Here is a 230,686-nt window from a genome sequence, read left to right as displayed (position 1 = left end):
ACACCCGAGTTTTTTAAAATATCTGAATACACGTCTTGTGGGAATTTTTCTGAGCCTTTAAACATCATGTGCTCAAAAAAGTGAGCAAAGCCCGTTTTGCCTTCTTCTACTTCGTTACGAGAACCTACCGACACGGGAATTTGTAATGAAACAACATCGGGGTAATCCGTTTTTACCACCATGACACGAAGACCATTTTCTAGTTCTTCTAAAACGTAATCTTGGCTAAATACACGGTTATCTTCTTGGCTGACAACCTGTTCTATTTCGACTTCTTTAACCATATTTGATTGTGAATTCGTCGCACACCCGCTAAGAGCAAGCGTTACAGCAACACTGGTCGCTAATAATCTAAATGTCATAATGATCCTTTAATTTTACTTGTTAGTTATTTTTCTCATAATCAGTTGTGTTTGATTATGCATGAAAGTACTGGAAAATATGAGGGTCAAGGGCACAATTAATGTAAACAGGTGTGTCAATTTAAGATAACACCTCACCACCAACTTGAATTAAATTCATGCTCATTGAAAAACTTTCAACAGAAAAATCTATCTAGACGTCTAAATGGCTGCTATATTATTTCCCATAGACGCAGGCACGAGCTGGAATGAGGATTATGGCTTTATCACTACAAGAGAAAATTGAAGACACCAATCAGGGTGTATACCTGATTGGTACCACACCGCCTAAATCAGGCACTGATAAAGCCATGCTTGAAACCATTGCACAAAAATTATTGGGTCGCCTTCATGAAATTGAATACGATGGTGTCATTATCTACGACATTCAAGATGAGAGCAGCCGTACAGAAAAGCCGCGTCCGTTTCCATTTAAAGAAACCGTAGACCCACGTGAGTACAGCCATTTGTTGCGTAGCCTGTCTCATTTAGATGTTATTACTTACAAAAGTGTTGCTCAGCGCGGTGAAGCTGAATTTACCGATTGGCTACACGAAACACGTAATGAGTTTGATTTAAAAAATCTAGTCTTGGTAGGCAGCCCATCTTCGCATGGTGATATCAAACTAAGTTTACCGGATGCTTACAACACCCTTGCTAAGCAAGACAATGATGTGTTTCTTGGCGGTGTGACTATTGCTGAACGCCATGCAAGCAAACGTAACGAGCATGACCGTCTATTAGAAAAAACAGAGCAAGGTTGTAAGTTTTTTATTTCACAAGCCGTCTACAACGCACAAGCAACCATTGATTTAATCACTAGCTATGCACGTAGCTGCAAAGCGTTAGGCATCGCACCTAAGCGTATAATTTTAACGTTTACACCCTGTGGTGGTGAGAAAACGTTAGATTTTATGGAGTGGCTGGGTATCTCTGTACCGGAGGCAACAAAATGGCGCATGCTTGATTCTGCAAATCCATTGAGTGAGTCAGTACGCATTTGCCGTGAAAATCTTGACCTCATATTACAAAGCTGCGCACATTTAGCGGTGCCACTTGGTTTAAATATTGAGAGCTTAACAAACCGTAAAGAAGAAATTGATGCGTCAATTAATCTTTACCGCTTACTTAAAGCAACCATGGAATTAAACCTAGCCGAAAAACAAATCGCTTAAATAATGTGCGTGTTTATACCAATACGTTTAATTAACAGCGATTTTAAAACAAGAAAACGTGGTCGCTAGCAAAGAAAATGCGGGTAAGCATAACAGTTCATTAAACGCTTTTGTTCACCAAGCTAATGTACATACGACTTTATGCTATTAGCGTGTTGATTAGTGCTAATTTAGGCTCCCTTAAATTAGCACTGATACAGCTTAATCTATCGGCGCCTAGGATTTTTTTGCCCTAATATACGTTTTTTGTCACGAGAGCGTCGTGCCTTATTCGTGTTTTTTCGGACTTGTTTTGGCTCTTTTGTTAAATCAGGCTCGTACCCTGGCAGCCATTGTGGTGTTAAGCGTGTATCTAATAAAACATCAATTTCATCCAGTAACCATTGCTCATCAATACTCACCAATGACATGGCCAACCCAGTTTCACCCGCTCGTCCTGTCCGCCCTATACGGTGAACATAGTCCTCTGCAACATAGGGTAGTTCGTAGTTAATTACATACTTTAATGAGGCGATATCAAGGCCACGCGCCGCAACATCTGTAGCGACAAGTACTCGAGTGACACCCGTCTTAAAATTTTGCAGCGCTTTGTCTCGCGCCCCTTGGCTTTTATCGCCGTGAATAGACTCCGTTTTTAAGCCGTCCTTACACATTTCTTTTGCCAGACTATCGGCCGTTTGTTTAGTGCGGGTGAATATAAGTACTTGTTGCCAATTTTTCATGCCGATCATATGTGAAACGAGTTCGCGTTTACGATCCTCATCAACCGCATACACAATCTGTTCAACTTCAACAGCAGCCGAATTGCGTTTATCAACCTCAACTAACTTAGGATCATTCAACAACTGTTTACTTAGCTCAAAAATGCTGTCATCAAATGTGGCTGAAAAGAGTAAGGTTTGGCGCTGTTTTGGAACATGACGAAGAATACGCTTTATTTCATCAATGAACCCCATATCAAGCATGCGATCTGCTTCATCAAAAACAAGGGCACTAATGGCAGATAATTTAATGCTCCCTTTAATCACATGATCAAGTAATCGTCCCGGTGTAGCCACCACAACTTGCGCACCTTTAATGGCTTTAATTTGTGGGCCAATACTGGCGCCGCCATAAGCAAGCGCGGCTTTAATAGGTGTATTAGCTGCATAACGCTCAACACTGGCAAATACTTGCTGTGCAAGCTCTCGCGTTGGTGTCAGGATTAAAACTTTTACAGCCTCGGGCAGCGGCTCTTCACGCAATAAGTTATCAAGCAGTGGTAATACAAAGGCAGCTGTTTTACCCGTGCCTGTTTGTGCACTTCCCATAACATCAACCCCGGCTAAAATAAGCGGGATAGTTTGGCTTTGAATAGCCGTTGGGGTGTGATAATTCTCTGCTTGCAATGCTGAAAGGAGTTCAGGCGCAAGGTTTAACTCTGAAAAGCTGGTTACTGACATGATAGGGTGCACAATTACTGTAAAACGTCTATTGTACGCGCAACACTAAAAACAAAAAAGGCGCTAAAGCGCCTTTTCTTACAAGCGTTGCCGTTATGCAGGTTTAAGTGTTTCTTTGCGTTGATTATAAAACGCAATCAAATCATCCACGGTTGCTTGGCAGTATTCACGAATACCTGACACCACCATGTGCTTTTCGCCTGACCCGACTTTTTCACCCTTTTCTAATAAATCGAAACGTAAGGTGATTTTTCCTCGCTTACCTGTATAAGTGAAATCAGGCTCCGCGAATTGCAGCGCTGGTGACGTAATATCAAGTCGGTCTAAATTAATGAGCATTGACTCATAGATAACCATAGGTCGTGCTGGATTGATCATTACATCTTGCTTACCCATTAATGGAATGATCACATGCGGGAAAGTGGTACCAGAAAACTCAACGTAGTTTTTAATTAAGCTATTGATCAAATCTGGACATTGACTGACCGCCCCCTCACGTTTCACTTTAAGCATTACTTTATCGCCATCAGTGATATCAAATTCATCGGCGCCTTCTGGAAAAGAGAGCTTTGATGTCTCATCAACCATACCAGCAAAAGTGAATTCCATCTTTTCGCTGATCCCGTAACGGCTGAGTACAAGCGAAAAAAGTAAATCGCCAGGTACACAAAACTTTTTGGTATCTTTGTCGTGTAACGGATTAAAGTCATCTGCCACGGACTTAGCAAAACGACAACCTTGCTCACGAGTAATAGAGACGTAATCAGCATGTTGCTGATAAAATGGACTTAACATAATTGTTCACTGCTTAAACTGCTTATAACCTGCCTATACTACCAGAAAAATTTATAGGAGAGGTCGAATCTGTTAAATATAAGTCACACGCTCAGCGAGAGTTTAGCTACAATTACTAAAATGTTGGTTTTTATATCTAAAATGAACTTTGTATCAATTTGTACGCAACAGTTAACAAATGAACAACAATAGTGAACACTAAAGCAGCGCCAGAGCGTAATGAAAAGTTATTAATTTTAACTAAATATAAATTCAGATTCTATTTTAAAACAAGGCGCTAACTTAGAAGTCGCGACAAAAACACAAATAGGTCTGAAAGCGCTGGCAGTTCTTAGTGCTATTTGTGGCGGGAACGGTAAATAAGGTATGATGAACACGTTTTTTATCGTGTAATTGCCACTCATAGGCTGCATAATCATAATTATAATAAGCGGCATAAAAATGAGCTCTCATATTGAGATAGGTACGTTACACCAACGTTCAATGGTTAATATTACTTTGAAAAAAAGACTTTTAGAAAACAGGGGCTTGGTTAAATGATAAACCGATTAAGCTGGTCATTACTGTTTTTATGTTTGTGCTTTTCAGCAAATTTGCTGGCCGATGAAAGTACAGACCAGCCTTTTTTTAAAGTATCACCCATTGTGTGTGTAACAGATACAAAACAAAAAGTATGTGAATTTAATATTCAAGTTCACTTTAGGTTAGCCCCATTTAAAGAACTTTGCTTAGAGGTAACACAACGCCCACAGTACACACAGTGCTATACACAAAACGGCTTAATTATTGAAAAATTTATAATAAAAACCGAGCACCCGCTGACTGTTAAACTAATAAATCCGATAAACAATGAAGTTGTTCAACAACAATTACTTTCAATAGCAAACTATGAAGCTAAAGATTATCGTATTAAACGGCGTTTTGGCTGGAGTTTATAATGCACCATATTTTTTTGATTGAAGATGATGTAAAGCTAGCTAGCTTAATTCAAACGTATTTATTGAAGCATGGCTACACAATTGATGTTTTTAATACTGCAAAGGCATATCGCCAAAGCGAAATTACCTTTATTCCATCACTTATTATCTGCGACATAATGCTCCCAGATGGTAATGGTTTTGAACTAATTTCGCAGCTGAAAGAAAAGTTCAGCTGTCCGGTGATCTTTTTAACCGCCTTAGATTCAGTGCAATCACAAATTAAAGGGTTAGATTTGGGCGCCTATGACTATCTTTTAAAACCAATCAAGCCTGAATTACTACTGGCCAAAATTAAAACCATAATTACCCACTCAGTTGGCCAAGATAACTTTTCTAAACAAAACGATATTTTGCGCATCGATAATAAAAAAAGAGATATCTTTTTCCATAACACAGCGCTTAACCTGAACGACAGTGAATTTGAAATTATTGCCTACCTTGCCAAAAACTCACCACAACCCGTTTCACGTGAAGTCTTGTTCAAACATATTATCGGTCGTGAGTACGACGGACTTGACCGTGCTATCGATTTAAAAATCAGTCGACTCAGGAAAAAACTAAAAGAAACCATTAAAGATCATAAAGAATCTTTAGATATCAAGTCTGTGCGAGGTAAAGGATACAGCTTGGATATTTCAGAAATATGAAGCAGCAGTTTTTTAAACTTTATTTAATCATCACCGTAAGTTTAATTGCCTTAGTGCTTGCATTTGGCCAACTCTATAATCAGTTTTTCTTAGAGCAAACCCCTAGTATTCAACTCAGTGTGGATGAATTAGCACTCATCGCTCAACATAAAGACACGCGTATTAACGCATTTAATCAAAATGAGTTAATTTTACCTGACTCTTTACAGGCATCATTCGACAGAGATGGCATTATCAGTGTCAATGAAAACGGCCAACAATTTGTTTATTTGAAGAGCGATAATGGTGCAATACAAAGAGTCGGCCCTATTACGCTTATTTCACAAAGTAAAAATGACTGGCTCGCTTTTTTTGCATTTTACATTTTGCTTGCAGCCATGATCTTAGCCTTTATTCGCCCTGTATTTCGTGATTTAGGGTTATTGCAACGTGCCGCATACCGTTTCAGTAAAAAGCCGCAACGCATAGAGCTGGATATCAAACCAAACTCCTCCATTGCGCCTTTAGCAAATACCTTTACTCATATGTCTGATCGCATCACACAGTTTGTACAACTTCATAATGATTTATCACGCATTATTTCCCATGAGATTCGTACCCCACTCTCGCGAATGCGCTTTGCACTGTCGATTTCTGAATGTGAAACAGAAGAAAGTATTCAAATAGAACGCGATATCGATGAAATTGAATTACGCCTTGAACAATATTTGTCATTTGCACGATTAGAGCATCAACAAAGTGTCTTTAATCAAGAGAAAACCAACCTGACAAGGTTGATTGAGACTGAGATCCACAAATTTGAACTCTACAAAGAGCTTAAGTTTAGCGTTAAATTAGACGTAATAAATGCCTATTGCGAAGCAAGCTTTATGGCCATTGCCGTTCAAAACTTGCTGATTAATGCCACTAAGTACGCAAAACACACCATTTTAATACACAGCGCGGAAGAAAGTGATTTTTATACCATTAGTGTGACTGATGACGGGCCCGGACTGCCTATAAATGCTGACGCACTCATAGAGCCTTTTAAACAAGGTGAAGGGGATAAACTCGCAAGCGGCTATGGGTTAGGGCTCTACATTGTGCATCGCATTGCCAGCTGGCATGGTGGGGTCATAACACTTGCAAACAACACAGACACCGGTGGGGCTGAAATTGCAATACGCTGGCCTAAAAGTGGTAAGTAATTCCAGCAAAACCCGAAAAGTAACCATTTTTTTCGATCATGTGTGAACGTGCCAAATGGCTATCAAGCCACGTGTGTTTGAGCTTAAAGTCGATACTAAAACTGTCACTCAGTGGGTATACGTAACTCACTTTTAAGTGATAATTAACCGCACTCTCTAAATCATATTTAGGTAAGCGAACCACACTTTCTGATGGTAAAACGGTATAGTAATAATCGATTAATTCTTCATTCTTATAGGTCGCGCCGGCCTCTATACCCGCGATACCCGAAAACAATTTAAATTCACGAGAGCCAGTCAAAAGTAATTCATAACCGTCATGTACATGCGTTACATCGTGAAAATATGCAGCACTTAACCACACAGAGTCGTACACGTTTACCGCTGAGGCTACCCCTGCCATATACGATAAATCGCGTTCAATGGGGGTCAGGTTTATTGGTGAAGCTGAGGGTCTTGTTGGTCTATCAGTGCCTGTTCTAATGACACCCGTGGCATACAGTTTATCGATACCATCCAACTCAAAAAAGAAACCATCATCGTTAAAGCGGCCGAGTAAATCGACATAGTAATCTGGGGTTTCGATTAAGCTGTAACCAAGCGAAAAGTCGTCGAAGTACCAATCATCACCATAATAAGCCACGCTTGGTAAAACAGGAGACGTGACGTTATCCGCACCAAGAACAGGGTTCTCTATACCACCGTATCCTAGTGTAATACTGGCATGAATTGTCGACTTTTTTATCAACTGTGGTTGTTTTACATCTCCCTGCGCATAAGCGATAGACGTCGTTAAACAACACAGTAAGCCAAGCAATTTTTTCATCAACTTAATTCACCTTAATAGCATTATTAATGATTATAATGATGCCTAAACACGATTAATAACCCACAGGTTTCCACCCTTCTGGGTGCGATCATAGCGTTTGCACACATTTTTGTATAATTTTTTCACTCAACAAGTATGTTAATGCGGGGCTAATCCCTCACTTACTTCAAACTAACACACTGAAAAAAATATGAAATACTCTGTACATTTTGCTACAGAGGATTTTCAATCGCTTTATTACTTTTAGCTATAAGGTAAAAACCCATCTTTCTAAGATGACTTATTTTCCCTTATAAAAGAGTAACATAAACACTCACCTTCCCTATCCCCCCTTTTTGCAATCTGGCTTTTGCCCCCATTTTTAATTAACTGCAAACGTTAATAAAACAGCCTGACTAAAAAGCGAAGTAAACACGACATGTAGGCCACATCCTTTTAAGTCGAGCAGAGTACACAAACGAAAAAAGGGCCCGAAGGCCCTTTGTCACATAACACACTTAGGGAGTGATTAGCTGCGCTTTGCTTTACGGCGTCTTAAGCCTGCAAAACCTGCCATTAGAAGTGTTAGCCACGCAAGTGAGCCGCTTGAATCCTCATCGTCATCTGAGTCATCAACCTCGGGAGCTTCTGTTACTGATAACTGTAAGCTTTGTTCAACCGTTGTTGTACCATCACTTACTGTCACAGTATAAACATAGTCACCCGCAACGAGACCTGACACTTTCGTGCTCGCACTGTTTGCTGACTCTATCGTACCTGGACCCGTCCACTCATACGTTAACTCATCACCATCAAGGTCTGATGCCGTTGCGCTAAGTGTCGGTACTTGACCTTCACGTACATATAAATGAGTCTCTGCAAGCTCTACAACAGGCGCATCATTCACTGCGTTTACTGTCAGTGTAAAGGTTGTTTGTGCTACCGCCGAAGGCTCGTCTGTATAAGCAACCATTACTGTTACTTCAATTTCACCATTGAAGTTTGCTGCCGGTGTCAGTTTTAGCATTGAACCCGTTTCATGACCCATTACCTCAACTTCAGCATTGTCAGCCATTGCTGTAATAACGGTTTCTTTACCTAACTGGTTGTCAAAGTTAACCGCAATCTCTGTGCTGTTATCTTCATCAACTGATTGGTTAGAAATAGCATCAATTGCTAAGCGCTCTGCAACAGTAACTACTTTCACATTCATAGTTGCTGATGTTTCAAGTTCACCATCTGATACTGTCACTGTAAATACATGGTCACCCGCAGTTAAGCCTGACACGGTTGTTAACGCTGCGCTTGCATCTGCAATAACACCGTTACCTTGCCAGCTATAACTCAGCTCATCACCATCTGGGTCCATTGACGCTGATGCATCTAGTGTGACCGTATCGCCTTCTGTGATAACCATCTCTGTATTCGCTACATTTGCAACAGGTGCATCGCTCACTCCAGTTACTGTCAACATAAACGTCGTGCTTGCAGCATCTGATGGGTTCTCAATGTCAGAAACAACCACCGTCACTTCTGTTTCACCGTAGAAATTCTCATTGGGTGTTACGGTGACTGTATCGCCATCAACTTCAAAACTTACATTGTCTGAAATAACTGAAATTTCATTTTTCGAGTTTGTTTCATCAATATAGTGAACATCAAAGCTAATTGCTGTTTCTTCTGTGGTTACCATATCGTCAAGCGCTACAACTGTGATGTTGCTTGGTACTGTAATTTCATTAAGCTTAGTGATTGCTTCGATGCCATCAACATTTGCAATCGTGTTCAGTGCCAATGTTTGACCTGCAGCAGAAGGGAGTACTTCAGCCCATGCCGTTACTTCGAACTGAGACATTTCAGGGCCAACGTAATCCATACACACGATGTAGTCATCTTTTACTACTTCGTCGATGTTATCGTACGCAATATCAACCCCTAAATAATCACCTAATGGACCAAATGTTGATACTTGGCCTTTAAAGCCTTGCACACCGATACTACCGTGAGTACCTGTACTGCCAAAGTCGATGTTATCGTACGCATAGTAGATTTCATGCTCATTCTTACCAAAACGTGTTTCAGCATTGAAAATTAATTGGAAATCGAATGAGTTATCACGACGGTCATAAGAGTACTGACCTCTAAAGCCAAACTCGTTACCGTAGTCAGATGCATTATCCCACTCAATAATAGCCCAACCATTTGCTGTTGAAGCCAGTGAGATACCTTCAGATGCAGATAGACCTACAGAGAGAACATCTTTGGTGATAGATGATTCAGTGATAGACCAACCACGCCAAAGTGGTGCCATATTTTCGTATGGAACATTGTTGTAAGGGAAGCGTAAATGCGCAGGAACAAGGTAACGCGCACCTAGCGTATCAACCGTACCAATCCCTTTAACTTGGATGAAGTTATTCCACATATTTACTTCATCACCATTATTAAACAGGCTTACTTTATCGTATGCACCATTGAATAAAGTGTTAACTGGAATTATCCAACCACGGCCATAGTTAGCTTGACCATTTTCTTGGAAACCCGACAACATTGGGAAAATACCAAAATCAGATAAGTTAACATAACCACCTGGGTTTGAATTACCAAAACTTGGAAGGCGACACATTTCATCGGTTACATTGTTAGTAACAAGGTAATCAGGTTGAACATCTCGTGTATCTGGTTGTACACCCGAGATAACAAGTTTACCGTCAACAACTTCAGCATCCACATCTGATGTGCTTGAGATTTCAATACGGTCAGAGTGGAAATTTAATCCTGCAGGCGCATCAATATCAAATGAGAACTCACGGTCGGCACCCGAGTTATTCGCAAGTACATTAAAGCTAACAGGAATTAAGTCACCGACTTTAGCTGCTTCAGTGCCTACGGCTACGTCAACAACATCAACACCACGTTCAATGCGAAGTGGAATAGTCCCTAGATTATCTGGATTTACGGTTGATGTGCCAGCGTCGATTGCACTGTAGTAAATACCGCCCGCATTCATGTTCATATCCCAATTGATTGTCATATCAACTGGGTTTACGCCATCACTTGCAGGAAGTGTAACGTCAAGCGTATCCGCTACATCATTACTAACAACGGCTGTTGCAATTTGAATTTTTTCGATAAAGTCAGGGTTACGTTGTTTCGCTGGGTTATAAATAACGGCCCAATATTCACCTTCTTCTGGGTTATTGATATTACAGAAGTTGTTATAAACAACGTGACCAGAGACACACAAGATTTCATCTTCAATCTGAATTTCGCCATCACCATTGTAGTCTTTACCAATGTAGACAAGCGGGTTAGCACGGTCAGAGTTTCCTTCAAGTTCAGACTCTACGCCCACAACTTCAACGACTAAGCGTTTAGAATCAGCTGGCACAGTGATGAACTTAGAATAGGTAGCCTCATCAAGTATATCAGCGGGGTCTACTTCAACCGTACGATTAGAAGCCCACGGGAAGAAATTGTCTTTATCTTTTGGTAATTCAAACGTATCTATGGTTGCTTCAACTGGCATATATGCTTGTGCAACAGGTGATGAAACAACTGGTAACTCAACGCCTTGTACAACGTAGCTGCCTTTATCAGAGTGTGCAACGGTTGTAAGGTTAGCAGGTAAATCGCCACGATCATATTTGAATACAACAGGCCAACGCGCATCAGGAATGTTCTCTTCTTCTGCTTTAAACAGTAGGTTGCTGTGCAGCTCTACTTCTGAGTTACTTGACCAATCTTGCGTTTCCATGATTGATGCTTTAACAATAATGGTTTGTGTTTCACCCGCTTTTAGAGAGAACTTATTAGGGGTAATTTCAAAGTTGATACCATTTTGTGGAATTTGCTTATTCATGTCGAAATTCCAGTTCACAACTTCTTCGTTGCTTACTGTCCATGTACCATCTTCGGTGGCAGTAATGGTACGCACCCACTGACACTCCGGCTTACATGAGAAATTAACAAGATTTGGCATGTTCAACTTATGTGGTGTACCGCCACTGTCAGGGTTTGCTGCAATAAAGTTTTCCGCAGACTCATCCATGACAAAACCGGCTTTAGCTGCATTAGCAACATTAATACGACCCGCACCAGCACGGTAAACTGACGCTTCACCGATGGTATCTTTTTCATTGTTCAAGCGATGATATTTCACCACGTTATCAGCAGTCATTGATAATGCTGATTGAATTTCAGTTGCTGACCAATCTGGGTGTACCTGGCGTAGCAATGTCATTGCACCTGCAACGTGCGGTGATGCCATTGATGTACCACTAGAACTTGAGTAATCAGTGCCGTATGGTGTGGCAACAAATGGATGTTCATCAGCGTAAGCCGCATAAATGTCAACACCTGGCGCTGCAAGGGCTGGAGCCAATACTTCACGGTTTGGATACGACGGACCACGAGAAGAGAATGGCGCTAACCAATCAGCATCTTCAGCATTAACTATACGCTCAACATTGGTTGCTTTAATGGTGATCATGTGGCCTTTTTCAGAGAAGCTATCAACCCAATCCTCTAAACCATCATTTGGGTATACACCATTCCACTGATCATAAGTAAAGTGAACACTTGGAAGTGAGTAGCCTTCAGCAACTGTCCCTTGGTCTCTATTACGGTTAAACATAATGAAACCATCTGCTCCGCCTGCTTTGATATGATCAGACTTTGCACCACGTGCATTAGCATTAGGGTCTTGAGGGTCATGGCGTTGACAAATAACGATTACGTTAGTTTCACCCTCTGCAGCACCCACAATTGGCGAGCCATCTTTGTAAAAGTCAAATGTGCCAGCTGGGTAGTCAGCAGTACAATACCCATTCGCATCTTTAACACCATTCACATCAGCATAGTCTTTAGCCCACACAACGACACCCGTGATGTCTGTTTGGTTAAGTGAGCCACCTGTTAGACCCATTTCTGACCAGCTTGGCACTTCAGAGCCCATTGATGCGTCAGCAAAGCCTGCATATTCAACCGGCGTTTCAATCACAACACTTCGACCATGCGTCGTTGCTGCAACTTGCGCAAGCCAAGGTGATGAGTTATCCAAATAGCCGAAACACTCTGCGCTGCCACACCCTTGTCCGCTGTTACCAGCCGCAGCCGCAACGTTAATACCCGCTTCACGTGCTGCTAAAAATGCAAGTTGTACTGGGTCTGTCCAGCTGTTTGAATCTGAACCACCAATTGAGAAGTTAATAACATCAACACCATCAGAAATCGCATCTTCGATACCTGCTAGTAATATTTCGCCCGGACAGCCATTCGCACCGATATCATTTGATGGGTAACACACTTGGTAAGAAATAATATTTGCATGCGGTGCCACACCCGAAATTTCTGGGAAGAGATCTTCTTTAATCACCATGCCATCTGATTTGTCACCAGCACCAACAGTGACTAATGGTACGTTTTTAACTACGTTACCCGCTGCTGTTGACGCAACGTGCGAGCCATGCCCTTGGTAATCTTCACCAATTGCAGGCCAGCCTGGGATAATTTCAGAGAACACATCGGTGATCATGTCATAAGAACGTACACCGATTAATTTATTATTACATTGGATGAACTCTGCATCGTCAACACAGTCACCTAAGAAGTTACCATCGCCGAGCGGGTTAGTGTGAACATAACCGTCGCCGCCAACTTCTGCAAAAGACGGGTGATCTGAATTAATACCGGTATCGATAATACCAACGATTTGCCCTTCACCTTTGCCTTTGATACCGCTTGGTACACTCGTACCATTCCACACTTGGTCTGCACCAATATGACGAGGGCCTTCATCAGATAAAAGGTCATAATTCTTTGAACGCATAACAGATGAAACAGAGCCTAGCTCTGACACTCTACGCGCTTCGGCTTCTGTCATTTTTACTGAGAAACCATTGATTGCTTTAGTAAACTGGCGGCGCATTTCTGTACGGCCTGTTACTGAAGCCACGCTCTGCATTACCGATTGCTGCTTAGTTAATAACTTATTTTGATAGTCGATTACAGCAGGAGAAGACGGCTTACCGTGTTCAAAAATCTTGCTTACACCTTGTTGTTGCAAGCTACGAGCAAGTGGAGATTGAATATCTCTTGCTTCTAATGCAACGGCATTGTCACGAAGTTTTACAATATAAATACTTTCGCCTGTGATGCCTTCTTCAACGAACTTTCTTGTTTGTGCATTTATTTTTACGTTCAAGCCATTGTTTTGCAACATTTTTTCTGAACTAGCGTCATGAACTTTATTTGAAAGTGCTTTTACTTCATCGAATGTAATATTAGGTGCTTGTAATTTATTTGCGTTGTTATTAGCTTCAATACCAGTCGCATAGGCTGCGCTGGCACTGTAAAGAGCCGCAGCAACAGCAATTGAGAGTGTTTTTACTTGCATAAGTAATTCCTGGATAGTTATTTGAATAATTATTTAAGTTTTATGAATATCCATTTCAAAACTTAACCGTTATTCAATCACACCCATGAAACAAATTAATCAACTTAGTTGTAGCGTTTTGTACTTAACCTTAACAAATAAATTACCAAAATAACGACAAAATCAAATTTAAGCTTATAAAACAAGCCATAACGCTAATCGAAATTTAATGAACACTCTCTAAATGTGAAAATTTCTACTTTTATTTAAGACGCAAAAAATCGACACTGTTAACAAAGATTCAAGCTTAGTTACATTTTCAACCCCATTTAAGACTAACCAAAGTGCATAAATGGATGTATTGATTCAATATTAGCCTCAATTTTTAACAACAAAGTCATGCTTTTAGCGATAGAACAATAGAACTTAGTTAAAGTGAAAAAGACATCACTCGACTGCTCGTTTTACTCACCACTTTTTCAACTTTATCTGCCTGCGGCAACATAGGTTTAAGACTAACAGTCCCCTAATTTGTTTACTTATGAATTCGAAAAGTAGCGAATACAGGAATTTATAAGTGAAGAACAAGCTATTCAAAGTGATGCATATTATTTTGGCGATGTTGAAGAACTTAGCTGCCTAGGGCAACGTTCAGTGCAATCTAGCGGTTACAATCCAACAGCGATAAATAGAGTATTGCTATTGAGCAGTTAAAACGTGAGGGGGTAAATAGAGGCGGCAATGGCTACGGGGTTGAAAGCTGTAAAAGCTTTACCAGTGACGAACAAAACTGCGATGTCGCAACGTCGTGCCCTGGTAAAGCCTATATTGTTAGCGGTTTAGCGCTTGCTTTGAAATCATTTCAGCGACACTATCCACTTGTACTGACATGCTCTCTTGGCTAGGCGGGAAAGCCTTAAAGGTTTTTACAAACTCTGAAATTTGATTACCTGCAGGGCCTAAAATCCAGCTACGGTTTTCTGCCCACTCATCGTAACCCCTTGCATCAATGAAGCGCTCAAATGGGTCCATTTTTAGGTTAATGATATAAGGTGTAGTAAGGGCTTGTTGCGAAGATCTGAACCAATGCTCTTGCTCTGTGAAAATTAACTTCCAATCACCGTAACGCATACCGTGGAAAGTCGTTTCGGTAAAATAATAAAACTCTTTACGGTTTGTTTTACCATTATTCAACAAGATATCACTTTGATCGAAGCCATCTAAATGAACTTTATACTTTTGGCCATTAATTTTTGTACCTTTAAGCAAATTAGCTTTTAGGTCTTTATCACCGAGCCATGACATAATCGTTGGTATCCAATCTTCCATGGTCATAAACTCACCCGTGCTTACACCACTTGGAATATGGCCTGGCCATTTAACAAGCATAGGAACTCTGAAACCACCTTCCCAGCCACCAACACCTTTTTCACCATGAAACGGCTGGTTGCCACCATCAGGCCATGAGTTTGATGCAGCTCCATTGTCGGTAGAAAACATCACTATTGTATTATCAGATACTTTAAGCTCATCAAGTAAGTTAAGCAGCTCTCCTACATCATCATCCAGTTCAGCCATACCATCAGCATATAAACCAAACCCTGTTTTACCGTCATACGCTTTATTAAGGTTAGTTTGATAATGCATCCGTGTGGTGTTATGCCAAACGAAGAAAGGCTTATTTTGTTTTACTGCATCACGAATAAAACGTTTTGATTCAACAAGCACTTCTTGGTCTAAATTACGCTGACGTTCTTTACCAAATGGGCCAAGATCTTTAACCTCTTGTTTACCATTAGCAAGCGCTTTTGAATGAATGACTCCACGCATTTTTAGACCAAACTTTTCTTGTGTTTTGGCGTCTTGTGGATAATCTTGCTGTTCTGGGTATTCACCCGCATTGAGGTGGTACAAAATACCAAAAATTCATCAAAACCATGATTTGTTGGTAAGTGTTCATCAAGGTCACCTAAATGGTTTTTACCAAACTGCCCTGTTACATACCCCTTAGATTTAAGCATCGTTGCTAACGTTGGATCTTTCTTTTGCAAACCTTGTGGTGCTCCAGGTAGACCTACCGTACTAAGACCGGTACGCATTGGGTACTGACCAGTAATAAATGCAGCACGACCAGCCGTACACGAGGCCTGTGCGTAATGATCCATAAATATCATGCCATCATTGGCAATGCTATCTATGTTAGGTGTGCTACCTCCCATCATGCCACGATGGTAAGCGCTAATATTCCACATACCAACATCATCACCCCAAATAATAAGCACATTGGGTTTATCAGCAGCGAAACTCGACATACTAATGCCAAAAAAGGTCAAACAGACCAATAAGTATTTGAACATCACTTTCTCCTTGAAAATTAACCGAAGCATTCACTTCAGCTTAAAAAATCCCTCGCTTGCAGCCACCTTATACTGCTTAATTAAGATATTCCTACAAGTGATAAGTTGTACATGTTTAATACTATTAGAGTAGTACCTATTTACAAGTTAAATCTGCGTTAACTTTGATTTAAATATAAAAAAACCCCCAGTAATTGGAATGTCCAACTATTGGGGGTCACTTGACATATAGCTCGGTTTTTAAAGCGTAATAATTTTTAAGCTTGCGGGTAATCGCGGTAAGCGCGCTCAATATTTTTCGCTTGCTTTTTTGACACGCCAATGTGCGAAAGTGCAACACGTAATCGCGCACGCGACAGGTCTGAGCCTAATATTTCCATTGCATCAAGTACCGATGTTGATGATGTTTTGCCCGTAATAGCGACAAAAATCGGCTCAAGAAAATCTTTAATCTTCAGCTCATGGAACGTTGCAACTTCTTTCGCAATGGCAAAAATCGCTGATTTTTCCCATGTACGTAAGCCTTCTAATTGCCAGATGAAGAATTGCAGTGCTTGACGTGTTGCATCTTCACCCGCTTTACCAGCCGTTAACAACGCAGGATCATAGCTTGGAATACCGCCCACGAAATGACCGGCAAGATCAACCATGTCTGATAACGTATTAATACGTGTTTTTGCTTCTGGTAATACTTTAGCGAATAACTCAGTATTAAATTTCCAATCAACAAAACGTTGCATTAATTCAGCATCTGACAAGTTTTCACGGATCCACATACCGTTTAACCAGCTAAGCTTATCCACGTCGAAAATAGGCCCACCCAGAGAAACACGTTTCATATCAAAGTGTTCAATCATCTCATCTAGCGTGAACTTTTCACGTTCATCAGGCATTGACCAACCCATGCGGCCTAAATAGTTCAATAGTGCCTCTGGCAGGTAACCCATTTCTTTGTAGTAATTGATTGAAGTTGGATTTTTACGCTTTGATAACTTTGATTTATCTGGGTTACGAAGTAACGGCAAGTGACCAAGTACAGGCGCTTCCCAACCGAAGTCTTCGTATAATTTTAATAGCTTAGGCGCTGAGTTGATCCACTCTTCACCACGGAAAATATGGCTAATTTGCATGTGGTGATCATCAACAACGTTAGCAAGGAAATACGTTGGGAAGCCATCGGCTTTCAGCAACACTTGCATGTCTACGTTTTCCCACGGGATCTCAATTTCGCCACGAAGATAGTCGTTAAACTTAAACGTGCCGTCGCTTGGGATCTTCATACGAATAACGTACGGCTTACCCGCGTCAAGATTCGCTTTGATTTCATCGTCTGATAGATTTAAACCACGACCATCATATTTAGGACGCAAACCCTCAGCCATTTGTTCTTCACGCATTTGATCTAGCTCTTCGCTAGTTGCAAAACAATAAAATGCTTTGCCTTGCTCAACTAACTGATGCGCAAACTTTTTGTATAAATCACTTCGCTCAGATTGACGGTATGGACCAAACTCACCGCCCACATCAGGACCATGATCCCAGTTTAAGCCTAACCAACGTAAGCTATCCATGATAGCTTGCTCTGATTCAGCTGTACTGCGCACTTGGTCAGTGTCTTCTATACGTAAAACAAACTCCCCACCTTGCTGTTTTGCAAAGCAGTAGTTAAATAAAGCGATGTAAGCAGTACCTAGATGCGGATCACCTGTTGGTGAAGGAGCAACACGGGTGCGAATTGTCATGGTTATATCTCTCAAAAGACAATTAAAAATTTGCCCAAATGCTAGCACAGCATGAGCTATTATCGAAGTGAAAAGCCGCTTTATGCAGCGACTTTATCTAAATAAGCAATGATATCGTTTGATTCATACAACCACGTTACTTGGCCGTTTTCTTCAATACGTAAACACGGTACTTTAATTTTTCCGCCCTGCTCTAATAGCTCTTGGCGAAAGAGTTCATTACCTTTGGCGTCACGAGTTTCCACAGATAAGCCCTGGCGTTTAATCGCACGGCGTACTTTTACGCAAAATGGGCACGCTTTGAATTGATATAGCTTAAATTGTGATGTTACTAAATCAAGCTGTGCTTGCTCTGCAGCAGGACGTTTTTTACTGCGCGGCGTAAAAATAAAATCAAAAAGTAAAATAAGGCGGCCTAACAACCAGCGGACAAACTTCATCTCACATTCTCATACTGAATAAAATAAGGTGGGCAATTTTAACACAGCACTACACGCTGCAACAGGCTCAAAATAACTCTATCGAGTCATCATTGTGTTTATTATCTTGAATATCCAATTCGCAATACGCCGTTATGCGATTACGCCCCATGTTCTTTGAATGATACAAGGCGTTATCTGCTTTTTGAACTAAGCTTGCAACCATTTCAAACTCACAAATAGGCAAAAAACCACAACTTACAGTGAGGCTACCTACTTGCGGAAATGGATACTCAGCGACACACGCACGAAATCGATTTAACACGTTGCGCGCATCACATTCGTCGGTTGCTTGAAATAAAATGGCAAACTCTTCTCCCCCATAACGAAATACATAATCTTCGAATCGGAAGTTATTTTTGAGTAATTGTGCGACCAGCAAAATGACTTCATCACCAATAACATGGCCGTAGTTATCATTCACACGTTTAAAATGATCAATGTCGATCATTGCCAAATACCAGTGGCGGTGATTTACATCTGAGTGAGTAACTCCATGCGCGGCTTGCGCCGCAATATCAATCACTTTTTTATCAAACGTTTGACGATTAAGTAATTCTGTCAATGGGTCAAGGCAGGACTTATACAACAATGAAAGTTGGTTAGCGTAAATATTTAGCATGTAAATTGCTAACATACTACAGCGTTCGGTGAGCTCTTGATTCGACTCAATCACTAAAACCCCTACTACATTTCCCGTATGATAAACAGGCACATAGGTATAAATGCAGCCATAATTAAGGCTAATGCGGATTTTATTGCGACTGACTTTTTCTATTAATTCATTGACCTCGTGTTCAGAGAGCTTCTCTATCACGGTGTCTTTATTAATTAATTGTGCAGGTAGCCCAGGTTTAAAAAATTTATTGACGTAAACAGCAAACCGCGAAAACTCACCTAACCCTGCCACCGCATCGATAAGGGCCTGATCAAGCTCTGGCTCTTCTTCTTGCTGTGTTATCGTCACAACCCATTCATGTCCGCAAGGGTTTGCCTGCATTGAAAAGTCCCCAGAACTATAAGTAACTTTAGTGTAGTTAAATTTATAAAAATTACTAAAAAACTATAATAAAATCATATCATCTCTGTGTATTACTTCACTGCTTGGTGCAAACACAAGTAACTGCGCAATTTGTGATGAGTGGCAGCCTTTTATTGTATCGATTTCTTGATGGTTAAAGTTAACGAGCCCCTTTGCAATACATTGACCTTCACTCGATATCACTTCAATTACATCACCTCGTTCAAATTGGCCTCTAACAGCTCTGACCCCTTTTGCTAAAAGACTGGCTCCGCGCTCTTGAAGTGCCAAACTGGCACCATCATCGATCACCAGTTGCCCAGAACTTTTAGGGCCCGCTAATAGCCATTTTTTTCGACCATCTTTGGGGGCGGTTAATTTTAAAAACCGAGTACCTGGCAGTTTGTCAGCCATGCAATTTAAAATCACATTTTTGCCCGCACCTTTGGCAATAATCACTTCAACGCCTGCACGACGAGCAATATCAGCAGCTTGAAGTTTAGTTGCCATTCCGCCAGTTCCTAAACTTGTACCACTTCCACCAGCAAGCTCTCTGAGCTCATCGTTAATGTGTGATACTTCGTTTATGAGAGTTGCATTAACATCAGAGCGCGGGTCACCAGTAAACAACCCCTCTTGGTCGGTAAGCAGCAAAAGTTTTTCTGCATTTGCTAAAATAGCCACCAACGCAGACAAGTTATCATTATCGCCGACTTTTATTTCAGTCGTGGCTACGGCATCATTTTCGTTAATGATTGGAACCACATTATGCGCAAGCAATGCATTGAGTGTGTCGCGGGCATTTAAATAACGTTCGCGGTCTTCAACATCTGCTCGGGTAAGCAGCATCTGCCCAACATTAATACCATAGAGTGCAAATAAACTCTGCCAAGTATGAATAAGATGACCTTGGCCAATTGCTGCCAGCATTTGTTTTTCGATCAAAGAACGGCCACAGGGGGTTATTAATTGCTCACGACCCGCAGCGACTGCGCCACTGGATACTAAAACAACCTGATAACCTTGTTTTTTTAACTCACAACACTGGCGAACAAGCTCCACCATATGTGCTTTATCTAATTTGTCTGTACCGCCTGTCAGCACACTTGTGCCTAGCTTTACAACAACGACGTGTGGCCTTTGCATCTGCGTTATTAATTCTGTAAATAAAATAGAGAATTTATATATACCAGCAAACAGTTTTTGAACAAGTTAAAAAAATTCATGCTAGGATCGTTTTTTCATTTTTAACACACGAAGCGACACCTATGCCTGCCAGTTTATGCTTAATAATTGCCACTTTTTTATGGGGAAGTTCCTATATTGCGTTAAAGCATGCAATCACAATTTATGACCCCGTGTTGGTAATTTTTTTAAGGATGTTAACCACCCTTTTAATTTGTTTATGCTTGTGGCGATTTGTGATCCGCTTTGAATTTAAAAAAGGCGACTGGAAATACTTGATAGGCATGTCGCTGGCAGAGCCTTGCTTATATTACTTATTTGAAGGTCATGCGCTTGAATACACATCAGCATCGCAAGCGGGTGTTATTGTGTCTTGCTTACCGATTATTGTCGCTATTTTAGCTTTCTTAATGTTAAAAGAGTACATCAGTAAAGCCATTGTGGTTGGCTTTACACTCTGTATTGGTGGCAGTATTTTGTTAACCTTGCTTTCGCCAAGTAGCGAGCAAGCGCCAAACCCTTTACTGGGTAACTTTTTAGAGCTCATGGCCATGGTCTGCGCGGCCTTTTATACTGTCAGTGTTAAACACTTAGTAACACGTTACTCCCCGCTTACACTGATAGCCATACAAGGCTTTAGTGGCAGCCTATTCTTTGCACCCTTTTTATTCTTTATTGAACTGCCGAGCGAGAATCAACATGATTTGAGTGCCCTATTGAGTATTTTATATTTAGGCTCGTGCGTGACCTTAGGCGGCTATGGTATGTATAACTATGCCATCAGTAAAGTATCGGTTCTAACTGCCGCGGCTTACTCTAATTTGATTCCTATTTTTGCGTTAATTTTATCCGCTATCTTACTGGGGGAAGTGCTAACAACTTGGCAGTGGTTAAGTATCGGTGTGGTATTTGCGGGCGTGATTGTCAGTCAACGCCATCAAGAACTTAAAATTGACGTAGATGATGAGAGCTTGTCTGCCGACACTAATAATCTCAACTCGGTACCCGATGCCAAAGAATCAAAAGGGTAACAGGTTAATAAATACAAACCGGGTTGCATTAAAAAGGCCTGCTCGTGTTGATGAATGACACGAACACTGCGTACTTGGTAGTGCACGACTTGGCCGTTTTGTAACTGCATAGAAAACGACTCGCCCACTTTCACATTTTTTAAAAATGCAAAGTGGGTATCGTTGTGGCCTGCAATTAACACCCCATTGTCACTCGAAAGTTCACCACTGGGTAAGAAATGCCCGGGAGCAAAGGCTAAGTTACGCCCCGACGCCCCCGCTAAAATAGTTAAACGTTGCTGCTGAGTAGGCCAATTTAGTTGTGCTGTGACATAACCGTCAGCGTAAAACCACGGCCTGACTTTTTCATTTGGCGTCAGCAAAGCATGTTGCCAAGCTGATTCAATCAGATGCTGGGCAAGCCACGCCTTGGCTTGCATATAACTGCCATTGAGTAGCAGTGAAATGCCAAGCAACCCCACACACAGTGGTAAGGCCTTTTTTAACGTCGCCATTGCCATAACCATGCTAACGATACCAATAACAAGCCAAACACTATAAATACACGACTTTGCCCATCTGTTTGTGGCAATGTCATTCCACTCGGCAGCCTATTTCTTAGTTGCACTGAGCGCTCAGCAATTTCGTTCCCAGCGACGTTATCAACAGCAATAAAAGCAGTAAATGGACTGAGTAAATGATGCTGAAGTGCCAATGTTTCGACTTCTGACTTTACGCTGTCTTTATCATTATAAAGCAGGAGTGACTTAATTTTCTGCCTTGCCCATAGTCTTGCTATGCCCTCACCTTGCGCCGCGTGATTCGCTGATAAGTTAATATTAAGGGGTCCTGATAGAGTCTGCCCGGTCAGGGTTACATGTTGATTTCCAGCTAACTTCACCGCAACTAACACGGGCTCAGAAAAATAAAGATCGGGTAAAGGCGATGGCCAGTACTCAAGCTCTTGGTTATCTGCATGTAAGACAAGCTCGGTTACAACTGGGTGAGCGAGTTTATCGAATAATAGCTGCATTTTAGGCTGTACTTGGCTGGCGCTACTAATAAAGGTAAACGTACCACGACCAATATCAGCAGCGCGTGTCATAAAGAAACTATTTGGTGCACTGCCAATACCAACGGTAAATAAGCGGCTATCACCTAAGTCAGCTTGAATTTGCGAAAACAACTGTGTTTCATTGCCCACACTGCCATCGGTTAAAAATACAATTTGACGCACAAAACCATCATGTTGTTTGCCATCTAATACCCTCGATAGTGCATTACTTATCTCTGTGCCACCATCGGCTTGCAAGCCATATATAAAACGCTCTGCACGGCGAATATTAAAGTCATTGGCAATCATTGCAGACTCACTGAGAGCCGTAACGTCATTATCAAAACCAATAATATTAAAGCTATCGTTTTCATCGAGTAACGATAAAGCATAAAACAAGGCGTGCTTTGCCTGCTCCATGGACTGACCATGCATAGAACCCGACGTGTCGACTACAAAGACCATTTCACGCGGGAGGCGTGCCTGTGCGGTAAAATGATCCGCTGGCGGCACGAGCATCAATAGTCCATATTCTTCGCCATTGACGACTTCTTTAAAAAACGCAGCCTGTGAACTCTCTTTGTCGAGCGGCTTAAATGTCAGCTCAAAATCACGTGTCATCGGTACATCGCGATTAAGGGCAAGTATATAGCGCCCAAAATGTGGGTTATCAATTTGCATACCGCTCAGGTTTGCATTTATATCACTAAGCTCTAAACCAATATCCATGTTAATAGCCAAGTTTAAATGTGCATCAACCTGCTGACTATTTGTGCGTTGGTACACCGGTTTTAACCACGCAGAAGCCAGAGCGCTCTGATTCAACATTGACGATGAATTAGGTTCTGGGTTTTCGCTTGTATGAGGCTTAAGCTGAGCTGTTTTTGGTTCATAGCGGGGTGTAATCGTGGTTGGGAAACGCAGTGAAAATACCCCATCACGAAAACCAATTATCTCTTGATACTGTAAGGTGATTTCAATTTCATCGCCCGCCCCGATATTTGCAACATCGGTTGCGAAAATATTCGCCCGTTGCTGACGTACTAGGGCTGCTCGCTTGCCTTGCTGCTGCGCCTCTTTAAACTGCTGCTCAGCTTGCTGTTTGAGTGCAATATTGCCCGTAATCACACGCTCACCAATTTGCATTTGTAATGCATGTACTGCGCTTTCATCGGGCAAAGGAAATACATAACGCGCATTAACTGCAAACGGGTGTGGGTTTTGATAACGCTGCTTAACAACCACATGATTGATTAAACCTGTGAGCGTCATCGTCACATCGTTTTTGACTAAAACGCCTGATGACACTTCGCTGTGCAAGTTATCATAAAACCGTAATTGTGCACTGACATTAGCGGCTAATGCAGGATTTATAGCATATCCTAAAAGTAGGATAAAAAGGCTCACGGACAAGAGCCTTTTGGTTCGGTTACTCAACATAACATGTCACTCCATCGACAGATGAATTAGCGATTGCTTTTTGCAGTCTGTAATTGCGTGTTTTGAACAGGTCGTGTGGTTAGTGTGACTCTGCGATCAAACACGTTATCTTCATAATCATTTGAACTTGCAACACTTTGTTTCTCGCCAAATGCTGTAGCAGACAGTCGCGTGTGCGGCACACCTTGTTTAATTAAATAACTTTGCACGGCATTCACTCGTTTCTTAGATAGCATTAAATTAGCGAGTTCATCACCCCGTTGGTCGGCAAAGCCGTTTAAGTCGATAGCCAAGTGCGGTTGTTCAATCAGTAACCGTGCGACTTTATCGAGCTGACTGGCAAAATGCGGGGCTATCTCACTTGACCCTGTTTTAAATTGAACGGTCATGGCCAGCAAAGTATTTAGTTGGGCTTGAAGCAATTGCTCTTTCTCATCATTCAAGCTCTCAAGTTGCTCAGTCAAAACCGCATTATTAGCAATAACCTGCTGATAATCTGCGGTGTGCTGCTGCATAACAACAAGTGCCTGGTTTTGCGCTTCGATAACACGCTCACCGGCTTCTTTTTCACCGATTAATCCTCCGGCAAATGCGCCAACAAATGCACCCACAGGGCCCCCAATCAAACCGCCAACAACAGCGCCTGCACTAAGGCCAATAGCTGTTTCTTTTGGTGTTTCTTGTTTTGCTTGAGGCACAGCCTCAACAAATTGGCTTGTTGATAGGGCCGACGTTATAAGTGCAGCAATGATGATCTTTTTCATAATTTAATCCTTTCTTTTACATTAATTGTTTGGCAACTATTGGTTGGCGTTGCAAACGTGGTATAGCGCTATTAAAACAAGCCGAAATGGCAATAAAGGGGATCAAAAAAGGCAAACTGCTGAGCAATTGTGGCAGAAAAATGGCAATCGCATTTTTGCCAGTACGCACAGTAAAATTTTCGGTATAGTGTATTCATAGTGCTGACTATGAAGCTAAATAAGTAGGAAGAATGAAGAAAATAGCCATTGTCGAAGATGAAACAGCCATCCGCGAAAACTACACTGAAATGTTGAGCGCACAAGGCTATCAAGTCATTGGGTTTGCTGACCGAGCAAGCGCAGAGCTGTCGTTTAGCCAGTCATTGCCAGATTTGGCCATCGTGGACATTGGCTTAGCGCATGAAATTGATGGAGGGTTTTTATTATGTCAAACATTACGGTCGCTCTCGAAAACCTTGCCTATTATCTTTTTAACCGCGCGTGATAGTGAAATTGATACGGTCTGTGGCCTGCGCATGGGCGCTGATGACTACTTAACAAAAGATATCAGTATGGCGCACCTTGCCGCACGAATTGGGGCTTTATTCAGACGCTTAGATGCACTTGAACAACCGGCTAATCAAGATGCGCTACTGCATCGTGGTCTATTAAAATTAGATAGCCAGCGTATGCAAGTGTTTTGGCACGATCAGCTTGTTGACTTGACGGTGACTGAGTTTTGGATGGTGCATTCACTTGCGCAGCGTCCAGGGCATGTAAAAAGTCGCAATGAATTAATGAGCGATGCAAAAATTTATGTCGATGACAGTACGATTACTTCCCATGTTAAGCGCATCCGAAAAAAGTTTATCGCCTTAGATAATAGCTTCGATTGTATCGACACAGTGTACGGTATGGGTTATCGCTGGGAGCAAGCTTAATGCTCAGATTTGGTTTGCGCAGTAAGTTTATTTTACTGTCTTGCTTTTTGTTTTTACTGCCTTGGCTTGGCTATGAATATGTCTGGGAAATGGAAAAGTTTTTAAGGCAAGGCCAAGAAAAAACACTCGTAGGCACCACACGAGCCCTGGCAACAGCGCTACATGAACGGCCAGCCTTATTCGACTCGCAAACCAATTTTTTAGATCAGGTCGTTAAAGGCCGTGATTTATATGCCTATAACCTCAGTAACCCGATTCAACTTGATGGCAAACTTGCTGACTGGCAACCCTATAGGGCACTTTTTTGGCATTACGATAAACGCTACTTACAACGTGTAAACCCCGCGCACGAAGACGCTGATTTAGCATTTAGTCATATGGTTGGTAAGTACGAAAACTATTTGTATGCAGTCTTTGAGGTGCGTGATAGCTCGTTGGTGTATCGCGCTAAAAATACGCTCAGTATTACGCGCAATGATCACTTACAAATCATGTTAAAGACCCCCGAAGGTGAATTTAAGCATTACGTGATTGCTGCTCGCCAAGATGGCTGGGTTAATGCCTTTGACGCTATCAGCCGCGAGCCTGTTACAAAGATTCAAGGCTATTTTCAAAGCACAGAAACGGGCTATAACATTGAACTGCGCTTTCCATTAAGCATGCTTGGCAACAAGCTGGGATTTGCAATTGAAGATTGGGATGATGACAAAGTTGAGCCTCAACTTATGTCAACGTCTAACCTACTCAATCCCAACGACATTGGCTCGGTGCTTGTGCCTTCACCAGAGATAAACCGTATTTTAAAAGGGATGGGCCATAGCGGCAGTCGAATTTGGGTAGTCGATAGCCACCATCGCGTACTCGCACAAGCGGGGTCTATACATCACGCTGATGGTGTCTGGGCAGATGGACTCACAGATAAACCGGCAACAACATGGTGGCAACAATTTGAGCGTGATTACTTGCATCCGCTTTATTACCAAATACTAACTCGCCCTGAAAATGAGTTTATTGATACTTTGCATGATGTGGCCGCTATGCAAGGCACGCATATCGCCAGTGCATTAAACGGGAAACCCGCTTCATCGTGGCGCTTAACTCCCGATAGCAAGGCGGTGATCTTATCAGCAGCCTACCCGATTTGGATTCAAGATAAGGTCATTGGTGCTGTTATCGCAGAAGAAACCACCAATGGTGTGCGTACTCTTCGTAATAAATCGCTCGAGAAACTATTTAACGTTATTTTAGCTGTCATGCTAGTCGGTACTGTCACCTTATTCTTTTTTGCATCACGGATCTCAAGCCGTATTCGTCGTTTACGTGATAACGCTGAGCAAGCTATTGATGCACAAGGCCGAATTACAGGCAAAATAACGTATACCGATTCAAATGATGAAATTGGTGATCTCTCACGTAGTTTTGCCAATATTGTCAGCCGCTTAAGTGGTTATACCGATTACCTTGAGAATATGTCATCACGCCTTTCTCATGAATTACGTACCCCTGTTGCGGTGGTGCGCTCATCGCTTGAAAACTTACAAATGCAGCCGCAATCTGAGTTTAGTCAAAAATACCTCGCGCGCGCCAGTGAAGGCGTTGAGCGACTAGGTAAAATAATAACCACAATGAGTGAAGCAACACGCCTAGAACAAAGCATTCAAAATGTGGAAGCTGAGACGTTTGATCTCACTCAAGTGATCACTGGCTGCATGCAAGGTTACCAAATTACTTATGGCGAGAAATTATTTAATTTATCACTTTATGAATCACCACTGCCCCTGCGAGGGGCCCCGGAGTTTATTGCCCAACTTCTTGATAAACTGATTAATAATGCGCTCGAGTTTAAATCTCCTGACAGCCAAGTAACGGTGAGTTTAGCTAAAAACGAACAGCACGCTATTCTAAAAATTGTGAACCAAGGCCCTTTGTTACCAGAGGGCTTAGTAGATCATATATTTGATTCGATGGTATCAGTGAGAACTCAAGAGCATCAGCAACAACCCCATTTGGGATTAGGCTTGTATATTGTTCGTTTAATTTGTGATTACCATGAGGGACAGGTCAAGGCTGAAAATCTCGCAGATGATAGCGGCGTGGTGTTCACTGTAAGTTTGCCTATAAAACAACGATGACAGCGTTACACTTGATAACAATTTAATGCTTAGTTATTCACCAATAATTCAGATTGGCGGGCTTAGTATATTGTACTATAAAAGGCAAATTTGACTCGAGGGGGCATCATGCAATCAAGGCTACAACGTGAAGAAATCGAATTCATAATGGCACTTTATAATTGTAATGATGTAACAGATAAACCCGCAGAGCCTAAAAAGCAATCAAAGAAAATACCGACTAAAAAAGTTGATACAGCGCAATATAAGTCACCAAGTTATTTGACCTAGCTTAACTTAGCTCATTACAATGCCCCACCATTGAAATTTGACCTTATGTAATGAAAAATCACTCGCCAAAAAAAGAGTTAATCTTATTGCCTGTTTTGTTTGTGGCAATCTTGTTATGTGTTGCTGGGCACTTTTTACTTCAGCCTAACTACCAAGATAGCCATACTGTAGAATATTTACTTGCTGCACTCCCTTTTGCACTGTTTGCTTTAGTCATCATTGCTTTTAAGGTTGCCAGTAAAAGCGAGAATGATGACTAATTAATTCACTATAAAACGTGATAGCCAAACCAATCGGGTTTCATCGCTTGAGAGTGCCCACTTGGTGTTAGCTTAAGGGTCAAGTTGCTATCGAGTAAATCAATAGCAAAACAATCATCTACGTCATGTAAATCATCTTTGTGCAAATGTGTCAGCCCTGCAAGCAAAGAGTCTTTAGCACGTTGCTTTGCTTCCTCACTGCTGCGCGCAACATACAATGCAAAGTCATGTTGTTCGGCAAGACTGTCTGCTCGATACGCGCCTAAATTAACAAAATAAAGCTTTTCAGGTTGCTCGTGAGCCCCTTCTATCACCTCTACTTTGTAACCATCAATGTGCTGAATATGCATGAAGCTATCCATGTGCACACTGCCTTTGTCACCCACCCACTGCGCTTTTAGCTTTGAGTAGGTGTCTTCAATTTTATCACCAACAACAAATCGAACATCGTGCATTTCGATATGACAGCCTTGTATACGACCACCAAGGTAAACTAAATAAAGCCCCATGCGCTTTCCTTTTTTTGCATCTAGGTTTTGTTGTATCTAGATTAAATTTTCTACATTAATGTTGTGTTTTTTAATTAGTTTATAAAAATCTGAGCGATTTCGTTTTGCAAGCTTTGCAGCCTCTGCGACATTGCCAGCTGCCATTTTTAGCGTATTTATTAAATAGTCACGCTCAAACTCTTTTTTAGCATCGTTTAATGATAATGGCTCTGCATTACTTACATTGCTATTGAGCGCGCTTTCAACTAGCTGTACCGCAATTACATTACCTGGGGTCAGCGCGACAACTTGTTCAATCACGTTTTGTAACTGACGAATATTACCAGGCCAGTCATAACGCACCAATGCATGCATTGCGTCATTAGCAAAACGCTTTTCATCTTGATTCATACGTTTTGCTATTACGCTTGCAAAGTGCTGTGCCAGCAAGCTTATGTCTTCCCGTCTTTCACACAAAGGAGGAAGCTTTAAGTTCACCACATTGAGTCGGTAATACAAATCTTCACGAAACAATTGGTTATTAATCGCTTCAGGTAAGTTTTTATGCGTTGCCGATACTATCCGTACATCAATAGGAATTTCTTCTTGAAATCCCACGGGACGAATTGTTTTTTCTTGCAATACACGTAATAGCTTTACTTGTAAATTCAGAGGCATATCACCTATTTCGTCAAGAAAAAGGGTACCACCTTGAGCCTGTTGAAACAAACCCTGGTGATCTTTTACCGCCCCAGTAAACGCACCTTTTTTATGACCAAATAATTCTGATTCTAATAACTCACCTGGTACAGCCCCACAGTTAATTGCAACAAAAGGCCCATCACTAACGTGACTATGCTGATGAATCGCCTGTGCTAATAACTCCTTACCTGTGCCACTCGCCCCTGAAATTAATACATTAACATGCGTTGGCCCAAGTAACTTTACTTGCTCAAGGAGGTGTAACATGGCACCGCTGCGCGTAACTATGTTTGTTTGCGTTGGAGTTTCATCACCATGCACACCATGGATCTCGATTGCTTTGGCGAGGCTATCAAATAACTCATCTTTATCAACTGGCTTGGTAATAAACGCAAAGATCCCCTGCTTAGTTGCTTCAACTGCATCGGGGATAGAGCCATGCGCTGTCATCATAATGACTGGCATAGACGGATAGCGACTTTGCAACTGGCGGTGCAGCGCCATACCGTCCATTTCATCCATACGTAAGTCGGTAATCACAGCATCAAAGGTTTGCATTTTTAATTGCTGCAGCGCAGCCAGACCACTCTCAACCGTGCTAACTTGATACCCTTTTGATTCGATTCTAATTGCAAGTAATTTCAGTAAACTTGCATCGTCATCAACCAACAATATGCGTGGTTTTGTTATCTCAGCCATGGTTACTGCTCCTTAGTTTCTTCGCGTAACAGCAATTGTTGTTCAATTGCCGCCAGTGACGACAACGTTTTTTCCATTTTTTCTGTTAAGGCCTGCTTGGCTTGCTTGGCCTTTAGACTATGTTGAACACTTTGTTTTTGTAGCCATAAATACTGTTTTATATCATCAGGCCAATAATAAGCTTGATCACTGCTTTCGAGTAATGCTAATGCTTGTTTAGGTTCTGAGGCACTGTGTATACATAAATATTTAAATAAACTGATCAACTCTTTTTGCCCTACATACGCCTGCTTCTGCGGCGTACTTTTAAAGCCACCGCATTGCTCTGCATGCCATGCAATAACCAAACGTGCAGGCGGATACACAGGCTCGCTTTTAGGCCTTGGCTTAGGATTAGGTTGCTCCTTTGGTGTTAGCTGTGTTTTATGCTCTTTTTGTGCTGTCGATGATGTTGGCTGTGTTAAGGCACACCCGGTCAAAAATACAACGAGTACAGCGGGTATAAAACTGGCTTTATTTACGAAGCCCATATCAGTTAACTCCTTGGGTTACTTGAATTGGTAATGTCACTGTAAATCGACAGCCTTGCGGTTCATTATCAGCAATATTAAGTGTGCCTCTCAGTTGCTCAACCGTTTCTTTCACTATTGTGAGGCCAAGACCACTGCCCATTTCAGTTTGCTCTTTGGCATTTTTCCCCTGATAAAAGGCACCAAAAACAGCGGTCTTTTCAGAATCAGCAATGCCTTTACCGACATCACTGACCGTCACTTGAAGCTGAGTGTGTTTATAACGAGCTTCGACCGTGACAACGCCTTGTTCAGGTGAAAATTTCAAGGCATTGGAAATGAGTTGCACAAGCATCATTTCTAACAACTCGGAAGAAATATACATCGCTTTTGAGGGAAGTTCATTTACCCATATTAACGACTGATTTCGCGCAATTAAACGATGTTCAAAGTGACACTCAATATTCGATTTCATACTATTGAAGTTAAGCTCTGTGACACTCTCTTTACTGGTACGAATCGCGTTATAATTTAATAAGCTTTCAATCATCACTCGTAAACGCGCCATACTCTGTGTAATTAGCTCAAGGACAGCTTGCTGCTCGCTATTAATTGGGCCAACAATTTCATCAGCGAGTAAATCAGTGCCTTCAACCATGGAGGCAAGCGGTGTTTTTAATTCGTGAGTAACATGACGTAAAAAGGTGTCTTTTTGTTGCTCAAGCATATGCAGCTGCGCTTGCACCCATTCTAATTTATTACCTAACTCAACGAGCTCCGATGAACCTCGTACAGAAATTTTCTGCTGCCAATGACCTTGACCTAGTTTATCTATTACACTTGTTAGTTCACCTAAACGGCCACTGATCCGCCATAAAAACCCACCACTTACTAATAATGTGATTGGAATTAATGCAATCAACCAGTTTATAAACGACGCTTGAAGCGCCTTTAATTGCTGTTGATTCTTGGTGATCCGTAATTCATTTTGATCACGTAGCCACACAGTTTGCTCTGCAATAAGTTTGCTTGCTGGGGCAAATAATTCACCATCTTGTTTTTGCTCTGCAACTAAGTGTTGCTGGGCAAAGTTGAGTACTTCTGCCAATTGCTGCCACTGCGCCACATACTCTGTCGATGGACTAAGAAAAATAAGCTCATCAATACTTTGCAGCGATGACTGCCACTTATTTTCAATTAAGGTATCGAGTGATTCACTTTTTAAAACCCAATTTTGTCTTGTTGCTCTTTCTAGGCTATTTAAATCTTGTTTTAAACTATTAAACGCCTTTGTAACTAAATAATTATCGCTGACAATTTTTTGTGTCACAGCCAATTGTTTATTCAGTGCGTTTAAAAACACGATCACAACCAACGATAAAGGCAGCAAAGACAACAAAGTGCTAAAGACAAACTGGCCAATTAAACTGGGCCGCCAATCGAGCGCATGTTTAAATTTATTCGCAACGAGACCTTGCATACTGATCCTTTTCAACGTGACAGAAGATGATTATTAGATAAATAACTTAGACACTCGCTGAATCCAGCCTATATAACAGCACTTTTTAACCAATAAATGCTTTTTTGTTGCTAATCAGCAACAATATAACTCTCTGTTTTAAAATGAATAATCCTTTAGAACCCAAAAAACGTTGCAAAAAAGACACAACTCTTTGTAAGTATTGCTGAGCAAATCACTCGGGGAACACATAAACCATTGATATTAAATGAATTTTAAAGTTGGCATTGTTTTTGTTTATACCGTAATAAGTTATAGATTTTAGGAAACAAAATGAAAACGATGGCCTGTATTTCAATCATGCTTGCCAGCTTAGTATCAATAAGCTCATACGCGCTTGATCTCAACGAGACGTTTAATGAACTTGATAAAGACAGTAATGGCGCGCTAAGTGAGTCTGAAGCATCTGAGGACGCACTGTTACATGGCAATTTTTCTCAAATTGATAGTAATGAGGATGGCCAAATTTCATTTCCAGAGTTTCAGTCGTTTATTCAATAGGAGATTGTTATGAAACAACTTATCGCTGCCTTTTCGCTGATATTTTTGGCTATCAGTGCGACCGTTTTGGCATCTCAAATGGATGTTCGTTTTACTAAGTTTGATAGCAATGCAGACAATGCAATTTCACTTTCTGAAGCCAATGAACACCCTGAGCTAATTAAGCAATTTACTGATCTTGATACAAATAATGATCAGCGATTATCTGAACAAGAGTTTGAAAAATTCAAACCTTAACCTCTTAAAGTGCTTGCCATAATCCCAGAGGGAGCGTGTAAACGGATTTAAATTTTGGGATTTAAATTATGGCAAGCACTTTTCCCAAAAAGGATTTTACTTTCTGAGGAGTTTTATTATGAAAATTGCGACACTTGCTTCATTCACTTTAATTACTATAAGCTTCAATACCTTAGCATTAGATGTTAAGCAGCGATTTGATCATTTAGACAAAGATAAAAATGGTTATTTAAGTGTTGAAGAGCTTGCATCTCAGCCACACTTGCAAAAGCACATGGCTAAATGGGATACAGACAACGATCAGCAAATATCACTCCTTGAATTTAAGCACTACTTAACAAACAAGAGTTAAAGCAATGTCAAAATACACTTTCGCCAGTCTTATAATCTGTGGTTTATATAGCAGTATGGTTTTTGCAACAGAAAGTATTGGAGAAAAATTTAAACAACTCGATCGTAATGAAGATGGCTTCTTAAGCCGTTCTGAATCTGCACGAGACCCCGCTCTGTGGTCTCGTTTTAAAAGTTACGACAGCGATAAAGACAATAAGTTATCGTTTGCTGAATTTAATGAATATGCTAGCAAATAATGCTGAGGGTGCGAGTCACCCTTTTGCACGTTTTAATTACCTAATTATTTGCAGTTTACAGCAACTCTGATACTGTTTTTATAAATCAATAAAAATAAGAATAGTATGAAACTCATTATCAGCTTACTCGCAACTGCATCGATATCTTGCTTCGCTAACACCACCGTTATTTATAACGTAAATGGTTACACACCAACCTATCAAGGTCAGACACAGCAATTTTCAACCTTAGTCTTTAAAGATGGAAAAGTTGTCAAAACAGGCGATGATTCCCTTAAGGCTAGTTTTCCTGATGCGACAACGATCGATGGTAAAAAGGCAACACTGCTGCCCGGGCTTATTGATGCACATGGTCATATAATTGGGCTTGGCCATAACTTGTCACAACTGGATGTTAGAAATACCCAATCTGTCGATATGGTCGGTAAAATGTTGGCCGAATTCGCTAAAGATAAACAAGGTTGGATAATTGGCCGAGGCTGGAACCAAGAACATTGGCCTGGCGGTCAATTTCCTACGGCAGCAGATTTAGACAAATACGTAAAAGACAAACCTGTTGTGCTGTCTCGCGTTGATGGTCATGCCGTGTGGGTCAATTCAAAAGCAATGGCGTTGGCTGGCATAACGGCGCAAACAGATACGCCCTCTGGAGGCGAAATAATTAAACTTCCTTCGGGTCAGCCATCAGGGGTGTTTATTGATAAAGCAGAAACATTAGTAACGCAACACATCCCCAAGACAGATCACGCGAGTATCAATCGCGCACTTGATAACGCCGGTAATCACCTACTCAGTTTAGGCATTACATCAGCACACGATGCAGGTATAGACTACGATACGTGGCAAGTGTATAAACAGCGTGCAGAACACAATAATCTGCCTGTTAGAATTGTTGCTATGCTCAGTGCTGGCGATCCAAAGCTCGAAACCATGCTTAAAGCTGGTCGCTATAAAGATATGAACGACATGCTCTCCATTGGCAGTGTAAAAGTCTATGCAGATGGTGCATTAGGCAGTCGAGGCGCTGCATTAATTAATGAGTACGCTGATCGCAAAAACCATCATGGCTTAATGCTCGAAACGCAAGAAAAGCTAGAACAACTTTTTACCTTAAGTTTTTCACACGGCTTTAGTGCGAATACCCATGCGATTGGCGACCAAGCTAATAAAACCGTTTTAGATGCTTATGAGAATGTCTTCAAGAAATCGGGAGGCATTTTATTACGGAACCGCATTGAACACGCGCAAATTGTGTCGCCAAACGATATTCCTCGCTTTAAAGCGTTAAAAATTATTCCTTCCATGCAGCCTGTTCATGCGACTTCTGATATGCACATGGCTGAGCAACGTCTGAGCGAAACACAGTTGACAGGTGCCTATGCATGGAAAACATTTTTATCACAAGGCTCCATTATTGCGGCAGGCTCTGATTTCCCCGTTGAACTTGCTGACCCATTCGATGGCTTATACTCAGCAATTACACGCATGGACCATAACCAACTTCCTGAAGGAGGTTGGCGTCCTGAAGAGTTACTGTCACGTGATGAAGCACTAAGAGCGTTTACATTGGGAGGCGCTTACGCTGCCCATCAAGAATTTAAAGTAGGAAGTTTAGAACAAGGAAAATGGGCTGACTTTATCTTAATCAATAAAGATTATTACACGGTGCCGCTCACTGACGTTCACGCTATAAAAGTACAGCAAACCTGGCTGGCAGGTGAGCTTAAATATACACTTGAAAACGAAAATTAAATTACTTTTTAGCGTCAACTGTCGGTTGACGCTTTAATTTTATAATATGGTAGATATTTACGAAGGTAAGCAAGCCATTGGTAAATGCCACAGGCACGGCATCAATTGCTACACCATAAAGAGTAAATGCGATACAGCCTGCTAAGTTAAGCCAACGAAGCTTCATAACATCGCTCATTGTTAAAGAAGCGACCAATAATGCAGATGCTAAATAGCCTAAATATTCCCAACTCAATTGTTCTCTCCTAGGCTTTAGGTTAGCATTAGAGTTTGTCATTTTTAGACTCACTCATTGCTCACTTTGACAATGAAAATAAAAAAGCTAACTTACTAAAAACCTTGTAAAGCCTGAGAATTAACCCGACTTTAAAATCATTACACGGGAAATGAAGGTATGAGTAATGTGAACACCTTACTAGTAAGTTAGCATAAATTCTTAGAATCTTAATGCTAGCGTCATTAAGATGTAATAAATAGGACAATTGTCCGAAGAGCGGCGTTAATGTTTCAATATCATTTTTCAAGCTACCTTGTTGATCAATTACTCACTTTTGCAGGGAGTCGTTTTCAACAAGCCAAAAAAGAAGTGCTGATCCATCAAGATCAACCACTTTCCAAACTCGTATTAGTGAGAAGTGGTACCGTTTCGTTTAGTTACGATGTCGGTAATGGTCGCCGCCTTTTGCTCGGTCAACTAGACTGTAATAATACATTAATTGGTGAGATTGAAGCTCTTAACAACCTCCCTTGTATCTACACAGTTACGTGTTTCAGTGATGTTAGTTACAATCTCATTGAGCTTAAACATTGGCGCGCACTACTTTTAGAAAAACCAGAACTGAGTTTATACACAGCACAAACAATAGCCGCTAAGTTTCAAGAGAACCAAAAAATCAACCTAGACAAATTGCTATTACCCTTGAGCTATAATATTGCTAAAGATTGTTTATTAAGAGCTGAAAATAATAATCCGACACTGCTTAGAGCCTACCCAACAGTAAATGCTGAAGCTGAACGTTTTGCCACCACCGAACGTGCCTATCGACGTGTTGTGACTGAGCTTGTAGAAAAGGGCTTAGTAAAACGCAGCAATCAAGGTTTACAAGTGGTCGACATAGACAAACTGAGTGATTACGTGGACAGTTTTTCGCAGTTATAAACTTGTTACATAATCTGTTATTATGCTTTACAATTACGCAGGCAAACTGAAATTAATAGTCAGCATGAGTTCAGTTGCATAAACTATAAATATTCATAGAGTTGAGCTTTTTAATAGCTGGGCTCTGTATTATAATTCGGCAAAGCGAAATGTGCCGCCCACAATGTTTGAAGGACGAGACAAAACTTTCTTATTCTATTAATGAAAGTATATATAATGTTCACTTGACGTATATATAATGTACGCTTATCCTTCAATAACAGATAACCATGTGTGGCGTATTTCGGTGCACAAACCGGTACTATTTGCTCTAATAAAAGTCTGATTACTTTACGATAAAGGAAAGAAAGGTAACGATTATGGGAAACAATGAATTTAAACTAACAAAGCTAGCGCTAGCGTTAGGTGTCACTCTAAGCTTAAGCGGTTGTTTTAGTGATAACGACGACAACACAACTGTACCAAAGCCTCCAGTACCAACGCAAGATGTAGCTGTTCCACCGACTGCAGTTGAGACGCAAGCTGGTGCTATCTCAGTTAGCTTACTGGATGCGACAGGTCAACCTTTAGCAGACACTGTTACAGCTACTATAACTTTTACATCACCTGAAGATGGACTTTTAAATGTAGCTGGTGAAGCGCTTGCAGATGCAGATAAATCAACAACAGCAGGAACATTCTCTTTCACCGTTGGTTCTATTCCTGCAAATGGTATTACGTATGACTATGTTGTTTCTGCAGATGGTTACTTAAACAACTCAGGTTCTTTAACTGTTACAACGGCAGAAAATGTATCGGCAGAAGAAATTCGTTTAACTCCACGAACTCTTGCTAACTCTGATATTGCAATTGTTGCTGAAACAAAGACTCTTGAATCACTTGTGCCTGCAGGTGAAAACACAACTGTTTCTTACGATCCAACTACTGGTCTAAGCATTTCGGGTGATAAAACTGAAATTGAACTACCGCAGTCAATCAATAAAGCTGGTGTTGCTGTTGGTGGTACAACAGTAAAAATTAAGAATGGCACTCAATTCTTAACTAAAGACGGTACAGCTCTAACATCAGCTCCACAAATGACCGTAGCTTATTTCGCGAATGAAGCAACTCGAAATGACACTGAAACTGAAGCTGACGCTACAGAAAACTCTTCGCTTGACGCTTTCCCTGGTGGTTTAGCTCTTTCAGTTGCAAATCCTGATGGCACTGATTCAACTGTGGATGGTTCATTTACCTCAGGTGGCTTTGTTGCAATCGAGTTAGTAGATGACGAAGGCAATAAAGTTAGTACTTTTGGTCCTGGAAATTCTATCACTGTAGCAATGCAGGTTGATAAAAACACTTCTAACCCATGTCCTGTCTCTTTACCAGCAGGCACAACTGATGTTGCAACTTACGCTGAAGCAAATGGTTACAGTAAAGGCACTTGTACTTTAACTACCCCAACCGCTAGAAAATTAGCTGTTGGTGATATCTTCCCAGTGTGGAGCTATGACGAAGATGCAGGTAAATGGTCATTTGAAAGCTACGGTGAAGTTAAAGATAATGGAAGCGCAGACACATTTGACGTAACTGTTGATGTTAACCACTTATCTTACTGGAACTTAGACTACTTCAACAACAATCTATGTTCTAGCCTTCAGTTTGACATTGTCGATAGTAATGACCAGCCTAATGCAGGCCGCTATACCCTTCTTCTTGAGACGAACGGTTATCGCCGCAATGTAGGCCAATTAAAAGCCAATACAGGTGATTATTCACAAGCTAATATCGCTAACCCTCCTGCGTTCCCTGTGAATATCAAGATCCGTCAGAATGGTAAAAACGTGTTAGATGGTTTAGCCAGTAATTCAGATGGCACAGCCTCTAAATTAAGTGTAAATAACTTATGTGACTTGAACGGCGAAACGTTAAAGCTTACATCTACATCACCTAATAAAGTTTCTAAATCTGTCACTACACAACTAGTATGTAGTAATACAGAAGACTTTGATGTAAACACTGCTCCAGTGCCTACACCAACAACATCATTGTTGTATTCTGGCAATAGAGTTGTAAATGCATACTACGGAGAGGGTGCAACTTTCAACGTTTCACTTGAAGAAGGTGCTAGCTACACCATTCGTTACTATGATTATGTTAATAACGCGTGGCTATCTCAAGCTCTTGCAGTTAACACTACAGCCGTTGCGCTTAATATCCCAACAGTATGTGAAGTTGTAGAACAACCAATTACTGGTGGTTCAGGTGGTTCAGGTGGTTCAGGCGGTAACTAATCCACGAGTTTAATCCAATTAGACTAAATAAAACCGCGCATTGTGCGCGGTTTTTTATTACATCAATATCACCTGCCGAAAAGAAGCTTTTGACACTAAGGCTCTACTTTATAAAACCCCATAAAAATTATCATGTTGAACAACAGTACCATGAGTTTTATTCTCTTGAACATGTGAGTATGCTAAATGTGCTTGCTGATCTTTAACATTCTAATAGTTCCCTAAAATAATTCGGTAAGATTGAGGTTTCAGAGCGGTGCTGTATACACCCTAAAAAGACAAGAGATATATTATACCAATCCGCAAAAATACTTAATCATTTTGAGTGATCAAACCAGTCCTACCTGCGTTAAAAATTTCTGATTTAGAACAACTAAATAACTAAATTTTTGCCTTGTTATCAACGCGGTTTTATTGCCTCAAAATAGAGCACTTAATTAAGCGGAATGGTATTAAATACACTCCCGGAGCACTAACTTTTTTTTCTCATCAACAACAACGAATAGCAACTGGGACTAGTAGCAAACAAGGCTAAATAACAAAAAGCGATCTTCAACAAGCACTATCAAATGATACCAATTCGCTTAATTAAGTAAGAAATTTTGAGGCGATAAAACTTCGTTGATAATAAAGCAAAATTTCGGTATTTAGTTGTTCTCAGCAATTGCTCCTGCATTGTTCTACCTCCTGCTTCGATGCAGCCGTAAATAAGAAATTTTTAGCCCGGTAGTGATCTGTTTAATCTCTCAAAATGATTAAGTATTATTGCGAATTGGTGTGAGAACTGAATACAAAAAAGACCCTAAACAGGGCCTTTTCATGCATTTTTTAAAAACTTACTTTTTGAGCAGTAAATCGTGGATATTGGCTAAATCCGATTTACCTTCAATAATTTCATCAGGTGTTAAGCCTGAAAGCTCGTGAGGGAACACCAGCCACTCGTCAGACTCATGAATATAATAATCTGGCACCATGTCTACCTTTGAGTTTTTAGGCTTGTAGTAGGGGCAAGCAACGCGAATATCGCGTGGTAAGTTTAAGCGCATTAATTCAGATAACTTTTCTTTTAATGCAAAAATACTGCGGCCAGAATCAAAAACATCATCCACAATAAGCAAAGAGTCACCCGCATTTGCATTTTCAATAATATAATGCAGGCCGTGTACTTTAATTTCTTTCGATTGCTGATTGATACCGTAATACGATGATGTACGAACAGCAATGTGGTCTGTCTCTATGCCTTTGTAATCGTAGTATTCTTGTACTGCAATACCAATTGGAGCGCCACCACGCCAAATACCAATGATGAAATCAGGACGAAAACCATCGTCATAAACTTGTGCCGCAACACGAAATGAATCTTCGAGAAGCTGCTGCGCAGTGATATAGCACTTATCTGACATAAATAGAAACCCCAGTGTGAATTGATCATCCAAGTGTAGTTAATGAAATATAAACTAACCACTTGATGAGAAAATGTGGGGCGAGATTTTATACTATATTGTGCGAAAAATCTTGTATCCGTTTGTAAAATTACCAAAAACGAAAAAACGCCCATCATCGGGCGTTTTTACTTATTTAGTTAGCAAACTGGTTATTACGCTTTCTCTAATAACGTTCTTGCTACTGTGCGCATCCCTTGGGTTGTTGCACCTGCAGCCCACTCGCTTGTGCTACCCATATTAAATGCTGCTGCAAGGTCAATATGAACCCATCCCTTGCCATCATTTGGCACAAAGCGAGATAAGAAACCAGCCGCATTCGATGCACCACCATAGCCACCGCCTTTTTGTGGGCGGCTGTTTGCTGTATCAGCATATGGTGAAGGGCAATTTTGTTGATGCCACTTCTCAAGCGGTAATGGCCAAGCGCCTTCCATTTCTTGCTCTGCAAAGTCTTGCACTTCACGGACAAACTCTTTATCAAGGCCAAATAGTGCGTTGTACTCTTGACCAACAGCCACCAGTGCAGCACCGGTTAGCGTTGCCGCATCAATAATTAATGGCGCACCGGTTTCACCCGCAGCCATTAAGCCATCAGCAAGCACTAGACGGCCTTCGGCATCGGTATTAACAATTTCAACTGTGGTGCCATTTTTATAGGTAAGAATATCACCTAGTTTATATGCATGGCCTGAAATTAAGTTTTCAGCACAACATAGGAATAATTTAATGCGCTTATTAACGCCACGGTTAATCGCAAGTGCTAAACCAGCCGTTACGGTTGCTGCACCGCCCATGTCACACTTCATGCCTAGCATGCCTTCACTTGGCTTAATAGAGTAACCGCCAGAATCAAATGTAATGCCTTTACCAACAAGCGCAGCGGCCACTGGCGCCGTTTCGTCACCCGTAGGGTTATAGTCTAGCTCAAGTAGTACAGGTGGGCGCTCACTACCACGACCAACCGCATGAATACCAATCCATTGCTGCTCAAGTAATGCATCCCCTTTAATAATTTGATAGCTAACATGCTCAGGCGCTAATGACTGAATAAACTCAGCCGCTTTACCAGCAAGGCTTTCAGGGAAAATATCATCAGCGGTCCCATTGATCATTTGACGAGCCCAAGTCGCTGCTTGCGTTAAAGAAGCCAGCTCTTTGCTGTCTGTTTTTGCATTCTCGGCAAATTCAACTGCGTCTAAATTCTTTGGTGAAACAAAGCCTTGGTAAAAAGCCCACTGTGTTTCTGTGCACCAAACATCACCCGTTAGCGCAATATTTTTTAAACCTTGATTCGCTAACGTACGCGCTGCTTTCTGAACGTTTTTAAGTGTATCTTGTTCAGTTAAATGAATAGTTGCGCCTTGTTCAGTAAAAGAAAGAGAGGCTTTATCACCCCAATGTGCGGCAGCAGCCTGCTCGCTTAGTTGAACTAAAAATTTTTCCGACATGTTAGAATACTCTTTTTGCGCTAAAAATTGTTCACTGAGTTTACTACAGGCTACGTCAGTTCCCAACCGCTTGCGATAAATAACGCCTTAAATGACAACGAAGGTGCACTCTGCTTGGTTATTCACTTACAATATAGAAAAGCTCAAATAAAAACAAAATAATGAAATTTAATCCTCCATTACAATCAGCCACTTTATTAAAGCGCTATAAGCGATTTTTAGCTGATTTAGTCACGCAAGATAATCAACAATTTACAGCACACTGCGCCAATACAGGCAAAATGACAGGCTGTGCCGAGCCAGGTTTTAACGCGTTTTACTCAACCAGTGATAACCCAAAACGTAAATACCCGCAATCGTTACAACTCACCCAAAATCAACATGGGCATTTAATTTGTGTTAATACTGCAGTTGCTAATCAAGTCGTTCAAGAAGCTCTCGAAAATCATCTTATCAAGCAGCTTGATGGCTACGATACACTGCAAGCTGAAGTGAAATACGGTCAAGAGAATAGCCGCATCGATTTTTTATTAACGGCTGAAAACGCCGCTCATTGCTATGTTGAGGTTAAGTCAGTGACCTTGCTATCAGAAGAAAAGCCAGAAACTGGCCAAGGTTACTTTCCCGATGCTAAAACAGTGCGAGGACAAAAACACCTGCGCGAGTTAATAGAAATGGTGCAACAGGGGCACCGAGCTGTTTTGCTTTTTGCTGTATTACATCAAGGAATTAATACAGTCAGTGGCGCATCACATATAGATGCTAAATACAGCGAACTATTAGTACACGCCGTTGACTGTGGTGTAGAAGTATATGCTTATAAAGCAGAGATTTCAGCCAGTCACATTGTACTGGCTGAAGAAGTGCCGTTTATTGCTTAGTCATTGAGATATCAATTTCATCGATCAGATTTTGTTCTATATCTGCTTCTTTGTAGTATAACGGTCTGAGTTTTGCTGTTTGAGAATAATAACGGCTTTGATCATCAAAGTGCTCTGAACGTGAATCAGAGCTCTGTGACATGGTTAATAATCCTTTAGCAACCGGTCCATCCTCAGTAAAATTCATCACAAACATCCAGCTTGAACCATAGTTCACAGGGTAGCCTTGCGCTGATAAATTTGACGCTAAAGGTTGGCCTGTAACTGCATCCGGTAATGTTTGATAATCAGCATAAGGTATCAGAGTAGAGCGTGTTAAATTACTTCTATCGTATCTGAAAACATTAAAGCCTCCCTCAACATGCATCGGCCCAGCCCATGGAAGCTGCTCACCTGAAGCATGCCCTCCGGCCAGTGATTTTTCTACGAACTGAAGCTCAGCTAAAGTACTTGTTAATGGCACCCCATTCGCCTGCACATTTAACATAGCGTGCGCCAGCGCTTTTAATGCAATTTTATCTTGGCGTAGAGTATGAGGCGTATTAGCCGGGTCTGTAACATCAAAGTTGTTATATAAGTGTGCTGAAGGATTAAATAGATGCGCAAACTCACGGATCAATGCAGCACCTTCTGTATCTAAGTTCATAGCACCATTCCAGTTAGCAACGATATCGCAGGCAGGACTGATATCCACGTCAATACCCGCTGAAACTTGCACCGGTGTATTTCCTTGGGCAATACATTGTGAGGCTAAATCGGTAAATACCAGTTCACCTAAGTAGATGCGATTGCCAATTAATGCCTGTTCTAATTCATCAAGTGTAAATTTACCGTCTTCTCCCCCGCCTTCTTGCAATAACTTCAGACCCATTCTTGTTCTTAGTGATAAAGGCTTATGTACATCACCATACTGAGCAGCAAAACCAAGTAAAGGCTGTTTTAAGTTTGTCACCCAATAACTATCATTCGAGTTTTGTACATAGTCTGTCCGCGTAAGCTGGGGTGCTTCAGAAAAAGGCACTTTACCTTGGCTTTCAAAAAGCTTCATGTTGCCAGGCACCAAATCAAAGCCCGTTGATTCCCTCAAAGCAACGAGCTCAGGCTGCAAACGAATTGCTAGGTTAGCAGTGTCATCTAATTTAAGCACTGTGCTGTCATCAACGTAAAAAACAGTGCCCGTTTTATCTGTTGCCATCGTATTGTTGAACGACACCCCATCAAACTGAGCGAATGACGCTTTCATATCATCAAGACTCACGGCTTGGTTGAGTGCTGACCACTGCGCTACAACATCCATATTAAATTCATTGGCATCTTTTATGGTAAATGCTTGAGTGTCATTCCAGCCTAACCCTCTTTCAGCAGGCGTTTCTAGCATCAAACCATGGTGGCTGTAATAAAATGGTTTTGTAAGCTCAATCGTTGTGTTTGGCCCCACAGCAACCTCCACCGTTACCATTTTACTGGTAATAGTGTGTTGCTCACCCTCAACACCATAACTCATGCGATCATTTTCATTTAATGCGAGCTGATAAATTAAAAAGTGACGTGCCGTCGAGAAGGTGTGCGTCCAGGCCACATGTTCATTAAAACCTATATTAATAACACCAGGCATGCCTTGCAGGCTCCCACCCATCACATTCATGGCACCAGGGACTGTTAAGTGTGACTGCCAAAAACGCAAATTTCCTTCATGAGGAAAATGTGGATTTGCTAATAATCCGCCCTGACCGTTGGCCATCATGTCTTTACCCAGCCCCCAGCCATTTGAGCCTAAGTGCTCAAACTTCTTCTCTAACTTAAATTGCTTTGCTTGCTGATTTATATTTTTAACAAGGCTCGAAACGGCACTCGGTTCACTACCACTTGGCACAGGCAAATACTCATCACCATCACCTGGGTTTGCAAAAAATGCTAATTCTAAAAAGTTAGCTGAGCTTGCAAGTTGCACTGTCGCCATTGAATAAGCCAGCATATCTTGAGCCGTTAAGCTAATCACCCAAGGCTGAGATGCACATTCAGGCGCTAAATTTTCAGCCCCCGTATCAGTCACATATTTATTGAAGCCCTGCACAAACCCTTCAAAATGAGCACGACTTGTTTCATCTAATTCAGCATAATGTTCCGCCGCATACTCATTTACACCTAGTGCTTTATAACCAAAATCAGAGATTAAGTGTTTTGAATCGCCACTCCCCGCAACTTGATCAGGGCCATAGTATTTAGCACGCTCGCCGCGGGTTTTAATTATTTGATCCATTAATAAACACGCATGATCTTTTGCATAAGCATAGCCACTGCCAAATGCCAAGCTTTCAAGGTTTGATGCTGTAATATGTGGGACGCCATAACTTGTCCAACGAATATTGGCATCAAGCGTCTTGTTATCTGCAAAAGTAGGTATTGCGACCTTTACAACATCTTCAGGTTCGGGTGTTGTCGTAACGGGGGGCTCAACGGTTTTATTATCGTTATCTGAGTTACAACCTACAGCAAGAAATGCGGCTGCAATGCTGAACATTATTGGATGAAGTTTCATTGTGCTTCCTTTATTATGAGTATTATATCCATCAACCAGCTTGCCTTAATTAAAAGACTAAATCTTGACCCTCCACGCAAAATATTGACTTTGCGCGCCTAGTCATGCAGCTTAACTGTTGCTAATAATAATAAAAAATGAACGACTATGTTTTATGTCAATAGCCAAATCATTCGCTCCTTGGTCTATTTCTTACAAAAACAAGGGCTTGAAAAAGAACAGCTGCATGCATTACTTGCTGAGCGCCGCTGTTATCTCAATGAAACTAGCTACCGATTTCCTGTATCAGATTACGAATCGTTAATGCATTATGCTGACACCCAGCTTAAGCAAGAGCATATAGGCCTTTTGTTTGGTCAATCACTCAAAGCACAAAACTGGGGGGCTATTGGGGCATGTCGCCTTGGTGAGCCAAAATCTTGAGAAAGCGCTGCAGCATGCGCAAAGATTAAATTCACTGGTAAGAAACATTGGTCGAATAGAGCTGAGAAAAGTGCAGCAGCAATGCCAACTGAGCTGGCATGCACGAAGCCCAATACGACATTACATGGTAGATGAACTGTTTAGTAGTTGGTTATCGTTTGCAAACCACTGCTGCCAGCAGAACGCTGAACTTGCGCTTGAAAAAGTAACCCTTACCAGACCCATTCCGAGCACTGCGAGTGTGCACATTTATCAGCATACTTTTAACTGCCCTATCGAATTTGGTGCCAAATCCAACAGCCTTATTTTTAATGAAAAACTACTTAATAGCCGTTTACACTCGCCAAACCCAGAGCTTGAACAACTCTTGTTATCGCAAGCGGGAGATTTAACGCCGTATGCAGATCATATAAATGAATTAAATGCCTTTATTGCCTGCCAATTCCCTGTTATTCCAAGTGTTGAGCAAGCCGCATTACAATTAGGCTTAAAGAAACGCAGTTTGCAGCGCTACCTCACTGGGCAGCAACTAAGCTTCACAAAGTTAATTGATCAGCAAAGAAAACAACACGCAAAACGCATGTTACTGCAAGGCTATTCAGTGCTTGAGATCAGCAATAAACTGGGGTTTTCAGAGCAGAGTGCTTTACAACGCGCATTTAAACGCTGGTACGACACAACCCCCAAAAAGTTTCTCAATGAACACATGTTTTAAGTTGTAATATGATTTTTTGCCCATATAACTTAGCAAATTAAAAATTGCACGGGCCGTGTAAACGAATAAAACCGCCCATTCTTATTTTTAAAGTCGATAAGTTGGGGCATACAGGATTAATTAAAAAATAAATTTGCCTCAAACAGAAGATTCTGCTATTTATAGCCGCCGGCTAATGCTGGGCAAAATATTAAGGATTTAGGAGAAAGTTATGCCAGACCAGAAAAGACTAGGGTTATTGGCTCAGGCCGGGTTAGAGCCGTATCAGGAACAGCCGGGTGAAGAGTATATGAATGATGCACAACGTGCTCATTTTAAAACAATTTTAGAAGCTTGGCGTAACGATTTACGTAACGAAGTAGACCGTACTAAATCGCACATGCAAGATGAAGCAGCTAACTTTCCAGATCCAGTAGACCGTGCAGCACAAGAAGAAGAGTTCTCTTTAGAGCTTCGCACTCGTGACCGCGAACGTAAACTGATCAAGAAAATTGAAAAAACAATTCAATTAATCAAAGATGATGACTTTGGTTATTGTGAATCATGTGGTATCGAAATTGGTATCCGCCGCTTAGAAGCGCGTCCAACAGCTGATTTATGTGTTGACTGTAAAACGCTTGCGGAAATTAAAGAAAAACAATCAGGACGCGGTTAATTACATACATTAATTAACCTATGTCTACCACAGCCGTTAATGCGCCTATGCGCACATACAGGGGCCGTTTTGCGCCATCACCTTCTGGGCCATTGCACTTTGGCTCATTAATAGCGGCTGTGGGCAGCTTCCTTGATGCAAAATCAAATCAAGGTAAGTGGCTAGTCCGAATAGAAGACATTGACACAACCCGTGTTGTACCCGGCGCAAGCGATGACATATTACGCACTCTAGAAGCGTATGGTCTGCACTGGGACGAAGGCGTTATCTACCAAACTAAACGCCATACTGAATACCAAGCCGTTGTTGACGCACTCATTGCAAAGAACCTTGTCTACGCCTGTCATTGCACACGAAAAGAAATCAAAGCAATGGGCGGAATATACCAAGGGTATTGCAAATCAAAACATCACCCATTAAACGATTCTGCACTGCGCTTAACTCAGCAATTTGCGACGAGTGAATATCACGACCTTATTCAAGGTCAGGTGAATATTGACAGCCGCCTTGCTAAAGAAGACTACCTTATAAAACGAAGTGATGGCTTATTTGCTTATCAGCTGGTTGTCGTCGTCGATGATATTGCACAAGGAATAAGCCACGTGGTGCGTGGAGCCGATTTACTCGAGCCAACAGCAAGACAACTCAGCTTATTTAAGCAACTAGGGCAACCAGCACCTAACTACGCGCATCTACCATTGGCTGTTGCAAAGCCCGGTTTTAAATTATCAAAACAAAACTACGCACCGGCCATATCAAAACGTGCGCCAAAACCAGCATTATTTGATGCGTTTCGTTTTTTAGGTTTAAACCCAGAGCCTGCTCTATTGTCTTCAACAGTCGAAGAAATGCTTAATTGGGCAATCTCAGCCTACCGTATTGAAAACATCCCAACAGCACTCGAAATACAAGTTAGTGAGAATCCACACGCCACTTTTTGTGATTTTCAAGTCATTACAAAATAAATTGCCAATTTTAAAGGCAGAGTAACTTAATTTTTGAGCCACGCTGGTATATGATAGCGACCCAAAGTGTGCGAATCATTAACACCATACTGTAGCGTCATATAAAACACACATTTACTGACTCAATCTCATATCGACGAAGTGAAAAAACACACGCTATACTTGATGAGTCGCAAAGTCCGCGTCGTAGGAGACAGATTATTATTTCCAAGCTTTTTCAATTTTGTCGGCAAATTATCGGCCCAAATGCCTCGACTTCAACAAATGCCGCACAAACGAGCGAGTTACCTTTGGTGATCGAGCGCAGTGAACATGGTATTTCACGCAAACAATTTAGCCCAAATGCAATCAAAGTATTATACCGCCTCAAAGAAGGTGGCTACGATGCTTACTTAGTCGGTGGTTGTATTCGAGATATATTGTTAGGCCAACAACCTAAAGACTTTGACGTAGTTACAAATGCGACGCCAGAACAAATCAAAAAACTATTTCGTAACTGTCGCCTAATTGGTCGTCGCTTTCGTTTAGCGCACATTGTGTTTGGCCGTGAAATAATTGAAGTTGCTACGATGCGCGGCCATCATGAAGCCGACGAAGAAAAAAACCACGTTAGCCAATCAAGCGAACATGGGCAACTGCTGCGTGATAATGTGTACGGTAGTATTGAAGAAGACGCCGAGCGTCGAGATTTCTCAATTAATGCGCTGTATTATTCAATTAATGATTTTTGCATCTATGACTACGCCAACGGTATTAGTGCAATAAAAGCCAAACAGGTTGAATTAATTGGCGATCCAGAAACCCGCTACCGTGAAGACCCTGTACGTATGCTGCGTGCAGTCCGTTTTGCAACAAAGTTAGGCATGACCATTGCGCCTTCGACAGAAAAGCCAATGAAAGAGCTTGCAAGCTTATTAGACCACATTCCTCCTGCACGTCTATTTGAAGAGTCACTTAAGCTGTTTTTAAATGGTAAAGCAGAAGAAAACTATATCATGTTGCGTCAGTATGGCCTTTTCAAAGCCCTATTCCCTGCCCTTGATAAAATTTTGAATGCTAACCCAGATGGACTCGAGCACGCATTTATTCTGCAAATGTTTAAAAACACAGATAAACGTATCAATGCAGAGAAAAAAGTAACCCCTGCGTTTATATTCGCTGCACTATTGTGGTTCCCGTTATTAGACATCGCTAAAAAATTACAGCAACGTGACCAACTTTCTGAGTTTGATGCATTTGCACAAGCGATGAATAAGGTACTCAGTGAAAGCGCACAACATGTTGCCGTACCTAAACGGTTTACGTTAGGCGCTAGAGATATCTGGCATATTCAACAACGCCTTGATAAACGCGGTGGTCAACGCGCATACCGGTTAACGCAACAGCCTCGTTTTAAAGCTGCCTACGACTTTTTACTATTACGTGTTCAAGCTGGTGAGCAGCAACATCAGGAACTTGCTACGTGGTGGACGGCGTATTTAAGCCAAGATATAAATGGCCAAAAAGAGATGGTTAAAGCACTTGGCCATCAAGGTGGCCCTAAACGCCGCCGTCGACCTCGTAAGAAAAGAGCAGAATAAACATGAACATAGTGTATTTAGGGTTAGGCGCAAATTTAAATGCGCCACGTACACAAATTCGTAATGCTATTGCAGCATTACAAGGGCTACCAGAAATTGAGCTGGTTTGCGTATCGCATGATTACGCAAGTAAGCCAATGGGGCCACAAGATCAACCCGACTATGTCAATGCGGTTGCGTGTATTAAAACGGCTCTGCAACCAGAGCAACTACTCGATTTAACCCAAGCAGTAGAACGTGATCATGGCCGTGTACGTAAAGAAGAACGTTGGGGACCTCGCACCCTTGATATTGATATTCTATTATTTGGTGACCAAGTGATCGACACGCCTCGCCTTACCGTGCCTCATTATGGCCTCGTTGAGAGAGAGTTTGTTGTTTATCCTTTATTAGAGATAGCCCCTTCTCTTGTTTTACCGAATAACCAATCACTTGCTGATATAACAAAAACGTTGCCTTTAAACGATTTACAAAAACTCCCTCAGCAGTAATCAACCTAGGCGAAGCCTTAGAGGAAATTATGTCTAAAATCACCGTTTCAACTCTTAATAAAATGAAACACGAAAAACAAAAAATTACCGCGCTTACAGCTTACGATGCCAGCTTTGCAAAATTGTTTCATGATAATGGCGTCGAAGTGATTTTAGTCGGTGACTCACTGGGCATGGTTTTACAAGGTGGTGATGACACATTAGCAGTAACGAACAGCGAGATTGCTTACCATACACGGTGTGTCCGCGCCGGTAGCCGCGAGCTATTCATCATCGCTGACTTACCTTTTATGACCTACTCAAACCCTGCCGATGCGTGTAAAAATGCAGCCGAGTTAATGCGTGCTGGCGCCAACATGATCAAACTTGAAGGTGGCGAGTGGTTACACGACAGCATCCGCGCAATGACGCAACAAGGCATACCTGTGTGTGGTCATTTAGGTTTAACACCTCAGTCTGTGCACGTATTTGGCGGCTTTAAAATTCAAGGCCGCGAACAATCACAAGCTGATAAAATGCTTAGCGATGCTAAAGCGCTTGAAGCTGCAGGTGCACAATTATTGGTATTAGAGTGTATTCCTAGTGAATTGGCTAAGCGTATTACCGATGAATTAACTATCCCGACAATCGGAATTGGTGCTGGCAATCAAACCGACGGACAAATTTTAGTTATGCACGACCTCGTCGGCATTTCAGCTGGTTATATCCCTAAGTTTTCAAAAAACTTTTTACTTGAAACAGGGAATATGCCAGCAGCCGTGCAAAAGTATTGTGAAGATGTAAAAAGTGGTGCTTTCCCAAGTACCGAACATGAGTTTAAATAATGCAATCAATCACTGAAATAAAATCGTTACGTAGTCAAATCAAAGCTTGGCGTCAAGCTGGACTTAGCATTGCACTCGTCCCAACCATGGGCAACTTGCACCAAGGGCATTTTTCATTAGTTGAAAAAGCAAAAACGTTAGCCGATAAAGTCGTCGTCAGTATTTTTGTTAATCCAATGCAATTTGGCGCCAATGAGGATCTCGACAACTACCCGCGCACGCTCAACGAAGATAAACAAGGCCTAGCAGAACTTGAAACTGACATCGTGTTTACACCGTCAGTTGAAACCATCTATCCAAATGGCCTTGGTGAACAAAGCTTTGTTGATGTACCTGGCGTGTCGATGGGTTATTGCGGTGGTTCACGTCCCGGCCATTTTAAAGGTGTCGCTACCGTTGTGACTAAGTTATTCAATCTTGTGCAACCTGACTTTGCCTGTTTTGGTGAAAAAGATTTTCAGCAACTGCAAGTGATTAAAACCATGACACGCGATCTCTCTATCCCTGTCGAGATTGTCGGTGTACCTACGTGCCGTGAAATATCAGGCCTTGCTATGAGCTCACGTAATGGCTATTTGTCTGATGAGCAAAAAGACACCGCAAAAGCATTATTTGCAACCCTTAACGAGACGGCTGAGCAGCTAAAACAAGGCCAAACGGATTTCGCTGAATTAGAAGCTAAAGCCAAAGCCACGCTTGAAGCCGCAGGCCTAAAACCTGATTATTACTCGATTGCCGAACGATCAACGCTAAAAGCTGCATCAGCAGCGGATAAACAACTGGTTATTTTAGCCGCAGCCTTCTTAGGATCGGTTCGTTTAATTGATAATTTGCAAGTTACGCTGGATTAAGTTTCAACAATCTGGGTAAGATGGATTTAAAAGAATAGCCATAAACTAGGGATAAGCATGAAAAAATTACCAGCTATTGCAGTATCATTGTTTGCATTCACCTTGTTAGCAGCTTGCTCAAGCAAGATTGATAACCCAGAAATGCAACAATGTGCCCAACAAAACTATCAATGCGAAGCCAGCTGCGAACAGCAAAGCACCGCAGATGGCTTAGTTCATAAAGTCTGTAGTAACAAGTGCATCGAAGCTTACAATCAATGTAAAGCGAATGCAGAAAAGTTAGGCGAAGTTAAATAAATTTGCCTTTCTGAGGCACTGAATTATATCAATTTACTTAATTAAACATTCTATTTTGAGTGTTATTGCGAATTGGTATGTGTCAGTTCAGTGCCTGCACCTTCCTTCTCGATTACAATTTCACTTTTTCAATTAAGCGTCTGCTAATTTTGTTCATATTTTTGTTCATCCTTTAAGCTATTCATATTAGGGCAAGCTTTCGTTCATTAAACTTCTCCATATTGGTGACGAATTAACAACTGCTACCGTGTAATTGTTTCTCACTAATTTCAAAATTTACTCTTCGCATTTAGCTGTACCAACTCAACGTCATTGAGATTATTAGTGTTTTTTTAGGTTCACTTTTTGCTGAGAGGTATGAATGAATAAACGTGATTTACGGCTAAAGGAAAAATTAATGAAACCAGAAACCCGAACTAAGCTCTTCAGCGCTGTTAAAAAGAAGACCTTCTTGGGCGTATTATTAGCCATGAGTGCAGGCCATACTTACGCAACTGAAAACCAAACTCAGCCACAAAAAACTGAAACACAGCACACCGTTGTTGAGCAAAAGCCTGCGATGATCACAATTCCACAAGAGAAACTATTTGATGTAATCACTGCTCGCGCTAAAAAGTTAGCCTCTGAGCCGTATGTCGCACTAAAAGATTTAGAACTTGAAGCATTAACCAGCATTAGTTATCAAGATTACCGTGCTATTCGCTTTCGCCCAGATCAAGCAATCTGGAAAGATCAAAGCTTATATGAAGTGCAATTATTTCATCCTGGCTTTTTATATAAATCACCGGTGGCAATTAATACCCTAGAGCAAAATGCCGAAGTTAAAAGCCTGCCTTTTAAAACTGATTATTATCGTTACGATGCAACCGCGGCTCCGTTGGAAGCAGAAATAAGCACTGCAATTAAGAATACTCAGTTGGGTCATGCCGGTTTTCGTCTGCATTTTCCGCTCAATAATAGCGAATACAAAGATGAAGTTGCGGTATTCCAAGGTGCCTCTTATTTTCGTTTAGTGGGCCCACACCAAGTCTATGGCCTTTCAGCCCGCGGACTTGCGGTTGATACTGCTCTTAGCTCGGGCGAAGAATTTCCCGTGTTTAAAGAATTTTGGTTAGTAAAACCAGCGCCTGAAGACACCACTATCGTGCTTTATGCACTGCTTGATAGCCCATCTGTTGCTGGAGCATATCGTTTTGAGTTAACACCTTCGACAAACACTGAAGTAAAAACTCAGATGCAAATTTTTGCCCGCAAAGATATTAAAAAACTGGGTATAGCACCACTAACAAGTATGTTTTATCACGGTGAAAACAGCACCAAGTTTTTTGATGACTACCGTCCAGAAGTACATGACTCAGACGGCCTATTAATGCAATCAGCAGAGGGTCAATGGGTATGGCGAGCACTTAACAACCCTAAAAAATTAAGTGTTACATCATTTAGTTATGATAATCCGAAGGGATTTGGCCTCGCACAACGTGACCGTGATTTTAACAATTACTTAGACACAGAGGCACATTACCATAACCGCCCGAGTATGTGGATTGAGCCAATGGGTTCGTGGGGGAAAGGCCGCGTTGAGCTGGTAGAGATTCCCACAGACACAGAAACTAACGACAACATTGTTAGCTACTGGGTGCCTGAGCAAGCGATGAAAGCAGGCGATAGCTTAAGTTTCAGCTATAAGCTATCAACTTTTAATGCAACCCTTGCATCTCAGGATAAAGCGAGTGTTTTAAGAACACGCATAGGCAGTGCAGCCCTGCCTGGCGAAAAGAATCCACCACCAAAAAGTCACCGTCAATTTACTGTTGACTTCAGTGGTGAAAACATCAATCAACTGTCTGCAAATTTTGCTATGAAGGCCGATTTAGCACTGTCATCAGGTGAGATTAGCGATAAAACAGTTCAGCAGTTACCGAATAATCAAGGATGGCGCGTCGCGTTTAAAGTGGCGCCAGAGGGAGATAAGCCTGTCGATATGCGCTTATCGTTAAAACTACGTGACAAAGAAATCAGCGAGGTATGGAGCTATGTCTGGTATCCAAATGACGTCCAATAGCAAAACATTAACACCAACCGCAATGCCATTTAAGAAAACTCGCGTTTGGCTATTTTCATGCCTTGCGCTAGCGATTACTGCATATGGTGTGTGGATCATGTTCGATATTTTAAATTCTAACGGCATGACACCGCTTGAGTACGCATTGCTGTTTTTATTTTCAGTGACCTTCGCGTGGATCGTAACAGCCTTTTGTAGTGGCTGTATGGGCTTTATTTTACAACTGCTGCGTATTGACCCACTGACGCTTAAACGTCAAAAGCCCATTGAAATTAACGAACATGCACTAAGCCAGACTAAAACAGCTGTCGTGATGCCAATTTATAACGAAGATACCGAGCGTGTGATCGCTGGTTTTGAAGTGAGTCTTCGATCGCTCGCTAAAACGGGCCAAATGCCGAACTTCGATTTCTATTTACTTAGTGATACACAAGATCCAGAGATTGCGCGCAATGAACTAAAAGCATGGAATGCATTAACGGCACGTTTAGGTGACTTAGCTCAGCATACTTTTTATCGTCGTCGTGAAGATAATAAACACCGTAAAGTGGGTAACCTCACTGATTTTTGTGAACGCTGGGGAAGTCAATACGAGCACATGATTGTACTTGATGCTGACAGCATCATGACAGGAAAATGTATGCTTGAGTTAACCACAAGCATGATCAGTAATCCAAAATCAGGCCTTATTCAAACGATTCCGATTCCGGTTCGCCAAGATACTTTTTTTGGTCGATTTTTACAATTCGCCTCAATCTTATACAGCCCTATGCTGGCGACAGGTTCTGCATTTTGGCAAACCAATCAAGCAAATTACTGGGGACACAACGCAATTATTCGTGTTGAAGCCTTCACGCAATGTTGCGGTCTTCCTGTATTAAAAGGCAATGCCCCTTTTGGTGGAGAGATTTTAAGTCACGATTTTGTTGAAGCATCACTGCTACACCGTTCTGGTTGGGATGTATTATTACTCAGCGATATTGAAGGCAGCTATGAAGAAGTACCGAGCAACATTCTAGACTACGCAATTCGCGACAGACGATGGGTGCAAGGTAATATTCAGCATCTCGGTTTATTGCCAAAATCAGGTTTGAAACTGATGAGTAAAATGCACTTTTTATTTGGTGCCACAGCGTATATCTCATCACTTATTTGGTTATCTATGCTGGCATTAAGTACCTTGGATGCAGTTACGCGTGCACTGAATAGTGATGTGTATTTTAACCATGCGTACCAGCTATTTCCTACTTGGCAAATTGCTAAAACTGATTTAATTGATTCACTGCTATTTATCACTGCGGTATTACTACTTTTACCAAAACTTATGGGATTGATAGTGACTTTAGTGCATCGCAATAAAGCCTTTGGTGGCAGTGTAAAATTGATCGCAGGCTCACTCATTGAGAGCGTATTTGCTATTGTAATCGCGCCACTCATGATGGTGTTTCATAGCTACTTTGTAGTGTGTGTATTTCTTGGTAAGAAAGTTAGCTGGGATGCGCAGCCTCGTGAAGGACGCATGGTGCCGTGGCAAGAAGCAATTGGGTATACTCTATTTTCAACCATCACCGCTATTATTTGGGGTGGTGTAGCTTATTACTATACCCCGACTTTCTTTTGGTGGTTATCACCTATTTTAGTTGGACTGATTTTAGCAGCCCCGATTGTACGTTACTCAAGTAGTATAGGATTAGGCATAAAAATGCGTAAATTGGGCTTATTCTTATGCCCAAGCGAAGTGCAAAACGATGACACTCTGGCAGCACTTCGTGTGCATCAGCAAGAGATTGGTCTTCCTAAAGACGAGCACGCTAATTTTAACATTCCCGCATTACCAACCGAGACCCCAACGGTGATGCCAATCCAAAGCTTTAAAGCTAAGCCTGGCAAAAAGCGCAAACAAGTTCGCCTTGCTCAGCAACGCATAAAAGCAAAACTCTTTGCTAAAAGCTAAAACGAAAAGAACCGCTCATTGAGCGGTTCTTTTATCACTGTCTGTATTGATTGTTACAGAAGATCTAGCTTTTTAAGTTCAGCCATTGCCATCTTGCCTGAAAGCGGCACATAACCATCTTTCTCAACAATTTTTTGACCATCTACTGATAACACCATTTTTAAGAACTCTGCATCAATAGGTGCAAGTGGCTTATTAGGGTGTTTGTTAACGTATACGTATAAGAAACGAGAAAGTGGGTATTTGCCCGTTGCAACGTTTTCTAATGTCGCATCAACAAAGTTATCACCTTTCTTAGCAAGTGGCACAGTACGTACACCCGATGTCTTATAACCGATACCTGAGTAACCAATCGCATTCACTGACGAAGAGATTGACTGAACAACCGATGCAGAACCTGGTTGCTCATTTACATTGTTACGGAAGTCACCTTTACACAATGCTTTTTTCTTGAAGTAACCGTAGGTCCCTGATACTGAGTTACGACCATAAAGTTGGATATCTTTTGCAGCCCAATCACCTGTTAAACCTACATCACTCCAACGATTTACTTGAGCATCAGCACCACACTTGCGAGTTGAAGAGAAAATAGCATCCACTTGGTCAATACGTAAACCTTCGATTGGGTTATCTTTATGTACAAAAACCGCTAGCGCATCAATTGCAACGCGAACTTCTGTAGGCTTGTAACCATAACGTTTCTCGAAAGCTTCAATTTCTTTAGACTTCATACGTCGGCTCATAGGGCCGAAGTTTGCAGTCCCCTCTGTCAGTGCTGGAGGCGCAGTTGAAGAACCCGCTGCTTGGATTTGGATGTTTACATTTGGGTAAAAGCGTTTATATTCTTCCGCCCAAAAGGTCATCATATTGGCAAGTGTGTCAGAGCCCACAGATGAAAAGTTACCAGAAATACCACTTGTTTTTTGGTACTCAGGCATATCTTTATCAACTGCAGCTGCTTGAGCTGATACAAATGTTGTTACAGCCACACCCATTGCGGCAACGAGATTTTTAAATTTCATAGGGGTTACTCCGATTTGTTCGTCCCATTTCCTAACTGCAGTCTACTCTAAAGACACTAGATGACAGTTAGATTACCCTAAAATGACAGTTTTATGACTTTGCATTAATTTCTAAAGAGTCTGGTAAGCGAACGACTTTATCGCTGCTAAAGGCAAACGAAAATGTCGATCCTTCACCAACTTTACTCTTAATATTCAAATGACTATCGTGACGTGTAAGTACATGTTTTGTTATCGCTAAACCTAAGCCAGAGCCACCCGTTGTGCGACTACGTGCTTTATCTACTCGATAAAAACGCTCTGTTAGGCGATTAATATGTTCGCTGGCAATACCATCACCGTTATCAGTGACACTAAACGCAGCCTGATTATTTTTAAGCTGCCAATCGACCACAATTTTACCGCCAGGCTTAGTGTAATGAATGGCGTTAAATACCAAATTAGAAAATGCACTGCGTAACTCATCCTCAGCACCTTTAATATCTAAATGGCTATCGACATTAAAAATAAGCTCATGGCCTTTATCTTGATTCAGCGATTGTGCTTCTGTGTGAATATAGGTGAGTAACTTTGGCACATTCACAGGCTTGTCGTTGTCTTGACGGCGAGCGCCTTCAATGCGAGACAATGACAAGAGTTGGTTTACTAGACTGTCCATGCGTTTGCATTGTTCGAGCATCGTTGTTTGCGCTTTATTCCACATACTTGGCGGTGGCATGTTATCGCCATCAAGCATTTCTAAATAACCAGTCACGACCGTAAGTGGTGTTCTCAATTCGTGTGATACATTGGCCACAAAGTCTTTACGCATTTGCTCTAATTGCTTTAGTCGCGTGACATCACGAACAACCATCATTAACTGCGAGCTTGCATAGGGCATGACCCTAAATTCGAGTATTTGTTCATAACTGTGACCACCATCCAGCTCCAGTGGCTCATCAAAACTGGCTTGGTGCATATATTTAGCAAATTTAGGATCACGAATAAGGTTATCGAGTCGCTGTCCATGATCCGTTGGCCATTGTAAGCCCAATACTTTAAGCGCGAGTTGATTACACCAAATAATACTCAGATCTTTTTGCAACACCACAACCGCATCAGGTACCGCCTCTGCACCATCACGAAAACGGCGAATTAAATCAGCCAGTTCATTACGCTTTTTACGATTACGATGCTGTAAATGGTAGATCCCTTCAAAAACTTGCTCCCAAGCTCCCTCACCTTCAGGTGGGTTGAAGCTACGCTGATTAAGGAGCCAATCACTAAGGCGATAGAGTTGATGATAATGCCAAATCAGTAGTGCAAAGGAGCCTAAAAATAAAAGCAAAAATGGCGCACCTACAAGCACGCCAACTAATAACAAAGGTAAGAAATACATAAACAGGCGTTTTGCTAACGCCTGTTTATTGACTACTCGATACATACACTCACTTTACCTTAAGAATGTAAATTAGCTGAATATAGTCAGCCAACGCACTTATAATTTACTTGAAAAACGATAACCTGCACCACGCACAGTTTGTACGAGCCTGTCATGTCCAAGGGGTGCTATCGCTTTACGTAAACGACGAATATGTACATCAACAGTACGGTCTTCAACGTAAACGTTTGTTCCCCATACATGATCAAGTAATTGTTCACGGCTGTAAACACGTTCAGGGTGAGTCATGAAAAAATGCAGTAGTCTAAATTCAGTAGGTCCCATATCTAATTCGCTTCCCTCAGAGGTGACACGATGTGAAATAGGGTCAAGGCGCAAACCATGTACTTCAATAGCCTCTTCGAGTGAAGTCGGCGATACACGGCGGATAACCGCTTTAATACGGGCCATTAATTCTTTTGGCGAAAATGGTTTAGTAACATAATCATCAGCACCCACTTCAAGACCGCGTACTTTATCTTCTTCTTCACCGCGGGCTGTTAGCATAATAATAGGGATTTGACGTGTATATTCGCTTTGCTTAAATTTCTTCGCAATCTGAATTCCGCTTCCACCGGGTAGCATCCAGTCTAATAAAACCATATCGGGGTATGGCTCAACCATTGCCTCAATTGCAGAATCATAATCTTCGGCTTCAATTGCTTGAAAACCATTTTGCTCTAAAACAAAAACCAGCATCTCTCTGATAGGCGCTTCGTCATCGACGACTAGTACTTTACGTGACATTCCAATTTATCTCTTTCGTTAGCGAACTGGTTTCATTATTATGACTAAGTATGACATTTTTATGAAAGTCTAACGAGTAATTCAAAAAGCACCAAAAAAACTCAGTAAAAATGAATGGTTTTCCGCTTAAATATGCTTTTTTACACCTTAAAAGTCATACCTTAATGTTACAGCAAGGTGATCTTCATCAGCTTTATTATCGAGTGAAAACTGCGTATACCACATATACATACGTGCTTGTTTCGAAAGGCTTCTCTCAACGCCGACCGATGTTCCGGTGCCAGAGTCTTTTAATTTACCAAAGTCTCCTTCTGAGTCTTGATATTGAGCAAGTAACTTATACTTATCAATTTTATAAGAGGCACTAAGCAAAAAACCATCTTCAGTATCTGAGCCTGATACTTTTTCACTTTGTTGATACATGCCCCCAATCACAAGATCACCTATTTTGCTTTGTGCAGTAAACCGCGTGATGTCGTAACCCGCAACCTGACTGTCATGTGCAACACTTACAAAATAAGGTGTGTTTTTAAGTTTGCTATCACCGTATATAAAGGCAGCAGAGATGCCTGTTTCATCATCTTGCTTTGAATTGTCTTCAGCAATATACGTCACAACAAATTGTAAGTTTCCGACAATTGGTGAGCTGTAATGTACGACATCACCTAAACGATTTTCACCATTAAACAATGCTTTAACGTCCCCATTAAAGTCATTCATTTGGTCAATCTTGCCTTGTGATATTTTAAGGGCAGTATCATGACGGCCTAAAACAATTTGACCATAACTGCCTTGTAAACCGACATACTGATTACGCGCAGAGATATTTTCTTCGGTTTTACCATCGCTATCTTGATCTGCTGCATTTACAGCAAACTCAAACTTATAAACCGCTTTCAGACCCTCATTTATTTCACCGCTGCCTTTAATTCCAATCCGCGAGCTGTAGCTTTCAACTGATGTTTTACTTCCTTCATTGGTGTCACTATTGGCAACCCCTAAATGCGCCCGACCATATATATCAACGGCTTCAGCAACACTATTAAAAGAAAGTAGGCACATTGCAAAGCTCGAGAACATAATGGCGGTTTTTTTCATGGTAGCGATCCTTAATGTAAGCAATAACTTAAAAATCGAACATAAAGCCATATTGGTCAAGTTCTAAACAGTATATTTAAGATAAACATTTCAGATCACTGATCTACTAACTTCGGCGAGTCAGGATCAGATTTTTACCAAGCCGATCTATTTCGGATCATGATCTTACTAAGTTAGTCTACTAACTCTTTGATTTAATGCTCAACACGTTACCCGCTTGTTTAAAAGTTAAACAAAAATAGGCAATGATCATCCTAAAACTAGTAAAATAATGATCCGGGCTATTTATGGTTAGTAAAACAATGATCTTAAAATAAACAGTAAGTAAAACACTGATCCGTTAAGATCGAGGCAATAAAAAACCGGCAATTAAAGCCGGTTTTTTATATTAGTATCAATTACTTGATTTTAGGATCAAGTTCACCTGATAAGTATTTCAGGTGCATATCATCTAATGAGATAGGTTTGATCTTACCTGCTTGACCTGCTGTGCCAAATGCTTCATAGCGAGCAACACAAATTTCTGTCATCGCTTTCGTTGCTTCAGCTAAATATTTACGCGGATCGAAATTCGCAGGGTTTAGTGCAAGGTGACGACGAATGGCACCTGTTGATGCTAAACGTAAATCGGTATCGATATTCACTTTACGCACGCCATACTTGATACCTTCGATGATCTGCTCAACTGGCACACCATAAGTTTCAGGGATCTCACCACCGTATTGGTTAATTACTTCTAACCATTCTTGCGGCACTGAAGACGAACCATGCATAACTAAGTGTGTGTTAGGAATACGCGCGTGAATTTCTTTGATGCGATCAATCGCTAAAATATCGTCTGTTGGTGGACGCGTGAACTTGTATGCACCATGTGATGTACCACACGCAATTGCCAGTGCATCAACGTGAGTTTTACGAACGAAGTCAGCCGCTTCTTCAGGATCTGTTAGCATTTGATCTGTTGTAAGCTTGCCTTCTGCGCCTACGCCATCTTCTTCACCCGCTTCACCAGTTTCAAGAGAACCGAGTACACCTAGCTCGCCTTCAACTGATACGCCACACGCGTGCGCCATTTCAACTGTTTGACGAGTAACTTCTACGTTGTACTCATAGCTTGAAGGTGTTTTACCATCAGACATCAATGAACCATCCATCATGACTGATGAAAAGCCTAATTGAATAGAACGTTGACACACACCAGGTGACGTACCGTGGTCTTGGTGCATAACGACAGGGATATGTGGCCATTCTTCAACAGCTGCTAAAATCATATGACGAATAAAAGGGGCGCCAGCATATGCACGTGCGCCAGCTGAGCCTTGTACGATTACTGGGCTGTTAGTTTTGTCAGCTGCTTCCATAATTGCACGCATTTGCTCTTGGTTATTAACGTTAAACGCTGGTACGCCATAACCATGTTCAGCTGCATGATCAAGAAGTTGTCGCATACTGATTAAAGCCATTTGGTATTCTCCAAATTGTATCGACAGTAGTTTCCTACCATCTAGTTTGAACGGATAAATTATTTTTTGATGCATCACTGCATCACGAGAAGCCATCGCTTACCGCAAAAACTGTCTATAAAATAAGGGTGAGAGGTATTTTATAAACAGCCAAACCAGCGTAATTAAATAACCACGCTGGTGTTCGTACTAATTACTTAGCACGCTCTTCTAGCATAGCAACTGCTGGTAATTTTTTCCCTTCTAAAAATTCAAGGAAAGCACCACCACCTGTTGAAATGTAAGACACTTTATCGGCAATGCCGTATTTATCAATCGCAGCAAGCGTATCACCGCCGCCCGCAATTGAGAATGCGCTTGAATTTGCGATAGCTTCAGCAATCGCACGCGTGCCATTACCAAATTGGTCAAATTCAAATACGCCAACTGGACCATTCCACACAACCGTGCCTGCTTTTGCAATAATATCTGCAAGCTGTTTCGCTGTATCTGGGCCAATATCGAAAATCATATCTTCATCGGTTACTTCATTCACATCTTTCAATGTCGCAACAGCCGATTCTGAGAACTCATTACCAACAACAACATCAGTTGGCACTGGAATTTCACCATTATTTGCTTTTGCAGCGGCACTTAATTTATTTGCTTCGTCAATTAAGTCAGCTTCAAATAAAGACTTGCCTACAGGGTGACCAGCTGCTGCGATGAAAGTATTTGCAATACCTCCACCCGTAACAAGTTGATCAACCACTGTTGATAGTGAATCAAGTACGGTTAACTTAGTCGACACTTTAGAGCCACCAACGATAGCCACTAAAGGACGCGCAGGGTTATCAAGCGCTTTACCCAAAGCGTCTAGCTCTGCGGCTAAAAGTGGGCCTGCACACGCTACATCGGCAAATAAACCAACACCGTGCGTTGATGCTTGTGCACGGTGAGCCGTACCAAATGCATCCATCACGTAAACATCACATAATGCAGCTAGCTTTTTAGATAATGCTTCATCATTTTTCTTTTCACCTACGTTAAAACGTACGTTTTCAAAAACAACCACTTCATTATCTGCCACGTCAACGCCATCAAGGTAATCTTTTTCAAGACGAACCGTTTGCTCAAGCGCATCATTTAAATAATTAACGACAGGGGCGAGTGAAAACGCTTCATCATATTCCCCTTCCGTAGGGCGGCCAAGGTGTGACATCACCATTACTTTTGCGCCTTTTTCTAACGCTAATTTAATAGTAGGTAATGCTGCACGAATACGTGCATCAGAGGTCACTTTACCTTCTTTTACAGGCACATTTAAATCTTCACGAATTAACACGCGTTTGCCGTTTAAATCTAAATCTGCCATTTTAATGACCGACATGGACTTCTCCTTTGTTAACGATACTAAATTATAGTTATAAGTTATTGGCTTACAGCCATCATCGCACGCGCTGTATCGAGCATACGATTCGCAAATCCCCACTCATTATCGCACCACACTAACAACTTTATCAGTCGTTTATGACTAACACGTGTCTGAGTGCCATCTATGATACAAGAATGTGAGTCATGATTAAAATCTACCGACACCAGCGGCTCTTCAGTGTAACTTAAAATCCCTTCAAGGCGATCTTTTGCTGCTAACTTAAGTGCTTGATTAACGTCGCCTAAATCAACATCAGTGTTTACCGTGACGCTTAAGTCCATCGCGGTGACGTTAATCGTCGGTACACGCACGGCAATGGCTTCAAAGCGGCCATGAAACTTAGGTAAAATACGTTCGATACCACGGGCAAGTTTTGTATCTACAGGAATAATAGACTGGCTTGCCGCACGGGTACGACGTAAATCATGATGATAAGCGTCGATCACTTGTTGATCATGCATCGAGGCATGAATTGTCGTGATTGCCCCAGATTCAATAGAAAATGCATCATCTAATACTTTAATCACAGGCACAATACAGTTAGTTGTACATGAGCCATTAGAAACAATTGTATGCGCTGCTTTTAATTCATCGTCGTTGATACCATACACAATGGTTGCATCAACGTCGGCATCTGCAGGTTGCGAAAAAAGTACTTTTTTAGCCCCTGCATTTAAATGTAACTTAGCATGTTCACGCGAGTGATAAACACCCGTGCATTCAAGTACAACATCGACATCAAGGGTTTGCCAGGGCAATTCTGCCGGATTCTCTTCGGCAAATAGCGCAATAGAGTCACCTGCGACTGTTAGCGTATCTTCACCTAAATTAACAGGAAACGAAAAACGACCGTGGGATGTATCGTACTTAAGGAGATGGGCAATGCCCTTAGGGTCAGCTAATTCGTTAATAGCGACAATTTTGATTTGATCTTCAAGCCCTGATTCATAAAGGGCTCGGACAATATTACGCCCAATACGACCAAAACCATTGATTGCAAGTTTGATTGCCATGAAGAAGAAAATCCACTCTATTTGCTTGCAGATAAAGACAGCTGCCTTTTAGATGACGGTATTGTAATCGACCTTACACTTTTTTATAAGAGGGCAAGCTAAAATAAAGTGGTTTTAGGTGTTTTAGATGACGCTGGTTTTGGTAATCGACCTTACACTTTTTTATAAGAGGGTGTGCTTAAATAAAGTGGTTTTAGGTGTTTTAGATGACCCTGGTTTTAGTAATCGACCTTACACTTTTTTATAAGAGGGTGCGCTTAAATAAAGTGGTTTTAGGTGTTTTAGATGACGCTGGTTTTGGTAATCGACCTTACACTTTTTTATAAAAGGGCAAGATAAAATAAAGTGGTTTTAGGTGTTTTAGATGACCCTGGTTTTGGTAATCGACCTTACTCTTTTTTATAAGAGGGAGCACTTAAATAAAGTGGTGTAAAGTCGTGGTGGCGATAATTGAAAAATACAGTCTTCAGCAGTCCCTAGTCTTATTCAGCTTTGATTGTTATATCCATCGACGAACTGCTTTTTTATATTCACTATATTCATGCCCAAACTTTTGCTGCATGTACCTCTCTTCAGGCACTATTTGAAATCGATTCATGTAAAGGACAAACACCACAGGCAGCATAATATTTACGATATTCCCCAAATAAATACCCCACCCAATTAAAATAAGTAAGAAACCGACATACATCGGGTTTCGACTAACTTTATAGGCTCCATGAGTGACAAGGCTTGCCGACTCCTCAGGCAATCTCGGATCGACCGTCGTGCCAGCAGAGTGAAACTCATAAACACCCCATAAAGAGAAAGCGACCCCAATTAACGCGGTGATCACTGCCACAGGTAACAAAACGGCAAGCGTCATACTAAAAGGTGCCAACACATCAGCTAACATCCACATTATGGCAGCGAATATCACGACTTGAATAATTGGCGGCACTGTTAATTCTAATTTATCCATACCAATTCCGTTTGTTGTCTAACTTAGCGATGAGCATAACACATTACAGCAACTCCCCCACTTTTAAGGCTTTACCCCGACTGATTTGATGGCACTGCGCTAAAAAAAGCTCGGCGGTGGCCATGGCATCGGTTAAAGCATGGTGAGAGCTGTAATGAGGTAAGCCATAGCGTTTACGGCACTCGCTTAATGTTAGGTCATCGTGGCCTATTTCATGGCCTTGCTGATGGAGACGCTTTTTTTCAATAACGAACGTATCAAGAATTAACCGCGCTTTAGCTTCTAAGCCTAGTTTACGGCACGCTTGTTTTAAAAACCCCCAATCAAGCGTCGCGTTATGAAAAACTAAAATACAGTCATCAACGTGTTGGTGAAGCTTAGCAAGAATTGCTTCAAGGCTTTCACCGCTATCGATATCTTGCTTGGCAATGCCGTGATAAATAGGGCTTTGCTCTAGGCTCTGTACGTCTTTATTAATTATGTGCTGTGCCCCACTCATTTTAATGCACTGGTCTTCTATCATCACCCATGCCACCGAGACAATTTCATGTTGGCGGGGATCAAGCCCCGTTAGTTCCATATCTATCACAACGTAACGTTCTTTATAGGCATCAGCTGCCAATAATTGTTTGCGAGCCATATAACGACTGAGCCAACGTTTAACCATCAGTTATCCTCATAAGCTGCCACGCGCAAACTTAAAAGCGGCGGCTTGCTGAGCTTGTTTAACTAAATAAAAGGCTTCTTTTAATTGATGGCGTTCTAAAGAATTCAAGGTATTGGGGTTAATACAATTGCTCGGTAAGCCTTCTTCATTTATTTGTGTGCGTAAGCGCAGCTGCGTTAAGAAACGCCAACAATCTTTTAAGTTATAAACATCGTCTTTATTAAGTAAAGAATACTTCAGCAGTGCATCCAAACGCTCTTGGGTATTCGCCCGCTGAATACCCGCTTTGAGTGAATACAAACGCACTATATCGTTAATAATCACCACGCCGCGTTTTTTTAAATCAAGGTACTTGTGCTGTTTCGCATCTTTTTCTAATTTAAATTGGTTAAATAACCCAATGGGCACATGAGTATTTTTAATATCACTCGCCATAGCAGCATAAAATAAATCATTTTTAGAGATACGTTTTAATTGCTCATAAAAACGCGTGTACAGCGACATTGAGCCCTCAATAAAGCGTAAATCAAAGTAGATTTTACAATTTAACATGGCTTCTGGAGTCGGCGATGTGATCCATTTATAAAAGCGTTCACACCACTCACTGATGCCCATTCGACACTGTGCATTACTGGCCATAATGTTACCTGGACAACGTTTAATACCGCATTCAACCAACTGCTCACACACAAACTCCCCCATGCGTTTAAAGTAGTCTTGCTGCTCTGTTGTTAAATCATCAGGTAAAAGTAAACCATTATCTTGGTCAGAATGCAGGGTTTGCTCTTCACGGGCTTGTGAGCCAAAACAAATAAAACTAAAGTGACTGGGGGCAGCGCCGTTATCTTCTTGAAATAAATGAATTAAGCGCGAAGTTAACGCATCGGTTAAACCACTTAATAACTTACCGATAAGCGATATATCATCAATATTATTCGAAAAGCCTTTTAATAAGCTGGGGATCTCTTGCGAATAGCGCTTTAAATCAACCACAGAGTGGGCTTTATATATGCGTCCAATTAATTGCACTGGGTCGCTTTTTTGCTGACGCAGTAAATCAGTACTGGTCAACATGCCTAAGGGCTTATGATATTCATCGAGCACAGGTAAATGATGAATATTGTGTTTGAGCATTAAGTGCAGCGCTGAGAACACCCGATTATTCTCAAAAATAAACTTTGGCTTACAAGTCATAATCGTGCTCACAGACTCGTGTGGGTCAACCTCATCAGCAAGCACGCGATTACGAAGATCTCGGTCTGTTACCACCCCTACTAAGCGCTCGTTCTCAGTCAACATTATTGATGAAACACCCTGCTGCTTCATTTTTTTGGCTGTTTGGCGAATACTCGCATCAGGCGAAAGAGTTACCGCTTTGCGGTTCATTAACTCTGCTATTTTCTTCTCAGACCAACTGTCGTTTTGACTCTTATAATGCGATGACAACAAACGATTCTTATGAGCACGGACAAAGTATTGCTCAAACACTTTGTACTCGCGGCGTAAATAATCAAAAGACGCTTGGTCCAGCATATAAACAATGCCTTCTTTTTGCACCGAGAGACTATTTTGAATAGCCTCCCCCGTTAGCAAAGAGGGAAAGCCAAAATAATCCCCTGCAGAGAGCTTCGTGATCACATCCCCTTTTGCATCGACTAGGTCATAATCTCCTGAGCGAATTAGAAATAATCTCGGATTGTCAGAGCATAACCATTTATTTTGGTTTTCTCGTGTGAGGTAAATAATATCGAGGTGATTAACAAAATACTCGCTTGCCGCCGAATCGAGCTGATTAAACGGGGTTTGATTAATTACAAATTGGGCGACTTCCTGTTGCTCTGCATTCATAGCTATTCTCGAAATTAAGTGAGGCTAATAACTACACTACCCCTGTTTTAAAAAAATAAAAAGCCCGACTTAAGTCGGGCTTTGGGTTTATCAAAAGTGTGTTCTTTTAGTACCACTTTGTTAGTGTGCGTGCGCTGCACTTGACCCTTTAGGGTTACGAATGCCTTCCACCATTTCTTGAATTTCAACAGGTGTTTCAGCTGTTAGTTTAAGTACGATACCTGCTACTGCAAAGTTAATAATCATACCCACTAAACCAATCCCCTCAGGTGAAATACCAAATAACCAGTTAGCTGGGCCATTTAATTCAGGGCTAACAAACTTGAAGTAAATAATGTACGCCGCGGTGAATGTAATACCTGTAACCATACCTGCGATCGCACCTTCTTTGTTCATCTTCTTAGAGAAGATACCCATGATAATCGCCGGGAAGAAACTTGCAGCCGCTAAACCGAATGCAAATGCCACCACCGACGCCACAAATCCAGGCGGGTTAATACCAAAGTACGCTGAGATAACAATGGCGACCATCGCAGCAAGTCGCGCTGCAAGTAGTTCTTGCTTATCACTAATATCTGGTTTCAAGGTACGTTTTAACAAGTCATGCGATACCGAGGTCGAAATAACCAATAACAAACCCGCAGTGGTTGACAGTGCTGCCGCAATACCACCTGCTGCAACAAGGGCTACTACCCATGCTGGTAAGTCGGCAATCTCTGGGTTAGCAAGTACCATGATGTCGCGGTCAACATTCACTTCGTTGGCGCTATTTGGATCATCAATCTTGCCAGCTGAGTAGAACATTTTGCCATCACCGTTTTTATCGTTAAAAGTGATTAGGCCTGTTCTTTCCCAATTTTTAACCCATGCAGGTGCTTCAGCATACTCTGTACCGTTACCATCTTTACCGTTAATAGTATCAATCATGTTTACACGTGCAAACGACGCAACAGCAGGTGCAGTTGTATAAACGATAGCAATAAATACTAATGTCCATGCCGCAGAGATACGCGTGTCTTTAACACGTGGAACCGTGAAGAAACGTACGATAACATGAGGTAGACCCGCAGTACCCACCATAAGCGCACCCGTGATTGCGAATACATCGATCATACTCTTAGAGCCTTCGGTGTACTGCGCAAAACCGAGTTCGGTACTCAGTCCATCTAATTTATCAAGCACGTATTGACCAGAACCATCTGCAAGCGTGGCACCAAAACCAGTTTGTGGGAAAAAGTGACCTGTCATCATCATTGAAATGAAGATTGCTGGAACAAGGTAAGCAAATACCAGTACGCAGTATTGCGCAACTTGCGTGTAAGTAATGCCCTTCATGCCGCCAAGAACAGCATAGAAGAATACAATCACCATACCAATGTAAACACCGGTCTCAATATCCACTTCTAAGAAGCGAGAGAATACAACACCAACACCCCGCATTTGACCCGCGATGTACGTGAAACAGATAAAGATTGCACATAAAATTGCAACCACACGTGCTGTTTGTGAGTAATAACGGTCACCAATGAAATCAGGGACAGTGAACTTACCAAACTTACGTAAGTAAGGTGCTAAACACAGCGCCAGTAATACGTAACCACCCGTCCAGCCCATGAGGTAAACACCCCCATCGTAACCCGCAAACGAGATAATACCCGCCATTGAGATAAACGATGCTGCACTCATCCAGTCAGCTGCTGTTGCCATACCATTTGCAAGAGGAGGAACGCCACCACCTGCAACATAGAATTCATTAGTAGACCCTGCACGAGCCCAAATTGCGATGCCGATATAAAGCGCGAAGCTTAAACCGACGATAATAAACGTGAGTGTTTGAACATCCATTGCTTAGCTCCTATTCGTCTACGCCATATTTTTTATCTAACGTATTCATTTTGAAAACGTACACAAAAATCAAAGCTACAAAGGTGTAAATTGCGCCTTGCTGGGAGAACCAGAAGCCGAGTTTAAACCCAAAAAAACGTACTTCATTCAGTACATCTACCAATAAAATGCCAAAACCAAATGAAACGATAAACCACACTGCTAACAGTTTAAATAGCAGCGAAATGTTTTCCGCCCAGTAAGCTTTTGCTTGTTCTTCATCTTTAAAAGCCATTTTTATCCCCTTATGCATCACTTAAAAGTAATGAGTGGTATTAGTTGTCATTAACTAAGTTAGCAACGGTTCGGCATTATGGAATTGAGACCATAGTCGTAACAGCCAGTTTACGTTTACGTAAACTGCAAAGCACCTTTTGTTAATCAATAGTAAAAAACTATATTTAACAATAAGTTAACCTACAAATATAAATGAGAGAAATAACCAAAATAGTAAAAACGAATGATCTGCGACATTAGTCTAATAAAAAGGCCAAAATAAAATTAAGCATTAAATATCATAAACTTGTAAAAATTGATTTTTAACAAATCAAAATCAACACATCGAAATCAGCTTTAATTCTGGTAAGGTAGTGGTATTACAATAATGACTGAATTTGAACATGACTGCTGCGCTTATTTTTGTTGCTCTTGCCTACATTGGTGTATTGTTTTGGTTAGCAAACTGGGGGGATAAAACCACGCCTCTGGCTAAACGCATTAGCCATCACCCTTTTGTTTATTCGTTTTCATTAGGGATTTACTGTACATCGTGGACTTACTATGGCTCAGTCGGTACTGCCGCCACCAGCAGTTGGAATTACCTTCCTATTTTAATTGGTCCTGCGCTGTTATTTTTCTTTGGCCAAGGCTTTTTACGAAAACTGGTACTTGTTAGTAAAAAACAAAATATTACGACCATTGCCGATTTTATTTCTGCTCGGTATGGAAAAAGACAAACAACAGCAATCATGGTCACAGTTATTGCACTGTTGGCGACCATTCCTTATATCGCGCTGCAATTAAAAGCCCTTAGTAGTAGCTTTTTATTATTACAAAACGACAACCGTATCTCAGGGTCAATGTTAGCGCTGTCAGCAACACTAATTATGGCCATGTTTGCAATATTTTTTGGGACCCGTAAGGTCGATGTTACTGAATATCGCTCTGGGTTAATGCTGGCTGTTGCGTTCGAATCGATGGTGAAACTATTAGCTTTAGCTGCAGTGGCTGGGCTTGCCTTATACACGTTATTTAACTTAAACACCGTACAAAGCGAGCAGTTAACTGGGTCATTGTGGCAGCACTGGCATAATTTTGACTTTTTTAGCTTTAATTTTATCGGTCAATCGTTAATGGCCGCGGCGGCAATAATCTGTTTACCAAGACAATTCCATGTAACCGTTGTTGATAACCAAGATAAACGCCATCTTTATACCGCCCGCTGGGCTTTTCCGCTTTATTTATTGCTTACCGCTGCAATGATTTTCCCTATTGCCACAGCAGCAATCCATCCTGGTATCGGCAGTGGTTTTTCACCCGACAGCTTTGTATTAGCCCTGCCTTTAATGCACGAAAATGCGTTTTTAACCACCTTTGTATTTATCGGTGGATTATCGGCAGCCACCGCGATGATTGTCGTCGCGACACTCACACTCAGTACTATGATCTCAAATGATGTGGTGTTGCCATTAATGTTGCGTCGCAAATTTAAACGTAACCTCATCACCAGTAGCTACAAATCACAAATATTACTGGTGAGACGTTTTACTATTGCCGGTATTCTGATCCTGTCTTATTTTTATCAACAGTGGTTTGGCCATGGCAAAGCCCTCGCCAGTATGGGCTTAGTTGCATTTTCGCTTGTATCTCAACTACTCCCTGCCATTGTCGGTGGCTTATATTGGCGTAAAGGTCATGCTTACGGGGTATATGCAGGGTTACTTGCAGGCTTTATATGTTGGGTGTTATTCCTCATGTTACCGATTTTAGATGCCGGTAATAGCCTAAATGCAGAACTACAACAAACCCTTATTACGCGCGGAACACTCATTGCGTTGTTTGCCAATATTGGTTGCTATATAAGTTTCTCGTTAGGGGCTGATGAGCGTTTAATTGATAAAATTCAAGCGGCTGCATTTGTTAACCCAAAAGAACAAGCGGTGTTTGCACGGCGTTTAAATAAAAATGTAAAGGCCACTGTGTACGACTTTAAAGTACTGCTACAGACCTTTTTAGGTATTCAACGCAGTCAGCAAGTACTGGCGCATTTCGCTTTAACGCACAAGCTAGATGATAATAATGCCCACCCTGCCCCTGAATTTATCGCCTATTGCGAACGCGCTTTAACGGGTGTATTGGGCGCGTCATCGGCGCAAGCGCTTATTCATACTGTCGCTTCTGGTAAACGAATGGCCTTTGAAGAAGTGGTAAACTTCTTTGACGAAACAACACAAGCTCTGCAATTTAATCAAAACTTATTATTCACATCACTTGAAAACCTCAGCCATGGTATTTCGGTTGTCGACAAAGAACTCAATTTAGTCGCGTGGAACAAGCGTTATGCCGAAATGTTTAACTACCCCGAAGGGTTCTTAGAGGTGGGTCAAGCCATTGAAGAAGTGATTCGCTACAACGCCGAACGCGGTGAATGCGGCCCCGGTGAAATAGAGCGACACGTAGAAAAACGTGTACAACACCTTAAAAATGGCAGTCCACATCACTTTATTCGTCATCGCCGAAATGGCCAAGTATTTGAAATGATAGGTAACCCATTACCTGATGGCGGCTTTGTGACCAGCTTCTCTGATATTACAGCGCATATCGAAACACAAAATGCCCTTGAAGAAGTGAATATGGATCTTGAAAATCGGATTGAAGCACGCACGCAAGAAATCCGAACAATCAATAGAGATCTACAAGCACAAATAGACAGCCGAGTACAAACTGAGCAAGCACTTACTTTAGCTAAAAAAGAGGCCGAGCAAGCTAACGACAGTAAAACCCGATTTTTAGCACTCGCAAGTCACGACATACTTCAACCGCTAAATGCTGCCCGCCTGTACTTGGCGGCAATTGATGATAAGACGCTTTCAAGTAACAATTTAAATAACTTTGAAAAACTGGGGGCAAGCCTCGATTCAACTGTCCACTTAATGTCGGCACTGCTTGAAATAGCCAAGTTAGAACAAGGCGCAATGACCCCAACGCCTCGCCACTTTAGCATTGATGACATTTTAGCCCCGTTGAAAAATGAATACGCCATCATGTCGAGCGAAAAAGGTCTTAAGCTTAAAGTGCGATCAACCGGTGTTATTGTACATAGCGACATCACTTACTTACGTCGTATTGTTCAAAATCTTGTTTCAAATGCTGTTAAATACACTAATAGCGGCCAAGTTTTGATTGCGTGTCGCAAACGAAAACATCATTTAAGAATCGAGGTATGGGATACCGGCCCTGGCATTTCAGAGCTAGAACAAGCGAAAATCTTTAATGACTTTTACCGCATTGAAGCGGGCGATAATAAAGGTGTTGGCCTAGGTCTTGGGGTCGTAAAAAGAATGGTCGACCTTTTGTCTTTGCGTCTCGATGTAAGCTCAACACCCGGCAAAGGAAGTCGCTTTAGTATTGAAGTACCCTACGGAGACAGTCAATTTATACAACAAAAAGAGACACCGAAAAAAGGCGTTGAGAATCGTACAGCCATGAATATTGTGGCTGTTGATGATGACCCCGAAAACCTGCATGCAATGGCAAGTTTATTACAAAAATGGCAAGCAAATTATAAGCTATTTGAAAATGTCGACACCGTACTTGCGTATGCCAAAGAACATCGCGCACCCGACGTGATTCTAATGGATTATCAGCTTGGCCATGATTGCGACGGCATTACCTTAATAAAAACACTTCGAGAGATTTGGCAAAGTCCTGTTCCTGCCATTTTAATTACCGCAGTGCGTGACGAAGCCCTAAAACAGCAAACCAAAGCCGATAATATTCACTACTTGAGCAAACCAGTGAAACCGGCAAAATTAAAAGCGCTGCTTAATCACAGCACTTAAATGACCCCATTATTAAGGCAAAGCAACGGGCTTTGCCTTAAACTTTTGAAATAACCAGCTCAGTGCCACTAAAGATAATCCCAGCCCTATAAACGAGACGGCTCTTAACAGCCCTGTTAAATTTGCCATATCAATCAAAAATACCTTTAATACCACCAGCGCTAATAAACCAAGCCCTAGCTTTTGCACCGTAGCCAATGACTTTAAATGACCCATCACTACCACTAAAGCACCTATGATCAACCACACTAATGAATAGCTATAAAGCTCAGCATCTGAGGTAGGCTGCGCTAAGTTAATAAACTCACCTTGCCAGTTATGGCGTATTTCTGCATTAATATACAGTGCGGTGAAAGCACCCGCTAAAATATAAAATGGCTTCAGTAAACGGGAATTAATAGACCTAGTTAATTGACCTGCCCATACACATATTAATGCAGGCACTAACCACACAAGCAGTAACCAGTTAAAAACAGGCATTTGACCAATGCGTATCTGTGCAAAGAAAGGATTTAACTCCATGAATAAAGTAGCAGCGAGTAACCCTGCAAGTGTCAGTAATCCTAACCCCGCTAGTTGGTAAAGTTTTACCATTTGCTGCGTATACCGAGCACGCAGTAAATATACACACCCTAATACCCCCCAATTACACGTAAGCAAGATGTGCTCGTACACTGACAGGTTATTAAAATCAGGATAATGCCCAACCAATTGATAACTGGTCTCTGTGGTAACAAATAAAGCAATACAGTGTAAGCCTGCGCCTTCTAACCAAACCCTCAATGGCTGCTGTTGCCAAAACCTTGCAGCCCAATAAAATAACCCAGCACACAAAGGATAGACAACAATACTCCAATGAACGCCAAGCAATACTGCATCACTGTAACTTGGTGTCCAAGGTGCTAAGCTTAAGCGTACCAACAAACACGCTATTAACGCTTTTAATGGCCACATTGGTAAACGCAGTGCATGCTTATTAATATAAAAGCTAATTAATACAACCTGCATAGCTAATGCAAGCGTCAAACTACTTCCTTCAAGCAACATTGTGAGCGCTAAGCTGATGTTGCCATTGCCACCTAACCAAAAACAAAAAACCTGTAAGGGCTGCTTGCTACGCACCGCTAATTTAAATAACAGTGCACTGACCCCCAATAACACCGTATACCAGAGCGGATAAGCATCTGTAAGCGCATTATTTGGCGTAATAGCATACAAGCAACCAATAATCACAAAGCTCGACAGCGAAGCTATCAGCGAGAATCCTAACCGCTGTGGATATTTGCGTGCGAACAGCAAACCATAACTAATAAACAGCGCGATAAAAAACAGCCCGACTCCGTAGTTTTGCCTAAACACAAAAAGCTGCTCGGTAAAATCAACGCTATTACGCTGGCTAATTAATAACAGCACAACACAGCCGACTGCAATCGCTAACCAACTATCCCACGCGCTGTTTTTAAGCACTAAAAACAACAGCACACTGACCATTAACAGACTACTAAGTTGCCAAGTGAGTAACGCATTATTGCTAAACATCAAAAAACCAAGCGGCGCTAAAATCGCTATAAGCAATGGATTATCGGGTAGTTGCTTAAGCTGCTTTATGAAACGCTGAGGGCGGTGTTCTATTTGAATAAACTTAAGACCCAAACGCACAATCGCAATCAGTAGAAAGATACTGAACACAGCGTATACGTTAATAAACCACAGAATATTATGTGAAGCGCTTACTGCCACTAACCAATACCAACCAAGGTGTCCAGTCCAGAGCAAATACCAAAGCCACTGACGTTTCACATAATGAGCCACCAAAGAGGCCGAAACACTCACAAAGCCAACATAGGTCAACAAACCAACAAAGTCGTTACTCCCTGTATTCACCCAGACCGGCACACTGTAAGCACCAATAATACCAATAGCCGCAAGCAGAGGACCAAAGCGCAATGCCATCCAACTGGCAGCCAACGACACCAATGTCAAAATAGCGAAGGCAGGCAAAGGCGCTAATAATGCATAGTGGGTATAAGCAAGTAATGTTAAAGCAAAACAACTGATAAAGCCGCCACTGGCAAGCGCTGCCGGTATATAGTTATTAAAGCCTTCAAACACTATTCCTTTACGGTGCAAGTACTCTGCTGCCACAATTAAACTTACCCCAAAAACAGCGCCTAAAGTTAATCGCATCGTTTCTGACAAGAGCCCTGCTTCTAGCGAATAACGGGCTAAAAAGATTCCGCCAAAAGCAAGTGCAATAGCCCCAACCCAGGTCAGCCAATTAGTTTTAAACACTGAAATAAGAGAAGTGATAAACTCAAACGGAGCGGCTTTCTCTTGGGTAAGTATTGGCTCATGAGACGCCCCCTGAGGCTGCCGTGCTGCAGAGAGCATTGGCTCAACGTGCAACGAATCAATCGTTGCTGTTATTGTTGAATGCGAAGCTGTGTTTGTTGATTGTGATGAGGTTCTTGGTACATGCTGTTGAAATTCAGTATCCGTTTGCGGCTTATCGGGCCTTGGTTCAGCAAGCTTCTCTCTTAATAACGCGACTTCTTTTTTTAAAACAGATAGCTGAAATAAAGCAATTATTCCTGCAACAGAACCGCCGAATACCACTAAAACAAGCAATATTAATAACGCAATACCTTCATCCATACCCAATCCTTGTCTCTGCTTTAACAACATAAAAGCGTTCATTGTTTATACAATAAACACTTAGTAAGAGTAAAGCGATGGTCGTTTCGCGTATTTTTCTATTAGCGAGGGTCAGCTCCCATTCGCTCAAACATCATTTTATAGTTTAAGTTATACCATCATGCTCTATCCTCGCTATTTTCGCCCTTACCGAGTTACGTTGCTTAAAAACGACGCTCTGTCGGCTGTGTTCACGTATCACATAAGATGCGTGCACTTCATTCACAACAACGTGTTGTTGGCTCATCGGGTTAAACCTCAACACTATTGCATGTAATATCAATAGTTTCAGCGCTTTGACTGTTATAAAGCCAGACTAGTCTGTTTAAAATTAATTATTAGATAGTCGAAATTGCGCTATGCAGCGCTAAAAAATTAGCAAATAATAACGTTCACACAAATGGGATTAGAATGAGGACTATGAACACGATTTTAACAACACAATGCGATGATGATGTGGGTCTAATTGCCAAGATCACCGGTCTTTGTCATCAACATAATTTGAATATTACCCGTAATAACGAATTTGTAGACAAAGATGCCCAACGCTTTTTCATGCGCACCGAATTAAGCGGGGTTATTTCAGATGACTTTTTACCAAGTCTTGCTGAGCTACTTCCTGATGGCGCAGAGCTTGCCTTACACAGCAGCGAAAAAACCAAAGTCGTCTTATTGGCCACAAAAGAAGCGCATTGTTTAGGGGGAGTATTACTTAAACAATTTGAAAAAGCGTTGAATATAGAGGTATTAGCTGTAATTGCTAACTATGCAGACTTAGCGCCATTGGCAGCAGGTTTTGGCGTGCCGTTTCATGTAGTTTCACACGAAGGCTTAAGCCGTGCTGAGCATGACCAAAAAGTGGGTGATTTAATTGCCAGCTACCAGCCTGATATTATCGGCCTTGCCAAATACATGCGTATTTTAAGCCCTGAGTTTGTGGCACGCTTTGAAGGTAAAATTATTAATATTCACCATTCATTTTTACCTGCCTTTATTGGTGCAAAACCCTACCACCAAGCCTTTGAACGTGGGGTAAAAATCATTGGTGCAACCGCTCATTTTGTTAATAACGAACTCGATGAAGGGCCAATTATTTTGCAAGATGTGACGCATGTTAGTCATGCGGATACCGCAGAGATGATGGCAAAAATGGGTAAAGATGTTGAAAAAACAGTATTTTGCAAAGCCTTACAGTTGGCCTCTGAACATAAACTGTTTATAAACGGTAATCGAACCGTGGTGTTTGCTTAAGTAATGAATGAAGAGGCTGCTCGCCTCTTTATTATTTTTATTATCTAATGACTAGTTCGATTCAATAGGATCAAGTTGAAGTTTTGAGGCAATAAGCACGGCTTGAGTACGGTTGTATACGCCAAGTTTTCTGAAAATGGCCGTAATATGTGCTTTTACTGTCGCTTCAGAGATATGTAACTCATAAGCGATTTGCTTATTTAACAAACCTTCATGCAGGTACTGCAGCACTTTGTATTGTTGTGGGGTTAGTGATGCCACCTGAGCTGCAATTTCTTTGTCTTCGCCATCAACGGCTGCTACTTTATCTTTAAGCTCTGCTGGTAACCACACATCGCCTTCTAGAATATGATTAATCGCCATTGCGATATCATCCGATGATGATGATTTAGGAATAAATCCCATCGCACCGTATCCCATTACTTTCGACACAATATTTATGTCTTCACTCCCCGACACAACTGCAATCGGTAAGCTTGGGTAATCTTCGCGAATACGAATAAGGCCGTATAAATCGCCATTTCCTGGCATGTGAAGGTCTAGTAGTAAGATATCAAGATCTTCTTGTTCGCTTAGCACTTGCAATGTGGTATCGAAGTTTTCCGATTCAAATACTTCCAAATCCGTAAACTTAGTACTCAATGCCCCTTTCAGCGCTTCACGAAATAACGGATGATCATCCGCTATTAAAAACTGACTCATGGTTCACTCCTAATAAATTCGGCTGACACCTATTTCTAAGTGACAGCCGATATACTACGTTTAGAATCAACTTCTAATCAAGTTTTTAACGCGTTTTTAACGATTTAATCTATTCTCGATTAGCTCATCAACCACACTCGGATCGGCCAGTGTTGAAGTATCACCCAACTGTTGGTGCTCATTAGCGGCAATTTTACGTAAAATTCGACGCATAATCTTACCTGAACGTGTTTTTGGTAAACCTGGCGACCATTGAATCATATCTGGTGATGCAATAGGACTTAGCTCTTTACGAACCCAGTTACGCACTTCTGCGGTTAATTCATCGCTCACTGTGACGCCTTCATTTGGCGTGATATACACGTAAATACCTTGGCCTTTGATGTCGTGCGGGTAACCCACCACGGCAGCCTCAGCAACGGCTTCATGAGCAACTAAGGCACTTTCAATCTCAGCCGTACCTAAGCGGTGGCCCGATACATTCAGTACGTCATCAACACGCCCAGTGATCCAATAATAACCATCTTCATCACGGCGACAACCATCCCCCGTGAAATAAACACCAGGGTAAGCAGAGAAGTAAGTTTGTTCAAAACGCTCATGGTCACCATACACTGTACGAGCTTGTGAAGGCCAGCTATCTAAAATAACCAAGTTACCGTCAACCGCACCTTCAAGTGTATTGCCTTCTGCATCATAAAGCGCAGGTGCAATACCAAAGAATGGACGAGTTGCAGAACCAGGCTTCATGTCTGTTGCACCCGGCAATGGTGTGATCATGATGCCACCCGTTTCTGTTTGCCACCAAGTATCAACAATTGGGCAATTCTCATTACCGATATGCTCGTAGTACCATGCCCATGCTTCAGGGTTAATAGGTTCACCCACAGAGCCCATAATACGCAGACTTGTGCGTTTTGATGTCGCTGTTGGCTCATCACCTTTTGCCATCAACGCGCGAATAGCGGTTGGTGCAGTGTAAAGAATAGTGACATTGTGTTTGTCGATTACTTCACCCATACGACCTGCAGTTGGGTAAGTGGGTACACCTTCAAATACCACTTGTGTACAGCCGTTAACTAATGGGCCATACGCAATATAACTGTGACCCGTGATCCAACCAACATCAGCACTGCACCAGAAAATATCGTCTTCTTTTAAATCAAATACATATTCATGGGTCATTGATGCGTAAACAAGGTAGCCACCCGTAGTGTGAACAACACCCTTAGGCTGACCAGTAGAGCCCGATGTATAAAGAATGAAAAGTGGATCTTCAGCATTCATTGGCTCTGGTTCACAATCTGCCGGTAAATCTGCCACTAAATCATGCCACCATACGTCGTGACTGTTCCACTCTACTTCACCGCCAGTTAACTGGTGAACAATCACATGCTCAACTGTGGTTACTGAATCTTGTGATACCGCTTCATCAACATTTGCTTTTAATGGCACGCAGTTACCAGCGCGACGACCTTCATCAGATGTGATCACGACTTTTGCACCTGAGTCATTAATACGGTCAGCGATTGCTGATGGAGAAAAACCACCAAACACAACAGAGTGAATCGCGCCAATACGAGCACACGCTTGCATGGCATATACAGCCTGCGGAGTCATTGGCATATAAATCGCTACGCGGTCACCTTTTGCAACACCCAGCTTTTTAAGACCATTTGCTAATTTTGCAACTTCATCGTGCAATTGTTGGTAGGTAATATTTTCGCTTTGCTCTGGGTTGTCTCCTTCCCAGATAAGGGCTGTTTTGTTTGCTTTAGCAGCGAGATGACGGTCGATACAGTTATATGAGGCATTAAGTTGGCCATCTTCAAACCAACGAATATTGATATGGCCTTTGTCAAATGATGTGTTTTTAACTTTAGTATAAGGAGTTGACCAATCAAGACGCTTACCATGCTCTCGCCAAAATCCTTCAGGGTCATCGATAGATTGCTTGTACAGTGTATTATATTTATCGTTATCAACTAATGCGGCATTCTTGATATGCGCGGGAACTGGATAGATACTTTGTGACATTGTTGTCGTCTCCATTTTAATTACTTGCCTTCGGCCTGCTTCAAGGATCACTCAGCAACGCCCCTTAAAGTATTAGACCTTAGTTGTATATCTCGCCAAATAGCTAAAAACTTCGTAATAGCCACCTATAATCTACTCCAATATATTGATGTAAGCGATTTATCGCTATGTAACACCTTAGTCTAATAGACCAATAGATAATTGAGAGAAGTCATTTCTTAAACAACAGTGATACAACAACACACAAATAGCTTCAACAGGAATAGACATTATGACAACAACAAAAATAACCGCTTTAAAGACCCTCACGGCATCGGCCGTGTTATGCGCACTAACAGGCACTGCAAGTGCTGCCACTTTAGGTAATACCGATATCACTTATGGCGGTTATGTAAAGCTAGATGCGATGTGGAGTGACTATTCATCAGGTGTTCCAGATGGTACCAGCATTGGTCGTGATTTTTATGTACCGAGTACAACTCCCGTGGGACCTGACGTTGACAGCGATGCAGTCTTTGATATGCATGCCCGCCAATCGCGTTTTAATTTTGGCACTGCAACAAAGTTAGACAATGGTAAAACTGTTAACACTAAAATCGAAATTGACTTTTTAGCCTCCGCACCGGGTGGTAATGAACGTGTTACCAACTCCTATGCTCCGCGTATTCGCCAAGCTTTTATCACGTATGATGGCTGGTTATTTGGTCAAGCGTGGTCAAACTTTCAAAACGTAGGCGCACTGCCAGAAACGCTAGACTTCGTAGGCCCTGCAGAAGGGACCGTTTTTGCCCGCCAATCACAAATTCGTTACTCAACGGGCAACTGGTCGTTCTCTGTTGAAAACCCAGAAAGTACAATTACGACCCAAGGTGGCGCACGCGTTGCAACGGATGATGCATCTTTACCTGATTTTACCGCGCGTTATGCTCATAAAGCAGACTGGGGTGAATTAGTTTTTACAGGTTTAGCGCGTCAACTAACCTATAAAAAGAATGGCGTCGATGCAGACGAAACATCCTTTGGTATTAGTGCATCGGGTAAAGTTAATTTTGGTCAAAACAACCTCAAATTCATGCTGACACAAGGTTCAGGCTTAGGTCGATATGTTGGTTTAAACGTAGCGCACGGTGCAGTACTTAATGGTGATGAACTAGATGCCATCGACTCAACTTCAGGCTTCATTGGTTATCAACAACACTGGAATAGTCAGTGGCGTTCAACTTTCCTTTATTCATTTTTCTCAGCTGATAACAACACAGATCTGTTAGCTATTTCGGGTGATCCGACTAAAACAAGTCAAAGCTACAGCGCGAATATTTTATACTCGCCAGTAAAGAAACTCACATTTGGTGTTGAACTGAAACATGCTGAACGAGAATTAGAAAGTGGCGCTGATGGTGATATGGACCGCCTTCAATTTTCTGCAAAATACGTTTTTTAAGTATAAAAATAGTTTTACTTCCTGAGCGGCTCCGGCCGCTTTTTTTATTAAAGCCCAAAAAAGCAAATTGCAAATCATTTTCATTTAGATTAAATTACGCATTAATTTAAATCATCATTGAACTATTTGGAAATTTGCATGTCATCAACTAAATTTTTGCGCTTGTCACAATTAAGCATAGTGACTTCAGCTCTTCTTAGTGGCTACGCTTTAGCAGAACAACCAAAAGAAGAACCTGCGATCGAAAAAATTGCTGTCTACGGTCAACATCACAAAAACTATATTACCGAACAAGCTCAATCAGCGACCAAATTGGGCTTAACCATAAAAGAAACACCTCAGTCTATCTCTGTTGTTTCTCGTGCGTTGATGGATGACTTCTCACTTGATGATTTAAACTCAGTACTTGAAAGCACCCCGGGTGTGACTGTTGAGCAAATTGAAACCGATCGCACCTACTTTAAAGCTCGCGGCTTTGAAATTACCAACTTTCAAGTTAATGGCATGGGTTTACCCCAAGATAATGGCTCTATTCAAGGCACACTTGATACCTCTATATACGATAGTGTCGAAATTGTTCGTGGTGCTAATGGCTTAATGACTGGTGCTGGTAATCCATCGGCAACGGTCAACATGGTATTAAAACGCCCAACATATCAAACACAGGTCAATGCATCAGTGTCATATGGCTCATGGGATAATAAACGTCTTGAACTTGACGCATCAACGGCTATCAACGATAACCACGCAGTGCGTGCCGTATTTACAAAGCATAAAACAGACTCTTATCTTGATCGCTACGAGCAAGATAAAACAATTTATTACTTAGCATATGAAGGCCAACTGACTAACAGCACAGTCGTAACAGCTAACTATGTTAAACAAAATAAAGACGCAGACAGCCCTCTTTGGGGGGCGTTACCACTTTATTATAGCGATGGTACTGCGACTAACTTCGATGTATCAACTAGCACTGCATCCGATTGGTCATACTGGAACAACACCACCGAGCAGTTATTTTTATCCATTGAGCAAGCAATCACTAATACTTGGTTTTTAAAAGCCAGCTATGCACACTTAGAAAATGAGCAAGACTCTGAGCTTTTCTATGTTTATGGCACGCCTGATAGAGAAACAGGTTTAGGCTTAACAGGTTACGCAAGTGAATACGATCATAAAGATAAGCACGACATTTTAGATATCTATGCAACGGGTAAATTTAATTTATTTGGTATGGAGCATGACCTATCGTTTGGTGTTAACCAAGCAGACATGGATTATAATGATAAATCTCTTTATGACCGCACCACAGGCAATGGTTTCCCTAAAATGCCTGAACTGGGTGGTTGGGACGGAGTTGCACCAATTCCAACACTCACTGATGGTTTAACAGGAGCAGATCTGACTAGCCGTCAACGTTCAGCTTATATTTCAACACGCATTAGAGCCACCGATTCACTTAGCTTCTTAGCAGGTGTCAGCCAAGTAAATTGGGAAACTGAAGGTGAGTCATACGGGAAAGCGAAAGATAAAGACAGCGATCAAACCGTGCCCTACTACGGTGTTGTTTATGATATCAACGAGCGCTTTTCAACTTATGCAAGCTACACAGAAACATTTGTGCCGCAAACTGAGCGTGACATAAATGGTGACTATCTCAACCCTATTACTGGTAAAAGTAGTGAAGTGGGTTTAAAAGCACAATTACTTGATGACAACCTGTTTGTCACTGTTGCCTACTTTGATGCAGAGCAAGTGGGTCTTGCTGTAGCAGTACCAGGATCCTTACCGGATGATACACGCTACTATGGCGCAGACGGCATTAATAGCGATGGTTTTGAACTAGAACTTAGCGGTCAAATCAATGAAACATTGAGTGCAAGTTTTAGCTATAGCAACTTAAACATCGATGGTGATGAGCTGGTAAAAGACTACACGCCAGAAAATCAATTTAAACTTGCGCTAACTCACAAAGTGCCTGAAGTTGATGGCTTAACCTTTGGCCTAAATTACCAATGGCAAGACGATACGCAGCGCGTACAGGTTCGCGATGCTGATACTAATGCACCGCAAATAACTACTCAGCAAGATGCCTATGGTTTATTAAGCTTAATGGCCACTTACGATATTAACGACAATGTTAGTGTTAACTTAAATATTAATAACGTCACCAACGAAAAGTACCTTCATAGCCTATTCTGGGCACAAGGTTACTATGGTGCGCCACGTAGCTATGCTGTTTCATTCAACTGGCAGCTTTAATGAGTGCCAAGTTTGAAACGATAAGCTCTAAACTTTAAGAATTTAAAAGCCGCACACTGTGCGGCTTTTATGTATCGACTCGTTGCAGCTGGTTTATCCCGCGTTTACAGATTGAATCCCTTTTATCCCCTTACCTTAATCCCTTAAATTGTTCACTTATAGCATTACGCTTAATTAAGTGGTCTATTTTGAGGCAATAAAACCGCGTTGATAACAAGGCAAAAATTTAGTTATTTAGTTATTTAGTTATTTAGTTATTTAGTTATTTAGTTATTTAGTTATTTAGTTATTCTAAATCAGAAATTTTTAACGTAGGTAGCGACTGGTTTAATCACTCAAAAGGATTAAGTATTTTTGCAAAATGGTATTAATTAAGTGAACTGGTATAGGCCCGCCCCTGTAAAATCGCCGCAACACCCAGCGCAACTTTTCACCTATAAAAACGGCTCAGTGCGACTATTATTCACCCATAAAAAAACCGCTAACTAAGTAGCGGTCTTTTTGTGTTAAGGGCGGGTCAAATCACGCTTAACAATACACTGTAAAGGTGTTTTATAGCTCGTCTTCAGCTATCAGGCCAACATCTACACCGTCTTCAGGCTTAATAGTTGCTTGAAGTAATAGCATTTCACGTAACTTACCTTCAATCTCATCTGCGATCTCTGGGTTGTCTTTTAAGAACTTAATTGAATTTGCTTTACCTTGGCCTACTTTATTACCGTTGTAGCTATACCAAGCACCTGACTTTTCAACAATCTTATGTTTAACACCTAAGTCAATTAATTCACCGTGTTTAGAGATACCTTCACCATACATAATGATGAACTCAGCTTGTTTAAACGGGGGTGCAACTTTGTTTTTAACAATTTTAACGCGGGTTTCGTTACCCACAACTTCATCACCCTCTTTCACCGAACCAATACGACGAATATCAATACGTACCGATGCGTAGAATTTAAGTGCGTTACCACCCGTTGTTGTTTCTGGGTTACCAAACATGACACCTATTTTCATACGGATTTGGTTGATGAAAATACACAAGGTGTTCGAGCGCTTAATATTACCCGTTAATTTACGAAGGGCTTGCGACATTAAACGAGCTTGAAGACCCATGTGTGAGTCACCCATGTCGCCTTCAATTTCAGCCTTTGGTGTTAATGCAGCAACCGAGTCAACAATAACCACGTCAACCGCACTTGAACGAACAAGCATGTCACAGATTTCTAATGCTTGCTCACCAGTATCAGGCTGAGAAACAAGTAACTCATCAATGTTTACACCTAGCTTTTGTGCGTATACAGGATCGAGAGCATGCTCAGCATCAACGAATGCACACGTTTTGCCTTGCTTCTGAGCTTCAGCGATAACTTGTAGCGTTAGCGTTGTTTTACCTGATGATTCAGGGCCGTATACTTCAACGATACGTCCTGCTGGTAAACCACCTATACCTAATGCGATATCAATCCCCAGTGAACCTGTTGAGATAGCTTCAATATCAAGGGCTTTGTTGTCGCCCAATTTCATAATTGAACCTTTACCAAATTGACGTTCAATTTGTGATAAAGCAGCGTCCAACGCTTTTTGTTTGTTATCGTTCATTCTGTTCTCCAAATCCGGCTAATGCAGACAGTATACTGTATGAAATCACAGTATCAAGCTAATTTTCTGATTTTATTATCTCGATAACTTTTTCTATTGAATAAACAATAGCTTGAGCTCTAACACTGGCTCTATCACCGGTAAAAACATGTTTGCTTGGGTAATTTTTTCCTGCAAAATGCACGCAAAACCACACCAAACCAACCGGTTTATCCCGGGTTGCCCCACCGGGGCCCGCAATACCCGAAATAGCAATCGCAATATCAGCCTTTGCAGCCTTCGCAACACCTGACGCCATTTCTAAAACAGTTTGCTCACTGACAGCGCCAAAGTTCTGTAAAGTCTCGTTACTCACACCAATTAATTCATGCTTTGCTTGGTTGCTGTATGTAACAAAAGCACGGTCAATATAATGAGAACTTCCTGGTGTATCTGTTAGCGCATAACTCACGCCCCCACCCGTGCACGATTCAGCGGTAGTGATCCATAAGCGTTTATCCGTTAAAATAGCTCCTAATTTCGCAGCAAGTGTTTTAATCTCTTGATGTAATTCCATATTCAGCCTTTGGGTAAATACATGTCGTTTGATCTTTATGCTCCACACACTATAAAACAACAAACACCGATGATGCAGCAGTATCTAAAAATAAAAGCCGAGCATCGCGATATTTTATTGTTTTATCGTATGGGTGATTTTTACGAACTCTTTTTTGATGATGCTAAACGTGCAGCTCAACTTCTTGATATTTCTCAAACTCATCGCGGTAAAGCCGGTGGCGATCCTATTCCAATGGCCGGCGTACCTTATCACGCAGTAGAAAATTACCTAGCACGCCTTGTACAAATGGGTGAATCGGTTGCTATTTGCGAACAAATAGGCGACCCAGCAACCAGCAAAGGTCCGGTAGAGCGAAAAGTCGTGCGCATTGTAACACCCGGTACTATTTCCGATGAAGCCTTACTGCAAGAGCGCCAAGATAACTTACTCACAAGTGTGTGGCAAAATAAACACGGTGTTTACGGCATTGCCTACCTCGATATTAACTCAGGCCGTTTTAATGTACTTGAAGTGAATACTGACGAAGCATTTAGCTCAACACTGCAACGCCTTGCGCCAGCAGAACTGCTTTACAGTGAAACGTTTGCCAATATTCACTTAATCGAACATATTAAAGGGGCTCGCCGTCGCCCAGAATGGGAGTTCGATTTAGACACCGCACAACACCTCTTATGCGATCAATTTGGCACCAAAGATCTAGTTGGCTTTGGGGTTGATAAAGCCCATTGCGCTCTGATTGCCGCGGGCTGTTTAATGCAATATGTAAAAGACACTCAACGCATTGCTCTGCCACATATTCGCGCCATTACCCTTGAGCAAAACGAACACGCAGTGATCTTAGATGCTGCAACCCGTAAAAACTTAGAGCTCACGGTTAACCTCTCTGGAGGCTATGAAAACACCTTGGCACAGGTGCTTGATAAAACCGCTACAGCAATGGGGTCTCGTTTATTAAAACGCCGAATTCATACCCCTGTGCGCAGTAAAGATGAGCTTAACTCACGCCTAAATGCGATTAGTGCGATCATCGATGCTCAACTGTGCGGCGAACTGCACGAATCATTAAAACAAATTGGTGATATTGAGCGAGTTATCGCGCGCCTTGCATTGTGCACAGCCAGACCTCGTGACTTAACGCGTTTACGTAGTGCATTACAAGCGCTGGCACCACTGCATGAGCTACTTAATGATGCCAGCGATCCACGCATTAACCAGATCATCGCACAGTCACAAGAATTACCAGCGCTGCAAGATCTCCTAGAACGCGCAGTCATTGAAACACCACCGGTACTTATTCGTGATGGGGGAGTTATTGCCCCAGGCTATAATAGTGAGTTAGATGAATGGCGTGCGCTTAGCCAAGGCGCAACCGATATCCTTGAAAAACTGGAAGAGCGCGAGCGTGAACGCACAGGCATCAGCACCTTAAAAATTGGCTACAATAAGGTGCATGGCTTCTTCATTGAAGTTAGCCGTGCTAATTCACACTTAGTTCCTGCTGATTATATTCGTCGTCAAACATTAAAAAATAACGAACGCTATATCATTCCTGAGCTAAAAGAGCATGAAGACAAAGTACTCGGTAGCCAATCAAAGGCGTTGGCTCTCGAAAAACAACTTTATGAACAACTATTTGAATTTATAGCACCGCATATTGAGCAGCTACAAACGATGGCTGCAGTACTGGCTGATTTAGACGTTCTTAATAATTTAGCTGAACGTGCGCAAGCGCTCAACTACGCCAAACCAACACTGTGTGATAACGACAATATAAGCATAAAGCAAGGGCGTCATCCCGTTGTTGAGCAAGTAATGAAAGACCCCTTTATTGCCAACCCTGTCGAGTTAAGCAACGACCGTAAGATGTTGATCATCACAGGGCCAAACATGGGGGGTAAATCAACCTATATGCGTCAAACTGCGTTAATTGTACTCATGGCACATATTGGGTCTTATGTCCCTGCTGACAGCGCAGAAATTGGCAATATTGACCGCATTTTTACGCGTATTGGCGCAAGTGATGATTTAGCATCAGGGCGTTCAACCTTTATGGTTGAAATGACAGAGACAGCGACCATTTTAAACAATGCCACGGCGCAATCTTTGGTCTTGATGGATGAAATAGGACGCGGTACTTCGACCTATGATGGCCTGTCTCTCGCCTATGCTACGGCCGATTATTTAGCCTCAAAAATTGCCGCAAAAACCTTATTCGCCACCCATTATTTTGAGCTAACTGAACTGGCCGAGCAGCAGCAAGGATTGGTTAATGTTCACCTAGATGCGATTGAGCATAACGACACTATTGCCTTTATGCATACCGTGCTTGAAGGTGCAGCAAGTAAAAGCTTTGGTTTACAAGTTGCCGCGCTTGCCGGTGTACCAAAAGCCGTTATTCAGCAAGCAAAGCAAAAACTAAAAATGCTTGAAAATCATCAGCCTGTTACAGCCCCTGTGCAACAACAGCAAGCACTGGCGTTTGACAATGAACCCTCTGAACTTGAGCTAACTTTACAGCAGCTCGACCCAGACAGTTTAACACCAAGACAAGCACACCAGCTGTTATACCAATTAAAAGATTTACTTTAATTGCGTGCATAAAAAAAGCTGACAGTATGTCAGCTTTTTTGTGTGTTCTAGAGACCCGAAGGCCTCATACCTGAGTCAGGTATATTGTTGTCAACTCAAGTAAATTGGTCAAACAGGCTATCTGTACTTAAGCCTTCGTGTTGCAAAATATCTTTTAAACGACGTAATGCTTCCACTTGAATTTGTCTTACACGTTCACGCGTTAAGCCAATTTCACGACCGACATCTTCAAGCGTTGAAGGCTCGTAGCCAAGTAAACCGAAACGACGTGCTAGTACTTCGCGTTGTTTTGGGTTTAATTCACCAAGCCAATCAACAATGTGTTTGTTGATGTCATTATTTTGTACTTCGCCCTCAGGACCAGAGCCTTTTTCGTCAGCAATGATATCGAGTAAGGCTTTGTCGTTTTCGCCTCCAATTGGCGTATCAACCGACGTGATTTTTTCGTTTAAACGTAGCATTTTAGTCACGTCTTCAACGGGTTTGTCCAGACACTCTGCAATTTCTTCTGCGGTTGGTTCGTGGTCAAGTTTTTGTGTTAGTTCGCGAGCTGTTCTTAGATAAACATTCAGTTCTTTTACAACATGAATAGGTAAACGAATTGTTCGTGTTTGATTCATTATGGCACGTTCAATCGTTTGACGGATCCACCAGGTTGCATAAGTTGAAAAACGAAAACCACGTTCTGGGTCAAATTTTTCAACAGCGCGAATCAGGCCAAGGTTACCTTCTTCGATAAGATCTAGCAGCGCAAGACCTCGGTTGTTATAGCGGCGAGCAATTTTCACCACTAAACGTAAATTACTTTCTATCATTCGTTTGCGAGAGGCTTCACAGCCTTTCAATGCTTTACGCGCAAAAAATACTTCTTCTTCTGCACTTAAAAGAGGAGAAAAACCAATTTCACCCAGGTATAACTGTGTCGCGTCTAGGTTTTTGACGACTTCGTCTTTTGTAAAAATTTCATCATCGTTGTCGACTTCTTCGAGTAACTCAGATGAATCATCTTCAACCATCGTGTCATCAAATTTATCATCAACTGTTTCAGTTGTTTTCTCAAGTTTTGCTGTGTGACCCATAAGCGTCCTCCCGAGCAAATATGTGATTGAGCTAAATCACTTTATCAATACCTTTGGCTAAGGTAGATACTTAGCAGGATTGACTGCTTGACCTCGGTAACGAATTTCAAATCTTAAAGCCGTAACCGACGAATCTGAACTGCCAATTTCTGCTATTTTCTGCCCCGCCTTTACTTCCTGTTTTTCCTTTACAAGCAACTTTGAGTTGTGTGCATAAGCACTTAGGTAATCATCATTATGTTTCAGTATGATTAAATTACCGTAGCCCCTCAATGCGTTACCCGCGTATACCACAGTTCCTTGTGCAGCAGCTAAAACAGATGCCCCCTGTTTATTAGCGATTTGTAACCCTTTATAGCCATTTTCTTTTGTAGAGAAACGGCGCGTGACCTTACCCTTAGCGGGCCAGCTCCATATGACTTTTGTATTAGGATTACTATTTTTTGCACTAACTTTCTTGTTGGCTTGTTTTTGAACATACTCTCGTTGTTTTGGCTGATCAAGCTCTTTTTTTAATTTTTTGTTATTTTTTTGTATCAAAACAGTAGACTTTTTACTCGAATTCGTATATTTTTTCGTCTTTTTTTGTTTTTGTGCCGATTTTGTGAGCAAAATGCGTTGCCCAGGATAAATCGTATAAGGTGCTGGAATATCGTTTAATTTTGCTAAAGTACGAAAGTCTTTTTGAGCACTAAACGCGATTGAGTATAAAGTATCGCCTTTGTTAACCTTGTAACTTGAGCCAGAAATATTAACTTTGCGGGTAATTTGTTTTGTATGATTATCTAAACTACTAACAGGAGCGGGAGCATTACGGGAGGAGCAACCAAAGAGCAAAATACTAATAAACAAAGTAACATACACTGCTAACTGTCTGTTCATCGTAAAATGCTCCTTATAATACTAACTGTGAGTTTTAGGGGTTATCGTAGTAAAAAGTACGCAACAACAACTAAAATAACTAATCCCCAGCCAAGCGCTTCAACATATTGACGTAATTTTTGCTCCATTTTCACGCCCCCCCACTTCATTAAAGCCGACACTAAAAAGAACCGAGCCCCACGTCCAATTGCAGACGCAATTAAGAAAGGTAAAAATGCCATCTGCATTAAGCCTGCCCCAATAGTAAAAACTTTATAAGGGATAGGCGAAAACCCAGCAAGAAATACAACCCACACGCCGTATGTTTCAAACCAGCCTAGCGCAGTATCAAACTTTGCTTGCCAGCCCATTTGAGCAATTAGCGGCTCAACGACGGGCTCAAATAGCCAAAAGCCAAGCAAGTAACCTAAAATACCACCAATAACAGACGCAATAGTAGTAAAGCTGGCAAATCGCCATGCTTTATCTGGCTGAGCGAGTGACATAGGAGCTAACATCACATCTGGCGGAACAGGGAAAAAAACAGATTCAGCAAAGCTCATCCCTGCTAAATAACGCTCTGCGTGACGATGCTTAGCCCACACAAGCGCCATATCATATAACTTAGTAAACAACTTCAAAGTGTAACGTCCTATTCAATATCACCAGGTACTAAAGGTACAAATCGTACTGGTGCAACTTTATGTTCTGTGAATGTGTCGCCATTTCTGACAACCATCATTAATTGCTGATCTTGCTCGCCCACGGGGGCTATCATCACACCGCCATCAGCAAGTTGTGCTAGTAACCCTTGCGGCATCGTTGCTGCCGCAGCAGTCACGATAATCCCTTCAAATGGTGCTTGCGATTGCCACCCTTGCCATCCATCACCATGTTTCATCGTTACATTGTATAAATCAAGCTTATGTAAACGGCGCTTTGCTTGCCACTGCAACGCTTTAATGCGTTCAACTGAACACACTTTAGTGAACGTTTTTGCAAGAATCGCGGTTTGATACCCTGATCCCGTGCCAATTTCAAGTACCTTATCGCGTACTCCTGCAAGTCGCAGTAACTCTGTCATTCGCGCAACGATATAAGGCTGCGAAATTGTTTGCCCTTGACCAATAGGTAAAGCGGTATTCTGATACGCTTTATGCTGTAAAACATCATCAACAAACACATGCCGCGGGGTCGTCGCAATCGCCTCAAGTACAGCGGCATCTTCTACGCCATCCCGCTTTAATAATTCAGCCAATGCCAACGCACTGCGATTATAATTAGTCAGCACTATTAATCTCCATCTTCGCTAACCAGCTATCGACGGCTTGAAGACTCTCCTTCGCTGTCATATCAACACTTAACGGTGTTACTGAGGCATACCCATTATTAATGGCGTAAAAGTCAGTCCCTTCTCCTGCGTCACTTTCAGCGCCGAGCGTGCCATACCAAAAAATATCACGCCCCCACGGGTCTTGTTGTTTGGTCATGGTTTCAGCTTTATGACGTGCGCCAAGGCGTGTTACTTTTACTCCTTTGAGTTCTGAAAGAGGAATATCTGGCACATTTAAGTTAATGATCTGATCTTTCGGTAGAGGGTGTGATGCAAGCTCTTTAATGATACCGACAGCCACTGCTGCTGCCGTTTCAAAATGATTCCCTTCTTTAGAACAGAGTGAGACAGCGATCGCTGGCAGCCCTAAGTGGCGGCCTTCGGTTGCGGCTGCAACCGTACCAGAATAGAGCGTGTCATCACCTAAGTTAGCCCCATGATTAATACCAGCCACAACTAAGTCAGGCTGCTCATCGGTTAGCTCATTCACGCCAAGGTGAACACAATCCGTGGGGGTGCCATTAATAGAAATAAAGCCATTATCTAACATGGTCGCACGTAACGGGTTCATTAAGGTTAATGAATTGCTGGCGCCACTGCAGTTACGGTCAGGGGCAACCAGCGTCACATCGGCAATTTGCGTTAACGCATGATATAAAACGGCAATCCCTTTTGCATGCACTCCATCATCATTGCTTAATAAGATTTTCATTTACGCATCCTTTTGTTTTTGTTCTCTTGGGCTGGCGTCTTTATAGTCCACCAGCTCTCGCAAAAGCGCGGTTGCAAAGCAGCCTTTTGGTAAACCAAAACTCAGTTTTACCGTTGTCTCATCAAGTGTTTCAACAGTTAAAGACTCGGGAATTAAGCGCAGCATTCTGCGCTCATTCTTAAGCCCAAGCTCAGCTAATCCCTCTATCCAAGACTGATAAGGGAGCAACCATTGCTTTTCGGTTTCGGTTAAGCCTTTTTCGCCTTTGCCCACCATTGGTGCCGACATAACAATATCGCCAGAGGCTAAACGTGCAATATTGTCATCGCTTATATTGTCTTCAAAAAAGGCATTACTGCCGCTAAGCATAAACACTTCGCGGTGCATGGTTTTCGCAAGACCATGCTCAGCTACACGCATACTTACTATTTCATTGAACACATAAGAACGGGCCGCTGAAATCACTAAACCACGCAGCTTTTTATCGCGAATACGCTCTCCTGCAAACATCCGTTTAGCCATTTCAAGGTTATGCCCTCCATGACCAAATCGCTGTTCGCCAAAGTAATTTGGCACCCCAGCACGCATTGCATTAATACGACACAAAATATCTAAAGGCTCGGTCACATTACGCAGGGTAATCGTAAATCGATTGCCCTTGTGGCAGCCTGTTCTTAATTTACGGTTGTGGCGCTGCTGCGCGATAATAAAGAATTGCTCGTTATTCAGTTCACTAAATTCAATGTGCTTTTTAATCGGCACAGGCACACTAAACCATTGTGTACAAACACCGTGGCGATCTTTTAAACCCGCATAGCTTACATCACGCGGTGATACGCCCGCTTTTTCGGCAATTCGCTTGGCTATAAACTGGGTGTTTTCACCTTTTTTGACGACCTGCAAGCACACATGCTCGCCGCTGCCAGTGAATTCAATACCGAGGTCTTCGTCAACCATAAAGTCTTCAGCAAACGTTTTAAAGTCGGCTTTTGATAGTGGTTTTCCGTATAAATAATTCAATTCACTCATGAATTTTGTTTACTCATAATAACCACTGCGTGGCTTGAAATGCCCTCTTTACGACCTTCAAAGCCCAGCTTTTCGGTGGTAGTGGCTTTCACATTCACTTGCGAAATATCGGCTTCTAAATCAGCAGCTAAATTTTTACGCATGGCTTGAATATGAGGCAGCATTTTTGGTGCTTGAGCTACAATGGTTACATCTGCATTGCCAAGTTCATAGCCTTGCTCTTTTGCAAGCTTAACCACATGACGCAATAATATACGGCTGTCGATGTTTTCGTATTCACTCGCAGTATCTGGGAAGTGCTTACCAATGTCGCCCATTGCCAGTGATCCTAATATAGCATCACATAATGCATGAATAGCCACATCGCCATCTGAATGCGCTAAAAAACCTTGTGGGTAATCAATTTTTTCACCACAAATAACCAACGGGCCTTCGCCGCCAAATTTGTGAACATCAAAGCCATGGCCAATTCGAATCATGGGGTTCTCTCGTTTTGTTGTTTTTGCAGTAGAAACGCTGCTAAATCTAAATCTTCTGGGGTGGTTATTTTAATGTTGTCACTGCGCCCAGCGACTAATTTTACTGGCTGCTTTGCCCACTCAATCGCCGAAGCTTCATCGGTGATAGTCACGCCGTTCTCTAGGGCATTTGAAAGTGCATCTACAAGCGCCTGATAAGGGAAAAATTGAGGGGTAAGCGCCTGCCATAAATCATCACGTGGCACAGTTTGCTCACTATGAGTATGGCCGCGTTTAATAGTATCTTTGACTTTAGAGGCTAAAATACCGCCCTCGTTAGCTGCTAGGCACTCATCGACCAAACGAGTTATATCGCTTAAACACACTAACGGTCTTGCTGCATCATGCACCAGTACCCAGTCTGGCGGGTTATCAGCAAGTGACAGCAAAGCATTAAGGACTGAGTCGGCACGCTCTGTGCCGCCCGACACTCGTTCTATGCGGCTATCGATTTGAGGTATCACGTCAAAGTAACCATCGTCGTCACTTATTGCTACTTTTATCGTGTGAATAAAATCTAATTCAGCAAGCTTGCTAAGGGTATGCTCTAAAATGGTTTTACCCGCCAGTTCGATATACTGTTTTGGCGCAGAATGTTGCATTCGGCTGCCAACACCGGCTGCGGGAACTATTGCAGTGATTTTCTGTTTAGTTTTCATTTTGTTGTTGGCCTGGCAATACACGAATAAACGTTTCACCAGGTTTAATCATTCCTAATTCATTACGCGCACGTTCTTCTATGCCTTCTTGGCCGAGTTTTAAATCTTTAATATCGGCTTTGAGCACTTTGTTACGTTTTAATAATTTAGCATTTGTATCTTGATGAGAGGCGACCGCTTGTTTTAGACGAGTGTAATCCTGCACACCATTATGGCCAAACCATAAACGATACTGGATAAATAAAGCCAAACATAACAAGGCGAATTGAAACACCCGCATTGAACACTCCTTCGCGGTTAAATTAAGTCAAAGGGCGTTTTAAATTACGCCAATTTATATTGCTTGCTAGTAGCATTTCTCTTAATGACAAACGCTTAGGTGTAATCCGTTTATTAAGTTGCCATTGATGGCCACAACAGGCTGCTGCCATCACTGCTTTTGACGGTTTTAATAACTGCGCTGGCGCGTGTTCTAATGACTCACCGGATAACGTAAACCAACCAAGCTCATTACAATGTACCTTATTGTCGCTTACTTGATCTAAGCTGTCTATGCGCACGGTGGTACATTGCCCGTCATTAATTAGCACGGGGACAATTAACCCACGCTTAGCATATTGACTATAAAAGTCTTCTGATGCACTTTTGCTATATACAGGCGGCGTAGTTTTTTGTTTTTCGAGCCAGCTGCCATTTTGTGAATCAAGCTGTAAAGGCGCATCACCACTGACTATCCGTATTGCTAGTCGCTCTATGTAATAAGGCAAACTTGCCAATAAGCGTCTAAGCCTTGCCGCATCAGGTTCATCGACCAAACGCGGGATTTCTCGAGCATAAAACGCATTACATAACTGTGCATACAAAGCCCGTTCGGCATCAGTTTGCCAAATTTCGGCTTGTGGCGACGGTTCGCTCTGTGGATTAGAAATAGACAATGCCCGCTCTTATAAAACAATTGCTTGACTGTTTTATAGCATAGAGCGTTAATTGAGCGCTACTTTACTGCGCCTTTTTTACCCAGTTTAGCATTACCCGTTTCTAAAAACTGCACAACTGCATCGCGTTTTTTGCCCATTAACAAACTGCCATCGGCTAAAAACATAAAGTTTTGCCAGCAACGTTTAAACACTGCAAAGCTAGTTTCAATAATATTGTCGCGCGCCATACAAAAATACACGGTGGTGTTGGCTTCCCAATCAAGGTGCGCCAAGATTGCCTCGGGGAGTTGTTCTTCACCAGCTTCCCACGCATTTTCCCAATTAATGGTTTCGGTAAAGCTGTCTTCTTTGCCACACCAATCTGTTTTATCGAAAAAATCTGGGTGATCATGCTCGCGGCTCACCATGGTAGACCAAAGTACAGCGGCACGTTCACTGGTCATTGGTTTGATTTGCTGCGCATCTGCTGCGTTAATTGGCATGTCTTTATGGCGAAAAACCCATGCTTTTTTGTATTCATCTAACGAAATATAATTCATAGTGTTGACAGTTTATTTAGCATTAAAAAGTGCAAAACGTAATTATACAAGAGATCAAAACATGACTACAGCAATAAAACCTCATCCTCTAAAATCAGGCATATACCAGCATTACAAAGGCCCAAAATACAAAGTAGAGTATGTCGCCACTCACAGTGAAACCGAAGAGCCACTCGTTATTTACCAAGCACTGTATGGTGAGTTTGGTATGTGGGCACGCCCACTCAGCATGTTTTTAGAAACCGTTGAGGTAAACGGCAAAACAGTCCCACGCTTTGCATACCTTTCAGACGCAGAATAACTATGGCATCATAGCATTATTAATCACTGCTCAGACCAGATAAGGTGACATCGTGCTTTTTAATTCAACCGACAACTACATTGCCAGTAACTCATTAAAACAAGCGGTTAACGCAGCCATCTTGCTCGAAAAACCTCTGCTTATAAAAGGGGAGCCCGGCACAGGTAAAACCATGTTAGCCGAGGAGCTTGCAAAAAGCTTAGACACCACGCTTATTCAATGGCATATCAAATCGACCACCAAAGCACAGCAAGGCCTATACGAATATGATGCAGTGTCACGGTTGCGCGACAGCCAGTTAGGTGATGAGCGCGTTCACGACATTAGTAACTACATTGTAAAAGGTAAATTATGGCAAGCCTTCACCTATGGAGAGCAACATAATAAACGCCCCGTATTGCTGATTGACGAAATCGACAAAGCCGATATCGAGTTTCCAAACGACTTATTGTTAGAACTCGATAAAATGGAGTTTCATTAAAGAATAAAACCTAATTTCATAATATTTATGATGGGTGAGTGAGTGAACTCTTTTAATTTCAATGGAGTGAGGTTACAAAAGAAATATTACACTATAACAATTAATATACTATTTGAGTTTTTTCTCCCTAATACTAGAAAGTTTTATTATACATTGACGGAATACTCCCTCGGCTAATTCGAGCTATGACTCAGCTTATAGCTGAACGTCAGGTTAGGCGTTACAGTACCCAATTAGCGAATGCCGTCTTCATTAGATTTACCAAGTCCTTTCATTAATACATCAAACATCAATCCAGCAAAGCTTTTTGCCAATGTTCCAAGCACAGACTCAGGATCTTGCTCAAAAATGGCTATGAATGTGTTTGAGCGTACATAACGCTTATTTTCATGCATAAGCATAGCGTTATCAGGTGCTATTTTTTTGTAAAGCGCGAGATCACAAGTGCAAGAAGCTAGGCCAGTGCCAAACTGCTGGATCAAGTCAGCACTTACTATTTGACCAAAAAATTCAAGGCTAAAGTCAATAAAAGCGAGGCGTTAACGTTGTGCATGGTTTAGATTTTCAAGCTGCATACTTTAATAAAACCAATTTTAAATCAAAGTACAGTAGCTTAAACTGTGAAAAGGAGCAATCAAAGTGATGTAATCATTTTGATTATTTTATGGTTGATGGTGTAGGCTTAAGTGACTGTTGACTAGAAAAAGGCATACCCGTTATGGTTGAAGCTGTCATAAGGTTTGAAATTAATAATGACTCTCTAACGTTAGATGATATTGACAACTGTCTCTTCGAGGCGGGGTTTGATGATGCAATTGTAAGCCACTCAGGAGGTGGGACAATTGCAATCGAATTAAGTAGAGATATGACTAGCTACGATAAGTTGGTCGAATCAGTCGTTGCCACGGTCATGAGCGTTATCCCTAGTGCAAAAGTAATCCAGGCTTCGAGTAGCAGTTGGCAGACAAGTCAAGGGCGATATTCAAACCCGTTTAAACTATGTAATCTTGGTAACCCTGGTGTAAGTGTGACGACTTCCAGAAGTCGCAGCCAAAAAAAACTTGAATACATTGCTGAAATTGACGACAGTGATATTGTCGATATTCCTGACGACAAAGAGATGCTTCACCCAGCAAGATACTTCGAGAATTTATTTTTCCACAAGCTGAAAGCTCAGGGGCTTAATAATAAAAACCTCAACAAGATGCTAGACCTATCGATGGAACAATTCGACGACTTTGTTAAGGAGAACATAAGCGTAACAGTTACTTTGGCTAAACGACTTGAGGCGTTAACCGGAATGCCTTGCGACTTTTGGTTGCGCGCACAAAATAAATTTGATAATTCGCGTAAATAAGATTGCTTGTGATCAGAATGAAGGCTTCATTTCAATATTGAGATCAAAATGAAGCCTTATTTTAAATATTCGAGTTTATCATCAAGGCTTCATTTTAGTATTGAGATCAGAATGAAGGCTTATTTCAATATTCGAGTTTATCATCAAGGCTTCATTTTAGTATTGAGATCAAAATGAATGCTTATTTCAATATTCGAGTTTATCATCTAGGCTATATTTAAGTATTGAGATCAGAATGAAGCCTTTTTCTAATATCCTTAAACAGAGTCAAGACTATTTAAATACCATACGCAGGTTGATATATGATTGTGACAGTAGGTAAAAATGGGGCTATTCCACTTCCTGACAATAAGGAATGTAATTTAAATATCGGTGATATTCTATTATGTAAGCTTACTGAAGATAAACGCTCAATTGAACTTGAAAAATTTTCAGATCAATCTTTAAATGATGAACAAATAAAAGCAAACGGCTATTTAGCTCGCGTGGAGCCACTAAATCCTGATGACTACAAGTAAGCTATTTGACTGAAATGATTTCTTCGTTAACTTACTCTATGATTGCTGAAAGCAAGTCTTCTTGTATCATAAAGAAGGCTTAATTCTAATATCGGCGATCAGAATGAAGGCTTAATTCTAATATCGGCGATCAGAATGAAGCCTTGATGCTAGTAAAATTTAGATGTAGTAATTTAGATGCAGTAACTAATACTCAATCTTGCATATTCACTGGTTAGTCAAGATTAAATCGTCCAGTCGGACTTCTGGTATCGTAACTCACAATTGGACAGAAATGAGTTAGAGCCGACCAGTGGCTCTGTGCCAAAAGCGGACTTGGTACAAAAACAAAGGCACCTCATGTATCAAAAGGTGCCTTCTTATTTTGTTAAAAGTTGTTTTTATTTTTAACCGCTATAACTTGACCATTTTTTGCAATTTGGAAGTAAAGCTTATCTTCGTTGCTAGCATTAGATGCACTAACTACGTAGAAATTGTCTTCAACGCTAGCAATCGAAAGTTGCGACTTATCAATATTTTTCCATGACTCATCTAACTTACCAACTTCAAAACCAGCGTCTTTAAATGTCATCTTTTGAATATGTGTTGCAGCGATGCTAACAGCTTTCTGACCGCTGATGACACCATGATCTCCATGTGCCTGTACATTACTAGTTAGCAAGGCACCACAAAGCGCAACGATTGATATTAGTTTGTTCATTTTAGTCTCCATTTTGTATGAAATTCGTAAAGTTAAATTCGTTATTGTTTAAGGCCAATAACTTCGTATTGCCCTTTGACCATTAGCTGTATTGAAACTGGCTTGTCTGATTTGTTTTTCCAGTACCAGCCATGAGAGCCTTCAAATGGCGTGGTATAACTACCTTTCATTTCATTAGTAGTAGCAATAACATAGCTTTCAAAATATCCCGTTGTGTCACCTTCTGGCTCACCATGTAAATCGAAGTACAATGGAACACCATCGGTTAACCATTCATAAGTCATTTTTTCATGCTGCTTCATATAAAATTTATATTCGATGCCGCGTCCCGCAGGGACTGTCACTTCTATTGTTTGAAACTCATCCGTGCCTTTAGTTGTCTCTAATGACGTTGTTTCCACTTCAGCCGCTTGTGCAAGTGCTGTTAAACCTAACTTGTTTCCAATACCTGTCGGATCGATGTTGTACTCTGCTGGTAAGATAAAGGTAACCAGTGCAATAGCCGCGACAACGACTGCTGAAATACTCGCTTTAACGAGTGTTTTGGTACTAACTGTATGTTGCATAAAATTCTCTTTTATTTCTGTATTTCTATAAGTTAAAAATCGATTAAATGGTAAAGTAACCAGCAAGTTGTAAGCCCATCAACATCACACCAGCACTCATTAGTGCGGTATTTGTGACTGTCGAAAAGCGTTGAAATGAAGGCAGTTTTCGCCATGCATTTATCATGATCAAAATAAGTGCGAGCGCAGCAAATTGACCAAGTTCAACACCTAAGTTAAAGGCAATCAGGTTGGTAATAAGACCTTCATCAGCTAGGCTAAACTCTTGTAATTTGGTAGCTAAACCAAAGCCATGAAACAGACCGAAAATCAGCACCGCCCATTGGGTATTAGGCTGCCAATTAAAGCAAAGCTTAAAGCCACCTAGATTATCGAAGCCCTTATAAATTACGGAAAAACCGATAATGGCATCAATTAAATAAGCATTGACCTGTATGTCACTTAACACACCAAATAACAGGGTTGTACTATGCCCAATAGTAAACATGGTGACGTACAACAGTACGTCACGGCTACGATATAAAAAGAAGATAACACCGACTAAAAACAGCAAGTGGTCATAGCCCGTTATCATATGCTTAGCGCCTATATATAAAAACGGGATAAACTGTACTCCATTATTTTGCTCTAAAAATGCTCTGGTTTTATCATCGACTCCGTGAGCAAAAGCTTCGATACTGACAAGCGCTAACAGCGCAATCGTCAGATAAGTCAGTACTTTAATCATGTTACTTGGCATCTTGAGACTCCAATACTTCAACATCAGTCAAAATAGACTCCTTTTCTTTATGTAAAATTCTGTATAAGGCAGGGATGACAAACAGAGTCAAAATCGTTGACGAAATAATGCCACCAATGACTACTGTTGCCAGAGGCCGCTGAACCTCCGAGCCTATGCCTGTATTTAACGCCATAGGAATAAAACCTAATGAAGCAACGAGTGCGGTTGTTAACACAGGTCGAAGACGCGTCAGCGCACCATCAAAGATTGCTTTATCAAGTGCCAAACCATCTTTGCGCAGTTCTCTGATAAACGACACCATAACCAGTCCATTTAGGATGGCGATGCCCGATAAGGCGATAAAGCCAACCGCTGCCGAAATTGAGAACGGAATATCACGTAGTAACAGCGCAGCAATACCACCAGTTAATGCAAGCGGAACCCCCGTAAAGATGATCATGGCATCTTTAAACGAGTTAAGGGCGAGGATTAATAAACCAACAATCATGATTAAAGTGACAGGTACAACAATACTCAGGCGCTCTGAAGCGGATTGCAGTTTTTGGTAAGTGCCGCCATATTCCACCCAATAACCAGCAGGTACTTCAACGTTTTCATTAATGGCTGCTTGTATGTCTGCAACAAAACTACCTAAGTCCCTACCACGAACATTGGCAGTTACTACCAATCTACGTTTACCATTTTCACGATTTATTTGGTTAGCACCCGATATCAGCTCAATATCAACCAATTCTTTAAGTGGTACTGTATGTCCATCAGCCAACGTTATCGGTAAATAAGGTATTGAATCGATATCATTACGTTTGGATTCTGTGAGCCTTACTACAATATCTGAGCGCACATCGCCTTGATAAAACTTACCTGCAACTGTACCGCCCATAGCCATTGCCACTTGAGACTGTACTTGGCTAATACTAATACCAAACTGCATCAGTTTTTCACGATTTGGCACAAGATTAAGCATGGGTAAACCAGTGGTTTGCTCAACTTGTATATCTACGGCACCTTCAACCTGAGAGATTGCACCCTCTATCTCACTGCCTAACGTAGTCAACGTATCAAAGTCATCACCAAACACTTTTATCGCAAGTTCAGCTCTCACCCCAGCTAACAATTCGTTAAAACGCATTTGTATTGGCTGTAAAAACTCATATCGGTTCCCCGGAATTGGCTCTACTAGCGCGGCTAACTCTTCTACAACTTGAGTTTTTGTCTTATCTGGATCAGGCCACAACTCGCGAGGTTTCAGGATAATGAAGTTATCTGCGACACTTGGCGGAACGGCATCAGTTGCAACGTCGGCAGTGCCTATTTTGGCAAAGACGCGTTCAACTTCTGGCATTTGTTTAATTTTATCTTCTAAAGATTCCTGAAGCGCGATTGCTTGAGACAATGACGTACCCGGAATTCGCAGCGCGTGCATGGCAATATCACCTTCATCCAAATTAGGCGCAAATTCACTACCTAACTTAGTTGCCTGATAACCTGAGAAACCCACTAATACTGTTGCGGCTATAACAACGAACCAACGGGCTTTTAAAACCCAGTTTAAAGCAGGCTTGTAAAGAACAGTAGCACCACGAATTATTGGGCTATGTTTTTCTTTCACAGGCTTTTTAAATAACAAGGCAACCATAGCGGGTACAAAGGTAACCGATAACACCATAGCGCTAAGTAACGCGATAACCACGGTGATCGCCATCGGGTGGAACATTTTGCCTTCAACACCCTCAAGAGCAAAAATTGGTAAGTAAACAGCGGTGATAATAAACACGCCAAATAGCGCTGGACGTATGACTTCCTTTGTGGCTTCGAACACGAGTTCCATGCGTTCTTTTAGCGGCAGAGGTTTGTTTCCTGCTTGACTTAGCCTGCGAAGACAATTTTCCACGATAATAATGGCACCATCGACTAACAAACCAAAATCTAACGCGCCTAAACTCATCAGGTTAGCACTCACGCGAGTTTGTACCATACCTGTTACTGTCATCAACATGGCAAATGGGATCACTAAGGCTGTTAAAAATGCAGCCCTGAAATTACCCAGTAGCACAAAGAGTACAACGATAACCAATATCGCCCCTTCGATCAGGTTAAGCTGAACCGTTTGTAGCGTTTTATCTACTAATTTAGTGCGATCATAAACAGCAGTTGCGACTATACCTTCTGGTAAAGTGGCGTTAATTTCCTTGAGCTTTTCTCCCACGGCATGAGCTACTGTGCGGCTATTTTCGCCAATAAGCATAAATACCGTACTCATCACCACTTCACGACCATTTTGTGTAGCAGCGCCAGTTCTAAGCCCTTTGCCGTTTTCAATATCGGCTACGTCTTTTATATAAATTGATGAACCATCAAGCGACTTAAGCGGAATATTACCAATGGCAGTCATATCAGTAACCTGACCGGGCAGCCTTAACAACCACTGTGCATTTTGCTCAATAAAGCCTGCACCTTGGTTTTGGTTGTTTTGCGAAATTGCATCAACCACATCGGCTTGTGACAGCCCAAAAGCAAGTAACTTTTCAGGTTTGAAAGCGACTAATATTTCACGCTCAAATCCGCCTATCGGGTTCACTTCTACTACAACCCGGCACCCGCATTAACTGTGGTCTTATTGTCCAGTCATGTACGGTTCGTAAATCCGTTGGTGTAATAGGCGTGCCATCAGCATGTGTAGCATCAGGCTCAGCATCAACAGTGAACATGAATATTTCACCAAGACCTGTCGCAATTGGCCCAAGTTGAGGCTCTAAGCCCAGCGGTAACTCAGCGCGTGCCGCTGATAAACGCTCATTAACAAGCTGACGGGCAAAATAGACATCAGTATCATCACTGAATATTGCAACCACTTGAGATAGGCCATAACGAGAAACTGAGCGGGTATAGGTTAACCCCGGTAAACCCGACAATGCGGTCTCTAACGGAAAAGTTACCCTTTGCTCAACTTCTAATGGCGTAAACCCAGCCGCTTCGGTATTGATCATTACCTGCACATTGGTGATATCAGGCACTGCATCAATCGGTAGTTTGGTAAAATTCCATATACCCAAACCTGACACAGCTAACACCATCACCATGACAAGGAATTTGCGCTTTATTGAAAAGCGTAAAATTGACTCCAACATTTATACACTCCTAGTGATCGTGTGATGCGCCAGACTTTTCAATGTCGGCTTTTAAGATGTAGCTATTGTTGGTCACGTATTCGGTTCCCGCTTTTAGGCCACCTAATACTTCAATCCATTCGCCTCCAGTGCGGCCCAACTCAAGCATACGAACTTCATACTGCTCACCCACTTTGGCGTAAACAACAGTAAAGTCTCTAAAACCTTGTAAGCCAACACGCTTTACAGCCAGTGGCACATCAATGGTTGCAACTTCAATGTCAGCTTTTACGAAGCCGCCTTCGGCAAGGTTACGACCTTCTAATTCGACCCAAACTATTCTTGCCTGATCATCTCTCACGCTAGGTTCAATAAATGACACCTCACCTACAAGGGGGTCCTCATGACCTTCAATGTTTAACGTAACTGGCGTTTCCAGTTTAACCTTGGAATAATCCGAAGGATAAACCGCTAATTTGGCAATATGGCGATTAAGATTGGTAATGGTGAGTAAGGTTTTACCATTAGTTTGCTCACCCGCGTTTGCGAATAACTGGGTAATAACACCGTTAATGGGCGCTTTAATAACGTAGGGCTTAAGACTTTCATTACTTTCTACTGTGAATAGCGTTTGCCCTTTTTTAACAATTTCACCGTAATTGACGTGTAATTTGGTGATTTCACCATCGAAACGCGCAGCAATGTTTCGCTTAGCGTCCACAGGTAAACTTAATTTTCCATAAGCGGGTATGGTTTGATGAATTGTCGCAGGGCCTGCGATTTCAGTGTTGATTTCCATTGCATCGGCAACTGCCTGTTCAATTGTGGTGCGACCCTCGAAGTTGTCATATCGCCAATTGTACTTTTTACCCTGATAAGTTGCTTCAATGGCAACAACAAAAGAGTGAGGCTCATAAATCACCATATCACCGCGAAGAAAGTCACCTTGAGCATTGAAGTTAATATCATCAGTGCCATCGCCTAGGCGAATTAATTTTACGTTTAAATCGACATTCTTTGGGTCTATAGGTTGTCCATCATTTGTCGCCCAAACACGAAACTCTGGTGGCACACCAGTTTCAAAAATAGAGAGTTCAATGGCAAAATCACCATCTCGTAACATGCGCCCACGGTGTGGACCTTTCTCTGGTTCAGCTTGCTCTGCCGCAGGTGTTGATGCTGCAATAGCATTAGGTGCGACGACACCTGTGAATGAGATAATAATCGCCAAGCTCAATGACGACAGAATATTTTTATTTTTCATAAATTTACTCATGGTTTTACTCGCTATCACTAACGGGCACGCCAGTTAGGCGTTGAATTTCAATATGTTGTAAATGCAAAGATTGATAAGCATCAAGTAACTGATTTTGGGCGCTGAGCAGCTCTCTACGTATATCACTCCACTGGTTGTAGCTAAGCTTACCGATATCAAATGCCTGACTTGCTTCAGTCAATGCGGTTTCTAGTACGGGAATAATTTCAGCTTGAATCGTTTCAATGACATGGTGGGAATGCGCCATTTCTTGTAATAGCACATATAGCTGTGCATCCAGTTTCTGCATTAAGGCTTGTTGCTGAGTTGCCAGTACATCTTGTTTTGCGCGTAAGGCCGCTATTGTTCCTGCATTGCTATTGTCATTCCCCCAAGGAATAGATATACCCGCTACTAAACCAAAGTCATTTGTCGCTTCATATCGTCTCAATCCCGCAGTGAGTTGCCACTGAGGTTTTGCTTCAATGCGTGCAAGCTCCATTTGAGACTGAGCGATACGTTGTTCATTAACAAACTGCTGTATTTGTGGGACTTGCTTAAGCTTGATTAGCTGGCTTTCTACCGAGGGAATTTCCGGCTTAAGCATTAAATTCCCAGTTAATTTAAGCTCAGCCTGAGGCTTGCCCCATAAGGATGACAGTTGATAATGACTAGCTTTTAATTCGTGCTCTAAATCTTCTACAGCGAGATTTCTTCGAACCAGCTCGGCTTGAGCCAAGCGCATTTCAACATTGGAACTTTTACCCGCTTTTACTCTTTTGGCAATAGCGTCAACCACTTCCTGTGCCTGAGACACCGCTAATTGATTGAGTTTCAAGCGCTCTTGCTTTATCAAGATTTCAACAAACTGTTTAGCAACAATCGCAGATAAATCGAGGGCTTTTATTTTTTGCTCTACTATTACTGCATTTGCTTGGCTTTTTGCCGCATTAACTCTGCCATCAATTTGATCTTGTTGAAGCAACCAAGAGTATGTGAGCGTTGATTGCATACTTTGTAATGCGCTATGCTCACCTGTCCCTAACGCATCTTCAATCATTAAACCTATTTGAGGACGCTCTCCAATGCCAGCTTGCTCGATATTACCTTGCCACACAGCTTCTTGAGCTATCAAGGCTTTTAGCTCAGGATGACTTTGTAGAGTCATGGTCACAGCCTTGCTTAAATTTATAACCTGATGTGATGACTGTAATTGCTGTTGGGACTGCGCATTAGCCAAAAAGGGAGTTGATGTTACTAAACCAGCCCCCGTTGTTAAAACTAGACCAACAGCCAAAAACCGATTGCCGATCGGTTTTTTTCCGTTGCTTTTATAAAAATTAAATCTCATTCCATATCCTTAATTAATGGATGAAAAAAGTTTCGATAAAGTGATGAAAACTATCGACAGTGGATGCCGCTAGTACTGGCATAGTTGCCAATAATGCTAGAGTAATGATGATAGTAGTAAGTGACGGTTTATTAATTGGATTTAATAAACCCTCAACACGAAGACTCGTGTAATCATGTCCGAAGTAGCTAACAGACGCCTGATCGCAGTCCGTAGGAAGTGCTTTTTGAAGTCTAGCGACATCAATTAATGTCTGTGCGATATCAAGGTGGTCGTATTCTTTTGTGACCTCATTGTCGGCCATCTTTTCCGTCATTAAGACATATTGCTCGATTAGGGTTTGTTTTATACGTGACGGATAGAAGCTGGCAAGTGCCGTGAAAAGCACTTTAAATAACGGGTCTCTTGCCGTTACATGGGCCAGTTCATGATTAACGATGATATTAAGTTGTTCATCGCTAACTTGGGTTTGTAGTCCGGTTGATACATATATCTTGGGAGATATAAAACCTGTAGTAAAGGCAACAGGCACTTTAACAGGCATCAATAAATATTGATTGCCATTAGTCGTCCTAGCACCTTGTGCATCAGTAAAGCTTAGTAAACTCGATAATGCGATGGACTGTTTGGTTCTAACAAAGGTAGTCTTAGTTACGCGCCAAGCTAAATAGATTAGTGCTAAAAGTAAGGTTAACGCGTGCCAACTTGAAAAGCTAAAAATATCGATATGGTGCCAATGGGCAAAATCTTCGAACCAGCTTATGTTAAAAACTTTATCAAACCCTAACGAGTAAGGCATAAAGTAACCAATACAAGAAAAGGCTATCCACCAAGGTGCACTCACTAGTGACCACAATATAAACTTTTGACTATTAAAACTGACTTGTTTGAGTCTGAACAACACAAAACGAGATACGACAGCAACAGTTGCAATACCGATCACAAATGCAAGCACTGAAACACTGAGCAAATTTAGAACGATTGCCATATCTCCAACTAACATAATTAAGCCCGTTCCTTTCTTAGCTGGCGTTGTTTCTCGATCATTTTTTCTAATGTATCGAGTTGTTCGTCATTAAGCTGTGCCGAAGCAGAACTGAACGCTGCAATTAAGCTATTTTCACCATCATCAACAAAGTCACTGGTTACATTTGAAATAAGTTGAGCAATTAAGCCTTCACGATCTACTCTGGCTGAATAACAATACGCATGGCCTTGTTTAGTGCGTTTAAGTAATTCTTTTTTAAATAACCTATCAAGCGTACTTTGGATAGTATTTAACGAATTACCACGAGCTAACCCCAGTACTTTATGTACTTGCTTTGCATCCGCCTCTTTGACATTCCAGAAATGTTGAAGCACTAATTTTTCTAGTTCACCTAATTGCATAACACTTTACTCTATTTAATTCGCTGGCTATATTGCCACAACAAAAACCGATAGGCAATCGGTTTTTAGATTTAAGGGTATTATATGGGTTGGCTAATAACTAAGTATTTGATCACCGCTACGGTCATTGTCGCGGCATCGGAGCTAGCAAAACGAAATGATAAACTAGGCGCACTCATAGTGGCCTTACCGACAGTCACAATTTTAGCCATGATTTGGTTATATGTTGAAAAGCAGCCGTCAGAGAAAATAGCCAATCATGCTTGGTACACTTTTTGGTATGTACTTCTCACATTGCCCATGTTTTTACTTTTCCCCATGCTGATGCAGCGCTACAGTTTTTGGCTATCGTTACTCATCAGCTCATTAATAACTGTAATTTGCTTTTGGCTGTTTTCTTTATTGCTGAAGCTGTTTGGAATAGATTTGCTTCCTTGAGGTTAACAGCAAGGTCCTTTGTTCACCCCACAGCTGCCATTAGAGTATTTACGTTAACGCGTAATGGGGCGTGCGACGTGAAGTCGTATGAAGCGCTGTTCACCGCTTAATGAGTGAACCATCTGTATCACCAGATGATCCTAGGAGCCTGAATAAAGTAGCGGCTCTGACAATGTAACGAAGGTTGGTATGCGCCAATCGGGATCTTAATCGTGAGAGGACGATCCTCCTGATAACCACAAATCGGGTGAGTGCTAGGCAGTCAGTATGATGAACATAAGTGAATCCGCGTAAGGTGCGTTATACGATGAAACAGCGGAAGTGGTTAATACGCTGTAGCCAAAAGGCGCGAGAGTCGGAAAGAGATTGCCCCATGCTCTTTCGTGATCACTGAACTCTCCGCACTATAGCGGGCATCTAACCTGACATTGCGCAACATACGGAACACGGTAAGCCTGTATCACTCCCTTTGGGAAAGCTTATATAGCCGATAGTGATGCAGGTAGAGGATGTTGGAGAAAGCAAAGGCTGGATTGTAATGATGCAGATACAGACGTCTGTCTGGCACGAAAGTGAGCTGACTTCCGACTGGTCTTCCTTTGCAAGAGAATTTGAAGAACTTTATTCAAGGAGAAACGCAAATGATGATTTCAAAAGAGATTAGTGCCTCTCCTGACAGTGCTCAATGGCAATCCATAAATTGGAAAACTGTTGAGTCACACGTTTTAAAGCTTCAGATGCGTATTGCAAAAGCAACAAGAGAAAGTAAACACGGCAAAGCGAAAGCATTGCAGTGGATACTGACTCACTCGCATTCGGCAAAACTTCTTGCTGTTAAGCGAGTATCACAAAACAAAGGCAGTAAAACGCCCGGAATAGACGGCGTCATCTGGAATACGGATACGCGCCGCATGAAAGCAGTCAATCAATTGAGCAGAAAAGCTTATCAAGCCAAACCGCTCAAGCGTATCTACATCCCTAAGAAAAACGGCAAGCTCAGACCTTTGGGTATCCCGTGTATGGTCGATAGAGCGCTGCAAGCGCTTCATCTTCTCGCACTAGAGCCTGTGTCAGAAACACTTGCTGACCCAAATAGTTACGGCTTTCGGCGCAACAGAAGTACTGCTGATGCTATTGCTCAGTGTTTTCTCTGTTTGAGTAAAAAGCAATCCGCTCAATGGGTTCTTGAGGGAGATATTAAAGCCTGTTTCGACAAAATTGGGCATCAATGGCTTATGAATAATATAGCTGTAGATAAACGAATGTTGGAACAATGGTTAAAGTCTGGTTTTATGGACAAAGGGCTGTTCTATCGCACTGACGAGGGAACACCACAAGGCGGGATCATATCTCCAACCTTGATGCTGATGACTCTTGCAGGTCTTGAGCAACGCATAAAGTCCACCGCACTTAAAAATGGGGCGAGAGCCAACTTTATAGGATACGCTGATGATTTCGTCGTCACTTGCACTTCAAAGGACGTGCTGGAGAACGATATCAAACCGTTGATTGCTGACTTCTTAGCACACAGAGGCTTAACGCTCTCCGAAGAGAAAACGCAATTACTCACATTAGCCGTGGTTTTGACTTCCTAGGCTTTAACCATAGGAAGTACAAAGGAAAGCTGCTCATTAAACCGAGTAAATCTAACACGTTAATATTTCTGAGTAACTTGCGCGAACTCACTAAAAAGCACGCAACCACCCCCGTTAACGATCTAATCAAGTTGATAAATCCGAAACTCAGGGGTTGGTCGAATTACTATCGCCATTGCGTTGCCAAACAAGTATTCGGATATGTGAGCCACAAACTATTTCTAGCGTTATGGCATTGGGCTAAAAGGCGTCATCCAACAAAATCCAAAACTTGGATCGCCATGAAGTACTTTATCAACCGTCGAGGCCAATGGCAATTTCACGGTTGGCAGAAGAGCATGAATATGGATTGTCAGTTTAATCTATTTCAAATAGCTAAGGTGCCAATAGAGAGACATGTGAAAATCAGGAGTGAAGCTACGCCTTTTGATCCTTTATACCAAGAATACTTGGCAAAGAGAAAAGCAAAGAGGCAATGCCGCAACTCTTGGAATGAGCCTAATCTCGCTGCTTTATAAGTTGCTGGGTACCAATTAGGTGCCTTCGTGAAGGCTTGAGCCGTATGCAGTGAAAGTTGCACGTACGGTTCTTAGGAGGGCGACACTTGGTAACAGGTGTCGTCTATCCGACAGAACCAATTTAGAGCAGACTGTCAGATATAGTCACATCAAGAAAACGAAACTGACAGATTATATTCAGACTAATCCAATTTTTAGATCCAATTTAGATGCTCTATTTCTTATATCCGCAACATTTCATAAAGGTAGCTATTTCTATTGTTTGAGTTACTAGGTAATTGGATGATTGATTTAAAATCTTCAGATGAACCGACAATGTGTATTTCATTTTCAGCCCGAGTGATAGCTGTATAAAGCCATGCCCTGTCAACAATTCGACCTTTTTGAAGCGCTATGATTACTCTAGGAAACTGAGAACCCTGGGCTTTGTGTAACGTTATCGCATACCCTAATTCCATTCCATCAAGCACTTGCTGAGTGATTTCAACTTTATCACCAACATCTAGTGTCACTTCACCAAATGCGCCTTCGGTAGAAATAACCGAAGTGAGTTCCCCAAGCGAGCCGTTATTAATTCCTTTATCGTATAAGTTCTGAGTGAACAGTATTTGATCATTAATTCTAAGATTTACATGAAACTCATCGCCATGGAGATTGAACTTTAATTGCTCCCCATGCTCATTAACAGCATCCTGAATTTGATTATTAATGTCTTGAACCAGTTTTTTAGTCGGTGCCATAACACGGCTATTGTATGGTGACTCTTCATATAACTCGCAACATACATCTGCAATAAGGTGCTTAGGAGTTTCGTGAAAGTATACTGCGGCAGAACTTAAATTTTCAGGGATTTGGCCTTGGTTAATTTGCTTTGAATATTCAGGTATACCGGTTGAGCCTTCCTGGCGTTTTACGGTATCCAGCACAGTGTTTGCAATAGTATTCGATAGAACTATGTCTGCAAGAACCTTACCGCAACCTATTGGTGGTAGTTGGTCAGGGTCTCCTGTGAATATAATGCGTACCTCTGGATGATGATGGTTTACCAAGCGATACATTGTGGGCAAATCGATCATACTGGCTTCATCAATAACCAATAGGTGCTTTGGTTGTTCATTACTTGGTTCAATTGGTGCATCACGAAGTAATTTGGCGATGGTTGAAGTAACAAAACCTATTGATTCATGTAACCTCATTGCCGCTCTGCCACTTAGTGCAACTGCGTGAATTTCATATCCTAGATGATGATATGCTCTTAGTGCCGTTCTGAGAACAGTTGTCTTTCCCGTTCCAGCCCCACCGGTTATACAGCTTACTCTATTATCTAAACATGTTATTACTGCTTCAGTTTGTTTTTGGGTAAGCTCGTAAGGCAATTGTTCAACAGCAAAGCAATATGCAGAATTTGCATTTTCGTCATATAAATTATTTTGCCTAGCAAGCTTATTCAGTCGTTTTGCAACGACATTCTCCATCAGTAATTGTGCTGTTGGATGATATGTACCTAATTGATGATTAAGAACGTATTGAGCCTTATGATGTCCAGCTTTAAACGCCTTGGCACATAACTCTTTGTCTTTTAATAAAGCAGCTAACTTTGGCTTAAGCTCATTTTGTGTTGTATAAGTGTGACCCAATTCTATTTGTTTGCGAATTGCAATTTCTAACGCTGCGCTTAGGCGTTTGGGTTCATCCTCGTCACGGTCGAATATGGTAATAGCGAGTTTATCTGCATCCTCAAATGACATACCAAAACCGATCAATAGATACGGATTTTCCTTAATGGCGGTGACGGACTTTTCGTTATGATGCTTAAGCAAACGCTGTTGAATAGAAGAAGGTATATGGTGATTTGACATCCAGTTACACGCGCTTAAATTAGCATACTTGGCATAGCCTTTATAAAGTGCATTGATGGACTCTTCGCTTAGAAGGCTGCTAAGTCGACTTCTCGACTCTGTTGTGTCTTTCTTAGCAAGATGATGAAAGTCACTCCCCAAGGCATTCCACAACCGCCTGGCTTTACTTTCACCGATACCTATAAAGTCTTTTTCGTTGGATATAAACTTTATGAGTTGTTCACCAATTTCAGGAAGAGAGCATTTTGCTTCAATTGGTGAGTCAAAAACATGCTGTGTCATGACATAGCCATTGTTCACATACTCACTGAGGGTTTTTACACCTTTAACTTCCCAGTGTTGACCAATGGCCGGACTCACAGGGAGGCTATCAGGGCATGCTTTAACTGAAACAGTGTACTTTCCGCTGTGCATTTTATAGCTATTTTTTTTGAGCGGGATGCCCATGAAAATCACATGTTTATTGCTATGAAACCTTATGCTAGTTACACGAAAATACTCTGTATTCATCGAGGCATAAACCCCATTTCATAAAGGGTGTCCGATAACTCACCAAAGCGCTCAAGCTTAGATTCTAATTCTTTGATTTTAGCTTTCAGTTCAATATTCTCGGCTTCAATAGCCGATAGCCTTTTCGACTCAAGGTGTCTTTTATGAGTAGTGTTGTCGTATTGCTTGGGTTTATCTGATTCTTCTTTTGCCTTTACTGTTAAGGGAGGTAACACACCTTCCTTGCGAAGCCTATCTTCCAAGTTGCCAAGAGCTGTTTTAAGCGCTGGGTTCTGATTAAGAGCCGATTTACCACAACCGATGGCTTTGGCTATCTCACCGCGATTGAGTTTCTCCCCGTAGATTAACTGAGTGAAATCATCATTGGTTTGAGTCGAAACCCACAGCTCAAAAGCTTTGAGAGTTTGTTGAGCTTTTTGTTGGCCGTTAGCCATCATTTTTTCCTATTAGTGACTGCTCAGACACAACGTTAAGTTTCTCAATCGCATCGACAAACCCACGCTTAGTTAATGCCTTTCCCGATTCATCAATAATCTGACCATCATTTGAGACTGACCAATTTCGACTATTTATGTTATCTTGACTAATAAAGTGTGAAAGTGCTTTCAATTCAATAAGATTTAGATCGATACCTATTGCGGAATGACTAATAGGATTCCCCTGTAAATCACTCCAATCTGGAGCATTCAGCGCCATTTGCTGTTGTTTAATTTGGTTTTCAAGTTTTTTATTCTTAGCTAAAAGATCCAGCATTCGAATTCTAATTTTATGGTCTTCTACACCCGCTAACACATCTTCATAGCTTTCAAGAATTCCTACCCTTTCTTCTTTCTTAGGTTGATACGTTGTAGCGTATGCTTTAATTAGGCTTCGATACACCTTGCCAGAATTTGTTTTATTCCTTATTGCTTGCTCCTTGGGGCCTCCCATCGACTCCGATAGTCGACCAATACTCGCAATAGTAAAATTAAGCCGCCCTTTTTCGAGCTCATTCTCACAAGCTTTTCTAATTATACCTAAACTTTTAATAACACGATGAGAGCTTTCTGATACTAATGAGTCAAAAACACTATCAACCACACTTTGTTTTACTTTATTACTCATGACGACTTGCTACCTTATTAACATTAGAATTTGATGTGAGAGCAGTGTTTATTTGTCCTGACATCAAGAACTCTAACTCTTTCATTGTTGTGCTTTGCTTTTCAATTCCAAGATCTTTCAACGTTATATCAGAATCTTTATCCATCAATTCTGAGACTTTTTCATAGCTTCCAAGTCGCGCAAATAATAGGTTTGTAATCTGATTCCCAACTTCTATTTGTTGCTTTTGTGAAAGTCTAAACATACTAGGAGCAAACCCATTCTTTGAAGCAAAAAGGTCAATGAATTGAGAGCGATTTAAAGAAGCATTTTCGGGGCGAGAGGATTGATAATATGCAGCACTTTGGCAAACCATATCTAGCTGCGTAAATGAGCTTTCTTCAGTTAATTGAACTGATATATCCTCCTTACTTTGTAATGTAATTAAGCTTGTGCTTTGGCCATTTTCACTTTGTGAATCCAATAAGTCTACCGAGTTCATTGAATATCTAATTACAGTGATCATATCTCGTGCCAGACCATCAAAACGTGTTACTTCAGCTTGGTAGTGTGATTCTGATTGCTGAAGAATAAGGTTTTTCGAGAATACTCGACCTTCTTTCATTGCTTCGTACTGCTGATGTTCAAGAACATCTATTTCGCATTGCAGTTCATCTATCCTTATAGCAGCAGTCTTACACTCTAGGCCTAGTTCGTTAGCAAGCATTTGGAGTCCGCCTAAAAAGGCGGGGCCAGTCATGAAAAAACGGCATTGCAAACAATTTTCAACTCCTAAATACCCAGGTTCCACGGAGCCGTAAATATTGCCTGCACGATGAACGATTTCTCCTCCTTTAGAGCACATTGTTCTTCCATTTGGGCAAATCCCATAATCCATAATAGAGTTAAGCGCAGCATGAACATTTAACGCTGATTTTTTTATTTTCCCTTGACTATCAATCAACTCACTTGTCAAAGCATCCATCTTGCGCTGACGAATCATTTGCTCAATTCTTTGTGCTTGATTTTTGATGATCTTCGATTCTGCCGTTTTTAACTCATCGCGAATCGTTTCCGCTTCAACTTTAGTGTAGTAAATGGTCATAACTAATGAAGAGTGTCCCACCAACTTTTGAACTATTTCAGGCGCAATTTTGGCATCTCTAATATATGCAGTAATTAATGAGACTCGCATACTATGCAATGTGAAAAAAGACTTGATGCCTGATAAGCTTGATGACCTAAAACGTGCTCCCTGCATTTTCCTAGCTGCATTTTCTAAAACCGCTGTCAATGGAAGTTCATCATCTTCTATTAGATGAAGTATCCCTGCAAGAGTAGACGAGAGTTGAGCTTGAGTTATTGGACTTTTTCTATCGCCATAACAAGGGTTTCTAAACAGAAAGCAACTTTTTCCCTGATAGCCGTACTTTGATAATTCACCTTGATTAGACTCTTTGTCTATTTTGGCGTTTGCCCAGGCAACAGGAGCATCAATTGGGTTATATTTTTCTTGCCAATTCCTAAGCTGAATGATGAAAGGTAAAACTCGTTCATCAATATATGGTATGTCATATCCAGAGTAACTATTTCTTGCTGTTTTATTCGTATTCACATGTATCTGAATAGAAGAGTTTAAATCAGCAAAATTTGTAGGTTTTAAAAAACCTTGAAATTGTTTTACTGGGATTCGATGGTTATGCATCTGCTTATTTTCTTCCCAATGATAGCTTGCGCCGTTTGATACAAGCTTATATTGATCACATTCACCACTATCAGCCCAAACAACTTGGCAGCCTCTCAAGGGAACATATAATTGTAATAATGTTGCAATCGTCTTCACGGGAGACCAAACCTGGTATTTTTCACCATTAATTCGCCAAACACAATTTGGATCATTTTTATCTATTAGACTTGGTTTTACATCAAACCAATCATTATAGTTGTCGAAGTAATCAGCCTTTTCAGAAACGCGTTTGTATATATCGCCTATGGTTCGAGTTGTTTCAGTAGCTATGAAATCCCTCGCTTTCTGAATATACTTGAAGGGCAGTGCTTTCTTGTTTGATTCATTTAATTTGAGACTTACAAACTCAATTGGAAGAGAGTCAAATCGAATTGGAATTCTGTACCCCTCTAAATAAACAACTTCCCCATCTTCGCTTACATGTGCGCATTTTTTATCCAGCACAAAATCAAAAAATGCCTTAATTTTATTTAATGTTGACTGATTTCTATTGGACTCTGCGAGACTATTAAACCAATCAGTTGGATCAATTAATTCACGATGAACAGAACATTGTGTTTCAACCTCTGGAGCCAAGATATTTTTGTGAAAAGCAAAAAAGTTTCTGATTGTATCTCTTCTTTTCCCTGCGCTTTTCCCTTTAGAGCAAAATAACTCAGCTAAATTTATCCAATCTTTATAATTATCGTCCCCAAATACATCAAATGGTGATGGTTTATAGTTGATTTGACTTAGCCGTGAAACTCCCTTTATCATTTTTATGCTTAGAGGTAGCTTCGGAGTTACCCTAGCAAACTGTTTATATTCCTCAGCGCTTATAATCTTGTTTTTATTGCAAAATAATTGCGCATCTTTTCTAGAGAATAATTGCGATTTATCGAAAGTCAGAAACTGCTCAAATGTTTTAAAACCGTAGCTCTTAAGGGGATCTAATGGGAGTGATCCATATAATTCCCGCAATCCGGCATATTCGTCATAGCTTTGCAGGTTTGGTCGTACATTTTTAATTAATTTCAATGCGTCAAGTGGGCACTCATATTCTATACCGACAAGGCTAACAAAATCATAATATCCATTTAGTTTGTTAAATTTAATAGGGATACGAGGATCACCTGCACCAGCGACTACAAGTTCATGATTTCGTCTTGGCTTTGGACTAAGTGTATCAATCCAAGCTCTCATTTCTGGATAAGTAAATTCTGTGACTCTGAGAAAGTCTCTAATCCCTATGCCTTCTTGTTTGTAATAAGCAATTGGATTTACAGGCAAACGTGGATCTTGCTTATAAAACTTGTAGTATTCTCTTTGTGTCCTTGGAACTGGGTTAAGTTTTTGCGCTGCGCTTTGTGCTTCTTCGAAGGTTTCATAGTAACCTAAAGGTGAACTTGTCCCAAGAAAAGCTGGCCAATTTATCCAACCTTTATCTTTATAAATTCTATCCGGTGTAGCTACTAGACGTGAGTCTTGGGAATATACATTCTGATATTCACTATATGTGTAAGGAACAGGGCTAAGCCTCAGCAGGGCAGATTGTGCCTCATCGTAAGTTTCATAATAACCTAAAGGTGATCCTGTTTTTAAAAATGCAGGCCAAGATATCCACCCCTTATTTTTGTAAATTCTATTGGGTGCTGATGGCAATCTAGGATCTTGTCTATAAACTTCAGAATATTGCTTATTCGTCACTGGAATCGGCTTCAAGTTATTTAACGCAGAAGCCGCATCACCGTAATCTTGGTAAAATTCGCAAGGTATATCTTTACCCAAGAAATCATACCAAGTTGTCCATCCTTTTTTTTGATACATTACTTCAGGCGTCGAAGGTAACTTAGGATCCTGTATTCGAAGCTTTTGATACTGTATCTGACTATTTGGTACTGGTTTTAAACTTTGTACGGATGCTTTTGCCTCTTTGTAAGTAATATAACAACTTGCAGGCTCTTCTTTTTCCAAAAAGTCATACCATGATTTCCAACCGTGTTTTCTGTATATTTGATCAGGTGCTGCTGGAAGCCGAGGGTCCTGAAGATAGCTATTTTGATATTCGTTAATGCTCGTAGGCAGAGGCACTAAGGCTTGGACAGCCACTTTCGCTTCGTCTAAGGTTTTATATTTTGCACTCATTACAGCTTCCTTAATATCCCTAAAAGTTAGCGAGAGAGTTAATAGAATTCAATGATTCAAATTTTTGTTCTTGATGCTCTAAACGCTCAATCCCCTTTTTTAGAGCTTCCGTAGTCTCACGAATTTGCGGTTGAGTGTAGGCTTGTTGGGCTTCTAATGATGCGTGATGTAAACATCTTTTAATCAATATTGGGTCAATGTTAGCGTTTGCAAGCCTTTTACCATAAGCATGACGATGACAGTGTGGTGTACCTGAATAATCAAGTTTAGGGGTCATTCCAATTCGTTTTACTGCTCTGGAATGAGCCCTTATATAAGCCACCATACTTAAAGGATCCCCATTATTATCTGTAAAAAGAAACGGATGTTCTCTACCTTTTAGGGGCTCTTGCCTAATCTCGATGTACAATCTGAATAACTCAAAAAAGAGTTTCTGTAGTTCTTGAAAACCAAACAAAAACACATGGAAAAATTTCCCCGTTTCATTAACAACTGAATTTTTCCAGCCAGCATGCAACCGACCTTTCATATGAAGTCTATCTTGCATATGAAATGCCTTAGCTAGATATTGTTTCCTACTCATATGTCCATGTTTATACTTTCGCCGAGCATGCTCTGGAGCCAACCCTTCGCAGGGGTGATAAACTCGAATTTGCTGGCCTTCTTCATTGGGAATAATGTCATCTACGTAAATATGAAAAACTTCACTTAAACGTAATCCTCCCAAGTGTTGTAAAATGGTGATGAGAATGTAATCAATGCGGTACTTTATATGGATAGGGTCAGTTAGCTTTGATTTTTTTTTCTTAAATCCATCGAAAAGTAGATCGATAAAACGCTCATCAGGAAAAGCTTTTTTAGGCTCGAAGTCTACTGTTGGAAAGCTTTCAATCTTAGTGTTTCTCACATTGCTGAGCTTTTCTTCTTTTTTACTTGATGAGAAGGTATGTTTTAAAAATGCATTGTTGTGTCTATGGTTATAAGCGGCAGTGTTTAAAACTTTCTCTGCTAGAGTAGCTTCTCTCAAAGGGTTCAACAGTTCACTTTTACCTCCTGATTCATCATACAACCAGTCACTAAAGCCTGTAATTTTCTTTAAAATCCTTTTAGATGAATTTGATGACTTAGGATCCCACCTCAGTCCACTATGATCATTTCCATTCTCATCAACTGTTCCAGTTTGCAAACGATATGCAAAACTTTCAAACATATCTTTTGCATTTTCGAAATATCCATTGTTTGCGATGGAGTAATCCAACAATAAACGCATGGCCTGAATAAACTGCCTTTCCCATGACTCAGATACTCCTTTATTCTTTTTCATTAAGACGAGATACTTCAAGCCAGAGAACAATACACTTCCATCGCAATAGATTGCTGTCGCTCGGACTGGTTGGCTTTTATCTATGCTAACCCGGTGTGGGCGTGTTGCACTATGAATGTAGTATCCATCGTTCATTTAACATCCAAATGTTATGTTATTATACAAAAGAGTTTGATACCGATAAATTTAGCCCAAAAAAAGCAACTAGTCCAGCTATTCTGAGGTTAAATATTATATTAAAATAGGGTTCTATACATGTTTATGAAACCGGTGAGCGCGTTATTGCCAAGCACCGCCCTATTGTTATTATTACCTCAAACAACGAAAAAGGCGTGCCTGATGCCTTTTTACGTCGTTGTTTTTTCCACTACATCGACTTTCCATCGAGCGACGAAATGGCGCAAATTATCGATGTACATCACCCGCATGTTAAGCAAGACTTGGTACGCGAAGCACTTGAAGTATTCTTTAACCTGCGCGATGTAAATGGCATAAAGAAAAAGCCCTCAACCAGCGAGTTACTCGATTGGTTAAAATTATTGATGGCTGAAGATATCGATGCCAAAACACTGCATGATAAAAGCCAAAAAGGCGGCCTAATGCCAATGTTTGGTGCGCTATTAAAGAACGAGCAAGACATTAGCCTCATCGAAAAACTTGCTTTTATGAGTCGTCGTTAAGATGTTAATTGCGTTTTTCTTTAAGTTACGTGAATACCGCTTACCCGTGAGTCTGCGTGAGTTACTTGATTTGATCAACGCGCTCAAGCAAGGGGTCATTTTTGCCGACGTAGACGCGTTTTATTACTTAGCGCGTACCATCATGGTCAAAGACGAAACTCACTTTGACCGGTTTGATAAAGCCTTTGCCGATTACTTTAGCGGGGTTGCTGACCTTGATTTACTCGAAAGCTTAAAACAACAGCATAACCTGCCTAACGACTGGTTGCGCAAAGAGTTTGAAAAACACTTAACAGACGAAGAAAAAGCACAGTTAAAAGCGATGGGTGGCCTCGATAAACTTATGGAAGTCCTGAAACAGCGCCTTGAAGAACAGCAAAAACGCCATGCTGGCGGCAACAAATGGGTTGGCACTGGCGGCACCTCGCCGTTTGGCGCGTATGGCTTTAACCCAGAAGGCGTGCGTATTGGTCAAGACGGTAATCGTAACCGCCGTGCTGTAAAAGTATGGGATAAACGGACATACCGCAACCTCGACAGTGACCGCGAAATTGGCTCTCGCACCATTAAGCTCGCGCTTAAAAAACTGCGTAAATTTGCCCGCACCGGGGCTAGCGACACTCTCGATTTAACCGAAACCATTCGTGCTACTGCAAAGCAAGGTGGCATGCTCGATGTAAAAATGGCACCCGAGCGCCACAATGCTGTAAAAGTGCTGATGTTGTTTGATATTGGCGGCTCAATGGATGATTACATTCATACCTGTGAGGAGTTATTTAGTGCTGCACACAGCGAATTTAAGCACCTCGAGTTTTACTATTTTCATAATTGTTTATACGAGCGTGTTTGGCAAGACAACGAGCGCCGCCACTCAAATGTGATTGATACCATGACCTTGATTAACAAGTTCACCAGTGACTACAAGGTCATTTTTGTTGGCGATGCCACCATGGGTCCTTACGAAATCGCCTACCCTGGTGGCAGTATAGAACATTGGAATGAGGAACCCGGCAGCGCCTGGCTAAACCGCATAACAAATCACTTTGATAAAGTCGCTTGGCTCAACCCACAACCGGTTGAGCACTGGCGTTACTATCAATCGATTGATTTTATAAAACAGTTAATGAACAACCGCATGTATCCACTCACCTTAGATGGCATAAGTAATGCGATTAGGGAATTGAGTTAGCCTAGATTGTAGGCGCGATTTTATATCGCGCAATACTAAAAATTGACTTGGGATAAACCCACTGCTGACACACAATGATGCTGGATTTCACTTCGCTCAGGCAAATTAGGTAAACTTCCAAACCAAAAACACCAGCGCAAAACCCACTAAATAAACCAAACCCAGCCAGCTTAGAGTGCGAATTAAGGGGGAATGCACAATACTTGGCTCTGAGCGCACTAAACTAAAGTTAAGCCATGCAAATACTGGGGTGGTAACAAAGGCGAGAGTCATGGCAAACGTAAGCATGGGGCCAAGTGCCGATTTAAAGAATAAAATGATTGCCATGCCAGAAAATGCTTGCAGTAAAAGCCACATATTTAAACTGTGTTTGGACTGTTTTACAGGCAATAATTTGTGCGATTCATTTAAGGTTCTGGCGTAGCCGTCAAGCACGGTAAGCGTGGTGCCAAACATACATAAAAATGCGATACCCGACACCAATGGCCTTGCCCACTCCCCCATTGTAAGGGCGTACATATCAATAAGCTGTTTAGCAAACGCCACCCCGCCTAATTGCACGGCTTGTACGTGTCCGTATTGCACTAATACACCTAGCGAAAAAAACACCAAAGCTAGGGCTGCGGTAAGCCAGTAGCCTAAATTAAAATCAAATAAACCTTGCTGCTTAGTAATAACTTGTTGCTGCTGCTTTTCTTTAAGCCAAAGTGAACTAATCGCTGAGATTTCAATAGGAGCTGGCATCCAGCCCATTAGCGCCACCATAAACCCTAGCATTGCAAGCTCATACGGCGACGGGCCCACGTAGTCAACTGGAGCCATAAGACCATTATTAATTGCCACCACCAAAGCAGCCACAGTTGTAACAGTAAGCAGCACCATAATGATTTTAGACACGTTATCGAGCGCCTTAAAATGCCCCAACAACAAAATAAGTAAACAGACAGCCAAAATAATCCAACACAACAAGGTCACCGAAATGGTGACCGGCAGTGCGTAATGTAATAGGCTGGCTGTTAAAAGTAGTACCCCTGCGGTATTCACTATTGCTGCCACAATATTTAACGCAATAAAACTGTAAAAGTAACCCGGCCCTTTTTGCTTGTAGCCCTCAACTAAACTTTGTTTAGTTGCAAGGGTGTATTCCATACCAAATCGAAAGAATGGGTACTTAAGTACATTCACAACAATGATTAGCCAAAATAGTTGCCAGCCAAATAACGAGCCAGCCTGCGTCGACGCCACCAAATGTGAGCCACCAATCGCCGCTGTGGCCATTAATATGCCAGGGCCAAGTGCATTAAGTTTAGATTGCCAATGTGATACTGCTGATTGCATATGCTTTATGTGTTTTATTCTTAGTTACAAGCAACTTACAGCGTTTTAGATGAGATTGGAAGACACTCCTCGCTTCTGAGTTCTAAGATTAAGTTGTCAGTTTATAAAACCAAAAAAGCCAAACATATTTATGTTTGGCTTTCTCTTGTTCGAGGTTTTGCGCTAAATTTTTGTGGCTAACACTTAGCGTCTAATTTATTAGCTTAAATTCATTTCTTGAATAATCTCATGGGCGATTTCCGGCGTTGTGCTCACCGGTTTTTCATGTAGTTTAGCTTTCATTTGCCCTTTACGATGTTTTAGCGATGCATCGAGTTTTTTAGCTGCATTTGCAAGTGCTGGGTACATCACTTCATCTTCTCCTTTAACTGATAAACGTGCACCTTCATAAATAGTGCTGATCTCAGCTTGATACTTGTGATGTTCTTTTGAAAGAATAATATCGAGAGATATTAACGATGGAAAATGGCTAGCAATTTTTGAGAATTTCTCGTTGATATGAGCTCTAACAGCCTCAGTAACGTCAACATGATGACCAGAAATATTAATCTTCATAGGGTATCCTTTTTTCTTGTTACCTCATAGTTAGTATTGGGGGCGATTTGAATTAACACAAGCGAAAATCAAAGATAATTAGTAATTGATTGTAACCACACATGATTTAGATCATGCTCTGCGGATAAAATATGCAAAAGCCCGTATTACACGGGCTTTATAGAAAGGTTATCAACTGCTCATTAAGTGTACGAGCAACAATAATCAGCAAAGTCAGTTACCTTTACGCGAAAGGTAACATTGGCGTCTACATTAAACGAATCTCCAGCCTTCATGGCTTGCCACTCAGTTTCGCCTGGCAGTAACACTTGCCACTCTCCCGCAAGTAACTCCATGTGCTCTTTTTGATTTGTGCCAAACTCAAATTCTCCTGGTTGCATAAAACCTAATGTTTTAGTACTGCCATCGGCAAAAAGTACAACACGGCTCGAAACTTTACCATCAAAATAGACATTCGCTTTTTTTACAACACTTACACTGTCAAACTGAGTCATACTCACTCCTGTTATGTTTTATAATCTTCTTTATTTCAGCCTGCCCGAATTTTAAGTAAGCAGCAACTGAAGATTATTCAATTAACCTCTATATGTGAGCTGATTTTTTATTATCTTTTATACACTGAGCAATTAAAAAAACAAAGAGAGTGCCTATGTGTTCACCAAAACACTAATAACGCCCCCTACGGTATTAAGTACCCAAGTAGCAGTGATAATTATTGCTGATCTGTCGGGTATGTATCGAATCTTTTGACTGGCAGCAAAAATCCATAAAAAAGCCCGCGCAGTGCTAAGACCGCGCGGGCTTTTAAATTTTAGCGACTAAAGCTTAGAACAAAGCGTTTGCTTTGTTTACGATGTTTTCAACCGTAAAACCAAAGTGCTTGAATAACTCACCAGCAGGTGCTGACTCACCAAATGTCGTCATACCTACTACTGCGCCATTTAGGCCTACGTATTTGTACCAGTAGTCTGCAATGCCCGCTTCGATAGCTACGCGGCGTGTTACGCTTGCTGGTAATACGCTTTCTTTGTAGGCTGCGTCTTGCTCATCAAACAAGTCAGTTGAAGGCATAGAAACCACACGTACTTTTTTGCCTTGTGAACGAAGCTCTGCAGCGGCGTCTTGTGCAAGCTGCACTTCTGAGCCCGTTGCAATAAGGATAAGCTCAGGCTCACCATCGCAACTCAGTACGTAACCACCTTTTTTCACATCGCTTAACTGTTGTGCAGTACGCGTTTGTTGCTCAAGACCTTGACGTGTGAAGATCAATGACGTTGGGCCATCTTTACGCTCAATCGCTTGTTGCCATGCAATTGCAGACTCAACTTGGTCACACGGACGCCAGTTAACAAGATTAGGCGTTAAGCGCATGCTTGCAATTTGCTCTACTGGTTGGTGCGTAGGGCCATCTTCACCCAGACCAATTGAATCGTGCGTGTATACAAAAATGCTTGGTTGCTTCATTAATGCAGCCATGCGTACCGCATTACGCGCGTATTCCATAAACATTAAGAATGTTGCGCCGTAAGGAATAAAGCCTTTGTGCAGTGCAATACCATTCATAATTGCCGACATACCAAACTCACGGACACCGTAGTAGATGTAGTTACCGCTTGCGTCGTCTGCTGTTACGCCTTTTGAACCATCCCAAATTGTTAAATTTGAACCAGCAAGGTCAGCTGAGCCGCCCATAAACTCTGGTAATAATGGACCAAATGCATTCAGTGCATTTTGTGAAGCTTTACGTGTTGCAGGGTTTGCAGGGTTTGCTTGCAGCTCTTCGATGTACGCTTGTGACTTTTCAGCCCAATCTGCTGGCAATTCGCCATTTGTACGACGCTTAAATTCTGCTGCTAGCTCTGGGTGTGCATTTGCGTATGCCGCAAACTTTTCGTCCCAGTTTGATTCTAGCTGTTGGCCCTTTTCTTTTGCGTCCCATTCGCTGTAGATATCAGCGGGGATTTCAAATGCTTCGCCTGTCCAGCCTAAGAATTCACGTGCCGCTTTGATCTCATCATGACCAAGTGGAGCACCATGACAGTCATGACTACCCGACTTATTAGGTGAACCGTAACCAATCACTGTTTTACAACAAATTAATGATGGCTTGTCGGTAATACTACGTGCTTCTTCTATTGCTGCGCGGATGGCCTCTGGGTTATGGCCATCAACATCACTCACCACGTGCCAGCCATATGCTTTAAAACGTGCAGGTGTGTCGTCGCTGAACCAACCTTCTACTTCACCGTCGATAGAGATGCCATTGTCATCCCAAAACGCAACAAGTTTACCCAGGCCTAATGTGCCCGCTAATGAACAGGCTTCGTGAGAGATACCTTCCATTAAACAGCCATCACCCATAAACGCGTAGGTAAAGTGATCAACGATGTCGTGGCCTTCACGGTTAAATTGAGCAGCAAGCGCTTTTTCAGCAATTGCCATACCTACCGCATTTGTGATCCCTTGGCCTAATGGGCCCGTAGTGGTCTCAATACCTGGTGCATAGCCATACTCTGGATGCCCTGGTGTTTTTGAATGCATTTGACGGAAGTTTTTAATTTCTTCAAGTGGTAAGTCGTAACCACTTAAATGTAGTAGAGAATAAATCAGCATCGAACCGTGGCCATTTGAAAGAATAAAGCGATCACGGTCTGCCCACTCTGGGTTCGTCGGGTTGTGCTTTAGATAATCGCGCCATAGTACTTCTGCGATATCTGCCATGCCCATAGGGGCTCCAGGGTGGCCAGAGTTGGCCTGTTGTACTGCGTCCATTGATAAGACGCGAATAGCATTTGCAAGTTCTTTGCGAGATGGCATGAATTCTCCTACCTTTAATGTATTTGCGCTGGTTGTTTGTTAAGCCCCATTCTTACTTATTGTATGGGTGCAGTGCAATTAAAAATCCGTATTAAATGGGTCTATTACCACTGTTTATTAAGAACGAAATGTTATTAGTAATTTAAAATAGACGTCTAGGCGTAAAATAACTATGCAAACATAATTGTTTTAGATAAAATACGCCCCTTAATTTTTTAGCGCTATTACCGACGTTAGTGAAGCGCAATATTTGTGAGCAGAAATACAATGGCAAAACATTTATTTACTTCTGAATCTGTATCTGAAGGTCATCCGGATAAAATCGCGGACCAAATCTCTGACGCGGTTCTAGATGCTATCTTAGAGCAAGATTCTCATGCCCGTGTTGCATGTGAGACTTACGTTAAAACTGGTATGGTTATGGTGGGTGGTGAAATCACTACTAGCGCGTGGGTTGATATCGAAGAAATTACACGTAAAACTGTACGTGAAATCGGTTACACGCATTCAGACATGGGTTTTGATGCTGACTCGTGCGCAATCCTAAACACTATCGGTAAACAATCTCCAGACATCAACCAAGGTGTTGACCGTGCACGTCCAGAAGACCAAGGCGCGGGTGACCAAGGTTTAATGTTTGGTTATGCATGTAACGAAACTGACGTTTTAATGCCTGCACCAATCACGTATTCACACCGTTTAGTTCAGCGTCAAGCGCAAGTTCGTAAAAGCGGTGAGCTTAACTGGTTACGCCCAGATGCAAAATCACAAGTAACATTTGCATATGAAAATGGTAAGCCGGTAGGTATTGATGCTGTTGTTCTTTCAACGCAACACTGTGATTCAATCTCACAAAACGACCTAGTAGAAGCGGTAATGGAAACCATCATTAAGCCGGTTCTTCCAGCAGAGCTTATCTCTAGCGCAACGAAATTCTTCATCAACCCAACTGGCCGTTTCGTTATCGGTGGCCCAATGGGTGACTGTGGTCTGACTGGTCGTAAAATCATCGTTGATACATACGGTGGTATGGCGCGTCACGGTGGTGGTGCTTTCTCAGGTAAAGATCCATCAAAAGTTGACCGTAGCGCTGCATACGCGGCACGTTACGTTGCTAAAAACATGGTTGCTGCGGGTCTTGCTGACAAGTGTGAACTTCAAGTTTCTTACGCTATCGGTGTTGCAGAGCCAACATCTATCAGCATCGAGACATTTGGTACAGGTAAATTAGAAGAAGCACGTCTAATCGAATTAGTGCGTGAGCACTTCGACCTACGCCCTTACGGCTTAATCCAAATGCTTGATCTTGAGCGTCCTATCTATCAACCGACTGCCGCTTATGGTCACTTCGGTCGTGAAGAGTTCCCTTGGGAGCGTACAGACAAAGCAGACGCACTTCGCGCAGCTGCTGGCCTGTAATAGGGTATACAGACTGAAAAAGCGCCATTTTGGCGCTTTTTTTGTGTTTAATTTTTTACTCTAAATTTTTATACCATTGCGCTTAATTAAGGGATCTACTTTAAGGCAATAAAACCGCGTTGATAACAAGGCAAAAATTTAGTTATTTAGTTGTTCTCTGCAATTGCTCCTGCATTGCTCTACCTCCTGCATCCATGCAGTCGTAAATCAGATATTATTAACGCAGATAGCGACTGGTTTCATCACTCAAAATGATTAAGTATTATTGCGATTGGTATTAATTACAGTAACGTCATTATCTTTTCATACATCGCCACCAGCCAAACCAGCGCTAAAATAACCAATGACAAGGTCACCGCTGCCGAGGCCATATCCTTTGCGCGCCCAGACAGTACATGATATTCAATCCCCACTCTGTCAGTCAGCGCTTCGATGGCCGAATTGAGTAGTTCAACAATCAACAGTAATAAATACGGAATAAACAACACGAGCCAATGAGTCAGTGACTGCGCCAGAAAAACCGATAACGGTAATAAACACACCCCTAAATAAATTTCTGAGCGAAAAGCTGACTCTTCTTTAAATGCGGCCTTAAAACCTTTAATTGAGCACCTTGTGGCTTTTAAAATACGTCCAATACCAATGCCGTTGGGTTTATTGACCAAGGGGATTTTGGGTTCTTTCATGCTGTTCCTAGTACGAATAAACTTCGCAGATAATATTCATAAATACCTAAAATGTCATCTTCGCTTTACTAAGATAAGCACTTTCCTGGCACACTTGGGGGATTTGTCCGTGAAAACGCATTCTTTTTTAGCTGTTCACGCAATGCTTGTAATGACTTAAACACACTTTTTAAAGATACTTTATTACTTAACCAATGCGGAATAGCACCGCTTGGGTCTGCATACGCTTGGTGAGTAATCAATAAGTTATTTTGCTGTTGCTCTAAGCGCCAATAAGCGGCGAGCTCTTTAATACGCACCACCCCTTTTACCAAAGGTTTAACGTAGGGCTGGCTGGTAATTTTAAGCTCGGTTTTATTATCGCTTAAGGTGTGATAGCAAGAGTAGCTCACTAAATCACGATCAGAAACCGGCCAAGGCGAGTTAAAGCGCGTATAAACGAGCGTCTCTGCGGGGCTAAGCCGCTCTATTAAGGTTACACTTTGAACATTTTCGAGCCAATTTGGCGCGTTGTCGGTATCGCTAAGTAAGGCCATAAAGTCATCTGCCTTGGTATCTTCAACAACCACAGATGCATTAATTTCGATAATGCCACTGTCATGTTTTTGATACGTGACCTTTATACCTTCTTGCTGCTTGTAAGTATGCCATTCTATTGGGGTCGCGACAGTTGAACAACTAAACCACGCTAACCCAATGAATAGCCAACGATTCACAAATTTATAACCAGTAGGGATCAGTATTGAATGAGGCATGACGACTTTGTTCCATGGCGCTCACTAAAAATTCTGACTTTTGCTCAAGCCACGTTTGAATCTTTGCTAATTCCTGATCGTCTTGTCCTGCACACAACTGCTTTAAATACTCAAGAGTACTGAGCTCGTAAATACCATGCGAAATATCTAACCAAGGAATACGAAACTCGCTTCTGTCGTCTTTATTGAATAATGCCCCCAAACAGTTACCACTTAACAGAGAGTTTTCTAGACGAGTACGCAACGATAAATAGTCTTTATCACTCAGTGCTTGTTGTTCAGGAATAAGCTCATGCATATCGTGCCAATCTTTTGCAAATAAACGCTTGGCTATATCTGCTACTGGTTTTTCTGCAGCTTGGAACTCTGCCTGCCCCCACGACTTACGCCATTGCTTTTCAATCAACCAGGTGGTCAATTGCAACAGCAAACGGTTGTAACGGGTGCTGTGAAATAACGCTTTTACATCGTCAATACTCGGCTGAAGCTCTTTTAGGTCGTTAATCACTTGAGTTAGCTCTGGTGCGCTATTAATTTTTTTATAATAGGCGTGACGTTTTGAGGTATAGGTTTTTAACTGAATGGCGTTTTCAACCCACGCCAACTCACTCAGCAACCACTTTAACTCAGTACGTAATGACTCTGTATCATCCTTACTAACAATATCATCGAACAGCCAAAAGGTGTGGCGAATTAATCGAATGCCATCTGTGACTCGTTTTAAGGTTTTTAAGCTCGGCTTGATGAAGTAACAGGCTTCATGCTTTTGTACAAAGCGAATCGCGTAATTTATCCCTGCGACCAAAGCTTGTTCTTGTGTGGCCTCTTTTTTAAGAGGCACAAACCCAATCGATTTACTTGCTTTTAGTGGGGTGTTATCAGCTAAGCCATAACCTCGTGCAGCTTTCGAATATAGCCCAAGACGCACATTACATTCGCTAACCAGTTTATCTGCAAGGGCAAATAACTCGTGGCGACTGCCTTCAATTAATTCCACTTCAAGCTCAGAGATCAGCTCAACTTTACCTGACGCTGCAATTTCACCTTTATCAAGTACAACCTCAATTTTAGCTCCACTGTTGGTTTCGATTAACCACGTGCGACGAATAAAGTTAGTACTAAAAATAGGATACAGGTTGTCAGCAATCGCATTAACTTGCATGCCATGCGGCCAAATTGTGGCATCAAAAGCCATTAAATCTGGGCGACCACCCTCTAAAGGTAAGTTATATTCTGGGCGTTGATGTAATCCACCTACAACTTCGCCAGCGAGTTTAATCGTTTGCTCGCACTGGTTATCACAGCAGCGGGTACGCAAACCAATATCCAGTGCGCGTAACTCACGACTTGGCGTATCATAGTAAGCATTTTGTAAGCTGCGTGACGGTTTATTTGTAACGGTTTTTGCAAATTGAGTAATTAATGCGGGGATCAGTGGAACAACGGCATCTGACACCAAAAACTTCAGTTCTATCTCAGTATCCATTCGTTTTGCGGAGTACATTTAAAATAAATAAGTGCTCAAAATAAACAAAGCAGCTACTTAATGCAAACTTTTTCCTGATTTTTACCCTCAAACCCTGTCTTGGATTACAATATCAGCCTTGCTATTAATAGTTGAAATCCCTACTATCTCTATACATTACGTATTTAAAAATTTGACCATTTTTGGGCAAGGTTACATTAACAAGGTAGATTGATGTTAAAACAGTGTATTTTTGGGCTGCTCTTATCAGCCGCCACTTTCATTAGCTATGCAGAAGAAGCGCCTACAAGCGACAACGGAAACACCGCATACATAGTCGACAACCTCTATACCTTTATGCATTCAGGCCCGAGTAAAAACTACCGTATTTTGGGGTCAGTTGATGCAGGTACTCAAATTACCTTGTTATCAGAAGAAGATAATGGTTATTTTAAAATTCGCGACGACAAAGACCGCGAAGGCTGGGTAGAAACGAAGTTTATCAGCGAAAACGCCGGTATCCATCAGCAATTTCAAGCTCTGAATAACGACATGACCTTGATGCAAGAGCAATTACGCCAAGCAGAAATTGAACTACCGCAATTACAAGAACAAAACAGAACCCTCACTGAGCAAAACCAAGCGCTAAGCGAACAAATTGAAAAACTAAAAAGTACCATAGAATCTGAGCGCAACGTGAAACAATTAGCCAGTGCCAAAGAAAAACGCCAACTATTAACATACGGCGGTGCTATTGCATTTATTGGTTTATTACTTGGTATTATTTTAACGATTATGCTTTCACGCCGTAAACGTTATGATGGTTGGGCGTAATAATAGCAACCCGCAATAATAGTTAATCATTTTTAGGGATTAATTAAGCGAGTGGGTATAACCCAGCAAAAAATCTTCATAAAAAAAGCACCGTTTGGTGCTTTTTTTGTTTAGATATCGAATCTTAAACCGCTATCTTGTTTTATCTTTTCGATCACCATATAGGTGTGGTGCGTACCAACACCGGGAATATCAACCAAATCACCCAAAACTTGGCGATATTCGTCCATATCAGAGACTCGCACTTTTAATAGGTAATCGTATCCGCCTGCCACCATGTCGCACTCGACCACTTGTGGAATATTTAAAATATATTCTCTGAACACTTTAAACACTGAGGTATTTGAGGTCACTAACGACACTTGCACATGAGCCAACAAACTTTGATTAAGCTTGGCTTCGCTTAACTTTGCATAATACCCCTCAATGTAGCCCTCTTGCTCTAAGCGCTTAACACGGTCAAGGCATGGACTCGGACTCAAATTCACCTGTTTTGCCAGGTTTACGTTCGATATTCTGCCATTTTTTTGCAGAGCGTCTAAAATTGCTAAATCGATACGATCTAACATGCGTAATCTATTCGGGTTAGTCATAACAGAATTTTATGCGGCTAAGTTAACGGTATGCCCTGTAAATTATCGTAAATCGAAAAATATAACCAGCATATTCTGCTGGATTTTAATTAGAATGCACGGATTATATCAATGGTAAGAAATACTTTTAGTTTATTTCTAGACTCCACATACCAGAGGGTTACATATGCTATTTAATGGCGATTTGACAACTGAATGTCCAATTAGACAAAAGATCCGCGACTTTTACCGTATAGATGAAAATGCGGTTATCGATCACATTTTGCCTTTGGCTGAAGTAGGCGTTAAAGCCCGTAGCCGAGCGTGGGAACGTGCTCGTCAAATGGTTTTAAATATCCGTCGCGACCAAGATGGTCAAAGCGGTGTCGATGCTCTGTTAAACGAATTCTCACTATCGAGTGAAGAAGGCGTTGTTTTAATGTGTTTAGCAGAAGCATTACTACGTGTTCCAGATAAGGCAACGCAAGACTCGCTTATCCGTGACAAGCTTGCCAAGGGTGATTGGAGTTCGCATTTAGGTAGCAGTGACTCTTTATTCGTAAACGCCTCATCTTGGGGTCTGTTAGTAACGGGTAAAATGGTTAACTACAGCGACAAATCTAAAGAGCAACAATTTGGTGTGCTTAAGAAAACCATTGGTCGTTTAGGTGAACCGGTTATTCGTAAATCTGTGAACTTCGCGATGAAGATCATGGGTAAGCAGTTCGTAATGGGTCGTACCATTGACGAAGCAATTGAACGTGCTGCTGATAAAGAACAAAAAGGCTACGTATACTCATACGATATGCTAGGTGAAGGCGCGCGCACCATGAAAGATGCTGAGCGTTATTTCCAAAGCTACATGACAGCCATTCACGCAATTGGTAAAGCTGCAAATGGTCGTGGCCCAATAAAGAGCCCGGGTATTTCAGTGAAAATTTCTGCGATTCATCCACGTTACGAGTTCACGCATCGTGAACGTGTTATGGCTGAAATCGTACCAAAACTAAAAGAACTCGCACTTGCAGCTAAAAGCTACGATATCGGCTTTACGGTTGATGCTGAAGAAGCTGACCGTTTAGATATTTCTTTAGATATTATCGAAGCGGTATTCAGTGATGAAGAACTGGGTAACTGGCAAGGTTTCGGTTTAGCAGTTCAAGCCTACCAAAAACGCGCTATTTTCGTTGTTGAGTGGGTTGCAGACCTTGCACGCCGTGTTGGCCGCAAATTAATGGTTCGTCTTGTAAAAGGCGCATACTGGGATACCGAAATCAAAACCACACAACAAGATGGTTTAGATCACTACCCTGTATTTACCCGTAAAGCAACTACCGACGTATCATACAAAGCCTGTGCGATTAAACTGCTTGAAGCACGCGATGTTCTGTATCCGCAATTTGCAACACACAATGCTTATACAGCAGCGACGATTTTAGAAGTTGCAAAAGGCGATCACGAAGGCTTCGAATTCCAACGTTTACACGGTATGGGTGAATCACTGTTCGACCAAATCGTTGAACAAGAAAAAATTCAGTGTCGTGTATACGCACCCGTAGGTCAGCATGAAGACTTACTTGCATACTTAGTACGTCGTTTATTAGAAAACGGCGCTAACTCATCGTTTGTTAACGCGATTGTTGATACCACTCAACCAGTTGAAGCACTGTTACCTGACCCAGTTGAAACACTGCAAGGGCTGCGTAATAAGTACAACACGCAAATCAAGATGCCTATCGATTTATACGGTGACGAGCGAGCGAACTCAAAAGGCATGGATTTAACTGACATCAATGCCATTACACCATTTAAAGAAAACCTAGACACCTGGTTTGCAGAAAATCGCATTGATTTAAATGATGTACCAGAAGGTTCAATTGCAGTTAAAAACCCTGCGAACCACAAAGAAATCATTGGTCATGTGAAACTACAATCATCTGATGAGATGACTGCGCTTCTTGAAAATGCTGAAAAAGCGTTTGAATCATGGTCACAAACACCGGTTAAAGAACGCGCTAACTTACTTCGCCGCATCGCTGATATTTTAGAGCGTCACCACGATGAACTCGTCGCTCTTTGTATTAAAGAAGCGGGTAAAGTGGCGCAAGATGGCATTGATGAAGTGCGTGAAGCCGTTGATTTCTGCCGTTATTACGCTGCTCGTGCTGAAGAGTTATCTGAGGATGAGCGTTTTGAAGCGCGTGGCGTGATCTTATGTATCAGCCCATGGAACTTCCCGCTTGCTATCTTCTTAGGCCAAGTTGCTGCTGCTATCGTAACGGGTAACACGGTGATTGCAAAACCAGCTGAGCAAACAAGTTTAATTGCGCTTCGTACAATTGACCTTATGTTATCTGTTGGCTTACCTGAGCATGTTGTACAACCTGTTATTGCACGTGGTAGCGAAGTAGGTAAGACAATTGTACCTGATGAGCGTATTCAAGCTGTGATGTTCACAGGTTCAACTGAAACAGGCACAATCATCTCGCAAACACTAGCTGCACGTAACGACATTCAAGTGCCGTTAATTGCAGAAACAGGTGGTCAAAACTGTATGATCGTTGACTCAACAGCGCTTCCTGAGCAAGTTGTTGATGATGTGATCAGCTCTGGCTTCCAAAGTGCGGGTCAACGTTGTTCTGCATTACGTGTTTTATTCTTACAAGAAGATATTGCTGATGGCATCATTGAGATGATCAAAGGCGCATTAAAAGAGCTTCATGTTGGCGACCCTTCATTACTTTCGACTGACATTGGTCCTGTTATTGACGAAAAAGCACTGAAAAACTTAAACGAACACGTTGAATACTTAAAAGGTAATGCAACACTTCATTACGAGTGTGCAATTCCTGATAACAACGAAAATGGCGCTTATTTCTTCGCACCGCGTTTATATGAAATTAAAGACCTTTCTGTACTTAAACGCGAAGTATTTGGTCCATGTGTGCACATTATTCGTTTCAAAGGCTCAGAGCTTGATAATGTGATTGATCAAATCAATGGCACAGGCTTCGGTCTAACAATGGGTATTCACTCACGTATTGAAGAGCGTTGTGAATACTTAGCAAAAATGTCTCGTGCAGGTAATGTGTACGTAAACCGTAACATGATTGGTGCAATTGTTGGTGTGCAACCATTTGGTGGTCGTGGCCTTTCAGGTACTGGCCCTAAAGCAGGTGGTCCTAACTACTTACAACGTCTTGTGAAAGAAAAAGCGTCACCTGATAACGTACAAATGACGAACCTATCACCTGATGAGCTAGACACTCACCATTATTCAGGTGCGGCTGAGCAAGTTGCTAAGCTAATGGAAAACTCATTACGCGATGAAAAAATCTGGCGTGCAACACCGTTAAACGACCGCGTTTCTGCGGTACGTCAGTTGTTAGCAAAAGTCGCTACTGTCGAAATTATCGACGAGCTTGCTGATGACTTAGCATTAACATTAGCCGATGCACGTGCGCAGCTTAACCGCCTTGAAAAGCACATGCGTAAACACACGGTATTACCTGGACCAACAGGTGAATCTAATACGCTTCACCTTGAGCCTCGTGGTTGTGTTGTGTGTTATGCCGATAAGAGTACTTCATTTAACTTCTGGGCGATTTCAATTATCACAGCACTTGCTGCGGGTAATACAGTCATCACCGTTGCATCTGAACTATTCTACGAAGAAGCGGTTGCTTTCAAAGACAAGTTTATTTCAACAGGTATCGCCGAAGGTGTATTCCAAGTTGCTAAGCCTAACCAGTTACAAGCTATCTTGGCACACCCTCACCTTGCCGGTGCGGTTGTAGCAGCTCGCTCATCACGTTTAGGCTATTTCAGCCAACAGTTAGCACAACGTAAAGGGGCGATTCTGCCAGTGATTAGCTCTGAGTACTACGATACGTTAATCAAGCGCTTACTGACTGAAAAAACAATCAGTATCGATACAACAGCGTCAGGTGGTAATACATCACTGATGACGCTTGTTGAAGACGATGAGTAAACAGCGCATAAAAGTTAACTAACTTTGCTGTTATAAAATCTAAAAGCCCCTGTACCTAACAGGGGCTTTTTTATACCCAGATAAAATAGCCTAACATTAAGAAAAACAACCACTTTATAGACGAAAAGCTGCTCCAATTACAAAATTATCACCTTTATTATTATTTACTAGAAGACAAAATATCTGCTAGGTTAAAGGTAATGTATTTAACTTGAAGTAAAGGCCTTGAAAACTCTCCCTATTGATCAACTTAAGCCCGGTATGTTTGTACAAAGCGTTACAAAGCAGACAGGCAAAATCCGCATTAAAAACCAAGGATGGGTGAAGACTCAGGGAGGTATCGATAAACTAGCTAAAGCGGGTATCTTAGAAGTCGTTATCGACCCCGATAAAACGCTCACAATGAGCAGTGACAATAAAGTAGAAGAGCAGCAAAATACTTCGCCGCCAGAGCCGCAAACCGTCGCCCATAACCCCTGGCATACATCGCATAGCGTGTCTGCAGAAATGGCCAAAGCGAATAGTTTATACAACGAAGCAAAATCACTCCAAAGCAAAGCATTTAATGATATTCGTACTGGTAATAAAATTGATATTGCGCCATTTCAAGAATTGGCCAGTGGCTTTATGGACTCCGTTTTCCGTAATCAAGATGCCCTTGCCTGCATTACCAGAATGCGCGAAAAAGACGCCTATTTACTCGAACACTCAATTAACGTTTCAATTCTTATTAGCATTTTTGCCAAACACTTAGGCATCGATAAAAGCATCATTCAAGAAATAGCGACAGGTGCCCTACTGCATGATATTGGCAAAATAAAAATACCTGATGAAATACTCAATAAGCCAGGTAAGTTAACAGACGAAGAATATCAAATCATTCAAGACCATGCCCGTTTCAGCAAAGAAATATTAGAACAATCAGGCCTCAGTGGCATCGCAGTTGAAATTGCGGGTTTCCATCATGAGCGATTAGATGGCAGCGGCTACCCATTCGGTAAGCATGGTGATGAATTAAGCCTGTACGTTCGTATGGCGTCGATTGTTGATGTATATGACGCACTCACCGCAGAGCGAGTCTATAAAGCCGGTATGGAGCCAATTAAAGCATTTAAAATTCTAAAAGATGGCTGCCCAGATAGTTTTGATGGCGACCTTGTGACGAAATTTATTCAATGTATCGGTATTCACCCTGTCGGCACCTTGGTGAAACTTGAAAGCCAAAAGCTTGCCGTGGTTACACGAAGTAACCCAAGCAGCCCATTAAAACCCGTGGTAAAAGTGTTTTATAACGCCAAACATGCACACTATACCGAAGTGCAAGATATTGATTTAGCAAATAACCGTTGTCACGATAGCTTAGAAGCAGCAGTCAGACCCAATGACTTTAATGTCGATCTGATCCGCTTCTTTAAAAACTCAATTTTGCCATAGCCACTATTTTTAAATATAAGACTGGCTACTCTGGCCAGTCTTGCAGTGCTTTTAACGTAAACTCGTAACCGTCGTAACTAAATAAACTTTGCTCAGGTGTGATTTCTATCACATTGAGTACGCCAATATTATCGCCTTCATACAATTCACGACCATTTATCTTTATCCAACGTTTAGAGGCTTCAGAGGCATAAATGTGCGCCTGATACTTAATTGTTGGGATCAAGCTTTGCAGCGAGTCAGGCAGCAGTTCGACAGGCTCTGCGTATGATGAGTTTTTAGTACTGCGCGTTATATCAGCCACATGCTTATTATCGACATCTTGCACTGCTCTCTCGAAGGCACTTTTTAAGTTATTAGGCACGTCGTTAAATTCGTCATCAACCACGGTTTGGTTGACTTGCGATGGGCTTTGATCATTTAGCGGCTTACCCAGCACCTTGTATTTGCTCATGTCAATGTCTCGACTGCTCATTTGCTGCGGTGTCATTTGTTGCATTTGCATTGGCTGCGAAAATTGTGGTTGCTGAGGCTGATAAATTGGCTGATTTTGATACACAGGCTGTTGATAAACAGGTTGCCCTTGATAACCTTGATTAGCATAAACAGGCACAGTATTAACGGGTACTTGCACCCATTGATATTGCTGCCCTTGCACAGGAACTTGCTGCATCATTTGCTGCTGAGGTGCGACTGTAACAGGCACTTGGCCCATATTATTCGCAGTATTGTTAACAGGCGGATTGGCCTGTGTATTGGCAGCTTGCGGAACGGCTTTTGCGGGTGCCTCCTCTGTTACAGGTACATTATTTGTATCTGTTGTCGCTAAAGTCTCTGTCGCTTGTGAAGAATTTTGTGTCTCTTCAGCACTGTTACTAGTAACTTGCTTTTGCGCAAAAGGTTCATTTTTTTGCAGCCATTTACCAATAGAGAAGCCTGCCATCAGCGTTAAAATAACCGCTAGTAATAACCCAAACGAAAAGGCAAGACGGCGATAACGGGTTAATTCTTGTTGTTGTTTAAGCTGCAGAGCAGCGTGGTCATGATCAATCGCTGTTTGCTCGTGTTGACCAGATTGTTTAATTGCATCTAAAAGTAATGACATAAATGATCACTCGTTATATTAGGTAAGATAAACCAATACCCATACCCAATACGGCTAAAAATGAAACAGGATAAAGCCAAACATAACTTGGCTCTTTGTTCGCAGTTGACGAAATAGGCGCACTGCTTGGCGGTAAAGCTTCAACTGCTGAGCGCATGACAAGCTCACTATCAATGCTCAGCTTTTGCTGTGAAAAAGCTCCGACTAAGCAGCGCTCACACAATAAATTAATAAGCCTTGGCACCCCTTCTGTTACTTGGTAAATCGCTTTTAAGGCATCAGCAGAAAAGAGAGCTTGTTCAGTACCTGCTTTGAGTAAACGGTGTTTAACATAAGCAAATACTTGGCCTTCGCTAAGCGGTAATAAGTGGTAACGCGCCGTAATACGTTGAGCAAGTTGTCTAAGTTCGGTGCGTTTTAATAGCTCTTGTAGCTCAGGCTGCCCAACTAACACTATTTGTAGTAACTTTTTATGATCTGTTTCTATATTCGTCAATAAGCGTAATTGCTCAAGCACATCGGGAGCCAGCAATTGTGCTTCATCGATAATTAAGATGGTATGACCGCCTGCTAAATTATTCGCCTCAAGATGCTTTTTAATCACATCTGTTAAGGTTTTTAATGTTGCATTTTCGCTGTCATAGTCAATCTTAAGTTCGTCGCAAATACTGGCTAGCAATTCAAGTTGAGACAATGCCGGGTTGTGAATTTGTGCGACTTGCGTGTTTTCAGGTAACTGCTCTTGCAGACTTCTGGTTAATGTTGTTTTACCTGTTCCCACTTCGCCGGTTAAAAGTACAAAACCGCCGGCTTCACCTAGTCCATAAGTAAGGTGCGCTAAGGCCTCTTTATGACGCTCACTAAGAAATAAATATTCAGGATTAGGGGCAATCGAAAAAGGTTTTTCTGACAAGCCAAAATAGCTTAAATACACCGTGATGTTCCTTGCGTTTAAAATCACGGCCTATAATGGCAAAAAACTACGCGACTTAAAACCTTGTTCGTACGTTATACTAAAATTACTTTAAGATAAAAAACACGGCCCCGAATAAAGCGCCTGTTTTTTGGAGTTTGGGTATCGCTGGCAAATAACGTAAAATACCGAAAAGGTAAAAATAATAGGTGTACTATGCAGGTTTATTTGGTCGGTGGCGCTGTAAGAGACGCACTGTTAGGTCGTGAAGTAAAAGAACGCGACTACGTTGTCGTAGGTGCAACTCCCGAGCAACTAATTAAACAAGGCTACCAACAAGTCGGCAAAGACTTTCCTGTTTTTTTGCACCCAAAAACAAAAGAAGAATATGCACTTGCCCGAACTGAGCGGAAACAAGGCCAAGGTTATACGGGATTTATCTGCGATTTCACGCCCGATGTCACTTTAGAACAAGACTTAATCCGCCGAGACCTAACTGTTAATGCGATAGCGCAAGCCGAAGATGGCACATTAGTTGACCCTTTTGGTGGGCAAAGCGATATCGAGAACCGTTTATTACGCCATGTTTCAGATGCGTTTTCTGAAGATCCGTTACGTATTTTACGAGTCGCCCGATTTGCTGCTCGTTATCATTACTTAGGCTTTTCTATTGCGCCAGAAACAGAACGTTTGCTTATTGCGATGGTAAAAGCAGGCGAGCTTGAAACACTCACAGCGGAACGAGTTTGGTTAGAATGCGAAAAATCTCTTAGTGATGGCGCATTTGCAGAGTTTTTAAATACTCTCTTTAAAATTGGAGGCTTACATGTGATCAGCCCCACGTTAGAATCACAGTGGAGTGATGCATTGTATCAAACGATGCAAGCGCGCTTTGATTATGCCAACAAGCACTCTATTACAGACACAGCATTACTTTTTAGCCAAGTGACACTCTCGCTAACAGAATCTGATATTCACACAATCGCACAGCAGATCCGTCTACCAAATGAAGTGCGTGATGTTGCTCTTAACACTGTTGCTCATCGTTCAATATTGACTGACAAGCAGCCGGATTGTGACGCACTGCTAGGCTGTTTTAACCGACTTGATTTATGGCGTCGTCCTGAGCGTTTAAACGCCGTACTCAAGGCGTTAGAAATAAGTGAACAAAAGCCAGTGGCATGTATAACACAACTACACCAAGTGACTGAACAGGCAAGCGCTGTCGATCCACAGCAATTTATCGCCCAAGGAATTAAAGGGGCCGACATAAAAACCGCGCTTGAAAACGCGCGGCTATCTATCATTAAAAATTATTTTTCATAACGTACGAGTCGCAGAAATACATCGGATTCTTTAGCGTGAAGACTGTTTATGCCTTTATCAAACTGATAAACCCAAGCAAGGTCTGTTCGCTCTTTTCCTGATGTGCTGCTCCAGTAATTTTGCAGCTTAGTAGCAAGAAAGACACTTTCGTTAATACTCGGCTGCACGCATCGATGCTCTAAAATGCTGGCTAACTCTTTTACATTAGGCACATGCCAATCAGAAAAACCGGCAAGACGCGTATTCTTTGCACCGCGTAATGCTTCACCCCAGGTTAGCTGCTGGCTGGTGCCTTCACATGTTGCCGTTGCACTATTGTAAGTTTGTCCAAAGCTACAACGTTGCCACATTAAGCCTGTTTCTACATCACTTACCGTGCCATTTTCGTTAATGACAAAGCGGCTGTCTGGGGTCGTTTGCGTTACCGCATCGTAGCAAACCTGCGCCATAGCAAATGTAGGCTGTGTTGCCAGTAAGGCAACCGATGCATAGAAAGATAGTTTACGCATATTATTCTCCCGGTGTTCTTACTAAGCGGACAAAGGCGGTTTTCCCTTTCGGGTAGGCCAAGTCGTTTGCGCTACTCATATCAATGATATATGCCTGCGACAAACTGGTACCATCCACAGCGGTTTGTGATGTCCAATACGGCATAAACGGGTTGCCATCATCGCTTAGCTGAATATTGCTTGGCTGATTTGGAAAAAACTCACTGTTGAGTAAGCTTGCTTCACCTTGTTTAGCGTAATCCAGTATTCCAAGAAGTTCGGTATAGGTGGGAACACGCCAATTAGTGCCGCCGCAAAAATCAATCGCATTCACTTCATTCACATACGTTTGTAAACCACACGCAGTGTTACTTGGGCACGTTGAGTTTGCTGCACCTTGAACACTGCCCGTTTGTACCCCGTTATTACTATTTAAATACCACGTGTAATGATTTGTTGCTGCACGGTTAGTGGTTGCCGGTGGCAGTGTGGCACTTGCCGCTTTTACTTCCCAAATTAAGCCTGTCACGTTATCGCGTACACAACTAAAGTTTACTGCGTCGTCTGGCAGCTCATCCGCAAATTCATTTAATTTTGTAAAATCAAATGCCAAGTCACCTTGGCCTACTTTATCAAGTTGATTAGCAACACTGTCACGCCCTAAATCTGCATCTTGAGCTGGGAAGTTGTCACTTTTGCAGTTAATTTTTTGCGTGTTGTTATAGCAATCGCTCATGCCCGTATCATTTATAAGGCCGAGGGGTTTAGGGCTGATACCAATCACTACCGTATCTGTATCACTGCGCGATTTACTGTCGGTTACGGTAACCTCAAAACTAAGTTCTGTGTCGGTATCAACATCAGGGGCAATGAATGTGGTGATACATTGATTTTGATTTGCAAGGGTGACTATTTCACCCGTTAGTTGTTCCCAATAGCACTGCTTGGTTGCAGTCACAATTTCACTGTTACTTGCATCAAGCGTAACGGTATCAAACTCTATAACTTGCTGATCTTCCCCAGCGTTAGCAATGATTACTTCAAGGGTTTTATTAAGCGTAAATGACTGTTCAGAGCTTGCAGAGCCCCCTTCATCATCGGTCACTGTTAGTCGCCATGTCATTGGCGTGTTTGATTCTAGCAGCGGGTGAGTAAAGCTAATCGTTTGATTATTAAAGCTATCAACGGTTAAATCTGGGCCCGAAAGCTGAGTCCATAAGTAACTGTCTATCGAACCATTTTCATCAATATCGACAGACTCTTCACCACTGAGCACAATAGTATCATTGTATTTTGAGGGCAGTTCTTGCGGTGCAGTTTGCGTGATCACGGCAACAGGCAGCTGGTTATTAGAGGTAATGAATATGCTTACTTCATCACTGACTAACTGACCATCACCCGTTTGATAATTAACTTTAAGTACGAGCTCTGAGTCTCGCTTAATATCAGGGGCAGTGAGAGTTTGCTCAGCACCTTCTGCTGGGAACCCCTCTACAACAGGGCCACTTACTCGTTGCCACGTAAATGTTCCATCAGCAGGCGAGCCCTTAGCCAATAATGTAAACTCGCTTTTTTCAATAATTTGCTGATCAGCTCCAGCATTAACTGTCGCAGCGATTGGTGTTGTGTCACTCGACCCACCGCCCCCACAGGCTGTGAGTGTCGTTAATGCAACAACTACAAGAGGCACTAATCTCATGTTTACCACCTTAAAATGCAACGTTGGCTTTATAACCAACGGCCAAATAAGAAGATAACTAGCAAGTAAAGTGCCAAGAACACCCTAAATTATAAGTAACTTTCTTGATGAATACGCACAAACAATTTAGTGCCAATTTTACTGTAATCTATCTTATATTCTCGGCCATCAAGGGCTTGAATGAACAATAGACGTTTTTCTTCTGCAAAAACATCAGGGCTGGTGATGTAAACCATTTCGAGGTAACGCTCTTTTGCTTCACGACGGTTTTTTGGCAGATCTTCTTTAAACGGTTCAAGACCATTTTGTGTCACTTTTATACGTGGGTGGGTTTCGCCATTCACAATTACTAAGTCGAGTTTTTTATCTTTATGAATAATTGTGTTTCGACCACTTTTAATAAAAGAACGTTCTTGACTCATAGCCTTTTCCTACTTACTGCCACCTAATTACTTACATCTTTCTGTAAACGAGTATTGATAAATTCACTAGGGTTTAATTTCCAACGATTCAAATCTGCACTGAATTGCCAAATATCAGTATCAAGTGCATTGGCAGGCAACAATAAATCGTACCCTGTCAATTGCCTCAAATGCTGCGTACGATTAGCAAACATGGCAATCAATCCTTTGTAAAGCTGACCACTAGGGGCAGTGTAGTCCGTCTCTTCAACTAACCATTCTGATGGGCAATTGCCATTTTTGCAATGTTTTTGAACAACTTGCATAAATATATGACGTTGTTCTATTAATAATCGCCCTGCAATTCGGGGGTGAATCTGAGTTAAAAATTCATCTATGTTATTGAGTTTAATACCAACTGCGTTTAACTCAAGGTATTCTAAGCCTTGTTCCACTTTTGGGACGCCACTGTGGTGAAAGTTTTCTCGTTTTAATTGCCAATGCCCAACTTTATGATGATATATAAGCAACTGATTAGTATAGGTAAAGCTATAATAAGGCTCTTGTGTTTTTAAAAAGCCGACAAATATAGCAGCAAGGCAGCTACTGACTAAAAAAATTTCCACTATACTAATCTCACCGGGCCGTAGCAGGTTAAACAGCATAATGAATACAAGCCCAATGCCTCCGACCAATAAAAACTCAATACCATGTCGCGAAGCCTGTGCCCGTACCTTTAAAATCGCGTTTTTGTTATCCATACACTGAAAAGTAAAAAATAAACATTACAATTGTGACCAAAACAATCTTTCTAAGCGTTAAACAATACGGACACTTGGTTTGTTTACTCATACTTACACCTCTCTTCTCATAACAATTAAGGAACAAATACGCTGAACTTTTAACTTTTACGCCAAATGCACAAATATATGAGATACCTGACATACGGGGCACGTACTAATTTTGTACACTACACTCAACTAATTTTCTGGTAACACGATGATGTATTCGACACAATCTGGTAAAGCGCTTTTTCCTTTTATTATTACCCTTTTGCTAGGGTTATGTATTTATTTATATTTACCTTCAAGCCAAGGCGAGCAAAGCAACTTTGGAGACCGTTCAACCCAGGTTGTCGCACATACCGTCACGGCTGAAGAAAATGCCGTTTTAATCGAAGCGATAGGCAGCGCGCGCGCGAATCAAGCGATCTTCATTCGCAGTGCACAAAACGACTATGTGACTGATATATTTTTCAATGATGGCGATTTAGTAAGTAAAGGTCAAAAACTAGTTCAGTTACAAGCACAACAAGAAGAATTAGCAGTAAAAGAATTGAGTATCAATTTACGTGAAGAAAAACGCCAACTAGACCGCTTAACCGAACTATCACGTTCGCAAGCAACCGCTAAATCGTTACTTGAAGAGCAATTGTCTCGTGTAGATGCCACCGAAGCTCAGCTTGAAAGCGCCAAAACTAAACTGGCAGAAATGACCATTAAAGCGCCTTTTTCAGGCTTATTAGGTAAGCGTGAAATCTCGATAGGTACTTATGTTAATAGCACCACCAATATTACCACTCTCGATGATATCAGTATTATAAAAGTGGACTTTAAAGTTCCTGAAAAATACCTTGCGCAACTGCAGCTAGGCATGAAAGTCATGACTCAAAATGATGCTTACCCAGGAAAAACCTTTAACGGCAAAGTCACGCACATCAGCTCACGCATTGACTCGGTTACTCGCAGTGTTGAAGTGACGGCCAGTTTTACCAATTCAAGCGGTTTATTACGCCCTGGCATGCTGTTAAACACTGCATTACAACTGAGTTCAAACCAAGCACTCATGGTGCCTGAAAAAGCAGTAATCCCTCAGCAAGATAAACACTATGTATTCAAAATTGAAGACGGGGTTGCCAATAAAGTTGAAGTACATGTAGCGGGACGTCATAACGGGTGGGTTGCCATCGATAAGGGTCTAACAGATGGTCAACAAGTCGTGACTGAAGGCATTATCAAAATTCGCACTGGCAGCAAAGTTAGTATCAAGGGCTAAACCATGAAAATTACAGATACTAGCGTTAAACGTCCGGTCTTTGCGATCGTAATAAACTTACTGTTACTTACCTTTGGTCTCGTCGCTTTTTCGATGCTACCACTGCGTGAATACCCTGATATTGAAACCCCGATTGTGAGTGTAAGCACATCGTATACTGGGGCCAGTGCAGAAATTATTGAAACCAAAATAACCCAAGTGCTCGAAAATCGTATTTCGGGTATTGAAGGGATTAAAAGCATTAATTCGTCAAGCCGTAATGGCCGCTCAAACATCACTATTGAGTTTAATATCAGTCGCGATATCGATGCCGCATCAAACGATGTGCGTGAGCGTGTAGCACGTGCGCTTGATAGCCTACCAGAACAAGTACGCCCACCTGAGGTGTCAAAATCGAACAGCGATGAAAGTCCAATCGCTTGGTTTGTCCTTAATAGTTCGACAATGGATTCGTTGCAACTTTCTGACTACGCACAGCGTTTTATTGTCGACCGTTTAGCCGTAGTTGATGGTGTGTCGAATGTACGTGTCGGTGGTGAGCGTAAGTACGCCATGAAAATTTGGCTAAACCGCAAGGCCATGGCGGCGCGCGGGATTACCAGCAGCGATATCGAGAATACCTTACGCACAGAAAACGTTGAACTGCCCGCTGGTGAGATTGAATCGATTGACCGTGATTTTACTGTGCGTACAGCACGCAGCTATAAGGATCAACGCGACTTTAGAAACCTGGTTATTAAACGGGGCGACGACGGCTACTTAGTGCGCCTAGGTGAAGTGGCCGATGTGCATTTAGAAGCCGCTGACGACGAAAGTTTATTCCGTGGTAATGGCCGTAACATGATTGGTTTAGGCATTGTAAAACAAGCAAAAGCGAATACCCTTACGGTGGTAGACAATGCCCGCGCCGAACTTGAGAAAATAAAACGTAACCTACCTGAAGGTACCACGATTCAAGACAGCTACGACTCGTCAGTGTTCATCAAAGAATCGATTAACGAAGTGTACCGCACACTCGCTATTTCAATGGCCTTGGTTGTCTTAGTTATCTACTTATTCTTGGGGAGTATTCGCGCGACTTTAGTGCCCGCAGTTACTGTCCCTGTGGCACTCGTTGGTAGCTTTATGTTCTTGCTTGCCATGGGATACTCAATCAACTTGCTTACCCTACTCGCTTTAGTGTTAGCCATTGGTTTAGTGGTCGACGATGCCATTGTAATGCTTGAAAACATTCACCGCCGTATAGAGCTTGGTGAGCCACCTTTACTTGCTGCCTTTCGTGGGGCACGTGAAGTAGGCTTTGCCATTATTGCCACCACGCTGGTGCTTATTTCAGTGTTTGTGCCACTGGTCTTTATGGATGGCCGTATTGGCGCATTGTTCACAGAATTTGCCATGGCAGTGAGTGCGGCTGTGTTTTTCTCAAGTATTACAGCGCTAACCTTGTCACCAGCGCTGTGCTCAAAGGTACTTAAAGCCTCTGAAAAAGAAAGTAAATTTAGCCAATGGATGGATAAAACATTTGCCAAAATTGAACATGCGTATCGTAATTCACTAGCATCAAACATGAGTCGAAAATGGAGCTTGTTGCTCACCATGATCATGACAGGCGTTGCCAGCTTCATGCTATTTCAGCAAATTCCTTCGGAACTGACGCCAAAAGAAGACCGCGGTACTTTCTTTATCATGATGAGCGGCCCTGAAGGGGCAAGTTACGAAAATAACGCCGCTAATATGGCTAAAATCGAAGAGCGTTTAATGCCATATTCAGAGTCTGGTGAGTTGAGCCGTGTGCTCATTCGTGTACCTGGCTGGGGCGGCCAAGGGGGTGTTGCAATCGTTGGTATGGCCGATTGGGATAAACGAAAACGCTCAACATGGGAAGTGATCGATGAAATTAGTGGAAAAATGCAAGAAGTGACCGACATTCGAGCCTTTGCTATTATGCGCAGTGGTATTGGTGGCGGTGGCTCATCACGTCCAATTGAGTTCGTATTACAAGGTAACGATTACGACCAATTAGCCGATTGGCGTGACCGCATTATTAAACGTGCTGAGAAAAACCCAGGCCTTGTGCGCATTGACCACGACTATAAAGAGACATTCCCACAGTTTTTAATCAATATCGATAAAAACAAAGCCGCTGATTTAGGCGTGTCTGTATCCGATGTAGGCCGCACTCTTGAAACCATGCTAGGTCAACGTCGAGTGACAACCTTTATCGACCGTGGTGAAGAGTACGATGTGATCCTAAAAGGGACCAAAGAAGACTTTGCTAACCCGACGGATATCTCAAATATCTACTTAAAATCACGTAGTGGTGAACTCGTGCCGCTAGATAGCCTCATTACGCTAAAAGAAGAAGCGACTGCATCACGTTTAAATCGCTACAACCGTATGCGTGCGATTACTCTTAGCGCCAACTTAGCTGATGGCTACACCTTAGAAGAAGCACTGAACTTTTTAAATCAGGTTGCCGCTGAAGAGAACGACATTGATGGCGCCATTGATTACAAAGGTGAGTCTCAGCTGTTTTACGAAGGTGCATCAGCGATGACCTATGTGTTCATCCTTGCACTGACAGTGACGTTCTTAGTGCTTGCAGCCCAGTTTGAAAGTTTTATTCACCCACTGGTGATCATGCTAACCGTGCCACTCGGTTTAGTTGGGGCCTTATTTGGTTTATGGTACACAGACTTAACGCTAAATATTTACAGCCAGATTGGTATTGTGATGCTAATAGGTTTAAGTGCTAAAAATGGTATCTTGATTGTTGAATTTGCAAACCAGCTACGAGATAAAGGCGTTGAGTTTAACGAAGCCATTACACAAGCTGCTACGCAGCGTTTACGTCCCATTATTATGACCTCATTAACAACCGTAATGAGCTCTGTACCGCTAGTACTCGCAAGTGGTCCGGGTGCAGAAAGCCGTATGGTAATTGGTGTTGTGGTATTCACTGGGGTAATTGTGGCAACCTTACTCACCTTGTTTGTTGTGCCCGCTGCGTATACTGCCTTTGCGCGTAATACACAGTCACCAGAGTACTTACAAAGTAAACTGGAACAGCAAGCGAAAGACAAACCGTTAGAAGAAATTTAGACGCTCTGTAGCTTTCAATAAAACGCCGTCTTTACGGCGTTTTGTTTTTTCAGCTATAGTCAGCAAAACAGTGAGGGAGTAAAACATGAATAACAACATACAAATAGCCACATTGGGTGGTGGCTGCTTTTGGTGTATTGATGCCGCATTCAGACGCGTCAAAGGCGTATTAAATGTAAGCTCTGGTTATGCTGGCGGCGAGATTGAAAACCCCAGTTATCAGCAGATTTGTACGGGGTTAACCGGACACGCCGAGGTCGTACAACTGGACTTTGATAGCAGCATTATTAGCTACAATACCTTACTTGAAATGTTTTTTACGCTGCACGATGCGACACAATTAAACTGCCAAGGTAATGATGTTGGCACACAATACCGCAGTGTCATTTATTATCATGATGAACAGCAAAAAGATGAAGCAGAGGCGATGATAGCAGCCTTACAAAAACAAATTCGTGAGCCGATTGTCACCGAGCTGAGCCCGCTTACAAACTTTTACCCAGCAGAGCAATACCATCAAGATTACTATAACGAAAACCCGAACCAAGGTTATTGCAGTATTCTTATTGCCCCTAAACTTGAAAAGTTCGCTCGTTATTACGCCGATAAATTAAAATGAAAAAAGCCCGCTAAGTAGGTAGCGAGCTTTTAGACGCAGAACTAATAATTTCCTTTATTATTAGAACTGATAACGGGCACCTACAAATAAGCGACGCTCTGGCGTATTGTAGTAATAAAATTCGTCGTTGATGAAATCACCATCGAGATCTTTCCCATACGCATCAACGGCGTTATATTCTCTATCGAATAGATTTTCTACGCGAAGTGACACGGTCAGGTTATCGGTTGCTTGGTAATGGCCCACAAGGTTCCATAACGTGTATGAAGGTAAGTGTGTCAGTTTGCCATCTCGATCACCGCGATATTGCATATCAATACCAGCATCAAAGTCGCCCCATGCTTTATGTAATGACCAATTCACGCTGTGTTTAGATACATAGGTCAATGCATTACCTGTTTCAGTATCCTCTGCTGATAGGTAGGTAAAATTGAAGCTGTGATCAAAACCTAGCACTTGGTTTTTAAAGCTAAATTCAACCCCTTCGTGGCGAGCTTGATTGATATTCGTTGGTTGCCAAGCGCCGGATGCATTTGGTGCCCAGGCAATTTTGTTATCTATTTCACTGCGGAAAATAGCGATATCTAGGCTGATATCATTCACATTAAGTGATAAACCTAACTCTTGGTTATCTGATGTTTCAGGATTGAGTTCTGGGTTACCAGAGCCGGGATAATACAGATCATTAAAGGTTGGTGACTTAAAGCCGGTGCTTTGGCTTAAGCGGAATGTCGCGATATCATTTAGATGATAACCGACCGCTGCCGTATAGGTTGTTTCGTCACCAAATTGTTGGTCATCATCTTGTCGTACCGTTAGATTTGCCAGCACGTGCTCATCATCGTAGTAAGCCCCAACAAACGCAGCGAATACCTCACGACTGTCTTTTAGATAAGTGCCAGAATTAGTATTTACTTCATCTTTATACCAGTTTAAACCACCGCTAATTGTTAAACTTTGATTTAAAAAATATTGGCCGTTGTAATCGATTTGCTCACGTTCTGTCTCAAACTTATCAACCACCGTTGCACCAGTGTAGTCGATACGCGAGTCATCTGAACTGTCGCTAGAGATTGCAATATCAATCGCATGGGCGTGTTTTTCGAATGCTTTTTTCCAACCTAATGAAGCTTGGTAGTTTTCGAACTCACCTTTTTCTACTGTACTATCAGCAGGACTAAAAGAGCTATCGTATTGCGCTTCACCTTCTGAGTACTGACCCTGTAATAAAAGCTCCCCTAGTCGCTCATTTTGATAGCCTAGGTTAAAACCAAGGTTTTTATTTTCATAGCCATCTTCATCAGGTGCTACACCTTGCAATACATCAAAGCCGTCTGTTTTTTCGTAACCTGCATTAACAGAAATATCGACGTCTGCAATCTGACCACCAGTAGCCACTTGGTACTCTTGGTAAGAATCTGAACCAAAGGTGACATCCAAAGTGGTATTTTGTGCTTTACGAGTAATAATATTGATCACACCCGCTAACGCATCTGAGCCATACACAGCAGCACGAGAACCCTTAATGACCTCAACGCGTTCAATACTGTTTAACGGAATATTGCTAATACTTTTATAGCCCAGCGTTGCCGAACCTGTGCGTACACCATCAATTAAAATAAGCGTATGACGTGAGCTGGCACCCCGAAGTGAAACACCTGAACTTTGCCCAAAACCACCATTAGCATTAATTTGGAAACCGGCTTGTGTTGCCAGTAAACTAGGTAAGTCGCGAACATAGCTTGCATCGATATCAGCACGGTCAATGACTGTAACGCTCGCTAAGACTTCATTAATAGATTGTTCGAATTTATTGGCAGTCACTGTGATGTGCTCGATTGATTGCTCATCCGCAGACACAGAAAAAGACAACGCAGCAGCAACCGCTACGCCTAACGTAGATTTATTTAGCATGATATCCCCTAGCCTGTGCCCACCGCACACGCAAATAGTAAGTTAATTCAAGGCCGGTCTCCGGACTCTGCATATACTGAGCATACGCATTACCGTTGCGGGGGCAGTGTTGGCATTGTTTTCTCCTTGAAAACGCACCAGCTTCCCGATTATCTTGCTGTTATTTCAGCCTTTGAAATAGCATGTATCTAAGCAGATACAGCAAGCACCTTGAAAATAGGCTGCTATTGTGATGATTTTAGGAATAAATGTCAATGGACGTCTAAACTTCTAAATAAAGCTAGATAGAAAGTAAAATAAAAAAGCCAAACACGTTTATGTTTGGCTTTAGATTAGTCACAACTTCACCGTTCTTCTAGTAGAGCTGTGCGTTCGTAGTCAGACAGTGCTTTCGCAATAAAATTAATTAATCGCGGAAGTTTTTGAATTGGAATGGTTGACCTAAATCAGCAGTACGAACAACTTGCATTGCTTCTTGTAAATCATCACGCTTTTTACCCGTTACACGTAACTCTTCACCTTGAATAGCGGCTTGTACTTTAATTTTTGAGTCTTTAATCAACTTGACGATTTTCTTTGCAACGTCTTTTTCGATACCTTGCTTAAGTGCCACATCACGCATGACGAATTTACCGCTGCGCGACTCATCTCTAAGCTCTAAACTAGATACGTCTAAACCGCGCTTTGAAATTTTCGCAGCAAGAATATCGAATAATTGCATAACTTGCTGTGGTGCTTCAGCTTTTAGCTTAATGACTTTGTCGTTTAATTCGATTGATGCATCAACACCACGAAAGTCAAAACGTGTTTCTAATTCACGCTTAGCATTATCCACTGCATTCTGCGCTTCGTTCATTTCTACTTCAGAAACAATATCAAATGAAGGCATGGGGTTCTCCTAACAAGATTTTTAAAATAAATATGCCTAGGATTATAACGTCAATTTTATAAATCTTTACATTTTTCTGCACACCGTTCAGGTGCGATACGAAAATTGTTTGATATACTGCCCATTCATTTTTTAGGCAGTTTAAAGGTTTATTGTGACTAGGCGCATATACCAAATTATATTTTTAGTCAGCATTATTGGCTTCACTATTCTTTTCGCCAAAGAAATTAAAGGCGTAAGTAACCTATTCCCACATGTTGATAAAGTCGCGCATTTTGGCATTTTCTTCGTACTGGCTATGGTGATGGATAAAGCGTTTAAATTACCCCTTATAGTGCAAATATTATTGCTTGCAGGGTACGGTGCTGCCATTGAGTTTATGCAAGATATGCTGCCTTATCGTCAAGCTTCAGTTGCCGATTTTGTTGCCGATTTTATAGGTGCTTCGAGCTACTTTATTATTAAACTTGGTTTTCATTTAGGTAATAAACAGCGCAATGGCTAATATTTTAATTGTAGGTGATGGTGCTATTGGCTTGTTATTCAGTCATTTTTTATCAGCTCAACATACTGTTACCTTATTAACGCGCAAGCCCACTTTGACCACTCGTTTTTATCAACCTTCAAATGGTAAATCACAACCTATTAACGCACGCCTAATTAATCATAAAGAACTTAACCAGTTTGCCCCATTCGAGTGGGTGTTATTTACGGTGAAAGCCTTTCAGGTTGAAGCTGCATTTAAGCAACTTCAACCTTATCTAGCTGAGCACTGCCAAGTTATCTTGTCTCATAATGGCATGGGCAATGTGGATGAACTTAACGCCGCGCTTTCGGCCCATCAAGGTCTATCATTTTTAACCACTCAGCAGGCGGGGTTCAAAGCAACTCAATACAGCGTGAATCATACTGGTGACGGTGCCAGTCTTTTAGGTACGTGTAATGATGCGGCGCGCAAAGTGCTAAAGCAGATCGAGCAGCACTTTAGCAGCTTACCTAATTTTAGTGTTACCGATGATATTCATACCCTTCGTTGGCAAAAACTGTTGGTGAATATCGCAATTAATCCGCTGAGCGCTATTCATAATGTAAAAAACGGTCAACTTCGTACGCCGCACTTTAGCTCACGAATTATTAATTTACTCAGTGAGGCGTGCTTAGTTGCTAACAAACAAGGTATTTCACTCTCATTAAGTGACGCGCTAAACAATGCCTACAGTGTAATGAGTGCAACCGCCGCAAACTTTTCGTCGATGCAACAAGATATTAGCCATAATAGAGCGTCTGAGATTGACGCTATTTGTGGGTATGTATGTGAGCAAGGCGCTAAGCTTGGAGTGAAAACCCCCTACAATCAAGCCATGCTTAGTATGATAAAAGCCAAATCTGCAGGGCTTTAACAACACCCCTCTTCTATTATGGCGGCTGGAAGGTGTGCCAATTAACAGCAAATTGAAAAGTCAGCGTCTTTCGTTAGGCATTAAAAAAGCGCGAAATTCGCGCTTTTCTATACCCGTTTACTTATGGGCGATACACTTTTACGTTGCTAAAGCCTTCTTCGTGTAAAATAAGCGCTTGTAGCTGGCTCATTACCCCTTTAGCACAATATAAGTAGTATTCTTTATCTTTTGGTAAATCACCAAACTTAGTCGCTAAGCGGAAAAATGGTAAATGAATTACTTCGATACCTTCAAGCTCTAGCGGGTTAGCGTCTTCTTCTTCTGGTGAACGAATATCAACAACCACAGCGTCTTTTGGAAGATCAGAGACTGACTCTGCTTCTTTCACTTCTTGTTTTGCTTCGGTATCAATGTCGCGGACATCCATAACACGTGCATTTTCAACCACCGTATTAAGTACATCAAAATCAAATTTAGCTTCTTCAGCTAAGATGGTTTTAATTTTTGCTTTAACTGTTGGTTTTTTAGATATTACACCACAGTATTCAGGCATACTCTCTGCCATTTCTGCTGTGCCAATTTTACGTGCAATATTAATAATATCTTGCTTGTCGTGTTGAATAAGTGGGCGAATGATCAGCGTTTCGGTGACACGGTCAATCACACTTAAATTTGCCAGCGTCTGACTCGAAACTTGGCCAATACTCTCACCGGTAACAAGTGCTTGTACACCTAGTTTTTCAGCCACTTGGCTACCAGCACGCATCATCATACGTTTAAGGACAACGCCCATTTGGCTGTTTTCAATGTTTTCGAGTATTTCCGCTACGACGGGTTCAAAATCAACAGTGACAAATTTCACTTTATGGGTTGAGCTAAACTGTTTCCAAATGTAGTAACTTGCTTGCTTCACGCCAATTTCATGCGCTGCGCCGCCTAAGTTAAAGAACAAAAAGTGAGTACGAGCCCCTTTTCTGATCATTTGATAACTAGCAACACCTGAGTCAAAACCACCTGACATCAGTGATAGCACATCTTCTTGCGTTGGTAATGGGAAACCAGCCATACCAAAATGAGTCTCTGTAACAATGTAGGCTTTTTCGTCACGCACTTCTAAACGTACTGTTACCTCTGGGTGAGATAACTTAACGCGCGCGCCCTCTACATGTTGATTTAACCCACCCCCTACATAGCGTTCAACATCACTTGATGTAAAGTCGTGCTTACCAGAGCGCTTACAACGAACACAAAATGTTTTGCCTTCAATGGTGTGGCCGATTAATTCTTTGGCTTTTTGGTAAATGTCATCAAGCGATTCGAAATCAGTCTCGGTTACTTCTATAAACTGTACGATCCCAGGTATACGCTTTAAGCCATCGATGATATCAAGACGGACTTGTTCTGACTCCAAGAGACTTACAACTGAAATATTATCCCAGTTGTTTCTTACTTGCACTTTTTCGTCAACACGACGTAAAACGATCTTAATGTTATTTTCTAATAACTTGGTAAAACGCTTACGTACAGATTTACTCTTGATAGCGATTTCTGGGTGTAATTTGACGATAAATTTAAGCATAGTTCACTCTTAGACTGTGGAATTCACACGCCTTGAGACATACCAACCTCAAGGGCGCGCGATTATAACAAAAATTATAGCGTCTAGGAAATAAACTGCTTTAGACGGATTATTGTGCCGTTGGTTCAGCGTTAGCTAAAGCTAAGTACTTCGCGCGTAATTGGTTAACTTGCGCTAGGCTATGCTCAGTACAGTGGGCTTTTAATAGTAATAACACCTTTAAAATACCGTGGTAAATATCTTGCCTTGCCAATTCACCACTTAAGCGACGCGCTTTGATATAAGGTGTCCAGAAACTCACTGTCATTTTTAACATATGAGCAAGCTCTGTTACATCAGCATCTTCAATGGTGATAATATCACCCGCTCTCAACGCTAATAAAACCTCTTTGACTTGTTCAAGTAATGCCGCCTGAAATTCGATGTAATCTTTTTTAAGGGCTTCGTCTCGCGACAAAATGTCACCCAAGTTGTCATAAAAAAACTGGTATCGCCACATCAATTCAAACAAAGAGTCTAAATACCCTGCTAAGTTTTCGAGTGCATCATCATCCGGGGTTAACGGCTTGAAGTGAGTGTGCAAGTGCTCACTATATAAAGCAAATATATGACGGATGATATCTTCTTTATTTTTAAAGTGATAATACAAATTACCCGGACTAATACCCATATGTGCAGCTATATGATTGGTTGTTATGGCACGCTCACCATGGAGGTTAAATAACTCAATGCTGGTGTGTATAATTTTATCCTTAGTGCTCATATGCTGATTACTCTGTTTTTTATGATTATTAAGTACTGAAAGCCAAGCAGTATAAACAAATGCGCGGCAATAAAATACTACCTTGAAAAAATCTAACCTCAATCGGTTTACCGTTCCTTTTTAGGGACAAAAACTAGTAAGATACGCGTATTTTCTAAGCTGCATACAGACTCAAACACTGTTAATATAACAAGCAAATTTATAGATAGCTGATAGTTATGAACGTTACTGCAATATATCCGGGCACATTCGACCCGCTAACAAATGGCCACACAGACCTAATTCATCGCGCTGCAAAAATGTTCGATCACGTTATTGTTGCAATTGCGCACAACCCAAGTAAGCAACCTTGCTTTACACTTGATGAGCGTGTTGAACTGGCTAATAAAATATTAGCGCACCTTGATAATGTCAGTGTTATCGGGTTTTCTGGTTTACTGGCTGATTTAGCGCGCGAGCATAAAGCAGAAGTACTTATTCGCGGTATTCGTGCAGTGTCAGACTTTGACTATGAATTTCAATTAGCAAACATGAACCGCCGCCTAAACCCTGATTTAGAGAGCGTGTTTTTAACGCCTGCCGAAAAAAATTCTTTTATCTCTTCAACCCTAGTGAAAGAAGTAGCACGTCATCATGGCGATGTAAGTGAATTTGTTGACCCAATAGTTGGCAAAGCATTACAGGAAAAAATACACGGATGAAATTAAAGAAGCTCATTAGCTTAAGTGCATTACTAATGATCTCTGCGCCAAGTATTGCTGGGCCATGGATAGAAAGCGATGACCCACTGCTACGCGCATCAATCGAAATGCTATTTAATCAAGGCGTTATTAAGCAACCGATTAATAGCTACCCGCTTATGTGGCAAGGAATTGCACGAGACTTAGCGTCTGTAAATACCAGCCAACTTAACGCGCAAAGCTTGTTTGCTTATCAGCATGTAAAACATGCGTTAGATAATGCGAAGCAAAAAACCAGCTCGAGTGTGCGCTTAAATTACAATAGCGAGCCTGAAACACACCAAAGCTTTGGTAAACGCCACCAGCAAAAAAGCGGTATAAATAGTTACGGCTCAATCACAGGTCAGCGTGTCAGTGCAAAAGTCAGTGTTAATTACGCCGATGAGGCACTCGATACACAGCATGTTAATTACCAAGACAGCTATTTAGCTGTGCTTGTCGGTAACTGGTCTATTAGTGCTGAACAAGTCAGTCACTGGTGGGGGCCTAGTAACGAAAATGCGCTGTTACTCTCTAATAATGCCGCGCCCATGAAAGGACTGCGTTTTAGTCGAGCTAATAGCCAGTATGTTGGCCCACATTGGTTATCGTTTGTGGGGAATTGGCAGTTAACGGGGATATATGCCAAGCAAAAACCGTATCTAAACAGCAGTGAAAAAGGTGATTATTGGGCCCTCAGATTTGCCAGTACACCACTTATGGGACTAGAAGTTGCCTTTAATACTGCCGGTTCTGACTATTTAACATCAACCGAGCGTGATGTCATTGCATTAGAAAATAACAAATCGACTCACCGTTTAACAAGTTTTGATATTAAGTACTCAACAAGTGCGTTATCGCACCCTGTGGCATTCTACGCAGAGGTAATGGGTCAAAACAAAAGTGGTTTAGCACCCAGCGATCCGTTCTACACGTTAGGCGTTGAAAGTTATTTTGGTACATCGGATAGTTTACTAAAAACGTATTTAGAGTACTCAAACACAGAACAAACATGTGAACTACATAGCGAGTGTGTGTACGGCTCAGGAAGCTATACTCAACGCCAGCGACTTGTAGGAAGCTCAATACCACAACAAAGTAAATCGGCTATCCTTGGAGCCTATTACCATACTTTAGATGGCTATGGTGGACATGCAAAGCTACGATGGATTGATAGTGAACGCCTTGATAACGAAACCATTACCAGCGTAAGCCAATTGCAACTTGAACTTGGCTACCAACAAGCACTCTTCAATGGTCTTTGGAAAGTAACAGGGCTGGTCTCAAAAGATGAGATGGGCGACGACTCAAACACGAATACAGCACTTAGAACAAGCTGGGAATACCGTTTCTAGAGCGGGTGAGGTCAGGCTAATTTGGTTTGACCTCGCATGCTTCTATAAAGCTTTACTAACCCTAAAAAATCCTTATTACAAAACAGCGCTATAAGCATCATCATGTCCATGAGATTCACTGTAATAGTGTAAAAATCCCAAAACCACCACTCACCCGTATAAGTGTAGTTAATATCATAGTACATCCCTAAAAACAGCGATGTATTTACTAAAAGCCCCGTGTAAATATACAGCTTTGCAGGCACTTCAAGAAAGGTTTTTTGGTGGGCGACTAACCAGATAACGGCCAACATCAATAAATCAGAGCCAGCCCAAATGACGTATGCAAAACTCGAATCTAACATATTGTAGCCAAACGCTATATTAAGTAATGGGTCACTAGCCATGTAAGAGATAAACATAGCCAGCGCCATCCACATCACTGTTTTATCACCATTTGGCGATGAAGACTTCTTCACCATGTTATATAAAAAGGCCATTAAAAATCCCCACATGATGAAAGTAGCGAGATAAAGGCCAAAGTTTTCTTGCAAGAGTTTAAGCACTGGGCAGTTTTCTAGTCGCTTTAGGACTAAAACGTTTCGCTACTGCTGCAAACTTAAAAAAATCCTTGTTAGTAAGTAATGCGGCTATCATCATAAGATCAATAATATTTACGCCGAACGAATAGATACTCCAAAGGATCCAAGGAGTACGATTTTCAACAAGTACGATATCTACAAAAATAGAAAGCATCAAAAGAGAGTTTAAAAACAAGCCTACAACGATATAATAAATGGCACAGAAAGAGTCGGCTCGCCCACAGTAAATCCAAATAAATATGGCCGCGATGGTTATAACATCAAAGTAAAACCAGTTCAGATAGATATTGCTTGATAAATTTAATACTCCACTCAAGAAGTATGAAAGCATCATTATCAAGGACAAAACGACAAGACGTTTATCTGGTTTGTTAATGTGGGTTACTAAATTGAAAAGGAATGCCATTAAAAACCCCCATTCAATGAAGGCTCCTATCAGGCTTCCTACTACATCACTGATATACATAGCTTAACTTTTTTAAGCTAACTTATGAGTTTTGAGAGAATTATGTATAAATGTTTTAAACTTATTCAATCCAAGAAAGTCACGATCAACAATCAAAGCAACAATCATACAAAAGTCTACAATATTTACTCCTAAAGAGTAGATATCCCATAAAATCCAATGAGTTGTATTTTTATATACCTGCACATCTAAATACACTGCAAGAAATAAAATTGTGTTAATTAAAAGGCCTGTGATGAGGTAAGCAAAGGAAGGAGTTGTACGTTTTATAATAAAAAATGAAACAACTAAAAACGTAAGAGTTGCAATGTCATATAATGCCCATTCAAGAAAAGTAGCAGCTGTATAAGAAATCCAACTAAAGAAGTAATCTCCCGCCATGTAAGAGATCATCATAATAGTAGAGCTTACGAGCAACGTGGTCTTACGCTTATTTTCGTCGATAAAATAAACAAAAATATTAAAGAAAAACGCCATTAAAAATCCCCATGCACTCATCGCAGATAGGGAAAAAAAACCAAGTTGCTCAGTAAAAAACATTCAGTACCTATTGCTCTTTCTTACTTGGTGGGAACATCGCACCACCACCACGTTGAATCTCAGCACCACTTGATAAAGAAAGCGCTTCACTTGATATACTCACTGTATCAGATTGCAGGGTTTTATTACTAGTAGTTTGTTCCAAAGCGGGCTTTGTTTGTTGCATTTGGCTGTAAGCTTGCATTTGAAGTTGGCTATTGTTCGTAACTTGCATGAGTTAAATCCTTTAAAGTTATTAGTTGTTTACAATAAGCTTACAACAGGTTGTAAGCTGAGTTAAGCGTTCTCATTCTTTTGACGCTTTTTGCAGTAAAATAACTGCTGTCTCTAACTTTGCAATTAGTGATCCAACTTTTTAGAAACAACGATCATTTTGATCAATTTCGGCTGATCTTTGTAAATTTTAGGCATAAAAAAACGCACAGGGGTAACCGTGCGTTTTTCCTATCCAGGGAGTTAAGCCTCGTTTTTACACGGGATCACCGCATTATCACAAGACTTCAAAATGAATTTCGTTCTTTTAACGTGAGCGACACACATTATTTTCATCGTGTATAAGACAAACAGCCTCATCACACTTTTTGCATAACGAGTAATACATTATGGCGTTGAGTTAATAGACATCGTGCCAAATTTTTGGCTATTGTTTATAAACTATCAGCACCACACAATAAAATGTCTGTGCACGCTGTCACGTTGGTGCGGCAAGAATTCAGCCATCCATAGCTTTAAGCCGAAATAACAGAACCGTTAATTCGGCATCAGCTTAATGTGCATTACACATCTTTATTAGCAGACTTCTTGGCATTGTCGATGGCGCTCGTTACTTGTTCTAACGAGGTCCCCCCTAAAGCCTGTCGCGCTTTAATACATGCATCTATTTCTAATACAGGATATACATCTGATTCGAAAATGCTATGCACAGATTTGAATTGCTCTAAACTTAAATCTTCTAAGTTATTCCCTTCGGTAATAGCCATTTGCACTAAGGTGCCTACGATGTGGTGACCTTCTCTAAAAGGGATGCCTTTAGCCACTAAATAGTCAGCTAATTCGGTGGCGTTAGAGTGCCCCCCTTTTGCTGCGGCTAGGGTCTTTTCAGCATTAACTTTAATCCCTTTAATGCATGCTTGTGCCATATGAATACACGCAAGCCACGTTGGCATCGCATCAAACAAGCCTTCTTTGTCTTCTTGCATATCTTTATTATATGCAAGTGGTAAGGCCTTTAAGGTCATCATCATGGCACTAAAAGCACCAAAAACTCGCCCTGTCTTACCCCGAATTAGCTCAAGTGCATCTGGGTTTTTCTTTTGTGGCATCAATGATGAACCCGACGTCACACCATCCGACAATTCAACAAACCCTGCTTCACCAGAATTATAGAAAATAAGATCTTCAGCCATACGAGATAAATGAATCATTGAGATAGAGGCACAGCTTAATAGCTCCACCACAAAGTCGCGATCAGACACTGCATCAAGACTGTTGCGCGTTGCAGCGGTAAAACCTAGCCCCTCGGCAAGCGTTTGCCTATCAATTGGGTACGCCGTACCTGCCAGTGCACCACTGCCTAATGGACAAAAGTTCATACGCTTTTTCGCATCTGTTAAACGACTTTCATCACGCTCAAGCATTTCCACATACGCCATACACCAATGGCTAAAGAGCACGGGCTGCGCGCGTTGCAAATGTGTATAACCCGGTAAAATAGTACCCAGCTCACGTTCTGCTAAAGCAATAAATTCGGCCTTTAAATCAGCAATAGCGTCAAGAATATGATCCGCTGTATCGCGACACCATAAACGGAAATCTGTAGCAACTTGGTCGTTGCGGCTACGACCTGTGTGAAGTTTTTTTGCTAAGTCGCCAACTTTGTCAATTAATGCCGACTCAACATAAGAATGAATATCTTCATGCCCTGCCACAGCGACAGCCTGTGGATTAGCTTTAACCTCATCCAACAGAGTATTAAGTGCTGCGACAAGATCGTCGTATTCTTGTTGATTTAATACATCAACCTGTTTAAGCGCACCGGCCCACGCAACTGAGCCAATAATATCTTGCTCTGCAAGCTGATAATCAAAGGGAAGTGAATCGTTAAATTGCTTAAATGCTTCATCTGGACCCGTAGAAAAACGTCCGCCCCATAATGCCATTGAATTCTCTCCAAACGCTGATATTGCCCCGCTGAACGGGGCAAAATAAAATTATTTTTTCGTTAATGCAGAGATTCTGCTCGAAAGTGAGAATAAACGAATAAACCCTTCAGCATGTGATTGGTCGTATACATCATCTTCACCAAAGGTTGCAAAGTCTTCACTGTATAAGCTGTTAGGTGACTTCTTCTGTACAGCAGTTACTTGACCTTTATACAGTTTAAGAACAATTTCACCTGTTGCCAGCTTTGAGAGTGATTCAGCAGCTGCAAGAATTGAATCTTTAAGCGGCGTAAACCAACGGCCGTCATACACTAAGTGTGAAAACTCACCACCCAGCACTTCTTTCCACTTGCGGCTTGATTTATCTAACACTAGCTCATCAACAGCTTGCAGTGCAGCCATGATTACTGTGCCCCCTGGTGTTTCATAACAACCACGCGATTTCATACCAACTAAACGGTTTTCAACAATATCTACACGGCCTACACCATGTGGCGCTGCGATATCATTTAGCTTAACTAAACAATCGTATGGTTTTAATGTCTCACCATTAACCGCAACCACTTCACCTTCTACTACGTTTAATGTCACATATTCAGGCTCGTTTGGTGCTTGCTCTGGAGAGTTAGTCCAGGTCCACACTTGATCGCTCGGTTGGCACCATGGATCTTCAAGCTCGCCACCTTCGTGCGAAATGTGCCATGCGTTTGCATCACGGCTGTAAATTTTTGTAGCAGATGCTGAACAAGGGATATTGCGCTCTGCCAAGTAATCTAGTAATGATTCACGGCTTGATAAATCCCATTCACGCCATGGCGCAATCACTTTAAGATCAGGCGCTAATGCTGCGAAACATGATTCAAAACGCACTTGGTCGTTACCTTTACCTGTGCAGCCATGCGACAGTGCATCAGCCCCCACTTTACGCGCAATCTCTACTTGTGCTTTTGCAATAATAGGGCGCGCCATCGACGTACCCAGTAAATAGGTACCTTCGTAGATAGAGCCTGTTTTTAATGTCGGATAAATATAATCACTGACCATTTCGTCTTTTAGGTCAACCACATAACACTCAGATGCACCTGAAGCGATTGCTTTGGCCTCAACGCCTTCAAGCTCTTCAGCACCTTGGCCTACATCAGCAACGAATGCGATAACTTCACAGCCGTAGTTCTCTTTTAACCACGGCACGATTGCCGATGTATCTAGACCACCAGAATAGGCTAATACGACTTTTTTGATTGAACTCATTGGTGTTCCTTAAACAAAATTTGGATTTAATAATGTGACAAGCAGTGCGTTTTGCGCATGCATACGATTTTCTGCTTGTTGAATAATTTTTGATGCAGGGCCATCCATTACCTCAGAGGTAATTTCAAATTCGCGATGAGCTGGCTGGCAATGCAACACTGTTTGCGCGCCCGTTTGATCAAGCAACGCTTGATTTAACTGGTACGGCATATATTTAGCCTTAACTTGCTCAAGTGGGGTTTTATCTCCCATAGATACCCACGTATCAGCATAGACTGCATTTGCGCCGACTGCCGCTTCAATTCTGTCACTGACCATCACAGATGCACCATTCATGGCTGCAATTTGCTCTGCTTGTTTGAGAATCTGTGAATCTGGAGAACTCCCCTTAGGGCAAACCGCCACAAAATCAGTCCCTAACGTTGCAGCAAGTAACATAAGTGAATGCGTCACGTTATTGCCTTCACCTAAATAAGCAAGCTTCAGTTTACTGACATCGCCGTGTACTTCTTGCAGCGTTAAGAAATCCGCTAATGCTTGGCATGGGTGGTATAAATCACACAGACTATTCACCACAGGCACTGACGAAAATTCAGCAAGCGTAGTTAATGTTTTATGTGCAAATACACGAGCCACAATACCGTCGGCCCAAGTAGAAATATTTAAAGCAAAATCTTTCACCGATTCACGTGCACCCATAGCCCCAATTTGTGAGTCTAAATACACAGCATGGCCACCTAATTTATTAATGCCTATATCGAATGATAAACGCGTGCGTAAGCTTGGTTTTTCGAATAATGTCACCACTGATTTGCCCGCTAACGCTTGGCTAAAATCAACAGGGTTTGCTTTAATTTTTTGCGCTAAGTCTAATAATTTAAGCGCGCCTTTTTGGTCTAATTCAAGACCCGATAAAAAGTGAGTTAACATGTAATACCTATGGTGTAATCTTTGTTCCAACGTGCTCGCCTTGCAATAAAGCGACTAAATTTTCTGGCTTTAACCAGCTTGAGATATACACACCACGTCGTAAATGTTGGGCAGCAAGAAGACTGGTCTTAACTTTGACCTCCATCCCGCCCTGAATAACTCCTTGAAGAATTAATGCATCTATTTGCTGCGTATTAAGTTGATGTAATGGTTGCTTATTTGCATCAAGTACCGCTTCTACATCAGTCATAAAAATAAGTTCTGCATCAAGCTCTTTCGCAATCGCTGCGGCCGCTTCATCTGCATTTACGTTGTACCAAAGTCCCTCTTCATCAAAACCAATAGAGCTGACTAATGGTAGACGGCCTTGTTCAATTAAGCTGGGTAAAATACTGTCGATACTGTCACAGCATTGCCCAACTTGCCCCAACGCTTTTAATTTTTGCTTAACCACAACACCGGCTTCATAAAGGCTCATACCCACAGGTTTATGACCCGAGGCAATGGCTTGACTCATTAGTTGTTTATTAGCACAGCCAGCTAACGCCCCAACGATGTATGGCATTTGTTCTTTTGGACTGATACGTAAACCTTGGTGCTTAGCACTGGCGAATCCCGCATCCATAAGCCATGCATCAACTAATGCACCCCCACCATGAACAATCACAAAGTTAGCTTGCTGTTGTGAGATTAAAACATCAAATAGGGCTTTTGCAGCATCGGCAGTATTTAATACCGCACCGCCAATTTTAATGACCCATGTTTTCATCATAACGCTCCTACTAATCCGGTATGATGAGGTATACCCATCGCTAAATTAATACATTGCAATGCTTGCCCAGCCGCCCCTTTTAACAGGTTATCAATGGCCGACATAACAATGAGCTGTTCGCCTTTTTGTTGCCACGCAATATCAACATACGGCTGTTTAGCAACGCCTTTAATACTGGGTATTTTGCTTCCAAGTAAACGAATCAACGGTTCATCGGCTAACACCTGATACGCTTCTGTTACTTGCTCTGGTGTTACACCGGGTTTTAATTGCACATAAATAGTTTCTAAAATTCCCCGCGGAAAATTCCCCAAATGCGGGGTAAATAACACAGGATGGCCTAAATGTTGTTCAATTTCAGGTGTGTGCCTGTGGTTAAATAACCCATAAGGCGCAAGTGATACTTCGCAAAAATGCGTATTAACACTCGCTTTTCTACCCGCCCCCGTGACGCCTGACACGGCATTAATAATAATTGTTTGCTCTGCTAATAAGCCGGCTTCTTTCAATGGTTTTAATGAGTTAAGTGCGGCTGTAGGATAACAGCCTGCAACCGCAACCAAATTTGCCTGACTGATTGCATCCGCATTCCACTCTGCTAGTCCATAGGCTGCTTGTGTTAAAAGCGTTGGATGCTGATGCGCAAAGCCATAGTAAGTGAGGTAATCCTCATTCCCAGCTAAACGAAAGCCGCCTGATAAATCGAATACTTTTTTACCCATTGCTAAAAATCGAGGAGCAAGGTCAACACTCACTTCATGATCTGTACATAAACACACGTAATCAGCATGCTGTTCGATGTCGGTATAAGCGGCTGCTGTTAATGGCTGTAATGGATGGTCTAAAAGCCCTAAATGCTCAGGATATAAGTCACTTAAACACTTATTTTTATCTAAGCTGCCCTCAGAGACATAACATGCCTTTAAAGTTAGTTGTGGGTGCTTGGCGACTAAACTCGCAAGCTCTGCGCCGCTATATCCACTTGCGCCAATAATCACTACATTCATTGCTTGGTTTTACCTATTTAACTTATCTATTTACACATTTAAAACTACTCGCTGTTTAGCGAATAAAAACACTATCTAAAGTAATGAAATAAGGTTATCGTCGTTTTGTGTTCATACGCTACTTTAAAGTATATTTATGCTCAAAAAGTGAATTGATATTCATAATAAATACTTTTATATTGTTATGCAATTAGATTGAATAATTATTTTTGGATTTTTTTATGTCGCTTCCCTCTTTTTTATCGATGTATCAACAATTGATTGCTGCGCCTTCAATTAGTGCAATTGAAGACTCTTTATGCATGAGCAATAAAGAGGTCATTACCTTACTTGCCAATTGGTGCGAAACCTTAGGCTTTAGCTGCGAAATTACAGAGCTTGAGCATGGCAAAGGTCGCTTTAATTTATTAGCGAGACGGGGTGAAGGTGAAGGGGGACTGATGTTAGCGGGCCACACCGATACCGTGCCATTTGATGACAGCCGCTGGAATTATGATCCGTTTAAATTAAGCGAGCATGACAACAAGTTATTCGGTTTAGGCAGCATTGATATGAAAGGTTTTTTTGCTTTTGTACTGCAGGCCATTAGTGAGCTTGATGCAAGCCAGCAAACAGAGCCTTTATTAATTTTAGCCACAGCCGATGAAGAAACGACAATGGCGGGTGCTCAGCAAATATGTCGCCACCCTAATTTAAAGCCCGCGCGCTGTATTATTGGCGAGCCAACAGACATGACACCGGTGTTTACTCATAAAGGCCACATGAGTTCAGCGATTCGCGTTGTGGGTCGTTCGGGTCACAGCTCAGACCCTGAGCGAGGCTTAAATGCCATCGAAGTCATGCATAAAATGATTACAAAACTGTTAATCATTAAAGACGAATTAAAGAATAAATATTCAGTTGAGCACTTTGTAATACCGTACCCAACATTAAACCTAGGTCATATTCATGGCGGCGATAACGCAAACCGTATTTGTGGCTGCTGTGAAATGCACATTGATATGCGCCCACTACCCGGTTTAAGCGTACAAGAGCTGCAAGCCATTTTGATTAATGCAGCCAATGAAATAAATACTGAGTATCCAAACGCTGTCAGCGTTATTGACTTACACGACCCAATACCTGCATTCAGCGGCAGCACAGATAGCGCTTTAGTAAAACTGGCAGAAAAGGTGTCAGGCCAACCTGCGGTTGCAGTTAACTACTGCACCGAAGCGCCGTTTATTCAACAATTAGGCTGTGAAACGATTGTTATGGGGCCAGGGTCAATCAACCAAGCACATCAGCCTGATGAGTTTTTAGCCATGGAAAAAATCAAACCATCGCAACAGATCATCAGTGAAATGATTAAGGCTAGCTGTTTTCAAAAGGCATAATACCATTTTGCAATAATTTTTAATCATTTTGAGGGATTAAACCAGTCGCTAACTGCGTTAAAAATTGCTGATTTACGACTGCATAGATGCAGAAGGTAGAGCAATGCAGGAGCAATGCAGGAGCAATTGCCGAGAATACCTAAATAACGAAATTTTTGCTTTGTTATCAACGAGCTTTTATTGCCTCAACCTTGCTCATTGAAATACGCAAATTGGTATAAAAAAAGGAGCTTTCAAGCTCCTTTTTACTTATTTATATCACCTAATCCATGTACTTACTTAAATACTTTTTAAATACAGGATCTGTTTTAGACAGTTCTTTTTGCTCTGCAAGAATATCTTTTAATATAGCCTTTGACGTAAGCGGATTCGCTAACACAACTCTAAACACCACGGTAGGCTGGTAATCGTATTGCGCAGGGGTTAAACGTGTACGCGATACAAAAGAACGCCCAGCTTCACGCTGACGTTTTTGCATACTGGCCGTAAAACGGTTCAGTGAAGCATAAATATCGAGTTTAGTTTCTTCGTCAGCATTTTTAAGTTTTTCTTGAATCTGTTTAGGGACATATCGATAGGTTAATAAACACAATTCAGGTTCTGAAATCAGCTCAAAGTCTTCGTCTTGCCTAATTAATTCAGCAAAGGTACGTGCTTTAACGATACTGCGATCAATCAGCATCTCGTAACCTTTACGACCAATGACACGTAAGCATGCATGCACCAACATTGCCATGCCTGGGCGACTACCTTCAAGCGTATGACTCCCCAAATCTTTTGAGCCTTTACGTAAAATATACTCTGCATGATGCTCAATCGCATCGGTTGCTGCTGGGTCTTTAAATAACACTAAACCAGCGCCCATTGGCACATACATCTGTTTGTGGGCATCGATTGTAATTGAATCGGCTCGCTCAACACCACTCAATAAATGGCGATAGTTTTGCGATAATAAGGTTGCTCCTCCCCATGCTGCATCAACATGGAAATGACAGCCCAATTCTTCACTTAAATCAGCCATATCATTAAGGGGGTCAATACTGCCTGTTTCCGTAGTACCCGCAACACCTACCAGCGCCATTACCTTAATGCCTGCCGCTTCCAGTTCTTGCGCTTTTTCACGCATGGCTTGAATGTCTACTTTATTGTTCTTATCGGTTTTTATTGCAATGATATTGTCGCGACCAATTCCCAATAAATCGACTGTTTTACCAAGAGAGTAATGACCTCGTTCAGAAACCAGTACAGCAAGCCCTTTATAGCCATAATGCAACATACCCGCAATTAAGCCTTGAGCTGCAATTCCTTTGTAATCGCCATCCGCTCTTAATAAACGGTTTCGTGCAATCCACAGTGCGGTAATGTTGGCAACTGTCCCCCCTGAGCAAAATGCACCGAGTGACGTTTTTGCACTATGCATCCACTTACTGTAAAACGCATCATCTTGTCCATATACAAGGTGATGCATCATACCAAGCACTTGTCGTTCAAGTGGGGTGAACGCTTTTGAGGTTTCAATTTTTACTAAGTTTTGATTCAGACCTACCATCAACTTTGATAACGGCAGTACAAAGTGCGGTAAAGCAGAAGTCATGTGGCCAATAAAGCTAGGCGCGGCTGTATGAACTGAATGCGCAACAAGTTGCTCCATAATATCTTGAGCATAGTCAGATACAAATGTGGGCTCTTCTGGAATCATTGCCGATTGAAAGTCTTTCTCTATCTCATGAAGAGGCTTCTCAATCGCAGCAATATTCTCGTTTAAGAATCCTGCAAGGTTGCTTGAAATCTCTGATTCAATTTTACTCAGTGTCGAGTCTGGTGCTTCTGGCACCGTAAAAATACGAATCAAACTTTCTTTAGAGGCGACGGCACAACGCTTTTGATCCATCCTAATACCCATTATAAGCAGCTTAAAAATGAACCCAATGCAGGAACATTGAGGTTTACATTTTGCGGCACTGTTTCTATGAAATTGGCTAACTTTACTGGAATATCATGAAAATGTCTCGCTTAAAGCCAAAAAGCCATGCTTTCGGTGACAAAAAAATGATCGATGGGTGAATTTTGTCGTAATTTTCTGCTATCAGCTGCGTATTTTTTAAGTATAATCAAGTCATAACTGCAAAGGGAACACCTATGCCGAATGGAATGCAAAGAACACGCTGGCTTATTTATGGTTTTGCCGCATTTTTTATTAGCTTATTTGGCTATATTTATTACACCTATGAATCAACACGTAGTGAGATAATGGCGAATGTTGATGCCAAATTACTCAATGCGGCAATCAGTGTTAAGCATATTTTAGGGGATGATTATCATACCCGTGTGAATGCAGGCCAAACTATTTCACCTGAGCTGTATAAAGATAAGAGCAGGGCTTTATCTGACTACGCTAAGCAAATGCAGGTAGCGTATGTATATGCGATGGTGCTGCGCGATGATACGGTATTCTTTAGTGCCTCTAGCTATACTCAAAAAGATCACAACAGTGGACGCGTGACACACTTTTTAGATGCGTACCCTGAAGCCACCGACATCAATAAAGAAGCTTTTTTTTCGACAGAACCCGTTTTTGAAATATCACAAGATCACTGGGGCAACTTTAAAAGTATCTTTGTGACCTTTGTTGACAAAAACGGCCACACTTATATTACAGGTGCAGACATTGCTATTGATGATCTCAATGAGCAACTGCAACACAGCATAACAAAAGCAACCATTACAAGCGGCTTCTTTTTCTTTATTGTTGCTTTAATCGCGTGGCTTTATTTTTTACAGCTTAAACGCTCACTCCTGACTGATGCTCGCACCGGCTTTGCCAATCATATTGCGCTCGAGAATTACATAGAAAGAACAACCAGACACCGCATGGAACTTGCTGTTATCAGTATCAATGAGCTTGAGGATATTAGTAGTTTTTATGGCACCGATGTCAGCGATAGAGTGATGGCTAATCTACTCACATATTTTCAATCCCGCATACCAAGCGAGAGCGCAATCTTTCGTTTAGCGACGAATAAAATCGCATTATTGAATATTCGCAACGCTGAGCAACGTATTGACGATATTATCAATACCTTTAATCACGCAATTCCTGTGCTAAGCGAGCCATTTATTTATATTACTTTGCATGCTGGAATCGCCTCGTGTAACAAACTCATGCTCATAGAAAATGCACATATAGCCTTGCAACAAGCCAAGTTAAATAATCAACGTATTGTTCGCTATGAGAATGTATTTAAACAAGTTGAAGAGCAATTTAGACACAACGTCACTCTCGCTAAAGAAGTTAGAGAAGCGTTCGATAACAATCGAATCGTGCCCTACTTTCAGCCAATTTATAACACGGAACTTAAGCAAATAAGTCACTATGAAAGCTTAGCCAGAATGGCAACTGCACAAGGTCGGATTCATTGCCCTGATTACTTTATGGCTGTATTAAAACGCTCACGCATGGACGGGTTGTTAACACGCACCATGTTTTCACGATGTATTGAACAATTCAGAAAGACAAATGTGCGCTGGAGTATCAATATCACCGCGCAAGATATTCTCGATCCAAGTTTAAGTGAATTTCTAGAGCAGCAATTAAGGCGTTACCCAAAACCACACAATATTATTTTTGAGTTTCATGAAACTGAAGCCATTGCATACTTTAGCCAAGTGAAAGCCTTTATTAGTTTATTAAAGAATAAAGGGGCGCAAGTGATGATCAATGAATTTGGTGCGGGGTACTCAAACTTGTCTCACATTTTAAAGCTTGAAGTGGATGGCTTAAAGCTCGACAAAGACCTAGTAAGCCAAATACACAATAATGCCGATAGTTTTATGTTTATAGAGCATTTAGTGAAGTATGCTCAGCAATTAAACTTAGCGGTTATTGCTGAGCAAGTAGAAAGTGAGCAAATTGCCGATGCACTTTCACGTGCGGGTATCACACTCATGCAAGGTAATTATTTTGCTCCACCCACTCCCTACATTAACACGCAAATTTAAAGGTTTATGACCAAGCGGTGGCTCTGCTGTCCACTGGCCCAATACTTTCGCTCGAACGGCGTAATAGGCACATCGTGTTCATAGCGTTCAACTTGGCATGGATGTCCAGCCAACTCAAGGGCGCGAGCGAACTCTTTAACGTAGATATCCCAGTTACTTCTGAGCTCTAATTGGCCGCCAAGTTTAACAATAAATGGAAAAATTGCGGCCCCATGCCAGCGCCTTTGTAAGTGCTTAGCTTTTGGCCAAGGGTTTGGATAAAGCAGATAATGGTGAGTTGGCTGCCAATTTGCTGCAACCGCTAAACGCCAAAAATCATTTAAATCAGCTTGTACCAAAATATACTGGCCAGTGTCTGTTTGTTTATATTCAATATCGTGCTTATCTAAACGATGTGACGACTTGTCAATTCCAATAACAAGTGCCTCTGGGTGGCGCTTAGCAAGATTAGCGGTACTCTCTCCCACCCCACAGCATGAATCAAGAATAATTGGTCCATTGAATGCGTGAACTTTTTCATTCACTTGGTCAAATGCAGCTTGCGTGTGCGCTGCAATTGGTTTTTTAAACTCTGCACTTAAGTGCTTTAAAACAATCTCGTCTAGCTTGTCATGCAAGCCGGGTTGATTCGATACAATACTTCTCGAATTTGCATCTGTCATTAGTGTCTAAGCCCCACACCGCGTTTAATTAGCGTTAAAGCTAACGTAAATAACCCCACAATAAATAATCCTAGTACACCAAACGCGACCGATAAGTCGACATCCGACACACCTAAGAAGCCATACCTAAATGCATTAACCATATATATAATTGGGTTTACTTGCGATACCCCCTGCCAAAACTCAGGTAACAGGGTAATCGAGTAAAACACCCCACCTAAGTAGGTTAATGGCGTTAAAATGAACGTAGGTATAATGCTGATGTCATCAAAGCTATTTGCGTAAATTGCATTTATTAAGCCCCCCAGAGCAAATACGGCTGAGGTTAAAATCACAGTCGCCATAATCACGAAAATATTGTGAATTTGAATATCAACAAATAGCAAAGACACGCACGTAACAATTAAGCCAACCAACATGCCTCGTGTCATACCTCCACCCATGTAGCCTAGTACAATGATGTAATTAGGCACCGGTGCCACAAGTAGCTCTTCGATACTTTTTTGGAATTTAGTGGAATAAAAGCTCGACGCCACATTAGAGTATGAGTTAGTAATCACCGACATCATGATGAGGCCAGGTACTATAAATTCCATGTAGGAAAAACCACCCATATCACCAATGCGTGAGCCAATTAGGTTACCAAAAATAACAAAATAAAGGCTCATCGTAATTGCTGGCGGTACCAGCGTTTGCACCCAAATACGTAAAAAACGAATACACTCTTTAATCCAAATACTCTTTAGCGCTACACCATATTTAAACATTATTCGCCTCGCCCTTGTTCTAATAAACCCACAAACAACTCTTCTAATCGATTGGCCTTATTACGCATACTGAGCACTGTATTGCCTTGCTCGGTTAACGCCGTAAACACCTGATTTAGCCCCTGCGATTTAGCCACCTCAACTTCTAAGGTATGATCATCGGTTAAAGTAAACTGATAACCATCAAGGCTGATAGGGTTAACTGGCTGTTTTAAGTCAAGCACGAAGGTTTCTTTATCAAGCTTGGCAAGTAACGCTTTAATTGTGGTGTTTTCGACAATCACACCACTATCAATAATAGCGATGTTCTTACACAACAATTCCGCTTCTTCTAAATAGTGCGTGGTAAGAATAATGGTAACGCCTTGTTTATTGATTTCACGCAAGAAATCCCACATAGAGCGACGCAGTTCAATATCAACCCCCGCCGTAGGCTCATCAAGAATAAGTAACTTTGGTTCGTGCATAAGCGCACGGGCAATCATTAAACGGCGCTTCATTCCCCCCGATAACGTGCGAGCTTGTTTATCTTTTTTCTCAAATAAACCAAGTTGTTTTAGGTATTTTTCAGCACGTTCATGAGCAAGCTTTCTTGGTACGCCATAGTAGCCAGCTTGATTAACTAATATTTGGTTAAGCGTTTCAAACTGGCTAAAGTTAAACTCTTGCGGTACTAAGCCGAGCTCTGATTTTGCAGCTTCGAGATCTGTATCGATATTATGACCAAAGACTTCAACACGGCCTGCGCTTTTATTCACAAGTGATGAAATCACGCCAATTGTGGTTGATTTACCCGCCCCATTGGGACCTAACAAAGCAAAAAAGTCGCCTTGTTTTACCTGTAAATCAATCCCTTTTACGGCTTCAACGCCATTTTTATAAACCTTTTTAAGGCCTTCAATATTTAATGCGATTGTCTGTTCGCTCACTGTTTGCCCTCTCCATAACCCCAACGTTTCGTTAGAGTATGTTCAATATGTAAATGATCTAAAATACGTGCCACCATAAAATCGACCAAGTCAGAAATGTGCTCAGGTTTATGATAAAACCCGGGTGCTGCAGGCATAATGGTGACACCCAATTTTGCTAACTTGAGCATGTTTTCTAGGTGTATTTCACTAAAAGGTGTTTCGCGTGGCACCAAAATAAGCTGACCACGTTCTTTAATAACCACATCAGCAGCACGTTCCAATAAGTTATCAGATGCGCCAACGGCAATGGCCGAGACTGAGCCTGCACTGCAAGGACACACCACCATTTTTTTAGGGGCTGCCGAGCCCGATGCTACGGGGCTAAACCAATTATCTTTACCAAATACTTTTAGCTGCTCTGGGGCTGCATTGAACAGCTTACTAAGCTGCTCTGTCGCTTTGTCTTCATTACCTGAAAGCTTAATATTTGATTCGGTATCAAGTACCACACGCGCAGCGCTTGAGATCAACACGTACACTTGAAACTGTTGTTCTAATAATACTTCTAACAACCTTAAACCGTAAGGCGCGCCCGACGCGCCACTAAACGCTAGGGTTATTTTATCTTTAAATTGCATACAGTTAACTCCGTATACTGGTTAGTTTTGTTCTAATACCGTGATCAAGCGCTGATGAATACCTTCAAAACCACCATTACTCATAATCAAAATATGGTGATGGGCAGCCGCACTGTTTGCAACCAACGTAATGATTTCCTCAGTACTCGTGCTGCAGTGCATACCCGCTTTGTCAGCATAGTCTTTTAATGACCAACTCAAATTTTCTGGCTCAAACAAATACACCTCATCGGCTGCACTAAGCGAGTCAATAAGCGTTTGCTGATGCACGCCCATTTTCATGGTGTTCGAACGGGGCTCTAGTATCGCAATAATTTTCTCATTGCCGACTTTAGCGCGCAGGCCTGCTAAAGTCGTTTTTATCGCGGTTGGGTGATGGGCAAAATCGTCATACACTTTAATGCCCTTTATATCAGCTTTGAGTTCCATGCGACGCTTAGGTGAAATAAACTCAGCTAAACCTGCAATGCTCACGGGCACAGCGATACCGACATGACGCGCAGCTGCAATCGCCATAATCGCATTTTTGACATTATGTTCGCCCATAGCTTGCCACGACACAACGCCCTGTACTTCTCCCGCTAACAACACTTCAAACTCGCTGCCATCCGCTTTAAGTAAGCGATAATCCCAATCACCTGACAGCGTTTCGCTATCACTCCAAAGGCCGCGCTCAATCACATCCTGCAGTGCTTCATCTTGGCTTGGCCAGATAACTTTGCCACTACAGGGTAATGTACGCATCAAGTGATGAAATTGTTTTTTAATCGCATTTAAATCTTCAAAAATATCAGCATGATCAAATTCAAGATTATTGAGGATTAAGGTCCGTGGTAAGTAATGCACAAACTTACTGCGTTTATCAAAAAAGGCGGTGTCATATTCATCGGCTTCAATGACAAAAAAAGGCGTCTCACCAACTCGTGCTGATACCCCAAAGTTTTGCACAATGCCACCAATCAAAAAGCCCGGTTTCATACCTGCATATTCTAGCAGCCATGCCAACATACTCGCGGTTGTCGTTTTACCATGCGTGCCTGCGACAGCAAGCACCCATGAGTTTTGCAATAAATTATGCTTAAGCCATTCTGGGCCTGAGGTGTAAGGTAAGCCTTTATCGAGCACATATTCCACACAGGGGTTACCACGGCTCATCGCATTGCCAATGACCACCATATCGGGCGCGGGGTCTAATTGTGTAATGTCATAACCTTGAGTTAGCGTAATGCCAAGCTCTTCCAGCTGCGTACTCATTGGGGGGTAAACATTTTGATCAGAGCCTGTCACTGTGTGACCCAACGATTTAGCGATTGCGGCAATCCCGCCCATAAAGGTGCCACAAATTCCAAGAATATGAATATGCATCTACTGTCCTGAACAAAATGAATTACGAAAAAATAAAGCGTTATAATGCCAAATATAACCTTTACTTACCATGATTAGACGGCAATAGACTTTTGCCGAATAGCAAACATAAAAAAACACCTCAAGACCGAGGTGTTTTTTAAAGTGAGTAAAACGGTTTTTTACAGCATTAAAAATGCAAATAAACCGACACCAAGTAACAAGCGATAGATAACAAATGGCATCATGCCCATGCGCTCAATTACTTTTAAGAAAAAGAAAATACAGGCATAAGCCGAAACAAACGATAGACCTGCACCGAGTAAAATAGCTTGCCAATCAATCGCTTCACCTGCAGTTGCAAGTTGATATATATAATATGAACCTGCCGCAGCAATGACCGGAATCGACATTAAAAACGAAAAACGTGCTGCGCTTTGCTTATTTAAACCCAGCAATAAACCCACGGTTATCGTTATGCCAGAGCGCGACGTGCCAGGAAAGACCATTGCCAGCACTTGCGAAAAACCCAACAGTAACGCACTAAAAAAATTTACTTGGTAGATATTTTTTACTTGTTTTGCTTTTACATCGGCATACCAAAGTAACAAGCCGAAAACGATAGTTGAAGTGGCAATCACCCACGCATTGCGTGAATAGCTCTCTACAAAGTCTTTAAATAAGTACCCAATTAATAACGCAGGAATCGTGGCAACAATGATCCACCAGCCCAAACGGCTGTCATCGGTTGCGCCTTGTGAGCCAAACGACTTAAACCAAGCCCCCAAAATATCAACCACTTCTTTACGGAAATACAGTACCACCGCACCAAGCGTACCTACGTGTACTGCAACATCAAATGCTAAACCTTGATCATGCCAGCCTAAAACTTGCGAAGGTAAAATTAAATGCGCTGAGCTCGAAATAGGTAAAAACTCAGTCAATCCTTGAATTAAGGCTAAAACAATTATCTCAATAATACTCATGGGTTAGTAAACTCCACCTTCCATAGTTTTTGTTGTGGGTTGTTATAATTTTCCCATAGCTCAGCCAGTGTTTGCTTAGCTACAGGGTGAAAAAAATCAGGGGCAATTTCTGCTAGCGGTTTTAAAACAAACGCATTTTTTGTTATTTCATCACGCGGTAATTGCGCTGGCGAATCGCAAATAATGTCATCATAAAACAATAAATCAAGGTCTAATGTTCTAGGACTAAACTTTTTATCTTCACGAGTACGACCGTTATCTAACTCTATTTGCTTCAGTAATTTACACAGCTCAGGCAGTGGCATGTCAGTATTCGCACCGAGCACTGAGTTATAAAAATTATTACCCGCAAATCCCACCGCTTCACTTTCATATACCGATGAATGAACACTATCAGGGAAATACGGCTTTAACGTCTTTAATGCTTGGCGAATATAATGCTCTTTATTTACATTCGAGCCTAAGCTGATAAAAATCTGTGCCATATTAACTTGCCTTGTGACGGGTGATTTCGACTCCCACCGTTTTAGCTTGAGGAACCGCAGCTGGTTTGCTGACACGAATTGTGACTTGGCTGGTTGTAAATTCGGTTAAAATAATCGCGGCGAGTTGTTCAACTAAGGTTTCAAGAAGTTCGACGGGTTTTGCCGTCGTGTGCGCTATAACGCGTTCACTGACTTTAGCGTAATCAAGCGCTAAGTTTATATCATCGGTTGCCGCTGCGGCTGAAATATCACACACCATTTCAATATCAAAATACAGGCTTTGTTTCGTTTCTTTTTCAAAATCATACACGCCTATAATGGTGTCTACGTGCAGTTGTGATATGTATACCTTGTCCATTGATACTCCAAGCGACATAAATATTAAAACCAATACCTATCGTATACGCGTATTAATTTCAATAATGCGCACAGAGCTGTCATAAAGTTTTAATATATAAAAATTCCCTCTACAATAACGGGTAGATGCACTGCAAAATGTAGCGTACTATCTACTCAAAAGTAGCGGCAGATGGTTTTGCCGCCAATGATAGCCCAAAAGTGCAGATTAAAAAATAAGGAAGCGCGTGTTAGAAGTTTTAATGTTAGTTTTAGCCTATTTACTGGGGTCGGTTTCCTCCGCTATCCTCGTGTCTAGGTTATTTAAACTACCAGACCCACGCAGTCACGGATCGAATAACCCCGGTGCCACCAATGTGTACCGACTTGGTGGAAAAGTCCCGGCTGTATTAGTGCTGGTGTTTGATATTTTAAAAGGCACCATCCCTGTGTGGGGCGCTTATTTCTTAAAAATCGAACCGCTGATGTTAGGTTTAATTGGCGTCGCAGCGTGTTTAGGGCATATGTACCCTGTATTTTTCAGCTTTAAAGGGGGTAAAGCCGTTGCGACGGCCTTTGGTACTTTACTACCTATTGGATTATCTTTAGGTGGATTATTAATCGCGACTTGGCTATTAATAATCGCAATAACGCGCTATTCGTCACTTGCAGCACTTATTACAGTGTCGCTTGCCCCACTTTATACATGGTGGATAAAACCACTTTATACGTTGCCAGTCACGTTTTTAACACTGTTGATTATTTTCCGTCACAGAGCAAACATAACCCGTTTATTAAGTGGTGAAGAGCCAAAAGTAGGGACTAAGAAAAAAGCCCCTGACAATAACAACGACTAAGTTACAGCGCTTCTAATGAGTCGATTGGCCAGCGCGGCTTAGTTTTCATATCAAGGCTTGCAAACTGCCCCGCTTTAAGGCGTTGCATGCCCGCGTAGGCGATCATAGCGCCGTTATCTGTACAAAATTCAGTGCGAGGATAATACACTCGACCTTTCATGCCTTGCATTACACGCTCTAATTGCGCACGTAATTGAACGTTAGCACTCACTCCACCGGCAATCACTAAGCGTTTAATACCTGTTTGTTTAAGGGCACGCTTACACTTAATAATCAACGTATCAATTACTGCAGTTTGAAATGCGTGGGCTATGTCAGCTTTAGTCTGCTCATCATCAGCACTGTCACGAATAGCAAGCGATGCAGCCGTTTTTAAACCACTGAAGCTGAAATCGAGCCCAGGTTTATCTGTCATCGGACGTGGAAACACAAACCGTTCAGGCGTGCCTTGCTCAGCTAGTTTTGCTAAACGAGGGCCTCCTGGGTAATCAAGCCCTAATAACTTCGCTGTTTTATCAAATGCTTCACCTGCCGCATCATCGACAGATTCACCCAGTACTTCGTACTCACCAATCCCTGACACTTTCACCATCATTGTATGCCCCCCCGACACAAGTAGCGCAATAAACGGGAATTCAGGCTTATCTTCTTCGAGCATTGGCGCCAGTAAATGCCCTTCCATGTGGTGCACAGCGACAGCAGGAATATTCCAGCCATAAGCAAGAGAGCGACCGATAGAGGTGCCCACTAACAAAGCCCCCACTAAACCTGGCCCTGCGGTGTAAGCAATGCCGTCAATATCGTCAGGACCACAACCGGCTTGCGCAAAAGCTGCGTCGATTAATGGCAAAGTTTTACGTACATGGTCGCGTGATGCAAGCTCAGGTACCACACCACCGTAGTCTGCGTGCACTTTAACTTGGCTGTATAGTTGATGTGCTAATAAGCCTTGTTCATCATCGTAAATGGCAATACCTGTTTCATCACATGATGATTCAATACCTAAAATTCGCATCAATTACTCCGCCAAGAAAAATAAGCGCGTATTTTACAGCTAAAATACGCATTACTGAACACTAAATTGCAATACCAATGTTGGTTTGACCGTCTGAAATAGCAAGCTGCTTGAGCTCTTTTACGTTTTCTGAGGTAATTCGGCCCATTTGCTCAACAAAATCAATTAGCTCTGCAAGCACATCCATCTCGTACTGCATTAGCGGGTGTTCGCGGACTGATTTGTTATCAGCCACTTCACCTTCAACCGTTAATTGGTATTCAATAAAGCGTGCAACAGAGGCTTGTGAAATTTTGCTAATGTTTAAAAACTCTTGGTCATCTTTAGCCATCAGACCATGCAACATTCCCAATAATGCGGTTGCAGTGTCAATAGCGGGGTAAGTGCCAAACATATCAAAGTCACTGAGCTCTGGTACATTAGGCTCAATTTTTTCAATTTGCTTTTCAAGGCTTATCTTACTTTTTGGCAGTAATATTTTTTCCCAGCATACATTCAGTGCGCTGCGAAATACCGCTGCGTCACCAAAGCCAGTTGCTTCACTAAATAAGCTGTAATTAGGCAACATACGCTCAAGAAGCGCGCCGCCTAATACCGCTTTTTGCAAATAGTTTAATTCTCTAATGCGTTGAAAATTATTCGCTTTCGTCATTCTTAACAGTCCTACAAGACCAACATATTTCAAATGTTGGGCCATTCAGTTCGCTGCATGATGGGCAAACCCAGTCTGGAGCCGATTGTTTTACTTGCCGGTAGTTTACCAATATTTCTTGTGCATGGCGCTCTTTTAATGCGTAAACAAGAATATCAACCCCCGTTTGTTCAAAGGGAATCTCTCCCAATGCACCTTGCAGAAGCTCACCTTGCAGTTGGCATTGTATTCCTGCGGTATGTAAAAGCCCTTTTATAATATTAGCTTCAAGCCCATTAGCGGCTTGGTAGATACGTACCCATGAAAAAGGTTCTGACGTAGTTGGTTGATTTAAATTATTTTTATGCAAATTTACTCTCTTTTACTTTGCAGCTTTAGCAACCTAAGCTACCCTAGCAATTGACCCTGCTACAACCTATATTGAAGGTAGCCTTATGACATTAACAACGCCTGGGCTGTTATTCCCGGCCATTTCTTTACTATTACTTGCATACACCAATCGCTTTTTGGTACTTGCCCAACTCATTCGAGAACTGAATGCGCGAGAAGGAGAAAGTATTCGTCCTTTGGTTGTTGCACAAATCGCCAACCTCAGAAAGCGTATTAAACTGATTCGTATAATGCAAGTTTACGGCGTGGCATCATTTCTCATGTGTACCTTGTCAATGTTCGCTTTGTTTATTGAGTTTAATACAACAGGCATCATATTATTTGGACTCAGTCTTGCTTGCTTAACTTTATCGCTTCTTACCTCTTTATATGAGATTCATATTTCATGTGATGCAATAGAAATTGAATTAAGAAATATAGAAAAAAAACCCTTAGTGGATAAGGCAGAGTAAATTTCTGCCTCTATACTTATTGTTACCTGATACGACAATAAGTGGTGCTTGTGTGGATGATTTTTTATTTTCTGAAGAACGGTTAGAAGAAAATAACGTACAAACTGAAGAACCAGAATACTGGCATATTCTTGTTGTTGATGACGAAGAAGATATTCATCAAGTTACCAAGCTTGTACTAGCTGGTTTTCAATTTGAAAATAAAAGCTTACGCTTCTACGATGCCTATTCTGCAGCAGAGGCTAAAGAGCTTTTGAAAAAAGATATCCCTTTTTCAGTGGCACTTGTTGATGTCGTCATGGAAACAAACCATGCCGGACTTGAACTTATTCAGTATATTAGGGACGACATTGATAACCACCATATCCGCCTAATTCTGCGCACCGGACAACCAGGTGAAGCACCTGAAGAATCTATTATCCGTGATTACGATATAAACGATTACAAAAACAAAACCGAATTAACAGCCATAAAAATTAAAACACTGCTCTATTCTGCACTGAGATCTCATCGTGATATCCAAATTATTGATCGCCATAAACATGGCCTCGAACAAATCATAAATGCCTCAGCTAACTTTTTAAAATGCGACAGTGTGCAAGAATTTGCATCCACTATTTTAAGCCACGTGACAAATGTGATGGGTATAAACGACACTCAAATTTATTGTGCTGCCGCGGTTAATTTACAATCATCTCCTGCAACAGACTTTCAATTATTGGCGGCTTCAGGCGTTGGGCCTATCCCCAGTCAAAATAATATTCCTGACGAAGTTAAAAGTTTATTTATTGATGCTCATGATCGTAAGTCATCACTAAAAACAAGTACCGACTACATTGGTTACTTTCCAACCAAAGCGGGCCTTGAAACTATGCTGTATGTAAATAAAGGAAGTAAATTACATGCTACCGATCATCAACTTCTTGAGTTTTATGCAAACAATATTGCACTGGCCTATGACAATCTTAAATTGCGCGAAATGGTAAAAGAATCGCAAAAGGAATTGTCCTATATTCTTGGTGAAGCAGTAGAAAAACGCTCTAAAGAAACAGGCTCACATGTTAAACGTGTCGCGTTATACAGCGAGTTACTTGCAAAACTATCAGAACTTAATCCCTTTCAGTGTGAAATCATCAAGCTTGCCTCCCCCTTACACGACATAGGAAAAATAAGTATCCCTGACAACATCTTAAATAAGCCCGGAAAATTAGATGATACAGAATGGGAAATAATGAAGACACACGCTGAAGTAGGTTATGAAATTCTAAAAAATTCAAGTAACGAGATCATGACTTGCGGTGCAATGATCTCACTTCAGCACCATGAAAAGTGGGATGGCTCTGGGTATCCACACGGTTTAGCAGGTAAAGATATTCATATCGTTGGTCGTATAACTGCGCTTGCTGACGTGTTTGACGCTCTATGCAGTGACCGTTGTTACAAAAAAGCGTGGCCACTCGATGAAGCACTTGCACTAATAAAAAATCAACGTTCGAAACATTTTGATCCAACTTTAGTCGACTTATTACTTGAAAATTTACCACTTTTCTTGGAGATTAAAGACCGTTACCCTGACTAGTTGTAACTTACCTGTAAAACAACACTTTTAAAAATGGGTACAATAATTTACTATACTCAATGTTAGGTATTATTATTTTAACTCAATGTAAGGGCTTACTTAATAAAAAGGGACTATATAAAGTGAGATTTGAACAACTTGAACAATTCGTTGCACTCGGCGTACTCAGACACTTCCGCCAAGCTGCTGAAAAACCCAGATAAGCACTTCAGCGTTAACTCGTAGTATTCAAACACTTGAAGATGAAGTGGGCTATGAACTCGTTACTCGCTCTACTCGTTCTGTAAAGCTAACCAAAGAAGGTGAACTTTTCCTCGAGTACGCACAACAAACACTTAATAATTTAGAAGAAACAAAAAAACGTTTATTCGAGTCATTAAATGGTTGTGAAAACGAAAAGCTCGTTATCGGCTACACAACTAAAGCAAGTGCAGTTGTACCTGTGTCGTGTGTGGGCAATTTTTAGCACAATACCCACATGTTAAAATTGAAATGCAGTTGCAAGAACAAAGTGAGTTAATTCGCAAACTGCAACTTGGTGAAATTGATATCAGCGTTTGCTCACAAGCCATGAATAGCATTGGTAGTGATATCCATTTGCCTGATCAGCTAATTTTATTTGTATCAAAAAATCATCCAATTGCTAATAAAACAGACATTAGCAAGAAAGACTTAACAGACTACCCAATGTACAGCTGTTTTTCACAATCGAAGCCGGTTCAATCGATGCTAAACGAAGCAATTGATTCATTCAATAAATCAACCAGCGTTAAGGTCGGTAGTATTGAACAAGTTATGGAAGGCTTGAAAAAGTCAAACCATATTGCGATTGCGAGTATTGAGCATGCCAACAGCGTTTCTTCAGACCCTGAATTGCTAGTATTAAAAACCAATAAAGGAATCGCTCACGAACAGTTAGTGATCCAAACTAATCAACAAATTAATGAAAACTCGCACGTGAGTTATTTATTAGATCTTATTGAAAAAACAGCATTATCTAGCCACAACTAAATGCACATATCAAGCTGGCTTGACTACGTTAGGCCAGCTTATACATCCTCATTGTTTTACTGCATAAAAAGCGTGCATGTAATTTTTTTTCAGATACACTTACGCACCTTTTTTTGATTGTGCATATGAATGACCGCGCAGCTTATTTCCAATACTTATTTAAATGCAATTGAACATACTGGTTATGCCATTGTTGAAAACGCAATTGATGAGCAGTTGATAAATGATTTAATTGCAGATTGTTACCGAATTAATCCCCATTTTCATGTTGCAGGTATCGGTAGATTAAACGATCAGCAAATCGATAAAACGGTACGCAAAGATAAGACCTTTTGGTTTGATAGCTCAAGCCAAGCGCAAATAACTTATCTCGCGACCATGGAAGCAATTAAGACCCAGTTAAATAGAGAGTTTTTCTTGGGCTTGTTTGATTATGAATGCCACTATGCGAAGTACCAACAAGGTGACTTTTATAAAAAGCATTACGATGCCTTTAAAGGACGCTCAAACCGTATTTTTACAACGGTTTGCTACCTAAATAGCCCCGCGTCTGGCGGCGAGTTGGTTATTTATAAACCTAAAAGTAAAGACATTGAAGTGGTCATAAAACCGAAGGCAGGCACATTAGTCATGTTTGAAAGCGAACGCTTTATGCATGAGGTATTACCCGCAGACGATGTGCGTTATTCAATTGCTGGTTGGTTCAGAAAAAATGCCTCAATAAGCGGCATTATCGACCCACCGCGATAATCAAAACGGTAATGGCAAGGATGCTACAAGGCCAATAAAAATAACCAGCCCGACATAATGATTATTTAGAAACGCTTTAAAGCAGTGCTCTCTGTCGCGATAGTGAATAAGCGTTTGCTGGTAAAGTAAAAATCCAATCGCCGCTATTAAGCCTAACCAATAAGGCATATCAAGCTGATTGCTTATGCCAATGTAACTGAGTATCGCAATGAATAGCGCATTCAGTAAGAAAATAATATGCCTGTCAAAACGTGCAAATAAGATGGCCGTTGATTTAACACCAATCTTTAAATCATCATCACGGTCAACCATGGCGTACATGGTATCGTAAGCCACAGTCCACACGAGGTTTGCAATAAATAACAGCCACGCTTCAATTGGCACTGAGCCAATTGAGGCCATGTATGCCATTGGAATAGCCCAACTAAATGCGGCTCCTAGTACCACTTGTGGTAATTGGGTATAACGCTTCATAAACGGATAGCAAAATGCCAACGCAAGAGCCCCCAAAGAGAGCAAAATCGTCGACCACCCCAGCATTAAAACTAATCCAAATGCCACGGCAATTAACAACACAAATAAGCTCAACGCCTCACCACTGGACACTCGCCCTGCGGCTAGGGGACGCGTTGCTGTGCGCTTTACTGAACCATCAATTTTACGATCAGCAAAGTCATTGATAACGCAGCCTGCACTTCGCATTACAAACACCCCTAAACTAAACACCACAAAATTTAATAAGCTTGGTGCTCCCTGATTTGCAAGCCATAACGCCCAGTACGTTGGCCAAAGCAATAGCAAAGTACCAATCGGCTTATCTGTTCGCATAAGTTGTTTGTAATAAGGAATGTGTGCGCTTTTTAATGCAGCTAGTTTCATAAGTAAATATAAGCCTCTGGCAGAAAAACTTCGGCCACTAAAAAATGGGCATTTGACAATGAAAATACACTTCGTCTTCCCCACAGTGGTTTAGACTCTTTGCCAAGCACAGCTAATAAAGTTTGAATAGTGTGCTGCTCATTAAACTCTGCCACTTCTATCTCTGTGCGAGATAAGCTTGGGTCTTGAAAAATAACATCCCCTAATGGCCGTGTTCCCATGCTTAGCAACTGCTGCTTTTTTAAGGTATCATCTGCGGGTAACCAGCTTTGTGCATAAACCATTGGTTTATCATCACATAATAGTAGCACTTCGCGGTTAAGCGCTTGGCTCAACGACGTATTTAATAAAGCTTGTTGCTCCTTTGTAAGATCAAAAGGGGCTTCATTGAGCACTTTAACCGAAAAGTGTTGGCAATGACGCTTAAGCTTGGCCGTCAATGACCCTGCTTCAAGCAACCAACCTTGCTGCTGTTGCGTTAAATAAGGGTATGCCGAAGCAGGCTGCCAATGCGCAGCTAACGAAACTGGGAATGTAATCACAACGACTCAATAATTATAAAAACCGCGTAAATGATATCACTGCAACCCGTTTCGAAAAAGTCATGATTTAATCTCTACATGGGTTAAAAAACAGAGAACAACCTGTATCTTAAGTTAATTTGGGTATAGACTAAAAACCATTGAATAGGTGGGATATTCTTAAACTATGAAAAAGTCATTGTTATCAATTTACTTGATTAGCATGCTAGTTATTGGCGCTACGACAAGTTTCTCGACACGCGCAGAATCAAATGTCGGTTACTTCGGTTTTGAGCCTGACATTATCACCAATTATATTGGCCAAGGAAATAAAAAACTGGGTTATGTACGGATCACTGTTGATCTAATGCTTAATGATATTTCTGATATTGGTGTGGTTGAGCACCATACTCCACTATTGCGTGATGCGATTGTCGAGATACTGTCAAAAGAACCTGAAGAAAATATCAAGTCGCTCACGGGCCGTGAAGAAATTAGAAAGCGCTGTACAGAAAAACTCAAAGCACTGTTAAAGCAAGAGACTGGACAAGAAATAGTACGTGAAGTATTGTTTACTAAGTATTTATACCATTAAATAAACGTGACGGCAAAGGCCGTCACGTATAATAAAACTACTTACGCGACAATAGTTTATCTGACATGGCGTAAGCCATACCCGCAATAAGCCCTGCTAAATGTGCCCAGTTCGCCATCCTAACCGGCAACATATCCACAAAGCCTAAAATCAGCCACACCAACATAAAGCCAACTATACTGTTGCTAACAAGCGGGGGTTGTTGAGGTCGCATTACACTGTAAATCCAACAGAAACCGAGCAAACCATACACAACACCACTGAGCCCACCAAAGTTCGGACCAACAACTAAAAACTGTGCCCAATTACTGATAAATGCCGTCACTAAGAAAAGCCCAACTAAGGTTAATTTGCCACTGCGTTTTTCTATGTCATTACCCAGTGTCATCCACCAAATCAGGTTAAAAATGAGGTGGATAGCGCTAAAATGAACAATCGCTGGGGTAAACCAGGTTAGCGGCTTAGCAGGGTTAAATTGCAACATACCATAAAGAGTTTCAAACCCACCCAGTAAAAACGCCACAAAAATAGCGATTGAAACCAAGGTAACAGTACGGTTTAACCAGCTCAATGCTTTAAAGCGTGCTTTTAGGTTAAGTGACTGGCCTTGATATAACAACGGCGACTCAGTACTGCCAACTTGCCACGATGCTTGAAGGTACTTTTCGTCATTTGGATTCGCGGTGAACGCTTGCCACAGTGGCTGAGCTTGATGAAAATGCTCAGGAGCAACACAAATAATCACTGTCTTACCATCGTGTGAGCGCAGTTCACCCTGCAAGCCTTTACTTTTAATGTAATCGATAAAGCCTTGCGCGGCGCGAGGATTATTAATGCTGCCCAATTCAATCATCGTTCAATGTGCTCCGGTTGTTGTGTCTGCCATGCTGTAAAGCCGCCATCCATACTGTAGACGTCTTCAAAGCCTTGCTCTACTAAATAGCTTGCTGCGCCTTGAGAACTTACGCCATGATAGCAAACGATAATAATAGGCTGATCAAACTCTTTGTTCATCATAAACTCACTGATATTAGCATTTGATAAATGCTCAGAACCAGGGATATGCCCAGCTTGAAATGAGTTAGGGTCGCGAATATCAGCAATCACCACATCATTTTTATCTAATAATGCAAACGTTTCACTGACTGAAATATGTTTATATGACATAACACTCTCTAAACTAAAAAGGCGGCCGAAAGCCGCCTTATCACACTCTACGGTATTAATCCCAGTTTAGGATTACTTTACCTGATTGGCCTGAAATCATTGTATCAAAGCCTTCTTGGAAATCATCCACTGAGAATTGATGCGTGATAATTGGATTAAGGTCAAGACCAGACTGAATTAGACTCGCCATCTTGTACCACGTTTCAAACATTTCTCGGCCATAAATACCTTTGATAATTAAGCCTTTGAAAATAACTTGATTCCAATCAACCGCCATATCTGATGGTGGAATTCCCAGCATGGCAACTTTACCACCATGATTCATGTTATTTAACATGCTGTTGAATGCAACAGGTACACCTGACATTTCAAGACCAATATCAAAGCCCTCGGTCATTCCGAGCTCTTTCATAATATCTTCTAGGTTTTCATTCGCAACGTTTACAGCGCGTGTCGCGCCCATTTTACGCGCTAAATCTAGGCGGTACTCGTTTACATCAGTAATCACTACATGACGCGCACCGACGTGCTTAGCAACCGCTGCTGCCATGATACCAATTGGACCCGCCCCGGTGATAAGGACATCTTCACCAACAAGATCAAACGACAACGCTGTGTGTACTGCATTCCCGAATGGGTCAAAGATTGATGCTAATTCATCAGAAATATTATCTGGAATTTTAAATGCATTGAATGCAGGGATCACGAGGTATTCGGCAAATGCACCTTCACGGTTCACACCCACACCTGTTGTGTTACGGCATAAATGCACGCGACCAGCGCGACAGTTACGACAGTGACCACAGGTAATATGGCCTTCACCAGAAACACGATCACCCACTTGGAAACCACGTACTTCCTGACCCATATCAACCACTTCACCCACGTATTCGTGGCCAACAACCATAGGTGTTGGAATAGTGTTTTGTGCCCATTCATCCCATTTATAAATATGGACATCTGTTCCACAAATTGCTGTTTTGCGGATTTTAATAAGCAGATCGTTATGGCCAACCTCAGGTTTTGGCGCATCGGTCATCCAGATCCCTGGTTCTGCTTTTAATTTAGATAATGCTTTCATGATTTACACTCAATTAAAAAAACCGAAGCAGGTGCTTCGGTTTAGAAAATAAAATTAGATAACACCCATTTCTTTACCAATACGGGTAAAGGCAGCAATTGCAGTGTCTAATTGCTCTTTTGTATGCGCCGCAGAAATTTGCGTACGAATACGTGCTTGGCCTTTAGGTACAACAGGGAATGAGAAACCTGTTACATAGATACCTTCAGCAAGTAACTTGTCAGCCATCATCGAAGCGACCTTCGCATCGCCAAGCATTACTGGAATAATCGCGTGGTCTTTACCTGCGCAGGTAAACCCTGCTGCTTCCATTTGCTCACGGAAGTAATGAGCGTTATCCCATAATTTAGCGCGAAGTTCGCCACCGTTACTCAACATTTCAAGTACTTTGATTGATGCTGTAACAATTGATGGAGCTAATGAATTAGAAAAAAGATATGGACGTGAACGCTGACGTAACCACTCAACAATTTCTTTTTTACCTGATGTATAACCACCTGATGCGCCGCCCAACGCCTTACCTAATGTGCCGGTAATGATATCGACACGGTCTAATACGCCACAGTATTCAGGTGTTCCTTTACCGTTTTCACCCACAAAGCCAACGGCGTGAGAATCATCAACCATAACTAATGCATCGTATTTATCAGCAAGGTCGCATACTGCTTTAAGATTACAAATAACGCCATCCATTGAAAACACACCGTCAGTGGCAATAAGCTTGGTTTTTGCCCCGGCTTCATCAGCTGCAATTAATTGCCTCTCTAAGTCGCTCATATCATTATTAGCGTAGCGGAAACGTTTTGCTTTACATAAACGAACCCCATCAATGATAGAAGCATGGTTTAACGCATCTGAGATGATGGCATCATCTGGGCCTAAAATTGTTTCAAATAAGCCTGCATTAGCATCAAAACACGATGAGTAAAGGATCGTGTCTTCTGTTTCTAGAAACTCAGAAATTTTGTGCTCTAATGTTTTATGAATATCTTGAGTACCACAGATAAAACGCACTGAAGCAACACCAAAACCATGATCGTCAAGGCCTTGTTGTGCGGCTTTTATTAGCTCTGGGCTATTTGCAAGACCTAAGTAGTTATTTGCACAGAAATTGATAACTTTATCACCTGATGCAACTTCAATTTGAGCTTGTTGCTGTGAAGTAATAACACGTTCGCTTTTGTATAAACCCTCAGCTTTTACTTCATCTATTTGTTGCTGAAGCTGAGTGAAAAACGCAGATGCTCTCATCTGAAATCTCCAAATAATCTTTTAAGTAATCAGAGCCGATTAGCTGTGACTGTGAAATTTGCGCCTATTGTAAAAGCTTAGGCGAACAATTGCACTGTTTGTAGTTCGTCGCACAACCTAAATTAGGCGCGGTAGATAGGAAAAAACTGGTCATACCTGCTGTAAGTGTAAAATCAAATTAGGTAATTCAGCTAACGAGTCGCATACATAGTGCGCATGCTGCTCCGTTGACTCTGCATAACTTTGTCCAGAGCGCACTAAAACACGCGTTGCCACATTGGCTCTTTCGCCAGCGAGTAAATCACCAAGCTTGTCACCAACCATGATACTTTGAGCGGGATCTATGTGGTGCTCTTCAATCGCTTGCAACAACATGCCAGGCGCTGGCTTACGGCATTCACATTCTTGTAAATAGGCAGGCAACGCTTTACTTGGATGGTGTGGACAAAAATAGACATCTAGAATGTGTACGCCGTGTTTTAAAAACTCATTTCTCATCCATTCACTTAAGTGGTGAAAATCTTGCTCTGAGTAATAGCCTCGACCAATTCCAGATTGATTCGTCACGATGATAATTTCATAACCTGCATCAGTGAACTTTTTACACGCCGTAAAGACCCCTGGCACAAACTCAAAATCATCTGGCTTGTATACGTAACCATGGTCAATATTTACAACACCATCGCGGTCTAAAAATAGCACTTTACTCATCACAATTGCTCTTTTAATAAAACAAGATCAAACATTAAAGTAACCTCTTCAACACGTATCTGCGCCATTAAATCTGCACCTTTAACGCGTGTCCCCCACGGCAGCTGGTCTGCTGTTTTACCTGTTTGCTCAAGTAAGTTTTGGTGATAAACCTCAACAACATAATTTTGATATAAATAAGGCCCCGTGCGTTTTGGATTTGAGTGAGCGTATAAACCTATCACCGGTGTACCCACTGTAACGGCCATATGCGCAGGTCCTGTATCAGGCGCAAGCACTAATGAGGCACGCTTTAGCACACACAACAACTCTTTAAGCTGAGTTTTACCAACTAAGTTGAGTACAGGCACGTGACTGTGCGCAATAATTTGCTCAGCCAGTTCATTTTCAAGGGGTGTTGGCCCCCCCGTAATCACAACTGAGAATCCTTGATTATGAGCGTAATCAGCGAGCGCAGCATAACGTTCAGGAAGCCAGTTACGCTCTTTTTTACTGGCCGCAGGTGAAATAACAAAAATACGTCCTGCTAACCGCTCAGTACCGAGTAAAGTATCTGCCGTATGTTGATGAGCATCTGTTATTGGCATCTGCCAGCTAGGCTCATACTCTGGTACACCGATTGCTTTTGCAAAACCTTGGAACCCTTCAAGAACATGTGCTTCTGCTTGAGCTGCAATTCGCTTATTGATAAATAGGCTATGTAATTCTTTTGAACGTGCCCAGTCAAAGCCCACTTTAACTTTAGCAGGTATACAACGTGCAGCAAGATTAGCTCTGAGCGCTACCTGCATATGAAGTAACACATCAAACTTTCGCCCTTTAAAGGTTTCTTTAAGTTGTTTGTATGCTTGCTTACCCTGCTTTTTATCAAATACAACAAACTCAACACCCGGTAAATCAGCAAGCAGCATCGCTTCCACTTTACCAATAACCCAAGTGATTTTCGCATGAGGATGCGCTTTTTGAATTGCTTGCACCGCCGACACCGCATGACATACATCACCAATAGCCGAAAGCCTTAATATACAAATATCTGAATAGGAGGTTGATTGAGTCACGTGCACCCTTAGCAACAGCAAATAATAGGCGATCTTAAATTAACCTGATGCTATTGCAAGCACTTATGCGAAAAGCTAAAAATGCGGTACTATATAGCTATTCACTGTTTATATTTTAAGTTGTTATGTTCGACATTCAGCATCTGCAAAATTCGACCCTTTTGTGCCACCCTGCATACACTCAGATGCTTACATATGACTGGTTTGATGCTCACTTTTGGCAACAACAAAATAAAATAGTTGGCGCTAAAAAAGGCCGAGCAACGGCCTGGTTTTTTAAGCATGAACAACTGACTGGTGTATTGCGTCATTATTGGCGTGGCGGACTCATAGGCAAACTATTAACAGATCAATATGTGTATGTCGGCTTAGAGCACACGCGGGTTTACAAAGAGTTTTCGTTGATGATGCACTTAACTGAGTTAGGCTTAAATGTGCCCACACCTATCGCTGCAAAAGTCACACGAAGTGGTTTTATTTATCGAGGCGATATTATCACCGAGGCAGTAAAAGGAGCACAAAGCCTTTTAGATATTTTGGTGACTCGCCCGTTAACTCATGACGAATTAAAGAATGTGGCCACAACGCTCAGTGAATTTCATAACCGCGGTGTTTATCACGCTGATTTGAATATCAATAATATTTTATTTGACGAAGCGGGTAAGGTCTTTATTATCGATTTTGACCGTGGTGAAATAAGACAGCCCGAAATTGCGTGGCAACAAGAAAATATTAAACGCCTTGCCCGTTCATTTGCCAAAGAACAAGGCCGTAATGAGATAATGCACTGGCAACAAAGTGATTGGCAGTCACTGTATTGTGACTACCAAGCATTGCTTAAGATTTAATTTTGCTGATGACGTTAGACGTCGAGCAACCATTAAGGAACTCAAGCACTTCAACTTTACCGCCATGGCGTAATACATGGTCTGCACCCGCAATTTGATCAACCGTGTAATCACCCCCTTTCACCAGTACATCGGGGCTAATTTGCTCGATGAGCTTAGCTGGCGTGTCACTCTCTTGTGCACTACCAAATGGAATTACCCAGTCAACCGATGCAAGCGCACTGAGAACCATAGCCCGCTCTTCAAGCGGGTTTATTGGACGTTCAGGTCCTTTAAGACGCGTGATTGATTCGTCATTATTTAAGCCAACAACTAAACGATCGCCTCTGGCTTTTGCCTGCGCTAGATAACGCACATGACCTGCGTGTAGAATATCGAAGCAGCCATTGGTAAAAACAATTTTCTCACCATTTTGTTTTGCAAACTCGATATGCTGCAACACATCTTCAAATGGCGTTTGATAATGCTCGCCGGTTTGCTGTAAGTACTGACCCAATTTACGACTCAATTCTTCAGGAGATACCGTCGCTGCGCCTAGTTTACTTACGGCAATACCCGCTGCAAGATTAGCAATTTCAACGGCATCTTTAGGTTGCATGCCAGCGCCTAGCATCACCGCTAATGTAGCAATTACAGTATCTCCGGCACCAGTAACATCACTGACTTCTAATTGCTGCGCCGCAAAGTCATGCTTCTCAGTTTGACTGATTAACGACATTCCTTGCTCTGAACGAGTTAATAACATCGCCGCAACGCCCGCATCTTCAATAAGCTGGCGCGCACTCTCGGTTAAGCTTTGCTCAGACTCAGTTTTACCACCAGCCAGCTTAAATTCATTTAAGTTTGGCGTAATATAATCGGCACCACGATACAAATTTAGATCCGATGATTTAGGATCAACAAGAACCGTTTTACCTGCTTTTTTAGCCACTTGGATCATGGCTTGAATTAAGCTTAGCGAGCCTTTGTTGTAATCAGAAAATAGTACAAAGTCATAATCATCTAACACTAACTCTAAACGATTCAAAAGCAACTGGCTGTGTTGTTCAGTAAAGGTTTCTTCTAAATCTAGGCGCACCACTTGCTGATGACGACTTATCACGCGCATTTTAGATATGGTGGGTAAATCACAGACGCTAACAAGCTGCGAATCAATTTTCTCAGAACTCAAAATGGTTTCAAGAATTTGCCCGCTCTCATCTTCACCAACAAGCCCTAATAAACCGACCTTACCATCTAAACGGGCAATATTTTTAGCCACGTTTGCAGCGCCACCCGCTTTGTCTTCAAACTTACTGACTTTAACTACGGGCACCGGGGCTTCTGGTGAAATACGACCCGAGTCACCATGCCAGTAACGGTCTAGCATCACATCACCAACAACTAAAATTCGCGCTTTAGATAAGTTTTTAAGTAACGCTAAATCCATTACTGTTGCTCCGCTACAACCATATCAATGGCTTCACATAACCAGTGACCGATAAACATATGTGCTTCTTGAATGCGTGCTGTTTCATCGTTTTTAATGATAATTGGCAGCTTCGCGATATCTTTCACTTTACCGCCGTCACGGCCAGTTAAAGCCACTGTGAAAGCGCCTATTTCATTAGCCGCAGCAAGCGCAAGATTAATATTAGGGCTAGTGCCTGAAGTCGTTAAGCCAATCACTAAATCTTCAGGTTTACACAACGCCTGAACTTGGCGTTCAAACACAGTATCAAAATGATAGTCATTACTGTGCGCCGTTAAAATTGACGTGTCAGTTGTCAATGCGATTGAAGCAAGCGGCCCACGCTCTAACTTATAACGTACAACAAACTCTGCCGCTAAATGCTGCGCATCGGCGGCACTGCCACCATTACCAAACCAAATTACTTTACCACCTGCCTGCAAAGCGCTGTGGCATGCTTCAAGTAATTGCATTACCTCAGGATGATAAGTTTCCATGGTCTCAAACAGCATTTGATGACGATTTAAACTTTCTAGGTAGCTTGCCGCTACAGAATCAAGATTAGACATATAAATTCCTTAAAAAAAACGGCTAGACCTACCAGTATAATGCAACAGATAGCCAAGTATAATTTTCACCAAACACATCTTCGCCATAAGTCAGGGTGGTTTCGAGTGTATGTTCATTCAATTGACGCGTATTGCTCAGTTGAAGTTCAATGGCACTTTCGTATTCTTTACTATAACCGCCAATATCATAATGGTAGTTACTCTCATTTTTAATGCTTGTTAATTTCGCTACCCATAAAGAGCTCAGAGACTCTAAGTAGCTCAGCTCTAATACATGAGTTTGAGATGGAACACCATCTCCGAAATAGCGTTGATCCGCTGCAAAATGTCCTACGACAAAACCATCAACGGTGTTCCCAAAAGTTGGATATATATAATTTTCATACCACAAACTGTGCATATTTGTATGCTCATAGCGTAGCGCAACGGTATCCGTTATTTGTGGGAAGAAAGCACCGATACTATAAGCAATATTGCCGAATTGGTAATTTTGGTGCTCTTTTGTGTCTTCGCCACCGTACTCAAAATACAACTCGGTTGGAAAGCCAAAATCAAAATTGATAGTGCTAGTGATAGATGCAAACTGATCCCCTAGCTCATTATCTGGCCCACCTGCAAGCTCGCTATTATCATTACCCGCTGGGTCAAAAAATGCATCAAACACATCACCTGCATCAACCTCTCGAGGACCACCACCAAATTGCATCATACGGTTGATGCCAATTTTCCAACCACTTAGGGGTTCTATACTGAAATGCGTACCAGCAAGCTTTGGCGTGCCGCTATGCAGCTCCCCTTGATATAAAATACCGTTTTCGACATGCTCTAATTCAGAATAATACAGCTCAAAGTCAAAATTCCACCAATTATGCGCAGGTTGCACCATACCTAATGAAATAGAAGGGGCTGTTTTTGCATTAGTAGAAATAATTTGAGCTGAATGTTTAAACGGTGAAAACCAATGTTCTTTATAACCAACATTCAGTTGCAAATCATCTCCAGCAAAACTTACAAAAGTATTGTAATTCACAAATTTATTTTGCTTGGCTCTGTAATCAACACCAACTTGTACTAAGGTATAATCGTTTGCACGCCAAATACCTTCAAAAAAGCCTTGGCCCCACTCATCTGAGCTTAAACCACGTTGATTAGCAATTTTCTTCGTAGTATCACCATCGACCTGAAATTTTAGACCCACACGCGTAATAGCATCTTCACGCTGATAGGGTTTAATCTTAGCGCGGATCGCTGCAGCCAAACTTGGCGCTTTATTTTCAAGTTCATTAAGTGCGTATTCTACCTCAGCCAAACGATATGGCTTCGTCATAGGTGTGCCTGAGGTTAATGCAAATAAAGTATCTAATTGATGATCAAGCTGTGCATCCATGCCAATCGGTAAGTAAGCGGTGGGTGTTGCCAATAAAGGAGAAGAGCAACTGAGTAACACGCTTATAGCCGTGGCTTTTATCATTTTAAATTTCATAACTATAAAGACTAAATATAAAGTAACTGAAATACTACCAAATTAGCGGCGACGAAACACTTAAAACTCTGCAAGATAACCCTTTTTAACATTTTATATTTAGCTCGATTGGCTAACACGCTATCATAATGTTTTACACTGATAGGCTAACCAATGGCACGTATTTTATATTCTCTCATTTTATACATTCTTAGCCCGCTTATTATTTTCTACCTTTACGCTTTGCGTGGAAAAAAAAATAAAGGCTACCGTGCGCATTTTACACATCGTTTTGGTGTTTCATCATTACAACAGCATGACGTGGTTATACATTGCGCGTCTGTTGGTGAGGTTTTAGCAGCAACGCCACTTATCAAGGCGCTGCAACAGAAAAATTCGCAGCTAAGTATTTTAGTAACCTGTAATACACCCACTGGTCGTGAGCAAATAAAGAACAACTTTAAAAATACGCTCAGTTGCTGTTATTTACCGATTGATTTCCCGTGTGCCACCAGCCGGTTTTTAAAGCGAATTAAGCCTCGCGTCCTGTGCATTCTGGAAACAGAGTTGTGGCCCAATTTAATGGCGCAATGTAAAAAACGCAATATTGAAGTACTTGTTTTAAATGCGCGGCTTTCAGCTAAGTCGCAGCAGGGGTATCAAAAAGTGATGCCTTTAACAAACGTGATTATGAACTCAATTAGCGCCCTTGCCAGTCATAACCAAGATGATGCTAACCGTTTTATTGAGTTAGGTTTAGCGCCGCAGAAGGTGCGTGTCTTTGGCTCAATTAAATTTGATATTACCCCCACGCGCGCGCAATTAGATAAAGTCGCCGCTCTTAAGAGCGAATATAACAACGCGCGCTTTATTTGGGTTGCAGGTTCAACCCACCCAATTGAACATGAGCGTGTTCTAAGTGCACATCAGCAGTTGCTCAGTGTAGTACCCGATGCCCTGTTAATTATAGCTCCGCGTCATCCTGAACAATTTGATAAAGTAGCATTACTCCTTAAACATTCAGACATGACTTTTAGTCGTCGCAGCGAGAATAATTATACGAGCCAACAAGTCGTTCTTGCCGATACCTTAGGTGAACTACAATGCCTGTATGGCGTTGCTCGCATAAGCTACATTGGCGGCAGTTTAATTGAACGAGGTGGCCATAACCCACTCGAGTCTGCGGCATTTTCAGTTGGCGTACTAGCAGGTCCTCACACGTATAATTTTGACCATATTTACCCTGAGCTTATAAACGCTGAAGGCGCTAAAACAGTTAACAATGAACAGCACCTTGCTGAAACACTTATCGCTTTAAGTGCCGATAACGAGGCCCTCGTTAAGTTAGGTCAACAAGCCGCAAAATGTGTTGTTAATAATCAAGGTGCTATTCGTAAAACAGTGCAATTAATTGAGCAATTTTTAGAGAAACAACGTGAATCATAACCAGCCAAAAAGCCGTCCCGAACTACAAATGCGCGAATGGGTATCAAGTGTCATTGTGAAATACAACTTTTGCCCATTTGCCCGTAAAGAAGTAGAAAACAACTGTATTCACTATCAAGTCAGTCCGTCAGTAACGCTAGATGATGCTGTCATGGATATGCTTGAGCAATGCACGGAACTTGACCACAATGAGCAGCGCGAAACAACTTTACTAATGTTTGAGCAAGGCTTTAGTGATTTTGACGAGTTTTTAGATTTGGTCGACCTAGCCAACGCGCTACTAGTTGCACAAGGCTTTGAAGGGAAATATCAAATCGCTAATTTTCATCCCGATTATGTGTTTGCGGATAGTGATGAGACAGATGCTGCAAATTATACAAACCGTGCTCCGTACCCGACACTTCATTTAATTCGTGAAGCGAGTATGAGCGAAGCGCTCGCCAACTACGATGAGCCTGAATCTATTCCTGAGCATAATATTAAACTTGCAAGACGCAAGGGTATCGACTTTTGGCAGCAGCTGTTAAAAAGCTGTATTGATAAAGGCTAAAGCCAGCTTTCGCTGGCTTTTAGCACCTTTAATAGGTTATTTTTTTACCCATTGCCCATTCACTTCAATATAGTGACCAGTTTTTGTTTTTTCGATAGTTTTCGCGGCCGCCAATGCCTCTACTTGCGCTAAAGATAAATTGTTCTTTTTGGCAAGTTTCAAGTATTGCTCTTTACGCTTCGCATTGATTTCATCAACCACGGCTTTCGCTTCACTGTTATTGACGACTAATCCGAGATAACCAGAGCTATCTTCACCCACTAATCCTTGGTTTTTAGCCTCATCTAGGCTAATAGCCCAAGCAGAAAATGATAAACAAACAGCACTGATTAAAGTGATCACATTCAATTTTTTAAGTTGGAATTTACGCATGTTTGCTCCTTAGAATAATTCGCTGTCGTCACTGAATAACGTGTCGAGTTCTTTATCCACTTTAACGCGGATTTCGTGATCAACTTTCACATTTAAGTTGATTGTAATAGGTTCTTTTGCTGCTACCTCAACGCGGTGTGTGCAAGCACTTAACAAACCGACGGCTGTTAGCATTACTAACCATTTAGCCATTATTGCTTCCTTTTTTTGCATACTCTTTCTCAACCTTTTGAGTAATCTCATCACTTAAACGCAGTGCTCTTAATAACGTAAACACATTTTCCTCGTGATTATAGTTAAAATTAACGGCTTGCTGCTGTTTTTCATTAAAGCCTTGTAAGTTAACACCTAAGTGCAGCCACCCATCCGGTTTAAGATCAACACTGCTTTTTAATTGTTTAATATCTAAATTCTCTAACAAGCTAAGCGTGGTACTTAGTTCTTGTTGCTGTGCTTTTACCGCTTCAAAACCTGCATTGTTAGTAATCAATAATTTACCATCGCCTTGATTAACCAGTTGCCCTTGCTTAACGGCAATGCCCTGCTCATTTATAATGACAGGCAAGGTCCCTGCTAAGCGCCCAGATAAACTAATACCAGACTCCGCATCCAGCGTTACCAACTTGCTGGCGTCGATGTTTTCGAACTTAATCATTGCAGTTTGGCTTGTTGCAAGCGGGCAAAATTCATTCACAACAAATGCTCCCCCCATCACAAGACCAGTGACATTTGATGTACATGGCTTATTTGCGTCAACCTGTAATAGGCCTTGTAATTTTGTAACCACAGCACCTGCACGCAGTTCATTAAGTGTAAATTTAGTTGGGGCAATATTAAGCTGACCTGAATTAAACTCTCCCTTCACCTCAACGTTAAAATCATTAGCGAGATAATCATTATAAAGCGCACTGAGCTTAGCAATGCGAATATCCCCGCTTGCCTGCAGTAAGTTTACGTCACCTTTTATAAGGCCCGAGATAACGCCATCGGTTAACGTCGCTAATGGCTCAAACTGCTTTAAAATAGGGTTGAGTTTTGACATAGCTTGTTCAGGTATCACCAACTCAAATGGATGAGCAACCTTAGACATATGATGTGTTATCAGCGCTTCAATACCGTCGACAAAAACATGGTGCGTTGCCTGTAATGCGCGACTTTGGGTTGCATTTGACACCACAGACAAATTCGTTAATGTCAGTTTAGGAGTCACTAGCTTAGCTAATTTACTGGTCGCGCTAATATCAGCAAATAACTCTCCCACACTTAAATCACTCTTCACTGTGAGCTCATTTGTTAGTCCCGACATCTGCATATCTGAATAGGTCGCTGACTTTATAGCACTATTGAGTTTCGCTGTTACGTTCTGTGAATCACTGAGATGCACGTTTATTTTAGTTTTTAAATCAGTCACTTTCGCATCAAAAACTTGAGCTCTTTTAACGGATATATCAGCATTGAGATTACCCGCTATAGGACGAGTAAGTATATTCTCAAGCTCTACTTCACCTTTGATACTCACGCCATCCGCTAGTACATCAATAAAATCAGGCAGTGATGCCATTGAAAGTTGAAATTCAGAGTTAACGCGCCCTGCTTCAATACGAGCCTTCAACATTAGCTTATCTATCTCGTCACTGGTGAAATTTACTACAGCGTGTGAGTAAAGCGTTTTAAGGGGAGCATCTAGCGCTAATTGGGTATTTTTAAACACCAATTGGCCTTGTTTATTACTCGAAGTCAGTTCCAACTCGGGTAAAGAAAGCTGCTTTTGTTGCAGCGCAATGGGTTGTGTAAACTGCACATGCCAAGTAAGGGGGGTGTGTGCTCGTGCAAACTCTTGGTATTGCTGCTGTTCGATTTTATCTAAACAAATAGGTGAAACAACGACTTGACTCTTTAAACCACTCAAATCAGCAGTGAGCTGTTGTTGATTGAGCTGAAATTCAGCCGTTACTTGGCCACGGCTCTGTGCGCTAAAATCACAGTGTTCAATGCTTTGCTTATTTTGCTGATACTGATGTTCATGTTGATAATCGGCAGTAACTGAGCTGGCCACATTGAGTGTTATGCCATCGAACTTAATCTGTAAGTCAGTCGAAAAATGGGCATTTTTTGGCAGCGCAATAAACCTTCCGGCAAGTTCATCATTAAGCATTATATTGGTGACTATCTCACCACCAGTAACCGTGACATCCGCATTAATATCACGGCTGACTGTAAAGTGATTTAAGCGATTTTCTTGCACGGTAACTCTAACCGGCTCGGCGCTAAAACCCGACGAAATATCAAGCTGCTCAATATTTATAAGCGGTCTTTGCTTTGGAAGGTCTAAAGCAAGTTTTTTTAATTCTGTACGCTGATTGTCGCTTTTTGATAAGGGGCTATTGATCGTAAGGTTGGCACGAGAAATGATAATTTGCTGCTTATTAGCACGTATACCCGCAACTTCTAATTGCTGACCTTGATAACTCAAACACAGCTTTTCGACCTTTAAATCAAGCTTTCTTGTTAATGACCAATCAATACAATGCAGCTCAATGCCATTAGCACTCAGCACAGGCGTTAAGTACCATGAGGTCAGTGGTAATCTAAAAATATAGGCAAGCAGAAAAACCCCGAGCACTAAACCTAACAAGCCTGTAATAGCACGTTTAAACTTCAAAAAACTCTCCTTGCCTTTGCTCTCGCTTCTCGCTTCTCGCTTCTCGCTTCTCGCTTCTCAACCCATTATAAACAAAAAGGCTGCACTTAATAGTGCAGCCTTTTTAGTTTAACCGGTTTATATGAACCTAAGTAGATTACTTAAACTCTACCCCACGTTTTTGCGTGCGTTGCGGAACATACGCATCCACGGGCTGTCTTCTGTCCACTCATCAGGGTGCCATGAGTTCGCTACTGTACGGAATACACGCTCAGGGTGAGGCATCATAACCGTTGCACGGCCATCTGTAGACGTAATACCTGTGATACCCTCTGGCGAACCGTTCGGGTTAGCTGGGTATTGCGTTGTTGGGTTACCGTAGTTATCAACAAACTTCACAGCCACAGTGCCTGACTCAAGCGCGGCTTTTACTGCATCGCTGTTAGCAAACTCAGCATGACCTTCACCGTGAGAAACAGCGATTGGCATACGAGAACCCGCCATACCATTAAAGAATACCGATGGGTTTTCTTGTACTTCTACAAGGCTAAAACGTGCTTCAAAACGCTCTGACTTATTGGTTACAAAACGTGGCCAGTGCTCTGTGCCGGGGATCAACTCTTTCAATGTTGAAAGCATTTGACAGCCATTACACACACCTAAGCTGAATGTATCTTCGCGGTGGAAGAAGCTTTGGAACTGCTCGCGAGCCATCTCGTTAAATAAGATTGACTTAGCCCAACCTTCACCCGCACCCAATACGTCACCGTAAGAGAAACCACCACATGCCACTAAGCCTTTAAACTGCTCAAGTGTTAAACGACCTTCAAGAATGTCGCTCATGTGTACGTCTACCGCTGCAAAACCTGCGCGGTTAAATGCCGCAGCCATTTCTAAGTGAGAGTTAACACCTTGCTCACGTAAGATAGCCATTTTCGGTTTTGCACCTGTTGCAATGTAAGGTGCAGCTACGTCTTCGTTTAAGTCGAAGTTTAATTTAACGTTTAGACCTGGGTCTTTGGCATCAAATTTTGCATCAAACTCTTGCTTAGCACACTCTGGGTTATCACGACGTGCTTGCATTTGGTAAGTGGTTTCTGCCCAAATTGTACGAAGCTCTGTGCGTGTGTGATTAAGCACGACTGCATCACCGCGAGTAAATACCACACGGTCATCGGCATTTAATGCACCAATTTCATGGCTAATAGCCGCTAAGCCGTGATCAGCAAGTACCGCTTTAACTGCGTCTAAATCTGCGTTAGCAACTTGAATTACTGCGCCTAGTTCTTCGTTATAAAGTGCTTCGATGTCTGACCCCGTTAAGCCTGCAAGGTCAACCGTTACGCCTGTGTGGCCAGCAAACGCCATTTCAGCGATTGTGGTAAATAAACCACCATCAGAACGGTCGTGGTAAGCAAGTAACTTGTTATCAGCAACAAGCGCTTGCATCGCTTCATAGAAACCTTTTAATAACGCAGGGTTATCAACGTCTGGGGTTACATCACCTAATTGCTTGTAAACCTGTGCTAGGCTTGATGCGCCCAGTCGGTTTTGACCCGCACCTAAATCGACTAATAATAGCGATGACTCACCTTTATCAGTGCGAAGCTGTGGCGTTACTGTTTTACGTACGTCTTCAACGCGACCGAATGCAGTGATGATCAGTGATAATGGAGCTGTTACTGATTTTTGTTCACCGTTTTCATCCCACTGTGTCTTCATCGACATAGAGTCTTTACCCACAGGGATCGTTAAACCAAGTGCCGGACACAACTCTTCACCTACCGCTTTAACCGCTTCGTAAAGACCCGCATCTTCACCTGGGTGACCCGCTGCTGCCATCCAGTTTGCAGATAGCTTGATATTATCAAGGCCACCGATGTTAGCACATGCAATATTAGTTAATGACTCAGCCACCGCTAAACGTGCAGACGCACCATAGTTTAGAAGTGCAGCTGGCGTGCGCTCACCCAATGACATTGCTTCACCGTGATAAGTATCATACGTCGCAGCTGTTACCGCACAGTTTGCAACTGGCACCTGCCAAGGACCGACCATTTGGTCACGTGCAACTAAGCCCGTTACCGTACGGTCACCAATGGTGATTAAGAAAGTTTTTTCTGCAATCGTTGGTAAGCGTAATAAGCGCTGTGCTGCATCAGCTGCATCAATTGCCGTCACATCTAATGGCTGCGACTGTGCTTTTTTAGACTCAACTTCGCGGTGCATTTTTGGTGCTTTACCAAGTAATACATCAAGAGGAAGGTCTACAGGATTATTACCAAAGTGGCTGTCTTCAACCGTTAAGTGACGCTCTTCAGTGGCTTCACCAATCACTGCGAATTCTGCACGTTCACGTTTACAAATTGCCTCGAAACGTGGGAAATCTTCTGGCGCAACAGCAAGTACATAGCGTTCTTGTGATTCGTTACACCAAATTTCGTGTGGTGCCATACCCGGCTCATCATTCGGGATATCACGTAGTTGGAATTTACCACCACGGCCACCGTCGTCTACCAGCTCAGGGAATGCGTTTGATAAACCACCCGCACCCACATCGTGAATGAAAGCGATTGGGTTTGCATCACCTAATTGCCAACATTTGTCGATAACTTCCTGACAACGGCGCTCCATTTCAGGGTTTTCACGTTGAACAGAGGCAAAATCAAGATCTTCATTCGATTGGCCAGATGTCATACTTGACGCAGCACCACCACCTAGACCGATGTTCATCGCAGGACCACCTAGTGCAATAAGTTTTGCACCAACTGGGATTTCACCTTTTTGAACATGCTCAGAACGGATATTACCTAAACCACCGGCAAGCATAATTGGTTTGTGGTAACCACGTACTTCTTCACCATTATGGCTTGATACTTTTTCTTCGTATGTACGGAAATAACCAAGTAGATTAGGACGACCAAATTCGTTGTTAAATGCCGCGCCACCTAATGGACCGTCTGTCATGATATCAAGTGCAGTAACGATACGACCTGGTTTGCCGAAATCAGTTTCCCACGGTTGCTCATAACCAGGAATACGTAAGTTAGATACCGTAAAGCCAACTAAACCCGCTTTAGGTTTAGAACCACGGCCTGTTGCACCCTCATCACGAATTTCACCACCAGAGCCTGTTGATGCACCTGAGAATGGCGCAATAGCTGTTGGGTGGTTGTGAGTTTCAACTTTCATCAAAATTTCGATGTTTTCTTGATGATACGCGTACTCACCTTCGTTATTCGGGAAGAAGCGACCCGCTACCGAGCCTTTCATTACCGCAGCGTTATCTTTATAAGCTGATAGTACGTTTTCAGGATTTTGCTCGTAGGTGTTTTTGATCATTTTGAACAATGATTTTGGCTGTTCGATGCCATCAATTGTCCAATCAGCATTAAAGATTTTATGACGACAGTGCTCAGAGTTTGCTTGTGCAAACATGAATAATTCGATGTCGTTCGGATTACGCCCTAACTTTTGGAAGTTTTCTACCAGGTAATCAATTTCGTCATCAGCAAGTGCAAAACCTTGCTCAACATTAGCTGTCGCAAGCGCTTCACGGCCACCACCTAAAATGTCAACTGATGACATAGGACGTGGTTCATCATGACGGAACAGCTTAGCAGCATCAGCCATCTCAGCGTGTGTTGCTTCTGTCATACGGTCATGCAATAACGCAGCAACGTCTGCAAGCTGCTCAGCACTTAACTGACCTTCAACATAATATGCAATACCACGTTCTACACGGTGAACTTGGCTCAAACCACAGTTGTGTGCAATGTCAGTTGCTTTAGATGCCCAAGGCGAAATAGTACCAGGACGCGGCGTTACAAGAATTAACGACCCTGCTGGTGTATGCTCGGCAATAGTTGGACCATAAGTAAGAAGCTTCTCCAGTTTAGTGTGCTCATCAGCTGAAAGCTCAGCAGTAAGATCAGCAAAATGCATGAATTCTGCATAAACATTGGTGACTGGAAGTTGCGCCTGTTGGCAACGCGCTAAAATTTTCTGAACTCTAAAATCGGAAAGTGCTGGTGCACCACGAAGGATCAACATAGGTATTTTCATCCGGGGTTAGGGATTGAACGATATTTTAGGCGCGTATTATATACCCAAACCACCTCGAAATGCGAGTTTCAGTTGGAATTAAACGCGATTTAGGCAAGGTATTGATTGCAAAGAATAGTCACCCCCTTATTAAAATCAATTACGCCGTATAAATGCGAGTTTCAGTTGGAATTAAACACAATGAAAGCTGTTATAAATCTTCACGTTGATAGGCTCACCAGTCGTCATAATACAGACCCTTGTTATAGTTGATAAAATAACGATAAGGTCGCTCATAATTTTTGTTAGTACTATTCGCCAAGTGACGCAGCAACGAAGTTTTGCTATAACGGTAAAGTAATGTATTAAGGGGCATTTATTTTTTATGCAAAAGTTACTCGCTATTTTTAGCCTAGTGCTCATGTTGTGCGCGTGTGATATGCAACAGCAACCATCGCAATTAGCGCAAATCAAAGCACAAAATAAAATTAGAATTGGCACATTAGCGGGTGCGAGTAATTATTACCAAGCCCCTCAAGGCGTACAAGGTTTCGAATATGAATTGGCGCAAGAGTTTGCTGACTACGTCGGTGTTGAGCTTGAAATGGTGCCATTTTTTAATTTATCCGACATGTTTGCTCGCCTCGAAAGTGGCGATTTAGATGTGATTGCATCGGGTCTTACCTACAATACAATTCGCGCGCAGCACTACCGATTCGGCCCGACTTACCGCACAATTAGTCAAAAGCTTGTTTATAAACAAGGGCATGTTCGTCCTCGTGAGTTTGCAGATTTAACAGGTAACCTAACCGTACTCGCCAAAAGCAGCCATTCCTTAGCGCTGCAACAGCTAAAGCAACTTCATCCCAATCTAACTTGGCACGAAACAGAAGACATGGATGAGGAAGAGCTACTACAGGCGGTGATTGATAATGAAATAGATTACACACTGGCTGATTCACACACGTTATCGTTGTTTAGACGCTATCACCCTAATTTGAGTATTGGCTTTTCAGTAACAAGAAATGACCCAATAGCTTGGCTACTCAGAAAAGATGGTGATGATTCTTTATACGCTTTGATGGTGCCTTTTTTCGGCGAGGTAAAACAAAATAATCAGTTATACGTCCTCGAAGAAAAGTATTTTGGCCATGTAAGGCAGTTCAATTATGTAAATACACTGGCATATATTGAGGCCATAAAAGAAACCTTACCCAAATACCAACCGTGGTTTGAGCAGTATGCAGGCAATATTGATTGGCGCTTGTTAGCAGCCCTCAGTTACCAAGAATCGATGTGGAACCCTAAAGCAAAATCGCCCACCGGAGTGCGTGGTATCATGATGCTTACACAAGCGACTGCGAAACAAGTGGGTGTAACAAATCGCTTAGCCCCAGAGCAAAACATCAAAGGGGGCGCCGAATATTTAGCTCAACTCATTTCATGGATCCCAGAACGCATCCCACAGCCTGATCGTACTTGGTTTGCATTAGCCTCTTACAATGTCGGGTGGGGGCATGTAAATGATGCGAGAATTATCACAGAACAAGAAGGCGCGAGCCCTGATAAATGGGCTGATGTAAAAAAACGCTTACCGCTGCTCATTAAAAAGCGTTATTATCGTCAAACTAAATACGGTTACGCGCGTGGCGATGTTGCCGTGAAGTATGTTGATAATATTCGCCGTTACTACGATGCTTTGGTTTGGTTGGATGAAAATGATGCGATTGCCAATCCAAGCACCGAAGAAAACATTGAAGAACAACCCGTCATTTCGCCTGAGTTAGATGAAAATACGGCTCAACCAGCTGACACTCAACAACAAACCAGCTCTGAACAGCAAAAGCCAGATAACAACTAGCCTAAAGCCAGAGAAACCTGTTTACTTGTCATCAAATGATCATTATCTTCTAGTATTGATGGAATGGACAATGTCATGCTTTACTCTCACTTAAGGAGCACACATGTTAAAAAGAAGACGTACCACACATAAGTTCAAACGGAATGTTATCTATTCGACAGCGACTCGCCGTCGTATTATGTTACGCAATACCCACAAAAAAGTTATTTGGCGTCGTCGTTTATTCGCGATGCAATTAATGGAAGCACAGGAAACTCCTGCAACGCCAGTTGTTTAACTAGGCGTTGCGAGCAGCGAGTTTAGCCGCTTTTTTCTCTTCTCTGCGGCGTTTAAAAAATGCCGAAATTACAGCCCCACATTGCTCAGCCATTATCTCACCGGTTACTTCAACCTGATGATTAAGACGCGGTTCTTGCAGTAAGTTCATAATAGACCCAGCCGATCCTGTTTTTAGCGTCTTTTGCGCCGAATACCAGACGCTTAATTCGGCTATGAACTAATAGCCCTGCACACATAGAGCAAGGCTCTAAAGTGACATATAAAGTGCAATCAATAAGCCGATAATTATTAAGTGCCTTACCTGCTTCACGAATAGCCATCATTTCGGCATGAGCAGAAGGGTCGTTATCAGTAATTGAGCGATTATACCCATACGCTATTAATTGATTGTCTTTGACTAATACCGCCCCCACAGGAATTTTCATTAATGTTTCCCGCCTCATTTGCATAAGCGAGGGCTTTTTTCATCCAGTATTCGTCGCTATATTGTTCGCTCATAAATCACACAAAACTTGTAAACTGCCTGTAATTATACCTAGTTAGTCGATAAAAAGGGCGATAATTAAGACTACACTAAAAAATTAAAGTAAATTTTAATGGCTTTATCATGGCTCAATGAACCTATATTGCGCTATAATCTCGCGCTTTTTTTATTTAGCTAATAGCAATTCAACTAGGTAAATTTGTTGATTTACACTTTGCAATTGATATCAATACACGGGTAGCAAATGAAATTTCCTGGACGCCGCAGGCATAAACATTATTTTCCAGTGGAAGCCAAAGATCCACTAACAAATCAACTGAACTCAACCGAGCGGCTACAACGTAGTTATATAACGGGTATCGATCAAATAGTTGTCGATATTGAAGCGAAAGTTGATCAAGCTTTCCTCGATGAATTTCAATTGCGCCGTGGCATGTCACAGGTAATTGATAGCGACATTACCAATGCATTATATGACCGCCTAAAGCTTGACGATATGATCGATTACGAGTTCGCAGGTGGCACCATCGGTAACACGATGCATAACTACTCAACACTTGCTGATGATCGCTCTGTGTTGTTAGGTGTAATGAGTGAAAACATTAAAATTGGCAGCTATGCGTACCGTTTTTTATGTAATACATCAAGCCGGGTTGATCTAGATTATTTACAACCTGTTGATGGCCCAATTGGTCGCTGTTTTACACTGATTGATGAAACTGGTGAGCGCACCTTCGCGATAAGCGCAGGTTTAATGAATCATCTACGTCCTGAATCAATTGATAAAGAGTTAATTGAAAATTCATCAGCACTTGTGATCAGCGCATACTTAATGCGTACCCAAGGTGATGAAACCATGACTGAAGCAACCATGCAGGCAGTTAAATATGCCAATGATGCAGACGTGCCAGTGGTATTGACTCTAGGCACTAAATTCTTAATTGAGCAAGACCCTTTATGGTGGGCCGACTTTGTTAAAAAGCATGTCGATATCTTAGCAATGAATGAAGAAGAAGGCCTTGCGATTACAGGCTTCGAAGACCCACTTCTTGCGGCAGATAAAGCACTTGATTGGACCGACTTAGTGATTTGTACTGCAGGTGAAAAAGGCTTGTTTATGGCCGGTTATGTTGACGAGCAATTTAAACGCGAAACAGAGTACCCGCTGCTACCAGGCGCTATCGCTGACTTTAATCGCTATGAATTTTCGCGTGCAATGAGAAAAGACGATTGTCAAAACCCAATCCGTGCATACAGCCACACTGCCCCATTCATGGGCGGCCCTGATAGCATTAAAAACACCAATGGCGCGGGTGATTGTGCACTCGCTGCTGTGCTACATGATTTATCTGCAAATGTGTACCACAAGCTTAATGTTGCTAATTCGGCGAAACACCAGCAACCAGCGATGACTTACTCATCACTGGCGCAAATTAGCAAGTATGCCAACCGTGCGAGTTATGAAGTTCTCGTACAGCACTCTCCGCGTCTATCGCGTGGTTTACCTGAACGTGAAGATTGTTTAGAACAAGTATACTGGGATCAGTAATACTCATTAAAAAATCGAAATATCCAGTTTCTGGGATAAACGCTCAAGGGCGGCTATCCCAGCCACTGAGTTACCGTATGAGTTTAAACGTGGTGCCCACACAGCAACTGTAAACTGATTAGGTAAAACGGCTAATATTGTGCCCGATACCCCTGATTTTCCGGGCATCCCAACACGGTAACCAAAATCTCCCGCCGCATCATATAAACCACTGGTAAACAGCAACGAATTAAGCTGCTTATTTTGTCTTGTACTCAGTACTTTATTACCCCGAGTGTCTTTGCCTTGGTTTGCAAGATAATTATACGCTTTAGCGAGCTCCACACAGTTAAGCTCAATGGCACAAAAATTAAAATAAGCCCACAAAACATCATCGACTTCATTATTAAAATTACCAAATGATTTCATTAAGTGTGCCATAGCGGCATTGCGATGACGAAACTCATACTCTGAATTAGCAACTTTTTTATCTATCACAACCGATGGATTGCCTGACAGTTGACGAAAAGATTCAAGCATCGAGTGCATTGGCGCTGAAAGTCGGCTGTATAAGGCATCGCAAGTCACGATGGCTCCAGCATTAATAAACGGGTTTCGGGGAATACCCTGCTCAAACTCTAGCTGAGTGAGCGAGTTAAATGCAGTACCAGAAGGCTCTTTGCCCACGCGTTGCCAAAGTTCATCACCATAACGCTGCAGTGCAAGCGTTAATGTCATCACTTTAGACACAGACTGAATGGTAAAGCGAGCACGGCAATCACCAGCGCAAAAAGTGTGACCATCGACTGTATGAATAGCAATTGCAAATTGGTTTGGTTCAACATCCGCAAGTGCAGGAATGTAGTCTGCCACTTTGCCTTGACTCAATAATGGCTGAACTTCTTTGGTAATTTCATTAAGTACGTGTTGGTAATCAGTATCTGGCATACTGCATCCTTAAAACAGAAAACCCCGCATTTGCGAGGCTTTATAGTAGAGATAACTCTGAAGTCCGAGCTCTTAATTAGCTCGTGACTCCATTAGCTCATGGCTGTTTGCAGTTTTTTCATCGCTGTTTTTTCTAGCTGGCGAACACGCTCTGCTGACACGTTATACTTTTCAGCAAGCTCTTGCAGGGTTGCTTTATCATCAGCTAACCAACGAGCACTTACGATATCTTGCGAGCGTTCATCAAGCGTTTTTAATGCACTAAATAAACGTGCATGCGACTGTTCTTGCCATTGCTGCTCTTCAATATCGTCAGCAAGGTCAGCACTGCCATCAGTTAAATATTGTACTGGCGAGTAGGTGCTTGTAGGTGCATCGTCATTGTCGTCACCCGTTAAATCAAAGCCCATATCTTGGCCACTCATACGCGATTCCATCTCACGTACTTCTTTTTCACTAACCCCTAGCTCGTTAGCAACAGTGCTAACCTCGGCTTGGTTAAACCAACCTAAACGTTTTTTGTTTTTACGTAGATTGAAGAATAGTTTACGTTGCGCTTTTGTCGTTGCAACTTTCACGATACGCCAGTTTTTTAGTACGTATTCATGAATCTCCGCTTTAATCCAATGTACAGCGAATGAAACTAAGCGTACGCCGACGCTCGGGTCAAAGCGTTTTACAGCCTTCATTAGACCGATGTTACCTTCCTGAATTAAATCAGCTTGCGGTAAACCATACCCTGAATAGCTTTTTGCAATGTGAGCTACAAAACGAAGGTGCGACATAATGAGTTGCTTCGCAGCATCAAGATCACCTTCTTCCTGAAGACGTGTCGCTAACTGCTTTTCATGCTCGGCATCAAGCATTGGAATCGTACTGACAGCTTGAAGATAGCCGTCCATACTCGCGCTTTGTTGACCTGCAGTAAGTGCCATTGCGTATAAATCTTTACTCATTTTTCACCTCAGTGATAAACATTTGAAACCATCTTAGCACTCTTTAAGCGAGAGTGCTAACTTCAATTAAAAACTTTTTTAACGTTCAAATCAAGTGGTTTTTGTATCTATTTTTAGTCTACGCTAACACGCTGAATATGCGGTGAATTCTAGCTTTAATTGAAAGAGCGATAAATTTATTACTGCTTTTATTTAGTGCTAATAAAGCAGTGTAACAACGAATTGTTACACTTTATTGTTATACTTTATCGGGTTCTATTTCTTTTATATATCTATTTACAGACAAATACGAGCCGACAAAACCAAGCCCCGTTGCAAGTGCAACTAAAATGGCAAATTCAGATAACGTCAAACCGATTAAATTAAAACGGCTGCCATAAACTCCCGCGACTTCGCTCACCGCTGCACCTAGCCACCACATCATCAAAGCAACACAAATAAATGAAAATAGTCCACCGATAATGCCATACCAAATACCCGTCCATAAAAATGGCGCATGTATAAATGCATTTGTTGCCCCCACTAATTTCATAACTTGGATCTCTTCCTTTTTATCCATGATAGATAAACGAATCGTGTTTCCAATGATCAAAGTCACCGAGGTTAATAATAGTAAAGCAATGGTAATGACGCTCTCTTTTAATAAGCTTAACAGTGCGTTTAAGCGCTCAAGCCATGCAATATCCAGTTTACCAAAATCAACTTCACGCTCATCTTCAAGTTTTTTTAGTAACTGTTCAGCAGCATTTGGCTGACGATACCGTGCCGTCGGTGTCACAATAACAACATCGGGCAGTGGATTCGCATCTAAGTATTCTAATGCTTGTCCAAATCCTGACACCTGCTTAAATTCAACAAGCGCATCTGCTTTAGAAATAAACTCAACTTTATCGATTTCAGGGTAAAGCGCTAAACGTTTGACTAATGTTTGTGTTTGTTGCTCTGTCATAGACTCTTTAACAAACAACGAAATTTCAGCGGCATCTTCAAACCCACTGCTTACCTGAGACACATTTTTCACGACTAAATACAAGGTCGCTGGTAACGTTAAGCTTAGCCCTAATACCGCAATAGTCATCAAGGAGGCAAGTGGCGTGCGCCACATTTCACCTAAGCTATGCACACCTTGACGGATTAAGTTAATAAAAAAGAAATACGGCGCCGCTAGAATTGATTTCTGCTGACGATCATTGTGACTGGCTCTACTTTTAAATAATAGGCTCATAGCGCTCCCTCAGCTAATGGATCCTGGATCATACGTCCATCTTTAAGGGTTAGGCTGCGATAGCGCATCCGTGCAATTAAACCAATATCATGGGTGGCAATTAACACCGTCGTACCATGATTATTAAAGTCTTCGAATAAGCGTAAAATATCCATTGAAAGTTCGGGGTCTAAATTACCGGTCGGTTCATCAGCTAACAAAATAGGCGGTGAATTTACGATAGCCCTCGCAATTCCCACACGTTGTTGCTCGCCTCCAGATAAAGTCGCAGGGTTACATTTGGCTTTATCAAGTAAGCCCACTTTATCAAGCGCACCATGCACACGCTTTGCAATTTGTTTATGGTGTGTGCCTTCAATAATCAACGGCAAAGCGACATTATCAAATACCGAATAGCGTTCTAACAAACGATGGTTTTGAAAAATAATCCCTATATCACGGCGTACATAAGGAATTTGACGAGACTTAACAGCATTTAAATCAATATCATTAATTAGTACTTTGCCAGCCGATGGACGTTCCATCAAACTAATCAGCTTTAATAATGTACTTTTACCTGCGCCACTATGCCCAGTTAAAAAAGCCAACTCGCCTGACTTAATATGAAAACTGACTTTTTCCAGCGCACGGTGACCGCCGGGGTATGTTTTACTGACTTGCTGAAAATTTATCATTTTAGTTATCAATCATCTTGCAGCTGAAAAGGGAGCATGCTCCCTTTTTTATGAATTATACGTCGTCCTCATCTTGGCTAAACAACGCATCAATGAAGTCATTACTATTAAAAGTACGCAGGTCGTCGATTCCCTCGCCAACGCCTATGTAACGAATTGGAATATTAAACTTATCTGCCACAGCAAAGATAACCCCCCCTTTTGCTGTCCCATCCAGTTTAGACAAGGTAATACCCGTTAAGCCAACACATTCATTAAATAGTTTTACTTGGCTAATAGCATTCTGCCCCGTGCCCGCATCAATTGTTAGCATGACTTCATGCGGCGCATCTGGGTCGATTTTCTTCATTACACGCGCTATTTTTTCAAGCTCTTGCATGAGGTTATCTTTATTTTGCAAGCGCCCTGCTGTATCCGCGATTAATACGTCTACATTACGAGCTTTCGCCGCTTGAAAGGCATCAAACACAACCGATGCACTGTCTGCACCAGTATGCTGTGCAATAACAGGTATACTGTTACGCTCGCCCCACACTTGTAATTGCTCAACCGCGGCGGCACGGAAAGTATCCCCCGCAGCCAGCATGACTGATTTGCCTTCATTTTGGAATTGCTTAGCAAGCTTACCAATGGTCGTGGTTTTACCCACCCCATTTACACCCACCATTAAAATAACAAACGGTTTTTTATTTTCTGGCACAGTTAATGGCTGCTCAGCTGTCTTTAACATTGCGGCCATTTCTTGCTTCATTAGCTCGTAAAGTGCATCGCCATCTTTAAGTTGTTTTCGATCGGCTGCATCTGTTAGGTTATCAATCAACTTCATGGTTGTATCGACACCTAAATCAGCCGTTAATAGCTGTGTTTCTAACTCTTCGAATAGCTCATCATCAATTTTTTTACCACTAAAAATAGAGGCAAAGCCCGAGCCAATATTAACGCGAGTTTTTAATAAGCCTTTTTTAAGGCGGGCAAAAAAGCCTTCCTTTTTCGGTTTATCAGTAACTTGCTCTGTTTTTTCTTTTTCAATACGAGCTTGTTCTATACGCTCAGCTTCTGCTTTTTCTGCTGCAATACGTTCCTGTTCTACACGCTCAGCTTCTGCTTTTTCTGCTGCAATACGTTCCTGTTCTACACGTTCAGCTTCAGCTTTTTCTGCTGCAATACGTTCCTGTTCTAAACGTTCAGCTTCAGCTTTTTCGGCTGCAATACGCTCTTGCTCTAAACGTTCAGCTTCAGCTTTTTCTGCTGCAATGCGTGCTTGTTCTACACGTTCAGCTTCAGCTTTTTCGGCTGCAACGCGTTCTTGTTCTACACGTTCAGCTTCAGCCTTTTCTGCTGCAATGCGTTCTTGTTCTACACGTTCGGCTTCAGCTTTCTCGGCTGCAACACGTGCTTGCTCTACACGTTCGGCCTCTGCTTTTTCTGCTGCAACGCGTGCTTGTTCTACACGTTCGGCTTCAGCTTTTTGTGCTGCAATTTGCTCTGCTTCACGCTGCACCTGTTCAGCTGCAATACGCTCTTGCTCTAACTTCATGGCCGCTTCTTGCTCTGCAAGACGCGCTTGTTGCTCTTGACGACGTTGCTCTGCTGCTTGCTGTTCTGCAGCGATACGTTCAGCTTCAGCCTTTTCTGCCGCAGCGCGTTCCTGCTCTATGCGCTCAGCTTGTGCCTGTTCCGCTGCAATACGTTCTTGTTCTAACTTCATGGCCGCTTCTTGCTCTGCAAGACGCGCTTGTTGTTCTTGACGACGTTGCTCTGCTGCTTGCTGTTCTGCTGCGATACGTTCAGCTTCAGCCTTTTCTGCTGCAATGCGTTCTTGTTCTACACGCTCGGCTTCAGCTTTTTCTGCTGCAATACGTTCCTGCTCTAAGCTCGCCGCTTGCGCTTTTTCAGCTTCAATACACTGTTGTTCTTCTAATTGCTTTTGGTTATCAGCCTCATTTGCTGTTTGCTCTGCTTGTTGTTTTTCTGATTTGCCAAAACCAAACCAAGACAAGAATTTACTTTTTTTTGCCATACTTGCTAATAACCACTTATAAAAATCTGATAAACTTACATGAATAATAGTTTGGTGATAGTTCAGCTATGCTCAGCCAAACCGAAACGGGTACCATCTATCGCTAAGGTCGCAATACTACCATTTTTAGCGCAGTAGAAAAATGACACACCAGCTATTGCTTGCAATATTATCTGAGCTGGGGGTCAGTTACCAATAATTAGTGAGTTAAATGAGAAAAAAATCAACAGCTAACCGCCAAGTAAACGCTAGCAATAATAAATCAGCAAATGGCTTTATCCGTATTATTAGCGGACAATTTCGTGGCAGAAAACTTCCTGTTAAAGATGTACAAGGTTTACGTCCAACGACTGATCGCATTAAGGAAACCGTGTTTAACTGGTTAATGCAAGATACGCGTGATGCAGCGGTCCTTGACTGCTTCGCAGGTTCTGGCGGGTTAGGATTCGAAGCGTTGTCACGCTTTGCTAAACGTGCTGTATTTTTTGAGCTTGATAAAAGTGCTGCATCTCAACTTATACAAAATATAAGCACCCTCAAACTTGAAAATGCCACAATTAAACAGGGCGATAGCCTCGCATTATTGGCAAATAATTCGCTAGATGAGCAGTTTGATCTTGTTTTTGTTGATCCGCCATTCCGACAAAATTTAGCTGAAAAAAGTTGTTTATTACTCGAATCAAATCAATGGTTAACTGAGCAAGCGTTGATTTATGTGGAAGTTGAAAGTGAGCTAACCAGCTTCACTCCCCCAGATAACTGGCTGCTTTTAAAGGAGAAATCTGCAGGGCAGGTAATTTGTCGTTTGTATCAACGAGAGCCAAATTAATACTGTTTAGCCGCCTCAGTTTCTGTTAATATTATTCTTTACATGTGGTGTTGCTTCGGATTACAATACCGCACCATTTTTGAACCACTTGATCGTTATTCGATCAACTTGAGCAACGCTCATTATTTAGGTAGGTGAATTTTTAATGCCAGTAATTAAAGTAAGAGAGAACGAACCGTTTGACGTAGCACTTCGTCGCTTCAAGCGTTCATGTGAAAAAGCAGGTATCCTTTCAGAAGTTCGTCGTCGCGAGCACTATGAAAAGCCAACAGCTGAGCGTAAGCGTAAAAAAGCTGCTGCAGTAAAGCGTCACATGAAGAAGCTTTCTCGCGATAACGCACGTCGCGTTAAATTATACTAATCAGTATTTGGTCTTGTATAAATGAGCCTTTTATTAACGCTAAAAGATGCGCAAAAAGATGCGATGAGAGCAAAAGACAAAGACCGTCTTAAGCCAATCCGCATGGTACTTGCTGCAATCAAGCAACGTGAAATTGACGAGCAAATCACGCTAGACGACGACGGAATTACCGCTGTTTTAGTGAAGCTTGTAAAACAACGTCGCGACTCTTACACCCAGTATATTGATGCGGGTCGTGAAGATTTAGCAGAAATTGAAGCCAATGAGATTAAAGCTCTTGAAGAATTCTTACCTCAACAATTGAGTGAAGAAGAAATCATTGCTCTTATTGACTCGGCTATTGCTGATACAAACGCAGCAGGTATGCAAGACATGGGTAAGGTAATGGGAGTAATCAAAAGCAAAGCCGAAGGTCGTGCCGATTTAGGTAAGATTTCTGGCTTAATCAAGCAACGATTAACTGCCTAACCCCCACATACAGACGTATGATTCAAGCAAACCGAGCCTAGTGCTCGGTTTCTTGTTTTTAGTCTTTCATAAAGAGAGTAATTGTGTTCAAATCTCACTTTAGAACGCAAAAATAGCGCAGGAAAAACAACAGCTATGGCCGGAAAAATCCCTCGACAATTTATTGATGATTTGCTCGCACGAACAGATATTGTTGAGCTAATTGATTCAAAAGTTGGCCTAAAAAAAGCCGGGAAAGACTACCAAGCATGTTGCCCTTTTCACAACGAAAAAACCCCGTCATTTACTGTTTCTCAAGATAAACAGTTTTACCACTGCTTTGGTTGCGGAGCGAATGGTAATGCCATTTCGTTTGTCATGGAATACGACAAATTAGAGTTTGTTGATGCTATTGAAGAGCTGGCTAGTATTCTAAATTTAGACGTACCACGTGAGCAAGGCACTAGTTCAGGTCCACAGCGTACCGCTGAGCAAAAACGTTCCGATTACGATTTAATGCTTCATGCCGCCCGTTTTTATCAGCACCAATTAAAACACCATAGCAACTCAAAAGCGGTAATTGATTACATAAAAGGCCGTGGCCTAAGCGGTGAAACCGCTAAAAAGTTCATGATTGGTTATGCGCCAAGTGAATGGGAAGCACTGTGCCAGCAATTAGGCCGAAATAAAGAGCAAAAAGAGCAATTAATTGAGCTAAAACTCGCGTCTGAAAAGTCGCCGGGTCGCCAATTTGACTTTTTTCGTGATCGGCTCATGTTTCCTATTCGTGATAAGCGAGGCCGGGTTATTGCCTTTGGTGGTCGCGTGATGCAAGCCGATCAAGGTCCAAAATACCTTAACTCTCCTGAGACACGTATTTTCCACAAAGGTTTTGAGCTTTATGGTCTATACGAAGCTAAACAAGCACATAAGAAACTTGAACATATTTTAATTGTTGAAGGGTATATGGATGTGGTTGCCTTAGCAGAGCAAGGCATTGAATACGCTGTAGCAGCACTTGGCACAGCAACCACAGCTGAGCACATGCACACCTTGTTTAGAACCACTGATAAAGTGATATGCTGCTATGATGGTGATAGAGCGGGTCGTGATGCAGCATGGCGCGCACTCGAAAATGCCCTGCCTTATTTAGCTGATGGCAAATCACTTCAATTTGTCTTTTTACCTGACGGTGAAGACCCCGACTCATTGGTACAAAAAGAAGGAAAAGAGGCATTCGAAGCACGCCTAGCAGAGGCCGATGATTTCAGCAAAGTGTTGTTCAGCAAGCTAAGCCAAGAGATTGACCTAACGAAAGACGCTGGCAAAGCAAAGTTACTCAGTGATGCCTTACCTTTAATCGAAAAAATACCGAGTGAATTTTACCAAGAAAATATACTGGAACATTTGGGCCGATTAATTGGTCGTACACGAGAGCAATTGAGTAATCGGGTTAAAACCCCGAAGCAGCAACATGCAATTGAGCGTAAATTTAAAATAACGCCGATGCGTCAAGCTATAGGTATTTTATTGCAGCATCCGAATCTAGCAACGAGCATCGCTTACATGCCTGAACTTGCTGAAATGAAAATTGCCGGCATTGAGCTATTTTTACGGATACAGCATTTAGCACGTGAACGACATGGTATTACAACCGCGCAAATCTTAGAATCGTTCCGAGATAGCGCTGAATATGATGCATTAGTGAAATTAGCAACTTGGCAGCATCAAATAAATGACGATCGTTTAGAGACAGTTTTCAAAAATACTTTTAAATTTATTGAAGACCAGTGTTTAAATTATCGACTAGAGACCCTATTAATAAAAGACAAGACCCAAGGCTTAAGCAGCGAAGAACGGCTAGAATGCCACTTACTGACGCAAGCGTTAAAAGGCAGCAACAGCTAGTCAGAATTGAATAAAGCTGTTATACTGTGCTATTCACTGCGTCTAGTTAGTTTTCGTGTCGCTTATTTTTTAAGCGAGCTGGCGCCTGTTGTATCAACTTTCAGAGTGGAAGAAAAAATCTCTATGGATCCAACTCCTCAGTCACAATTAAAGCTTCTGATTCAAAAAGGTAAAGAGCAAGGTTATTTAACTTTTGCAGAAGTTAATGATCACCTTCCACAAGACATTATCGACTCAGATCAGGTAGAAGATATCATTAGCATGATTAATGATATGGGTATCAAGGTAAGTGAAAACGCGCCTGATGCCGATGAATTAATGATGCAAGAAACAACGACAGACGAAGACGCAGCAGAAGCCGCGGCCGCTGCACTTGCGACTGTAGAAAAAGAGATCGGTCGAACGACTGACCCTGTGCGTATGTACATGCGCGAAATGGGTACTGTTGAGCTACTTACACGTGAAGGCGAAATTGTTATCGCCAAGCGTATTGAAGAAGGTATCAACCAAGTTCAGATTTCTGTTGCTGAATACCCTGAAGCAATTACATATCTACTCGAGCAATGGGACAAGTTTGAAGCAGAAGAAATGCGCTTAAGCGACATTATTTCTGGTTTCTTTGATCCTAATAATGAAGACGAATCACAAATTTCTGCGACTCACATCGGTTCAGATCTAAATGAAGAGCAGCTCGACGACGAAGACGACGATGACGACGACGACGACGATGATGACAGCGATGATGATGCAGATGGTGACACAGGTCCAGATCCTGAAGAAGCACGTGTCCACTTCGAACATTTGCGTGAGCTTTACAATAAAGCACGCGATACATTCGAAGCAAAAGGCCGCTCACACCCTGATTCACAAGCTGCTATTTTTGAAATCGGTGAACTGTTTAAAACATTTAAACTAGTTCCTAAACAGTTTGATCGCATGGTAAACAACATGCGTGAAATGATGGATCGCGTTCGTGTACAAGAACGTCTTATCATGAAGCAAGCTGTACAAATTGCGAAGCTACCAAAGAAAAACTTTGTGAAGCACTTCGCTAACAACGAAACAGACACTGCTTGGATTGATCTTGAAATTGCTGCAAACGAGAAGTACTCAGTAGCACTTGAAGAAGTAAAACCAGAAATAATTCGTTGTATTAGCAAGTTATCTGCAATTGAAGAAAGCACAGGCTTAAGCATTGAGCGTATTAAAGATATCAACCGTCGTATGAGCATTGGTGAAGCTAAAGCGCGCCGTGCAAAGAAAGAAATGGTTGAAGCCAACTTACGTCTTGTAATTTCAATTGCTAAAAAATACACCAACCGTGGTTTACAATTCTTAGACCTTATCCAAGAGGGTAACATTGGTCTAATGAAAGCGGTTGATAAGTTCGAATATCGCCGTGGTTATAAGTTCTCTACTTATGCAACATGGTGGATCCGTCAAGCAATTACGCGTTCAATTGCTGACCAAGCGCGTACCATCCGTATTCCTGTGCACATGATTGAGACGATCAACAAGTTAAATCGTATCTCTCGTCAAATGTTACAAGAGATGGGCCGTGAGCCGAGCCCAGAAGAGTTAGCTGAGCGCATGTTAATGCCTGAAGATAAAATTCGTAAGGTACTTAAAATCGCTAAAGAGCCAATTTCGATGGAAACTCCTATCGGTGATGATGAAGATTCGCACTTAGGTGACTTCATTGAAGATACAACCATTGATTCGCCAATTGATTCTGCAACAATGGAATCTCTTCGAGGCGCAACCAATGACGTATTAGCAGGTCTAACAGCACGTGAAGCTAAAGTACTGCGTATGCGTTTCGGTATCGACATGAACACCGACCATACTTTAGAAGAAGTAGGTAAACAATTTGACGTAACACGTGAACGTATTCGTCAAATTGAAGCGAAAGCGTTACGTAAATTACGTCACCCTTCTCGCTCAGACTTACTAAAAAGCTTCTTAGATGCTAAATAAATAGCATTATTAATATATTAACTAAAAGGCCGCTGTTGCGGCCTTTTTTCTATTTGAGAGACGACCATGGCTTGGATCCAAATTCGCATAAATGCAAACGCTGATAATGCCGAGATGATCAGCGACTTACTTATGGACACTGGCAGCGCATCGGTTACTTATGTTGATGCGAAAGACACTCCTATTTATGAACCAAAACTTGGTACAGTACAACTGTGGGCTGATACCACGGTGATTGGTTTATACGATGCTAATCATGATATGGACAGCGTCGTAGCCGTACTTAAGGCTGAACCGACGCTCGCTGACAAACTCGTATACAAAATTGAGCAACTTGAAGACAAAGACTGGGAACGTGAGTGGATGGATAACTTCCACCCGATTAAGTTCGGTGAGCGCTTATGGATTTGTCCAAGCTGGCGTGATATTCCAGAACCGGATGCTGTCAATGTATTGCTTGATCCTGGTCTTGCTTTTGGCACGGGCACACATGCAACGACAGCGCTATGCTTAAAGTGGCTAGAAAGCCAAGATTTAACCGGAAAAACGGTCGTCGACTTCGGGTGTGGCTCAGGTATTTTAGGAATTGCAGCGATCAAATTAGGTGCTGAACGTATGATCGGCATCGATATTGATCCTCAAGCAATTGAGGCCAGTCGCGATAATGCTGAGCGCAATGGTGTTGCAGACAAGCTCGAAGTGTATTTACCTGAAGATCAACCTGATTTTAGTGCTGATGTGGTTGTTGCGAATATCTTAGCACAACCTCTTAAAGAGCTTCATGAAGTCATTTTGGGACTATTAAAGCCCAACGGTAAAATTGCTATGTCGGGTATTTTAGAGGAACAAGCACAATCTGTTGCCGATGTTTACGCACCGTTTTTAGCACTTGACGAGATTGCTGTTGAAGGTGAATGGACACGTGTTAGTGGTACCAAAAAGTCATAATACACATCTGAACATTTAATAGGTAAAGCCAGTATTTAACAGGCTTTACCTTATTTTTACACTCTTCAATTTGTTATCTATTTTCACGCGAATTTTTTTCTGGTTAAATAACAAACAAATCAACCCGCCCGTCAAACTGTTATCAAAAGTCAATACAAAATAGGCAAAAAAAAGTCACTTTTGTTCAATTTATAGCCTTTGATTTTTGCAAAAAAAGCCGTAAACTTAGCGCCCCTTGAAAAGAGGCCTATTGAATAACAGTGCGTATCGGTTCATACCAACTTGAGAACAACGTAATTGTCGCGCCAATGGCAGGCATTACAGACAGACCATTTAGACAACTTTGCCGTCGCTTAGGTGCGGGGCTTGCGGTATCTGAAATGCTCTCGTCAAACCCAAAAGTGTGGAAAACCGAAAAGTCGATGAACCGTATGGATCACAGCGGTGAATCGGGTATTCGCTCGGTGCAGATTGCCGGAGCCGATCCTGAGCTTATGGCACAGGCTGCACAATTCAATGTTAGCAACGGTGCACAGATCATAGATATTAATATGGGGTGCCCAGCTAAAAAAGTGAATAAGAAACTCGCAGGCTCAGCCTTATTACAGTTTCCTGAATTAGTGGAAGAGATACTCGATGCAGTTGTTAATGCTGTCGATGTCCCTGTCACCTTAAAAATCCGTACTGGATGGGATCAGGATAACCGTAATGGTGTCGAGATTGCGAAAATAGCTGAACGTTATGGCATTGCTTCTTTGGCTGTACATGGGCGTACGCGCGCATGTATGTACAAAGGTGAAGCAGAGTACGCCACGATTAGGGATATTAAACGTTCAGTGTCGATCCCTGTCGTTGCCAATGGTGATATTACATCACCAGAAAAAGCAAAACAGGTTTTGGATTATACGGGTGCAGATGCCATTATGATTGGTCGAGCCGCCCAAGGTCGCCCTTGGATATTTAGGGAGATAGACCACTATTTGCGAACTGGAGAACATTTGCCAGCACCTGAAATTGCAGAGGTGCGTAGCATTTTGATGGAGCACTTAGCAAACCTTCATCAGTTTTACGGTGAGCCAATGGGAGCGCGTATCGCTCGTAAGCATGTATCTTGGTATTTGCAAACCCATGACAGTGACGGTCAGTTTAGGCGAGTATTTAATGCGTTAGATAACCCACAGGCACAAGTCGACGCATTAGAGCAATACTTTAAAACACTAGCAGCTAACTAAGAAAGAAAGAGACATATAACGATGTTCGAACAAAACGTGACTTCTCCATTTATCACAAACCCTCATGTACAGTCACACGAGAAACCACAGCCGTTGCGTGATGCAGTGAAAAAAGCGGTTCATCACTACTTGAAGCAACTTAATGGTCAAGACGTACAAGACGTATACGACCTTGTTCTTTCTGAGCTAGAAGCACCATTACTTGAAGAAGTAATGACGTACACGCGTGGTAACCAAACTCGTGCAGCAATCTTACTAGGTATCAACCGTGGTACTTTACGTAAGAAGCTTAAAAAATATGGCATGAACTGATACCAGTTGTATTGAAACCGTAATCATTCTAACGAGCTAAATAAGTCCCTAACTGCGTTAAAAATTTCTTATGTAGAATAACTACACTGCAAAATTTTTGCCTTGTTATTGACTTATTTCTCTGTCGTTATAATTGCTTACTAATCCAATACAACTGGTATAGAAGTTTTTTAAGAACTGGTATATAAGTTTTTAAAGAGCTGATATAAAAGTTTTGAATAAAAAGCACCTTAGGGTGCTTTTTTTATAACCGTTAAAAACTATGCAAATTCCTCACGCTTAAAACATCGTTTTCTCAGCAATATTCAGTTAAAATACCGCCTTTCTAAGCTAGCTCAAACATTGAGGTAATCAAAACTACAATGGATACACATCGTCCAATTCGTCGCGCACTATTAAGTGTGTCAGATAAAACCGGTATCGTTGAATTTGCTCGCGCTCTTGAAGCTCAAGGCGTAGATATTTTATCAACAGGCGGTACTTGCAAATTACTTGCTGATAATGGCATTAAAGTCACTGAAGTATCTGACCATACTGGTCACCCTGAGATCATGGATGGTCGCGTAAAAACACTTCATCCAAAAATTCATGGCGGCATTCTTGCGCGTCGCGGCCAAGATGAAGATGTAATGAGCGAGAACAATATCTCTGCTATCGATATCGTTGTAGTTAACTTATACCCCTTCGCAAATACAGTTGCGAAAGAAGACTGCAGCCTTGAAGATGCAATTGAAAACATTGATATCGGCGGTCCAACAATGGTGCGTGCTGCAGCGAAAAACCACAAAGACGTGACTATCGTTGTTAATGCGAAAGACTATGACCGTGTAATCAGCGAAATGCAAAGCAACAATGGCTCAACAACGTATAAAACACGTTTTGACCTAGCGATTGCTGCGTATGAGCACACAGCACAATACGATGGTATGATTGCAAACTACTTCGGCAAAATGGTTCCTGATTATACAGAGGAAGCTGCTGAAGAAACTAAATTCCCTCGTACAATCAACATGCAATTCACTAAAAAGCAAGACATGCGCTACGGTGAAAATTCACACCAAGATGCTGCTTTCTATGTTGAAAATGACGTTGCAGAGGCATCTGTTGCAACTGCAGTACAACTTCAAGGCAAAGCATTATCATTCAATAACATCGCAGATACGGATGCTGCATTAGAGTGTGTTAAAGAATTCGACGTACCCGCCTGTGTTATCGTAAAACATGCGAACCCATGTGGTGTGTCTATCGGTGAAAATATTCTTGAAGCTTACGACCGTGCATTCAAAACTGACCCTACATCAGCATTTGGTGGCATTATTGCTTTTAATAAAGAGCTAGATGCAGACACAGCCGAAGCGATTGTTTCTCGTCAGTTCGTAGAAGTTATCATTGCTCCTAAAGTATCAGAAGCTGCAGCACAGATCGTTTCAGCTAAACAAAACGTACGTTTATTAGAATGCGGTGAATGGTCTGCCAAGACAACAGGTCACGATATCAAACGTGTTAATGGTGGTATCTTAGTTCAAGACCGTGATTTAGGTATGGTAACCGAAGGTGACCTTAAAGTTGTTACTAAGCGTCAGCCTACTGAGCAAGAATTAAAAGACTTATTATTCTGCTGGAAGGTTGCAAAATTCGTTAAGTCAAACGCAATTGTTTACGCTCGTGACGGTATGACTATTGGTGTAGGCGCCGGCCAAATGAGCCGTGTTTACTCAGCGAAAATTGCAGGAATTAAAGCAGCTGATGAAAACCTTGAAGTAAAAGGCTCTGTAATGGCATCTGATGCATTCTTCCCATTCCGTGACGGTATTGATGCAGCTCGCGACGCTGGTATCACAGCGGTTATTCAACCTGGTGGTTCAATGCGCGATGAAGAAGTTATCGCGGCAGCTGATGAAGCGGGTATGGCAATGGTATTTACTGGTATGCGCCATTTCCGCCACTAATTACATAAAGGGTTAAGCAAATTGTTTAACCCTTTTTGTTTGCTACTAATTCACGTATTCTGATTATTAATAACCCTAAAAATGAAGGAATAGATGATGAAATTTGCCGTAAAATCGCTACTTGTTGCAAGCCTAGCACTTGCATCTGCACACGCACTCAGTCACAGCCATGAATCAGCGCTTACAAGTGCTGTACAATCAAGTGAACGTGACGCTAAAAACAGCGCGCGCGATACATATCGCCACCCTATTGAAACCCTTGAATTCTTTGGTTTCAAACCGACAATGACAGTGGTAGAAATTGCCCCTGGTGGTGGTTGGTACAGCGAAATCTTAGCGCCGGCTGTAAAAGGTCATGGCGTCTATTACGCGGCACATTTCCCAGCTGATTCAGAAGTCGGTTATTATCAACGTTCATTAGCGGGTTTTAAGAAAAAGATGAGCGATGATGCACGTTTTAGTGAAGTAAAACTCACTGAATTTGCTCCCATTACTCACCTTGATATTGCCCCAGCCGGCAGTGCTGACTTAGTACTCACATTTAGAAATGTACACAACTGGTACATGGGTAAAGAGAAAGAAGGCACCTTAAGTGCATTTAAAGCATTTTATAAAGCACTTAAACCTGGTGGCACACTAGGCGTTGTTGAACATCGCCTTCCTGAATCTCGTAGTGATGACGATCAGAAATCTTCAGGTTATATGAAACAAAGCTATGTGATTGATATTGCAAAACAAGCAGGCTTTGAACTGGTAGCAACTAGTGACATTAATGCAAACCCACTCGACACAGCAGATCACCCTAAAGGGGTATGGACATTGCCACCACGCTTAGCGCTTGACGAACAAGACGCTGCAAAATATAAAGTGATTGGTGAAAGTGACCGCATGACGCTGAAGTTTAAAAAACCGCTTTAAATAGGATTATTTCGCCATGAATGTACTTGTCATCGGCAGTGGCGGCCGCGAACACGCACTTGCGTTTAAGGCTGCTCAAAATAGTAAAGTAAACACGGTATTCGTTGCGCCAGGTAATGCTGGTACGGCACTAGAGCCAAAACTTGAAAACGTTGCAATCAATGTTGAAGACCTTGAAGGTCTTGTTACGTTTGCAAAAGAAAACGCTGTAGAGCTCACCATTGTAGGTCCTGAAGTGCCATTGGTACTGGGTGTTGTTGATACATTCCGTGAACACGGTCTTGCTATCTTCGGCCCTACAGCTGGTGCGGCACAACTGGAAGGCTCAAAGTCATTCACGAAAGACTTTTTAGCACGACACAATATTCCAACAGCTGATTATCAAACATTTGAACAAATCGACCCTGCTCTTGCTTATTTAAAAGAAAAAGGCGCTCCAATTGTTGTTAAAGCAGACGGCTTAGCGGCAGGTAAAGGCGTTATTGTTGCAATGACTGAGAGCGAAGCTGAAGAAGCTATCCGCGACATGCTTGCAGGTAATAGCTTTGGTGAAGCGGGTAGCCGTGTGGTTATCGAAGAGTTCTTAGAAGGTGAAGAAGCGTCTTTCATCGTCATGGTTGATGGTAAAAACGTATTGCCATTCGCCACAAGCCAAGACCACAAACGTGCTTACAATGGCGATAAAGGTCCAAACACTGGCGGTATGGGTGCATACTCACCTGCCCCCGTTGTTACAGATGAAATTCACCAACGTGTTATGAATGAAGTGATCAACCCTACGGTTGAAGGTATGGCGCAAGAAGGCCACCCTTACACTGGTTTCTTGTACGCAGGTTTAATGATCACTGCAGACGGTACACCAAAAGTGATCGAGTATAACTGTCGTTTTGGTGATCCTGAAACACAACCAATGATGCTGCGTTTGAAATCAGATCTTGTTGAATTAATTGAAGCGGCTAACCGTGAAGAATTAGATAAAACAAGCATTGAATTTGATCCGCGTGCAGCAGTGGGTGTTGTTCTTGCAGCGAAAGGTTATCCTGGTGATTACCCGAAAGGTGATGCAATTAACGGTTTACTTGTTAATTACCCTGAAGGCGAAAAGGTATTCCATGCTGGCACTAAGCAAGATGGTGATGCGGTTGTAACCGCGGGTGGTCGCGTATTATGTGCAACCGCACTAGGTAATACGGTAACCGAAGCACAGCAACGCGCGTATAAGCTAGTTGAGCAAATCAGCTGGGATGGTATGGAGTATCGCACCGACATCGCTTACCGTGCTATTGCACGTGAACAGCATTAAGGTCGAACCTGTACCCTTGTGAAAAAAGCGCAGTTTAACTGCGCTTTTTTAATGCTACACTGTAGTAAAGTATTAATTTGTTAAAGAACCCATTTTGAATAATAAAACGCTGAAATATCATTTTGTTTCATTTTTTATTCTTGCAACTTTGTTTTTTATCATCACGACTTTGTCGACTCATCTTGCAAGCCCTACTCGTTATACTATTGATAAAACAGCGCCTGTATACACCCACACAGCTTACCGTATTGACGACACTGAATCATTAACCCTTAAAGAGCTCCTTTCTGAGCCAAAGAAATTAATTGAGCAACCCTTCGAGTACATAGAATGGGATTTAGCGGCAAAAGATTACTGGCTCAAGCTAGACCTGGAAAATAGACAATCGAAAGCAATTGATTTATTTATCCACTTCGACAATCCCATGGTTGACTATTTAACCCTGTTTGAATTGGATGCTGATCAAAAGCTGATCAAAAAAACGAGATTAGGCGATAAAGTTACTGGGCTTAACTTATTTCAGTACAGTACGCCTCATGCGTTACTCACATTACAGGCTAACGAACAAACAACTCTGGTTGTAAAAATTGATACGGTTGGTATCAGCAAAACCCCCATCAAAATTTATGGTAAAAACGAATTTCAACACCTTATTCGCTCACAAGTGGGGATTTGGGGGATATTTATTGGCGTGCTTATCATGGCGGCCCTTTATAACTTAGTGTTATTTTTTGGTATTCGTGACCGTGTTTACCTAATTTACATTGGTTATATCATTTCAGCCTTATTACTTATGGGCTCAGTACTGGGTTTTGGTTTTTATTTATGGCCTCTTTCATGGCAACTATTTTTTAATGAACACGTCGTTTTTAGTAACTATGCCATTGCCTTTTTCACGGTCGCATTTTGCACCATGTTTTTGCGTTACCACAAAGACAACTGTCTTCTCTACAAACTCAGCATTAGCTTTTTAGCCTTACTGTTCAGTTTTAGCTTAATTAGCTTCTTTATGTTGGAGTACCATTCGTCAAAGATTTTCTTTGCCTTAATGGTGCCGCTGTATATTTTATGTATTTGCATGATTTACAAAAAGCTTGTGAGTGGCTTTCGTTGGGCAAAGTTTTATGTGATGTCATGGGTCCCGTTAATAATAGGTGCTGCTGTGCAACCACTCGAATTAACGGGTTTTATCCCTTACAGTTTTGCAACTCGCCACCTATTTTTAATTGCGATTTTATGCGAGATCGTATTAATGGCAATGGCTTTGGCCGACCGTGTACGGTACCAACGAGAGAAAGCGCTGTATCATGCGACTCATTCGCAGCAAACAAAATTACTTAATCAGGCCATGTTAAAGCAAGCCTACATGAGAATGATAAATGAGCATAGAAACGCCAACTTATGCTTGTTAAAAATCGAGCAGTTTAATGCCTTAATGAGCATTTTAAATCCGACCCAAAGCAGTCATATCATTACCACAGTTGCTAAATCTTTAGAGCACCAACTTAGCAAACAAAGACAGTTTATAAGCTTAGAATCCTCACTGGATACCGCCCCAAAGGTAGCCGATTTAGGCAACGGCATACTGGCTTTTGTTTCAACCAAAATTCAACCGCAAGACGAGCTCAACGAAGAACTCAATACGCTTTGCAAACAACTGCCAAAGCAGTATCAAATATCAGGGCTAGATTTACAGCTTTATTACCGCTTCAGTATTACAGAACCTGTGGAAAATGATGGTTTTGACTCTTGGTTACAACGCGGCTATTTAGGGCTGTCACAAAAGCACCAAAATACAGATACAACCGCCCCACATATCGACATGGATTTAAGTTTAGCGGTGTCATTACAACACGCGATTCGCAGCAACTCTCTCGCCATTTACTTGCAACCCATTGTCAATTTACGCACCGGAACTATCGTGGGTGCTGAGGCGCTATTGCGCTGGCCATCAGCCGATAAGCACCTTGATATTGAGCAACTAATTTTACTTGCTGAACGCACAGGCCTTATCAACGAGCTAAGCTTATGGGTTATCGAAAAAGCATGTCAGACAGTGGCAAAACTGAATCAACAAGGCTATTACGATCACACGATTAGTGTGAATTTAAGTGCTAAAAATTTAGCCATTCCTAAATTAATCGAAAAAATCGAAAACAGTATCTTAAAGCACGGGGTTTCTGCTGCGCAGTTAAAATTTGAGTTAACTGAATTTGCACTGATAAAAAATCACACTGATATGGTGCGTTTCGTAAATGAATTAAATAAATTAGGAAGCCAAGTGATTCTTGATGACTTTGGTACAGGCTACTCTTCATTGAATTATTTAGTTAATTATTCATTTAGTACCATTAAAGTTGATAAGTCATTTATTCTCGACCTTACCAACAACGAGACACACCAAGTTATCGTTAAAACAGCCATTGATATGGCTCATAACCTGGATATGAATATCACCGTTGAAGGCATTGAGGATCAAACGACAGAACAGTTATTAATTAAAATGGGCGCCGACCAAGGACAAGGTTTTTATTACAGCAAAGCGATTCCATTCGATAAGTACCTGTCGTTAATTGCCACACATTCTAAATAGAGCATGTTACACTAGCCTTTTTTACATCTTTAGGGGCTATGTAAAGATGCAAGGCACACTTCGCAAATTAAAATCGTCGCACGCTGCACCCGTTCAATACCACCTGCCAATTGGTGATGAACTCGTTTCTTTAAATGATTACATTGGCAAAACACTGACACTGACTTTTACAGGCAATATTTTTTGTAGCAACTGCGGCAAGAAAACCAAAAAAAGTTACTCGCAAGGTCACTGCTTTGTATGCATGCGTAAGCTCGCTAGCTGTGATATGTGTATTATGAAACCAGAAACATGCCACTTTGATAAAGGGACTTGCCGCGAGCCACAATGGGGGGAAGAAAACTGCATGATCCCTCATTATGTCTATTTAGCAAACACTTCTGGATTAAAAGTCGGTATTACCCGTCACACGCAAATCCCCACTCGTTGGATTGACCAAGGCGCGACCCAAGCACTTCCTATCTTTAAAGTGCAAACTCGACTTCAATCGGGTCTTGTTGAAGTTGCTTTAGCACAGTTTATCGCCGATAAAACGAACTGGCGAAACATGTTAAAAGGCCAATCAGAAGTCATCGATTTAAAAGCTGCTGCTGCAGAACTTATTCCGCAAATAGAGCCTAAGCTCTCTGAACTTGCAGCGCTTTTTGGTGCAACAGCCATTGAAAAACTTAACGAAGACGTTGTTGAACTAGACTACCCTGTTAGCGAGTATCCGACAAAGGTTAGCTCTTTTAACTTTGATAAAAACCCTGAGGTATCTGGCGTACTTCAAGGTATTAAAGGTCAGTACCTCATTTTTGATACTGGCGTCATTAATATTCGTAAATTTACGTCTTATGAAGTCACTCTGGGTTAAGCACTCTGGGCTTTAGCAAGATAAAAGTCATACCATTGCTGCTTCGCTATGGGGCGGCAAAAGTAATACCCTTGGATGGTATCGCAGTTAAGCATTTGCAAATAGTTTAGCTGCTCTATTTTCTCCACGCCTTCAGCAACCACATGAATACTTAGACTTTTTGCAAGCGTAATTATTGCAGTTACAATCTCACTATTGCCATATTCATCCGGCACTTTGGCGATAAAACTGGCATCAATTTTCAATGTATCAATGGGTAACTTGGTTAAATAACTTAGCGCAGAATACCCCGTGCCAAAATCATCAAGCGTAATATGCACACCGAGTTTTTTTAGTGCGAGTAACTCTTGCTTCGCTTCACTAAAATGACTAATAAAGCAGCTTTCTGTTAGCTCAATTTCTAACTTGCGGGGGTCTACATCATATTGTTCAAGTAAACGCGCAACATTAGATGCCAGCAACCCCTGCCGTAAATGATTGGCCGAAATATTAATCGCTAAACGGCCTGCCTCAATATCATATTGCCGCCATTTGGTTAATTCCTTACAGGCTTGCTCGATCACCCATAAATCAAGCTTAACAATTAAACCAAGCTCTTCTGCAAGAGGGATAAATTTGGCAGGCGATATCACACCTAAACTCGGCTCTTGCCAGCGTAATAATGCCTCAACGCCTAATATTTTACCGCTATTTAAATGCTGCTTAGGCTGAAAGTACAATTCGAATTCATCGCTTTCGATAGCATTTTGTAAACGACTCATCATCGCTAAACGCTCTAAAGAACGTGCATTCATCGCGGGCTTAAAGAGCTGAAATGAGTTTCGTCCGACTTCTTTAGCACGGTACATCGCTATGTCGGCATGTTTAAGCAACGTAGCACTATCAACGCCATCATCAGGGTAAACAGCCGCGCCGATTGAAGCAGTAATCGCAACCTCATGTTCATTAATTAATAGTGGCATACTGACTTGTTGTAATACTTGCTCTGCGAAGCCCAATAAAGTTTCAACACGGCTCACTTCGCACAGCAATACAAACTCATCGCCACCTAAACGCGCCAGAGTGTCTCCTTGGGGGAGA

The 230,686-nt window shown here is 41.7% G+C and carries 198 protein-coding genes, 7 pseudogenes and 1 riboswitch (2 of these 206 cut by a window edge); of the genes and pseudogenes, 80 read left to right on the top strand and 125 right to left on the bottom strand.

The genetic code is table 11. The features are described from left to right. Nucleotides 1-362: the 5' end (the start) of a M16 family metallopeptidase gene (locus IT970_RS03755; RefSeq protein ID WP_196857618.1), read on the bottom strand. The gene continues 2,524 nt to the left of window position 1, outside the view; only the first 362 of its 2,886 coding nucleotides appear in the window; its start codon is at nucleotides 360-362; the stop codon falls past the left edge of the window. Nucleotides 363-619: 257 nt separating this feature from the next. Between IT970_RS03755 and IT970_RS03750 the strand changes: the two genes are divergently transcribed. Next, entirely contained in the window at nucleotides 620-1,576 is a 957-nt protein-coding gene (locus IT970_RS03750; RefSeq protein ID WP_065978452.1) for a methylenetetrahydrofolate reductase, read from the top strand. Between the two features lie 206 nt (nucleotides 1,577-1,782). Here the strand turns inward: IT970_RS03750 and IT970_RS03745 are convergent, their stop codons facing one another. Together IT970_RS03745 and IT970_RS03740 are read right to left on the bottom strand one after the other, a co-directional pair. Then, nucleotides 1,783-3,018 carry a DEAD/DEAH box helicase gene (locus IT970_RS03745; protein ID WP_036970629.1) on the bottom strand — a complete coding sequence of 412 codons (1,236 nt, stop codon included), beginning with the start codon at nucleotides 3,016-3,018 and terminating at the stop codon, nucleotides 1,783-1,785. 93 nt (nucleotides 3,019-3,111) lie between these two features. Then, nucleotides 3,112-3,813: a DUF3581 domain-containing protein gene (locus IT970_RS03740; RefSeq protein WP_196857617.1), complete on the bottom strand. Its 702-nt coding sequence runs from the start codon at nucleotides 3,811-3,813 to the stop codon at nucleotides 3,112-3,114. Between the two features lie 536 nt (nucleotides 3,814-4,349). Here IT970_RS03740 and IT970_RS03735 point away from each other — a divergent pair. Genes IT970_RS03735 through IT970_RS03725 form a run of 3 tightly spaced genes read left to right on the top strand, consistent with a single transcriptional unit; the run spans nucleotide 4,350 to nucleotide 6,627 of the window. Continuing rightward, nucleotides 4,350-4,751, top strand: coding sequence for a DUF3019 domain-containing protein (locus IT970_RS03735; protein ID WP_036970636.1), 402 nt, complete (start codon nucleotides 4,350-4,352; stop codon nucleotides 4,749-4,751). Further along, nucleotides 4,751-5,440, top strand: coding sequence for a response regulator transcription factor (locus IT970_RS03730; RefSeq protein ID WP_036970639.1), 690 nt, complete (start codon nucleotides 4,751-4,753; stop codon nucleotides 5,438-5,440). Before IT970_RS03735 ends, IT970_RS03730 begins: the two co-directional genes overlap by 1 nt. After that, nucleotides 5,437-6,627: an ATP-binding protein gene (locus IT970_RS03725; RefSeq protein WP_118844048.1), complete on the top strand. Its 1,191-nt coding sequence runs from the start codon at nucleotides 5,437-5,439 to the stop codon at nucleotides 6,625-6,627. The genes IT970_RS03730 and IT970_RS03725 overlap by 4 nt, the downstream gene beginning before the upstream one ends. Here IT970_RS03725 and IT970_RS03720 read toward each other — a convergent pair. The 8 genes from IT970_RS03720 to proB form a co-directional block, all read right to left on the bottom strand. After that, nucleotides 6,611-7,453: a MipA/OmpV family protein gene (locus IT970_RS03720; RefSeq protein WP_075593813.1), complete on the bottom strand. Its 843-nt coding sequence runs from the start codon at nucleotides 7,451-7,453 to the stop codon at nucleotides 6,611-6,613. The two genes, IT970_RS03725 and IT970_RS03720, sit on opposite strands and share 17 nt — an antisense overlap. A gap of 511 nt (nucleotides 7,454-7,964) precedes the next feature. Then, a complete protein-coding gene (locus IT970_RS03715; RefSeq protein ID WP_196857616.1) occupies nucleotides 7,965-13,832 on the bottom strand; it encodes a S8 family serine peptidase in 5,868 nt (1,955 codons plus the stop codon). 810 nt (nucleotides 13,833-14,642) lie between these two features. Continuing rightward, nucleotides 14,643-15,725: a sulfatase-like hydrolase/transferase gene (locus tag IT970_RS03710; protein WP_269216519.1), complete on the bottom strand. Its 1,083-nt coding sequence runs from the start codon at nucleotides 15,723-15,725 to the stop codon at nucleotides 14,643-14,645. After that, nucleotides 15,644-16,168: a sulfatase-like hydrolase/transferase gene (locus IT970_RS16080; RefSeq protein WP_269216518.1), complete on the bottom strand. Its 525-nt coding sequence runs from the start codon at nucleotides 16,166-16,168 to the stop codon at nucleotides 15,644-15,646. The genes IT970_RS03710 and IT970_RS16080 overlap by 82 nt, the downstream gene beginning before the upstream one ends. A gap of 257 nt (nucleotides 16,169-16,425) precedes the next feature. Next, on the bottom strand, nucleotides 16,426-17,910 hold the full coding sequence (gene gltX / locus IT970_RS03705; protein WP_065978065.1) for a glutamate--tRNA ligase: 1,485 nt from the start codon (nucleotides 17,908-17,910) through the stop codon (nucleotides 16,426-16,428). An 80-nt stretch (nucleotides 17,911-17,990) separates the two neighbouring features. After that, nucleotides 17,991-18,350 carry a glutathione S-transferase N-terminal domain-containing protein gene (locus IT970_RS03700; protein WP_036970649.1) on the bottom strand — a complete coding sequence of 120 codons (360 nt, stop codon included), beginning with the start codon at nucleotides 18,348-18,350 and terminating at the stop codon, nucleotides 17,991-17,993. A 67-nt stretch (nucleotides 18,351-18,417) separates the two neighbouring features. Further along, the gene (locus IT970_RS03695; protein WP_196857615.1) at nucleotides 18,418-19,389 is read right to left on the bottom strand and encodes a GGDEF domain-containing protein; all 972 of its coding nucleotides are present in this window, start codon (nucleotides 19,387-19,389) and stop codon (nucleotides 18,418-18,420) included. A gap of 63 nt (nucleotides 19,390-19,452) precedes the next feature. Further along, complete coding sequence (gene proB / locus IT970_RS03690) at nucleotides 19,453-20,556, bottom strand: glutamate 5-kinase (RefSeq protein WP_036970656.1); 1,104 nt, start codon at nucleotides 20,554-20,556, stop codon at nucleotides 19,453-19,455. Between the two features lie 122 nt (nucleotides 20,557-20,678). Between proB and IT970_RS03685 the strand changes: the two genes are divergently transcribed. Then, nucleotides 20,679-21,626, top strand: coding sequence for a DMT family transporter (locus IT970_RS03685; protein WP_036970658.1), 948 nt, complete (start codon nucleotides 20,679-20,681; stop codon nucleotides 21,624-21,626). Here IT970_RS03685 and IT970_RS03680 read toward each other — a convergent pair. The 3 genes from IT970_RS03680 to pdsO are packed head-to-tail and all read right to left on the bottom strand — an operon-like array spanning nucleotide 21,533 to nucleotide 24,863. Further along, nucleotides 21,533-22,120, bottom strand: a complete 588-nt coding sequence (locus IT970_RS03680) for a class GN sortase (protein ID WP_075594533.1) — start codon at nucleotides 22,118-22,120, stop codon at nucleotides 21,533-21,535. The two genes, IT970_RS03685 and IT970_RS03680, sit on opposite strands and share 94 nt — an antisense overlap. Continuing rightward, nucleotides 22,108-24,099, bottom strand: coding sequence for a marine proteobacterial sortase target protein (locus IT970_RS03675; RefSeq protein ID WP_196857614.1), 1,992 nt, complete (start codon nucleotides 24,097-24,099; stop codon nucleotides 22,108-22,110). The genes IT970_RS03680 and IT970_RS03675 overlap by 13 nt, the downstream gene beginning before the upstream one ends. A gap of 26 nt (nucleotides 24,100-24,125) precedes the next feature. Next, entirely contained in the window at nucleotides 24,126-24,863 is a 738-nt protein-coding gene (gene pdsO / locus IT970_RS03670) for a sortase-associated OmpA-like protein PdsO (protein WP_196857613.1), read from the bottom strand. Between the two features lie 230 nt (nucleotides 24,864-25,093). Between pdsO and pdsR the strand changes: the two genes are divergently transcribed. From pdsR to IT970_RS03650, 4 genes are all read left to right on the top strand, one after another. Further along, nucleotides 25,094-25,783, top strand: coding sequence for a proteobacterial dedicated sortase system response regulator (pdsR, locus tag IT970_RS03665; RefSeq protein WP_036970667.1), 690 nt, complete (start codon nucleotides 25,094-25,096; stop codon nucleotides 25,781-25,783). After that, nucleotides 25,783-27,915 (top strand): proteobacterial dedicated sortase system histidine kinase, encoded by a 2,133-nt coding sequence (gene pdsS, locus IT970_RS03660; protein WP_036970669.1) that lies wholly within the window; start codon nucleotides 25,783-25,785, stop codon nucleotides 27,913-27,915. Before pdsR ends, pdsS begins: the two co-directional genes overlap by 1 nt. 108 nt (nucleotides 27,916-28,023) lie before the next feature. Next, entirely contained in the window at nucleotides 28,024-28,185 is a 162-nt protein-coding gene (locus IT970_RS03655) for a hypothetical protein (RefSeq protein WP_155950844.1), read from the top strand. A gap of 50 nt (nucleotides 28,186-28,235) precedes the next feature. Next, on the top strand, nucleotides 28,236-28,445 hold the full coding sequence (locus IT970_RS03650; RefSeq protein WP_036970671.1) for a hypothetical protein: 210 nt from the start codon (nucleotides 28,236-28,238) through the stop codon (nucleotides 28,443-28,445). An 8-nt stretch (nucleotides 28,446-28,453) separates the two neighbouring features. Here IT970_RS03650 and IT970_RS03645 read toward each other — a convergent pair whose 3' ends face one another. The 4 genes from IT970_RS03645 to IT970_RS03630 are packed head-to-tail and all read right to left on the bottom strand — an operon-like array spanning nucleotide 28,454 to nucleotide 32,323. Further along, complete coding sequence (locus IT970_RS03645) at nucleotides 28,454-28,954, bottom strand: DUF1543 domain-containing protein (protein WP_074988889.1); 501 nt, start codon at nucleotides 28,952-28,954, stop codon at nucleotides 28,454-28,456. Between the two features lie 36 nt (nucleotides 28,955-28,990). After that, nucleotides 28,991-30,334, bottom strand: coding sequence for a sigma 54-interacting transcriptional regulator (locus IT970_RS03640; RefSeq protein ID WP_065978059.1), 1,344 nt, complete (start codon nucleotides 30,332-30,334; stop codon nucleotides 28,991-28,993). A gap of 2 nt (nucleotides 30,335-30,336) precedes the next feature. Continuing rightward, nucleotides 30,337-30,864 (bottom strand): hypothetical protein, encoded by a 528-nt coding sequence (locus tag IT970_RS03635; RefSeq protein WP_036970678.1) that lies wholly within the window; start codon nucleotides 30,862-30,864, stop codon nucleotides 30,337-30,339. Between the two features lies 1 nt (nucleotide 30,865). Next, nucleotides 30,866-32,323, bottom strand: a complete 1,458-nt coding sequence (locus IT970_RS03630; protein ID WP_196857612.1) for a HAMP domain-containing sensor histidine kinase — start codon at nucleotides 32,321-32,323, stop codon at nucleotides 30,866-30,868. Between the two features lie 312 nt (nucleotides 32,324-32,635). Between IT970_RS03630 and IT970_RS03625 the strand changes: the two genes are divergently transcribed. The 5 genes from IT970_RS03625 (at nucleotide 32,636) to IT970_RS03605 (ending at nucleotide 35,442) form a co-directional block, all read left to right on the top strand. Then, the gene (locus IT970_RS03625) at nucleotides 32,636-32,863 is read left to right on the top strand and encodes a cag pathogenicity island protein Cag25 (RefSeq protein WP_036970684.1); all 228 of its coding nucleotides are present in this window, start codon (nucleotides 32,636-32,638) and stop codon (nucleotides 32,861-32,863) included. Between the two features lie 9 nt (nucleotides 32,864-32,872). Next, nucleotides 32,873-33,100 carry a hypothetical protein gene (locus IT970_RS03620; RefSeq protein ID WP_065978056.1) on the top strand — a complete coding sequence of 76 codons (228 nt, stop codon included), beginning with the start codon at nucleotides 32,873-32,875 and terminating at the stop codon, nucleotides 33,098-33,100. A gap of 118 nt (nucleotides 33,101-33,218) precedes the next feature. Then, complete coding sequence (locus tag IT970_RS03615; protein ID WP_036970689.1) at nucleotides 33,219-33,452, top strand: EF-hand domain-containing protein; 234 nt, start codon at nucleotides 33,219-33,221, stop codon at nucleotides 33,450-33,452. Between the two features lie 4 nt (nucleotides 33,453-33,456). Next, nucleotides 33,457-33,690: an EF-hand domain-containing protein gene (locus IT970_RS03610; protein ID WP_065978055.1), complete on the top strand. Its 234-nt coding sequence runs from the start codon at nucleotides 33,457-33,459 to the stop codon at nucleotides 33,688-33,690. A gap of 105 nt (nucleotides 33,691-33,795) precedes the next feature. Further along, on the top strand, nucleotides 33,796-35,442 hold the full coding sequence (locus IT970_RS03605; RefSeq protein WP_196857611.1) for an amidohydrolase: 1,647 nt from the start codon (nucleotides 33,796-33,798) through the stop codon (nucleotides 35,440-35,442). Between the two features lies 1 nt (nucleotide 35,443). On the opposite strand, the gene IT970_RS03600 is transcribed toward IT970_RS03605, so the two are convergent. Beyond that, nucleotides 35,444-35,677: a YgjV family protein gene (locus IT970_RS03600; RefSeq protein ID WP_196857610.1), complete on the bottom strand. Its 234-nt coding sequence runs from the start codon at nucleotides 35,675-35,677 to the stop codon at nucleotides 35,444-35,446. Between the two features lie 267 nt (nucleotides 35,678-35,944). Between IT970_RS03600 and IT970_RS03595 the strand changes: the two genes are divergently transcribed. Further along, entirely contained in the window at nucleotides 35,945-36,601 is a 657-nt protein-coding gene (locus IT970_RS03595; protein ID WP_036970695.1) for a Crp/Fnr family transcriptional regulator, read from the top strand. Nucleotides 36,602-36,960: 359 nt separating this feature from the next. Beyond that, nucleotides 36,961-38,877, top strand: coding sequence for a hypothetical protein (locus IT970_RS03590; RefSeq protein ID WP_180311380.1), 1,917 nt, complete (start codon nucleotides 36,961-36,963; stop codon nucleotides 38,875-38,877). 836 nt (nucleotides 38,878-39,713) lie between these two features. Here the strand turns inward: IT970_RS03590 and IT970_RS03585 are convergent. Further along, complete coding sequence (locus IT970_RS03585) at nucleotides 39,714-40,280, bottom strand: phosphoribosyltransferase (protein WP_036970696.1); 567 nt, start codon at nucleotides 40,278-40,280, stop codon at nucleotides 39,714-39,716. A 194-nt stretch (nucleotides 40,281-40,474) separates the two neighbouring features. Next, entirely contained in the window at nucleotides 40,475-41,770 is a 1,296-nt protein-coding gene (gene pepB, locus IT970_RS03580; protein WP_036971743.1) for an aminopeptidase PepB, read from the bottom strand. Nucleotides 41,771-41,931: 161 nt separating this feature from the next. On the opposite strand from pepB, the gene sfsA reads away from it, so the two are divergent. Then, on the top strand, nucleotides 41,932-42,651 hold the full coding sequence (gene sfsA / locus IT970_RS03575; RefSeq protein ID WP_074988886.1) for a DNA/RNA nuclease SfsA: 720 nt from the start codon (nucleotides 41,932-41,934) through the stop codon (nucleotides 42,649-42,651). Here the strand turns inward: sfsA and IT970_RS03570 are convergent. Further along, complete coding sequence (locus IT970_RS03570; RefSeq protein WP_196857609.1) at nucleotides 42,641-45,190, bottom strand: penicillin acylase family protein; 2,550 nt, start codon at nucleotides 45,188-45,190, stop codon at nucleotides 42,641-42,643. The two genes, sfsA and IT970_RS03570, sit on opposite strands and share 11 nt — an antisense overlap. A gap of 147 nt (nucleotides 45,191-45,337) precedes the next feature. Between IT970_RS03570 and IT970_RS16020 the strand changes: the two genes are divergently transcribed. From IT970_RS16020 to mdoH, 11 genes are all read left to right on the top strand, one after another. Beyond that, on the top strand, nucleotides 45,338-45,613 hold the full coding sequence (locus IT970_RS16020; protein WP_231387314.1) for a hypothetical protein: 276 nt from the start codon (nucleotides 45,338-45,340) through the stop codon (nucleotides 45,611-45,613). Next, nucleotides 45,597-46,328: a helix-turn-helix transcriptional regulator gene (locus tag IT970_RS03565; RefSeq protein ID WP_231387313.1), complete on the top strand. Its 732-nt coding sequence runs from the start codon at nucleotides 45,597-45,599 to the stop codon at nucleotides 46,326-46,328. The genes IT970_RS16020 and IT970_RS03565 overlap by 17 nt, the downstream gene beginning before the upstream one ends. A gap of 211 nt (nucleotides 46,329-46,539) precedes the next feature. Next, complete coding sequence (gene dksA / locus IT970_RS03560) at nucleotides 46,540-46,983, top strand: RNA polymerase-binding protein DksA (RefSeq protein WP_036970706.1); 444 nt, start codon at nucleotides 46,540-46,542, stop codon at nucleotides 46,981-46,983. A gap of 20 nt (nucleotides 46,984-47,003) precedes the next feature. Next, nucleotides 47,004-47,948 carry a tRNA glutamyl-Q(34) synthetase GluQRS gene (gene gluQRS, locus IT970_RS03555; RefSeq protein WP_118844033.1) on the top strand — a complete coding sequence of 315 codons (945 nt, stop codon included), beginning with the start codon at nucleotides 47,004-47,006 and terminating at the stop codon, nucleotides 47,946-47,948. Between the two features lie 293 nt (nucleotides 47,949-48,241). Next, nucleotides 48,242-49,528 carry a polynucleotide adenylyltransferase PcnB gene (pcnB, locus tag IT970_RS03550; protein ID WP_081759737.1) on the top strand — a complete coding sequence of 429 codons (1,287 nt, stop codon included), beginning with the start codon at nucleotides 48,242-48,244 and terminating at the stop codon, nucleotides 49,526-49,528. Between the two features lie 2 nt (nucleotides 49,529-49,530). Further along, nucleotides 49,531-50,019: a 2-amino-4-hydroxy-6-hydroxymethyldihydropteridine diphosphokinase gene (gene folK, locus IT970_RS03545; RefSeq protein WP_036970716.1), complete on the top strand. Its 489-nt coding sequence runs from the start codon at nucleotides 49,531-49,533 to the stop codon at nucleotides 50,017-50,019. A gap of 29 nt (nucleotides 50,020-50,048) precedes the next feature. Further along, a complete protein-coding gene (gene panB / locus IT970_RS03540) occupies nucleotides 50,049-50,843 on the top strand; it encodes a 3-methyl-2-oxobutanoate hydroxymethyltransferase (protein ID WP_036970718.1) in 795 nt (264 codons plus the stop codon). Continuing rightward, nucleotides 50,843-51,694 (top strand): pantoate--beta-alanine ligase, encoded by an 852-nt coding sequence (panC, locus tag IT970_RS03535; protein ID WP_074988882.1) that lies wholly within the window; start codon nucleotides 50,843-50,845, stop codon nucleotides 51,692-51,694. Before panB ends, panC begins: the two co-directional genes overlap by 1 nt. A gap of 57 nt (nucleotides 51,695-51,751) precedes the next feature. Further along, on the top strand, nucleotides 51,752-51,991 hold the full coding sequence (locus IT970_RS03530) for a hypothetical protein (protein ID WP_075593158.1): 240 nt from the start codon (nucleotides 51,752-51,754) through the stop codon (nucleotides 51,989-51,991). A gap of 397 nt (nucleotides 51,992-52,388) precedes the next feature. After that, nucleotides 52,389-54,053 carry a glucan biosynthesis protein gene (locus IT970_RS03525; RefSeq protein ID WP_075593157.1) on the top strand — a complete coding sequence of 555 codons (1,665 nt, stop codon included), beginning with the start codon at nucleotides 52,389-52,391 and terminating at the stop codon, nucleotides 54,051-54,053. After that, on the top strand, nucleotides 54,025-56,007 hold the full coding sequence (gene mdoH, locus IT970_RS03520; RefSeq protein ID WP_036970731.1) for a glucans biosynthesis glucosyltransferase MdoH: 1,983 nt from the start codon (nucleotides 54,025-54,027) through the stop codon (nucleotides 56,005-56,007). The genes IT970_RS03525 and mdoH overlap by 29 nt, the downstream gene beginning before the upstream one ends. 53 nt (nucleotides 56,008-56,060) lie before the next feature. Here the strand turns inward: mdoH and IT970_RS03515 are convergent, their stop codons facing one another. The 12 genes from IT970_RS03515 to IT970_RS03460 all read right to left on the bottom strand — a co-directional run bounded on the left by IT970_RS03515 (nucleotide 56,061) and on the right by IT970_RS03460 (nucleotide 69,779). Continuing rightward, a complete protein-coding gene (locus tag IT970_RS03515) occupies nucleotides 56,061-57,029 on the bottom strand; it encodes a PstS family phosphate ABC transporter substrate-binding protein (RefSeq protein WP_065978046.1) in 969 nt (322 codons plus the stop codon). A 91-nt stretch (nucleotides 57,030-57,120) separates the two neighbouring features. Further along, complete coding sequence (phoR, locus tag IT970_RS03510; protein ID WP_036970737.1) at nucleotides 57,121-58,452, bottom strand: phosphate regulon sensor histidine kinase PhoR; 1,332 nt, start codon at nucleotides 58,450-58,452, stop codon at nucleotides 57,121-57,123. A 54-nt stretch (nucleotides 58,453-58,506) separates the two neighbouring features. Beyond that, a complete protein-coding gene (gene phoB / locus IT970_RS03505) occupies nucleotides 58,507-59,196 on the bottom strand; it encodes a phosphate regulon transcriptional regulator PhoB (protein ID WP_036970740.1) in 690 nt (229 codons plus the stop codon). Between the two features lie 147 nt (nucleotides 59,197-59,343). Then, nucleotides 59,344-60,294, bottom strand: coding sequence for a porin (locus IT970_RS03500; protein ID WP_075593156.1), 951 nt, complete (start codon nucleotides 60,292-60,294; stop codon nucleotides 59,344-59,346). Between the two features lie 398 nt (nucleotides 60,295-60,692). After that, nucleotides 60,693-61,757 (bottom strand): class II fructose-bisphosphate aldolase, encoded by a 1,065-nt coding sequence (gene fba, locus IT970_RS03495; protein WP_036970746.1) that lies wholly within the window; start codon nucleotides 61,755-61,757, stop codon nucleotides 60,693-60,695. Nucleotides 61,758-61,950: 193 nt separating this feature from the next. Next, nucleotides 61,951-63,126, bottom strand: coding sequence for a phosphoglycerate kinase (locus IT970_RS03490; protein ID WP_036970748.1), 1,176 nt, complete (start codon nucleotides 63,124-63,126; stop codon nucleotides 61,951-61,953). A gap of 41 nt (nucleotides 63,127-63,167) precedes the next feature. Next, entirely contained in the window at nucleotides 63,168-64,184 is a 1,017-nt protein-coding gene (epd, locus tag IT970_RS03485) for an erythrose-4-phosphate dehydrogenase (RefSeq protein WP_118844029.1), read from the bottom strand. Between the two features lie 499 nt (nucleotides 64,185-64,683). Continuing rightward, entirely contained in the window at nucleotides 64,684-65,145 is a 462-nt protein-coding gene (locus IT970_RS03480; protein ID WP_118844028.1) for a methyltransferase family protein, read from the bottom strand. 43 nt (nucleotides 65,146-65,188) lie between these two features. Then, the gene (locus IT970_RS03475) at nucleotides 65,189-65,812 is read right to left on the bottom strand and encodes a 3'-5' exonuclease (protein WP_036970755.1); all 624 of its coding nucleotides are present in this window, start codon (nucleotides 65,810-65,812) and stop codon (nucleotides 65,189-65,191) included. Between the two features lie 9 nt (nucleotides 65,813-65,821). Then, complete coding sequence (locus tag IT970_RS03470; protein WP_065978043.1) at nucleotides 65,822-67,660, bottom strand: DUF294 nucleotidyltransferase-like domain-containing protein; 1,839 nt, start codon at nucleotides 67,658-67,660, stop codon at nucleotides 65,822-65,824. Nucleotides 67,661-67,780: 120 nt separating this feature from the next. After that, nucleotides 67,781-69,505 carry a sodium:solute symporter family protein gene (locus IT970_RS03465; RefSeq protein WP_036970761.1) on the bottom strand — a complete coding sequence of 575 codons (1,725 nt, stop codon included), beginning with the start codon at nucleotides 69,503-69,505 and terminating at the stop codon, nucleotides 67,781-67,783. A gap of 10 nt (nucleotides 69,506-69,515) precedes the next feature. Beyond that, the gene (locus IT970_RS03460; RefSeq protein WP_036970763.1) at nucleotides 69,516-69,779 is read right to left on the bottom strand and encodes a DUF4212 domain-containing protein; all 264 of its coding nucleotides are present in this window, start codon (nucleotides 69,777-69,779) and stop codon (nucleotides 69,516-69,518) included. 385 nt (nucleotides 69,780-70,164) lie between these two features. Here IT970_RS03460 and IT970_RS03455 point away from each other — a divergent pair, with 385 nt between their 5' ends. Continuing rightward, nucleotides 70,165-73,605: a PAS domain-containing hybrid sensor histidine kinase/response regulator gene (locus IT970_RS03455; RefSeq protein WP_065978042.1), complete on the top strand. Its 3,441-nt coding sequence runs from the start codon at nucleotides 70,165-70,167 to the stop codon at nucleotides 73,603-73,605. 12 nt (nucleotides 73,606-73,617) lie between these two features. On the opposite strand, the gene IT970_RS03450 is transcribed toward IT970_RS03455, so the two are convergent. Then, entirely contained in the window at nucleotides 73,618-76,260 is a 2,643-nt protein-coding gene (locus IT970_RS03450; protein ID WP_196857608.1) for a DUF2339 domain-containing protein, read from the bottom strand. 459 nt (nucleotides 76,261-76,719) lie between these two features. Here IT970_RS03450 and purU point away from each other — a divergent pair, with 459 nt between their 5' ends. Continuing rightward, the gene (gene purU / locus IT970_RS03445; RefSeq protein ID WP_074988871.1) at nucleotides 76,720-77,550 is read left to right on the top strand and encodes a formyltetrahydrofolate deformylase; all 831 of its coding nucleotides are present in this window, start codon (nucleotides 76,720-76,722) and stop codon (nucleotides 77,548-77,550) included. Nucleotides 77,551-77,601: 51 nt separating this feature from the next. Here the strand turns inward: purU and IT970_RS03440 are convergent, their stop codons facing one another. Both IT970_RS03440 and acs read right to left on the bottom strand, forming a co-directional pair. After that, nucleotides 77,602-78,252, bottom strand: a complete 651-nt coding sequence (locus tag IT970_RS03440) for a response regulator transcription factor (protein WP_036970789.1) — start codon at nucleotides 78,250-78,252, stop codon at nucleotides 77,602-77,604. A gap of 96 nt (nucleotides 78,253-78,348) precedes the next feature. Then, on the bottom strand, nucleotides 78,349-80,289 hold the full coding sequence (acs, locus tag IT970_RS03435) for an acetate--CoA ligase (RefSeq protein WP_180311371.1): 1,941 nt from the start codon (nucleotides 80,287-80,289) through the stop codon (nucleotides 78,349-78,351). A 271-nt stretch (nucleotides 80,290-80,560) separates the two neighbouring features. Between acs and IT970_RS03430 the strand changes: the two genes are divergently transcribed. Then, nucleotides 80,561-81,730 (top strand): DcaP family trimeric outer membrane transporter, encoded by a 1,170-nt coding sequence (locus IT970_RS03430; RefSeq protein ID WP_036970793.1) that lies wholly within the window; start codon nucleotides 80,561-80,563, stop codon nucleotides 81,728-81,730. Between the two features lie 138 nt (nucleotides 81,731-81,868). Continuing rightward, nucleotides 81,869-83,992, top strand: a complete 2,124-nt coding sequence (locus tag IT970_RS03425; RefSeq protein WP_036970794.1) for a TonB-dependent siderophore receptor — start codon at nucleotides 81,869-81,871, stop codon at nucleotides 83,990-83,992. 552 nt (nucleotides 83,993-84,544) lie between these two features. Here the strand turns inward: IT970_RS03425 and recA are convergent. Further along, complete coding sequence (gene recA, locus IT970_RS03420; RefSeq protein ID WP_036970796.1) at nucleotides 84,545-85,591, bottom strand: recombinase RecA; 1,047 nt, start codon at nucleotides 85,589-85,591, stop codon at nucleotides 84,545-84,547. A 58-nt stretch (nucleotides 85,592-85,649) separates the two neighbouring features. After that, complete coding sequence (locus tag IT970_RS03415) at nucleotides 85,650-86,147, bottom strand: CinA family protein (protein ID WP_180311369.1); 498 nt, start codon at nucleotides 86,145-86,147, stop codon at nucleotides 85,650-85,652. A 21-nt stretch (nucleotides 86,148-86,168) separates the two neighbouring features. Here IT970_RS03415 and mutS point away from each other — a divergent pair, with 21 nt between their 5' ends. Next, nucleotides 86,169-88,739 (top strand): DNA mismatch repair protein MutS, encoded by a 2,571-nt coding sequence (mutS, locus tag IT970_RS03410; protein ID WP_180311368.1) that lies wholly within the window; start codon nucleotides 86,169-86,171, stop codon nucleotides 88,737-88,739. A 95-nt stretch (nucleotides 88,740-88,834) separates the two neighbouring features. Here mutS and rpoS read toward each other — a convergent pair whose 3' ends face one another. Genes rpoS through IT970_RS03355 form a run of 11 tightly spaced genes read right to left on the bottom strand, consistent with a single transcriptional unit; the run spans nucleotide 88,835 to nucleotide 96,407 of the window. Then, entirely contained in the window at nucleotides 88,835-89,818 is a 984-nt protein-coding gene (gene rpoS / locus IT970_RS03405; RefSeq protein ID WP_036970803.1) for an RNA polymerase sigma factor RpoS, read from the bottom strand. A 57-nt stretch (nucleotides 89,819-89,875) separates the two neighbouring features. Beyond that, a complete protein-coding gene (locus tag IT970_RS03400; RefSeq protein WP_036970808.1) occupies nucleotides 89,876-90,700 on the bottom strand; it encodes a peptidoglycan DD-metalloendopeptidase family protein in 825 nt (274 codons plus the stop codon). 41 nt (nucleotides 90,701-90,741) lie between these two features. Next, on the bottom strand, nucleotides 90,742-91,320 hold the full coding sequence (locus tag IT970_RS03395) for a YqaA family protein (RefSeq protein ID WP_065978037.1): 579 nt from the start codon (nucleotides 91,318-91,320) through the stop codon (nucleotides 90,742-90,744). A gap of 11 nt (nucleotides 91,321-91,331) precedes the next feature. Next, entirely contained in the window at nucleotides 91,332-91,970 is a 639-nt protein-coding gene (locus IT970_RS03390) for a protein-L-isoaspartate(D-aspartate) O-methyltransferase (RefSeq protein ID WP_036970812.1), read from the bottom strand. Continuing rightward, the gene (gene surE, locus IT970_RS03385; protein ID WP_118844020.1) at nucleotides 91,960-92,724 is read right to left on the bottom strand and encodes a 5'/3'-nucleotidase SurE; all 765 of its coding nucleotides are present in this window, start codon (nucleotides 92,722-92,724) and stop codon (nucleotides 91,960-91,962) included. Before surE ends, IT970_RS03390 begins: the two co-directional genes overlap by 11 nt. After that, entirely contained in the window at nucleotides 92,725-93,753 is a 1,029-nt protein-coding gene (gene truD / locus IT970_RS03380) for a tRNA pseudouridine(13) synthase TruD (protein WP_196857607.1), read from the bottom strand. Beyond that, on the bottom strand, nucleotides 93,750-94,232 hold the full coding sequence (ispF, locus tag IT970_RS03375; protein ID WP_036970817.1) for a 2-C-methyl-D-erythritol 2,4-cyclodiphosphate synthase: 483 nt from the start codon (nucleotides 94,230-94,232) through the stop codon (nucleotides 93,750-93,752). Before ispF ends, truD begins: the two co-directional genes overlap by 4 nt. Further along, nucleotides 94,229-94,930, bottom strand: a complete 702-nt coding sequence (gene ispD, locus IT970_RS03370) for a 2-C-methyl-D-erythritol 4-phosphate cytidylyltransferase (protein WP_065978035.1) — start codon at nucleotides 94,928-94,930, stop codon at nucleotides 94,229-94,231. The genes ispF and ispD overlap by 4 nt, the downstream gene beginning before the upstream one ends. Then, the gene (gene ftsB / locus IT970_RS03365) at nucleotides 94,920-95,210 is read right to left on the bottom strand and encodes a cell division protein FtsB (RefSeq protein ID WP_036970819.1); all 291 of its coding nucleotides are present in this window, start codon (nucleotides 95,208-95,210) and stop codon (nucleotides 94,920-94,922) included. The genes ispD and ftsB overlap by 11 nt, the downstream gene beginning before the upstream one ends. A gap of 22 nt (nucleotides 95,211-95,232) precedes the next feature. Further along, nucleotides 95,233-95,865, bottom strand: coding sequence for a hypothetical protein (locus IT970_RS03360; RefSeq protein ID WP_065978034.1), 633 nt, complete (start codon nucleotides 95,863-95,865; stop codon nucleotides 95,233-95,235). Between the two features lie 59 nt (nucleotides 95,866-95,924). Then, nucleotides 95,925-96,407: a DUF2947 domain-containing protein gene (locus tag IT970_RS03355; protein WP_036970820.1), complete on the bottom strand. Its 483-nt coding sequence runs from the start codon at nucleotides 96,405-96,407 to the stop codon at nucleotides 95,925-95,927. A gap of 61 nt (nucleotides 96,408-96,468) precedes the next feature. Between IT970_RS03355 and IT970_RS03350 the strand changes: the two genes are divergently transcribed. Then, complete coding sequence (locus IT970_RS03350) at nucleotides 96,469-96,708, top strand: DUF1653 domain-containing protein (RefSeq protein ID WP_065978071.1); 240 nt, start codon at nucleotides 96,469-96,471, stop codon at nucleotides 96,706-96,708. Between the two features lie 52 nt (nucleotides 96,709-96,760). Next, nucleotides 96,761-97,186: pseudogene (locus IT970_RS03345) on the top strand (AAA family ATPase); the annotation flags it as partial. A gap of 236 nt (nucleotides 97,187-97,422) precedes the next feature. On the opposite strand, the gene IT970_RS03340 reads toward IT970_RS03345, so the two are convergent. After that, nucleotides 97,423-97,671, bottom strand: coding sequence for a hypothetical protein (locus IT970_RS03340; protein ID WP_196857606.1), 249 nt, complete (start codon nucleotides 97,669-97,671; stop codon nucleotides 97,423-97,425). Nucleotides 97,672-97,907: 236 nt separating this feature from the next. On the opposite strand from IT970_RS03340, the gene IT970_RS03335 reads away from it, so the two are divergent. Then, nucleotides 97,908-98,546 carry a helix-turn-helix transcriptional regulator gene (locus IT970_RS03335; protein WP_196857605.1) on the top strand — a complete coding sequence of 213 codons (639 nt, stop codon included), beginning with the start codon at nucleotides 97,908-97,910 and terminating at the stop codon, nucleotides 98,544-98,546. Nucleotides 98,547-98,848: 302 nt separating this feature from the next. Then, the gene (locus IT970_RS03330) at nucleotides 98,849-99,064 is read left to right on the top strand and encodes a hypothetical protein (RefSeq protein ID WP_196857604.1); all 216 of its coding nucleotides are present in this window, start codon (nucleotides 98,849-98,851) and stop codon (nucleotides 99,062-99,064) included. A 367-nt stretch (nucleotides 99,065-99,431) separates the two neighbouring features. Here the strand turns inward: IT970_RS03330 and IT970_RS03325 are convergent, their stop codons facing one another. The 8 genes and pseudogenes from IT970_RS03325 to IT970_RS03290 form a co-directional block, all read right to left on the bottom strand. Then, a complete protein-coding gene (locus IT970_RS03325; protein WP_126873588.1) occupies nucleotides 99,432-99,764 on the bottom strand; it encodes a DUF6488 family protein in 333 nt (110 codons plus the stop codon). Between the two features lie 41 nt (nucleotides 99,765-99,805). Continuing rightward, the gene (locus tag IT970_RS03320) at nucleotides 99,806-100,330 is read right to left on the bottom strand and encodes a hypothetical protein (RefSeq protein ID WP_126873590.1); all 525 of its coding nucleotides are present in this window, start codon (nucleotides 100,328-100,330) and stop codon (nucleotides 99,806-99,808) included. Between the two features lie 43 nt (nucleotides 100,331-100,373). Beyond that, complete coding sequence (locus tag IT970_RS03315; protein ID WP_126873610.1) at nucleotides 100,374-101,069, bottom strand: HupE/UreJ family protein; 696 nt, start codon at nucleotides 101,067-101,069, stop codon at nucleotides 100,374-100,376. Then, nucleotides 101,059-104,200 (bottom strand): annotated as a pseudogene (locus IT970_RS03310) (efflux RND transporter permease subunit). Before IT970_RS03310 ends, IT970_RS03315 begins: the two are co-directional and overlap by 11 nt. A 10-nt stretch (nucleotides 104,201-104,210) precedes the next feature. After that, nucleotides 104,211-105,443 (bottom strand): efflux RND transporter periplasmic adaptor subunit, encoded by a 1,233-nt coding sequence (locus IT970_RS03305; protein ID WP_126873594.1) that lies wholly within the window; start codon nucleotides 105,441-105,443, stop codon nucleotides 104,211-104,213. 16 nt (nucleotides 105,444-105,459) lie between these two features. Beyond that, complete coding sequence (locus IT970_RS03300) at nucleotides 105,460-106,785, bottom strand: TolC family protein (protein WP_126873595.1); 1,326 nt, start codon at nucleotides 106,783-106,785, stop codon at nucleotides 105,460-105,462. Nucleotides 106,786-106,798: 13 nt separating this feature from the next. Beyond that, complete coding sequence (locus IT970_RS03295) at nucleotides 106,799-107,788, bottom strand: M56 family metallopeptidase (protein ID WP_126873597.1); 990 nt, start codon at nucleotides 107,786-107,788, stop codon at nucleotides 106,799-106,801. A 2-nt stretch (nucleotides 107,789-107,790) separates the two neighbouring features. Then, nucleotides 107,791-108,174 (bottom strand): BlaI/MecI/CopY family transcriptional regulator, encoded by a 384-nt coding sequence (locus tag IT970_RS03290; protein ID WP_028834938.1) that lies wholly within the window; start codon nucleotides 108,172-108,174, stop codon nucleotides 107,791-107,793. An 84-nt stretch (nucleotides 108,175-108,258) separates the two neighbouring features. On the opposite strand from IT970_RS03290, the gene IT970_RS03285 reads away from it, so the two are divergent. Further along, nucleotides 108,259-108,612: a DUF3147 family protein gene (locus tag IT970_RS03285; RefSeq protein ID WP_130051661.1), complete on the top strand. Its 354-nt coding sequence runs from the start codon at nucleotides 108,259-108,261 to the stop codon at nucleotides 108,610-108,612. Between the two features lie 641 nt (nucleotides 108,613-109,253). Continuing rightward, a pseudogene (ltrA, locus tag IT970_RS16115) lies at nucleotides 109,254-110,725 on the top strand (group II intron reverse transcriptase/maturase). A 221-nt stretch (nucleotides 110,726-110,946) separates the two neighbouring features. Here ltrA and IT970_RS03275 read toward each other — a convergent pair. Genes IT970_RS03275 through gmtY form a run of 5 tightly spaced genes read right to left on the bottom strand, consistent with a single transcriptional unit; the run spans nucleotide 110,947 to nucleotide 119,507 of the window. After that, nucleotides 110,947-113,094, bottom strand: a complete 2,148-nt coding sequence (locus IT970_RS03275; RefSeq protein WP_196857603.1) for an AAA family ATPase — start codon at nucleotides 113,092-113,094, stop codon at nucleotides 110,947-110,949. After that, nucleotides 113,091-113,531, bottom strand: a complete 441-nt coding sequence (locus IT970_RS03270; protein WP_231387310.1) for a VPA1267 family protein — start codon at nucleotides 113,529-113,531, stop codon at nucleotides 113,091-113,093. The genes IT970_RS03275 and IT970_RS03270 overlap by 4 nt, the downstream gene beginning before the upstream one ends. Continuing rightward, nucleotides 113,521-114,198 (bottom strand): gamma-mobile-trio protein GmtX, encoded by a 678-nt coding sequence (gmtX, locus tag IT970_RS03265; RefSeq protein ID WP_196857602.1) that lies wholly within the window; start codon nucleotides 114,196-114,198, stop codon nucleotides 113,521-113,523. Before gmtX ends, IT970_RS03270 begins: the two co-directional genes overlap by 11 nt. Further along, nucleotides 114,191-118,048 (bottom strand): gamma-mobile-trio integrase GmtZ, encoded by a 3,858-nt coding sequence (gene gmtZ, locus IT970_RS03260; RefSeq protein ID WP_196857601.1) that lies wholly within the window; start codon nucleotides 118,046-118,048, stop codon nucleotides 114,191-114,193. The genes gmtX and gmtZ overlap by 8 nt, the downstream gene beginning before the upstream one ends. A 19-nt stretch (nucleotides 118,049-118,067) precedes the next feature. Further along, nucleotides 118,068-119,507, bottom strand: a complete 1,440-nt coding sequence (gene gmtY, locus IT970_RS03255; RefSeq protein WP_196857600.1) for a gamma-mobile-trio recombinase GmtY — start codon at nucleotides 119,505-119,507, stop codon at nucleotides 118,068-118,070. Nucleotides 119,508-119,626: 119 nt separating this feature from the next. Between gmtY and IT970_RS03250 the strand changes: the two are divergent. Further along, nucleotides 119,627-120,052: pseudogene (locus tag IT970_RS03250) on the top strand (AAA family ATPase); the annotation flags it as partial. Between the two features lies 1 nt (nucleotide 120,053). Continuing rightward, the gene (locus tag IT970_RS03245; protein ID WP_065978033.1) at nucleotides 120,054-121,241 is read left to right on the top strand and encodes a vWA domain-containing protein; all 1,188 of its coding nucleotides are present in this window, start codon (nucleotides 120,054-120,056) and stop codon (nucleotides 121,239-121,241) included. A gap of 105 nt (nucleotides 121,242-121,346) precedes the next feature. Here IT970_RS03245 and IT970_RS03240 read toward each other — a convergent pair whose 3' ends face one another. The 4 genes from IT970_RS03240 to tkt form a co-directional block, all read right to left on the bottom strand. Then, entirely contained in the window at nucleotides 121,347-122,519 is a 1,173-nt protein-coding gene (locus IT970_RS03240) for an NRAMP family divalent metal transporter (RefSeq protein WP_118844780.1), read from the bottom strand. Nucleotides 122,520-122,777: 258 nt separating this feature from the next. Then, entirely contained in the window at nucleotides 122,778-123,134 is a 357-nt protein-coding gene (gene hpf, locus IT970_RS03235) for a ribosome hibernation-promoting factor, HPF/YfiA family (protein WP_036970825.1), read from the bottom strand. A gap of 182 nt (nucleotides 123,135-123,316) precedes the next feature. Then, the gene (ppnP, locus tag IT970_RS03230) at nucleotides 123,317-123,628 is read right to left on the bottom strand and encodes a pyrimidine/purine nucleoside phosphorylase (RefSeq protein ID WP_036970827.1); all 312 of its coding nucleotides are present in this window, start codon (nucleotides 123,626-123,628) and stop codon (nucleotides 123,317-123,319) included. A gap of 331 nt (nucleotides 123,629-123,959) precedes the next feature. After that, on the bottom strand, nucleotides 123,960-125,951 hold the full coding sequence (tkt, locus tag IT970_RS03225) for a transketolase (RefSeq protein ID WP_036970828.1): 1,992 nt from the start codon (nucleotides 125,949-125,951) through the stop codon (nucleotides 123,960-123,962). Between the two features lie 267 nt (nucleotides 125,952-126,218). Here tkt and metK point away from each other — a divergent pair, with 267 nt between their 5' ends. After that, nucleotides 126,219-127,370, top strand: a complete 1,152-nt coding sequence (gene metK, locus IT970_RS03220; protein ID WP_036970829.1) for a methionine adenosyltransferase — start codon at nucleotides 126,219-126,221, stop codon at nucleotides 127,368-127,370. Nucleotides 127,371-127,651: 281 nt separating this feature from the next. Here metK and IT970_RS03215 read toward each other — a convergent pair whose 3' ends face one another. From IT970_RS03215 to IT970_RS03205, 3 genes are all read right to left on the bottom strand, one after another. Next, entirely contained in the window at nucleotides 127,652-128,056 is a 405-nt protein-coding gene (locus IT970_RS03215; protein WP_036970830.1) for a diacylglycerol kinase, read from the bottom strand. A gap of 68 nt (nucleotides 128,057-128,124) precedes the next feature. Then, the gene (locus IT970_RS03210; protein WP_167330964.1) at nucleotides 128,125-128,772 is read right to left on the bottom strand and encodes an START domain-containing protein; all 648 of its coding nucleotides are present in this window, start codon (nucleotides 128,770-128,772) and stop codon (nucleotides 128,125-128,127) included. Between the two features lie 4 nt (nucleotides 128,773-128,776). Next, the gene (locus IT970_RS03205) at nucleotides 128,777-130,297 is read right to left on the bottom strand and encodes a CYTH and CHAD domain-containing protein (RefSeq protein ID WP_036970831.1); all 1,521 of its coding nucleotides are present in this window, start codon (nucleotides 130,295-130,297) and stop codon (nucleotides 128,777-128,779) included. Between the two features lie 213 nt (nucleotides 130,298-130,510). On the opposite strand from IT970_RS03205, the gene IT970_RS03200 reads away from it, so the two are divergent. Next, nucleotides 130,511-131,110, top strand: a complete 600-nt coding sequence (locus tag IT970_RS03200; protein WP_036970833.1) for a TIGR04211 family SH3 domain-containing protein — start codon at nucleotides 130,511-130,513, stop codon at nucleotides 131,108-131,110. Nucleotides 131,111-131,220: 110 nt separating this feature from the next. On the opposite strand, the gene IT970_RS03195 is transcribed toward IT970_RS03200, so the two are convergent. After that, nucleotides 131,221-131,703, bottom strand: coding sequence for a winged helix-turn-helix transcriptional regulator (locus IT970_RS03195; protein ID WP_036970835.1), 483 nt, complete (start codon nucleotides 131,701-131,703; stop codon nucleotides 131,221-131,223). Between the two features lie 166 nt (nucleotides 131,704-131,869). On the opposite strand from IT970_RS03195, the gene putA reads away from it, so the two are divergent. Together putA and IT970_RS03185 are read left to right on the top strand one after the other, a co-directional pair. After that, nucleotides 131,870-135,673 (top strand): bifunctional proline dehydrogenase/L-glutamate gamma-semialdehyde dehydrogenase PutA, encoded by a 3,804-nt coding sequence (gene putA / locus IT970_RS03190; protein WP_196857599.1) that lies wholly within the window; start codon nucleotides 131,870-131,872, stop codon nucleotides 135,671-135,673. Between the two features lie 225 nt (nucleotides 135,674-135,898). Beyond that, nucleotides 135,899-137,107, top strand: coding sequence for an HD-GYP domain-containing protein (locus IT970_RS03185; RefSeq protein ID WP_065978031.1), 1,209 nt, complete (start codon nucleotides 135,899-135,901; stop codon nucleotides 137,105-137,107). A gap of 25 nt (nucleotides 137,108-137,132) precedes the next feature. Here IT970_RS03185 and IT970_RS03180 read toward each other — a convergent pair whose 3' ends face one another. Next, complete coding sequence (locus IT970_RS03180; protein WP_196857598.1) at nucleotides 137,133-138,212, bottom strand: general secretion pathway protein GspB; 1,080 nt, start codon at nucleotides 138,210-138,212, stop codon at nucleotides 137,133-137,135. Between the two features lie 13 nt (nucleotides 138,213-138,225). Next, nucleotides 138,226-139,146: an ExeA family protein gene (locus tag IT970_RS03175; protein WP_036970843.1), complete on the bottom strand. Its 921-nt coding sequence runs from the start codon at nucleotides 139,144-139,146 to the stop codon at nucleotides 138,226-138,228. A gap of 195 nt (nucleotides 139,147-139,341) precedes the next feature. Here IT970_RS03175 and IT970_RS03170 point away from each other — a divergent pair, with 195 nt between their 5' ends. Then, on the top strand, nucleotides 139,342-140,451 hold the full coding sequence (locus tag IT970_RS03170) for a tRNA nucleotidyltransferase (protein WP_065978028.1): 1,110 nt from the start codon (nucleotides 139,342-139,344) through the stop codon (nucleotides 140,449-140,451). On the opposite strand, the gene IT970_RS03165 is transcribed toward IT970_RS03170, so the two are convergent. The 4 genes from IT970_RS03165 to IT970_RS03150 all read right to left on the bottom strand — a co-directional run bounded on the left by IT970_RS03165 (nucleotide 140,439) and on the right by IT970_RS03150 (nucleotide 143,800). Next, complete coding sequence (locus IT970_RS03165; protein ID WP_227006851.1) at nucleotides 140,439-140,900, bottom strand: Lcl C-terminal domain-containing protein; 462 nt, start codon at nucleotides 140,898-140,900, stop codon at nucleotides 140,439-140,441. The two genes, IT970_RS03170 and IT970_RS03165, sit on opposite strands and share 13 nt — an antisense overlap. 61 nt (nucleotides 140,901-140,961) lie before the next feature. Then, nucleotides 140,962-142,638, bottom strand: coding sequence for an Lcl C-terminal domain-containing protein (locus IT970_RS03160; protein ID WP_074988864.1), 1,677 nt, complete (start codon nucleotides 142,636-142,638; stop codon nucleotides 140,962-140,964). Nucleotides 142,639-142,727: 89 nt separating this feature from the next. Then, nucleotides 142,728-143,060, bottom strand: a complete 333-nt coding sequence (locus IT970_RS03155) for a hypothetical protein (protein WP_036970853.1) — start codon at nucleotides 143,058-143,060, stop codon at nucleotides 142,728-142,730. Nucleotides 143,061-143,083: 23 nt separating this feature from the next. Continuing rightward, on the bottom strand, nucleotides 143,084-143,800 hold the full coding sequence (locus tag IT970_RS03150; RefSeq protein ID WP_036970855.1) for a DUF2982 domain-containing protein: 717 nt from the start codon (nucleotides 143,798-143,800) through the stop codon (nucleotides 143,084-143,086). Between the two features lie 241 nt (nucleotides 143,801-144,041). On the opposite strand from IT970_RS03150, the gene IT970_RS03145 reads away from it, so the two are divergent. The 3 genes from IT970_RS03145 (at nucleotide 144,042) to msrA (ending at nucleotide 148,815) form a co-directional block, all read left to right on the top strand. Next, entirely contained in the window at nucleotides 144,042-145,094 is a 1,053-nt protein-coding gene (locus tag IT970_RS03145; RefSeq protein ID WP_036971758.1) for an efflux RND transporter periplasmic adaptor subunit, read from the top strand. 3 nt (nucleotides 145,095-145,097) lie between these two features. Next, nucleotides 145,098-148,196: an efflux RND transporter permease subunit gene (locus IT970_RS03140; RefSeq protein WP_182396132.1), complete on the top strand. Its 3,099-nt coding sequence runs from the start codon at nucleotides 145,098-145,100 to the stop codon at nucleotides 148,194-148,196. Nucleotides 148,197-148,281: 85 nt separating this feature from the next. Continuing rightward, nucleotides 148,282-148,815, top strand: coding sequence for a peptide-methionine (S)-S-oxide reductase MsrA (msrA, locus tag IT970_RS03135; RefSeq protein WP_196857597.1), 534 nt, complete (start codon nucleotides 148,282-148,284; stop codon nucleotides 148,813-148,815). Between the two features lie 60 nt (nucleotides 148,816-148,875). On the opposite strand, the gene IT970_RS03130 is transcribed toward msrA, so the two are convergent. Continuing rightward, nucleotides 148,876-150,729 (bottom strand): TonB-dependent receptor domain-containing protein, encoded by a 1,854-nt coding sequence (locus IT970_RS03130; protein ID WP_036970860.1) that lies wholly within the window; start codon nucleotides 150,727-150,729, stop codon nucleotides 148,876-148,878. Nucleotides 150,730-150,763: 34 nt separating this feature from the next. Next, nucleotides 150,764-150,919: riboswitch (cobalamin riboswitch) on the bottom strand. 216 nt (nucleotides 150,920-151,135) lie between these two features. After that, nucleotides 151,136-151,618, bottom strand: coding sequence for a YajQ family cyclic di-GMP-binding protein (locus IT970_RS03125; RefSeq protein ID WP_036970862.1), 483 nt, complete (start codon nucleotides 151,616-151,618; stop codon nucleotides 151,136-151,138). 154 nt (nucleotides 151,619-151,772) lie between these two features. Between IT970_RS03125 and IT970_RS03120 the strand changes: the two genes are divergently transcribed. Both IT970_RS03120 and IT970_RS03115 read left to right on the top strand, forming a co-directional pair. Further along, entirely contained in the window at nucleotides 151,773-152,123 is a 351-nt protein-coding gene (locus IT970_RS03120) for a VanZ family protein (protein WP_036970865.1), read from the top strand. Then, the gene (locus IT970_RS03115) at nucleotides 152,116-153,018 is read left to right on the top strand and encodes a ketopantoate reductase family protein (RefSeq protein WP_065978023.1); all 903 of its coding nucleotides are present in this window, start codon (nucleotides 152,116-152,118) and stop codon (nucleotides 153,016-153,018) included. The genes IT970_RS03120 and IT970_RS03115 overlap by 8 nt, the downstream gene beginning before the upstream one ends. A 121-nt stretch (nucleotides 153,019-153,139) precedes the next feature. Here the strand turns inward: IT970_RS03115 and thiI are convergent, their stop codons facing one another. Further along, nucleotides 153,140-154,597 carry a tRNA uracil 4-sulfurtransferase ThiI gene (gene thiI, locus IT970_RS03110; RefSeq protein WP_036970869.1) on the bottom strand — a complete coding sequence of 486 codons (1,458 nt, stop codon included), beginning with the start codon at nucleotides 154,595-154,597 and terminating at the stop codon, nucleotides 153,140-153,142. Between the two features lie 109 nt (nucleotides 154,598-154,706). Next, the gene (locus IT970_RS03105) at nucleotides 154,707-155,360 is read right to left on the bottom strand and encodes a TetR/AcrR family transcriptional regulator (protein WP_036971760.1); all 654 of its coding nucleotides are present in this window, start codon (nucleotides 155,358-155,360) and stop codon (nucleotides 154,707-154,709) included. Between the two features lie 218 nt (nucleotides 155,361-155,578). Between IT970_RS03105 and coaD the strand changes: the two genes are divergently transcribed. Together coaD and IT970_RS03095 are read left to right on the top strand one after the other, a co-directional pair. Further along, the gene (gene coaD / locus IT970_RS03100) at nucleotides 155,579-156,061 is read left to right on the top strand and encodes a pantetheine-phosphate adenylyltransferase (protein ID WP_036970871.1); all 483 of its coding nucleotides are present in this window, start codon (nucleotides 155,579-155,581) and stop codon (nucleotides 156,059-156,061) included. After that, a complete protein-coding gene (locus IT970_RS03095) occupies nucleotides 156,058-157,434 on the top strand; it encodes a capsule assembly Wzi family protein (RefSeq protein WP_196857596.1) in 1,377 nt (458 codons plus the stop codon). Before coaD ends, IT970_RS03095 begins: the two co-directional genes overlap by 4 nt. Before the next feature lie 11 nt (nucleotides 157,435-157,445). Here IT970_RS03095 and IT970_RS03090 read toward each other — a convergent pair whose 3' ends face one another. The 9 genes and pseudogenes from IT970_RS03090 to argC form a co-directional block, all read right to left on the bottom strand. Continuing rightward, the gene (locus IT970_RS03090; RefSeq protein ID WP_143474493.1) at nucleotides 157,446-157,913 is read right to left on the bottom strand and encodes a hypothetical protein; all 468 of its coding nucleotides are present in this window, start codon (nucleotides 157,911-157,913) and stop codon (nucleotides 157,446-157,448) included. A 58-nt stretch (nucleotides 157,914-157,971) separates the two neighbouring features. Next, a complete protein-coding gene (locus IT970_RS03085) occupies nucleotides 157,972-158,481 on the bottom strand; it encodes a hypothetical protein (protein ID WP_196857595.1) in 510 nt (169 codons plus the stop codon). A 12-nt stretch (nucleotides 158,482-158,493) separates the two neighbouring features. Continuing rightward, complete coding sequence (locus IT970_RS03080; RefSeq protein WP_036970877.1) at nucleotides 158,494-159,021, bottom strand: hypothetical protein; 528 nt, start codon at nucleotides 159,019-159,021, stop codon at nucleotides 158,494-158,496. 7 nt (nucleotides 159,022-159,028) lie between these two features. Further along, a complete protein-coding gene (locus IT970_RS03075; protein ID WP_036970879.1) occupies nucleotides 159,029-159,235 on the bottom strand; it encodes a hypothetical protein in 207 nt (68 codons plus the stop codon). 583 nt (nucleotides 159,236-159,818) lie between these two features. Then, nucleotides 159,819-161,180, bottom strand: a pseudogene (argH, locus tag IT970_RS03070) (argininosuccinate lyase); the annotation flags it as partial. A gap of 51 nt (nucleotides 161,181-161,231) precedes the next feature. Further along, nucleotides 161,232-162,434: an argininosuccinate synthase gene (locus tag IT970_RS03065; protein WP_036970883.1), complete on the bottom strand. Its 1,203-nt coding sequence runs from the start codon at nucleotides 162,432-162,434 to the stop codon at nucleotides 161,232-161,234. Nucleotides 162,435-162,443: 9 nt separating this feature from the next. Next, nucleotides 162,444-163,364 (bottom strand): ornithine carbamoyltransferase, encoded by a 921-nt coding sequence (locus IT970_RS03060; protein WP_196857594.1) that lies wholly within the window; start codon nucleotides 163,362-163,364, stop codon nucleotides 162,444-162,446. A gap of 7 nt (nucleotides 163,365-163,371) precedes the next feature. Next, the gene (gene argB / locus IT970_RS03055) at nucleotides 163,372-164,133 is read right to left on the bottom strand and encodes an acetylglutamate kinase (RefSeq protein WP_036970887.1); all 762 of its coding nucleotides are present in this window, start codon (nucleotides 164,131-164,133) and stop codon (nucleotides 163,372-163,374) included. Continuing rightward, nucleotides 164,133-165,143 (bottom strand): N-acetyl-gamma-glutamyl-phosphate reductase, encoded by a 1,011-nt coding sequence (gene argC / locus IT970_RS03050; protein WP_065978016.1) that lies wholly within the window; start codon nucleotides 165,141-165,143, stop codon nucleotides 164,133-164,135. Before argC ends, argB begins: the two co-directional genes overlap by 1 nt. Before the next feature lie 221 nt (nucleotides 165,144-165,364). Between argC and argE the strand changes: the two genes are divergently transcribed. Further along, nucleotides 165,365-166,519, top strand: coding sequence for an acetylornithine deacetylase (argE, locus tag IT970_RS03045; RefSeq protein WP_036970890.1), 1,155 nt, complete (start codon nucleotides 165,365-165,367; stop codon nucleotides 166,517-166,519). A 262-nt stretch (nucleotides 166,520-166,781) separates the two neighbouring features. Here argE and panP read toward each other — a convergent pair whose 3' ends face one another. Then, on the bottom strand, nucleotides 166,782-168,410 hold the full coding sequence (gene panP / locus IT970_RS03040) for a pyridoxal-dependent aspartate 1-decarboxylase PanP (protein ID WP_036970892.1): 1,629 nt from the start codon (nucleotides 168,408-168,410) through the stop codon (nucleotides 166,782-166,784). Nucleotides 168,411-168,658: 248 nt separating this feature from the next. Here panP and IT970_RS03035 point away from each other — a divergent pair, with 248 nt between their 5' ends. Continuing rightward, nucleotides 168,659-170,518, top strand: coding sequence for an EAL domain-containing protein (locus tag IT970_RS03035; protein WP_036970894.1), 1,860 nt, complete (start codon nucleotides 168,659-168,661; stop codon nucleotides 170,516-170,518). On the opposite strand, the gene trmB is transcribed toward IT970_RS03035, so the two are convergent. The 8 genes from trmB to folB form a co-directional block, all read right to left on the bottom strand. Then, nucleotides 170,515-171,180 carry a tRNA (guanine(46)-N(7))-methyltransferase TrmB gene (gene trmB, locus IT970_RS03030; protein ID WP_196857593.1) on the bottom strand — a complete coding sequence of 222 codons (666 nt, stop codon included), beginning with the start codon at nucleotides 171,178-171,180 and terminating at the stop codon, nucleotides 170,515-170,517. The genes IT970_RS03035 and trmB overlap by 4 nt on opposite strands. After that, complete coding sequence (locus tag IT970_RS03025) at nucleotides 171,180-171,947, bottom strand: ABC transporter permease (protein ID WP_036970898.1); 768 nt, start codon at nucleotides 171,945-171,947, stop codon at nucleotides 171,180-171,182. The genes trmB and IT970_RS03025 overlap by 1 nt, the downstream gene beginning before the upstream one ends. Beyond that, complete coding sequence (locus IT970_RS03020) at nucleotides 171,947-172,876, bottom strand: ABC transporter ATP-binding protein (RefSeq protein WP_036970900.1); 930 nt, start codon at nucleotides 172,874-172,876, stop codon at nucleotides 171,947-171,949. Before IT970_RS03020 ends, IT970_RS03025 begins: the two co-directional genes overlap by 1 nt. After that, nucleotides 172,873-173,496, bottom strand: coding sequence for a flavin prenyltransferase UbiX (locus tag IT970_RS03015; protein ID WP_036970902.1), 624 nt, complete (start codon nucleotides 173,494-173,496; stop codon nucleotides 172,873-172,875). The genes IT970_RS03020 and IT970_RS03015 overlap by 4 nt, the downstream gene beginning before the upstream one ends. Before the next feature lie 21 nt (nucleotides 173,497-173,517). Beyond that, nucleotides 173,518-174,861, bottom strand: coding sequence for a UDP-N-acetylmuramate:L-alanyl-gamma-D-glutamyl-meso-diaminopimelate ligase (mpl, locus tag IT970_RS03010; RefSeq protein WP_065978011.1), 1,344 nt, complete (start codon nucleotides 174,859-174,861; stop codon nucleotides 173,518-173,520). Between the two features lie 161 nt (nucleotides 174,862-175,022). Then, entirely contained in the window at nucleotides 175,023-175,826 is an 804-nt protein-coding gene (locus IT970_RS03005) for an undecaprenyl-diphosphate phosphatase (RefSeq protein ID WP_036970908.1), read from the bottom strand. Further along, nucleotides 175,823-176,311, bottom strand: a complete 489-nt coding sequence (gene folK / locus IT970_RS03000; protein WP_118844009.1) for a 2-amino-4-hydroxy-6-hydroxymethyldihydropteridine diphosphokinase — start codon at nucleotides 176,309-176,311, stop codon at nucleotides 175,823-175,825. Before folK (IT970_RS03000) ends, IT970_RS03005 begins: the two co-directional genes overlap by 4 nt. A 1-nt stretch (nucleotide 176,312) precedes the next feature. Then, nucleotides 176,313-176,669 (bottom strand): dihydroneopterin aldolase, encoded by a 357-nt coding sequence (folB, locus tag IT970_RS02995; protein WP_036970914.1) that lies wholly within the window; start codon nucleotides 176,667-176,669, stop codon nucleotides 176,313-176,315. Nucleotides 176,670-176,895: 226 nt separating this feature from the next. On the opposite strand from folB, the gene plsY reads away from it, so the two are divergent. Beyond that, complete coding sequence (gene plsY / locus IT970_RS02990) at nucleotides 176,896-177,504, top strand: glycerol-3-phosphate 1-O-acyltransferase PlsY (protein ID WP_036970917.1); 609 nt, start codon at nucleotides 176,896-176,898, stop codon at nucleotides 177,502-177,504. Nucleotide 177,505: 1 nt separating this feature from the next. On the opposite strand, the gene tsaD is transcribed toward plsY, so the two are convergent. The 3 genes from tsaD to IT970_RS02975 form a co-directional block, all read right to left on the bottom strand. Beyond that, nucleotides 177,506-178,519, bottom strand: a complete 1,014-nt coding sequence (gene tsaD, locus IT970_RS02985) for a tRNA (adenosine(37)-N6)-threonylcarbamoyltransferase complex transferase subunit TsaD (protein ID WP_036970921.1) — start codon at nucleotides 178,517-178,519, stop codon at nucleotides 177,506-177,508. A 61-nt stretch (nucleotides 178,520-178,580) separates the two neighbouring features. After that, nucleotides 178,581-179,171 carry a YjaG family protein gene (locus tag IT970_RS02980; protein WP_036970924.1) on the bottom strand — a complete coding sequence of 197 codons (591 nt, stop codon included), beginning with the start codon at nucleotides 179,169-179,171 and terminating at the stop codon, nucleotides 178,581-178,583. Further along, complete coding sequence (locus tag IT970_RS02975; RefSeq protein ID WP_075594087.1) at nucleotides 179,155-179,520, bottom strand: putative signal transducing protein; 366 nt, start codon at nucleotides 179,518-179,520, stop codon at nucleotides 179,155-179,157. The genes IT970_RS02980 and IT970_RS02975 overlap by 17 nt, the downstream gene beginning before the upstream one ends. Nucleotides 179,521-179,605: 85 nt before the next feature. On the opposite strand from IT970_RS02975, the gene IT970_RS02970 reads away from it, so the two are divergent. From IT970_RS02970 to IT970_RS02955, 4 genes and pseudogenes are all read left to right on the top strand, one after another. Continuing rightward, entirely contained in the window at nucleotides 179,606-180,013 is a 408-nt protein-coding gene (locus IT970_RS02970; protein ID WP_036970930.1) for a DUF2721 domain-containing protein, read from the top strand. A gap of 52 nt (nucleotides 180,014-180,065) precedes the next feature. Next, nucleotides 180,066-181,592: a DUF3369 domain-containing protein gene (locus IT970_RS02965; RefSeq protein ID WP_036970933.1), complete on the top strand. Its 1,527-nt coding sequence runs from the start codon at nucleotides 180,066-180,068 to the stop codon at nucleotides 181,590-181,592. 122 nt (nucleotides 181,593-181,714) lie between these two features. Continuing rightward, a pseudogene (locus IT970_RS02960) lies at nucleotides 181,715-182,603 on the top strand (LysR family transcriptional regulator). Between the two features lie 129 nt (nucleotides 182,604-182,732). Further along, nucleotides 182,733-183,353: a 2OG-Fe(II) oxygenase gene (locus tag IT970_RS02955; RefSeq protein WP_036970936.1), complete on the top strand. Its 621-nt coding sequence runs from the start codon at nucleotides 182,733-182,735 to the stop codon at nucleotides 183,351-183,353. Here IT970_RS02955 and ubiA read toward each other — a convergent pair whose 3' ends face one another. Together ubiA and IT970_RS02945 are read right to left on the bottom strand one after the other, a co-directional pair. Further along, entirely contained in the window at nucleotides 183,354-184,232 is an 879-nt protein-coding gene (gene ubiA, locus IT970_RS02950) for a 4-hydroxybenzoate octaprenyltransferase (RefSeq protein WP_196857592.1), read from the bottom strand. Beyond that, nucleotides 184,229-184,774, bottom strand: coding sequence for a chorismate--pyruvate lyase family protein (locus tag IT970_RS02945; protein WP_180311360.1), 546 nt, complete (start codon nucleotides 184,772-184,774; stop codon nucleotides 184,229-184,231). The genes ubiA and IT970_RS02945 overlap by 4 nt, the downstream gene beginning before the upstream one ends. Before the next feature lie 166 nt (nucleotides 184,775-184,940). On the opposite strand from IT970_RS02945, the gene IT970_RS02940 reads away from it, so the two are divergent. Further along, the gene (locus IT970_RS02940) at nucleotides 184,941-185,348 is read left to right on the top strand and encodes a flagellar basal body-associated protein FliL (RefSeq protein WP_036970946.1); all 408 of its coding nucleotides are present in this window, start codon (nucleotides 184,941-184,943) and stop codon (nucleotides 185,346-185,348) included. Between the two features lie 37 nt (nucleotides 185,349-185,385). Here IT970_RS02940 and glpG read toward each other — a convergent pair whose 3' ends face one another. The 6 genes from glpG to IT970_RS02910 form a co-directional block, all read right to left on the bottom strand. After that, nucleotides 185,386-186,201 (bottom strand): rhomboid family intramembrane serine protease GlpG, encoded by an 816-nt coding sequence (gene glpG, locus IT970_RS02935; RefSeq protein ID WP_065978006.1) that lies wholly within the window; start codon nucleotides 186,199-186,201, stop codon nucleotides 185,386-185,388. Further along, the gene (glpE, locus tag IT970_RS02930; protein WP_065978005.1) at nucleotides 186,198-186,515 is read right to left on the bottom strand and encodes a thiosulfate sulfurtransferase GlpE; all 318 of its coding nucleotides are present in this window, start codon (nucleotides 186,513-186,515) and stop codon (nucleotides 186,198-186,200) included. Before glpE ends, glpG begins: the two co-directional genes overlap by 4 nt. A 55-nt stretch (nucleotides 186,516-186,570) precedes the next feature. Then, entirely contained in the window at nucleotides 186,571-187,596 is a 1,026-nt protein-coding gene (tdh, locus tag IT970_RS02925) for an L-threonine 3-dehydrogenase (protein ID WP_036970956.1), read from the bottom strand. A 54-nt stretch (nucleotides 187,597-187,650) separates the two neighbouring features. Next, the gene (locus IT970_RS02920; protein WP_196857591.1) at nucleotides 187,651-188,847 is read right to left on the bottom strand and encodes a glycine C-acetyltransferase; all 1,197 of its coding nucleotides are present in this window, start codon (nucleotides 188,845-188,847) and stop codon (nucleotides 187,651-187,653) included. A 150-nt stretch (nucleotides 188,848-188,997) separates the two neighbouring features. Next, nucleotides 188,998-189,558: a D-glycero-beta-D-manno-heptose 1,7-bisphosphate 7-phosphatase gene (gene gmhB, locus IT970_RS02915; RefSeq protein WP_196857590.1), complete on the bottom strand. Its 561-nt coding sequence runs from the start codon at nucleotides 189,556-189,558 to the stop codon at nucleotides 188,998-189,000. Then, on the bottom strand, nucleotides 189,558-190,616 hold the full coding sequence (locus IT970_RS02910) for a glycosyltransferase family 9 protein (protein WP_036970965.1): 1,059 nt from the start codon (nucleotides 190,614-190,616) through the stop codon (nucleotides 189,558-189,560). The genes gmhB and IT970_RS02910 overlap by 1 nt, the downstream gene beginning before the upstream one ends. A 125-nt stretch (nucleotides 190,617-190,741) precedes the next feature. On the opposite strand from IT970_RS02910, the gene IT970_RS02905 reads away from it, so the two are divergent. After that, complete coding sequence (locus IT970_RS02905) at nucleotides 190,742-191,464, top strand: 3-deoxy-D-manno-octulosonic acid kinase (protein ID WP_036970968.1); 723 nt, start codon at nucleotides 190,742-190,744, stop codon at nucleotides 191,462-191,464. On the opposite strand, the gene hldE is transcribed toward IT970_RS02905, so the two are convergent. The 3 genes from hldE to IT970_RS02890 are packed head-to-tail and all read right to left on the bottom strand — an operon-like array spanning nucleotide 191,454 to nucleotide 194,966. Next, nucleotides 191,454-192,893, bottom strand: a complete 1,440-nt coding sequence (hldE, locus tag IT970_RS02900; protein ID WP_196857589.1) for a bifunctional D-glycero-beta-D-manno-heptose-7-phosphate kinase/D-glycero-beta-D-manno-heptose 1-phosphate adenylyltransferase HldE — start codon at nucleotides 192,891-192,893, stop codon at nucleotides 191,454-191,456. The genes IT970_RS02905 and hldE overlap by 11 nt on opposite strands. Further along, nucleotides 192,893-193,483 (bottom strand): D-sedoheptulose-7-phosphate isomerase, encoded by a 591-nt coding sequence (locus IT970_RS02895; protein ID WP_036970972.1) that lies wholly within the window; start codon nucleotides 193,481-193,483, stop codon nucleotides 192,893-192,895. Before IT970_RS02895 ends, hldE begins: the two co-directional genes overlap by 1 nt. 28 nt (nucleotides 193,484-193,511) lie before the next feature. Next, the gene (locus IT970_RS02890; protein ID WP_075594085.1) at nucleotides 193,512-194,966 is read right to left on the bottom strand and encodes a capsule assembly Wzi family protein; all 1,455 of its coding nucleotides are present in this window, start codon (nucleotides 194,964-194,966) and stop codon (nucleotides 193,512-193,514) included. A gap of 153 nt (nucleotides 194,967-195,119) precedes the next feature. On the opposite strand from IT970_RS02890, the gene waaA reads away from it, so the two are divergent. Both waaA and IT970_RS02880 read left to right on the top strand, forming a co-directional pair. After that, nucleotides 195,120-196,391, top strand: coding sequence for a lipid IV(A) 3-deoxy-D-manno-octulosonic acid transferase (gene waaA, locus IT970_RS02885; RefSeq protein ID WP_196857588.1), 1,272 nt, complete (start codon nucleotides 195,120-195,122; stop codon nucleotides 196,389-196,391). 28 nt (nucleotides 196,392-196,419) lie between these two features. After that, nucleotides 196,420-196,941 carry a DUF1415 domain-containing protein gene (locus tag IT970_RS02880; RefSeq protein ID WP_036971769.1) on the top strand — a complete coding sequence of 174 codons (522 nt, stop codon included), beginning with the start codon at nucleotides 196,420-196,422 and terminating at the stop codon, nucleotides 196,939-196,941. A 36-nt stretch (nucleotides 196,942-196,977) separates the two neighbouring features. Here IT970_RS02880 and IT970_RS02875 read toward each other — a convergent pair whose 3' ends face one another. The 4 genes from IT970_RS02875 to purL form a co-directional block, all read right to left on the bottom strand. Further along, nucleotides 196,978-197,313 carry a YdbL family protein gene (locus tag IT970_RS02875; protein WP_182396125.1) on the bottom strand — a complete coding sequence of 112 codons (336 nt, stop codon included), beginning with the start codon at nucleotides 197,311-197,313 and terminating at the stop codon, nucleotides 196,978-196,980. Nucleotides 197,314-197,322: 9 nt separating this feature from the next. Continuing rightward, nucleotides 197,323-197,505 carry a YnbE family lipoprotein gene (locus IT970_RS02870; protein ID WP_036970983.1) on the bottom strand — a complete coding sequence of 61 codons (183 nt, stop codon included), beginning with the start codon at nucleotides 197,503-197,505 and terminating at the stop codon, nucleotides 197,323-197,325. Next, on the bottom strand, nucleotides 197,498-199,975 hold the full coding sequence (locus IT970_RS02865) for a YdbH domain-containing protein (RefSeq protein ID WP_075594083.1): 2,478 nt from the start codon (nucleotides 199,973-199,975) through the stop codon (nucleotides 197,498-197,500). The genes IT970_RS02870 and IT970_RS02865 overlap by 8 nt, the downstream gene beginning before the upstream one ends. 147 nt (nucleotides 199,976-200,122) lie before the next feature. Further along, nucleotides 200,123-204,007 carry a phosphoribosylformylglycinamidine synthase gene (purL, locus tag IT970_RS02860; RefSeq protein WP_075594082.1) on the bottom strand — a complete coding sequence of 1,295 codons (3,885 nt, stop codon included), beginning with the start codon at nucleotides 204,005-204,007 and terminating at the stop codon, nucleotides 200,123-200,125. A gap of 376 nt (nucleotides 204,008-204,383) precedes the next feature. Between purL and mltF the strand changes: the two genes are divergently transcribed. Beyond that, nucleotides 204,384-205,859, top strand: a complete 1,476-nt coding sequence (gene mltF / locus IT970_RS02855) for a membrane-bound lytic murein transglycosylase MltF (protein WP_036970988.1) — start codon at nucleotides 204,384-204,386, stop codon at nucleotides 205,857-205,859. Between the two features lie 103 nt (nucleotides 205,860-205,962). Continuing rightward, nucleotides 205,963-206,136 carry a hypothetical protein gene (locus tag IT970_RS02850; RefSeq protein ID WP_162898022.1) on the top strand — a complete coding sequence of 58 codons (174 nt, stop codon included), beginning with the start codon at nucleotides 205,963-205,965 and terminating at the stop codon, nucleotides 206,134-206,136. Here the strand turns inward: IT970_RS02850 and tadA are convergent. Next, a pseudogene (gene tadA, locus IT970_RS02845) lies at nucleotides 206,137-206,636 on the bottom strand (tRNA adenosine(34) deaminase TadA). A 230-nt stretch (nucleotides 206,637-206,866) separates the two neighbouring features. Between tadA and IT970_RS02840 the strand changes: the two are divergent. Continuing rightward, nucleotides 206,867-208,171: an inosine/guanosine kinase gene (locus IT970_RS02840; RefSeq protein ID WP_075594081.1), complete on the top strand. Its 1,305-nt coding sequence runs from the start codon at nucleotides 206,867-206,869 to the stop codon at nucleotides 208,169-208,171. Nucleotides 208,172-208,177: 6 nt separating this feature from the next. On the opposite strand, the gene glsB is transcribed toward IT970_RS02840, so the two are convergent. The 5 genes from glsB to ftsY form a co-directional block, all read right to left on the bottom strand. After that, entirely contained in the window at nucleotides 208,178-209,098 is a 921-nt protein-coding gene (gene glsB / locus IT970_RS02835) for a glutaminase B (RefSeq protein WP_036970994.1), read from the bottom strand. Nucleotides 209,099-209,190: 92 nt separating this feature from the next. Further along, nucleotides 209,191-210,054 (bottom strand): RNA polymerase sigma factor RpoH, encoded by an 864-nt coding sequence (rpoH, locus tag IT970_RS02830; RefSeq protein ID WP_036970997.1) that lies wholly within the window; start codon nucleotides 210,052-210,054, stop codon nucleotides 209,191-209,193. Nucleotides 210,055-210,292: 238 nt separating this feature from the next. Then, complete coding sequence (gene ftsX / locus IT970_RS02825; protein WP_065978123.1) at nucleotides 210,293-211,279, bottom strand: permease-like cell division protein FtsX; 987 nt, start codon at nucleotides 211,277-211,279, stop codon at nucleotides 210,293-210,295. Further along, nucleotides 211,276-211,953 carry a cell division ATP-binding protein FtsE gene (ftsE, locus tag IT970_RS02820; RefSeq protein ID WP_075594080.1) on the bottom strand — a complete coding sequence of 226 codons (678 nt, stop codon included), beginning with the start codon at nucleotides 211,951-211,953 and terminating at the stop codon, nucleotides 211,276-211,278. The genes ftsX and ftsE overlap by 4 nt, the downstream gene beginning before the upstream one ends. Nucleotides 211,954-212,008: 55 nt before the next feature. Then, the gene (ftsY, locus tag IT970_RS02815) at nucleotides 212,009-213,973 is read right to left on the bottom strand and encodes a signal recognition particle-docking protein FtsY (protein ID WP_196857587.1); all 1,965 of its coding nucleotides are present in this window, start codon (nucleotides 213,971-213,973) and stop codon (nucleotides 212,009-212,011) included. Between the two features lie 211 nt (nucleotides 213,974-214,184). Between ftsY and rsmD the strand changes: the two genes are divergently transcribed. From rsmD to IT970_RS02750, 13 genes are all read left to right on the top strand, one after another. Next, nucleotides 214,185-214,802, top strand: coding sequence for a 16S rRNA (guanine(966)-N(2))-methyltransferase RsmD (gene rsmD, locus IT970_RS02810; protein ID WP_036971010.1), 618 nt, complete (start codon nucleotides 214,185-214,187; stop codon nucleotides 214,800-214,802). Between the two features lie 145 nt (nucleotides 214,803-214,947). Beyond that, nucleotides 214,948-215,163, top strand: coding sequence for a 30S ribosomal protein S21 (rpsU, locus tag IT970_RS02805; RefSeq protein WP_002957797.1), 216 nt, complete (start codon nucleotides 214,948-214,950; stop codon nucleotides 215,161-215,163). Nucleotides 215,164-215,184: 21 nt separating this feature from the next. Then, nucleotides 215,185-215,631: a GatB/YqeY domain-containing protein gene (locus IT970_RS02800; protein ID WP_036971016.1), complete on the top strand. Its 447-nt coding sequence runs from the start codon at nucleotides 215,185-215,187 to the stop codon at nucleotides 215,629-215,631. A gap of 135 nt (nucleotides 215,632-215,766) precedes the next feature. Next, nucleotides 215,767-217,518 (top strand): DNA primase, encoded by a 1,752-nt coding sequence (gene dnaG, locus IT970_RS02795; protein WP_036971774.1) that lies wholly within the window; start codon nucleotides 215,767-215,769, stop codon nucleotides 217,516-217,518. A 123-nt stretch (nucleotides 217,519-217,641) separates the two neighbouring features. Continuing rightward, entirely contained in the window at nucleotides 217,642-219,495 is a 1,854-nt protein-coding gene (gene rpoD, locus IT970_RS02790; protein WP_036971019.1) for an RNA polymerase sigma factor RpoD, read from the top strand. Nucleotides 219,496-219,561: 66 nt separating this feature from the next. Then, the gene (gene prmA / locus IT970_RS02785) at nucleotides 219,562-220,443 is read left to right on the top strand and encodes a 50S ribosomal protein L11 methyltransferase (protein WP_036971022.1); all 882 of its coding nucleotides are present in this window, start codon (nucleotides 219,562-219,564) and stop codon (nucleotides 220,441-220,443) included. Nucleotides 220,444-220,703: 260 nt separating this feature from the next. Next, nucleotides 220,704-221,675 (top strand): tRNA dihydrouridine synthase DusB, encoded by a 972-nt coding sequence (gene dusB, locus IT970_RS02780; RefSeq protein ID WP_036971025.1) that lies wholly within the window; start codon nucleotides 220,704-220,706, stop codon nucleotides 221,673-221,675. Between the two features lie 21 nt (nucleotides 221,676-221,696). Beyond that, nucleotides 221,697-221,987, top strand: a complete 291-nt coding sequence (gene fis / locus IT970_RS02775) for a DNA-binding transcriptional regulator Fis (protein WP_002957804.1) — start codon at nucleotides 221,697-221,699, stop codon at nucleotides 221,985-221,987. 362 nt (nucleotides 221,988-222,349) lie between these two features. Beyond that, complete coding sequence (purH, locus tag IT970_RS02770) at nucleotides 222,350-223,936, top strand: bifunctional phosphoribosylaminoimidazolecarboxamide formyltransferase/IMP cyclohydrolase (RefSeq protein WP_036971028.1); 1,587 nt, start codon at nucleotides 222,350-222,352, stop codon at nucleotides 223,934-223,936. Between the two features lie 96 nt (nucleotides 223,937-224,032). After that, nucleotides 224,033-224,854 (top strand): class I SAM-dependent methyltransferase, encoded by an 822-nt coding sequence (locus IT970_RS02765; RefSeq protein ID WP_196857773.1) that lies wholly within the window; start codon nucleotides 224,033-224,035, stop codon nucleotides 224,852-224,854. Nucleotides 224,855-224,870: 16 nt separating this feature from the next. Next, nucleotides 224,871-226,157 carry a phosphoribosylamine--glycine ligase gene (purD, locus tag IT970_RS02760; protein ID WP_036971033.1) on the top strand — a complete coding sequence of 429 codons (1,287 nt, stop codon included), beginning with the start codon at nucleotides 224,871-224,873 and terminating at the stop codon, nucleotides 226,155-226,157. A gap of 94 nt (nucleotides 226,158-226,251) precedes the next feature. Further along, entirely contained in the window at nucleotides 226,252-228,750 is a 2,499-nt protein-coding gene (locus IT970_RS02755) for an EAL domain-containing protein (protein ID WP_196857586.1), read from the top strand. Between the two features lie 46 nt (nucleotides 228,751-228,796). Then, complete coding sequence (locus IT970_RS02750; protein ID WP_036971040.1) at nucleotides 228,797-229,606, top strand: DUF2797 domain-containing protein; 810 nt, start codon at nucleotides 228,797-228,799, stop codon at nucleotides 229,604-229,606. On the opposite strand, the gene IT970_RS02745 is transcribed toward IT970_RS02750, so the two are convergent. After that, nucleotides 229,603-230,686, bottom strand: partial view of an EAL domain-containing protein gene (locus IT970_RS02745; protein ID WP_196857585.1) — the final stretch only. 1,421 nt of this gene lie beyond the right edge of the window; only the last 1,084 of its 2,505 coding nucleotides appear in the window; its start codon lies off the right edge, out of view — the gene reads right to left on this strand; its stop codon occupies nucleotides 229,603-229,605. The genes IT970_RS02750 and IT970_RS02745 overlap by 4 nt on opposite strands.

Origin of the sequence: Pseudoalteromonas sp. A41-2 (assembly GCF_015767615.1) — a bacterium.
Taxonomy (GTDB): domain Bacteria; phylum Pseudomonadota; class Gammaproteobacteria; order Enterobacterales; family Alteromonadaceae; genus Pseudoalteromonas; species Pseudoalteromonas lipolytica.
This window is presented reverse-complemented; position numbering and strand designations above follow the sequence as displayed.

Bases quoted from the DNA above. Each gene is read 5' to 3' on its own strand.
- waaA (WP_196857588.1), top strand. From the start codon at position 195,120: ATGGCACGTATTTTATATTCTCTCATTTTATACATTCTTAGCCCGCTT.
- IT970_RS02850 (WP_162898022.1), top strand. From the start codon at position 205,963: ATGTTAAAAAGAAGACGTACCACACATAAGTTCAAACGGAATGTTATC.
- truD (WP_196857607.1), bottom strand. From the start codon at position 93,753: ATGAGTGAATTGAATTATTTATACGGAAAACCACTATCAAAAGCCGAC.
- phoB (WP_036970740.1), bottom strand. From the start codon at position 59,196: ATGTCACGTAAAGTACTAGTCGTCGATGACGAAGCGCCTATCAGAGAG.
- IT970_RS03085 (WP_196857595.1), bottom strand. From the start codon at position 158,481: ATGTATATCAGTGATGTAGTAGGAAGCCTGATAGGAGCCTTCATTGAA.
- IT970_RS03125 (WP_036970862.1), bottom strand. From the start codon at position 151,618: ATGCCTTCATTTGATATTGTTTCTGAAGTAGAAATGAACGAAGCGCAG.
- dnaG (WP_036971774.1), top strand. From the start codon at position 215,767: ATGGCCGGAAAAATCCCTCGACAATTTATTGATGATTTGCTCGCACGA.
- IT970_RS02880 (WP_036971769.1), top strand. From the start codon at position 196,420: ATGCGCGAATGGGTATCAAGTGTCATTGTGAAATACAACTTTTGCCCA.
- IT970_RS03490 (WP_036970748.1), bottom strand. From the start codon at position 63,126: ATGTCGGTCATTAAAATGGCAGATTTAGATTTAAACGGCAAACGCGTG.
- recA (WP_036970796.1), bottom strand. From the start codon at position 85,591: ATGAACGATAACAAACAAAAAGCGTTGGACGCTGCTTTATCACAAATT.
- IT970_RS03450 (WP_196857608.1), bottom strand. From the start codon at position 76,260: ATGGATGAAGGTATTGCGTTATTAATATTGCTTGTTTTAGTGGTATTC.
- ispD (WP_065978035.1), bottom strand. From the start codon at position 94,930: ATGAAAACTAAACAGAAAATCACTGCAATAGTTCCCGCAGCCGGTGTT.
- sfsA (WP_074988886.1), top strand. From the start codon at position 41,932: ATGAAATTTAATCCTCCATTACAATCAGCCACTTTATTAAAGCGCTAT.
- folK (WP_036970716.1), top strand. From the start codon at position 49,531: ATGAACATAGTGTATTTAGGGTTAGGCGCAAATTTAAATGCGCCACGT.
- IT970_RS03720 (WP_075593813.1), bottom strand. From the start codon at position 7,453: ATGAAAAAATTGCTTGGCTTACTGTGTTGTTTAACGACGTCTATCGCT.
- IT970_RS02940 (WP_036970946.1), top strand. From the start codon at position 184,941: ATGAAAAAGTCATTGTTATCAATTTACTTGATTAGCATGCTAGTTATT.
- rsmD (WP_036971010.1), top strand. From the start codon at position 214,185: ATGAGAAAAAAATCAACAGCTAACCGCCAAGTAAACGCTAGCAATAAT.
- IT970_RS03075 (WP_036970879.1), bottom strand. From the start codon at position 159,235: ATGCAAGTTACGAACAATAGCCAACTTCAAATGCAAGCTTACAGCCAA.
- epd (WP_118844029.1), bottom strand. From the start codon at position 64,184: ATGGCAATCAAACTTGCAATCAATGGTTTTGGTCGTATTGGGCGTAAT.
- IT970_RS03025 (WP_036970898.1), bottom strand. From the start codon at position 171,947: ATGTTTAAATATGGTGTAGCGCTAAAGAGTATTTGGATTAAAGAGTGT.
- tsaD (WP_036970921.1), bottom strand. From the start codon at position 178,519: ATGCGAATTTTAGGTATTGAATCATCATGTGATGAAACAGGTATTGCC.
- IT970_RS03585 (WP_036970696.1), bottom strand. From the start codon at position 40,280: ATGTCAGATAAGTGCTATATCACTGCGCAGCAGCTTCTCGAAGATTCA.
- gmtZ (WP_196857601.1), bottom strand. From the start codon at position 118,048: ATGAGTGCAAAATATAAAACCTTAGACGAAGCGAAAGTGGCTGTCCAA.
- glpE (WP_065978005.1), bottom strand. From the start codon at position 186,515: ATGTCATATAAACATATTTCAGTCAGTGAAACGTTTGCATTATTAGAT.
- IT970_RS03615 (WP_036970689.1), top strand. From the start codon at position 33,219: ATGAAAATTGCGACACTTGCTTCATTCACTTTAATTACTATAAGCTTC.
- IT970_RS03500 (WP_075593156.1), bottom strand. From the start codon at position 60,294: ATGAAAAAAACCGCCATTATGTTCTCGAGCTTTGCAATGTGCCTACTT.
- IT970_RS03285 (WP_130051661.1), top strand. From the start codon at position 108,259: ATGGGTTGGCTAATAACTAAGTATTTGATCACCGCTACGGTCATTGTC.
- IT970_RS03675 (WP_196857614.1), bottom strand. From the start codon at position 24,099: ATGTTGAGTAACCGAACCAAAAGGCTCTTGTCCGTGAGCCTTTTTATC.
- glsB (WP_036970994.1), bottom strand. From the start codon at position 209,098: ATGCCAGATACTGATTACCAACACGTACTTAATGAAATTACCAAAGAA.
- prmA (WP_036971022.1), top strand. From the start codon at position 219,562: ATGGCTTGGATCCAAATTCGCATAAATGCAAACGCTGATAATGCCGAG.
- fis (WP_002957804.1), top strand. From the start codon at position 221,697: ATGTTCGAACAAAACGTGACTTCTCCATTTATCACAAACCCTCATGTA.
- rpoS (WP_036970803.1), bottom strand. From the start codon at position 89,818: ATGGGTCACACAGCAAAACTTGAGAAAACAACTGAAACAGTTGATGAT.
- purL (WP_075594082.1), bottom strand. From the start codon at position 204,007: ATGTTGATCCTTCGTGGTGCACCAGCACTTTCCGATTTTAGAGTTCAG.
- ppnP (WP_036970827.1), bottom strand. From the start codon at position 123,628: ATGACTCAGTTTGACAGTGTAAGTGTTGTAAAAAAAGCGAATGTCTAT.
- tkt (WP_036970828.1), bottom strand. From the start codon at position 125,951: ATGCCATCTCGCAAAGAACTTGCAAATGCTATTCGCGTCTTATCAATG.
- IT970_RS02750 (WP_036971040.1), top strand. From the start codon at position 228,797: ATGCAAGGCACACTTCGCAAATTAAAATCGTCGCACGCTGCACCCGTT.
- IT970_RS03350 (WP_065978071.1), top strand. From the start codon at position 96,469: ATGACTACAGCAATAAAACCTCATCCTCTAAAATCAGGCATATACCAG.
- IT970_RS03735 (WP_036970636.1), top strand. From the start codon at position 4,350: ATGATAAACCGATTAAGCTGGTCATTACTGTTTTTATGTTTGTGCTTT.
- IT970_RS03200 (WP_036970833.1), top strand. From the start codon at position 130,511: ATGTTAAAACAGTGTATTTTTGGGCTGCTCTTATCAGCCGCCACTTTC.
- IT970_RS03140 (WP_182396132.1), top strand. From the start codon at position 145,098: ATGAAAATTACAGATACTAGCGTTAAACGTCCGGTCTTTGCGATCGTA.
- IT970_RS02870 (WP_036970983.1), bottom strand. From the start codon at position 197,505: ATGGCTAAATGGTTAGTAATGCTAACAGCCGTCGGTTTGTTAAGTGCT.
- IT970_RS02840 (WP_075594081.1), top strand. From the start codon at position 206,867: ATGAAATTTCCTGGACGCCGCAGGCATAAACATTATTTTCCAGTGGAA.
- IT970_RS03620 (WP_065978056.1), top strand. From the start codon at position 32,873: ATGAAACAACTTATCGCTGCCTTTTCGCTGATATTTTTGGCTATCAGT.
- panB (WP_036970718.1), top strand. From the start codon at position 50,049: ATGTCTAAAATCACCGTTTCAACTCTTAATAAAATGAAACACGAAAAA.
- IT970_RS03320 (WP_126873590.1), bottom strand. From the start codon at position 100,330: ATGCAACATACAGTTAGTACCAAAACACTCGTTAAAGCGAGTATTTCA.
- coaD (WP_036970871.1), top strand. From the start codon at position 155,579: ATGAACGTTACTGCAATATATCCGGGCACATTCGACCCGCTAACAAAT.
- gmtY (WP_196857600.1), bottom strand. From the start codon at position 119,507: ATGAACGATGGATACTACATTCATAGTGCAACACGCCCACACCGGGTT.
- IT970_RS03270 (WP_231387310.1), bottom strand. From the start codon at position 113,531: ATGATGGCTAACGGCCAACAAAAAGCTCAACAAACTCTCAAAGCTTTT.
- IT970_RS02800 (WP_036971016.1), top strand. From the start codon at position 215,185: ATGAGCCTTTTATTAACGCTAAAAGATGCGCAAAAAGATGCGATGAGA.
- IT970_RS03095 (WP_196857596.1), top strand. From the start codon at position 156,058: ATGAAATTAAAGAAGCTCATTAGCTTAAGTGCATTACTAATGATCTCT.
- IT970_RS03465 (WP_036970761.1), bottom strand. From the start codon at position 69,505: ATGGATGTTCAAACACTCACGTTTATTATCGTCGGTTTAAGCTTCGCG.
- IT970_RS03105 (WP_036971760.1), bottom strand. From the start codon at position 155,360: ATGAGCACTAAGGATAAAATTATACACACCAGCATTGAGTTATTTAAC.
- IT970_RS03325 (WP_126873588.1), bottom strand. From the start codon at position 99,764: ATGAACAAACTAATATCAATCGTTGCGCTTTGTGGTGCCTTGCTAACT.
- IT970_RS03145 (WP_036971758.1), top strand. From the start codon at position 144,042: ATGTATTCGACACAATCTGGTAAAGCGCTTTTTCCTTTTATTATTACC.
- trmB (WP_196857593.1), bottom strand. From the start codon at position 171,180: ATGACAGATGCAAATTCGAGAAGTATTGTATCGAATCAACCCGGCTTG.
- putA (WP_196857599.1), top strand. From the start codon at position 131,870: ATGCTATTTAATGGCGATTTGACAACTGAATGTCCAATTAGACAAAAG.
- rpsU (WP_002957797.1), top strand. From the start codon at position 214,948: ATGCCAGTAATTAAAGTAAGAGAGAACGAACCGTTTGACGTAGCACTT.
- IT970_RS02875 (WP_182396125.1), bottom strand. From the start codon at position 197,313: ATGCGTAAATTCCAACTTAAAAAATTGAATGTGATCACTTTAATCAGT.
- IT970_RS03455 (WP_065978042.1), top strand. From the start codon at position 70,165: ATGACTGCTGCGCTTATTTTTGTTGCTCTTGCCTACATTGGTGTATTG.
- glpG (WP_065978006.1), bottom strand. From the start codon at position 186,201: ATGATTGAATTGGGCAGCATTAATAATCCTCGCGCCGCGCAAGGCTTT.
- IT970_RS03195 (WP_036970835.1), bottom strand. From the start codon at position 131,703: ATGACTAACCCGAATAGATTACGCATGTTAGATCGTATCGATTTAGCA.
- IT970_RS03470 (WP_065978043.1), bottom strand. From the start codon at position 67,660: ATGAATGCAGAGCAACAGGAAGTCGCCCAATTTGTAATTAATCAAACC.
- IT970_RS03335 (WP_196857605.1), top strand. From the start codon at position 97,908: ATGGTTGAAGCTGTCATAAGGTTTGAAATTAATAATGACTCTCTAACG.
- pepB (WP_036971743.1), bottom strand. From the start codon at position 41,770: ATGTCGGAAAAATTTTTAGTTCAACTAAGCGAGCAGGCTGCTGCCGCA.
- gmtX (WP_196857602.1), bottom strand. From the start codon at position 114,198: ATGAGTAATAAAGTAAAACAAAGTGTGGTTGATAGTGTTTTTGACTCA.
- IT970_RS03730 (WP_036970639.1), top strand. From the start codon at position 4,751: ATGCACCATATTTTTTTGATTGAAGATGATGTAAAGCTAGCTAGCTTA.
- IT970_RS03530 (WP_075593158.1), top strand. From the start codon at position 51,752: ATGAAAAAATTACCAGCTATTGCAGTATCATTGTTTGCATTCACCTTG.
- IT970_RS02955 (WP_036970936.1), top strand. From the start codon at position 182,733: ATGACCGCGCAGCTTATTTCCAATACTTATTTAAATGCAATTGAACAT.
- proB (WP_036970656.1), bottom strand. From the start codon at position 20,556: ATGCAAAGGCCACACGTCGTTGTTGTAAAGCTAGGCACAAGTGTGCTG.
- IT970_RS03355 (WP_036970820.1), bottom strand. From the start codon at position 96,407: ATGAATTATATTTCGTTAGATGAATACAAAAAAGCATGGGTTTTTCGC.
- mltF (WP_036970988.1), top strand. From the start codon at position 204,384: ATGCAAAAGTTACTCGCTATTTTTAGCCTAGTGCTCATGTTGTGCGCG.
- IT970_RS03610 (WP_065978055.1), top strand. From the start codon at position 33,457: ATGTCAAAATACACTTTCGCCAGTCTTATAATCTGTGGTTTATATAGC.
- IT970_RS03525 (WP_075593157.1), top strand. From the start codon at position 52,389: ATGAAACCAGAAACCCGAACTAAGCTCTTCAGCGCTGTTAAAAAGAAG.
- pdsO (WP_196857613.1), bottom strand. From the start codon at position 24,863: ATGAAAAAGATCATCATTGCTGCACTTATAACGTCGGCCCTATCAACA.
- purH (WP_036971028.1), top strand. From the start codon at position 222,350: ATGGATACACATCGTCCAATTCGTCGCGCACTATTAAGTGTGTCAGAT.
- IT970_RS03590 (WP_180311380.1), top strand. From the start codon at position 36,961: ATGGGAAACAATGAATTTAAACTAACAAAGCTAGCGCTAGCGTTAGGT.
- ftsY (WP_196857587.1), bottom strand. From the start codon at position 213,973: ATGGCAAAAAAAAGTAAATTCTTGTCTTGGTTTGGTTTTGGCAAATCA.
- rpoD (WP_036971019.1), top strand. From the start codon at position 217,642: ATGGATCCAACTCCTCAGTCACAATTAAAGCTTCTGATTCAAAAAGGT.
- IT970_RS03090 (WP_143474493.1), bottom strand. From the start codon at position 157,913: ATGGCCTTTTTATATAACATGGTGAAGAAGTCTTCATCGCCAAATGGT.
- IT970_RS03745 (WP_036970629.1), bottom strand. From the start codon at position 3,018: ATGTCAGTAACCAGCTTTTCAGAGTTAAACCTTGCGCCTGAACTCCTT.
- argC (WP_065978016.1), bottom strand. From the start codon at position 165,143: ATGAATGTAGTGATTATTGGCGCAAGTGGATATAGCGGCGCAGAGCTT.
- IT970_RS16080 (WP_269216518.1), bottom strand. From the start codon at position 16,168: ATGTTCAAATACTTATTGGTCTGTTTGACCTTTTTTGGCATTAGTATG.
- IT970_RS03630 (WP_196857612.1), bottom strand. From the start codon at position 32,323: ATGCAAGGTCTCGTTGCGAATAAATTTAAACATGCGCTCGATTGGCGG.
- IT970_RS03430 (WP_036970793.1), top strand. From the start codon at position 80,561: ATGACAACAACAAAAATAACCGCTTTAAAGACCCTCACGGCATCGGCC.
- IT970_RS03215 (WP_036970830.1), bottom strand. From the start codon at position 128,056: ATGAAAGAACCCAAAATCCCCTTGGTCAATAAACCCAACGGCATTGGT.
- IT970_RS03400 (WP_036970808.1), bottom strand. From the start codon at position 90,700: ATGAACAGACAGTTAGCAGTGTATGTTACTTTGTTTATTAGTATTTTG.
- IT970_RS03460 (WP_036970763.1), bottom strand. From the start codon at position 69,779: ATGGCTTTTAAAGATGAAGAACAAGCAAAAGCTTACTGGGCGGAAAAC.
- IT970_RS03515 (WP_065978046.1), bottom strand. From the start codon at position 57,029: ATGAAATTTAAAAATCTCGTTGCCGCAATGGGTGTGGCTGTAACAACA.
- IT970_RS02980 (WP_036970924.1), bottom strand. From the start codon at position 179,171: ATGACGAAAGCGAATAATTTTCAACGCATTAGAGAATTAAACTATTTG.
- IT970_RS03645 (WP_074988889.1), bottom strand. From the start codon at position 28,954: ATGGGGCTTTATTTAGTTTACCTTGGTGGTCGTATACAAGGCTGTCAT.
- IT970_RS03480 (WP_118844028.1), bottom strand. From the start codon at position 65,145: ATGGATAAATTAGAATTAACAGTGCCGCCAATTATTCAAGTCGTGATA.
- IT970_RS02970 (WP_036970930.1), top strand. From the start codon at position 179,606: ATGACATTAACAACGCCTGGGCTGTTATTCCCGGCCATTTCTTTACTA.
- IT970_RS03015 (WP_036970902.1), bottom strand. From the start codon at position 173,496: ATGCAATTTAAAGATAAAATAACCCTAGCGTTTAGTGGCGCGTCGGGC.
- IT970_RS03715 (WP_196857616.1), bottom strand. From the start codon at position 13,832: ATGCAAGTAAAAACACTCTCAATTGCTGTTGCTGCGGCTCTTTACAGT.
- hldE (WP_196857589.1), bottom strand. From the start codon at position 192,893: ATGGATTTAGCGTTACTTAAAAACTTATCTAAAGCGCGAATTTTAGTT.
- dksA (WP_036970706.1), top strand. From the start codon at position 46,540: ATGCCAGACCAGAAAAGACTAGGGTTATTGGCTCAGGCCGGGTTAGAG.
- IT970_RS02890 (WP_075594085.1), bottom strand. From the start codon at position 194,966: ATGAAATTTAAAATGATAAAAGCCACGGCTATAAGCGTGTTACTCAGT.
- gmhB (WP_196857590.1), bottom strand. From the start codon at position 189,558: ATGAGTAAAGTGCTATTTTTAGACCGCGATGGTGTTGTAAATATTGAC.
- hpf (WP_036970825.1), bottom strand. From the start codon at position 123,134: ATGAAGATTAATATTTCTGGTCATCATGTTGACGTTACTGAGGCTGTT.
- IT970_RS03065 (WP_036970883.1), bottom strand. From the start codon at position 162,434: ATGAGTTCAATCAAAAAAGTCGTATTAGCCTATTCTGGTGGTCTAGAT.
- IT970_RS03245 (WP_065978033.1), top strand. From the start codon at position 120,054: ATGTTAATTGCGTTTTTCTTTAAGTTACGTGAATACCGCTTACCCGTG.
- IT970_RS03290 (WP_028834938.1), bottom strand. From the start codon at position 108,174: ATGCAATTAGGTGAACTAGAAAAATTAGTGCTTCAACATTTCTGGAAT.
- IT970_RS03685 (WP_036970658.1), top strand. From the start codon at position 20,679: ATGCCTGCCAGTTTATGCTTAATAATTGCCACTTTTTTATGGGGAAGT.
- IT970_RS03640 (WP_065978059.1), bottom strand. From the start codon at position 30,334: ATGGCTGAGATAACAAAACCACGCATATTGTTGGTTGATGACGATGCA.
- IT970_RS03655 (WP_155950844.1), top strand. From the start codon at position 28,024: ATGCAATCAAGGCTACAACGTGAAGAAATCGAATTCATAATGGCACTT.
- IT970_RS03425 (WP_036970794.1), top strand. From the start codon at position 81,869: ATGTCATCAACTAAATTTTTGCGCTTGTCACAATTAAGCATAGTGACT.
- IT970_RS03595 (WP_036970695.1), top strand. From the start codon at position 35,945: ATGTTTCAATATCATTTTTCAAGCTACCTTGTTGATCAATTACTCACT.
- ispF (WP_036970817.1), bottom strand. From the start codon at position 94,232: ATGATTCGAATTGGCCATGGCTTTGATGTTCACAAATTTGGCGGCGAA.
- IT970_RS03700 (WP_036970649.1), bottom strand. From the start codon at position 18,350: ATGAAGTTTGTCCGCTGGTTGTTAGGCCGCCTTATTTTACTTTTTGAT.
- IT970_RS03305 (WP_126873594.1), bottom strand. From the start codon at position 105,443: ATGAAAAATAAAAATATTCTGTCGTCATTGAGCTTGGCGATTATTATC.
- folB (WP_036970914.1), bottom strand. From the start codon at position 176,669: ATGGACAAGGTATACATATCACAACTGCACGTAGACACCATTATAGGC.
- IT970_RS03695 (WP_196857615.1), bottom strand. From the start codon at position 19,389: ATGCAGGCAAACCCTTGCGGACATGAATGGGTTGTGACGATAACACAG.
- IT970_RS03035 (WP_036970894.1), top strand. From the start codon at position 168,659: ATGCCGAATGGAATGCAAAGAACACGCTGGCTTATTTATGGTTTTGCC.
- thiI (WP_036970869.1), bottom strand. From the start codon at position 154,597: ATGCTTAAATTTATCGTCAAATTACACCCAGAAATCGCTATCAAGAGT.
- IT970_RS02920 (WP_196857591.1), bottom strand. From the start codon at position 188,847: ATGAGAGCATCTGCGTTTTTCACTCAGCTTCAGCAACAAATAGATGAA.
- IT970_RS03165 (WP_227006851.1), bottom strand. From the start codon at position 140,900: ATGGCGCAGGTTTGCTACGATGCGGTAACGCAAACGACCCCAGACAGC.
- IT970_RS03005 (WP_036970908.1), bottom strand. From the start codon at position 175,826: ATGAGTATTATTGAGATAATTGTTTTAGCCTTAATTCAAGGATTGACT.
- IT970_RS03150 (WP_036970855.1), bottom strand. From the start codon at position 143,800: ATGGATAACAAAAACGCGATTTTAAAGGTACGGGCACAGGCTTCGCGA.
- ftsE (WP_075594080.1), bottom strand. From the start codon at position 211,953: ATGATAAATTTTCAGCAAGTCAGTAAAACATACCCCGGCGGTCACCGT.
- IT970_RS03415 (WP_180311369.1), bottom strand. From the start codon at position 86,147: ATGGAATTACATCAAGAGATTAAAACACTTGCTGCGAAATTAGGAGCT.
- mpl (WP_065978011.1), bottom strand. From the start codon at position 174,861: ATGCATATTCATATTCTTGGAATTTGTGGCACCTTTATGGGCGGGATT.
- tdh (WP_036970956.1), bottom strand. From the start codon at position 187,596: ATGAAAGCATTATCTAAATTAAAAGCAGAACCAGGGATCTGGATGACC.
- rpoH (WP_036970997.1), bottom strand. From the start codon at position 210,054: ATGAGTAAAGATTTATACGCAATGGCACTTACTGCAGGTCAACAAAGC.
- pdsS (WP_036970669.1), top strand. From the start codon at position 25,783: ATGCTCAGATTTGGTTTGCGCAGTAAGTTTATTTTACTGTCTTGCTTT.
- IT970_RS03295 (WP_126873597.1), bottom strand. From the start codon at position 107,788: ATGTTAGTTGGAGATATGGCAATCGTTCTAAATTTGCTCAGTGTTTCA.
- IT970_RS16020 (WP_231387314.1), top strand. From the start codon at position 45,338: ATGTTTTATGTCAATAGCCAAATCATTCGCTCCTTGGTCTATTTCTTA.
- IT970_RS03570 (WP_196857609.1), bottom strand. From the start codon at position 45,190: ATGAAACTTCATCCAATAATGTTCAGCATTGCAGCCGCATTTCTTGCT.
- IT970_RS03240 (WP_118844780.1), bottom strand. From the start codon at position 122,519: ATGGCCACAGCGGCGATTGGTGGCTCACATTTGGTGGCGTCGACGCAG.
- argE (WP_036970890.1), top strand. From the start codon at position 165,365: ATGTCGCTTCCCTCTTTTTTATCGATGTATCAACAATTGATTGCTGCG.
- argB (WP_036970887.1), bottom strand. From the start codon at position 164,133: ATGAAAACATGGGTCATTAAAATTGGCGGTGCGGTATTAAATACTGCC.
- IT970_RS03740 (WP_196857617.1), bottom strand. From the start codon at position 3,813: ATGTTAAGTCCATTTTATCAGCAACATGCTGATTACGTCTCTATTACT.
- IT970_RS03625 (WP_036970684.1), top strand. From the start codon at position 32,636: ATGAAAACGATGGCCTGTATTTCAATCATGCTTGCCAGCTTAGTATCA.
- IT970_RS03080 (WP_036970877.1), bottom strand. From the start codon at position 159,021: ATGTTTTTTACTGAGCAACTTGGTTTTTTTTCCCTATCTGCGATGAGT.
- msrA (WP_196857597.1), top strand. From the start codon at position 148,282: ATGAATAACAACATACAAATAGCCACATTGGGTGGTGGCTGCTTTTGG.
- IT970_RS02905 (WP_036970968.1), top strand. From the start codon at position 190,742: ATGTTCGACATTCAGCATCTGCAAAATTCGACCCTTTTGTGCCACCCT.
- IT970_RS03680 (WP_075594533.1), bottom strand. From the start codon at position 22,120: ATGGCGACGTTAAAAAAGGCCTTACCACTGTGTGTGGGGTTGCTTGGC.
- IT970_RS03330 (WP_196857604.1), top strand. From the start codon at position 98,849: ATGATTGTGACAGTAGGTAAAAATGGGGCTATTCCACTTCCTGACAAT.
- metK (WP_036970829.1), top strand. From the start codon at position 126,219: ATGGCAAAACATTTATTTACTTCTGAATCTGTATCTGAAGGTCATCCG.
- pdsR (WP_036970667.1), top strand. From the start codon at position 25,094: ATGAAGAAAATAGCCATTGTCGAAGATGAAACAGCCATCCGCGAAAAC.
- IT970_RS02765 (WP_196857773.1), top strand. From the start codon at position 224,033: ATGAAATTTGCCGTAAAATCGCTACTTGTTGCAAGCCTAGCACTTGCA.
- ubiA (WP_196857592.1), bottom strand. From the start codon at position 184,232: ATGAAACTAGCTGCATTAAAAAGCGCACACATTCCTTATTACAAACAA.
- IT970_RS02895 (WP_036970972.1), bottom strand. From the start codon at position 193,483: ATGTCTAATCTTGATTCTGTAGCGGCAAGCTACCTAGAAAGTTTAAAT.
- mutS (WP_180311368.1), top strand. From the start codon at position 86,169: ATGTCGTTTGATCTTTATGCTCCACACACTATAAAACAACAAACACCG.
- gluQRS (WP_118844033.1), top strand. From the start codon at position 47,004: ATGTCTACCACAGCCGTTAATGCGCCTATGCGCACATACAGGGGCCGT.
- phoR (WP_036970737.1), bottom strand. From the start codon at position 58,452: ATGTATCGAGTAGTCAATAAACAGGCGTTAGCAAAACGCCTGTTTATG.
- IT970_RS03475 (WP_036970755.1), bottom strand. From the start codon at position 65,812: ATGGTTAAACGTTGGCTCAGTCGTTATATGGCTCGCAAACAATTATTG.
- IT970_RS03205 (WP_036970831.1), bottom strand. From the start codon at position 130,297: ATGGATACTGAGATAGAACTGAAGTTTTTGGTGTCAGATGCCGTTGTT.
- IT970_RS03060 (WP_196857594.1), bottom strand. From the start codon at position 163,364: ATGTTAACTCACTTTTTATCGGGTCTTGAATTAGACCAAAAAGGCGCG.
- IT970_RS03315 (WP_126873610.1), bottom strand. From the start codon at position 101,069: ATGCCAAGTAACATGATTAAAGTACTGACTTATCTGACGATTGCGCTG.
- purU (WP_074988871.1), top strand. From the start codon at position 76,720: ATGAACACGATTTTAACAACACAATGCGATGATGATGTGGGTCTAATT.
- IT970_RS03160 (WP_074988864.1), bottom strand. From the start codon at position 142,638: ATGAGATTAGTGCCTCTTGTAGTTGTTGCATTAACGACACTCACAGCC.
- IT970_RS03180 (WP_196857598.1), bottom strand. From the start codon at position 138,212: ATGTCATTACTTTTAGATGCAATTAAACAATCTGGTCAACACGAGCAA.
- acs (WP_180311371.1), bottom strand. From the start codon at position 80,289: ATGTCACAAAGTATCTATCCAGTTCCCGCGCATATCAAGAATGCCGCA.
- ftsX (WP_065978123.1), bottom strand. From the start codon at position 211,279: ATGAGCCTATTATTTAAAAGTAGAGCCAGTCACAATGATCGTCAGCAG.
- fba (WP_036970746.1), bottom strand. From the start codon at position 61,757: ATGGCTTTAATCAGTATGCGACAACTTCTTGATCATGCAGCTGAACAT.
- IT970_RS03130 (WP_036970860.1), bottom strand. From the start codon at position 150,729: ATGCTAAATAAATCTACGTTAGGCGTAGCGGTTGCTGCTGCGTTGTCT.
- panP (WP_036970892.1), bottom strand. From the start codon at position 168,410: ATGGATCAAAAGCGTTGTGCCGTCGCCTCTAAAGAAAGTTTGATTCGT.
- IT970_RS03750 (WP_065978452.1), top strand. From the start codon at position 620: ATGGCTTTATCACTACAAGAGAAAATTGAAGACACCAATCAGGGTGTA.
- IT970_RS03170 (WP_065978028.1), top strand. From the start codon at position 139,342: ATGCAGGTTTATTTGGTCGGTGGCGCTGTAAGAGACGCACTGTTAGGT.
- IT970_RS03275 (WP_196857603.1), bottom strand. From the start codon at position 113,094: ATGAATACAGAGTATTTTCGTGTAACTAGCATAAGGTTTCATAGCAAT.
- panC (WP_074988882.1), top strand. From the start codon at position 50,843: ATGCAATCAATCACTGAAATAAAATCGTTACGTAGTCAAATCAAAGCT.
- mdoH (WP_036970731.1), top strand. From the start codon at position 54,025: ATGTCTGGTATCCAAATGACGTCCAATAGCAAAACATTAACACCAACC.
- IT970_RS03650 (WP_036970671.1), top strand. From the start codon at position 28,236: ATGAAAAATCACTCGCCAAAAAAAGAGTTAATCTTATTGCCTGTTTTG.
- IT970_RS03725 (WP_118844048.1), top strand. From the start codon at position 5,437: ATGAAGCAGCAGTTTTTTAAACTTTATTTAATCATCACCGTAAGTTTA.
- IT970_RS03605 (WP_196857611.1), top strand. From the start codon at position 33,796: ATGAAACTCATTATCAGCTTACTCGCAACTGCATCGATATCTTGCTTC.
- surE (WP_118844020.1), bottom strand. From the start codon at position 92,724: ATGAAAATCTTATTAAGCAATGATGATGGAGTGCATGCAAAAGGGATT.
- gltX (WP_065978065.1), bottom strand. From the start codon at position 17,910: ATGACAATTCGCACCCGTGTTGCTCCTTCACCAACAGGTGATCCGCAT.
- IT970_RS03635 (WP_036970678.1), bottom strand. From the start codon at position 30,864: ATGGGCTTCGTAAATAAAGCCAGTTTTATACCCGCTGTACTCGTTGTA.
- IT970_RS03300 (WP_126873595.1), bottom strand. From the start codon at position 106,785: ATGAGATTTAATTTTTATAAAAGCAACGGAAAAAAACCGATCGGCAAT.
- folK (WP_118844009.1), bottom strand. From the start codon at position 176,311: ATGGCACAGATTTTTATCAGCTTAGGCTCGAATGTAAATAAAGAGCAT.
- purD (WP_036971033.1), top strand. From the start codon at position 224,871: ATGAATGTACTTGTCATCGGCAGTGGCGGCCGCGAACACGCACTTGCG.
- IT970_RS03155 (WP_036970853.1), bottom strand. From the start codon at position 143,060: ATGAGTCAAGAACGTTCTTTTATTAAAAGTGGTCGAAACACAATTATT.
- IT970_RS03115 (WP_065978023.1), top strand. From the start codon at position 152,116: ATGGCTAATATTTTAATTGTAGGTGATGGTGCTATTGGCTTGTTATTC.
- IT970_RS03440 (WP_036970789.1), bottom strand. From the start codon at position 78,252: ATGAGTCAGTTTTTAATAGCGGATGATCATCCGTTATTTCGTGAAGCG.
- ftsB (WP_036970819.1), bottom strand. From the start codon at position 95,210: ATGCGGGTGTTTCAATTCGCCTTGTTATGTTTGGCTTTATTTATCCAG.